We start from the raw sequence: 224,542 nt of genomic DNA, 5'->3' as shown, positions 1-224,542 counted from the left end.
GCTCATCAAGTCATGCGCGGTTCTCGACAAAACCCTGCCGACTTCCGTTAGGTTCCGTGTTTCACGTGAAACGACGTGTCTGCTTGATGCAATGCGGGAGCTGAGCCGAACGAGCGCCTAGTTGTCGTGTGCAGACGTGTTGCCGGTCGACCGAGGATGCAATCGGACAACCAGGTCAACACTGTCACGAATTTCCCCCGAGTGGCCCCAGCTTGGAGTTGGTACGCTGACTTCCCTCCACATTTCCGAGGTTTCGCCAGCAATACTCCGGTCTTCCCATCCGATCCGGGCAGCACGGGAGATCCGTGACCCACTGCCGTTCTGCAGCTTCCACAGTGGCAACACTAGTGTGGTGGAAAGGTTGAGGTCCCTATTCGCGCATTCGGAAGTTGGTTCGTCGTCTCGAAGCACAGCGAATAGGTGGAGTTCCATCGGCTTCGGGTAGATATACGGACACCGGGCCCCGTGCGAGTACCTTGTCAGGATAAACCGAACGACGTAGCTGAGACCAATCTTCGAAATTATAAGAATAGCGGTGTCCACAAGACGGCTAGTTTCACGTGAAACGTGCGGTCGGGTAGGCCCCCCAAGGTGTTTGGTCTGCTTCGGCGTGTTCCTTTTGCGGTTTCCCGGCTCATTCCGGGGAATTTGGTGTTTATCTGATCGTTTATGGCCGTGACATCGGGACCTATGGCAGTCAAGGACATAGTTGGGAGGTTTCTGAGTCGCCGTTCCAGAGACTAGGCAGGATACGGGCTATAACTGACGGCCTCGTTTCTATAGGGATTTGCACTGGTTCCCTTCCACAACAGAGGGACGGCTCAATGATGGATCCTCCTTCGCTGGATGTGATCTGAAGCTGTAAGCAGGGTGATATTTCGCGCGCAAGGATCAGCGAGGTTTGGGTCTGGAGTCCCCTCGCGAACCAGCGTTGGTATTGCGCTGAGGCGGGCGACTAGCATTCGAAGTGAGGGCGCACGCAGGGAATTGTTATGTTTCACGTGAAACGCAGCTATTAGACGGCAGGAGTGTGCGCCTCGACATGGGTAGCTTCGGTCATGCACGAGCGGCATATGCGTGCGTGGTCCTGCTACGGTCTTGGACGCGCCCGGCAGCGTGAATTCTCCTGATATCGGAACGCAAGGTGATTATTCTGCGACCGTTTCACGTGAAACAGTACTCTGTTACTCGACCCTTCTCCACATTGCTTCGGCTACAGATGAAAAACCAATGCGCACGTCGGGTGCGTTCTTGTAACAGCCTGGCGACGTAGCATTTGCCGCCTCGCCATTGCGAAGCCTGTGGGTGGCTTCTGCGCAGCGCGCCCAGAAAGTCTCCATTCGCTGACGTGCGATGCCTTGACAGGTACCCGGCCGTGGAGACGGCAACATTCGTGTTCACCTAGCCAGGGACAGGATGGCTGTTGCCTCGTGTCGAGTTCCTTGGAATGGGGGCTCCAAACGCGTCATATGCGTAGGACCCCGAACCGGTCCCATGTCGGCGCCCATCCATCGCCTTGGGCCTGCCCTTCTGATGGACCTTCGGTTCAATGCCCACATTCCCAAATGGGTGAGTTGTTCTGGGAAGAACGCCTTGCCGCCGGGCTTTCCAGCGTGCCGAGACGCTTAACGGCCGTACAGGCAGCCGAGAATCGTTCAGGAAGGGTTTGTGGGGGTTACATAGCCGAGAACGCTATTTCTCCCCCGGACCCCTTTCTCGGGCCCGTCCTCGGAGATGCAGTGGGACGCGCAGGTTGCCGAGGGCTGCCAGCGGAAGAGTAGTCTGCCAATGCTTCTCAGCAGCGGAAGAGTAGTCTGCCAATGCTTCTCAGCAGCGGAGAATCTACTTCCGCTGAGTAGTTTCCCTACACCTACCTAGGCCTTTTCCTTCATTGGAACGGGCTGTCCTCCCTCAGGCACTGATGCGCCCCAGCCGCCTTAGACAGCAGGGCCTCCGCCACCGGCTGCTCAAGGGTGTATTGGGGCTCCAACATGGCGGCTGGGCACGCCTGCGGGTGAAACGTGCTCTTCGGCGCGGATTCGTCTTCGGCGTGGATTGGTCTTCGAAGTTCCGTCAAAGAGGTGCAGGGCACTCCGGTGTCGGCGCGGATAGTGAGTCCCCAATCCAAGTCTGCCGAGATCCTGGGGAAATATGGCAAATAATATCTAACCGCTTCCCGAGGGCGGCGCGACTTAGCTGGGACTCGTGGTGGGTCAAGCAACGCTATGACACTAGGGATAGTCCCTTACAGCGTTCCCTGCACCCATTACAAAGGGCCGGGAGATGTTGAAGCAGTTGGATCTTTGCAGCGTATATAAGGACACTGCAGGTCACAGTGATGAAGCACACGATTGGTCTGATGTTGGAGAACTGACTTTATAGCCTGAGAGGCTCGATCACCACTATCCAAGTCCAGAGCCTCCGGCCGGAAGCAGAGCCTATTGTTAGAGCCTGACACACGGAGCCGGAAGCCCCCGCAACACACAGAGGTGTCGCTGTCTTGTTTCACGTGAAACGGCGCTGTATGGGTTCTGTTCGAGGCAGTGCGGGTGCCCTCGGAGGTCGGGAGACTAAGGTGGATAAGTCGGTGGATAACCATGTGGAAAACGTTGGGGATAACTCTGTGGATTCCCAATGGATTCGCATTGACCGCCTTGGTCCTCCTGCAGGTCCAGGGATCCAGCGGAGGGGCCTACTGATCGTGAGATGCTCAATATGTCGTGATCTGTGATCGGTCAGTGCAACTAGCGCGCCCGAGATTGTCCTGTGAGACCAATTTTCATTGATTTAGCGGGCTAAGACCTGAGTTGGGCGCTTCCGGATCGGCCGGCCCCAGTATCTGCTCTTCAGGTCACCACGGTCTTCACCTATTCCACGTATCTGCGACTGCGATATCCACTTGTAAGTCAAATGTGGGCAATGTCATGAGCGGTGGATAAGCCTGTGGATAACATTGTGCATAAGTCCGTGGATAATTACCGCTGTCGTCGCCTAACTCTTAAGCCTCCCCCTGGTTGGCTTTGGTGCAGGAGGCACTTGAGTGCACTGTACCTGCGTGGACCACGAGGGCTTATGACCTCCCTCTCTGCGGAAGGCGGGTTGAGTTACGATCGTCACTTGAATAGGACATGCTCACGCGGAGCTTCGTCTCCTGTGCCTGCGCCACACTCCATGACGTTCAATGGGAGAACAGCATTCGGCTCGGCATATTCATCCGATGTCTACGGCCCTATGCGCAGGGATGACTGAACTAAGTGGTCGATCGTATGCAAGCAGCAAGTTCAATCTCATGCGCCACGGTCTCCTAACAAGACGCAGTTGACCGCGCCCATTGTCTCCCCGGGCCCAAAGAATCAAGTAGCATCGACTCCTGTCTCGGTCAGGCTTTGGCAACCGGCGTCATTCATGTCAGTCATTATGAGACCTCCTGCTTTGCGACTTCCGCCTGCGTTCACGCACGACGACTTGAACCCCACACTGTTTCACGTGAAACGTTCCGCATTGCTCTTCGTTGTTTCACGTGAAACAGCCGAAGGTGACCCAAGGATTGCCAAGGCTTCCGATGGGGCATCTAGAGGTTCATGAGCCCTGAATAGCGCAGCACGGTGCCGCCGAGGCGATGTGGATGCGCCAGGCTCTAGCCGCTCAGCTTCGATGATGATGGGGGCTTGTGTGCCGCCAGGGTTTGCTGGCCGCAGTCGGCAATCGCCTTTCGCGTTCAGTGGAGTGGTTATGTACGTGTCATTCAATTCTGAGGCGCCCGAAGCAATCGTCGGTGTAGCGCCAACAATAGTCCTGCCTGCATTGGTGGGTGCGACACGATGCCTCGATGGATGTCTCCTTCTGCGTCGGGGCGAGCCACTCGGGTGCGGGTCGGAGATGAATTTGCACGGGCCCGCTCGTGGGTGGCCTGCGTGCCGGCTGCGAACTCGGAGCTCACCCATCGTGGATGAGGCCACTCCATCGCTGTGGCCTAGCGCAGCGAACTTATGGGCGGCTCATCTTCCTGGCCACTACGGAGCTGCAAGGGCCTGATCACCTTTGATCCTTGCGAGCCAATAGCTGGTGCATTATTGGGTGGTAGGGAAACGACGAATAGTGCGAAAAGCCCGACAAACCGTGCCCTGTTTCACGTGAAACACTGCTTGCTTGAGCCAAGGGGTGGTCGCTCGTCCGCACATGCCCGCGCTATGTGTTGGCAAGAATCATTACCGACCTGCTCAGACCACGAGGCAGGAATGAGAACTTCTTGTGTTCAGCTTCAATTGAGCCTTTGGCTGCCCCCTCCTGAGAGTGGCGGCACCCTGTCGGAACTAAGGACTCGGCAAGAGGATCTCCAATGAACTCCCAGCACACTAATCCGACGTGGCAGGGCGGAACGCCGGCGGAACGCGGTTCTAGTGAGATGTATGGTGCAGGCGGAGCTCCAGCTATGCTCCTCTAAACGCTAGGTGGAGTCGTGCGGCGTAGGGGCAGTGTTGCGCGTGGATGTAATCGGATGGGGTGCTGGAGTGTGGCCTGGTCTCGGCGTGACGCTTGGGAGCGTCGACCTGATTCGGCACTGCTTTTCTGCGCGCAAACCTGGGCTGGGTGGTGGTTGGGTAGCCAATTCGCGCCTAGCCGCACTCCTTCTTGATGAGATGTCGGCTGTCTGTAGGAGATTAGAGCAACTGGCAATGCCTGAAGTTGCCATGGAGGCCCAACCTACGGAGACCATGGGCGAAGATGCCCTGACCATTTTGTAGCTGTCTAGCGGCAGGAGCGGCATTCAGTGGGTCATCGTCGTGTAGCGGTGCCAAGATCCCCCCCGAAGGCACTCGCCGCCCAAAGAGCGCGTCTGGCGGCTATCAGGGTCCCCTAGGGGTGCCGTAGGAGGCGGTGCACCCACAGCGGAGCCTGCACAGCCCTGACTTGGCCGTTGAGTCTCTAGGGACGACGGATTCTTCGATTTCAAGGGATATGGATTGGGGTTGTATGACAACATAACCTTCCAAAGGTCGTTATCGCGGCATATGGAACTGCAACCGAACCAGACTTTGACTGTGACACCACTCAGCCCAGTCCGAAATTGTCCGAGTTGAGCTGATTTTCCGCGTAGTTCGTTCGATTCCCCGCCGTCCGGTCATGGCGCAGCCAAGGGACATCCCAGCCACGCGCACTGAAACTATCCGTGCCGATAGAAGCGCGCAACGGATTGCCTCCCAATTGTCGCTGTGGTGCACTTAATGGCTGTTCTGCTGATTTAGCCGCCCGCCCAGCCAACGGCGCAGTCGCAGCGATGCAACCGAGGACGTTTCACGTGAAACTGGCAATGACGTCCTAGGGTGACACAACGGGCAGACACCGTGAACGCGAACGCGCTGTTTCACGTGAAACAAGACTTCCCGTACGGACCAGCGTCTTTACCCCACGTCAGAGATCCCTCAGTTCGTCGATATTGGTGCTCTAGACGTGGGACGGACTCAGCACCACTAACGCTGCCGCGCACCCGAGTCACTACTAAACTCGTTCCCCGCCGACGGGCGGTACAGGCCAGGTTGTAACATTTCCTCAAGCAGCGCGAAGTTAAGCGGGACCCGATACCGCCCCACCAGCCCAGCTAGATCGCCGCCGTGACCCGAGACTAGGACTCGGAGGATCCGGAGTGGACGGGGGAGGTTCCGGGCGAGGACCCTCAGCGACGCGGCTCCTACTGGGAGAAGTCAATCCACTCGGCGGGCCGGGAATGAGAAACACGCGACCGGAAGATCTAAAGGGGTGTGTCGAGCTGACTTCTCCCTACCCCTGGTAGGGAGAAGTGAAGTGACCAATTCTGAGAAGGAGTGAGCCTGCCCAGAGCAAGAAGGTTGTTTAAGTGACCTATTCTGGTTTATGTCCTTCTGAGCAGCAAAAAGCCGGCGGTTTCCGCTCCCTCGGGAGCAGCAACCGCCGGCTTTCTACGAATTAGATCAGAAGAGAAGCCTAGGACAGGACGTCCGCAAATTCCTTTTCGAAGAACTGCTTCGGCTTGGCACCGATGACAGTGCTCTTCACTTCTCCCCCACTGAACAGGTAGACGGCCGGGATGGACGTGATGCCATATTCGGCGGCGATCGCGGGGTTGTCGTCGACGTTGAGCTTTACTACGTCAACCTTCTCGCTGTACTCAACGGAGATCTCGTCCAGGATGGGACCGAGCTTGCGGCAGGGGCCACACCACTCTGCCCAGAAGTCCACGATGACCGGCTTCTCGGAAGCCAAAACATCCGTGCTGAAGCTTGCGTCAGTTACGTCTTTTGCGTTGCTCATAACTTTTCCCTTCGTATGGTTGCTTGGATGCAGTCTAGGAGTGCAGGTCTGCGAGGTAGTGCTCTACGTCAAGGGCAGCCACACAACCGGAGCCCGAAGCCGTGATGGCCTGGCGGTACGTGGGGTCGATGACATCGCCCGCGGCGAAGACACCCTTGACGTTGGTTCGGGAGCTACGGCCTTCTACGGCGATGGTTCCCTCGGGGGTCAGATCAACCTTGCCCTTGATGAGATCCGTGCGGGGGTCGTTGCCGATGGCCACAAACACGCCGGTGACTGCGAGTTCGGACTCGGTGCCGTCCACCAGGTTCTTCAGCTTCAGGCCGGTGACCTTGTCTTCACCGAGAACATCTTCAACAGCGGTGTTCCAGACAAAGTTGATCTTCTCGTGAGCCTGGGCACGGTCACCCATGATCTTTGAAGCCTTGAGGGTATCGCGGCGGTGGACAACGGTAACGGACTTCGCGAACTTGGTGAGGAACAGTGCCTCCTCCATGGCGGAGTCGCCACCACCGATAACGGCGATGTCCTGATCCTTGAAGAAGAAACCGTCACAGGTTGCACACCAGCTAACTCCGTGGCCGGAAAGGCGCTTTTCGTTGGCCAGGCCGAGCTCGCGGTATGCCGAACCCGTGGACAGGATGATGGCCTTCGCCTGGAAGGTCTCCCCCGTTCCGATGGTCACAGTCTTGATGTCGCCGTCGAGGTCCAGCTCGGTGACATCCTCGAACTGGATCTCGGTGCCGAAACGAGCGGCCTGCTTTTCGAAGTTCTCCATCAGGTCCGGGCCCATGATGCCCTCCGGGAAACCCGGGTAGTTTTCCACGTCCGTGGTGTTCATCAGTTCGCCACCAGCTGTAACGGAACCGGCAATGAGCAGAGGCTTCATGTTGGCGCGGGCGGTGTAAACGGCGGCGGTGTAGCCGGCAGGGCCTGAACCTACGATGATGACGTCACGCACCTGCGATGCGCTGTTTTCTGCAATGCTCACGTGGCGTGAACCTCTTCCTTAGTCGATGCTGCGGCTTTCGGGGCAGCCACCTGACTCAACCCCTGTTGCTTTCCAAATATTCCGTTGGAGTTGGGGACCCTAAGAGCCACCATCATTCAGGGTACCGTCTGCAGGCATGCCGAATCTAAGCGGTGACGCCAATGTAGGTAGCAGTAGAGGCCGTTCCGACGAGTCAAAACGGCCTCTACTGCTACCTAGTTGGGTTTGGCTACTGGACCGTGACCTCGGCCAGGCGCAATCCGAATCCGAATCGCGTCTTCGGTGCAGCCAGCTTCGGGAGTGCGCTGATGACTACGATGACGTACTGGGTCTGCGCCGGTGCTGCGAGCGGCATGGTCAGTTCCGGGGACGTGAAGCTGTTGGTGCCCACGAGTTTTGCGCCGTCCATCGCAGGACGATCGTTGGTGTAGACGCTGATGCTACCGCCGGAGCCACCCAACTGGTTGAGCACTACCGACTTAACCTCGGTGGGTTCCTTGAGCTTAACCACAAGGGGCATGTCTTCGAAGAGCCCACCCCAGTTTGCAGAGGCGAATTCCATGTCCGACCAGTAGCTGGCAGCGTTACCGTCAAAGGCCCTGGCAAGGTCCTTGTCATAGGTGGCGGCGAAGGGGAAGTCGCCGAGGCGCGTGATGCCTTCAATTTCCGGTGGTGTGGCCGGGGCCGGAGCTTCTGTGGGCGCGGGTTCCTCGGTTTCCGCGGCGGAAGATTGAGGGGCAGGCGTGCTTTGCGTCGCGGCAGGTGCACCACTGGGCAGGAGGCTACCCAGATTGGTCACCGCCAGCACGAGTCCGACCACCAAGACAGCTGCGAGAAGGCCGCCTACCAGCCAGCGCAGGGAACGCGGTTCCTTCTCAGGAGCCTCGTCTTCGTAAACTTCCTCGTCCTCGTAATCGTCCGTAACAGCTGACGACGCCGGGAAGCTGCTTGGCGCGCGATCGTAGCCGGAGTCGGTCCCCCGGCTTGCTACACCGGAACCACCCGCAGCTGCAGCGGCGCCTGAGCCGCTAAAGCCGTAGTCCTCTTCGGACCACAGCGAAACCTTTGGCTCCGCAGCAGACTCGCGGCTGGCGGGCGGCGAGACGGGCGAAGTCGAAACGGGCTGCGATGAAACAGCCTGGGTGGGCGGCTGCGAGGCAACAGCAGGCGACGCTCCGCCCCTGGAACCAGGGCCGGCAGAGGCAGCGCCAGCGTCGGCAGAACCAGTAGCGGCAGCTCCGGCGTCGTTGTTCTTGGAACCCGCATGCTTCAGCGCTGCAGCGGCAGCAACACCCGCTGCTCCGGCACCGGCAGCGGCCGCTGCCAGCTTCCCCGCGATACCGCTCTTCGGTGAAGAGGGGCTGGACGAAGGCATAGGCGGTACGTGAGGCGCGGTGCGTGCTGGGGCAGCAGGCACCGAGTCAGGCTCATCGTTGGACTCGGACGGGATGGGGTAGCCGTTTTCGTCGTACTGGATGTACTCGGCGTCGTGCTCGTCATCCTCGTACAGGCCATCGTAAGTTTCAGGCTCATAGGTGCGCGGCTGGCCGAAGATCTCGCTTCCGAGCGTTTCGGTGAAGAAAGGCTCGATGTACGGCGGGTTGGTGGCGACCACAAGGTCCAACAGATCGGGGGCGGTGCTGTGGTTGGTGATCAGGTACGTGGTGTTTTCACTGATGCCCAAGTCCAGGATCTGAACGTGGCCCGGCCTCTCCCCAGTGGCTACTTCGCGGGCGCTCTGAGCAACCTGCTCGGCATTTCCGGGACCGGCAACAAGGATGCTCACGGGACGGTTGAGGACTTGGTCCACGCCGTCGAGCACCTGATCTTGGTCATGCGAGGTCAATACATTGGCCGTGACCTTGTAGCGGCCGCCAAGTACTGATCCGACGTCGATCGGGTGGGACACGTGTTCCTCCTAGGCTGTCCGGCAGCTGCGGTCCTGCACATGGCTCCCCCGGCGAGCCGGTTGAACCGCTTTTGCAACTACCTATATTCGTTTCTAGCCTAGCGGATTGACGCCCGCCGCCCACGTTGGCGCCACCGGCTTACTTCCTGTGGTTGCGCTTAGTGGGGAAGTACGGATTCTGTCCTGCGTCGCCTTGGTATGTCCGCCGACCCGGCAAGGGGACCTGCGGACGGAACCTGCCGCCGCGAGCCGTGCCGGGCGTGTCTTCCTCCGGCAGGTAGTTCTTGGGTGCGTCAGGTGAGTTTCCGGCGGCGGGTTCGGCAGCCCGCTGTGGAGCGAGCGCAGGCCCGGCCCTGAAGGAGGCAGCATCGAACTCGCCGGAGATGCGCGGAATCAGACCTGTATCGTCCGAGACCGTGGCGCGTGCCGGCGTCGTGGGTTCCGGTGCTGCACCGGTGACAGGTGCGGGTGCTCCCCGGCCCAGACGGCCCATGAGCGGACGTAGGAGGTCGCGCAGTTCGGTGACGTGGAAGACGCGCAGGAGGACCAGGTAGGCGAGCAGCATGACGGGCCCGACGACGACGACAGTCACCAAGGCGGCCGGCCGGCTGCTCCACGCGAAGCCGTCAGCGCGGTAGCTGCCCAAAAGCCACAAGGCCCCAGCGCCGGCTAGCGCAGATCCCAAGCCCGCGTAACCCATGCGAATGTACGAATTGGCAATGCGGGGACCGTCCAGGTGACCCAACAAGCGGCGAAGGAACACCACGCTGATCACCACAGAGAGGATGTTGCCCAGTGTGTAAAGGATGGCGATCGCGTAGATGATCTGGCCGACGGGGAGGAACTGGATGAAGAACGCTCCCACCACGTAGATCACGGCCAGCCACAACTGGACATACAGGGGCGTACGGGCATCCTCGTTGGCGTAGAACACACGGGACATCATGAAGTTCGCACTCAGGAACGGTGTGCTCAGGGCGAGGATGGTGAGCGTTTGGGCCAGCATGACGCCGTCCTGCGGTTCGCCGCCGGAGAAGAACATGCCCAGGGGGCCGGCCAGCGCGAACAGCGCCAGGGCACCGAAAACCGTAGCGACGGCCATGGTGCGGAGACCGTGGGACAGGGCGTCACGCAGTTCGGCTTTGTTGCCGTCCTGCGATGCGCGCGTCATGCGGTTGAAGAGGACGGTGGCCAAGGACAACGCGATGATCGAGTGCGGCAGCAGGTACAGCTGGCTGGCGACTTCCAGCACGGCGTTACCTGGGAGGACGGCCGCAGCGGCTCTGTCCCCGGCGTTGTCCAAACGGAGGCGCTCGGCACCGGGAATCGTGGCGATCCTCATGACGTAAAGGAACGCTAACTGCCCGACGGCGGCCGTCGCCAGCGTCCACACACTCAGCTTTGCTGCCTGGCCGAGTCCAACGCCGCGCCAGCCGAAACGAGGCCGGAGCCCAAGGCGCAAACGGAAGACAGGAATGAGCAGGATTGCCGTCTGGGCGACCACACCAAAAGTAGAGAAGCCAGCAATCAGGAGCGTCTGGGTGGGTCCCCAATTGTCCAAAGTGTGCGGGTTGTAGACGTTCTCGCCCAGAATCCAGATGAACATCCCCAGGCCGGCGATGGCCACGAGGTTGTTGAGGATGGGGGCCCACATGGCGGGCCCGAACGCTCCGTGGGCGTTCAGCACCTGCGTGAGGAGGGCGTAGAGCCCGTAGAAGAAGATCTGAGGCAGGCACCAGAAAGCGAAGGTGACTGCCAGCGCTTTCTGTTGCTCGGAATAGCCCTGGGTGGTGAGGTCGATTACCAGGGGCGCCGCAAGTGTTACTAGCGCCGTCAGCGCCAGCAGCACCAGGACTGCGAGTGTCAGCAGGCGGCTGATGTAGTCCGCGCCGCGGTCCGGGGCCTTGCTGGCCTTGATGATCTGAGGGACCAGGACGGCATTGAACACGCCGCCTGCTACCAACAGGAAGATCAGGTTCGGCAGGTTGTTCGCGTTAATGAACGTGTCATTGATCGTGGAGCCCAGGCCGAGGGCGGCACCGAGCATCCACGTTTTGGCGAAGCCAAGGAACCGGGAAACCAGCGTTCCTGCTGCCATGATGGCGCTGGAACGTGCTTCTCCGGATTGAACGGACTGGGTTGTTTTGGCTTCAGACATCGCCTTTATCGTCCCATGTACCCGGGTCAGAGGTGTTCGGGCAGCACTTCCCGTGCCAAATCGGCGATGCGGCGTTCATTCGGGAAGGACAATTTCCGGGCCAGTTCCTGGATGGGAACCCATGCGGCGTCAACGGCCTCCTGGTCCGGATCATTCTCGATGGTCAGCTCGCCGCCCGTGGCCCGGAGCAGAAAATGGTGCACGGTCTTGTGGACGCGGTGGCCGCTCACGGTGAACCAGTAGTCGATGCTGCCGAGGGGCGCCAGGATGCTGCCTTCGATGCCGGTTTCCTCGGCGATCTCACGTACGGCGGCTTCCTCGTTGTTCTCGCGACCTTCGGGATGACCCTTCGGGAGGCACCACTCAAGCCGGCCACCCCTATTAAGGCGGGCGATAATCGCAACCCGGAGTTCGCCGTCGGACGTGTCTACTACAACGCCACCGGCTGACACTTCCTCCACAGTGGGAAGCGAGGCCTGCACCGGATGCTGCTGGGCGGGCGCGACGTGCGCACCGATTGCCGACGGCAACGGTGCGTTTGTCCTCCTGCCAGGAGCGCTCGGGATCGGGTTGGCCATGAGGTCCACTCTAACGACTCTTGCCCTCGAGTGATGACCGGGACATGGCCACAAGATGGACTGCAGGAGATGCTCCGCGGACGCATGCCTGATTTCGCATGGAGCAGTGGCCCACTGCAGAGCAAAAATCTGCCAAGCTTAAGGAACTATGGCGCACGTATTGGACAGCTCTTCTGTTAACTTCACCATCGATCCGGTGGTGCTCGACCTCGGGCAGCGCTTTGTCGATGCCGGCTTCGAGTTGTCCCTGGTCGGTGGACCTGTGCGCGATCTCTTCCTGGGGAGGACATCCCCGGACCTCGACTTCACCACCGACGCCACGCCGGACCAGACCATCTCCGTCATCAAGAAGTGGGCGGACAACTTCTGGGAAATCGGCCGCGCCTTCGGCACCATCGGTATGAAGAAGAATGGCTTCCAGATCGAAGTCACCACGTATCGCGCGGAGGCTTACGACCCCGATTCGCGAAAGCCGGTGGTGGCGTTCGGCAACTCCCTGACCGACGACCTGCTGCGCCGCGACTTCACCATCAACGCCATGGCGCTGCGGCTGCCAAGCCTGGAACTCGTAGATCCGTTCGGCGGCGTCCGCGATCTCCACGCGTCCGAGCTCGCCACGCCAGGCGCCCCCGAGGCCTCGTTCTCCGACGATCCGCTGCGCATGATGCGCGCGGCCCGATTCGCCTCCCAGCTAGGCGTCTCGGTTCACGACGACGTCCGGCTCGCCATGTCTCAGATGGCCGACCGCATCAAGATCATCTCCGCCGAGCGCGTCCGGGAAGAGCTGGTCAAGCTCATCAACGGAGCGCACCCGCGGGTAGGCATAGACCTCCTGGTGGACACGGGGCTCGCTGAGTTCGTGCTCCCTGAGGTTTCCGCCCTGCGCCTCGAAGCCGATGAACACCACCGGCATAAAGACGTGTACCAGCACTCGCTGCAGGTCCTTGAGCAGGCTGCCGCATTGGAAACAGGACCTGACGGCCCCGTGCCCGGCCCTGATTTTGTGCTGCGGTTCGCAGCGTTGATGCACGACGTCGGCAAGCCGGCTACGCGCCGCTTTGAACCGGGCGGCGCGGTGAGCTTCCGCCACCATGACGTTGTTGGTTCCAAGCTGACAGCCAAACGGATGAAAGCGTTGCGTTTCGACAACGAGTCGATCAAAGCTGTGTCCCGCCTGGTCGAACTACACATGCGTTTCTACGGTTACGGCGATGCCGGCTGGAGCGATTCCGCTGTACGTCGCTACGTCACCGATGCAGGTCCCCTCCTGGAACGCCTGCACCGGCTTACCCGCTCCGACGTCACTACGCGTAACCAGCGCAAGGCCGACCGTCTGTCCTTCGCCTACGATGACCTTGAGCATCGCATTGCGGCGCTTCTGGAACAGGAATCGCTGGCGGCCGTCCGGCCTGACCTAGATGGGGCGCAGATCATGGCGCTCCTGGGACTCAAGCCCGGCCCGGTAGTGGGGCGGGCTTACAAGTTCCTTCTGGAAGAGCGGATGGAACACGGACCTCTATCCCCCGAGGAAGCCGAGCAGAAACTCTTGGCTTGGTGGGAAACGCAACCCGAGTCCGCCGTCGTCGAGCCTTTGACCGAAACTGAGGAGCCCTCATGAACGCAGCGACTTCCCCGCGTCCGCAACTCTGGATCCTTCGCCATGGTGAGACGGAATGGTCCAAGAGCGGGCAGTACACAGGTCTGACGGATCTTCCCCTCACTGTTGAGGGTGAACAGCAGGCTGTTGAAGCCCGCAAGGTCCTGGAAAGCATCGACTTCGACCTCGTCCTGACTTCACCGCTTCGCCGTGCACGCCGCACGGCAGAACTTGCAGGCTACCCGGAGGCTGTCCATGAGCCGCTGGCCGTCGAATGGAACTACGGCGACTATGAAGGCATCAGCTCGGACCTGATCCGCAAGGACAACCCCGACTACCTCATCTGGACCGATGGCGTGCCCAACGGGGAAACACTGGACGAAGTTGCTGCACGGGCCGACAAGATCATTGGACGCGTCCTGGAATCCGGAATGGACAACGTCCTGATAGTGGCCCACGGTCATTTCTCCAGGATCCTCACCGCCCGCTGGCTGGAAATGGACGCCCGCGAAGGCCGGCACTTCATCCTGGGAACGGCGAAAGTCTGCACCCTTGGTTGGGATAAGCGGACGCCCGCAATTGTGCGTTGGGGCCTCTAAAACAAGAATTTAGAAAAAGTTTTAGCGAATTAGCTAATTTCGCTGGTCAAACTCCTTCTTCATGAGGTAGCTTATATCTTGTTCCCAGAGCGACCCGCCGGGAACGAGGCGCGCATTCCCTGGTTCAGTCAGCCGGGACAATGCCACAGCAGGCTGCTTATCAGCCAGGCTGGTTATCAGCCAGAAAAGGAGGTTGGGAAAAATGATTACTTTGACTAGCGGACGGAAGTTGACCGTCACTGCTACCCCGGCCTCTGCTGATGACGCGCGCCATTTTTGCTCTCTGACCCACTCCTGAACCACCGGACCGGCTTGTTTGCCGGCGGTGTTCCTGACGGCCTCCTCTCTTTGGATGGCTGAGTAGTCAGTTGTAGGCGCGGACCCACGCAGCATGCCGCGGGTGCGCAGTTTCCCCATAGTTCGGAACCAGCTTCTTGTTGGGTCGACTGCTGGAAGCACGCGCTATTGCACGGCGATTTGGGCTTTCCCGATTCGGTCCGCAAATCCCCTTATTAGCCTCGGCTATTTATGCCCTTTTGGCCCTTGATTTCTTTTGAATTCATTTGGCCTTAATTGTCGCGCCTAAATGCCGGTATTTCTTTGACGAAAGGAGGTGAACCATGCGCAAACGCCCCGAAGACATGCGTTTCTACAAGAGCACCGATGCTCCCAAGGACCGCACTTTGTTCAACGGCCAGCTGCTCGACCAGCGCCGTGAAGACGTCTACGTTGTCCTGCACCAGATGGGACTCATCCGCTGATTCCCAACAGCTGCGCCAGAAGGAGTTCAGGTGCCACACATTCATGCTGAATCTCAAGGAGCCCACGCGGCTACGCGTGGGCTCCTCCCCTTTTAATCCCATGATGCTCTGACCCAGTGCACCTCGCAGGACTGTAAGCTCGATCGCATGCAGGAGACGAAGCCTCACCGGCTACAAAAACGTGCCCGCTTTGTGGTTCCCAGCCGCAGCGACGCCCTGCTCCGGAACTTCACGGAACTCGTGGGCGGACCCTTGGGCAAGCATTCGTCGCCAGAGAACATTTCACCCGGCCCGTTCACTGTGGAACGGGTCCTGATAATCCTCACCGTTGTGGCTGCACTGCTCGCCGTAATCGCAAAGGATTACTGCCGCGTCCGTGGCTGGGAGACTCCCGGCCAGTTCTACGCGACCTGCTATTCGGACTTCCCTGAGCTCTTCCGGAACCGCGGTCTCGGTGAGGGCATATTTCCCTTCTTCACCCAAGGCAGCCTGTTCGAGTATCCAGTGCTCATGGGCATCATCGCCGGCGTGACAGCTTTTCTGGTGCCCGGCCAAGGCATGGGGAACGAACGCATCCTGGGTTACTTCGATGTCAACGCAACACTGATCGTCGCGATTTGGATCGTTACCGTCCTCCTGACGGCCAGGATCAACAGGCGCCGCCCTTGGGACGCAGCCATGGTGGCCGTAGCACCCGGGATCATCCTGGCCGGGTTCATCAACTGGGACATGTGGGCTGTGGGGCTGCTGGCTTTGGGCATGTACCTGTTCTCCAGGGACAAGCTGATCCTGGCAGGAGTGGTCATCGGTCTGGGAGCTGCCACCAAGCTGTACCCGGCCCTCATACTCGGTGCCGTGTTGCTGTTGGCCCTCCGAACCGGGAAGTTGCGTGCCTTCTTCATCACAGCCGGTGCGGCCGCAGCATCCTGGCTGGCGGTGAACTTGCCCATCGCAGCGATGAACCCTTCGGGCTGGCAATACTTCTTTGAATTCAGCCAGGATCGCCCTGCCGGGTACAGCTCACCTTGGTTTGCCTACAACCTCGTGGCGGACAGGGTCCGTTGGGTGCAGATTGACGGCGCAGCCATCAATTCCATGGCACTGTTTCTGTTCGTCCTGGCGTGCGTACTTATCGGTGCTTTGGCCTTATGTGCTCCACGGCGACCCCGTCTGGCCCAACTGGTGTTCCTGATTGTTGCCGCATTCATCCTGACCAATAAGGTCTACTCGCCCCAGTTCGTCATCTGGCTCATACCGCTCCTCGCTCTGGCCCGCCCCCGCTGGCGCGACTTCCTCATCTGGCAAGCCGCAGAAGGGCTGCATTGGGCCGCCATCTGGATGTATCTGGGCCAAACGACCAGTGGCGGATCCGTCCAGCACAACATTGATATGTCCTACTACGTGCTGGCCGTGGGTGTACATATGGTTGCAACGGCATATCTCATGGTGCGGGTGGTCATCGATATTTGGGACCCTGCCCAGGATCCACTACGCGCGTATGGCGAGGACGATCCCCATGGTGGACCATTCGACGGCGCCCGGGACTGGCTGAGGCTCGACGCTTTCCGCCCCTCCCGGTCAGCGCTGCCGTGGCGTCCTCGGGCTACGGTGGAGACTACCGACCCCAAAGCACCCCAGCGTACGGAGGTAAACAGCGATGGTTGATGTCGCCGTCGTCGGCGCCGGTCCTAATGGCCTGGCCGCCGCAGTGGTTATGGCCCGTGCGGGCCTGAGTGTCCATCTCTACGAAGCAGCCGATGCGATCGGTGGTGGGTCCCGGACCAGTGAGTTGATTGAACCCGGCTACCTCTACGACGTGTGCTCCGCAGTGCATCCCATGGCTGTTGCGTCGCCCTTTTTCCGCGCTTTCGAGCTGTCGCAGCGCGTGGACCTGAGGGTGCCGGAGGTCCAGCACGGTACGCCGTTGGACATCGGAGGTGCGGCCTTGGCCTACCAATCCCTGGATCGGACGGTGCAGGAGCTGGGTGTCGATGGACCCGCTTACCGACGCCTGATGCAGCCGTTGCTGGAGCGGGTGGACGGGCTTGTGGAATTTACGTCCAACCAACTCCTGCGCATTCCAAAGGATCCTCTGGCGGCAGTCAGGTTTGGGCTGGCAACCCTGGATCAGGGGACCCCGATCTGGATGCGCCGATTCCGCGAAGAAGCCGCCCCTGCGCTGCTGACGGGTGTGATGTCACATGCCCTTGGATCGCAGCCGTCCCTTAGCTCAACGGGTGCCGGGCTGTTGCTCAGCACTCTGGCCCACTCGGGCGGTTGGGTGATACCCGTTGGCGGCTCCATGTCCATTGCCCGGGCCATGGCTGACGATCTTACTGCTCACGGCGGCACCATCCATGTGGGCGAACGCGTGGGTTCGCTGGATCAGGTCCGGCCCGCGAAGGCCATCTTGCTGGATGTTGCCCCGCCAACTCTGGCGCGCTTGGGCGGCTCGGAAGTTCCCGACCGTTACCGTCGCGCACTTGAAGCATTCCGCTTCGGGAATGCAGCGTGCAAGGTGGACTTCATCCTGTCCGGCCCTGTTCCGTGGCGTGATTCCGGATTGGCGAAGGCAGGGACTGTCCACGTTGGCGGTTCACGGCAGGCAATGGCAGAGTCCGAGAACCTGGTGGACATGGGCAAACATCCAACGGAACCCTATGTCCTGGTGTCCCAGCCATCCGTGGTGGATTCGACGCGGGCTCCGGAAGGTCGTCACGTTTTATGGTCTTATTGCCACGTCCCCGCTAACTCCAAGGTGGACATGGCCGAAGCTGTCACAGCGCGCATCGAGCGGTACGCACCAGGCTTCCGGGATGTTGTGGTGGCGTCAAAGACCACGACGGCGGCGGAACTGTCCGCGTACAACGAGAACTATGTTGGCGGTGACTTCAGTGCAGGACTGTTGGACCTGCGTGGTCTGGTGCAACGGCCGGTTATATCCAACGTGCCTTGGCGAACGCCAATGGAGGGCGTGTATCTGTGTTCCTCGTCAACGCCGCCTGGTCCGGGGGTTACGGGAATGCCCGGGTACCACGCGGCAAGGTATGCCCTGAAGGACATATTCAAGATGCGAGTACCCGGGCTGGGCGTCGGACTGTAGCGGCTCGTTAGTTGGCGGCGGTGAAGCGGCCGCGGCGGTGCGCCGGGCTCTCGATCTCGTCCAGCATGGCTACTGCGTAGTCCTGCGTGGAGATGCTGTTGCCGGCCGGTGAATCCTTGGCAACCGTGTATTCACCGGTGCGCTCACCCGGCTGGATGACGGGAGCGGGAGCCAAGACGGTCCAGTCGATGGTCTCCGGGGTCTGCTTCACGGCTTCGAAGGCCTTGGCTGCGGTGGTGGCCTCTGCCTTGTAGGCCTCGGGGAAGTCGGGGGAATCGAGCAGGCGCACGCCGTCGATCTCCAAGGTGCCGGCACCGCCGACAATCATGAGGCGGGTTCCCTCGGCATTGCTGTAGGCGGAAGCCATCGCGTCGAGCCACTCGCCGTGGTCGCCGCCGGTGCGGCTGGGGCCCGTAGCCAGCACAACGACGTCGTGATCCTTGGCGATGGAGCCGAAGGCCTGGGCGTCAGCCAGATCAGCTGCCTGGGCAGTGGCACCGGGAACCTCTGCGCCCTTGCGGGAGATGGCTGTGACCTCATGGCCGCGGGTGAGGGATTCGTTGACGATCTGGCTGCCGACCATACCGGTTGCACCGTAGACTGCGATTTTCATAGCTCTCCTTGAGGTTGGTATCCTTGCAATAACCCCAACGGTATCCAGCGGATACTGATAGCTTCAAAGGAACTGAGTTACCTTTTGGATACTAAAGACCTCCCCGCAAATATCCTCGACCCCAACTGTCCTTCGCGGGTGGTCTTCCAACGCATCGGCGATAAATGGGCTTCGTTGGTGATTCAAGTGCTCGGTGACGGGCCGGTCCGCTTTTCGGAACTGCGCAAAATGGTGAACGTAGTTACTCCCAAGGTCCTGACGCAAACCCTGCGCGCCCTGGAACGCGACGGCCTGATTACCCGTACCGTCTACGCTCAGGTACCGCCACGGGTGGAGTATGAGCTGACAGCTTTAGGCGAGTCCCTGCTGCAGCCGCTCACCATGTTGCGCCACTGGGCGGAGAGCCATGTGCCCAGCATTCTCGAAGCCCGTGACGCCTACGACGAAGCGCAGGACGAGGCCCTCCTCGGCTCCCCCAACTGAGTCGCAGCAGAGCGCGTTTTGAGCCGTCAAAACGCGCTCTGCTGCGACCTACTTGGGCTGCGCGGACGGGACCAGCGCACGGCTGATTCGTCCATCACGCATCGTGGTCACGGCGTCGGTGAGAGGCAGGAACTCTGTGTCGTGAGTGACCATGACGGTGGCTGTCTGGAATTCATCCGTGACCTGCCGGAGTAGCCGGACGATCGATTCGCTGCGTTCGTGGTCCAGCGCGGCCGTTGGTTCATCGACGAGAAGAACCGTTGGGCTTCCCATGAGGGCCCTCGCAATGTTCACCCTTTGACGTTGGCCCCCGGACAGCTGGTGTGGCCTCTTGTGTGCCACCCCGGACAGCCCGACGACGTTCAGTAGTTCCGCCGCCTTCTCGCGTTCGTCGCGTACGGGCTTTCCCCGCAGATGTTCGCGGATCAGCAACTGCTCGACGGCGGTCAGTGAGGGCAGCAAGTTGGCCTGCTGGAAGATGATGCCCACCTTGTCCCGGCGAAGGGCTGTGCGTTCGGCCTCCGAAAGGGCCGACACATCCTGTCCGTCGATGATGACCAGCCCGGCCGTAGGTTTGACGAGAGTCGCGGCGACGGCCAGCAAGGAGGATTTTCCGGATCCGGAAGGACCCACGAGGGAGAGGAATTCACCCCTGCGGACGCTGAGGTTGACGGCGTCCAACGCCTTGAGGGTGGAACTGCCGTCAGGGTATTCGAGGGAGACGTTGTTCAGGTTCAGTGCCCGAGTCATGATGCATGCCTTTCTGGGAATGTATTAGTTGCCGCCGAGGGCCAGCAGTGGATCGACCTTGGTGACGTTTCTGACGGCCATGACAGCCCCTGCCAAACCCAGGAGGACGATCCCTGCGATGGGAACCAGCGTGGTCATAGGCGTGATGAGGAAGGGTGCCGCTTGAACCGCGAAGAATCCGCCTGCCACGCCAATCAGTCCGCCCACGCCGGCGCCGATCAGCAGGACCAGGGCGGCTTGGGCAAGGGCATCCCGCAGCACGTAGCCGGATGAAGCTCCCATCGCTTTGAGTACGGCTATGTCTCGTGTGCGTTGCACGGTCCACACGGTCAGGAAGGCCACGATCACCAAGGCTGAGATCCCGTAGAGGAATGCCTGCATGAGCATTAGTGACCCGTTTTCACTCTTGTAGGAGGCCAAAGCTTGGAAGGAGCCCACGGGATCCGAGCTGACGGTGCCAGCCGCGGCGTTGGCGGCGTCGAGGTCCACGGAAGATCCGGCGTCGTAAGTTGCGGTGATAACAGTCGCTGTCCCGGGGGCCGCGTGGGCGATGGTCCGCCACGTGTCGAGCGTCGTCCAGACCACTCCGGTGTGGGAGTACCACTGGTCCTCCACAACCTCGGCCACGGTAAGGTCTGTCCCGCCCACCCGGAGCCGGCCGCCGGCCTCCAGCGAGAGCTCCTTTGCCAGTGTTTCGCCAATCACCACCGTCCCGTCCTCCACAGCTGCCGGAGCCCCTGCCCCACCGAAGACGGCGGTGTTCGCTGTACCGCTCGGTGCGCCACCGTCCCCTAGCGACAGCACACGGCTTTGGCTGATTCCGAGTGCCTGCGCCGAAGTAACGCCGGGCTGGTCCCTCCACGTTTCCAGCTGAGCGGAGGAAACTTCCGATTCTGTGAAGGACGCCTTTGGCTCCCCGCCGGTAGGTGCGCCGAAAACGATCTGCTGAACGGGCAGGGCCCCAATGGCCGACGTCGACTGGTTGCCCAAGCCCGCCGTAAGCCCGGAAAGCATGACGAGCAACAAGGTGATCAGGGCGACGACGCTGGCCATGAGCGCAAAACGGCCCTTGGCGAAACGAATGTCGCGGATTGCAAGAAACATCGGATTCCTTCGATTCATTGCGGGGTTGGTCCCGTCCATATCAACTCTTCCGGCGATGCGTGGAAGGGACATCGGGAGCCGGATGGATTGGCTGGCATCGTGGGGTTGAGCTGACGATCAACCGAATGGTTGATTCCGGCTTCAGGGGACGGAAACGCGGGTTCTCCGAGGAATGTCGGGGATACGCTGGGATGCATGCAGTCTCCCGCTGGCGCCGCCACAATACTCCGCGTGCTGCGTGTGAGCCTGCATGTCGGTTTCGCGGTTCTGTTACTTGTGGCCGTTGTCCGTTTGGTGACGGGAATGGGAACCAGCGGCGCACCGTCGGCTCTGGCTGTGGCCGCTGGACTGGGGCTTTCGGCCCTGCTGGCGCTGGTGTACCTCAGTGGCACGCTTCTGGAAAAGCGTCATGCAAGCGACGCGACGCGCTTCAAACCCACGCCTTACGCACGCTGGTGGCTGGGCGCGGTGATGCTTGTGTGGCTGCTGCTCCTCCTGGTCAGCAGCGACTTCGCATGGGTGGCCTTCCCTCTGTTCTTCCTGCAACTGCACCTGCTCCCCCGGCGTTTGGCACTCCCTGCGATTGGTCTGAGCACTGCCCTTCTGGTGGGCACGCTGTGGTTCCACAGCCGGGGAGCATCCGACGGCGGCCTGCAGCTTGCGATGATACTGGGACCGGTGTTCGGGGCCGTGTTCGCGGTGGTCACGGGGCTGGCGTACCGGGCCCTCTTTCTCGAAGCCGAAAACCAGCGCACTGTTGCTGACGAACTCCGCAGAACACGAGCGGAACTTGCCCGAACCCAGCACGACGCCGGAATGCTGGCTGAACGTGAAAGGCTCGCCCGGGAAATCCACGACACCCTGGCCCAGGGTTTCTCCAGCATCGTCTTAATGGGAAGATCCGCAGAGAGAGCCTTGGACGATGGCGACGCCACTGCTGCCAAGGAGCGGTTGCGGACGGTACAGGACACGGCGTCGGCCAATTTGGCTGAAGCGCGCAGCTTTGTTCGCGGCCTGCGTTCGCCGGACCTTGAGGAGTCCGGACTCGTCGACACCCTCCGCCGACTTTGTGGGAAAACGGAAACGGAGGCCGCTGCGCGGGGTTCCGCGCTGCGCTGCCGCTTCGAGCTGGTGGGTACGCCTGTGGAACTGCCGAACACGTACCAGACCACCCTGCTCCGGGCCGCCCAGGCTTCCCTCGCGAACGTATGGGCTCACGCCCGCGCGCGGGCCGCCGTCGTGACCCTATCCTTCCTTGGCGATGAGGTGACCTTGGACGTTTTCGACGACGGCGTTGGTTTCGAACCGTCGACGGCGGTGGGTCCAGCGCGTGGCGATGGGACCGGCGTCGGGCTTCAGAGTTTGCGGGAACGGCTGGCCGCGCTGGACGGCCGCTTGGAAATCGAGTCGGCACCCGGTGAAGGAACAGTGGTTGCGATTCGCGTGCCGCTGCCGGCGGATGAAGGTGCTGCGTGAGTGATATCCGTGTCTTGCTAGTGGATGACCACCCGGTGGTTCGGGCGGGGCTGCGGGCCATGCTCGCCGACTTTCCGGGTGTCACGGTGGTGGCCGAAGCGGCGGATGGTGAGGCCGCCCTGGTGGAACTAAGCAAGCTGCACACCCTTGGCGAGCCCGTAGACCTGGTGCTCATGGACCTGCAAATGGGCAGCGGCATGGACGGTGTGACAGCCACGGAAAAAATCAAGGCCGGCGAGGCTGGGACTCCCCCGCCGCCTGTGCTGATTCTGACGACTTACGACACCGACGCCGACATCCTCGCCGCGGTGGAGGCCGGTGCCAGCGGCTACATGTTGAAGGACGCCCCGCCGGATCAAATTAGACAAGCCGTTTTGTCCGCTGCTGCCGGGCAAACCGCGCTGGCACCCGAAGTTGCGGCGCGACTCATGGGCCGCATCCGGAATCCTTCGCCGGCCCTGAGTGCCCGGGAAGTCCAGCTGTTGGAGCTCTTGGCGACGGGCATGAGCAACCGTGCCATGGCCAAGCAGCTCTTCATTTCCGAGGCCACGGTGAAGACGCACTTGGTGCACATCTACTCGAAGCTTGGCGTCGACAACCGAACCGCGGCCATTGCCGTAGCGACGCAGCGCAGGGTCATCCGCGGGCGCTAACTCCCAACTAAGTAGCAGTTAATGCCGTTTTGAGCGCTCAAAACGGCATTAACTGCTACTTAGTTGGGGAAGGGGTGCCGGGTTTACGTGAGCTCCTTGGCCTGGGCTTCGTCCGTCTGCTGGCCGGGACAAGAAACTGTCAGGGGAACGGGGCATAATGTCGCAAATGGGGAAATTGAAAAAACACAGCCTTGTACTTGGTCTCGTATCGCTGGTCACGGCTGGTTCATTGACCGCCTGCGATGACGGCCGCGCCGGTGCGGAAGGAGCAGCCAAGCAGCTCGCGTCCTCGCTGGCAGCGCTCGACGTCGGCCAACTGGCCGTTGAGGGCAAGGATGCTGCCGCGGCCAACGATCAACTCAAAGCCGTGTTCGAGGGACTCGACGCCAAGCCGGCGGTCGCATCCGGCGACGTAAAACTCGACGGCGACACCGCAACTTTTCCCCTTAACTACACCTGGAACATCGGCTCGGCCAAGTGGGAGTACAGTTCCGAGGCCACGCTGAAGAAGTCCGGCGACAAGTGGGCTGTCCAATGGACCCCGGCACTTCTGGCTCCTGAACTCTCCGAGGGTGAAACCCTGTCGGTCAAAACAGTTCCCGCCCAACGTGGTCAGATCCTCGGCGCCGGGGATGCTGCGATCGTTGAGGACCGTCCGGTCTTCCGTGTGGGCATCGACAAAACCAGGGTTCCGGCAGAGCAGGCCGACGCTTCTGCCCGTGCCATGGCGACGCTGCTCGGACTCGATGCTGAAGAATACGCCAAGCAGGTTGCCGCCTCAGGTCCGCAGGCTTTCGTCGAGGGCATCGTGCTGCGTGCCTACACGGCGGAGATCACTGAGGCGAAAATCGAGGCCATTCCGGGCGGTTCGAGCATCCTGGACTCCATGGCTTTGGCTCCCACCCGGACCTTTGCCCGCGCCTTGTTGGGCAGCGTTGGCCAAGCCAGTGCCGAACAGATTGAAAACTCCAACGGTGCGCTGCGTGCCGGGGACACCACGGGCACCGGCGGCCTGCAGCAGAAGTACGACTCCTTACTGCGAGGTAAAGACGGCGTGGAAGTTCTCGCCACGCCCGAGGTGAAGTCAGAAGGCGAGACGCTCGGCACAAAGGTGTTCTTCTCGTCGCTCCCGTCCCCCGGCACTACGCTCAAAACCACCCTTGACCTGAAACTCCAGCAGTTGGCCGAAGAGACGTTGGCTGGTGTTGGACCAGCGTCGGCCATTGTTGCCCTCAAGCCGTCCACCGGAGCTGTCCTTGCTGCCGCGTCCGGACCCGGCAGCAACGGGTACAACACGGCTCTGCTTGGTCAGTATGCGCCCGGGTCCACGTTCAAGATCGTCGATTCACTGGCGATGTTCCGCAACGGCGCCACACCGGACTCGAAGGTTGAATGCCCCTCAACGCTGACTGTGGACGGCCGCACGTTCAAAAATGCCGAAGGCTACCCCGAAAGCTCCCTTGGCTCGGTGCCCCTGCGTGACGCGTTCGCACACTCCTGCAACACTGCCTTCATCAACGCCCGTGATGCTGTCAGCCAGGACCAGCTCGAATCCGCAGCCCAGGCCCTCGGCGTAGCGGTTGAAGCTCCCAAGCTTGGCGCTGACGCGTTCCTGGGTTCGGTTCCTGGCGCTGCCGAGGGTACCGAGCACGCCGCTTCCATGATTGGCCAGGGCAAGGTGCTCTTTTCTCCGCTCTCGGCCGCGGTCATGGCTGCTTCCGTCGCCAACGGCGCTCCCGTTTCTCCGCAACTCGTGTTGAACGCCGATGGCGCCCAGAACGCTGACGCTGCCCAGAACTCCAGCGCCGGTGCCGCGCCCACCGAAAGTGGCGGCGCGTCGCCGTCGTTCGCTTCAGCAAGCGCCGCTCCCGTGTCACCGGCGTCCACCAAACCGATCACCAAGGAAGAAGCCGCTGCGCTCTCAGACATGATGCGGGCGGTGGTGACCTCCGGGCACGCTGGATTCCTCGCGGAAGTCCCCGGGACGCCGGTAGGGGCAAAGACCGGTACCGCGGAATTCGGGAATGACAACCCGCCCAAGACGCATGCCTGGATCGTCGCAACGCACGGGGACCTGGCAGTTGCCGTGTTTGTGGAAGAAGGCGGCCTCGGTGCCACCACCAGCGGACCCCTGCTGAAGTCCTTCCTTACCGCGGCTGGCTGACACCGCTTGGGTGCGGAGCCAGCCGCACCTTCCAGAGCAAGAGAACTGTTCGCGGGATGGGCCAGAGAAGGGCCAAAGCCAGGACCGGCACCAGGAAAAGTCCGACGTCGGGAAACTGGCGGACGATGACGGTGAGGTTCGTGTCAAACCTGGCGGGTGCATAAACGAAGCACAACCATAGTGCGAACGCGTCCAAGACAAGCGCGCTGAAAACCAAGGTGAGTGGCTTCCACTTTGGGGGTGATGTGCGGCTCCTGAGCAGGATGGAAAGTGCCAGCCACAAACTGAGCAACTCTGCGAGCAGCAATGCCAGTGCGACGACCCAGCTGTAGCGCTGCAGCCAGTCCTCCTGCACAACTGTTGGTGCAGGGGGCTGACCGTGGAGGATCCGCAGGACATTGCTATCCACGGCCTTCAATTTTGAGGGTGCGGAGGTGTCATTGGCGTTGATAACCAACGCGACACCAATTCCGGAAGCGGGAATCATCGCCAGATACGTGTGCGAGTTGCCCCACTCGCCCTGATGTTCCAGCAGCAGCGGCAATTCTCCGTCAAGTGGTTGCCTGGAATCATCCGCGGACTCCACAAGTGGACGGGTGAACCACCCCATGCCGTACCCCTTGGAGCCGTCCACCTGTACGCGGGGCTCGAACATCGCGTTCACGCTGTGCGGCTGGAGGACGCGGGCTTCGCCGTACCGCCCCTGCCCCAGCAGTGCCGTTAACTCGTGACCCAAGTCCTCGGCGGAGGAATACATGGTGGTGGACGGCATGCCTGTGGCTGGCGCAGGTGCATCCGTCTGACCCCAGAACGAGCCAAACCATAACGAATACCCGGCAGCCACATTGTTAGCACGGGCAGCCGCCTGCGTCGGGTGGCTGTGGATCATGTCCAAGGGTTCGAAGACGTGCTGCCTCACGTAATCGCCGAAAGGCTGGCCTGAGACTGTTTGAACCAGGAGGCCCAGAATGTTGTAGTTTGCGTTGGCATACCCAAAGGCTTCGCCAGGTGACCTGGCCAGAGGGGCGCCTGACAGTGCACGGACACCTTCTTCCAGGGCTTCGGGACCTTGGGTGTCGCTGCCTTCAAACGCCGTACCTGCTGAAGCCATTCCGCTGGTTTGGTGCAGCAGATGGCTTACTGTGATCGCGGACGCGCGGCTATCCTTCAATGCAAACCACGGCAGGTACGTCTGGACAGGCTCATCCAACTCCAGCCTGCCCGCCTCAACCTGCTGCATCACGGCAATTGCTGTGAGTGACTTGGTGGTGGACGCCAGGAGCACCGGCGTCTGAGCGGTCATGGGCCTTCCCGAGTTGTCGGCGTGGCCAAACGCAACTGAATGCACCTGGACGCCGTGCTGGACAACCACGACGGCGGCACCGGGAACCCCGAGCGTCTTAAGCTGGTCCTGGAGGAAGGTGTCCAAGGCCTCGTAGGCCGATCCGGTGATCTCCGCATTCTCTGCCGGGATGGCGGCGTTACCGGCTGCCGGCGGGCCAAGGCCTCCCACCATAATGGCGGCCAGCAAACAAGCGAGAAGGCTTCGCGGTGACCGGGAACCAATTTGCATGCCATCACCTGCCTTGGGCTGACTGTCCCTTCACGGTTGCTCTTCACGGCAGAGGGGGACAGAAGGAAAACCATGCACCGCCAGCGGGGCGTTAGTCAGCCCGGGCACCCAAGCTGGCTGCCGCCGTCGAGCGCTATTACGCCGCCGTGGGAGGATTGAAACGTGGCCCATATTGACGTTTCCGGCATCGACTACTTCCTCTCCGACGGCACCCAGCTGCTCAACGGGGTGACTTTCAAGGTCCCCGATGGCACCAAGACGGCGCTCATCGGACCAAATGGAACGGGCAAGACCACCCTGTTCAAGATCATTTCCGGCGATCTCACCCCTGACGAAGGTGTGGTGGGCCGTTCTGGAAACATGGGCATCATGCGCCAGTTCGTTGGGCAGGTCCGTGATGAATCGACCGTCCGGGACCTCCTGGTTTCCACGGCACAGGCCGGCCTCGCCGCTGCTGCGAAGGCCGTGGAGGACGCCGAACTGGCCATGATGGAGCACGATGACGAGCCCACGCAGATGAAGTACGCGCAGGCGATCGTGGACTGGGGAGACGCCGGCGGGTACGACGTCGAGACCGTCTGGGACGAAGTGTGCATGGCAGCACTCGGAATTTCCTTCGATAAGGCGCAATTCCGCCGCGCCTCCACGTTGTCCGGTGGTGAGCAGAAGCGCTTGGTGCTCGAAGCCCTGTTTGCGGGTCCGGATGAGCTCCTGCTCCTGGACGAGCCGGACAACTACCTGGACGTCCCTGGCAAGCGTTGGCTGGAGGGGAAACTCAACGAGTCCAAGAAGACTGTGCTGTTCATCAGTCACGACCGTGAGCTGCTTAACAACGCCGCCGGCCGCATCGTCACGCTCGAACCCGGCATCAACGGTGCCGGGGCGTGGATTCATGGCGGTGGCTTCGGATCCTACGTTGAGGCACGCGCTGACCGTAACGCCCGGTTCGAGGAACTCCGCAAGCGCTGGGACGAGGAGCACATCAAGCTCAAGGAACTCGTCAATATGTACAAGAACAAGGCCGCGTTCCGCTCCGACATGGCTAACAGGTACCAGGCAGCGCAGACCCGCCTCGCCAAGTTCCTGGAAGCCGGCCCGCCCGAGGCATTGCCGATCGAGCAGAACGTCAAAATGCGCCTCAAAGGTGGTCGAACGGCCAAGCGAGCTGTGGTGGCCGAGAAGCTCGAACTGACCGGGCTCATGAAGCCGTTCTCCACCGAGATCTGGTTTGGCGATCGCGTTGGTGTGCTCGGTTCCAACGGTTCCGGCAAGAGCCATTTCCTGCGCCTCCTCGCCACCGGCGGCACAGACCCCGAGCGCGAGCACCTCCCGGTGTCCGACGTCGTGATCGCTGAAGTGCCCCACGAGGGCACTGTGAAGCTGGGAGCCCGCATCCGGCCCGGCTTCTTTGCCCAGACACACGTCCGCCCTGATCTGTTGGGCAGGACCTTGTTGGAGATCCTGCACCGTGGAGACGAACACCGCTCCGGCCTTCCCCGCGAGGCTGCGGCTGGCGCCCTGGATTCGTACGGCCTGGCCGGTCAGTCCGAGCAGAAGTACGAGTCCTTGTCCGGTGGCCAGCAAGCTCGTTTCCAAATCCTGCTCCTGCAACTCTCCGGCGCAACCCTGCTGCTGCTCGACGAGCCCACGGACAACCTGGACCTGCACTCGGGCGAGGCTCTGGAGCGGGCCATCGATGCTTTCGAAGGGACCGTCCTGGCAGTCACGCACGACCGCTGGTTCGCCAAGTCCTTCGACCGCTTCATGATCTTCGGCTCGGATGGCAAGGTCTACGAGTCCGAGGAACCTGTGTGGGACGAGAAGAGGGTGGAGCGCGCCCGCTAACCCTTCACGCTCTCTCACATTCCAGCGGTATTCCGCGAACGCTCTTGCACCTGCTGCGAGAGCGTTTCGCTTTAGGCCATGGGATGTGCGAGAGCGTCGGTGCGCAAATGATCACACCGGATGATTAATTGAGCAAACATTGCTACGGTTGAAGCATGGGAACCGCTGACCGCCACCGACTCATTGGCGAGTTGTTGCGCACCCGCGAAGAAGCCACGGTGGATGAACTCGTCCAAGCGACGGGAGCCTCCGGGGCCACCATCCGCCGCGACCTCGAGAGCCTCGCTGCCAACGGTGTGCTGAAGCGGGTCCACGGGGGCGCCCGCAGCCTGGTGGCCCGAGGCGACAACCCCGGCTACGGGCAACGCGAGTTGGAAGACCACGACGCCAAAATGCGGATCGCAGCAGCCGTGGACGCGCTCCTCAAAGACCGCGAACACGTGTGGCTGGACAGTGGATCCACTGCCACGGAGATCGCACGCAGGCTCAGCAGGCGCGAAGTCACCGTGATGCCCATGTCCTTGCACGGCGTGGAGGCACTGACGCGTACCAAGGATGGCCGCACACCCGAGCTCATCCTCCCAGGTGGCGGCCTCATCCCGGGTGAGCAATCCTTCCGGGGACCGATGACGCAAGCCAACATCCGCTCGCTAAGGTTCGACACCGCCGTCGTAACTCCCTGTGCCCTCAATCTGAAAGACGGCCTGCTGGCCCACGACCTCGAGGACGCGGCAGTCAAGCGCGCCGGTCTGGAATCGGCAAGCCGGGTGATAGTGGCGGCTTCAGGAAGCAAATGGAATGCCAACGCGCTAGCACTCGTTGCAGCCATGGACACCGTGGCCGTCATCGTGACAGATCAGGAACCACCCCCCGAAGATCTTGCCCGGCTCAACAAACTCTCCGTGGAAGTTGTGATTGCATGACCACCAACACCAGAAGCACCACCAACGTCAACGCCGCTGCGGTGGCGACGTTCCTGATCTTCGGCATGAACGGTTTGGTCTTCGCCAGCTGGGCTGCCCGCATCCCCGCCGTGACCGAGGCACTCAGCCTGACGTCCGGCCAGATGGGCACTCTGTTGCTCTGCACCGCCGTCGGGTCCTTGCTGGCGCTTCCATCAGCCGGATGGGTGGTGGGCAGGATCGGTACAGCCAATACGGTCCGGGTGGCCGGCATCGTGGCTGGGGCTGCCGGCGCGGCAATCGCCTTCTCACTGATGGCCGCGTCCGTTCCGGGCACAGCCGTTGCCCTGTTCTTCTTCGGCATCGGTATCGGCCTGTGGGACGTGGCGCAGAACATTGAAGGCGCCGACGTCGAGCACCGGCTCAAGCGCACCATCATGCCGCAGTTCCATGCTGCCTTCAGCGGTGGCGCGTTCCTGGGCGCACTGATCGGTGCCGGCCTCTCCCAACTGGGTGTCGGCTTGCCGGAGCACTTGTTGGTCATTGCGGCCATCGCCGTTGCCTTGGCGCTGACGGTCCCCAAATACTTCCTGCCGCACGCGGTTGAAGAAATTCACGACGGCGGCGTGGCCGCTGAGAAGGGCCCCACGGCTTGGCGGGACGGCAGGACGCTGCTCATCGGCGTCGTGGTCCTCGGCGCCACCCTCACCGAAGGGGCGGGCAACGACTGGATCGCGAAGGCTGCAGTGGACGGGCTTGGCGCCTCGGAATCCACAGGCGCATTGCTGTTCGCGCTCTTTGTTCTTGCCATGACCATCATGCGGTTCTTCGGCGGCAAGGCGATCGACAAGTTTGGAAGAGTGAACGTCCTCCGGGCCAGCATGGCCGCGGCCGCCGTTGGCCTTGCATTGTTCGTCTTCGCCGGCAATGTAATCCTGGCAGGCGTTGGTGCGGCCCTCTGGGGCATCGGCGCGGCGTTGGCTTTCCCTATGGGAATGTCGGCCGCAGCGGATGATCCGAAGCACGCAGCTGCACGCGTTTCAGTGGTTTCCACCATCGGCTACGTAGCGTTCCTGGCTGGCCCGCCACTGCTGGGCTACTTGGGCGACCACACTGGAATCCACTTGGCCTTGCTGGCCATCGGAGCGCCTATTTTGCTTGCCCTGCTGCTTGCCGGCGTTGCGAAGCCCTTGCCGCCCAAATAGTCTGTCCGTCCGCTTGGGCATTCTCCTTGATGCATATATCGCGGAAACGCCACCACATCAGCAGGACAATGCCGGCGGCGAGGCATGCACCACCCAGTACGTCGCTTAGCCAATGGGCCGAAAGGTAGGTGCGGCTGATCATCATGGCGATAACACCAATGACTGCCATCAGTGCCATCCACCAACGTCCCATCAGTATGGAAAGCACCAGCAGGAAGGCAGTTGTCGCAGAGACATGCCCCGAGGGGTATGAACCTGTATCAGATAAAACCCTGGCGCCCTCCGGCCTATCTCTACCCACCACGGCTTTGGCAAGCTGCGTCAGCGCCAGCACGACGATGCCGCTCAACGCGGCGAAGACCGCCGCCATGGGTCGCTGCCATATGACGAGCGACATCGCGAGCACCACATGGAAGACGAGCATCCCCGCGTAGCCGGCCCAGTTGAGGACGACGTTGACTCCATCCCAGAAGGGTGAGTGCAGGCTGAAGGCGTAGGCCTGCCAGATGGTGTCCACGCCGTTGAATGCCGGCTCCCCTTGCCCTGCCATAAGCAGCACCCCGGGAACTGCGAACGCACAGAGCAGGAGCACTCCGGGGGTGACCAACTGCCAGCTGGGAGGTTGACGCGGATGGAGTACACGAATCATCCATTCATCGTAGCGACGGCAGCTTGGCGACACCGGCAGGCGTTAGTGTGATGGGATGCGAGGCTTCTTGGGCAAAGGCCCCAAACGGGTTGCGAGATTCGATCATTTCCTGGTCCGGGCTGTGTCCCGGCAACCCCAGGGTGATCACGACGTGTTCTTTCGCGAACTCTCGGCCGCGGCCACCAAAGGCAAACTTTGGTTCGGTATTGCAGGGATCATGGCTACTTTCCCCGGTAAGCCCCGGAGGGCAGCCCTGCACGGCCTCCTTGCCTTGGGTGTTGCCTCCGGGGTTACGAATCTGGTCTTCAAAACGGCGCTGCCCCGGACCCGACCGCTGCCCGAGCATTTGCCCATCTTTCGTTTCGTGCACCCCCAGCCGATCAGTTCTTCCATGCCGTCCGGTCATTCCGCGTCGGCGGTTGCCTTTGCAGTAGGCGCCGGTATTGTTTCCCCGACGCTGGGCGCCTTGTTGGCTCCCATCGCTGCGGGCGTCGCCTACTCGCGCGTGCACACGGGTGCCCATTGGCCCTCCGATGTGGTGTTCGGTTCCGCCCTGGGGGCGGGAGCGGCCTTACTGACCCGCAAGTGGTGGCCAGCGCGACCGCCCGAACCGACTCCCCGGCGGACTCCTGCGGAGGCACCGGCAATTTCCGACGGCGAAGGGCTGAGTATCGCTGTCAACGTCCTAGGTGGTTCTTACTCCCCCGAGACTGCGGAATTGTTGAAAGTTATATTCCCTAAGGCTTATATACGGGAAATTGCTGAGGGTGAGGATGTCGCGGCCGAGATCGATGCGGCGGCAACCCGGTCAGGCACCGTTGCGCTCGGTGTCTGGGGCGGTGACGGAACGGTTGGCACTGCCGCGGCTGCCGCCGTCGAACATTCACTGCCCCTCCTGGTGCTTCCGGGCGGAACCCTCAACCACTTCGCCCGCGACCTCGGCACCAGCTCGATTGACGATGCGATCGATGCTGTGACTAAAGGACATGCAGCGTCCGTCGACCTGGGACACGTGGTGGTGCAGCGGGGCCTCCCCGAGACGCCGGAGACCACGAATCTTGCCATGCTGAACACTGCCAGCGTCGGCGTGTATCCCAACTTGGCGAGGCGGCGGGAGCGGCTCCAGCCGGCCATGGGCAAACCGCTGGCCGGCTTGGTGGCGTCACTGCGTACGTTCGGCGTGAACTCCCCCACCACCCTCCTGGTGGATGGGGTGAAACACAAGCTGTGGATCCTCTACATGGGCAGGGGCCGGTTCTATCCCAGCGATCACGCGCCCCTTCGCAGGCCGGTGTTGGACGACGGTGTTTTCGATCTGCGCATGATCACAGCCGATGAGCCGTTCGCCCGGGCGCGACTGCTGTGGGCGGTAGTGACCGGCACCGTTGCCGCCTCCAAAGTCACCCACTTGACCGAGGCCACCACCATCACGGTGGAGGCTATTGGGCAACCATTGGTCCTGGCGGTTGACGGGGAGCCGAAGCCGGGAGTCCGAAGTGCCACGTTCACTGTGAAACCGCGCGAGCTCACCGTGTACTCGCCGCTACCTGTGGACTGAGTTGGCCTCCCGGATTGACCGCACCGGGTCATCCGCGAGGACTACCCTGACTGAACCCTGAATCATCCCTGAGACAGGCGATTTACCGCCCCTCCGTGAGTAGCGTTGTAGGTACATTCAAAACTCACTTGCACACACATGTGCTCCGAGGAGGGAACGCTTCCATGATCGAAGCAAAAGGCCTGACCAAGGTCTACGGCGAGAAGACCGCCGTTGGCGGCGTCAATTTCACTGTCCAAGCCGGACGGGTGACGGGCTTCCTGGGCCCGAACGGTGCCGGCAAGTCAACCACAATGCGCATGATCATGGGACTGGACGCTCCTACGTCGGGTTCTGTAACCGTGAACGGTGAGCCCTTCGCCCAGCACAAGGCGCCGCTGCGCGAGATTGGTGCCCTTCTGGACGCCAAGGCTGTCCATACGAGCCGCACTGCCTACAACCACCTTCTTGCAATGGCGGCGACGCACAGCATCCCCAAGAGCCGGGTTCGTGAAGTCATCGAGATGACCGGCCTGGGTGACGTTGCCAAGAAGAAGGTCAAGGGATTCTCGCTCGGTATGGGTCAGCGCCTCGGCATAGCCGCCGCGCTGCTGGGCGATCCACAGACCATCATCCTGGACGAGCCGGTCAACGGCCTCGACCCTGAAGGCGTGGTTTGGGTTCGCAACCTCGTCAAGTACCTGGCCTCCGAAGGACGCACAGTTTTCCTGTCCAGCCACCTCATGAGTGAGATGGCGCTGACGGCAGACCACCTGATTGTGATCGGTCGAGGCAGGATCATTGCCGACGCACCCATCGCCGAAATCATCACCGGCAAGGGCCAGGCACGCACCCGGGTCCGCACTGATCAGCCGGAACGCCTCATGCAGCTCCTTGCCGGAACCGGTGTCTCCGTGGAGGTCCACGAACGCGAACTGCTGGAGGTTTCAGGGCTGGATCCCCGAGGCATCGCACGCACCGCCCTGGAGAACCAGGTCATGGTCTACGAGCTGACCCCGCTCCAGGCGAGCCTTGAAGAGGCTTACATGGAACTCACCAAGGACGAGGTCGAATACCACTCGCACATCACCACCGGGGCCTCGGTTCCCGCTCAGGTCGGAGGGAAATAAACATGAGCACCACTACCTTGGACCGCAAGTCCATCCGTAACTCCGTCGGTCCCGGACCGGCGTTCCACCGTGTACTCAACTCGGAATTCATCAAGTTCCGCACCTTGATGTCCACTCTGATCCTCCTGGCCTCCACGGCACTGGTCATGGTGGGCTTCGCAGCTCTCTCGGCCTGGGGAACAGGACAGTTTGCGGAGCAGGCCGCCGCCGATCCCGAAGTGGCAGCCGCCATGGCTGCCCAAGGCGGGGACCTGGCAGTCAGCATCCCCACGTCAGGTATTTCGTTCGCCCAGCTCATCCTCGGTTCCTTGGGCGTCCTGCTCATGAGCTCCGAGTTCACCACCGGCATGGCACGCTCAACGTTTGCCGCCGTTCCCAAGCGGCTCACGCCATTCCTGGCCAAGCTGATTGTGGTCATGGTCAGCGCCTTCCTGCTGACAGCGGTGTCCATTTACATCGCCGGCCTGGTGTCGCTACCAATCGTTGATACCTACGACCTCAAGCTGGATCTCGGCAGTTCGCAATCCATCAAGCTCCTCCTGGTCAACAGCCTCTACGTTGCAGCTGTGGCGGCCATTGGCATGGCCCTGGGAACAATCGTCCGTAACTCGGCCGGTGGCATCATGAGCCTGGTGGGACTCCTGTTCGTTGCACCCATAGCTTTCCAGCTCATCCCCGGCGACTTCTTCAAGGAAGCCAACAAGTACCTGCCCACCAGCACCATCACTCCGATGACCGCCGTCGAGCACGTCCCGGACACGCTGGAAGCGTGGCAGGCTGCGCTGGTTCTTGGTGCTTGGGTGGTTGTGCCGGTAGCACTGGCCATGGTTCTGCTCAAGAAGCGGGACGTCTAGGACGGGGTTGCCGTCTAGGCTCAATCCATGACTGAAGTTTCGCAGATGAAGGACGCGTCGGGCACCACGGCCGACGCGTCCTTCGCTGAAATTACCCAGCGCCGCAGGGGCAGGATCCGGCGCTACTTCTACAAGCGCCCACGGGCCATGGATGCCGTGGTGATCCTTTGCTACCTTCTGTTGGCGTTGCCCACCATCATTACCTCGATCATCGATGGCAAGTGGCTCGTGGTGGCAATCCTGCTGTTGATCGCCATCGCGTTGATTTTCAGGCGGCAATTCCCGCTTCAGGTGGTGCTCGCCGTCGCGCTTCTGGAAATCGCGGCCACCATCCTGAACCCGTGGGGCTCGAACGTTTCTGCGGGTCTTTGGTTTGCGCTCTATGCCGTGGCGTCCCTGAGGAAGCGTGCGCTGACGCTGGTGGTTTTCGCCGCCGCCAGCCTGCCCCTGAGTCTTCTCTACTTGTTCATGTGGACGAGCCCCAGCCAGATGGACAACTTGCAGGACGTCCCGGAGAACTTCCACCTCATCAACAACATCGCCACTGCGGCATCCATCATGCTGTCCAACCTCCTGGCTACTGGCATCGGCATCTCGGTACGGCAGCGCAGGGAGCATGAAGCGGAGATCGCGGCGTGGGCCGCGAGGACCACCCAGCTCGGCAAGGTCACCGAGCGCAACAGGATCGCCCGCGAAATGCACGACGTCGTGGCCCACTCGCTGACAGTCATGATCAGCCTCTCAGACGGGGCCGCCGTGGTGGTCAAGAAGGATCCGGATCGAGCCGGTGAGGTCCTCGGCGAACTGTCACGCACCGGAAGGGCCGCACTGGCCGATATGCGCAGGGTCCTCGGGGTTCTGCGGGATGACTCCGGGCGACCGGCACCGCTGACGCCCCTTGAATCCGGTCAGAACCTGGCGAAACTCCTGGACGGTTTCCGCACCGCCGGACTGCCGCTGCACTACGCCCATTCGGGGCCGGGCCTCCCGGCCGACCCCGCTTTTGAACTGACCGTCTACAGGATCGTGCAGGAGTCGCTGACCAACGTCCTGCGGTACGGTCGGTCGCTGAGCCGGGTTGACGTGCACGTGGCCCGCGACGGCGATTTGGTCACCATTGACGTGCTCGACGACGGCCGCGGAACCCGCGAGGGCAGCAGCGAATCCGTGGGCAGCCTTGGGACCGGACAAGGCATTGCGGGAATGAATGAACGTGCCGGAATCTATGCTGGAATCGTTACTGCCGGTCCGGGAAAAAGGGGAGGCTGGGCAGTCCATGCCGAGCTCCGCTGGAACGGCGAAAAGGGGGAATCATGACCGAAGACAACATCAAAGTGCTGCTGGTGGACGATCAGCCACTGCTGCGGATGGGCTTCCGACTCATTCTTGAAGGCCAAGAGGACTTCCACGTTGTGGGCGAGGCTTCCGATGGGATTGAGGCCGTGCGCCAGGTTGAGGCCCTGCAACCGGACGTAGTGCTGATGGACGTACGCATGCCCGGCATGGACGGCATTGAAGCCACGCGTAGGATCTCGGATTCAGGCTCCGATGCACGGGTCATCATCCTGACCACGTTCGACCTTGATGAGTACGCCTTCACCGGACTACAAGCCGGGGCCTCCGCATTCCTGCTCAAGGATGTTGCTCCCTCTGAGCTGGTCCACGCGGTGCGCCTGGTTGCCAGTGGCGATGCTGTGGTGGCGCCACGTGTTACGCAACGGCTGCTGGAAACTTACGTTCGCGGGGGCGTCGTGCCCGGTCACGCGCCGAGTCCGCATCGGGACCCGCTCCTGGATGAACTCACACCGCGGGAAACGGAAATCCTCACCACCATCGCGGAGGGCCTCTCCAACGCTGAGATCGCCCACAAGTTCTTCCTATCCGAGGCCACGGTGAAGACCCACGTCCGCCGAATCCTGAGCAAGCTGCAGCTCCGGGACCGGGTGCAGGTTGTGGTTTACGCCTACGAAACCGGACTCGTGGTGCCGAGCAACCCGGACTACTGACACTCAGTCTGCCCTCGAAATAGCTTGCTGCCACGTTTGCTGCGCGTCCGGAGATACATGAACCGCAAGCACCATACGAATCCGATGGGGAGGTTCACAGAGCCCTTTCCCTTCTTCGGCTGAAGGACAGGGAACTGGTCATGTTGATTGTCTGGGACGGATTCGGAGTCGCTGAGGCAGGGGCGATCCTGGGACTCTCTGCAACTGCGTCGAGGACCCGCTACTCGCGCGCGCGAAAGCAGTTGAAGGACACTCTGGAACGTAATCCTGAGGCAAAGGAGTAGCTACCCAGGCGGACATGACGTGCGTTATATACATTCATAAATGCATTTAACGCTCATTGAGGCTTGGTTCTGTGTTACCTTCGTCACTCAAGCGCCGCTTCGGCTCCCCACACCGAGAGTTCCCGGCGTGCCGTTCGCATCTGTCAGTTAACGGAGACAAGACATGGAATCTTCTACACCCCTGAAGCTGGACCATCCATCCGCCGCCCTTCCGGCCCCGGTGGAAACCGGCCTGCGCCGGTCAATGGGGCCGCGGCACTTGATCATGATCGCGATGGGAGGTGTCATCGGTTCAGGCCTGTTCCTGAGTTCCGGTTACACCATCTCCCAGGCAGGTCCCCTCGGTGCCGTCATTGCCTATCTGGTGGGAGCCTTCGTGGTCTACCTGGTGATGGCCTGCCTCGGAGAGTTGGCCATTGCTTACCCGGTCTCCGGCGCCTTTCACATCTACGCTTCCCGTTCCATCGGTCCGGCTACAGGCTTCGCCACCGCTTGGCTTTACTGGCTCTGCTGGGCCGTGGCAATCGGATCTGAGTTCACAGCCTCAGGATTGCTCATGCAGCGGTGGTTCCCGGATATTGAGGTCTGGGTGTGGTGCCTCGTCTTCGCCGCCATGCTGTTTGGGTTCAACGCCTTTTCCTCCAAGTTCTTTGGAGAATCCGAATTCTGGTTCTCAATCGTAAAGGTGGGGGCCATCATTGCCCTGATCGTCTTCGGCGGGGCTGCCCTGTTCGGCTTCCACCCACTGTCGGAGTCCAACAACCATCCGTTCCTCTTGGAGAACTTCAACACTTCGGGTGGTCTCTTCCCCAACGGCTTTACCGGCGTCCTGGTTACTGCGCTGGCTGTCTTCTATGCCTTTTCCGGCTCGGAGCTCATTGGCGTAGCGGCTGGGGAAACCAAGGATCCGGCCAAGAACATCCCCAAAGCCATGCGCAGCACAGTCATCCGCCTTCTGATCTTCTTTGTGGGTGCCATTGCAGTCATCGCGGCTACTGTGCCCTTCGACCAGGTGGGGCTGGACGAGAGCCCCTTCGTCACGGTCTTTTCCTCCGTAGGTATCCCCTTCGCGGCGGACATCATGAACTTCGTCATCATTACCGCGCTTTTGTCCGCCGGGAACAGCGGCCTGTTCTCCTGCGCACGCATGCTCTATTCGCTGGCAGATGAAGGGCATGCCCCCAGAGCGCTCAAGCGCCTGACCCGGCGTGGAATACCCCTTATTGCCCTTTCCGTCAGCATGGTGGGTGGGCTGGCATCGCTGGTCAGCAGTGTGGCTGCACCAGAGACCGTCTACCTTGCCCTTGTTTCCATCGCAGGCTTCGCCGTTGTGGGCGTATGGATGTCCATTACCGCATCCCATTTCTTCCACCGCAGGGCTTTCGTCCGCAATGGTGGGCGCGTGGCGGACCTGGCTTACAAGGCGCCTCTTTTTCCCTTGGTGCCTATCTTGGCCTTTGCGCTCTGCCTGGTGTCCCTGGTGGGTATAGCTTTTGACCCTTCCCAGATTGCCGCCCTGTACTTCGGTGTTCCCTTCGTGGCCGCCTGCTACCTGTTCTTCCACTTCCGGTATGGCCGGAAGTCCAGGGCAAAGCGTCCTGCTTGATCTGACCCTTGCACCAAGCTTCGCGGCCGGCCGAATTGTCGGTCGCGAAGCCTGTTTTGCCAGCAAGCCGCAATGACCGTGCGCTAACGCCCGCGTGTGAGAATTGCGTGAACGGCTTGATGGAAGGAGCAGTTTTCGTGGATGTGTCTCCAGAAGCGTCGTCATTGGCGCAGGGCCTTCGTCTTGTTCGCTTGGTAACGGACCGCGAGAAGCAGGGCCGCCAACTCCTGGGAGTGTCGCAGTTGGCGGCAGAGCTGGACATGGAGCAAAGCCGGGTGTCCCGGTTGGCTCAGGAGCTGTGTGACCTGGGTCTGCTCGAACGCGTTGACCGCGGTCCCTTTCGGACAGGACCGCGGTTCTTCAGTCTCGCTGCCGCCCTCAATGCCGGTTGGGTTCATCAGTCACGTGCTGAGCTGGAGGAGCTGGTGTCTGCTCTCGATTTGAGGTCCCGACTCTCGGTGCGCGACGGCGTCAGGGTTCTCTTGTTGCGTTCGTCCACTAATAACTCGGTGCTGGGTGGGTTCGCCAAGCCCGGCATGGTCACCCCGGTATGGTGCACGGGTTCGGGGCGGGCATTGCTGTGGGATCACTCAGTCACTGAGTTGGAGTCCCTGCTCGCCGAGGTCAATTTCATCGGCGTCGGCGGCCCGGCCGCAGCGCATTCTGCAGCGGAGGTCGCAGGACTCATGGAACGCGACCGGACCCAGGGTTTTGTGCTGGCCGCCGAAGAGTTTGAACACGGAGTATGGGAGTTGGCTGTCCCTGTCCGCGAAGGCGGAGGACGAATTGCGGCTGCCCTCAGCGTTCTGGGTAGCCGGTCAAGCCTTGAGGCGGCCGCCCCCGAGATTGCTGCGGTTCTTCAGTCCGCTTCAACGCGGCTGGGTGCCGGGGCGGAGCTCGCTGTCCAAGGTTGAATGAGGAACGACCTGCGTCCGCCCACCTGGACCTCAAGCCAATCACGCCATGAGCCGAGTGCTATGGCGAACGCCTCCCGCTGGGGTCCGATGCGTGACTTGGGCCCAACGACCTGCAGCGCCGCTGCGACTTCCCCCTTGAAGTCCCTGATCGGGGCGGCCAGTGAGTAGAGCCCGGGCTCGGCCTCCTCATCGACTATTGAGTAGCCACGGGTGCGCGCTTCGTTGAGCCGTTTCAGGAAGTCGTGGACGGACACCGGCGTATTGGGCCCGTGTTTGACGAACTCCACGCCATCAAAGATCTTCCGTATCTCATCTTCTTCGGCATCCCAAAGGAGTGCTTGGCCGGCGTCACTGCAGTAGGCGGGGTAGGGGCGGCCAAGCCACGAACCCACCAGATTGGCACTGTCCGGAACTTGCTCGCCGATGGTGACCGTACTGTTTCCGCTGAGCACGCCCAGAAAGCAGGCCTCGTTGGTTTCGGAAGCCAGGCCTTCCAAGGCAGTGAGGCCGTCAGTCTTCAGCCGCTGCTCAGTTACCAATTGGGCGTCTGTCAGGATGGACCAGTCCAAGCTGTATTCACGCTGCCCGGTACGCCTGAGGAAGCCTTCCTGCTGTGCACCTTTAAGGCTCCGCGACACTTGACTACGGTCCTTGTCCAGGCGGGCTGCGATGTCAGCCACCGTGCCGCCGTCGAATCCCTCGGCATGACGTGCCCCCACTGCAAGGAGGGCCATCATTCCACGGCCCATGCTGGAGGTCTTTGACATGGATCGATTCTAGCCACCCGGCTGGGGCACGCGTGTATGGGATGGAAGTTCTAGTGGATGGAGAAGACGCGAGCCGGGAAGCCACTTCCCTCGAGCGGCTTTGCCCACGTTGCGATCAGGGCGGCCCCCGCCTCAGGAACGTGATCCAGGTTGGCCATCAGTTCGATCTGCCATTTGTCCTGGGCGAGGACGTAGGTTTCCAAGCTGAAGTCCTTGCGGGAGGTAGCCATGCCAGGGTCGGTGTCAGTTTGTTCGTGGCCGACGGCGGTGACTTGGCACTTTTCGATCAGGTACTCCAGGACGTCCCGAGACCACCCGGGAGTATGGCTTATTCCGGCGTCGTCGACGTTCGCCATTGCTGCTGTGTCAGGCCAGCGGCGGCTCCATCCAGTGCGCAGGGCCACGAATGCACCTGCCGGGATTTTCCCGTGACGCGATTCCCATTGGAGGACATCGTCCACACTGGGCGTGGCATCCGGGTCGGCCAGGACCCGGTTGCTGATGTCCAGGACAACCAATGGCAACACCATTTCCTCGACGGGAAGCTGATCGAGCGTCCGCCCGCCACGGACAAAATGCGACGGCGGATCCACGTGGGTGCCCCACTGGCCCACTATTGAATACTTGTGGGCAGTGAAACCATCACCCTTCTCCAGATCGAAGAGGGTTTCCCTGGCCTCGTCCGGGAATGCCGGAAAGCGGGGCTGGCCCGGATGAAAGGCATGGGTCAGGTCGGTGAAAGTTCTGTTGAGGAGAAGTGGGGCCAAGTCCTGCCATAGGGGGGAGCTCATGATGCCAGCCTCGTTTCGACCTGAGCGGCGCTGCTGGAGACACTGAGTGGTCCCGAGACTTCGATAACGGGAACTTCCCACGGGTGGATGTCGACTATCCGTTGAACGAGTGCTTGGACAGCGGACTGATCCAGGGCGTCGTCAAAGTAGGTGGTGAACACGAACGTGGGTGAGATTGTTCGCTGGCCTATGGTGCCCAGCGTGGGGTTGGCGCCCTCGGCCACGGTGAAGCCTTCGAAGCCTGCGGAAGACTCGAAGACATGGTGATAGTTACCGAAGCCGCCGAGTTCCGGAGTGGCTTGCAGTTCCTCGAGCAGGGATGTGATGCCCGCATCCGCGTTCAATGCCTGGAGGTTGCCCCCCGCCAGTTGCGTCATTGTCTCCACGGGAATGGGCCAATGGATGCGAAGCTTGCGCACCGCTTTGAGTTCAATGTTCATGGGGGACCCTTCCGTCAGTATGTCTTCGAGATATCGTGCCACGACGTGACGAGCATTACAAGCATATGAAAATGTTTATACTGCACATCATGCCCCTATCTTCACAGCCGCGGCACAGTTTCCCCATGTACAACCCATAGGCGCGGCGCGTTTCATGGATGCATGACAACTCCTCACCCCGACCACGATCGTGGCCTTGAATTCGACCTCTCCACGCTCTTGAGCCGGCGTCGCAGCTTGGGGGTGCTCCTCGGTGCCGGAACGGCAGCAGCCCTGGCGGCCTGTACGCCGGGTACGGGAGGCGGCAGCGCATCGCCGTCGAGCGCTGCCACAGCTACCGCCACCGTTACTGAAGGCGCGACGGCGGCCGCGTCGCCAACCGCTACGAGCACCGTGACCCGTGCCTTCGCAGAATGCGGAGTGGAGATCCCGGAGGAGACTCTTGGGCCCTACCCGGGCGACGGTTCCAATGGCCCCAACGTGCTGGAGGCGTCCGGGGTGGTCCGTCGGGACATCAGGTCCAGCTTTGGAACTTCCAGCACAAAGGCCGAGGGCGTGCCGCTGACAGTGACCCTGACGCTCCTGGACAACGCGAACGGTTGCGCTCCTTTGGCCGGTGCCGCCGTGTACGCCTGGCACTGCGACAAAGACGGGAAGTACTCGCTTTACGATTCAGGCATTGAGAATGAGAACTACCTTCGCGGCGTCCAGGAAGCCGACGCCAACGGGCAACTCACCTTCAGTACTATTTACCCCGGTGCCTACAACGGCCGTTGGCCTCATATTCACTTCGAGGTATTTGAGTCCATGAGCAACACCTCGGCCGCCGGACAGGTGCTCGCCGTCTCGCAGATAGCGCTCACTGAGACTGCCTGTAAGGAGGTTTACGCAACTTCCGGTTATGAGTCCAGCGCCCGAAACTTCCCGAACACTACCCTGACCTCGGACAACGTCTTTGGTGACGATGGAGGCATATACCAGCTGGCGACTATGTCCGGTTCCGTGGCGGGTGGTTACACGGCCGCGCTGAACGTCACCGTTTAGGCCGTTCAGCTGCGAAAGCAGGGCTAGACTCGGGGGCATGCCTTCGAATGCCAGCGCAGCAGTTGACCACATCAAGGACCTGGGCGAGTACGTTTCGGCGTCTCCGTCGAGCTTCCACGCGGTGCATGAGGCTGCGCGGCGGCTGGACGCCGCAGGCTTCACCGCGTTGGATGAATTACAGCTCTGGGACGGCGGAGCAGGCAAGTTCTACATCATCCGTGACGGGGCGCTCATCGCTTGGGTGACCTCCGAAAGCGCCGGCCCCACTACTGGTTTCAACATCCTCGGTGCACACACAGATTCGCCTTCGTTCAAACTCAAGCCGAAGCCGACCACCGGAAAATTCGGCTGGCTGCAGGCCGGGGTGGAGGTCTATGGCGGGCCTTTGCTTAACTCCTGGCTGGACCGTGAATTGCAGCTGGCAGGCCGATTGGTGCTTCGTGACGGCACTCAGCACCTGACCGCGACGGGTCCACTCCTTCGCTTCCCGCAGCTTGCCATTCATTTGGACCGCGGCGTCAACGACAACGGGCTCCACCTGTCCAAGCAACAGCATATGAACCCTATCTTCGGCCAGGGCGACCCCGCCGGAGAGGACCTCTTGGGACTGCTCGCCTCACGTGTGGAAGGCATCACCGTTGATGCTGCGGACATCGGTGGTTACGACGTCGTAGTGGCGGACACGCAGGCGCCGGCAGTTTTCGGGGCCAAGGGTGAGTTCTTCGCTTCAGGCCGCTTGGACAACCTTTCATCCACGCACGCGGGCCTGGTGGCGCTGATAGCGCATGCGTCCTCTGTACCGACAACGGGTCCCATCGCGGTCCTGGCGGCGTTCGATCATGAGGAGATCGGCTCCAACTCGCGCTCCGGTGCCTGTGGACCCATCCTCGAGGACGTTTTGGTGCGCATCTCCGACGGCCTGGGTGCGTCGGTGAGTCAAAGGCGGCAGGCCATGGCGGCGTCGTTCTGTGTTTCTGCGGACGCCGGCCACGCCGTCCACCCGAACTATGTGGAGAAGCACGATCCCGCGAACAGGCCGGTGCTGAACGGGGGCCCGCTGCTCAAAATCAATGCCAACCAGCGTTACGCGACCGACGCTACGGGTGCGGCTTTGTGGGCCCGTCTCTGCGATGAGTCCGGCGTTCCGTATCAAGAGTACGTTTCCAACAACGATCTCCCGTGTGGTTCCACCATCGGGCCCCTGACTGCTACCCGCCTCGGCATCCGAACGGTGGACGTGGGTATCCCGCTGCTGTCCATGCACTCTGCGCGGGAGCTGTGCGGAGTGGAGGACGCGAAGAGTCTGGCGACTGTAGCTGAGCAGTTCTTCCGGGCAGCGGTATAGGCGCAAGCCTAAAGCAGTCATTTCAGGGGTATTACAAAAGTTTCTTATAGGAAACTTTGGATTCCTCCAGGTTTACATTTTGTGCGCCCATCTCTTTTCATCACACGCAATTTGTTCAGCTGCACAGGATGCGCGCCGGTGTAGGAGGTTAACGTGAATTAGTCATGTGGCCCGTGGCACACCACTGCGGCCAACCTCAAAAACCTCAAAGGACGGCGCCGATCCATGCACGCTGACCAACAGCTTTCAAAGTCCCTAAAACCCAGACACTTGTCCATGATCGCCATCGCCGGCGTCATCGGGGCAGGCCTGTTCGTTGGGTCCGGGGCCGCTATCCAGCAGGCGGGACCGGGCATCCTGGTGGCCTACCTTGCTGCCGGCCTCGTGGTCATCCTCGTCATGCGCATGCTTGGTGAAATGGCTGCAGCCAACCCTGAGACCGGTTCGTTCTCCACCTATGCCGACAAGGCGTTGGGCCGTTGGGCCGGATTCAGCATTGGCTGGCTCTACGCCTGGTTCTGGATCATCGTGCTCGGCATCGAAGCCACTGCCGGTGCGGCCATCATGCATCGCTGGGTGCCGGGCGTTGACCAATGGGTCTGGGCGCTCATTCTCATGGTGCTCCTCACGCTGACCAACCTCGGCTCGGTGAAGTCCTACGGCGAGTTCGAATTCTGGTTCGCGTCCATCAAGGTAGCGGCAATCGTCATCTTCCTGCTGGCCGGAATCGTCGCCATCCTCGGCTTCATGCCGGGCGTCTCAGCGCCGGGCGTAGCCAATCTGCTGGAGCAGGGCGGCTTCATGCCCAACGGTCCCGGCGCAGTCCTAGCGGGCATCCTCGTGGTGGTTTTCTCCTTCTTCGGCGCGGAGATCGCAACCATTGCTGCCGGCGAATCCGAGAACCCGGTGGACGCCGTCAAGAAGGCCGTGAAGTCCACTGTGTGGCGCATCCTAATCTTCTACATCGGCTCCATTGCCATCGTGGTGACCTTGCTGCCCTGGAATGACGCCTCCGTCGCCAAGAGCCCGTACGTTGCTGTCATCGAGCTCTACGGAATCCCGGGTGCCGGCACCATCATGGACATTGTTGTCCTCACGTCGGTGCTCTCCTGCCTGAACTCGGGCCTGTACACCGCCAGCCGCATGCTGTTCTCGCTCTCGCAGCGCGGCGACGCTCCCAAGTCCTGGATGAAGATCTCCAAGCGTGGCGTGCCTGCCGCGGCTGTGCTCGCTTCCACCGTGGTTGGATTCCTCACCGTCGGAGCGAACTACATTGCCCCGAACTCGGTGTTCCTGTTCCTCGTGAACACGTCAGGTGCCATCGCGTTGTTCGTCTGGCTGGTCATCGCGACCTCGCAGCTCATCCTGCGCAGGCGAATGGGCGCGGCAGCCAAGGATCTCGACCTCAAGATGTGGTTCTTCCCGTACCTCACGTGGATTGCGATTGGCGCCATCGTGGCACTCATCATCGGTATGGTCATCATCGAATCCACCCGTGAATCGCTGTTCCTATCGCTGGCCCTGGCTGCCGTTGTGGTGGGCATCGGCGTGCTTCGCTACCGCAATAAGGGCAACACGCCCGCCACTCCGGTGCTTGGCGGGGAAGCCGAGCGCGCCAAGATCGGTTCCTGACCGCCGTCGCCTTTTCTGCAACAGGACAGCCGCCGTCAATGCTCGACGGCGGCTGTCCCGTTTCGCTTTATTGTTCGGCTTGGTCGTTGCGTTTCTTGTCGGCCTGCAGAATGCCGTCACGGACGCCCGCACGGATCACAAAGTACAAGAAATAGAGGGCGATCGCGGAGAAGACAACCGTCAGGACCAGGGCGTTCAGGGGTGTGGCATCCATGGCCCCAACCCTAGTGGGACTCTATCCCGGCAACAGGAATCCACGGATTGCCGTTCTTCGTGTTAGTGTTTTTGACGCTGTCAAGGAGAATAACGAAACACGTTCTCCTGATCACCTTGCGCGGGTGGCGGAATGGCAGACGCGCTAGCTTGAGGTGCTAGTCCTCGAAAGGGGGTGGGGGTTCAAGTCCCCCTCCGCGCACACGAATAAACGGGAGAGCCGCCTGCGATGCAGGGGGCTCTCCCGTTTCACGAGGTGGACACTCCGCGCGGCGCGCCACCCGTAGGACATCCAGCTTCCCGGCGTGAGCGTCCTCCCGACTACAGGTTCACTGCCCGGGTGCCGGTGCCCAGGTGGCTGTAAACGCACCCCACATCAGCGGGGAATGCGCGTTGGACCCGGTAGCCGCCCAGCGCTCGGCCTGGTCGCGCTGCCACGCGGCCAACGCCAAGATAGGCTCCGGCTGCTCTTGAGCGTGATCAATCGCCGAGACGGTCGAAGCGAAGACCGGCTCGTCAATGCCCGCCACTGCGGAAAGGCCATCGTCTGTGGGCAGGGTCCAGCGGGTCGCCGTGACGTGCTCGGCACCGTGTCTGACCATGGCTGAAACAAGGCCCACCGGTTCGGCGAACCGCTGGTCGCCACCGGACTCGCATGCGATGAGCGCGACCCGCGCAGGCATCCGCCACGGCCCCTCGTCGTTGGACCCAAATGCCAGGTCGGAGGCGGCCAGCGGGCGATGCGCGCCGATGGGCTCGGCACGTCCCGGTATGTCAGCGCCGTCTGACAGGTGCAGCCGCACGTCGAGGCCGTGCCGGGCGCTCGACACGTGGCCGACGTACAACAGCCGATCCGCATCTTCCAGCAGACCCCGGAGGCGACCACGGCCGATCGACCCGCCTATGGCCGGGTCGGCGCCACGACGCCGCTCACCGAGCCGCCGAACCAACTCCGCCACCGGGGAGTCTGCCCCCTCGCGGAGGACCCGGCCGAGCATGCCCCCGGGTACCTTTGGGTCGAGTACAGCGACCACGACGCCAGCGGGGTCGTATGCCGAGACTTTCCGTCCGATTGCGTTGCGCACGCCCGCCGGCGGCAGCATCGACACGTCTGCTTCATGCACCATCCGGCGCCCCTCGTCCACGAGGAGCGCCTCCCACGGCACCCGGCCAAGCGACGGGGAGACCTGGACCCGAAGGTGGGGGCGGAGGCCGCGCTCGAGCAGGTGGTTGACCTCGGCGGCGAGTGCGAACGGGATCAGCGTCTGTGCCAGCTTGGAAGACAGTGCAGCTTCCCGCTCAGGATCGCCGAGCGGGCCGGCGAAGGCGCGCTGCAGGGCACTCCGTACATCCTCACCCCCTGCCGGCGATGGAACAGCGTCATCGAGCTCATCGAGCGCCGGCTGCACAAGCTCCCGTGGCATGGCGATAGCCCGTGGTTGGCTTGGGGCGTGCTCCCAGCGCCAGGTGAGGTAGAGGCTGCCGGCGTCGACGAACTTCAGCTGCACGCGCGGCTGCCCCTCAAAATCGGCACGCACCACGCTGAGGTCTGGCTGTGGTTCCCGGTTTCTTTCCATCGCACTCACCACGCGTCGATCACGTCGTCCGAACGGATCCGGAGCCGGTAACGCCTTTCGGCCTCCGCGATCCAGAGGTGGAACTCAGCACTCCCATCGGGTAGCCCACGCAGCCGCGGTGGGAGGCTGAGTTCGAGGTCAGCCGGCTCTGCGGGCGGTGTGGCGTTGAGAGCTGCTCCGGAGCCCGCAGCGAGTGCGAAGTCCGGGCCGAACGGTGACTGCGCCTGTGCGAGCAGAGGAAGGCTCTTCTGATCCGCCGTCGTGCCGCCGGCTTCAAGAGTCGACGATGACGCTGCGAACTCGATTAGTTCGATTGCGAGCCGGGTGTGCTGCATCGCTGTGATGATCTGCAACGCAATGGAGAGCGCAACCGACGCAACTTCCGTCACCCAGCGCTCCCGGACGGGACCTGGCGCGAATTTCGCGCGCATCGCGTCGGTTGCCAGAGCCGCCGGCAGGGCCAGATTCAGTGCGACGTCAAGACGGCGCTGCTTCTCGGATGCACGGATCGCAGCGGAGGCTGCCGCATAGGCGATTCCCGCCCGGCGCACATCGATGCGTGCGAGCTCATGCATTGACCCCTGTGCCTCACAAAGAGTGCGGGCCTGAAGGTAGGACTTGTCGCTGTCATAGAAGCGCATCCCTCCCGCGTGGATGTCGCCGAGCAGCAGATGAGTCTCGATCTGGGCCGCGATGGCGCCCTGCGCTATGAAATTGCTGAGTGCTTGCCGAGCGAGTCTACGTGCCGGGATGAGCTTCCCGTGGGCAAGAAGCACGGCGGCGCGTCCTACTAGGCATCCCGCGGCCCGCCGCGGGTCGCCTCCGCGCTGATACCCGTCTGCGGCAGCGGCAAAGTGCTCTTCGGCCGCAGCAATATCCCCTTGTTCGAGCAGCATCCTGGCGAGATTCTCGTCGGCCTGTGCTGCGGACGCCGGTTCCGTCGCTTGCAGTTCCCTCGCCAGCCGCATCTGATCGCGCGCCAGGGCTCGATCGCCTGTCCGGTGCGCGAGAGCGGCCAGCCCCGCGTACCCGAAAGACGCCACCCGGGGCTCGTGGGTGAGGGCTACCTCGATTGCGCGCCTAAACTCCGCATCAGCTTCCTGGAAGTGTTCCATGGACATCAGCGCGTTGGCGCGGGTGATGTGCAGCCCGAATCTCAGCAGCGCGGGGGTCTCTTCGTCGAAGGCCGACTCCGCTGCGGCGAGGTCTTCGCAGCCGCCGGCGTGGTCTCCGCGAAGTGCCTTGGTCTGGGCACGGTTGATCAGACAGCCGATCCGCACGTCCACCGCGCGGCGCTCGGAGCCCAGCTCGGCCTCGGCCCTTTTGCACAGTTCGATTGCCTCTGTCGCCAGTGCGATCGATTTCTCCAGATCCGCCTTCGCCTCGGAGACTGCGGCCAGATTGGAGAGTGCGCGGGCACGGATGTCCAAGCCGGCGGCGTCCACATCATCCATGAGGGTCGCTTCGAGGATCCGGTGCGCTGCCGGTTCAGATGCCGTGGCGCCCCCGGATGCGTATGCCGCGGTCATCTCGGCGAATATCGCGTCAAGATGCTGCCAGCGTTCGGAGCCGCCGCCCGGCCCGCGCAGTCCGAGTGGCTCGTAGACGCTCATGCGAGCACCGCAGCTTCGCGCTCGGCCACGGTGGTGACCGCGCTGCCCCCGCTACCTTCGCCGCCTTCGCCTGCCTCGGTGAGTGCCCGGGCCAGTGCCCTCCGTGCTGCGTCGATGAGCGCCGCTGAGTCAACCCTCCAGCCATCGCCGTAGCCCGGCGAGGCGATGGTGAGCTTGCGCTCCTCGGGGCGCGTAAGCAGGATGCCCGCCGGTACCATCGCCCGGCCGGAGAAGCTTGCCGCATTGGGCACGAGTTCGAGTGAGACACCGGCGAAATTGGCCGCGAGCGGTTGCGGCGCACTTTCCGATCCGCGTCCTGGAGCCCGCTCGACCGCCACTTCGAGAACGGTCGATCCCCCGATGAGGTGGATGCTCCAGCGTGCTTCCGCGGCCGCATCGGCCGTTCCTGGCGTCACGCGCGAGAGGTCCAGTGGAGCGGAGCCGGCCGCGATCGGCCGTGTCGAGTCCGTCCCGACGTCGGCGGCCTTCGTCGCACCCGCGGCGAGGGCGAATTCGCCCTGCGCGCCCTCGGATGCCTCAGCGCGAATCGGATCGAGGCTGATACCCCGGTCATCCGCACTCGATCGGATACGTTCGATGAGTCCCGGGACTACGCTTGGCAGCGATGGCGGCACCTCATTCTCGAGATACTCCGCGGCGCGCAAGCCCTTCCGCAGTTCGTCGTCAAGCCCGTCGGAGTCGTCCAGCAGATGTTCGAGCTCCACCACCTCGGCCGCCTCCTGCAGATGCAGCAGCCTTGTATCCAGAGCCGGTATGGCAGCACGGTGGGATGCCGGCCACCACGACCGCGCCCACCGACAGCGGGCCACCACTCTGGCCGACTCGAGCGCCGCACCCGGCACGGCCGCGAACGGACTCGAATCAGCTGCGAGCAGCGCCGTGGTTACCTCCACCCCGTAGATCTGCCACGCCCATTCCGCGGCGAGAACCGGATCCCACACGATCGCTGCAGGGAGCGCTTCGCCAGTGGCGACATCCCAGACGAGGACGGCGCCGGCTGCCTCCAGGATGGCGCTGAACTCCGGCCGCGTTGCCGGGGTGCCCAGCACGAGCCCATCGTCCGTTCTGGTCACGCGCACTGTCATGCGGTCGCCTCCAAAATATTGAGGGCGATAGCGGCTTTCACACGACTTCGGCGATCGAGGATCACCGAGCGCATGGCGCCGTCAATCAGCCGCCAAGCCTCGTCTCCGACCACTGGCTCGGCTCGCAGCTCACGTCCGTGCAGGCGTGCCCAAAGCCGTCGTATGACGGCCTCCCGGACGTGCGCGGTCTCAGTCGCGGGCTTAGCCAGTCTCAGCGCCCGATGCACGAATGGCTCGCGACGCCAGCGCGCGAGCAGACGCTCGCCCGCGTCCGTCCGTGCTTCCCACGCTGCTTCAGCGTCGTCCTCCGGTGCCAGAAGGCATGTGGCGAGGGAAGCTGCGAGGAGCAGCACCCGGCTCGACTCCTCGGCCAGCTGCCAGCCTCCGGCCGATCGTTGGATCTCCGCTGCCAGAAGATCCTTCACATCAGCGCCGCTGTACGCGATCGCGGCATACGAAGCGAACAGGCGCTCCAGAATGGATCGGTCGAAGGGCGGCGGCAGCGCGGACTTCGATGCCGAGACGCCTGGTTCCGGCGGCTCCGGGAGGTCCAGATCGGTCAGGCCGAGGCGGCGCGCCCTGCCTTCGTACATCAGTGGCACGGCACTCGCCGATCCGGCCTCGGAGTTCACGAGTGTCCGGAATTCGTCAGCGGCACCGTGCTGTTGTGCACAGACATCGAGGAAGCGGATCACCCGATCCCGAGGGACGGCAGGCACCGGGCACTTGGTCGCGTCCCAAGCCCGTTCGACCGCGCGGCGCACCTCGCGGGCGACGCGTGGATCGGAGAGATGGGCGCGCAGATCGGCGAACGCCAGCCGCGAGCCGTCGTGGATCCCGGCCAAGGTGTGTGCGGCAACGCCGTCGGCATCCACACCTGGTCTGCCGTGGAGGCGCGCGAGTTCGTACGCCCGCTGGAAATAGAGTTCTTGCGGGTTCCCCTCCGTGATACCCGCTCGACGCCGCTCTCTCTTCAACAGCAGGAACCATGACGCGGCTGCGGCCAGGTCCTGCCCGGCGGCACTGATAGCCGCCCGCAACCCTGCAGCGGCCTCATGGGAGAGCAGCGCAGGTGCCAGGTGCGGGTTCAGTGTTGGGCGTAGTACCAGTGGATCGATCACCAGCTTTACGGTGCGGGCCAGTGGTAACCCCGTGCGCCCGGTGAACGGTTCGACGCCCGCGAGCTCGGACCATGCGTCGGCGATAGCGAGGGTTCTCGGCACGCCGATTCCCGGGTGCCGGGAGGTTGACGCGACTATGCTCACGCTCACCACTGTATCGGCACACCGAAACCTGTGATCGGGAGGCAGAGGCGTCGCCCTATCGTCGCGTATGAAGGATGCAGGCCGGTCGATCGAGGAGGGCGCCATGCTCAGTACCATCAGCCAGGGTAGCGCCGCCGCCGCACCACGATCCCCGCGGCGTCGGCTCCTCCTCTTCGGCGGACCGCTCGCCTCACTGCTCCTCTTCTGCGGGCTGTTCTTCGGGCTCTCTTGGCTCGTGACGCCCGAACCCGAGGTCTCGGTGAGTGAGGCCGTCGCCGTGACCAAGCTGGAAGGCAGGGATGTGGTGGTCGCCGCATACTCCCGCAGTAGTTCGCGCGGCATGTTTCAGCTCATGTTCCAGCCCATGTTCCAGACGCGACTGGCAGCGGTAGACGCTGACACCGGTGAACACGTCTGGGACGTCCGGCTCGACGAGAGGGTCTCCAACGACGTACGCGTGCTCGCCGCAGGCAAGGGGCGGGTCTACGTCGCAGGCCGCGACGGGCTGCACATTCGCTCGCTCGCGGACGGATCTGCCGTTGCGCAGCCGGACGTCATCGAAGGCCTCGGTGACGAGTACGTCCCGGAGCTGGGCGCGTACGACGTAGACACCCAGCGCGGTCATGTGGTGACGATCGACCAGTCGGGCGAGCTGTGGCAGATTCCGATCGGAGAAGACGCGGCTGAGCCTGCGGATCAATCGACCACCAGCACCTGGGGCCCAGTGCTTGCTGATGATTTCAGGTTTGCCCTTGATCTTCCGGACTACGCAAATGCCGCCCGTGTCGATGCTGGCACCACCATCGCCAGCCAGCCCATCAGCACGGGCGCGCTCAAGGATCGGCTCGAGTTGAGCAACGACTCGGGAGTCCAAACCCTCGGCGACCTGGAGTTCTTCGAGGCTCGTTTCGTGCTCGACGGCGGGCGGAGTCAGGCCGCGGCCGAACGGGACCGCCCGGAGGACGGTATTACCGAGCTCGCCGCCGGCAGTGGTTCCGGTTACGTCATTGTGGTCTCCGCGACGAATGCTGCGGGCAGCGGCTACAGGGTGGACACCGTAGATCTCAGCATTGGTGCAGTGTTGGGCACGGCCGGACTCGAGGTGGGTTACACGGTGGGCGGCGGTTACTCCGGAGAGAACCTGGTGGCGTTCGCCGTCGCATCGGCCGACCGTTCGCATGGGAAAGGCATCATCATGGTGGTGCCACCGGACGGTAGCATTCGCGCGTTCCCCATCGGCGCGACAAACTTCTTTGGCTGGCCGCAATGAAAGGGGTTCCAGTATGAGCCTTGTTGATCCGGATGCCGCCAGGCGCGAGCGTGCCCGGCAGCTGCCTACGCTACGCGAACTTATTCCGTGGGCGATTGCCTCATCCGTGGGTCGCGCTCTTCTCGCCTTTGGACTCACGGGTATGTCCGGTGCCGGTGAACCGGACTTCACGGAATCGCCCATGACCCGGTTCGCTGTGATGATGCCGCTCCTGCCCGTCGGCGGGATTCTGGTAGTGCTGTCCTGGGTCGCGTGGGTGAGCCGGGTTGCCCGCAACCCAATGCTCCCGGGGTGGGCAATCCCTTCAGCGCTGAGTTTGCTGGGAGCAGCGATCGGGGCATCGGCCGCCCGCTCCAGGAGTGAGCTGATCGGCGAACCTCGCGCTACTCTCACGGTGATGCTGCTGCTGGCGGGAGCTGTGCTGCTTGGCAGTTTGGGCGTTGTTTCGTGGGTCCGGCGACGGGCCCGTCTCGAAAGTGCAGCTCAGATGATGCGCACTGGATCGCGGACCCTGGGGACCGTCACGAATCAGGGCTACACGCACTTTTCCGAGTCAAGCCGGATCCTGACGCAGGTGACGTACTCGTTCGTGGATGGCGCAGGGGACCAGCGGTACCTGAAACGCGCAGCGATCATCGAGGCGGGCGATCCGATCGTCAATGGTGAAATGGTGGACGTCTGGTACGACCCAGGCGCGCCGGGAGACGAGAGTCGCATCGTTGTGAAACGTCGATCCCAAGGCTGATAGCCGGCAGCGACCAACCCGGCAGACACTGTGGCTAGGCGCCCGGTCTCGGGGCAAACATGATCACGCCTACGCCCACTATGCAGATTGCGGCGCCGATAATGTCCCAGCGGTCCGGTCGGAAGCCGTCCATCAGCATTCCCCACGCCAGCGAACCCACAATGAACACGCCACCGTACGCGGCCAGAACGCGGCCAAAGTGGGCGTCGGGCTGGAAAGCGGCAAAGAAACCATAGATCCCCAAGGCCAGAACGCCCAGTCCTGCCCACCACCAGGCCTTGCCTTCACGCACGGCCTGCCAAATGAGCCAGGCTCCACCGATCTCCGCAACGGCGGCCAAGGCGAACAGGATGATGGACTTCAGGACGGTCATAGCGCTGCTTGTTCTCTCCCGAAGGGTTCGTAGCTCCGCGCGCCTTCGGTGATGTCCTTGTTGAGCTGGGTAAGGCGCTGGACGATTTCCCGAGGATCTTGGGCTACCGCCTTCGGCCAGCCGTAGCAGGCTGCAACTGCCTCGTCGAGCTGCTTGTGCAGCTTCTTGAGGTCTGCGTACGCGCCGTCGTCCACGAGGTTGTACAGCTTGGTCAGGCCGAACCCTTCTGCCGCGCAGATCTGCTGTCGGCGCTCGACGACGGCCCGGCTGAGTTCGGCGACAGCCTCGCGTTGCGTTGGGGAGACTGGGTCCGGCCACGGGAAGGTTTCGAAGACGGAGGTCGGCGTGTAGCGGAGTCGTGTTTCCAGAGTGGAAGACCGGTGCCAGGCCCAGGCATCGTGGGCCTTGGAGAGGAGGACACCCATGGAGTAGTCGTCATCGAAAGCGACGGCGTTGGTTAGGTTGCTGGCTAGTGTCCAGCTGTCCACCCATGCGACGGATAGTCGCTTTGCAGTAATGGCAATCGCAACATGGCGTGGCAGCCCCCTCAGAGCATCGCGCATGTCAACACGTGGGCGCCCAAACAGCCACCATCGTTCACGGGTGCTTCGGTCATTGGTCCTATCTCGTTCGGGCTTCACATCCCGCCTCACGATGTCGAGCGCAGCTTTGTATGGGAGGCATTTCTCAAGGGGCCGTAGACCGAAATCGATGGCCCAGCGTGAAGGAGATTGAGTGGGTGAATCCGTGATGTCACTGGCGGTGAGATAGGGGCGCACTACGTCGACGTTCGCTTCGTCTGCGGCCATGAGAATCCTCGCCGTGGACTCGTCAATAATGAGGCCCTTGGCCTTGGGGCTCGGCCCTTCAAAGCAGCGCGACTTGTTGGTTGCCAAGGGTTGGGGAGTCCAAGCCAAGGGGTCTTCGTCACGCAGCGAAGCGTTGATTGCTTTGGCAGGTGCACCATCAAGTACAAATTCAGACGGAGTCAGGTTGGGAGCTTTGACCCAATTAACGATGCTCACGTGAACCTTGGCCTCGCCCGGCCATTTCTGGCTTGAGATGGCGTCTGTAATGATGCCGCCATTGCCCATGACATATTCCAGGGAGGCGGAGCGTCCCAGGTTCTGCGAGATGGAGTTCGTGCCAACAAGCCCGGCGCGTTGTCCGGGTTTCAGCTGGTCCTGGGCTTTTCGGAACCAGTACACGCACAAGTCTTTGATGCCAACCCCAAAGCGTTTTCCAAGCCACTCCAGATAGTCGTCACCCAATGAGCGTCGTAGCAATGAAGCGCCCAGGAACGGCGGGTTGCCTACAATCGCGTCCACCTCTGGCCACTCGGCGGCCAGAGCGTCAGCGCGGCGGATGCTGGACATGTCCACCAAGGGCAGTGGATCTTCAGCGGCACCGTAGCGGTCGATCATCTGACGCTGCCCCATCCACAGTGTCAGGCGGGCTATGAGCACCGCGATGCCTTCGATGTCGATGCCGTGCAGGTTATTCAGCGGGTAGTAGGGCAGCGGTCCGGATGGAGCCGGCATGCCCGTGGTGGCCGCCGTCGTCGTGATCCTCTCCTTGAGTTCCTGCTCAAGTCCGCGCATTTCGCGGTAGGCGACGTAGAGGAAGTTGCCGCAGCCGCAGCTGGGGTCCAGGACTTTGAAATCGCAGAGTTCGTCCAGCAGGGACACGCCGCCAGCGACGGAAGTGACGGCGTCGATTCGCTCACGCCACGGCCGGATGATGGTGGGCGTGACGATCTTCATGATGTCGGCCTCGTGCGTGTAGTGCGCGCCGAGCTCGGCACGCCTTTCCTCGCCCAGGACGCCTTCCATGAGGGAACCGAAGATAGTGGGGTCCACTTGACGCCAGTCGAACTCCGCTGCCTGGGACAGCATCCGCAGTTCGTCGACGGTGAGGTCCACCTCGGCTGGCTCCAGGAACAGGGAGCCGTTCACATAGCGGGTTCCGTGCAGTTCGCCCTTCCTGTGCTGATCGCCCTTTTGATTGAGGACCCGGAAGAGGAAGCCGATTTCCTTCGCGGAGTTCGGATCTTGTTCGCTCAGCAACCGCTTCACGATGGTCTGCAGGGGATAGCCATCCAACATTCCGAGGTCCTCAGCGAAGAGGCACCAGACTGTCTGCAGGGTAAAGCGTTGAATTTCGTCAATGGGGGCCGCACTGCGATCCGCCAGGGAAAAGTAGAGGGAGGCGATGTGCTTGGCGGCGTCCTTGGACATGGCTCGGTGGTGCTCGGCAAACACGGGATCCAAGGTGGTGTCCGCGAGGAACAGCAGAGAATCGTACTTGTCCGGAAGGTCAGCCAGGGGGACGGTGAGCCTGGGTTTGGTAGGGAAGCGTCCCGGCTCCCAGATTTCGAACACCTGGAAATTGCAGATGACCACGAAGCGGGCCGCCTGAATGTCCGCCGTGTCATCCGAGGATTCCTGCCAGTACCGGTGAATCTGGTCCCGGGCCGACTCCACTTTGACGCCGGGCTTCTTCATCTCCACGATCAGGTTCCCTGGCCAGTGGAGGTCCATAAACCCTGCGCTCGACTTGAAGTCTTCAAAGACCGCACCTGCAGTCTGGCGATTGGACCCGTAGCACTCGAAGAGCTCGTTGAGGAACGTTTGGGCTTCGCCCTTCTCGCTCCCGGAGTAGCTCCGCCACTTGGCTGCAAACTTTATGAGTGCTGCTCGAATCTCCTCGCCGCTGCGCGCCAAGTATTCCCCCTGTTTTTGATGGTCAGGCCTATCAGGCCAGTTTTGAGGTGGTTGCGCCTAGAGAAGTCGAAGCGCTTCCTGGCGATAGTAGGCATCTCGCATCAGGCGCTTACGAGTCTTTTCGAGGGACTCGATCGCTTCATCGAGTGCGAGCTTGGAGTTGACCTCCACCTCGTGCTTAGCGGCTTGGGCGCGCACCTTCTTGGCACGTGCCAGTGTGTGCTCGATGTTCAGGAGCACGTCCGAGACGCCATTCATGACAACCTCGTGTGCTGCCTCTTCGTCGGAACGGTGGGCACTTGCTGAATTGCTTGCCATGATTCCTCCGGAGGTGCTGGATGGGAGTCCTCGGACCGCTGAACCGGCGAGGGTACTGGTTTTCAAGGGTACTAGAACCAGTTCATCTGTGGTCGGGTTTTCCACAGTTGCCGCTGGGTATGGGCTCTGAACGGGTGGCAAGCACTCGGGTCATTCCGGGTTTATCCACATACGTAACCTGACCGGTTCCGGCCGACTACCCCGCCGAATAGCTTTGAGTGCAGGAGATGCACTAAGATATTGAAGTCTGTGTTACGCCCTCTTGCCGTGTTTTGCGGCCGGGGAGCGCCAACGCAGCATCGCAAATGAACCTCCTGTTACGGAAATACCGTAACCGCTTAGCCCAAAGGAGGTGGGTTCACATATGCGTCCTTACGAATTGATGGTAATCATCGACCCCGAGGTCGAAGAGCGTACCGTAGAGTCGTCGCTTCAGAAGTTCCTCAATGTCATCACCACCGATGGTGGAACCATCGAAAAGGTAGACATCTGGGGCCGTCGCCGTCTGGCGTACGACATCAAGAAGAAGTCCGAAGGTATCTACGCCGTGGTGAACTTCACCGCAGCACCGGCTACCGCCAAGGAACTTGATCGCCAGCTGTCTCTCAACGAGACGATCATGCGCACCAAGATCATCCGCCCTGAAGACCAGAAGGTCGTTGCTGAGTAATCAGCCCCTTCCAGATCTTTACCCCGAAGGAACGAACAAGGAGGCAGTAGATGGCAGGCGAAACCACTATTACGGTCATCGGTAATCTCACCAATGACCCCGAGCTGCGGTTCACCCCGTCTGGCTCAGCAGTAGCGAACTTCACCATCGCTTCTACTCCCCGGACCTTTGACCGCCAGTCCAATGAGTGGAAGGACGGGGAAACCCTGTTCCTCCGCGCATCGGTATGGCGCGAAGCAGCCGAGAACGTGGCCGAGTCCCTCACCAAGGGTATGCGCGTCATCGTTTCAGGCCGTTTGAAGAGCCGTTCTTACGAAACTAAAGAAGGCGAGAAGCGCACCGTAATCGAGCTTGAGGTCGATGAAATCGGCCCGAGCCTGCGTTACGCAAACGCCAAGGTCAACCGTACCCAGCGCTCCGGCGGCGGGCAGGGTGGCTTCGGTGGCGGTAACGCCGGTAATTCCGGTGGCTTCGGAGGTGGCGCTCCTGGTGGAAACCAGGGCGGCGGCAACTCCGGTGGAACCTGGGGCGGCAACCAGCCCGCACAACAGCAGGATGACCCTTGGGCTACGCCCGGTGTCAGCAACGCTGGCGGCTGGGGCAACGGCCCGGATTCCGAACCTCCCTTCTAAACACCAAATAAACGTCCGACGCCGGACACTTGCCGGAAGTGCCGAAAGGCACCATGGCGACAACCGCCGTCGAACACCACCATCCCGTGGATCAATATCCACGGGCTCCATAGAATAGGAGCTCCACGATGGCTAAGGCTGAACTCCGTAAGCCCAAACCAAAGTCCAACCCCTTGAAGGCCGCTGACATCACTGTCATCGACTACAAGGACGTAGCATTGCTGCGCAAGTTCATCTCCGACCGCGGAAAGATCCGCGCTCGTCGCGTCACTGGCGTTACCGTTCAGGAACAGCGCAAGATCGCCCAGGCAATCAAGAACGCCCGCGAAGTTGCTCTGCTGCCTTACTCCGGCGCTGGCCGCGGCTAAGGGAAGGGATTAACTAACATGGCAAAGCTCATTCTGACCCACGAAGTAACCGGTCTCGGTGCTGCTGGCGATGTCGTCGAGGTGAAGGACGGTTACGCACGTAACTTCCTGCTGCCCCGCGGCTTCGCTCTGACCTGGAGCAAGGGTGGCGAGAAGCAGGTTGAGTCCATCAAGGCTGCTCGCGCCGCTCGTGCGCACGCTTCTGTTGAAGCTGCACAGGCACAGGCCCAGGCTCTGTCCTCCAAGAAGGTCAAGCTCGAGGTGAAGGCCGGCGAGTCCGGTCGTCTCTTCGGCACCGTCAAGCCTGCTGATGTCGCTGCTGCTGTTGAGGCCGCTGGCCTCGGCGCCATCGACAAGCGCAACGTTGAACTGCCGAACCACATCAAGTCTGTCGGTTCGTACACGGCTAACGTTCGCCTGCACGAGGATGTTTCTGCTGTCATCGACCTCGAGGTCGTAGCCAGCAAGTAGTCTCTGACTGCATCTGAAGGCCCCCGCTACCGGATTCCGGCGGCGGGGGTCTTTTTCTTTGCGCCGAGTTGGCACTTAACACCAATGTTGGCGCTCAACATGGGGGTTAAGTGCCATCTCGGCGCGAGATTATGGCGTGTGGAACTCCTCCATCACGTGCTTGTACCCGGAGCGGATCATCTCGGCCAGGGTGTCGCGGTCCACGTCGTCCAGCTTGTTCACATAAAGGCACGCGGCACTGGCCTTGTGCTTGCCAAGTTCCGGGAGCAGACGGTCTGCGTCGGGACCTTCGGTAAGGCCGTAGAGCACCAGGCTGGCCTTGCGCGGTGAAAATCCGACGGCGGCGGCGTCGCCTTCGCGGCCGCTGTCGTACTTGTAGTGATAGCTGCCGAAGCCGACGATCGACGGCCCCCACATGACGGCTTCCTTGCCGGTGATGTCGCGCATCATTTCCAGCAGTTCAAAGCCGTCCTCGCGCCGCTTCGGGTTCTCCACGGCGGCCAGGAATTCTTCCACGGAGACGTCCGTGGGCTGGGTCTTGTTCTCTGCCATAGGGGTAGTTTGGCAGACGCGGGACGGGTGCGTCAGCAGAAAAATCGGCCAGCATTCCGGGCGACGCCATGGTGGAGGACCCGGTGCCGGGCAGTTTCAATGCCGGTGCGGCTCAGTGGCTGATCGGCAGCGGCCGCAACGAGGCCCTCCGAGCAGCCGCTATTGCCAGTCAGATGCGTTTCGCTCGCGACAGGACCACCACCAGGAAGATGCCGGCGCTGAAGACCGCCTGAATAATGATGACGGACGTCGGCACGTAGCCGAGGTACAAGGCGAGCAGCACGGGGACCATGGCCAAGATGGTCACGTCCAGCCCGCGCATCAGTGAGCCCAGCTGAGCACGTGGAACCGGACCGAACGGCGTCTCAACCGGAGGTGCGGTCCAGTCCGGCGGGGTCCTGGTGGCTGCCCGGAGGGTCCCCGCACCCATGCCCACACCTGCGAGGGCGCCGAGGCCTATCAACCAGGGATTCGCCGTACCCAAGAGAACCAAAAGTCCGCTCAGCACGCCCATCCACACAGCCATTGCCAAGCACGGCATGAGCGCGCGACTGGCCCTCACCAGGGCGGGATGCAGCGGCAATAACGCGTCGAGCTCAGGAACCAGCGCCGTCCTGCGGGCCACACTCCCCATACCGGAAGCCGTTGCGCATCCGGAGATCACGATCACCGCCAACTGTGCGAACTCGGGCAGCCCGCCTTCCACGAGCAGTATCGCGGTACAGGCAACGAGCCACAGAATTGGCGGCACCAGTGGGGGATTGAGCCTCTGAAAAGCGACCACATCAGCGCGGATCAGCGCCCGAAGCGCGCCGCGCGAATGCCGGGCGTAGAACCTGGCTGCCCTACCGCCGTCGACCCTTTTACGGTTCCCACCAAGTGCTCGAAGCACCTCGTTGGGGTCCATCATGAACAAAGACGCACCCGCGTGGCCGGCGACGGCGCCGCCGCGAACCAGCTCGTCACCCCGCACCTGACCGGCGCGTGGCACCACCACGGCAAAGAGTCCGACGGCGGCGACTGACACCAGCGCTGTTGGCCACGGGGAGGAAGGCAACGCTGGAAGGACGGAGCACACAAGAAGTACAGTGGCCGCAATCGCCTTGCCAAGCCGGGGGTTCAGTAAAGCAAGCTGCTGCACGGCTGCCAGGAAAACCGCGATAGCGCCGGCCGCACCGAAGGTGAGGGAAGCAAGAACGTGTTCGAGGGGCCCGCGGTCATCGGCAGTCACCATGCTAAAGGGCAGGTAGATGGTGGCCGAGCCAGCTGCAGTTAGTGCGACTTTGCGGACGAATGGCGGCAGGACCATGGGGCGGCGGTCAACGGGAAGCGTCAGCCACCAGGTGCTCTCTGCGCCGTTGACGGTCATCGGTCCAAGCTTCCGTGCAAGGTTGCTGATGACGAGAAGGGCCGCGAAAGTGATGGATGTCCACAGCAGGGATTCCGGCAGGACGAGCCATGGTGCCCGGATGATGCTGTTGGCCGTTGACGCCCGGTCCGCGATTTCGTTGCGCAACGCAAGGACGAAAGAGGCGGCAATAGTCAATGCCACACCAATGCCGAGTCCCCAGCTGTAGGCATCGACGACGAGGTCTCCCCACGAGGTTCGGCTGCGTTTGTAGCGTCTGGCGGACCGGCGGGTGAATCGGACAATCTCAGAGGCCAGCTCCGATTCTGCGGGGAACGTTCGAGGGCGAGCATGTCAGGACCCTGCAATGATCGAGACCCCCTGCTCCGGATCGAACTCCCGGATTTCCTCGTCAATGACCAAACAGGTGGAAGCCGTGGCGAGCAGCAGTTGGGGATCATGGGTGACCAGCACTACCGCTCCGCCGTCCTTTGCATGGTCTGCGATCCTTTCGCCAATGGCTACGCGCATCCGGGGATCAAGCCGCTGTTCCGGCTCGTCCAGGATCAGCAGCGATGACGGCCGGATAAGTCCAGCGGCAAGCAGCAACCTGCGGCGTTGGCCGGAAGACAAGGCATCGGGGATGGCGTGGGCCCTGCCCTGGAGCCCGAAGAATTCCAATTCTTCCTCAACGCGCGCTTCGGGGTCATCCAGGGAGTGCCCGCGGGCGATGAGGAGCAAGTGCTCGCGGACGGTAAGGGACGGGAAGAAGAGGTCGTCGTCGAAAACGGCGGAGACTTGCCGGCGGAACGGCACGGCGTCCGGATCGATGAGGAGGCCGTGGACCTTCACATCGCCGGAAAGGGACGCCTGCCGCCCCGCGATGGTCCGGGCTACCGTGGACTTTCCTGCGCCGTTGACGCCGACGATTCCCAAGACTTCGCCCGCGTCCACCGATGCGGAAACTTCCCCGCAAACCGGAGCTCCGGCATAGCCGACCAACAGGCCTTCGGCCTCCAAAACTGTCCCCATGGTGCAACCCTACCCGCGGGATTGGCGCGACCCCGCTGCACCGTTTAGCGTGAGTCATATGTCAGCATCCGATGCTTCCGCGAGGGCCAACGGCAACCCTTTGCTTGTCCTGGGCAAAATCACGTCGATCCTGGATGCCTTTTCCTTGTCCAAGCCGGTGCTTCAGTTGGCTGACATCCGTGAGTTCACCGGCATGCCCACGTCCACGGTGCAGCGACTGGTCACGAATCTGACCTCCCAGGGCTTCCTTGACCGCGAGGGGGACGCCTACCGCATCGGAATGCGGATGGCGTACTGGGCCGCGCCCGCAACCCGGGGGATGGAGGTTGTGGACATCCTGAGTCCGCTGCTCAAGGCCCTGCGCGACACCACCGGCGAGACCGCATGCTTCTTCAAAGCCGAGCAGCACTACCGGGTTTGTGTCGCCATGGCCGATACCCATCACGCTCTGCGCCGCGAAATGCACTTGGGCAAGATTGTCCCGCTTCATGCAGGTTCTGCAGGCAGGGTTCTGCTCGCATGGTCTCCTGAACTGATGGAGGCTGTCCTGCGGGATCCCTTGGAGTCCATCACCGACTACACCATCACCAGCTCCGAGGAACTGGAAGCCGCGGTGAAGAAGACCCATGCGGACGGGTTCGCGATCACTGTGGGCGAGAGGGAAGACGGCGCGTCAGGCCTTTCTGCGCCTGTTTTCGATTCAGCCGCTGGCTTGGTGGGAGCCGTAACCATCAGCGGACCGACTCTTCGGATGCCGCTGGAGACGTGCGAGGCTTGGGTGGAACCCCTTCTCGCTACTGCCGAGCACATGACCAGGCTCATCGGTGGCCGGTTCCCCGGCGAGAGCTGAATCCTCAAACCCTAGGGAGAATGACGATGCCTGAGAAGTCCTCAACAGTGGACGCGTATATCTCCGTCCAGCCGGCGGCCACTCAGCAGGTCCTCCATGAAATCCGCCGAACCATCCACGCTGCCGTGCCGGACGCCGGGGAGATGATCAGTTACGGCATCCCCACCATCACCCTTGGCGGGCACTACGTGGTGTATTTCGCTGCTTGGGCGCACCACATCTCTGTCTATCCGGTCCCTCGTGGTGATGAAGGCCTAGCCACGGAACTGGCCCCGTACCTGTCAGGCAAGGGGACCTTGAAATTTCCGCTGGCCAAGGAAATTCCTTTGGATTTGATCGCTAAAGTTGCTGCCCAGCTCGCGGCAGAGAAAAAGATGGGGCACTGATGAGGGACTTCGAAACCCTGGTGAACGAGGCTGCCGAAGCGGATGTGACCGGGTGGGGGTTCCATTGGCTGGAGGGGAGGGCCACCGAAGAAAGGCCGCCTTGGGGGTTCGCAAAGATGCTTGCCGGGCGTCTTACCACCGTCCGGAGTGCACTGGATCTTGATACCGGTGGGGGAGAGGTGCTTTCCGAGGCAGGAAAGTTTCCCGAACGGATGGTGGCCACCGAGGGATGGCCGCCCAACGCCCGGCGGGCTGCTGAAAGGCTCGGTCCACGCGGCGTGGAAGTCGTGGAAGCAACCACCGATGCACCGTTGCCGTTCCCTGACCACTCCTTTGAATTGGTCACAGCCCGGCACCCTGTTCGGCCGGACTGGAATGAAATCCACCGCGTGTTGGCCCCCGGTGGCCACTATTTCGCCCAACATGTTGGCCCGGCGTCGGCGTTTGAACTCATTGAGCACTTCCTCGGTCCGCTGCCGGTACAGCGGAAGGGCCGCGACCCGCAGGCCGAGTCAACCGCTGCGGAAGCTGCCGGGCTGACCGTCACAGACCTCCGGACGGCCAGGTGCCGCATGGAGTTCTTCGACGTCGGGGCGGTGGTGTGGATCCTGCGTAAGTGCGTGTGGTGGGTCCCCGACTTCTCCGTTGGGGGCTATCGTGACAAACTCAAGGAGCTGGACGAACAAATGAGAGCTGGCCGCCCCTTCATCGCTCACTCCACCCGGCACCTGATTGACGCCCAGCGCATTGGGTAGAAGTTAAGCGGGCGCAACTAGGAGGAGCACGCATGGATTCTGCACGGACCTTTGAGTCGATTGTCATTATCTTCAATCCCAACAGCACTGGGGATGCGCCTGAGCTGGCGCAGCAACTGCACGACAGGCTGAAGGAGATGCTGACGTATCAGCCCGAAATCACCCTTCAGCCCACGGAGCACGCCGGGCATGCGGTGGACCTGGCACGCGAAGCGGCCTCAAAGGGCGGCGACGTCCTGGTGGTCTCGGTGAGCGGCGATGGCGGCTATAACGAGGTGGTCAACGGTGTGATGCAGGCGGGCAACCCGAGTGCCGTCTGCGCGGTCAGGGCCGCCGGCAATGCGAACGACCATAGCCGGATCATCGCGACTAAACCTTTGGAGGAGGCCATCGCGGAGGGCCGTGTCCACAACATTGACCTTCTCCGGATTCACACAGGCCAAAAAGAGAATGAGCCTCTTGAATACGCCCACTCTTATATCGGATTCGGCCTCACCCCGGTGGTTGCCACTGAACTCGAAAAGGGCAGCAAAGGTGCTCTCAAGGAAATGGTCACTGTTATTCAGACCTTCTCCAAGTTCGAGCCTTTTGGCATCCGCTTGGCTGACGGGAAGCGCCGAAAGTTCGACAGTCTTGTCTTCGCCAACATCAATGAAATGGCCAAGTATGCCACGTTGAGCGAAGCGGAGGACCACCCCTCTGATGGGAAATTCGAGGTGATCGTTTTCCCGCACATGCCTAAATGGCGCACTCTCCTGACTGCATTGAAAGCCACCACCCAAGGCCTGGGTGATCAGCCGAGTGTGAGCAGCTACGAATTCACCACGCTCAAACCGTTGCCGTACCAAATGGACGGCGAAGTGAAGTCCGTTGAAGCCAACGTCAAGGTCACAGTGGAGTGCGCTCCCCGTGCCTTGGCTACCCTCGGTTAGGCCCGTTGCTGGCGCAGGACGTGGTGACGAAATCGTAGATCCGGCCCCGCAGTTCGTCCGGTGCCGCGATCTTCAGCAGACCCTGCCGTTCTCCCACCTTGATTCTCAAAGGCAGGAGGGTCCCCACCTTGTCTTCTGCTACCGCGTGCGGATCACAACGGGCGGGCCGGATGGTCAGTGGCAGCTCTTGCTTGGCCGTGCCCAGGAGGACGTTCCCGGGCCAGGGGGCAGTGGGGGATTGGGCCAGTAACGTGGTTTCGTCGATCGCCTCAATAGTGAGGCTTTGCGCGTCAGTTCCCGGCGTGGCTGGCGTGATGATTAGGCGTACGACGGCGGTGCGACCGTCCGCAGCCACCTCAAGTCGCGGGTCCAAGACTATGGTTGCGACCGCGGCTGCTTCCGCTGCAATGCATAGCTCGCCGGCGTTCCTGGCCAGGACGCCGAAGGGATCTGAGACGCTGGTGTTCTCCTCCACAGGATCCTTGCCGGGCGCTGCGTAGCCGACCGTGGCCTCGAGTTCCAGTGACTCGCCCTCTGATCTTCCGCAGGAGGCCGGAGGCAAATCAGCAGGAAGGCTCTTGGGCTGACGGGGTGGTAACTCAAGGCTGCCCGCAGACGGCTGCCAGGATATGTCTCCTTCAAATAGGGGAGAGTGGAGCCGGGCGCTGGTCACTGTGAGGGGCGCGTCTGTGGTGTTGGTGAGCTGTATTTCGATGGCTTGCTTGCCGTATTGGTCCCTTGATTGGTTGACCTCCACGGTGATGGGCTGTGCAGTTGCGGTGGTGGGTTGCGTGCCGGCTTCGCCGGAGTCGCATGCGGCCACAAACGGCATGGCCATGGCGAGGGCAAAACCCGCCGCAAGCGAACGCCACGTCCGGCTCATCATGCCATCAGTGTAGGGGCGCTGTGAATCTGGACGGTACGTGGCGGGACGATGCAGGATAACGTGGGAATTGTTGGGTTTAGGGCCAGCCACTGAACTGGTCCGCGCTGTGATTCGTGGGTGGCGGGTTCTTATAGATCCGACCGCGCTGGGATTTTGCCACTCCCTGGTGCCGTGGCGGCCGCGTCCGCCGATGCCTGCGCTGCCAGATCATGTTCAAAATGAAAACGGTCACCATGACCAGGAGCAAACAGCCTAGGCACGCCAGCAATGCAATGCTCTGATCCATCGGTCATCCTTCTCTGTGACGCTGATGCCTTATTGGGTCCTACCTTAGCGAGCCGTGCATCAAAGCCCCCGGGCCGGAGGGTTGGTGCCAGTAAGATGTGGCTCACGCGTTTCTTCGAATTCCGCCAATGAAGTTAATAAGCGAAAGGCGACACTGATGTCATTCCAGGCTTACCTCGACGCTATTGAAGACAAAACCGGGCTCACACCGCGGCAACTGGTTGAAATTGCGGAAACCAAGGGATTCAACGACCCTTCGGTTAAAGCCGGGACCATCCTTGAATGGCTCAAGGCTGACTACGATCTTGGCCGTGGCCACGGCATGGCTTTGGTGCACGTCATCAAGAAGGGGCCAAAGATCGACAGCAAGAACGTGGGATCGGACGGAACCCACCGAGACGATTCGGACACGCTCTGGCTGTATGGCAAGGCCAGCAAACCAACTCCCTGAACGTGCTGGCGAGCCAACGCTAAGCATGCTTAGCTTAGTGTTAGCCATTTCATGATGTGCACGCAGAGAGGATCGCCATGTCTACCGTGACGCAGCTGTTCAAATCCCCTGCCGCTGACGTCTGGAAGGTCATCGAGGATGGTTGGCTCTATTCCGGCTGGGTTGTGGGTGCCTCAAGAATCCGCGCCGTGGATGAGCAGTGGCCGCAGGTTGGCGCAAAGTTGCACCATTCCGTGGGCTCTTGGCCTTTTCTCATAGATGACAGTACCCGGGTGACAAGCATGGAACCTGGCCAAAAGTTGGAGCTTCTCGCCAGGGGGTGGCCCTTGGGCGAGGCAAAGGTGCTGGTCACCCTCGAGGACCTCGGAGGCCATCAATGCCGCGTCTCCATCGCCGAGGATGCCGTGCGTGGGCCAGGAAAAGTGGTGCCCAAAGCCCTGCGGGATCCCATGATTTCCGTACGAAACCGTGAGACCCTCCGGCGCCTTGAACTCATGGCTGCGGGCGGGGCTGGCCGGAACAACTAAAGGCAGAAGCGAGAGCCCTGCCGACAGCCCACTGACCGGCGTCGGACAGTAGTTGCAGTCCAGGTTCCGGGATGGCCGTGGTGACCAGAAAATGGTGCCCAATGGTCAGTTGCCTTCAGCGGAGGCTGGCTGATTAACGGAAACTGGCATGACCCAGTCAAAGGCCTCAGCTTTGGAACGAGCTCCCTGGGCTGCCTTGGAGCGGTTCGGTTCGCCCAGTTCGGCCAGCAGCTTTTCCGAGAGCGCCACCAGCTTGCCGAAGACGTCCGGAGTGAGCCACCCGGGACGGGTTGCGAAGAGTATGTCTTCGGTGGACGTGTTGCCGCTGGCGCCGGGTGCGAACGGGCAGCCGCCCAGTCCACCGAGGGCTCCGTCCACCATTGCAGCGCCGGCCTGGATCGCGGCGAGCGTGTTTGCCACGCCCAGGCCCCAGGTGTCGTGTCCGTGGTAGACGATCCGACGGGAAGGGGACTCGTCCCGAACCCGGGTGATCAGCCGGGATACCTGCCCGGGTATTGCTTGGCCCAGGGTGTCGCAGATGACGATGTCCGTGGTGCCTTCGGCGCGGGGATCGTTGGCGATGGAGAGTACGCGTTCCTCCGGAACGTAACCCTCGAACGGGCAAGTGAAGGACGTGGCGATGCACAGTTGGATCTGGCCATCAACAGCTCGCGCGTACTCGACGGCCTCAGGCAAGGCAGCCAAGCTCTCGTCCGTAGTCCGCCCGATGTTCGCTCTATTGTGCGAATCCGAGGCAGACAAACAGTACTGGAAGTTCCGCGCTCCGGCGGCGGATGCCTTGGCAACGTGGCCCGGTGTCGCCACCCAAATCCAGCATTTTTCCAGTTCCTCAGGGGTGAGGGCTTGGACCACTTCCAGCGTGTTGGCCATGGTGGGGACCAGGTCTGCGCGGGCCATGGAACCCAGCTCGACCGCGGGCACTCCCAGTCTCAGCAGTTCCCGTACGGTCTCGATCTTCTGCTCCGCAGGTAGGAGCTTGCCGGTGAGCTGGAGTCCGTCGCGCAGGGTGACGTCCCGCAAGAGAACGTTGCCCAGCGTTGAGGCAAGGCGGCTTTCAAAGCGGTTCATGGTCGGAGGGCCTCCTCGCGGCCGGAAGCCGCCTCGATCTGTGCGGCATCCATGTTCAGGAGTCCGCCAAGGATTTCTTGGGTGTTTTCGCCCAGGTCCGGGCCCAGGTTCCGAATGGGCAGGGACTGGTCCCCGATCACCGGAACAATGCCCGGGAATCCGACGCCGGGGAGGACTTCCTCGCCTGTGGAAACGTCGAATTTCTGGATCATGTTGCGCGCGGCGTACTGGGTGTCTGTGCTGATATCGGCCGCGGTGTAAATGGGGCCGGCGGGGACACCGGCGGCTTCGAGGGCTGCCAGGGCTTCAGCTCCTGAAAGGGTCGCTGCCCACTCGCCGATTGCCTGATCCAGTTCTTCGCGTTTCGCCCAGCGCCCGGCATTCGTTTGCAGGGAAGGGTCCTCTGCGAGGTCCGGGCGGCCGATTGTCTGCATGTAGCGCTGGTAAATCGAGTCACCGTTGCCGGCAACCACGATGCTCGCACCGTCCTTGCACACGTACGCGTTGGAAGGTGCGATGCCTTCCATCCGGCCACCAACACGTTGCCGGTCCACGCCGTAGGCCTGATAGTCCGGGATCAGCGATTCCATCATGGAGAACATGGCCTCATTCAGCGCGACGTCGATGATGCGCTCGGTGAGCGGAACCGCGCCGGCCGAGTCCCGGCGTCGGGCTTCACGCTGGTACAGGCTCATCATGGAGCCGAAGGCGGCGTACAGGCCCGCGATCGAGTCCCCGATGGAGACGCCAACACGCACCGGTGCGCGGTCCGGGTCGCCCACCAGGTTGCGGAACCCGCCATATGCTTCGGCGACGGCGGCGAAACCTGGCCGCTCGGACAGTGGCCCGGTCTGCCCGAAGGCAGAAATGCGGGTGACGATCAGGTCCGGATTGGCTTTATTGAGGACCTCCGGGCCCAAGCCCCACTTTTCCAAGGTGCCGGGGCGGAAGTTCTCCAGCAGGATGTCGCACTTGGCCACCAGTTCCAGCACAGCCTGCTTGCCTGCCTCTGTGCGCAGATCCAGAACCACGGACTTTTTGTTGCGGTTCAGCGTGCGGTAGAGCATGGAGGTGTTGCCCTTGTGCAGGCGCCAGTTGCGCAGTTCGTCGCCGGTACCTGGCCGCTCCACTTTGATGACCTCAGCTCCGAAGTCGGCCAGCAGCCTCCCGGCCGTGGGCGCGGCGATGTAGTTACCGAGTTCCAGGACCCGGACGCCGTCCAGAGGGGCGATTGTTTGGTGTGTCATGGTCTTCTTTCGTGCGTGGTGGGTAGGCGGTAAGCGGGGCCGGTCAGAACAGCAGGCTCATGGGCAGGATCAGGAGGATCGCCACCACGGAGGCTACGGACACTCCCACCGTGACCGATTTGAGTGCACCCCTCACACTCTGGCCCAAAAGTGACTGCAGGAGCCAGAACGTGTTGCTGGTGACGTGAACCATGAAGAGCGATCCCGCACCTGCCGCCAGGGCCAGCAGTACAGGATCAAGACCAATGGCTGGAGCGATGGGCGCAAGCAGGCCGGCCGCCGTGATGGCAGACAAAGTAACGGACCCGACGGCGATGTGCAGCACTGCAGCGATTGCCCAGACCACCAGCAGCGGGGCCACCGTGCTCGCGGAGAAGAATCCACCCAGAATGTCACCCAGACCAGCAGCTGCGACCGTTGCGGCCAGCGATCCGCCCACACCGGTGAGGATCAGGATCTGACCGCTTTCCTTGAAACCGACCGCGATGGCCTCCTCAACTTTTTTCTGTCCTATAGCCGCGCGGGTCACCAAGCAGGTGCCGATAAGGCCGATCAGCAGGGCAATCACGGGCTCACCGAGGAGCTGCAGCCAAGGGAGCTGAATCTCGAAGATCTCCAGGATGGCCCCGGCACCAATGAGGAGCAGGGACGTCAGCAGCGGCGCGAACAGCAGGAGCAGCGGGGCTTCTTTGCGCTCGCGTTCGACGACGGCGACACTTGCGCCGGCAGGCTGGGCGCTTGATGCCGTGGTGCCACGTTCGTTGTTGGTGGTCGGCGCCGATGCCAGGCCATTGTCCGCGGGTTCCTCGCCTTCGCTGTCCTCCTCAGCCACGAACGTGTGGTCCTCGTCCTTGGCCTCATTCCAGAATCCGCGACGGAACAGGAACGTCATGATGGCAATCGAGATGATGATCGTGGGGATCACAAGGAGCAAGCCGAAGAGCAGCATCTTGCCGAGCGGCACATTCAGGAGACCGGCCAGCGCGAGAGAGGCGACGCCGGGAACGGTGAAAACGATTCCGCATTCCAGCGCAATAGCCATGGCCGTAGCCATTCGTGCCGTGCCGAGCTTGCCGATTTTCGGTGCCAACTTGCGGGCAAGCGGAGCCGAGATGACCAGCAACACGTCGAGGAAGATCGACTGCAGAACCGTTCCGATGGCCAGGCCCATGGTGTAGGGGAGGCGCTTGGGGCCGAACGTTTTGAGGAGGTGTTCCACGAGCCTGCGGATCGCGCCGCTCTGATTGAGGATGGAGCCCATCAGGACGCCGAAAGCGATGAGCAGGCCGACGTCCACCATAATTTCGCCGAAACCGCCGGTGATGGTTTTGACGGTTTCCTCAACGCTGAGGCCCACGGCCAGGCCAAGGTAAACGGACGCGAGGATCAGGGAAATCACCGGGTTGACCCGGAAGCGGACGATCAACAGGACAGCGGCCAGGACCGCCACAGCTGTGTTGATCAGAACAGCAATGTCTGACATGGGGAAATCCGATCGTTGGGCCTTCCACTTTGAAGGCTGAATCTGATGCGGGCATCGTGAGGCAGGCCACATCTCTAATCCCATATTATGAGTTTGAACTCATAATACAAGCCTTTTCAGAAAACTAGACTCAAGGACATGACCTTCGTGATGCGGCCCGCCCGCCCCGTAGACGCACCTGGCATCCTCGCTGCGGATCTGGATGCCGGGCGCACGGCACCCGCCGACGCCGCGCGATTCGCCGCGAGTATCAGTGCCGCGGTCGCGGACCCCACACGTCTCGTCGTCGTCGCCGAAGCGCAAGGTGACGCGAATGCGGGAGGAGGGGTCGGCGTCGTGGGTTGGGCCAAAACCCACCCGTTCGACGGCGGCGAAGGGGGCCTGCTGCAGGCGGCGCGGCCGCTGTCCTGACCCTCGGGGACGCCCTTCAGCCTTAGCATGGTCCTCAGATGCGCCGACCGGGGGAGTGTGTGATGGGGCCGTTGGAATCAATTCAAGCGAGCACGAGGCAGGGTGGGCCGGCCCGAAAGGGATTGCCCTCGAAGACCCACCGGAAGCGGTCTACGCGGCAACGCAAACTCGAGTTGGCGATTTTGCTGGTGCTGATCGTCGCCCTGGCGCTTTCGGCAACGCCATGGCCTTCGGCCATGCTGATCCGAAGTGTTTTTGAGCGCGGGGCGCAGGCAACCATCGACGAAATGACGCCGTACGTTCCGGATACACCACTCCAAACTCAGCCTGGCGTCGTGTACAAGCCCGGTTCCACCTTCGATGTCTTCAGTCCTGCGGGCACCACAGCCCCACTTCCAACTGTGGTGTGGATTCACGGAGGCGCCTGGATTTCCGGGGCCCAGCGCGACGTGAATCCCTATCTCCAGATCATTGCGGCCGAGGGCTACACCACCATTGGCATGAGTTATCCAATTGCCCCCGAGGCCACCTATCCCACGGCTGTGGGCGACATCAACGAAGCCCTTGCCTATATCAAGGCCCATGCCGCCGAACTGAACGTGGACACCAGCCGCATCGTCCTGGCTGGCGACTCTGCCGGTGCGCAGCTTGCCAGCCAGATGACCACGCTCACCGTTAATCCGGAGTACGCCAACCTGATGGGAATCCAACCTGCGCTACAGAAGTCGGAGCTGGCGGCCACCATCCTGCATTGTGGCGTCTATGATCTACGGGCTATGGCCGACCTCAGCGGACTCGTAGCCTGGGGTTTCAAGACGTCCTTGTGGGCATACACGGGCACGAAGGATTGGTCCGCCACCTACGCGGGCGCGACCATGTCCACCATCGACTTCGTAACCGACGACTTCCCGCCGACGTTCATCAGCGGCGGCAACGGCGACGGGCTCACCTGGCTTCAGTCTGTTCCCTACAGCAACCGGCTGAAGGACGCGGGAGTCCCGGTGACCGAGCTCTTCTGGCCGGCTACGCACGAGCCTGAACTGCCGCACGAGTACCAGTTCCACCTGAACTTCGACGAGGCGCGCGAGGCGCGAGACAAGACATTCGACTTCCTCTCCACGCACGCCCCGAGGCAGTAATTGCCGGGAGCAAGGCAAAGTACTGCAAAGTATCTCCATTATGGAACTATTATTGCTGTATGACTTCCTCCCCTGAGGCCCTTCCCGCCGCGCGCCAGTCCGTTCTCTTCTGGGCTTCGGCCCTATGCGCCGGGGTTTTGGTCCTTGTTCCGGCGTGGATGCTGATCGGCAATCCTGCGGTGCTGCGTGGTCATCCGCTCCTGCCTGCACTGTTGGTGACGGCCGCCGTCGTCGGAGCTCTTTGGGGTGTCCTGCTGTGGCGCCGCCGCCGCGACGCGCTCCGTAAGCGTTCGGTTGTGAGGGCGGTTGGAGCGTGGCTAGGCCGCGTCGGCGTTCTGGGCCTCGTGGCCATGCTGGTGTGGCTGAATCCCTTCGCATACCAAGCCGGCGTTGGGGCTGAAGCCGGATCGGCGAGCTCCATGACGGAGTCGCCGACGGCCATCACCATGACTCCGGATGGGGCGTCTGCCACCGAGGGGCTGATCTTCTATCCGGGTGCCCGTGTTGAAGCGCGCGCGTATGCGGACATCCTTAAGCCGGCAGTGGATGCCGGGGCCCTCGTGGTGATCCTCAAGACGCCTCTGAACCTTAGCCTGCTGGGCGGAAATCAGGCCCGCGGGGTCATGACTGACCACCCTGAAATCTCCTCGTGGGCTGTTGGGGGTCATTCGCTCGGCGGAGTCAGCGCGAGCACCTTCGCGTTGGGCAATCCGGACGTTGACGGTTTGATCCTCTACGCCTCCTACCCGTTGGACTCAATGCGCGACCGCGCGGGGCTGCAGGTCCTTTCCATCTCGGGGTCCGAAGACGGACTGAGTACGCCAGCTAAGATCGACGCTTCCCGCAACTTGCTGCCATTGAATGCCACGTTCGTCGAGATCCAAGGTGGCAATCATGCGTTTTTCGGGAACTATGGACCGCAGCCCGGCGACGGCGAACCCACTGTCGGCCGTGACGTGGCTCAAGGGCAGATCGCCGCAGCCACGGCGTCCTTCCTGGCTCGGGCCTAGGGGCGCCAGGGCCTTCCGGGAATACTTCGGAGCGCGGCCCTGTTCATTGATTTAGATGCAAACGCATGTAAGCTGGATGAACGAGCAACAGGAGAATGCCATGGAAACCCGCCGCATCACCGTACTTTCCGCCGGACTCGGCGTCCCGTCGTCGAGCCGCTTGCTGGCCGACCAGCTGGCCGCCTCCGCTGAGCGGCAACTGCGCGCGGCAGGGTACGACGCGAAGATTGACGTTGTTGAACTGCGCGATCTCGCGGTGGACATCGCCAACAACTTCGTCACCGGCTATGCCGCACCGCGCCTCGCGGACGTGATTGCCGGCGTCGAGGATTCCGACGCCATCATCGCGGTCAGCCCAGTATTCAGTGCGTCCTACAGCGGTCTGTTCAAGTCCTTCATCGATGTCCTGGACCCGAAGTCGTTGGAAGGCAAGGCTGTGGTGCTTGGCGCTACGGGCGGCACCGACCGCCACCAGATGGTCCTCGACTACGCAATGCGTCCCCTGTTCAGCTACTTGCGCACCAGGATCGCGGCTACCGGCGTCTTCGCAGGGCCCCAGGACTGGGGAAACACCGACGACGGCGCCTCGCCCCTCTCGGTGCGCGTAGACCGGGCCGCGGGTGAACTCGTGCAGCTGTTGAGCGGGCAGCAGCCGCGCCGCAAGAACGACTCGCTCGAGTCGCTGCCGTTCGAACAGCTGCTTGCCGGGATCTCAGCAGGCCGGTAGCCCTTACTTTGGGGGGGGTAGTGGAAATCTATCCGCTCTACCAAGCCTGGGTCGTTGATCGCACGCCTTTGATGCTGGGGGATGAACGGACCCGACAGCATACCGAAGAATAATGGGATCATGCACAATCGAGAGCTGCACGACCTGCACGACCTGGACGAGTTGCTGGCGGACGGCGAAACCCTGACCGTGGCGAGGATATCGACTTACCTCGCCGCCCGTCGCGTGGCGACCGCGAATTGGTTCGGTCCGACCGGCCGCGCAGAAAGGTCGACGTGGATCGATCGCGATGGCACGGGCTGGCGAGTGTGGGACACCGATGAGCGCGCTGGGATCATGGACTTCACCACCCTTCGCACCGAGTCGGAAACAGAGGCGCTGCGCAGCTTTCTCCTCCGGGCGCGGTATCACCTCAATCAAGAGAGGAATGCGGTCCGGGGCAACTTTTGATATGGGAACGGGGAGGGTGCACTCCTGCGCCAACCCGTTCATCAGCCGGGCCTTACTTGGCACGAACTATTTTGATCGTTCGATCGTTGGGGCAAACATGAAGTGTCCTGTGGATTCCATTGACCTGGTGATGAGCGAACGAAGCGGCGTGGAGATCGACTACTGCCCGCAGTGCAGGGGTGTGTGGCTGGATCGTGGGGAGCTGGACAAGATCATTGATCGCGTAGCGGCGGAAACCATCCCAGCTCCGGCCCGGCCCACCGCCGCGCCGTCCCAGCCTCCTATCGCGCCGCCACCCATCTACAATCCCTTTGAGTCGCGGCCTCAACAGCCGCGGTACGACGATAGGGACAGGCGCGACTACGACCGGAGGGACAACGATCGCCGCGACGGCTACGATCGCGACCAGTACGGCCGCAAGCGCAAGAAGAAGGAAGGCTTCCTGGGCGACCTGTTCGACTTCTAGTATTTAGTCGTCCAAGAGCTCGATGAACTCGCGGGCCTGCTTGATGTTGATGTCTGAGTGGCGCGTCAAAGCAAGAGCCGCGCCCTCAACGTCACCGCTTTTTGCCAGCGTCCGGATTCGTCCGTAGATCTCATCGTTGAGCATGTTGCTGCTCACTTCCCGGGTGACATCGCCTTTGCTGACGATCGCCCTGTACCTGTAGGGGAAGCGCTCGGGTTCGTCGTCGTCATCGGCAAGCAAGTCTTTGGGAGTGGCCTCTGGCGTGAACGGCTGGGGGTGCGCCGCGAGAGCGCCGACGGCGTTGCGCGAGGCCCGTAGGCCCTCTCCAGTCGCCTGGAGGTAAAGCTTGATCGCCGCCATGCCCTGTCCTTGGGCAATGAGCGAGTAAAGCTGTCGGTGCTGCTCCTGGTTGAGTTTGGCCGCGGACTCCTGTGCCAGCTCCAGTGGGTCCTTGGGTGCATTCGCCGCTGCGATGCTGGCCTTGCTTTCAGTCGAGCGCTTGGTGAAGGAGCGAATAAGCAGGAGCACGCCCGCAATGACCGCAATGAGGATCAGGAGCGGGATGAGGATGGAATCCATGGCGTTGTCAGAGCCGATCTACGTAGTTCTTGGCGGTAAGTAAATCTGAGTGCGTGGCTTGGCGCAGGACTTTGATGGCCTCGATCTTTTTCCCGCTCCGGACCAGGTTCTGTAGCTCGAAGGCGAGTTGCGGGTTCAGCTGACCATTGGGAAGCACGGCGGGCTGATGTCCCGTTTGGCCGCCTGGGCGCCCTGTCTGGGCTTGGATGGGGGTCCTGGCGTTCTCGGCCTGTTCCCTTTGGCTGGCCACGTTCTGGCTCGGCTTGGTAGTGGCTTCGATTCGAGCGCGGAGGGCCAGCGCTTCCTGCACTTGGGACGCTTGGTGCGCAGCGGAACGTGCCGCTAGTTCCCGCTGATACTTCTCGGCGTCCGAGAGGCCTGTGTCGCGTGGTTTGAAGGCCGCGGTGAGTGCCCACAGCAGGCCCACCAGGACAAGAAGCGGAAGGACAATCGTCAGTACGTCACCAATGTTCATCCCCATGCTTAGAGCTTATGCCAGAAGTTGGTTATCCACAGCACATTCCACTTCCGGCATAGGCTTCTGAGAGAGATGTGTCAAATTAAGGCCCCATCTGTAAGATGCATCACAATTTCGGCATGTTTAGCATGATTTTCCGCGTACGGATGACCCAGCGGGATGCGGCCTCTGTGGATTAGTTCCGCCCAAATCTTTCTTGGGTCCACAGCTTGTGAAGAGTGTTTCCGCAGGTCAGAGGCTATTTTCCCGTAAAAGAATTTCTCTATCCACAGGGTAACGCACAGTCTGTGCACAACGTGGAGCTTGTATTCCACAGGTTTTCCACAGGGGGTATCCGGCGCCTGCTGTAACGTGTCTGAAGTGTCCATTTTGGGCATGAATATCCCGCGCTGGGTTTCCCGGACTCCCATAAAGTCACTGCTTGTGACGGGTCCACGGAACCGACTGTGGATAACTTGTGGATATGGCTATTCTGTCGGACCTGCCTGACATCGTGGGATGCACCAGGCGGACCTTGTAGCCACACTGCGCTTTACGGGCCGCCAGGAAGTACACCCTGCAGCGGTACACAAATGGAGGACGGCTTTGTCAGTTACGCACTTGGACTCAATCGAGGGCTCACGCGCTTCGGACTCGAGCCGGAAACCTCCGCAGGACATCCCTGCTGAACAGTCGGTGCTCGGCGGCATGATGCTCTCCAAGGACGCCATCGCCGACGTAGTCGAAATCGTCCGTGGGCACGACTTCTACCGTCCAGCACACGAGACCATCTACGAGTCCATTATTGATCTCTACGGCCGTGGCGAACCTGCCGACGCCGTCACCGTCTCAGATGAACTGACCAAACGTGGTGAGATCAACCGGATCGGCGGTCCGGCCTACCTCCACGAGCTCATCCAGACTGTCCCCACCGCGGCCAACGCCGGCTATTATGCCGAGATCGTTGCGGAACGCGCAGTGCTGCGCCGCTTGGTCAACGCCGGCACCAAGATCGTCCAGATGGGCTACGGGCAGGACGGCGAAGTGGAAGACCTCGTCAACCAGGCCCAGGCCGAGGTGTACGCGGTAGCTGAGAAGCGGACTGCCGAGGACTACGTGGCGTTGAAGGACGTCATGGAGTCCACTGTGGATGAGATTGAAGCGTCTGGCCACCGCGGCGAAGGCATGACGGGCGTTCCTACCGGCTTCTACGAGCTGGACGAGCTGACGCACGGACTCCACCCCGGCCAGATGATTGTTATCGCGGCCCGTCCTGCGGTGGGTAAGTCCACGTTCGCGCTGGACTTTGCCCGATCTGCGGCCATCAAGAACAACCTGGCCACGGTTATGTTCTCCCTGGAAATGGGCCGGAACGAGATCGCCATGCGTCTTCTCTCCGCAGAAGCGACCATTGGCCTGCAGGATCTGCGCAAGGGCACCATCAAGGACGAGCAGTGGTCCAAAATCGCCACCACCATGGGCCGCATGAACGATGCTCCGCTGTTTATTGACGACAGCCCCAACATGTCCCTCATGGAAATCCGTGCCAAGTGCCGCCGCTTGAAGCAGCAGCACGACCTCAAACTCGTGATCCTCGACTACCTCCAGCTCATGAGCTCCGGTAAAAAAGTTGAATCCCGCCAGCAGGAAGTCTCCGAGTTCTCCCGCGCCCTCAAACTGCTTGCCAAGGAGCTGCAGGTTCCCGTCATCGCACTGTCACAGCTGAACCGTGGTTCCGAGCAGCGCCAGGACAAGCGCCCCATGGTGTCCGACCTCCGTGAATCCGGCTCCATCGAGCAGGACGCCGACATGGTCATCCTGCTGCACCGCGAAGATGTCTACGACAAGGAATCGCCCCGCGCCGGGGAGGCAGACATTCTCATCGCCAAGCACCGTAACGGTCCCACCAAGGACATAGTGGTTGCCTTCCAGGGCCACTACTCACGCTTTGCCAACATGGCTGGCGAAACAGGTGCCGGTGGTGGCGGCTTCTAGCCGACTGCGTGGCCTAGGGCTCAGGGCATGAATACCCTGATCCCGTTCGGCGCACACGTTTTCGTCGACGAGTCCAAGTCCAAGGCTTATTACGTGGCCGCCTCGGTCATAGCGCCGGCGGACCTGGCCGGCGTTCGGCGGTCGATCTTGGCCCTTCGCCGGCCAGGACAACGAAGAGTCCATTTCAAAAGCGAAAGCGATAGCTCCAGAAACTCATTTCTCAATGGCGGCTGCCCGGCTAGGCCTATCAACAAGGCTGTACATTGCTCGAAACATGCCGGACAAGGAAGCCAGGCCCTTGTGCCTGCAGCGCTTGCTGGATGACTTAGTGGCCGGCGGAGCGAGGAAGCTGGTCCTCGAGAGCGACGATTCGCTACAGCAGTCCCCGTTAGTCCAGGAGATCATTTTTTGCGAACGTTAAACAACGCAGGCCCGGCTCGTCATACCATCCGGAAGACTGCCAGGCCCACTTCTCAGGGCTAATGCCCTTTGCAACATTGAGCCTACCGCAAAGGGAAGGTTCAGACTACTGCTGTGAGGGACGTAGCGTACTAGTGCCGATCCCGATTGCACCGACGACTCAGCAGCCTTCGAATCCGCTGAGCACCTTCACCTTCGACGCTGATCCGGACGCGGGATCGAATGCGTAGCCGATCCACTCCCTGGCCAGGCGACGGGCCAACTCCACGCCCACAACGCGCTGTCCCATGGTGAAGACCTGCCTCCAGCGACGCCGCCGAAACCGGCGGACCGGCTGCTGCCGGTGCCCTCCTGGACCAGTCCGCCGCGCTTATCAAGTAGTTCCCCCAAAGGGCTCTGCCGGCACTGACTCATCCGCCGGTAGAGCCCTCTTTGGTGTCCCTATTGAGCGGTCAGGTCCAGGGCCTCCACCAGGCTCTCGTAGGTCTCCTCAATTTCACCTCTACGGCTGGTAATTGTGGTGGCAGTTGAACGGGCATTAAGGCCGATGGCGAGGTCCTCGTACATCGACTCCAAAAGCTGCGAACCTCCACCTTGTTCCACAATGGCGGTAACGCGGGCGTGCCAGGGATCCTGGCCGTCCTTGCGTGAGTAGAACCTCTCAACAGAGGCCTCGCGGCTGTCCATCAGGACGATTTCCCTAAACCGGGCGCCCGCCTCTTCCGCAACACTACGGAACAACAACACTTCATCTCCGGAGCCGAGATACTGCGGCATGATCACGGTGTGCCCAGCCGTCAGATGCGTAGTGGCCATGCTGAGGGCTATGGGACGCACCAGGTTCCCGGCAGCTTGGAAGTCCTCCTCCCAGCCTCCGATCATGCAGCGAACCTTATCGACGTCCAGGTTGAGGACACCGGGATGGCCATTCGCGTACATTCTGGCAAGGGTCGATTTTCCAATTCCGGGCGGGCCGTTGAGCAGGATCAGTTCAGCCATCGAGTGTCCGGTCGCTTGAAGCACGTGGTGGTAGACATGCCTGACACTCTAGACAACCCGAGGGCGAGGGCTGGGGTGTTCGGTTTCGACTGGCTGGTGCGGCTGGGCTGGCTCAGCCGAACAACAAGTAGAAAATCACGGCAAGGCCAGGGAAGAGAGCCTGCCCTATAGCGCTCAACAGCAGGCGCTTTTCCGTGACCCACAGCCAGAAACCCAGAAATACATGGCTCGCGCAGCAAAAAAGGACGATAGCTGCCCCGCCGGCCGGGTTGCCGAAATTCACCATCCACAAACCCACGGCCATGCCGACCCCGAAGGTTACGTTGTAGGCGCCAACGTTCATTGCCCACATGCGAACGGCACGAACATCCTGAGGTTCGATCAGAAAAATCCGGTGCAGACGCTGATCACCGTGCCGGAAGATCTCCATCAAGCCGACGCTGATCAGTGCCAGCGCAGTAGCGCCGGCCAGAACCTGACTCAGTAGATTCATGAGCGCATCCTCCAGACGGAAGCCAGGACACCCAATTGCCTGTTCGTGGAGAATACGCCGCCGACGCAACGCCCTTCAAGAGGTTCTCAGCAGCCCTCAAAGTCGCTGAGCACCTTCACCTTCGACGCTGATCCGGACGCGGGATCGAATGTGTAGCCGATCCACTCCCTGGCCAGGCGACGGGCCAACTCCACGCCCACAACGCGCTGTCCCATGGTGAGGACCTGGCAGTCGTTGGACAGGATTGAGCGTTCCACGGAGAACGAATCGTGTGCTGCTGTGGCCCTGATCCCGGGGACCTTGTTGGCCGCGATGGCCACGCCGATCCCTGTGCCGCAGAAAAGGATGGCACGCTCGGCTTTGCCCTCGCGGATCATTTCGCCTGCCGCGATGCCAACGTAGGGGTACGGCCTGGTGAAGTCTTCATCAGCACGGTTCACGCCGATATCTATGACCTCCGTGATGCGGGAGTCAGCCTCAAGGTCGGCCAGGATTCGGTTCTTGTAATCGACGCCGGCTTCATCGGCACCCACAATGATGCGCATGGAAATTCTCCTAATTGCTTGCTGCGGCGGGAACGGGAATTGCGGTGAAGTGAGGCCCGACGGCGGCAAACACCATGGCGAGCGACGTCGCGCCGGGATCCGGCGTGCCTATGCTCTTCTCGGCCAACGGCCTGGCGCGTCCCTTGAGGGGACGAAGCCCTGCGGTCGACGCAGCAGCCTCGGAAGCGTCCGATGCAGCGGCTGCCCACGCGTCCTCGGCAGCAGCGCCCGGCAGGACGCGGTCTTCAAATGAGGATGCAAAGGGCAGCAGCGCATCCATCATGGTTTTGTCGCCGATCTCGGCTTTTCCAAGGTTCGAGATCCGGTCCGCGAAGGCTCGAACAGACTGGGCGAGGACATCCGGCGTCGGGGTCTCTGCATCTCCCAACCGCTCGCCAAAGGCGCGCAGTCCCGCGCCCCACAGCACGCCGGACGTTCCGCCTGCCTTGTCTGCCCACGCGTCCCCGGCAGCTGCGAGTAGCGAGCCGGCACCCGCGCCGCGTTCGAACGCAACGGTAGCGGCGTCGAGGGCTGCCGCGGATCCACGAACCATGCCGCGTCCGTGGTCGCCGTCGCCGGCAATCGCATCCATGTCGCCCAGCCTTGCTTCGCAATCGCGAAGGAGCGCCGCCGTCGTGTCCAGGGCTTGAAGGCACTGTGAGGCATAAGCTCGGGACTCGTCTGTGGAGGAGTAGTTGGCAGCGGTAACGGCGTCCAACTCAGCTTCAGACGCGTGAGAAGCAGCGACGTCGAACCCGACAGCACCACGGCGGTAGGCCGGCGTCAGCGCCGGAGCGGTCCAGTACTGTTCCAACTCGTCATCCAACCACGTCAGCGTCAGCGATGCGCCGGCCATGTCCAGGCTGGTCACCAACTCACCCACCTCCGGCATCACCAAGGCATAGCCTGCTTCGCGGAGCAGCGGAGCCACGGTGCGCCAGAGGACGAACAGTTCTTCGTGCTTCGTGGAACCCAGACCGTTGAGGATCACGGCGATACGGGTGGAGGCGCCCACCGGCGTTTCTGCGAGCACGCGGCGCACCAGTTCCTGCCCAAGCTCGACGGCGGACGGCAGCTCGGTATCGAACAGTCCCGGTTCGCCGTGGATACCAAGGCCCAGGCCCATCTGTCCCTCGGGAAGGCGGAATAACGGCTGATCGGCACCGGGGAAGGTGCAGCCGCTGAAGGCTGTGCCAATGGTCCGCGTAAACTCATTCGCCTTGCGCCCCAAGCGAACCACGGAGTCCAGGTCCAGTCCGGCTTCGGCCGCTGCTCCCATGACCTTGAACACCACAAAGTCACCGGCAATGCCGCGGCGCTTCTCGATCTCATCGAGGGAGGCGCTGGCGATATCGTCCGTGACAAGCACGTTCTCCGTGGCGATTCCCTCGGCATTCAGTCGCTCACTGGCCATGCCGAAGTTCATGACGTCCCCGGCGTAGTTGCCGTAGGTGAACACAACGCCGGCTCCGGAATTGGCAGCCTTGGCCACGGAATAGGCCTGCTGCGAGGAAGGTGAGGTGAAGATATTGCCCACCACGGCACCGTCAGCGAAGCCCGGCCCGATGATGCCGGCGAAGGCCGGGTAGTGCCCGGAGCCGCCACCGGCGATGACGGCGACTTTCGGCGTTGCCGGGCGGCTGCGGCGGACAGCGCCACCTTCAACCTGGCGGACGAGGTACGAGTGGGCGTCACAGAAACCGGCTAGGGCTTCGTCCGCGAAGTCGGCGGGATCGTTGAAGATTCTTGTCAAGGTGGGTCCTGGTTCTGGATTTCGGACTGGGGGAGGGACTTAGTGGATGTGGCTGCCGCCATTGATGTCGATGGTGGTACCGGTGAGGTACGCGGAGTCCTCGGAGGAGAGGAACGTGATGACGGCGGCTACTTCCTCCGTGGTGGCGTTGCGGCCCAAGGGGATGCCGGCGTTGATGGCGGCTTCCTGCTCTTCAGTGCTGCCGACGCGGATGTTGGTGTCCACGGCGCCGGGCGTGATGGCGTTGACGGTTACGCCGGTTTCGCCGATTTCGCGGGCGAGTGCCTTGGTGAAGCCGAGGATGGCGGCCTTGGCTGCGGAGTAGGGAACCTTGCCGAATACGCCGCCGCCGCGTTGCGCGGAGACCGAGGACATGTTGACGATGCGGCCCCAGCCGTTGGCGATCATGTCAGGCAGGAACGCCTTGGTGACGAGATAGGTGCCAGTGGCGTTGACGTCCATGACCTTGTGCCACAGCTCAAGCGTGGTTTCCAGGAAAGGAACGGGGGAGGTGATGCCGGCGATGTTGGCCAGGGCGCCCACGGGCGGGAGGTTTCCGGCGGCAACTTCTGCGGCGACTGCGGCGTGGGCTGCGGTGACGGAGGCTTCGTTGGCGACGTCGATCTCATAGCCGAAGGCCGGAACGTTGAATTCGTTGGCGATCTCGGCGGCAACCTTGGCGGACTTCTCGCCGTCGAGGTCCAGGATGACGATGCCCCAGCCCTGGTTGGCGTAGCGGCGGGCGGTGGTCAGGCCGATGCCGCGATCTGAGGTAGCTCCGGTGAGGACGGCGGTGCGCTGGATGGTGGTCATGGTGCTCCTTGAATATGAGGTAACGAGGTTTAGATGAGGTCTGAGATATAGCTGGCCGCTTTGGCTGCGGCGGCGGGGCGTTCGTCGTGGGTAACGTCCCGGGTTTCCAGTTCCAGGGAGAAGTGGCCGGTGTAGCCAACGCTCCGAAGTGCTGCGAGTCCGGCGGCGAAGTCGGCCTCGCCGTTGCCGATGCTGAGGTTGATGTTCCCTGGCTCGTAGACGGTTGCCGCCACGGCGTCCCGCAGGTGGACGTGCTTGATCCGGCCGGCGAAACGGTCCACGAAGTCCACGGGGTCGCCACCGGAAGCGACGATGTGGCTGAAGTCCATGACGATTCCGACGTCGGAACCGGCAAGGCGGTCGGCGAGGAGCTGTGCACGCTCAGTGTTCCAGCACAGCCGGTAGTAGTGCAGGGATTCGGTCCACAGCTCCACGCCGAACTCCGCCGCGCGCCAATCGGCACTCATCAGTTGCGCGGCCACGAGGTCCAGGTCCTCATCCAGGCTCCGCAGCGGCTCGTGATCGATAGCCCCGCACGGCAGGACTAGCGCCCTCGCGCCGGTCTTGGCGGCCAGGGTGAGCAGCATCTCGAGGTGCCCTTCGCGCGCTTCCTGAGCGCCGGCGTCGAGCGTTGCGTTCAGGTCGCCGACGTCGCCGTTCACTGAGCGGACGCGCATTCCCGAGGTCTTTACGACGGCGGCAACCGCCTCCACAGCCTCGGCGTCCAGTACGTAGGGCACATGGTCGCAGACGCCGGGGAGCGCGCCGAGATCGATTTCCTCGAAACCGAGTCCACGCATGGTGTGCAGGGCAGTGGCCAGATCCTGGTGGCGGAAGCTGATGGACGAACAGCCCAGTCGTTGATGAAACATCGTCGTTGATCCTCAAATTGGGGCCCTCGCCAGAGAGGGACCTTAGTGATGGAGACCACGTTAGCTAGGTTGACTGTCAACAGTCAACCTCCGAGGTTGACTGTTGACATTGCTGGTGTCGTCGGTCACAGTTGACGTATTATGTTGACTGTCGACAGTGAGGTTGCCGAAGAAGCACCGCACTCTTGAAAGGGAAAGACACACATGAGCAATGAAGCTCTGACCATGCGTGGTCCGGTTCATGGAACCAAGGAAGCAAAGCGCGTCGCCGTCGGTTCCGGCGTTGGCGCAGTCATCGAAACCTACGACTTCATCGGTTTCGGCACCGCCGCAGCACTGTACTTCGGTACGGCGTTCTTCCCGGGTGCCGACCCGGTAACGGGCACCCTGGCCTCCTTCGCGACCCTCGGCGTCGGCTTCGCTGCCCGTCCGCTGGGTGGCATCATCGGTGGCCACCTCGGCGACAAGCTCGGCCGCAAGCCGGTCCTGGTTGCATCGCTCATTTTGATGGGCCTTGCTACCTTCGCCATCGGCCTGTTGCCCACCTACCAGCAAGTGGGCCTCCTGGCTCCCGCACTGCTGGTTCTCGTCCGCATCATTCAAGGCCTGGCGTTCGGTGCTGAATGGGGCGGTGCCATCCTGATGAGCTACGAGCACGCACCGTGGCGGAAAAAGGGCCAGTTCACGGGCATCGTGCAGGCCGGCTTCCCGGTGGGCCTACTGCTCGCCAACCTTGTCTTCCTCAGCAGCGTGGGCCTCGGCAGTGAGTGGGCCTGGCGAGTGCCGTTCCTCGCGAGCATTGTCCTTGTGGCTGTCGGCTTGATCATCCGCTCCAAGGTTCCCGAGTCCCCGGTATTCGAGGACGTGAAGGCCAAGGGCGACATCGTGAAGTCCCCCATCGTCGAGGTCATCAAGACCGACTGGCGCAACATCGTCCGCGGCATCGGCCTCCGCATCGCTGAAACTGCCGGCTACGCCGTGTCCGTGACGTACATGATCTCCTACCTGCACACCAACAACCTGGCCGACAAGACCGAAACCTTGGTGGCGCTCTGCATCGCGGCCGGCATCGGTATCTTCGCAACGTACTTCTGGGGCAAACTGACGGACCGCGTTGGTCGCCGTCCTGTTTACATCTGGTCCACAGCGTTCGCAGTTGTGTTCGGCATCCCGATGTTCATGCTGGTCAACACCGGCCTTTTCCTCCTGATCATCGCAACCATCGTCATCGCCTACGCTGTCTGCCAGAACTCCCTTGCCGGCGCCCAGGGTGCCTGGTTCCCGGAACTCTTCCAGGCCAAGACCCGCTCCTCCGGCGCCTCGCTGTCCTACCAGATCTCCGCCATGGTCTCCGGCTTCACCCCCTTCATCACCACCCTGCTGTTCGTCAGCATGGGATGGATCGGGCCGGCCCTGCTGTTCAGCATCTACGCAGCCATCGGCCTGTGGGCGGCACTGATTACCCGGGAAACCTGGGGAAAGCGCGAGCGTGCTCTCGCTGAAGAAGCCGCCAGCAAAACTCCCCAGACGGTAAACGCCTAAGCAGCCATCGACGTCGGGCGCGTTCTCCCCATCAGCACGCGCCCGACTCCGGAAGGAAACCAATGACTCTCTCTTCAGTCGAAGTGGCAGTGGCCACTCCTAGGCCCGAGCGTGTGGACCGCATCCGCGCCGCCGCCTACCGTATCCGTCATCACGCGCTGAATATGGGCGAAGTCCAAGGGCAGGGCTATGTCGGCCAGGCCCTCGGTGCGGCCGATATGTTCGCCGCCGTCTACGCCGATCAGCTGACGTACCGCGCCGAAGATCCGCACTGGGAAGGACGTGACCGCTTCCTTCTTTCCACCGGGCACTACGCCATTGGTCACTATGCAGCGCTGGCCGAAGCTGGAATCGTTCCGGTGGCCGAGCTCGAAACGTACGGCTCCGATGATTCCCGCCTGCCGATGTCGGGTATGTCCACTTACACCCCGGGCATGGAAATCTCAGGCGGTTCGCTGGGACACGGCCTGACGGTTGCCGTCGGAATGGCTTTGGGCCTGCGTCTTCAGAGCTCAACGTCAAGGGTGATCAACTTTCTGTCCGACGGTGAGTTGGACGAGGGTTCCACCTGGGAAGCCGCCATGGGTGCACACCACCACCAGCTCGGAAATCTGACCGCCATGGTAGACATCAACGCCCTCCAAGCAGACGGGGCCACGGAAACAGTGCTCCGCACCGAACCGGTCACCGAAAAGTGGGAATCGTTCGGCTGGTACACCCAGCGCGTGGACGGGAACGACGTGAGTGCGCTGCTGGGAGCGTTCGACAACATCGCTGCCCTGGCGGCGCCGATCGGGCGGCCCTCGGTCATCCTCTGTGACACCAAGGTAGGTCGCGGCGCGCCGCTCTTGGAGACCCGCGAGAAAGCGCACTTCATGCGCATCGAAGAAAACGAGTGGCAGATCTGCCGCGAACAGTTGACCGCAGGATACGAAGGGACGGCTTCAGCATGAGCACAATTACGACGGCGGCCGGTGCCGCTGCTTCATCGGTCGCCGCCTCGACGGCTAAACCGAAGCTGAAGACCTCGGCCATGATCGCATCCTTCGCCGATCCCGGCCAGAAGACCACTTCCGCCCCGTTCGGGCATGCGCTGGTCAAGGCGGCCGAAGCCGACTCCCGGATCGTGGGTCTGACCGCGGATCTTGGTAAGTACACGGACATGCACATCTTCGCCAAGGCGTTCCCGGAGCGGTTCTTCCAGATGGGCATGGCCGAGCAGCTCCTCTTCGGCGCCGCTGCAGGCATGGCAGAGACTGGCTTGATCCCGTTCGCTTCCACCTACTCGGTGTTCGCGGCACGGCGTGCGTATGACTTCCTGTGCCTGGACATCGCCGAGCCGAACCTCAACGTCAACATCATCGGGGGGCTCCCTGGCCTTACTACCGGGTACGGACCGAGCCACCAGGCCACCGAGGACATGGCGATCTTCCGCGGCATGCCCAACCTCACCATCGTGGATCCCTGCGACTCCGTCGACATCGAACAGGCCGTTCCGCAGCTTGCGGCCTCCGACGGACCAACATACCTGCGCTTGCTGCGCGGTAACGTGCCCACCGTCCTGGACGAGTACGACTATACGTTCGAGCTGGGCAAGGCCAAGGTCCTGCGCGGGGGCAAAGATGTTGTTTTCGTTTCCTCCGGCCTGATGACCATGCGTGCTTTGCAGGCGGCAGATGCCTTGGCGAAGCACAAAGTGGATGTCGCCGTGGTGCACACACCCACCATCAAGCCGTTCGACTCTGCCACTGTACTGGCAGAGCTGAACACCGACCGGCTGGCCGTCACTCTGGAAAACCACACGGTTGTTGGCGGCCTGTTCGAAACTGTTGCCTCCGCCGTCGTTACCGCCGGTCTCGGCAAGCGCGTGGTGCCCATCGCGCTTCCCGACCAGTTCCTCGACGCCGGTGCGTTGCCCACGCTGCACGAACGATACGGATTGTCCGTGGACCGAATCGTTGCGAAGGTGCTTGCGGAGCTTGGCTGAGCTTTCCTCGCGGGGCGGGACGGGCATGACTGCCCGTCCCGCCCCGCTGCCCGTAGTATCGACAGTTAACATCGGACTGTTAGCAGTCGCCCATTGAACCGAGGACACACCATGGCCGTCACCGCATCCCTGCTGGGACTTGAGAAGAAGAGCCTGCGCGAACAGGCACTCGCAGCACTGCGGACCGCGATCACCAGTGGCGAACTCGAGCCCGGGCGACACCTCGTGGAAACCGAGCTTTCCGAGATGCTCCAAATCAGCCGCGGCACCCTTCGGGAAGCCCTGCGCCAGCTGGAACAGGAAGGCCTGATCTCCGCCGGAGCACGCGGCCGCATGTCCGTGCGGCACCTGGACGTCAAGGAAATCCGGGATATCTTCGCTGTTCGCGGCGTTTTGGAATCGTTGGCCGCCCGGACCCTCAGTGACATGCCGGACAAGGAAGCCGCGCTCGCAGAACTGCGTGCCGCCGTCGACAATATGGACAAAGCCGCCAAGTCCTCACTGCAGGAGCGGATCGAATCCGACCTTGAGTTCCACCGCACGCTCTGCCGCCTGTCCGGAAACGAAACGTTGCTGCACTCCTGGGAATCCCTGGAGGGCTCCATCCGGATGTCCATCATGTTCGCCGGATTGGAACGCGCCACCCGGAATATGAGCGTGGGCCGGCATCACGACATTGTTGCTGCTATCGAGACTGGAAATGCGGCGAAAGCACGGGAAACGATCATCGCGCACATGGACAGTGCGGCGGAGAACCTGGTCGGCTAATTCCTCAATTGCGTTGGTTGGCCGCTTTCCCATTGTTGGGCAACGACGCTGCAGCGGGGTTGCTGGTTGAGGCAGGGGTATAGGGTAAGTCGTCATGGCGTTGAGACTTGTTCAGGTGAATTTCAAAGCACGGGATGACTCAGCTCTCGGGCAGTTTTGGGCGGAGGCCCTCGGGTGGGGTGTTTCCAGTGAGGGACCCGGTGTGACCAACGTTGAACCCCTGGGTTTCACTTGGCCGGACCCCTCAGCCGTTTGCGTTGACGTTGTGACAGTTCCGGATCCGGAGACGGTGAAATATCGCGCGCACCTCGATCTCGCTACCACTTCCGCAGCTCATCAAAAGGAGCTGGTGGCGCGGCTCAAAGAGCTCGGCGCTACACCGGCCGATGTAGGCCAGGGAGATGTGCCCTGGACGGTCTTGGCGGATCCCGAGGGGAACCTTTTCTGCGTTCTGGAACCCCGTCCGATCTACCAGGACACGGGACCCATCGCCACGGTGGTGGTCAACTGCACCGATCCGCGGGCCATGGCCGACTTCTGGAGTGAGGCGATGGATTGGACTCTGCACGAAGTGAACGATGACCATGCGAGGCTGCGTTCGTCCGAGGGGGTCGGGCCATATCTGGAGTTGCTGCGCACGCCAGACCCCGACACACTGCCGAACCGTATCCATCTCGACCTGATGCCGTATCCCGGTGATGATCAAGACGCTGAAGTGGTCCGGCTACATACACTGGGCGCGGCTAACATCGACATCGGCCAGGGCGATGTGCCGTGGCGTTGCCTCACAGACCCCGAAGGCAACGAGTTCTGCGTCCTGACACCGGGCTGACAACATGGCTCGTAACCACGTCCGCACCAAGCGGCTGTTAGCTGCCTGATGCCTTCAACAGGTGATCCGGGAGCCGGTTTCCCGGTGCCCGCCCACGGATTTCCAAGAGTTCACGGGCGTGGGCGTGCAGCTTCTTGTCCTCCTCGGATACTGGAACCCAGGAAGGAATCGGTACAGCAGTCCCTGTTTCGTCGCGCGCCACCATCACCGTGAGGCAGTACGTGGTCAGGTTCATTTCGCGGGTCTTGGGATCGCCGGAGCGTACGTGGACCGCGATGTGCATGCCCTTGGCGCCGGTGTAGACGAGCCGCGCCTCTACCTCGACGACGTGGCCAATCAGCAGGGGCCGGTAGAAACGGACGCCTCCGGAGAACACAGCCACGGTGTCCTTGCCGCAGTATCGGGAGGCGCAAACGTACGCTGCTTCGTCGATCCACTTCATCACGATGCCACCGTGGACCTTGCCGCCCCAGTTGACGTCAGTGGGGGACGCCATGAACCGCAGGACAACACGCTCGGCGGTTCCGGCGTCGGTGTAGTCCTGGGCGTTCATCGCGTTGACGATCTGCTCGCGGACCTCGATACGGGCCAAGGCGTGATCGCGCTGCTCGACCTCTTGGGGCGTGGACGGCTCAAACTGGGGGACAGGAATTGGCTTGCCGTCGGGTCCCACCGCTACGAAAATCACCATGCACTGGCTATGCATTGTCTCCGGCCCGCCCTTGGGATCGCGGGAGCTGACCACCGTGTGGATGTGCATCGAAGAGCGGCCGGTGTAGACGATGGTGGAGGTCACTTCCACCATGTCGCCACTGTTCACGGGATCCGTGAAGTGGATGTTGCCCACGTACGCCGTGACGCAGTACGACTTAGACCAGCCAACTGCTGCTGCGTACGCGGCCTTATCCACCCACTCAAGGACGGTGCCGGCGTCGACTGACCCGCTGTGGCCTACGTCCATGGGAGCCGCGAGGAAACGGAGGGTCACTGAATTGGCGGCGTCATCGCTCATGCTTGGAATCTTACTGTCGCCAGGTTTCTGTTACGTGACTAAGTCCGACTACCCGCGCTGGATGCCGAGGGTGGCAATCAGTTCCTCATGGAGTTCGAACCAAACCCGGTGGAAGGAATCCCGGTCGGTAGCTGTCAGCCAGGCTGTGTCCTGGACAGCGTGCTTGAGTGCTCCCAACAGGCGCCCGGAGTAGCCCTCGAACCGAGGCAGCAAAACGCTCAGCTGTGGTTCGAGTACACGCCAGGACGCCAAGGCGCCTATCAGGACGTCCACGGCGCCTTCATCCGCCGGAGATTGCAGCTGGATGGCACTGCAGGCACCCACGACGCCGGTGTTGACCTCGGCGAAATTGTCATGCACCGCAAACACCGCGTCTCGTGCACCGGCGTGGTCCAGTTCATCGGCCAGCAGCCGCTCGTTCTCAATTCTCCCGAGACTCGACAGCGACCAGCCGCTGGCCCCCGCGAAGGTACTGTGCGAAACAAAGCCGTTCACGCCGGCGTCGATGAGCTGCGACTCCACCAAACCGGGGTCTTGCGAGAATCGAGCCGCTACCGCTTGGGTCTCAGCAAAACCGAGGAGGCGGACCGCATGCAGGGTGAGGAGTGTCATTCGGCATCCATCAGGGTAATTGTTCCCCGGGACCCGTCAATGGTCAGGGGGCCGCCGTCGGCGAGAAGGTGCAGCGCATCCCGTACACCCAGTACGGCAGGGATCCCGAACTCCCGTGCAACGATCGCGGCGTGCGACAACATTCCACCGGTTTCAGTGACCACCGCCGATGCCATTCCGAAGAGAGGCGTCCACGCGGGGTCGGTGGTTCGGCAGACCAAAATATCCCCGGGCTGGAAGCGCGTGAACTCGTCGGGACCGTGAATAAGCCGGGCATTGCCGCGGGCTGTACCAGTGCTGGCGCCGACGCCGGTGAGGATGCTCATCATCAGGCTATTTCTACTACAGATAACGCTGCCCCGGCACCACTGACTGAAGCGGCAGCCGAGCTGGCTGAGGCGCCGCAGTCCTGCACGCTCTCTCACATCCCGGCCCTTAAAGACCGATTGCTCTCTCACTTTCTTGAAGGAAGTGAGAGAGCAATCGGCTGAAGGGCTTGATATCCGCGAGAGCGTCGGGGGGGGGTGGGGCGCTACGCGAGGACGCGGAGTTTCGATCCCGAACGGCCGAACAGTGCGGCGTCGGCAGAAAGCCTGCCCGCACCGGCCAGTGCCAGGGCCAGAGCTGCGCCTGCGAAGAGCAGTACAAGCTCGTATCCGCCGTTGCCGACGAAAACTCCGGCCGGCGCGTGCACCAGGAACAGCGCGCCGAGCATGTTGACGGCCAGCAAGGCTGCGAAGACGCGGGTCAGGAGGCCGATGATCAGGGCAATGCCACCCACGAGTTCGAGGGTTGCGACGATCGGTGCTACTGCCGATGCGGCCGGGACTCCCATCTGCGTGAAGGAGGCCTGGGTTCCGGCGATAGTGAATTCGTTGAACTTCTGCCAACCGTGCGCGGCGAAGAGAAATCCCGCGATTACGCGCAGGATGGTCAGGGCTGTGGTGGTCAAGCTGGACTTGTTCATACCTTCAACCATTCCCGAGGAAACTTGAAGTGTCAACCAAATATGGCTCTTTATGACCTAAATCCCAGCCGCCGGGCTTACGTCCGGCGTCTGCTGCGCGGCTTCGCCTGAAGCCAAGGCTGCAGCAGCCGGGTAGTGATCGGCAGGAAGATGTAGGTCATCAGCGGGGTCAGGATCACGATGTTCAGCAGCACCGCGAATACCAGCGGCCAGTCCTGAGTCAACGGGTGCAGCAGGAAGTTGGCCAACAGGCTGAGCGGGAAGAACGGCAGGAAGATGCTGATGGCCTGCTTCCAGCGGGGCGGCACAACTGTCTCGGGCACAACCACCGAAACGTCTCCGGGCCGGGAGAACCATCCTTCGATCCCCGTGTGGCGCTCCACCCGGGTGGTCTCCATCATGTCCCTGGCACTATCGATCCACCAGCGACGCTCCTCGGAGTCCTCCCACTCCTGCAGCGAATCGGCGTCTGCGAAGCGGTAAAGCATGTGCCATTCAGTGGAATCCACCCCATTGCGTACCCATCCGGATCCCAGATATCCAGGCCATTCGCGGGCGAGTTCCTGTCCGGCGTGGGCCCAGGCATTGGCCTGCCGGGTATAGCCGGGAAGGATAGTGCGGGCGACGGAAACGGTGACGGGATGCTCATGTGACACGGCCCAAATGTACCCGGCCCGCGGCGGACTAGGCTTGTTTAGTGCCCCAAACCACAACTGCCCCCGCCCGCTCCAACGCCCGCGAGATCCTGCGGCTGGCCGTCCCGGCTTTCGGTGCGCTCATCGCCGAGCCACTGTTCCTGCTGGCTGACTCGGCCATCGTGGGGCACCTGGGCGTCGACCAGCTTGCCGGTGTGGGACTCGCGTCCACCATCCTGCACACCGCCGTGGGGCTGATGGTCTTCCTGGCATATTCGACGACGCCGGCGGTCGCCAGAGCGATTGGCGACGGTAAGTTGGGGAAGGCTTTGGCAGCAGGGCGCGACGGCGTCTGGCTGGCTCTGCTGCTTGGGCTGGCGCTCGCTGTGGTTGGTTTTGTAGCGGCCGAACCGTTGGTTGGCTTCATGGGGGCTACCGGAGACGTCCAGCAATTCGCCGTCGATTATCTGCGATGGTCCATGCCTGGCTTGGCCGCGATGCTCCTCATCTTCGCCGGCACGGGTGTCCTTCGGGGGCTCCAGGACACCCGGACGCCGCTTGTCGTGGCAACCGCGGGCTTCGCCGTGAACATCGCCCTCAACCTGTTCTTCGTCTATGGGTTGAACATGTCCGTGGCGGGTTCCGCCATCGGCACAAGCATCGCGCAGTGGGCCATGGCTGCCGTGTACTTGGTAATGGTCAGCCGGAATGCGCGGCAACACGGGGTGTCCCTGAAGCCCGACTGGCACGGTATCCGGGCCATGACCAAGGTGGGTTCGTGGCTCATGCTGCGTACGCTGAGCCTCCGCCTCGCCATCCTTGCGACTGTTTTGGTGGTGACTGCGCAGGGTGCCGTAAATCTGGCCGCGCACCAGTTGGCCATGACCATCTTCTCTTTCCTTGCCTTTGCCCTGGATGCGCTGGCAATCGCGGCGCAAGCCCTGATCGGCAAGGAACTTGGCGCCCGGAACGCCCAACGCGCCCGTGAATTGACCCGCACTATGATTCGCTGGGGCCTCGGATTCGGCGTGATCACCGGCGTTCTCCTGGCGATCGTGGCCCCGTGGGCCGGCTACCTCTTCACGTCCGACTCCGGTGTCCGATCAGCCCTGACCATCGCGCTCTGGGTCCTCGCGGTGGGACAGCCACTCGCCGGTTATGTCTTCGTCCTGGACGGTGTCCTTATCGGTGCAGGCGACGCACGCTACCTGGCGATTGCCGGCGTCGTAAATTTGGTGATCTACTTGCCGTTGCTGGTGGCAATCCACCAGACAAGGCCCGACGGCGAGGCGGGGCTGCTGTGGTTGTGGGCCGCGTTTGCGCTGGGCTACATGCTGGCCCGAGGTGTGACTTTGGGGCTGCGCGCGCGGACCGATCGGTGGATGGTGCTGGGTTCGCACTAAACTGGACGGGTGACTCTCCCAGCGATTCCTGCCCAGACTCCTTCTGCTCCCGCGGACGTACTCTGGAAACCCGTGCTGATCCGTGCCACGGTTGCACTGCTGTTCGGCGCGGTCACCATCTTCTGGGCTTCGCCGTCCGTGCACGTCCTGGCGTGGGCTGTGGGGCTGTATTTGCTCGCGACGGCGGGGGCTGTGTGGATGTCCCGGGCTTTGCCTGTGGCGGTTCCGCTGGTTGTTGCGCTCGGAGGCGCCGGCGCGTTGGTCACGCAGTCTGACGAGGGTGTTGCCCTCTCGGCCATGTTTGCACTGCTGGTGCTGGGCCTCCTTGAGTTCGTCCACGGTCTCCGGAAGCGGGACGAGTTGGCGCGTGATTGGCTCATTTCGGGCGTTATTGCAGTGGGCACCGCTGTGATGCTGCCGTTCTTTACTTCGCTGGGCGCACATGCGCTGCTGGGCGTGGCCGGTGGTGGGGCCATCATTTCCGGCGTGCTGTGGATCCTCTCAGGGTTGACGCTGAGGCACGATGCCAAGACCGGGGCCAGCGGTCCTTCCCGAACCGCTGCGCCCGGCGCTTCGCCTGAGGCCGTAAACTAGTAGCTGGACGTTCTACTCTTTGTAGAACTTTTGCTGACCGGCGGACACGAACCGCCATCATTGGAGGAATGACCGTGGCAGACCAGACACCAGGAGAACCGCGCAAGATGCGGACCTCGGTCAAGGGACCCCTCATGTTCTCCGCGTTCTTCGCCGTACTGGCCTTCGTTGCCGTGCTCATTTTCGCCTCCGGCGGCAGCGCACGCGCGCCACGTTTCGACCTCGCCTTCACGGGAGCCGGCATCGCATTCATCGTGAGCCTCGTTGTGGCGGCCATGCTGTCCATGAGCCACAAGGAGAATGCCGACCACCTCGGCAAAGGCTCCGGCGTCAACCTCAGCTCCAAGCGGCCCGGCCACGGCGGCCCGGGTGCCCCGGATTCCGAGACTGAAACGCCCGACGCCGGCCACTGACCTCCAGGGTCCAACGCTCCACTTCCGTAGAGCTGGCTTTGAGCGGACGGATGGCGACTAGTTCCTGGTGTTGCGACGGTTCCGTACGAACAGGAGTCCTGCGCCTACGACCAGGAGTGTTCCGGCTGCGTAGAGCAGGCCGGTTCCGACGCCACCGGTGAGGGGCAGTTCGAAGCCGCCGTTGGACGGGATGTTCTTGACGCTCAGGTCAATGCCAACCGTGGTGGATGCTGAGTTGATCAGGAAGGAGATCGGCTCGGCGAGCAGTTCGTATCCGGCCGGGGCGGTGGTCTCCACCAGGTAGTAGGTGCGGTAGTCAGCCGAGCCCGGTGCAACAGCTGCGCCATCTGCCCAGTCCGAGTAACGCAGACCGGAGATGGTCAGGGTGCCATCGGCTGCGACGGCGAAGACGCTTTGACCGTTCAGGACGATCGGGTTGGTGCCGGCCAGGGCGTCAGCTTCGTTGGCGTAGACGGAGAAGGCAGCGCCGGCAAGGGCTGTGCCGTTCTCGTTGACCTTCTGCAGGGTCATTTCGCCCCACTTGGTCACGACCGGAGGCGTCACGATCGGTCCTCCGGGCTGGCCCGGGGTTACGTCGAAGCTGGGCAGGTTCGGGTAAACCAGGGCTTCGTTTTCGATTTCACCGATGGTGTTGACCGTGGTGTTCACCACGACCTGAACGCTGGTGTCCACGTGTGCGGCCAGTACTGCCAGGCCTGCGGGGGTGAAGACTATGGAGACCGTGTTGGTTGCGGCGTCGAAGACGACGTTGTAGTCGGTACCTTCGGTGATGACGGTGCCATCGACCAGGGTGGCGGTGGCGCCGACGTAGCTCAGCTTGGGATCGAGGACGTCCACGATCTTGTAACCATCGATGACGGCTTCGTTGGGGATGTCACCGGTGATGGTGAAGTCGATCTGGTCGCCCAGCTTCACGTCGGGGGCATCCGTGACGGTCTTTTCTGCACCGGCAATGGAGTTCTTCGGGTAGACGTGAACATCGTAGATCCAGTTGTCCTGGTTATCCGGGTCGGTCAAGGGAACCGATACCAGGAACGGAGCTGCAGGAGTCACACCGGCGGGGTAGTTGGTCTCGGTGACCAGGTACAGGCCGACAGGGAGGTTGGCGAACGCTGCGGTGCCGTCAGCAGCGGTGGTCTGGGCCTGCCCTGCACCCAAGGTGTATCCGGCGCCGGTGATGGAGCCTTCAGGATCGGCGGGGGCGAAGACGCTGCTCAGGTTATGGGCAGCGTCCCAACCGGCGTTGGTCGACAGGTCAATGGTATTGACCTGCTGAATGGTGAACTCGATGCCACCCAACGGCGTCAACCCGGAGGTGTCGGGTGCTGCCATGGCGACAGCGTCCCCGGCCCCAAAGTTGTTCCCGCCGCCATTGATCGGGGGTCGCGGTGGTTTTTCAAATTTGTGGATAGTAATGGAACCCGTCTGGCCCCCGTCAACCACGGGGGCGGCAGACGCCGGGGCAACGGAGAAAGACATTGCCAAGACCGCTCCGGCAATCGCTGTGGTGACGGTGCGTGTACGCTCGAACTTTTTCCGCATGGAATTCCTATCCCTGACGCGCTGGCGGGCCGTCCTCGTCGAGGGTTGCCCGAATGTCCTTGCTTAGGGATAGGTGACGTCAATACGGGATTCGTGATGCAAAACGAGGCGTGAATCTAGTCACACTGGGATTGAGCGTGCGACGTTGCCGCCAGAGTAAGCGGCGCGCCGGCCTTTATCACTCGCCCTCGGCGGCCTTCCGCGCGCGATACGCAGCAACGTGGGCGCGGTTAGCGCAGTTCCCTGTATCGCAGTAGAGCTTGGAGCGGTTGCGGCTGAGGTCCAGCACGACGGCGTCGCAGTCGTCCGCCGCGCACACGCGCATGCGGTCCATTTCCTTGCTGCGGATGACGTCGATGATGGCCATGGCAGCTTCGGTTCCCATTCGGACTGCCAGCGGTGCTTCCGGGGTGGTGGCGTGGAGGTGCCAGTCCCAGTGGTCATGTTTCACCAGTTGCGGGAGTGCCTTTGCGTCGGCAAGCAGTTTGTTGACGGACTTGGCTGCCGTGTCCTCGTCAGCGCTCCAAAGTGCCGCCAGTTCGCTGCGGAGGCGCTTGATGCTGCTCAGTTCCGCAGGAGTGTTCACCCGTGATCCGGTGAACTCTTCAGCTTCCAGGAAGGAATCGAGGTCTTCCATTGTGACCAGCGATTCCGCGCCGTTGGCGGCCGTATTGATCAGATTGACGACGCTACGAAGGGCTACCTCGGTGTCAGGCGCAAAAAGCACTTTGACTCCTTACATGTTTCGAGAGTACTGTCATGACCATAAGCCCACTTTACTCCTGACAGGAGGCTGCTGTGTCAGCTCCAACGACGAAGGCTGATGCAAAGAGTTTCCTGGCATCAGGACTCGGCATCGCACTCTTTTCTTCCGCCGTTTTCGGCACGTCCGGCTCGTTTGCCAAGTCGATGCTTGAAACCGGCTGGTCACCCGGCGCCGCTGTTGCCGTGCGCCTTACTGGTGCCGCACTGATATTGGTGATCCCCGCCGTCGTGGTTCTCCGCGGCCGGTGGCACCAACTCAAGGACAACTGGCTCACCATCCTGCTGTTCGGGCTCATCGGAGTTGCGGGGTGCCAGCTCTTTTACTTCAATGCCGTGGCCCGATTGTCCGTGGGCGTCGCGCTGCTGCTTGAGTATCTGGCTCCGGTGATGATTGTGCTGTGGCTCTGGATTGCCAGCCGACGGCGGCCCCGTGCGCTCACTGCTTCCGGTGCCCTGTTGTCCCTGGGCGGACTGGTCCTGGTGCTTGATCTGACGGGTGCCGTGAAGGTCGACTTTATTGGAGTCCTTTGGGGTATGGCCGCCGCAGTCTGCCTAGTGATCTACTTCTTCATCACTGCCAAGGAGAATGACAGCCTCCCTCCGCTGGTGCTCGCTTCCGGGGGCCTCTTGGTGGGCGCGCTGGTCATGTGGCTCGTCGGGCTGCTGGGGCTGCTGCCCATGACCTTCAGCACCGCAGACACTACGCTGGGGCCGTGGACCACTCCGTGGTGGGTCTCCGCAGTCGGACTCGTCATCCTGGCCACAGTGCTCGCGTACGTTTCCGGCATCATGGCTGCCCGCAGCCTGGGCTCGAAGGTAGCGTCCTTCGTGTCTCTCACTGAAGTGCTGTTCGCCGTGATCTGGGCATGGCTGCTCCTGGGGGAACTCCCCGGCCCCATTCAGCTGCTGGGCGGCCTCCTCATTGTGGGCGGCGTGGTCCTGGTCCGGGTCGATGAGCTGCGGGGAGATCGCAGGGCGGCCGTTACTGCCCAAGAAGCGGCCCGCGTTCTTGATCACCCGAACGACGTGGAACCCGTCCCCTCCGGACATGTCACCAAGGCGCCCCGCAGCTAAGCCACGGAACTCCCGGGTTCATTCGAAGTCCCTGCCATACAACGGCGGTACGGGCGAACAACACCGGGAGCCATGCCTTTAACAGCGAAAACCCCGGACGCTGATGCGTCCGGGGTTTTCCCAACTGTCTTAGTTGGAAGCCTGCTGCTGCTGCTCAGCGTTCTTCTGAGCGCGATCGCCGGCTTCACGAAGTGCGTCGGCAACCTTCTTCAGGTTGGAAGCGTGCTGGCTGTCCCACTCGCCGCGGAACTTGTCAGCGTCCGGGCCCTTCCAGTCGGTGCCGTCAAGTGCGCCCTTGAGCTGTGAACGCTGCTGCTCGATGTTCTCAGCACCGGCCTTCAGCTTGTTACCGAGCTGACGAAGCTGATCAACATCTGCACCCCAAATAGCCATGAGATTCTCCTTCATTTTTCGGACCCGAGCTCTTCGGCATCCCCAACGGCCTCCGGCTCATCCGGAAGATCCAATAACTAAAACCTATCCCGGGAATCCAAAAACCGTCGATGGGCACCCCTCCCCATGTAGCACTGCCCATAGTTAGCATGGGGTTATGTGCCGCAATATCAGGACCCTGCATAACTTCGAACCGCACGCTACGAGCGCCGAAGTGGAGGCCGCTGCCCTGCAATACGTGCGCAAAATCAGCGGATCCACCAAGCCCTCCAAAGCCAACGAGGAAGCCTTCGCGGAGGCTGTGCACGAGATCGCGCACATTACGCAGCATCTCTTGGACTCCTTGGTGAGCCACGGCCCGGCGAAGAACCGTGACGAGGAAGCCGCGAAAGCGAAGGCCCGGGCTGCGGTCCGGTTCGGAACCGCGTAGCCCAGGCCACAACTGCCAGTCAGTTAGGTCTACTTCCCGAACGAGCGCAGCCTCAGCGAGTTCGCAACTACCAGCACGGAGCTGGCTGCCATGGCTGCGCCGGCGATCATCGGGTTCAGGAATCCAAGTGCTGCCACTGGGATGCCGATCGCGTTGTAGAAGAACGCCCAGAACAGGTTGGTCTTGATGGTGGACAGTGTCTTGCGGGACAGCTCAATTGCCTGCACCAGCTGACCCAGATCACTGCCCATCACGGTCAGGTCAGAAGCTTCGATGGCAACGTCCGTTCCCGAACCCATCGCGATACCGAGGTCCGACTGTGCCAAAGCCGCGGCGTCGTTGACGCCATCACCTGCCATGGCCACCGTGGCACCGGACGCCTGGAGCTTCCTGACCGCCTCAACTTTCCCCTCCGGCAGTACGCCGGCGAACACGTCTTCCGGTGATATCCCGACGGCGGCAGCCACTTGGGCGGCTACTGCAGCGTTATCGCCGGTCAGGAGGATGGGGCGGATTCCCATGTCCTTCAACTTTTGTATCGCCGCTGCGGAACCGGGCTTGATGGTGTCCCTCAGGCTGACGATTCCTGCAGCCTGACCGTCCACTGCAACCCAGATAGCTGTAGCGCCGCCGTTTTCTTCTGACGCCAAGGCTTCCCGTTGGCTTGAATCGAGCGCGATGCCGTTCTCCTCGAGCCAGCCCGAGCGTCCGACAACCACAGTCCTTGAGACGCCGTCTACTGCAACGGTTCCCCTCACGCCGCCGCCGGGAGCGGAACTGAAACCGGCAACACCAGGCAGGGTGCCGGCGTCGGGCATGGCGTCCTTTGCCGCGGCAGCAATCGCGTGGGCGATCGGATGCTCAGAGGCCGATTCAACAGCTCCCGCCAGTGTTAGGACGGCGGCCGGGGCGTAGCCGTTGAGGCCCACAGTGTGGTCCACAGCGAGCTTGCCGCTGGTGACGGTGCCCGTCTTGTCCAGCAGGATGGTGTCCACATGGCGGGTGTCCTCAAGAACCTGGGGGCCTTTGATGAGGATGCCCAGTTGAGCTCCGCGGCCCGTCCCTGTCAGCAGCCCGACGGGAGTTGCCAGGCCCAAGGCGCAGGGGCAGGCGATCACCAGCACGGCAACGGCTGCCGTGAAGGCCGCGTTGAGGTCGCCCGAGATAAACAGCCAAAGGACGAACGTGAGCACGGCAATCACCAGCACGATCGGAACGAAGACGGAGCTGATCCTGTCCGCGAGCCGCGCAATGGGTGCCTTGCCCGTCTGTGCCTGGCTGACCAAGCGCCCCATCTGAGCGAGCGTCGTGTCGGAGCCCACGCGGGTGGCCCGGACCAGCAGGCGACCGGAGGTGTTGATCGTAGCGCCCGTCACCAGGCTGCCCGGTCCTACCTCCACCGGCACCGATTCGCCGGTGACCAGTGAGGCGTCGACGGCGGAAGCACCGTCCGTGACTACGCCGTCAGTGGCAATTTTCTCCCCCGGGCGGACAACAATGACGTCATCTACGAGGAGTTGATCGGCAGGAATCTTCTGCTCCACGCCCTCCACGAGGATCGTTGCATCCTTGGCACCCAGGTTGAGCAGCGCCTTGAGCGCGTTGCCGGCTTTGGCCTTCGCGTTCGCTTCAAGGTAGCGGCCCAGAAGCAGGAACGTTGTGACCACTGCAGCAACCTCGAAGTACAGGCCGCCCCCGGACATGTTTTCCATGCCGGGGTGTTCGGTCATGCGTGGATCCACAAAGAGTTGCCACGCCGAGTAGAGGTAAGCAGCGATGACGCCAATGGAAACGAGCGTGTCCATGGTGGAGGCGAAGTGCCGGGCATTGATTGCGGCTGCTCTGTGGAAGGGCCAGGCCGCCCAGCTCACCACGGGTAGGGCCATCGCGCCCACAACCCATCCCCAGTTGGCGAACTGCAGGGCCGGGATCATCGAGATCGCGAACACCGGAATGGTTAGCAGTGCTGCGACGATCAGGCGTGGGCGCAGGGTTGATGCAGCAGGGCCGTGGGACATGTGGTCTTTGTGTGTGGCGTGGTCAGTGTGGTTGGCTTCCGCGGCGCCACTGGCGCCTTCGGCGCCGTGCTCTGCATGCTCGGTCGTTCCTCCCTTAGACGCATGCTGCCGCACGCCGCCGAAGGCTTCACCTGGGACCCTTCCTGACCCGCCGACGTCGGCACGGTGTTCCTGGGTTTGTTTTGTAGGAGCGTGTCCGTGGGCCTCGTGGGCCTCGTGGGCCTGAAGGCCGATGGTGTGTTCGTGGTTGGTTTGGGGTTCGGGGGAGTGGGGCTTGCGGGTGTGCGGCGCGGGGGCTTGGCGGACGGTGGCTTTGTATCCCGTCGCGTTGACGGTGTCCACAATCTGCTGATCTGTCACGGTTGCCGGGGCGGTGACGTGGGCTGATTCGAGGGGCAGGTTGACGCTGGCCTCCACGCCCTCGAGCTTGCCCAGTTTTCGTTCCACTCGATTGACGCACGAGGCGCAGGTCATGCCCTCGATGTCCAGCTCGATGACCCGGTGTGCGGGTTGGTTGAAGGTCTCCTGGCTACTCAAGAGGACTCCTAAGCTTCGTTGGCTACCACCAGGTAGCCGGCTTCTGCCACGGCCTCGCCGATTTCAGACGGCGAGAGCTCCTTGGTTGATGTGATGGTCACAGTGGACAGGCCACCTGGGTTGAGGTCCACGGCCACGTTTTCGACGCCGCTGAGCGACTCAATTTCTTCGCTGACACTGGAGACGCAGTGGCCGCAGGTCATACCCGAAACGTTGACGTTGGTCTGGATGGTCTGGCTCATGGCGCTCTCCTTGGTGATGAGTTGAATGGTGTGGTGGTTGTTGGCGGAGTTACCGCAGCAGGCGCCCGATGGCATCGGTGGCCTCCTTTACTTTGGCGTCGATCTGTTCGGCGCGGGCTTCGGGGTTGGGCTCGGAGGCGGCACCCACGACGCAGTGGCCGATGTGCTCTTCTACGAGTCCCAAGCTGACTGCATGGAGGGCCTTGGTGGCAGCTGCTACCTGGGTGAGGATGTCGATGCAGTATTTGTCGTCCTCCACCATCCGCGCGATACCGCGGACTTGCCCTTCAATCCGTTTCAAGCGTTTGAGGTAGGCATCCTTGTTGCTGGTGTAGCCGTGGGGTGCGGCGTGCTCCAGATCCACCTCGATGATGGGTGCATCCGGATTGCTCATGCTCAGGTCTGGCGTGCTCATAACTCGAAGCTATACCCATAGGGGGTATCGCGTCAAGTACCCCCTGGGGGTATAAAAACAATCAGGAGTCCACGAGCCCTGGTAGTCATCACGCCAGTAAAGGACTAGACCAACCAAGGAGGTAGGTATAGACCAAAAGATCCAAAATCTGGATTCTTGTTTTGCAATGCAAACCTTTTGGTAAATGTGCTTCCGCCCACACCCGCACGTTCATAGTGTTTGGTCTCATAGCCGCGGAGGGGGAAATCCCGCGGAACCCAACTTTCTCCTTGGAGGACACTTGAAACTCGCACGCTCCGCAGCGGCCATAGCCATCGCAGCGCTCGCCTTGACCGCTTGCGCTCCGCCCATCTCAAACAACGCAGCCTCCAGCTCGGACGAGCAGACGGGCACCGTCCGCGTCTGGCTCTTCTCCGAGGTCAATCAGGATCCCAAGGCCGCAGTGGTCAAGGAAGCCATTGCTGAATTCGAAGCGGCACACAGCGGTGCCAAGATCGATGTCCAGTACATTCCCGTCGACAGCCGCGCCGAGCGATTCAAGGCGGCATTCAACGATCCTTCCAGCGCGCCGGACGTGGCTGAGTTCGGTAACACCGACCTCGCTAGTTACGTTGCATCCGGCGGACTGGCCGACGTCACCGAGGACATCAAGTCCTGGGATGAGGCCAAGGACCTGGACGAGAAAATCCTGGACACCACTGAGATCGACGGCAAGAACTACGGTGTTCCGTGGTTCGTTGGCGTTCGCGCCCTCTACTACCGCACGGACCTCCTGCAGCAGCTGGGCCTTGAGGTCCCCAAGACCTTGGATGAGGTAGAAACCGTTGCCCGTGCTGTCCGTGCAGCGAAACCGGACCTGCTGGGCATTTCCGTGGGTGGCGCCGCGCAGTTCTCGGCCATGCCGTATCTGTGGGCCAACGGCGGCGAGATAGCCACGAAGGAAGGCGACGCGTTCGTTTCCGGACTGGACTCCGCTGAGTCGCGGGAAGGCGTCGCCGCCTACACGCGACTCCTCAAGGACGATATCTGCCCGGCCCAAACCTGCGCCGAGTTCGGTGGAAACGCCAGTGTCCAGCAGTTCATTGCAGGTAAATCGGCCATGACCATCGGCGGCGACTTCAACTACAAGGCTGTCGCAGCCAGTGCCATCAAGGACAAGTTCGCCGTGGTTCCCGTTCCCGGCAAGACGGCCGGTTCCATCGCACCGGCCTTTGCTGGCGGTAACAACCTGGGTGTCTTCAACAGCAGCGAACGCCGCACCCTCGCAGCCGACTTCGTAAAGACGCTGGCCAGCAAGAAGTACCAGCAGAAGATGTTCGATTCCATGGGCAACCTCCCCACCTTCAGCGACGTGCAGAAGTCCGTAGCGGAGAACAACAAGCAGGTGGAACCGTTCATCAACACCCTCGGCGCCGGCACCAAGTTCGTCCCGGTCACTGAAAGCTGGTCAACCATCGACGCCCAGGGTGTGTTCACCGGCATGTACCAGAAGGTGGTCACAGGGAAGGCTGACGTCAATGCCGCAACCACCGAGGCTGCAACGGCCATGAACACGGCATTCGGCTCCAAGTGATGCGCTGCAGTACATCATTTAGGGACGCATCATGACAGCGCTCACCCCGGTTCTGCCGGATGTCCCGGAAAGTGGCAGGCCGGACAGTGGATCCACGACGGCGGCCCGCAAGTCCCGGCGTTTCTCCAACGGAAAGCGCCGGCTGGAGCCATGGCTCTACCTGGCCCCGGCGTTCATCGTCCTGATCGCGCTGCTTGGCTACCCGATCTTCCAGCTGATCAACGTCTCGCTGTACGACTACCGCCAGGCACAGGTCAGCGGCAAGGCGCCCCTGAACTTCGTGGGCCTCGAGAACTACCAGAAGCTTTTCGCTGACCCACAGTTCTGGACTGTCCTTGGCAATACGGTGGTGTTTGCCACCGCCTGCGTGGTCTTCACCTTGCTGGTGGGCAGCTCCCTCGCAGTGCTCGCAACCAGGCTGCGCCCGTGGGTCCGTTCGATGCTGTTCGTCGTCTCGCTCGGCGCGTGGGCTACCCCTGCGGTCACGGGCAGTGCCGTTTGGCTTTTCCTGTTCGAGCCAACCTTGGGCCTGGTCAACAAGACGCTGGTGGCCATCGGGCTGACCCAGTTTGAGGGCTACTCCTGGACCTACGACAAATGGTCGGCGTTTGGGCTCGTTGCCAGCGAAGTGGTGTGGTGCTCGTTCCCGTTCGTGCTGGTCACGGTCTACGCCGGCATCCAGGCGATCCCCACGGAGGTCATTGAAGCGGCCAGGATTGACGGTGCTTCCATGCCCAGGATTGCGCGCAGCATCATGCTCCCGATGCTCAGGCCAATCGTGATCGTGGTGACCATCCAATCCATCATTTGGAACTTCAAGATCTTCTCGCAGATCTACATCATGACCAACGGCGGTGGGATCGCGGGCCAGAACCTGGTGCTCAACGTGTACGGCTACCAGCAGGCATTCGCCGCCAGCCTCTATGGCCTCGGTTCTGCGCTCGGCGTCATCATGACGGCCCTCCTCATGGTCATCACCCTGGTCTACCTCCGGATACTCAAGAGAACAGGCGAAGCCCTATGACCGCCGTCGACGTTTCCTCAGTCCCTCGCAGAAAGACGCAAGCGGAGGCTCCGCAGAAGCTGCGCAAGCAAGGCAAGCGCCGCTTCGGAGCCGATGCCGCGGCGATTGTCATCGCCCTGATCGTTGCCTTCCCACTGTTTTGGATGGTGCTGTCCGCGCTGAAACCCAAAACTGCGCTCGACGCCGGTGATGCGGCACCGTACACGCTGGAACCGTCGCTGGACTCGTTCGGGCGCGTCCTGGGTGTGAACAATTTTGGCCAGTACTTCCTCAACAGCGTGATCGTGGCTCTGGTGGTGGTGGTGCTATCCACCGTCCTGGCGTTCCTCGCAGCCGTGGCCCTGACGCGCTACAACTTCAAGATGCGCACCAAACTGCTGATCATCATCCTGGTCTCGCAAATGGTGCCTGTTGAAGCACTGACCATTCCGCTGTTCTTCCTCCTGCGCAATGCCGGGGAGGCCGTCCCGTTGGTGGGGCTGAACCAATTGGGCTCTCTAGTTCTGGTCCACGTCGGATTCAGCATTCCGTTCGCTATTTGGATGCTGCGTGGTTTCGTGGCCGCTGTACCGCTGGAGGTTGAGGAAGCCGCCCGCTTGGACGGCGCCAGCAGCTTCCGGTTTGTCCGTTCCATCCTGTTCCCGCTGGTGGCACCCGGAGTGGTGGCATGTTCGGTGTTCTCCTTCATTTCCACTTGGAACGACTTCCTGTTTGCCAAAACATTCATCATCTCCGCCCAGGAGAACCAGACGCTGCCCATGGCACTGCTGACGTTCTTCAAGCCTGACCAAAACGATTGGGGAGCCATCATGGCCGGCTCGGTCATCATGACCATTCCTGTGCTGATCTTCTTCGTATCAGTTCAGCGCAAGCTCGTGTCCGGACTGGCTGGGGCGGTGAAGGGATGAGTGCGGCTCACCAGTTGGTCCCGGCGCCGTGGTCCTTCTCCGCGGGCTCGGGCGAGTTGGAGCTCGACGCCGGCACAACCTTGGGCGCCGATCCTGAACTGCGCGGGCCTCGCCGCTGGCTCGCCGGGGCTCTTGGTGCAGCGACGGGTTGGGACCTGGCACCCGTGCCGTCTGAGGAAGCGGACATTCGCCTCCGGCTGGAGCCCACGCTCGACGCCGAGGCCTACCGCCTGGAGGTGAGCGACGACGTCGTGATTTCTGCGGGTGGTGCTGCCGGTGCCTTCTACGGTGCGCAGACACTGTTGCAGCTGATGGGGCCAGCGGCCCTACGGCAAGCTCCCCTTGCTTCGATACGAACCTGGCCAGTACCGCGCGTTTCTGTGGAGGACAAGCCACGCTTTGGCTACCGCGGGACCATGCTGGATGTCGCGCGGCACTATATGCCCAAGGACAACGTGCTCCGGTTCATCGAGGTGATGGCCATGCACAAGCTCAACGTCCTGCACCTGCACCTCACGGATGATCAGGGGTGGCGAATCCAGATCAACCGGTATCCCAAGCTGACGGAGGTCGGGGCGTGGCGACGTGAATCATCGCTGGGTTCCTGGCGCGCAGGCGTCTTCGATGGCCGCCCGCATGGCGGCTTCTATACGCAGGACGACCTCCGGGAGATTGTGGCCTTCGCAGCTGACCGGCACATCACCGTCATCCCGGAGATCGACGTTCCCGGGCACAGCCAGGCTGCCATCGCTGCCTATCCGGAGCTGGGCGCACCCCCGGTCGGCGGTTCAACGCCTGTGGAGGTGTGGACGCGGTGGGGTATCAGTGAAACGGTCCTGGAAGTGTCCGATACCTCGCTCGAGTTCTACCGGAACGTGCTGGACGAAGTGGTGAAGATCTTCCCCTCCCCGTGGATAAGTCTCGGCGGCGACGAAGTGCCACTCACGCAATGGCAAGCCAGTGCGCAGGCGCAAGCGAAGGCCAATGAGCTGGGCTTGGACGATGTTTCCGGCTTGCACAGTTGGTTCGTGGGGCAGTTGGCGTTGCATCTGAAACGCCACGGCCGCGCCACATCCGTGTGGGATGAAATCGGCGACGGCGGCCTCCCGGACAGTGCCCTCGTGGCGTCTTGGCGCGGATACGAGGGCGGGATAGATGCCCTGAGGAACGGGTACGACGTTGTGATGTGCCCTGAGCACAAGCTGTACCTCGACCATCGCCAAGCCGACGGCGACGACGAGCCTGTGCCCGTGGGCTTCGTGACAACTCTGCGGGCGGTCTACGAGTTTGAGCCACTGCCAGGTGTAGACGGCACGGAAGTCCCCGGCCGTCTCCTGGGAGCGCAGGCCAACATCTGGAGCGAGCACTTGGATTCGCCCCGCCGCGTGCAGTTCGCAGCGTTCCCGCGCCTCAGCGCCATCTCTGAAGTGTTCTGGTCCAAGCCGGAGGGCCGGGACTACGATGAGTTCCTGACCCGACTTACAGGTGCACATCTGGCGCGCCTTGAGGCTATGGGCGTGGAGTACCGTCCCCTTGCAGGGCCTGCACCATGGCAGCAGCGGCCGGGTGTGGAGGGTTGGAAACGAGATTACGACGCCGAGCAGCTCGTGAGGAACTGAGTGACTACTGAAGGCAAGGATGTCCGTAATTCCTCGGCATCGCTTCGCAAGGCGCTGGCTTTGTTGACTGTGGTGGCCGAGGAGCCTGGTAATGGAGATGGGCTGGCGCTCGTGGAGCTTTCCCGGCTGTCCGGTTTGAACAAGAGCACGCTGTTGCGTTTAGCTGCACCTTTGCTGGAGGAAAATCTTCTGGAGCGCGACCACGAGACAGGCAAGTTCCGCCTGGGCCACGGCTGTTTGCGGCTGGGCCAGTCATACCTTGACCGGGTGGATCTGCGCAGTGTAGCCAACGGCGAGCTCCGGAGCCTCATGCGCGCCACGGAAAGCACCTGCCACCTGGTGGTGCTTTCCGGGCACGACGTCGTCTACCTGGACAAGGTGGAGGACGAGGCCACGGTGCGGATGGCTTCCCGCGTCGGCGCCACCATGCCGGCATACTGCACTGCCGTGGGCAAGGCCATGCTGGCGTTCAGTCCGGAGGAAGTGGTAGGACCGATCCTCGCGGCGGAGCTCCACCCGCTGACGGAGAAGACCATTACGGACCCTTCCCTGCTTCGCGCTGATTTTGAGGCCATCCGCCGGCGCGGCTATTCCATAGACGATCGTGAGAATGAACCGGAAGTACGCTGCGTGGCCGCTCCGATCTTCGGCCACGACGATCACGTGGTTGCCGCACTATCAGTATCGTCGTTGTCCTCCCGGATGACTGCTAAGCGTGTCCGGGAGGTTGGGCCCATGGCAGCTGAGACCAGCCTCCGGATCTCCGCCAAGCTGGGCTCGCGGCGGGCAAGCGCGAAACTGGCGAAGCTCGCATGAGTATCAGCGCAGCGGACTATTTTCGCGCCAAGCTGCAGTGCGAGATCGATGTCATGGAAGTGGCTGAGTCCCAACCCGGCTCATTGGTTGTGGTGGACACACGCCGGCAGTCCTCGTGGGATCACGGACATATTCCCGATGCCGTACATATTCCGACGGTGGATATTCCGGCCTTGGCACAAGAACTCATCCCAGTCGGTTCCCAAGTAGTGGTCTATTCCTGGGGCCCGGGGTGCAACGGAAGCACCTTCGCTGCGCTCGCCTTCGCTGAACTCGGCTACTCCGTGAGGGAAATGATCGGTGGCATTGAGTACTGGATCCGGAACGGGCTTCCCTTGGCAACAGCAACAGCCAAGGGGACCGTGCAAAGCAAGCCGGATTCGTTGGTGACAGCACACACGTCCTGAAGTGAAACGGGGAATGATGGCGGTTTTCGTACTGATTCACGGTGGTGGTTCCACCGCGTGGGACTGGCATTTGGTCAGCCCGCTGCTTGAAGCATCCGGGCATGGCGTCGTGGCAGTTGACCTGCCCATCGAAGACATCGACGCTGGACTTGAGGACTATACCCACGCGGTGACGGAAGCAGTTGGCGATGCTGAGCACACCATCGTGGTGGGCCACTCGCTGGGAGGCTTCACGGCACCGTTGGTGTGCGACGAACTCCACTCCGACGGTCTGGTGTATCTCTCGGCAATGATTCCCATGCCGGGTGAGACCTTCGGGGACTGGTGGGCCAACACCGGGCATGACCGGGAGACGATCCCCGATGACGCTTTCTTCAATCTTGTGCCTGATGAGTTGGCTCGCGAAGCCACTGAGAGGGAACGGGACCAGCAAGGCGCTTGGATGTCAGGGCCGTGGCCCGGCCGTCATCCCGAAGTTCCCACCTTGGCGATTTTGTGCCGGGATGACCAGTTCTTCCCAGCGCCCTTCATGAGGAGACAGGTACAACAGCGGCTTGGAATTGAACCGGTCGAGATCCCGGGGGGCCACTACGTTACCCTGAGCCATCCGGACGCTGTGGCGGCGGTACTCACCGATTTTGCTGAAAGGACCGCCAGGGAACGCTGAGGAACCGGTTAGGCAGGATCGATGTCGGTTCGCTTTGCCCGGACAACGTCCTTTGCGTCGGTGACATCCGACGGCTGGGGAGCAGGCACGAACAATGCAAGGGGCGGTGCGGCGGCACTGCAGTCCAGATCCGGAAGTGTAACGACGCTGCTGATCCGTTGTTGCCCTCCCTGGAGTTGTTCCATCCGGAACATCACGCCGGAGGCACTCAGTTCATCCGGCACGTCACCAGTTTCGGATGCCCAACGCACCAAGCAACCGTGCACCTCGGCGGTGCCGGGAACCGGGCCCGGCTGGACCTTCATAGGGAGGAAAGGATCAGGTCCCGGTCGGATGTCCGGGCGACGTTTCTGTGCGATGTCGTTCAACGGAGGCCTGGAAATGCGGACGCGGACTTCCAAGCCAGTGGTCTCCACCAGCTCGGGCAGGGTGAAGTCCGTAATATTCTGTGCCACAGCCTGCGCCTCGAGGGATTTGCGGGCCGCCGTGACCCACGGGTCAGCCTCTATGGGCCCGCTCGGCGCAGTTCCTTGCCATTCAACGGCCGGATAAGGAGGTGCGGGTCTCTTTTCCTCCCGGCATGCCGAGAGTCCGCCGGATACGGTCACCAGCAACAGCGATGCAGCAACAGCCTTGAAATACCGCGGCCGGGATGTCCTCGCGTCGCCCATGGTCAACCACCTTTGTTTGCGTTTTTTCGCCTGTCGAATCTATCACGGGCGCTTCAAGGCACAGGCAGTGGCCGCGGGTGCCAGCACGACGGCGGGTGGTTGGCTGACCTGTTCAGCCAGGGGGGGCGGTGGGTTGCCAGCCCGAACCGTAGTCGGTCCGGGCCGGCGGTCTGGTTTCAACGGCAGCCTGGTTCAGTGGGTCAGTGCTGGTCCGCCGGGGTGTGGACGACGCAGATGGTACCGGCGGGGACGTGCGCGGTTCCGCTGACCTTCTCACCGGAGAGCAGGTTGAGTCCGGTGGCGGGGTATTCGGCGTCGGCGTCCGTGTGGTTGATGAGGAAGGTGAACGTGCCTTCGTCGGAGCCGCGTGAAGCTACCTCCAGCCCGGCGACCGGTTGAACTCCAAGCTCAATTCCTGCAGCCCCCACTGCGTCCAGTACAACGTCGGCGAGGTGGCCGCCGTCGAGCTTTGTGGAAACGTACCAAGCGGTGCCGTTGCCGAACTCGTTCCGGGTGATGGCCGGGCCGGAGGCCGCGGGACCGGACGTGTAGCGGCTCAACACGCTGGCAGAGACGGGATGGATTTCCTCGGACCACACTGTGCCGGTGGCGCCGTTGCCCAGTGTGATGATCTCGTCCTCGCGCAAGGGCAGGAATTCGTGGATCTCCAAGCCGAGAACGTCGCGGAGGCCGCCCGGGGAGGCGCCTGCGGGAACGGTGTCGTTGACGTCCACGATCCCGGAGAAATAGGACACCATCAGATGCCCGCCGGCGTGGACATAGCGGCTGATGTTCGCCGCTGCGTTGTCGCCCACCAGATAGAGGGCCGGGGCGAGAACCAGGTCGTAACCGGAGAGGTCGGCCTCGGGGTGGGCGAAGTCCACGCTGATGCCGTGGTTCCACAGGACGGAGTAGAAGGACTCGATCCGTTCGCGATGGTCAAGGTCGCTGCTGGGCCGCCATTCCAGATCCTGCGCCCAGAACGACTCCACCTCCCAGAGGATGGCCACCCGCGACTGCACGGTTGAGCCCTTCACCGGGGCGAGCTTCCTGAGGTCGTCACCCAAGTCCAGGACCTCCCGCCAGATGCGCGTGCCGGTGCCGGCGTGGGGGAGCATTGCGGAGTGAAACTTTTCCGCGCCGTAGCGGGACGCCCGGAACTGGAAGAACATGATGGCATCGGCCCCGCGTGCCAGGTGTGACAGGCTGTTGCGGGCCAGCTCGCCGGGTCGCTTGGCGATGTTCCGGCCCTGCCAGTTCACGGCGCCCGTGGAGTGTTCCATCAGCATCCAAGGGCGGTTGCCTGCCAAGGACCGCGTGAGGTCGGCGTCCATGGAGAGCAGAACGTGGTTGTCGGTGCGCTGGGCAACCAGGTAGTGGTCGTTGGCCACGATGTCCACCTCCTTGGCCCATGCCCAGTAGTCAGCAGAAAGGCAGTTTGTGGCCATGAAATTAGTGGTCACGGGAAGGTGGGGCGTGTATTTCTTGATGACGTCGCGTTCGGCAATGAAACACTGCAGCATGGCGTCCGAGGTGAACCGCCGGAAGTCGAGCCGCTGGGCTTGGTTGCTGACGCTGGCCGAAAGCCTGGGTGCGTCGATCTCGTCCCATTCGCCGTACTTCTGGCCCCAGAAGAGGGTGCCCCAGGCCTGGTTAAGGGCGTCCAGGGTGCCATAGCGTGATCGAAGCCAGTCGCGGAACGCCACCACGGAATTCCGGTCGTAGGACTCACTGACCGGAGCGCCGTATTCATTGTGGACATGCCAAAGAACCAGCGCGGGGTGGGTGCCGTAGCGGCGTGCGAGCTGCTCCGTGATGTTGGTGGCGGCCCGTCGGTATTCCGGCGAGCTGGGGCTGACCATGCCACGCGATCCGTTGCCCAGAGTGACGCCCTCGCGGGTCACGGGACACGCTTGGGGGTACTTCTTCCAGAACCAGGCAGGTGGTGCCGCGGTAGGTGTTCCGAGGTCCACACTGATGCCGGCATCGGCGAGCAGGTCCATCAAGGCATCAAGCCATTCGAAGTCGTATTCACCTTCGCGCGGTTCGAGCAACACCCAGGAGAAGATGCCGATGCTGACCAGGTTGATCCCGGCCTCCTTCATCAGTGCGATGTCTTCCACCCAGACCTCACGGGGCCATTGCTCGGGGTTGTAGTCCCCGCCATAGCAAAGGCCGGCCGGTCGCTGTACCCAAGGCGCGGGTGCGCGTTGGGTGGCGGGGGCCTGCAGGACGTCTGTCATCGAATGATCTCCTTAGAACTGTGTGCGCTCCCAGTATTATCACAGCAATAGTTGCGCTGCCTAGATCAAATTGAGTGTTGACATGGATCACGTGGCTGTGACTAACTGGAACCGCTCACAGTCATACCGACTTCCGCTCGGATGAGCGATGAATCCCAGACAGCACCATTCAGCTTTTCGACAAGGAGGACGAAATGCGAAAGTCATTTCGTGCAGGCGCCGTAGCCATGCTCGCCGCGGCCACAATGCTCGCCGCAGGTTGTTCAGGAGGATCCACGGCAGGCAGCCAAAGCGCGGCCACCAGTGATCCCAACCAAAAAGTGGAACTGACCTACTGGGCTTGGGCCCCCAACCTGGAGAAGGTGGTGGAACTCTGGAACGAGAAAAATCCCACCATCCACGTCACCGTCAACAAGCAGGACGGTGGAGACCCGGCCGTGACAAAGCTGCTCACCGCAGTCAAAGCCGGCAGCGGCGCCCCGGACCTGATCCAAGCCGAGTACCAGAAGATCCCAACACTCGTTGCAGCCGATGCGCTCGCCGACCTCTCCGGCACCGTGGCCAACGAAACCAAGAGCCACTTTCCCGATGGCGTCTGGAACGATGTGACGCTGGGCGGCGACGCACTGTACTCCGTTCCCCAGGACACCGGCCCCATGGTCTTCTACTACCGTGCCGACATCTTCGAGAAACTGGGCATCGCTGTTCCGAAAACCTGGGAAGAGTATGCGGCCGCAGCAAAGACTGTTCACGCAGCAGACCCCGAGGCCTACCTCGGAACGTTCTCCTCCAACGATGCCGGATGGTTTACAGGCATGGCCCAGCAGGCCGGAGCTTCCTGGTGGGGCGTTGATGGCGACGCCTGGAATGTGAAGATCGCAGAAGAGCCAACGGAAAAGGTGGCTGGATTCTGGGGCGGCCTCGTAGAAGAGGGCGTCATCGACAACAAGCCCATGTACACCCCGGAGTGGAACACTGCACTGAACACCGGTAAGCAGGTTGGCTGGCTCAGCGCAGCTTGGGGCCCGGGCGTTTTCGAGGGTAACGCCGGAGCCACAGCCGGCATGTGGAAAGTGGCACCCATGCCGCAGTGGGATGCTTCCAAGCCCTCCACCGGCAACTGGGGCGGATCTTCCACTGCCGTGACGTCTCAGTCCAAGAACCTCGACGCCGCAGCCAAGTTCGCCACGTGGCTGAACACCGACCCTGAAGCAGTCAAGGCCCTGGTCAAGGAAGCAGGCATCTACCCCGCAGACACCGCAGGTGCGGAATCGTCCCTGACTGAGGCTCCTGCCTTCTTCTCAAACCAGCCCGATTTCTACAAGGTTGTTGGTGAGGCTGCGCAGAACGTGGGCTCCTTCACCTACGGCCCCAACGTCAACGTGGCTTACAACGCCTACAACGATCAGTTCGCGAAGGCCGCGCAGTCCAAGCAGAAGAGTGCCTTCCTGGACGCAGTCAGCAACATGCAGCAGGTCACCGTAGATGACCTGAAGAAGACCGGTTTCACGGTCAAGTAGCCGATCCAACTAAGTGCTTCAGCTGCGGGAGGCTGGTACCCCATCCTCCCGCAGCGTTTCCCACCCAGAGTCTTACCTTCGACCCACCACAAGGAAGTGCACCCCGTGGCAATGACCGTAACCAGGCCCGGTCCGGCGGCCGGAAGAACAGCCGATGCCCCGAGGCGGGCCAAGAACTTCAAATCCCGGGTGCTCATTCCCTATGTGATGCTTGCGCCCGGCATCATCCTTTTCCTCGTCTTCATGGCAGCGCCCATCATCTACACGTTGGTGCTCAGCTTCCAGAAGAAGAAGGTCAGCGGACTGGGCCTCGGCAAAGGCTCACAGAGCACTGCGTTCGCCGGTTTGGATAACTACGTCAGCGCGCTGACGGACCCGGAATTCCTGGGTAGCGTCCTGCGTGTCCTGACCTACGGACTCATTCTCATTCCGCTGATGCTCGGCTTCGCCCTGTTGTTTGCACTCCTGCTGGATTCCCGGCGTACCCGGGCCGGTACTTTCTCCCGCACTGCCATCTTCCTGCCGTACGCGGTGCCGGCAGTGATCAGCTCGCTCCTGTGGGGTTTCCTGTACCTTCCCGGCGTTAGCCCGTTCCACTTCCTGGCCCGGCAGTTCGGCATGGAACTGCCGTCGCTCCTGGATCCCAACCTGGTGACGTTCGCCATCTGCAACATCGCGCTGTGGGGTGGGGTGGGCTTCAACATGATCGTCATGTACACCTCGCTGAAAGCCGTTCCCAGTGAAATCTACGAGGCCGCCAAGCTGGATGGCTGCTCCGAGATTCAAACAGCCATCAGGATCAAGATCCCCATCATCGCTCCGTCGCTGGTGATGACCGCCCTCTTCTCGATGATCGCCACTTTGCAGGTCTTCGCCGAACCCACCACCCTGCGCCCCTTGGCCAACAGCCTTTCCACCAGCTGGTCCCCGCTCATGCTGGTGTACCGCGACGCTTTCACACGCAATGACGTCTACTCTGCGGCCGCCACAAGCATCGTGATTGCCCTGGCAACCTTCATCATTTCGTTCCTGTTCCTGCGCATCGTGCAGAAGCGGGCCTTCGGACAGGAGAACTGACCGTGACTGCCCTCGCCACGCCCCCGAAAAACCGCCCTGAAAACCCCAAGGCAACCAAGACCGGCCGGGCAAGCAAAGCCGAGTACGTCAAGGAGAAGCCCAGCTACCTCTCCACCGGAATCCTGATCCTCGGTGCGCTCTATTGCCTCTTCCCAGTGATCTGGGTTGTGGCTGCCGCGAGCAAGGACGGCACTGAGCTGTTTTCCACCTTTACCTTGGCTCCCAGCACGCATCTCTGGGACAACATCGTGGAGCTCACGGAATATCGCGATGGCCTGTTCTGGCGTTGGATGCTTAACACTGCCCTGTACGCGGGGGTCGGAGCCATTGTGTCCACCTGGGTATCCGCCCTCTCCGGCTATGTTCTGGCGAAGTTTGATTTTCCGGGCAAGTCCGGTGTCTTCAAGGTCCTGCTGATGGGCGTCCTGGTTCCCGGCGTTATTCTCGCCATCCCGCAGTACTTGATGCTCGCCCAGGCTGGCCTCACCAACACCTACTGGTCAGTCCTGTTGCCCCAGATCATCAGCCCCTATGGCATTTACCTGGCCCGCATTTACGCTGCTGCGTCCGTTCCTGGCGACGTTATTGAGGCTGCCCGCACCGAGGGCGCCAAGGAGATGTACATTTTCAACCGCATCGCCGCTCCCATGATGCTGCCGGGCCTGGTGACCATCTTCCTCTTCCAGTTCGTGGCCATCTGGAATAACTTCATGCTCCCGTACATCATGCTCGGCGACGACCAGCTGTTCCCCATTACCGTGGGCCTCAACGGTCTGCTCAACCAGGGTGCCTCAGCACCGGCCCTCTACACATTGGTCCTCGCGGGCGCGCTGCTCTCCATCGTTCCGTTGGTCATCATGTTCCTCCTGCTGCAGCGCTATTGGCGGGTCGATCTGGCTGCCGGCGCCGTGAAGGCATAGTCCTAGGTAGGCTTTGGTCATGACTCAACCCACCCCCCGGCCAAGGCCCAAAATCGACGATGTTGCCGCGGAAGCCGGCGTATCGCGAGGTACGGTCTCGCGGGTTCTCAATGGGGGCCACTGGGTTAGCCCGTCCGCGCTGGCCGCTGTTAACGCGGCCATCAAGAAGACCGGCTATCGCGTCAACCCGCACGCAAGGAACCTGGCCACCAACCGGGCCAACTCTGTGGCGTTCCTGCTCACGGAGACGCAGGAAAGGTTGTTCGAGGACCCCAACTTTGCTGTCCTCATGCGCGGGGCAGCGGATGCCCTGGCCGTGCACGACATCCCATTGGTCTTGATCATGGCCGGGACCGATGATGAACAACGGCGTGCCACGGACTTCCTCACTGCGGGCCATGTTGACGGTGTCCTTCTTATCTCCTCCCATGGGAGTCGGAAGGGCATCATCGCGGACATCATTGCTGCGGGCGTCCCTGCCATTGCGTGTGGTGTCCCCCTGGGTTTCGAAAAGAAGATGGGCTACGTTGCGGCGGACGACTACGAGGGTGCGCGTGACGTTCTGCGGTACATGCGCGACGGCGGACGGCAGCGGATTGCCCACATCGCCGGCCCTGCGGACACCTCGGGCGGTACGCGCCGACTCGAAGCGTACCGGGACGATCAGGGCGCGGACATCGATGAGGAACTCATTGCCCACGGCGATTACAGCCGCGACAGCGGGGCCAAAGCAATGCGCGAACTCCTCAACCGAAGCAGGAACATCGACGCCGTTTTCGCCGCGAACGACCTCATGGCGCTCGGTGCCATGGACGTGTTGCGGGAGGCAGGCCTGACAACGCCAGGTGACGTCGCCGTCGTCGGCTTCGACGACATCAAGGTCTCCCAGGAGGCGACGCCGCCGCTCACCACGGTCCGGCAGCCGTTCGATCGAATCAGCGAGGAGATGGTACGCCTGCTTTTGGACGTCATCAGCGGCAAGCGCCCGGCGGCCGTCACTATCCCCACCGAGTTGGTCATCCGCGAATCGGCCTGACCGGCGCAGCGCGAGGGCACCAGCCCCAGCGCATAGGCTTGGATCATGCTGAACCTGGTCCTTGGACTTCTCTTTGCGGGGCTCTTCCTGGCCTCGTTCCAGTCCGACCGGCGTCGGCTCCGAAACGGTGTGTTCCTGCTGGTGGCGGCATGGTTCCTCCTGCAGGCCCTTCTGGAGTTCCTGGTAGACCTGAACCCGTGGTTCGAATGGTTGAACCTGGTGGTCTTGGTAGTCCCGGTAGTGAGCATTTTCGTGTTCGCCGGCTTCCTGATAGCCAACGGCATCACGATGGTCCGCAGGGAAGGCCCCGGCATCACCAGCTTCCTGCCGATCGTGGTGGGACTCGCAGTGTTCCTCGCCCCGGTAGTCGCCTTCCTTTTTGTGCTGAGCGGGCAGCCGGTGTTGGCCGGAATTGCTGCTCTGGCCTTCTTCCTCTGCTCGTACCTCGGCTGCGCCTTCGTGGTGTTCCTGGGATACGCGGTGGTGTATTCGCGGATGCGTTTCAGCCCGAACCCGGCGGCCGTCATCGTCCTCGGCTCCGGCCTGATCAACGGCAAGGTCCCGCCGTTGCTCGCCGCCCGCTTGAACAAGGCCCTGGAAATTTACGACGGCGACACCCCGGCCAAGCCTGTCCTGGTACCTTCCGGGGGCCAGGGCCCGGATGAACCCCGGCCGGAGTCCACAGCGATGAAGGAGTACCTGGTGGCCAAAGGCGCGACTGCCACGGACGTGTTGGAGGAGAACCAGGCCACCACCACCCGCGAGAACCTTGTGTACTCGGTTGCCCTGTTGGCAGATAGGGGCATTCATGGGCCCTTGCTTGTGTGCACCAACAACTACCACGTACTGCGTGCAGCGCTCCTTTCCCGGCGCCAGAGGATCAACGCCGAGGTTGTGGGTGCTCCCACGGCCAGATACTTCGTGCCCAGTGCCTTCCTCCGGGAGTTCGTGGCCGTGATGAGGGACAACCGCCTAACCAACATCATCCTTTGCCTGCCGATGTTCGGGATTGCCCTGCTCATCACGGTCGCACTGATGAACTCTCCGGTGGTGTGACTCTTCCTAGGACTTGGGTAGCCCGGTGGTGAACGCGTGGCTCCACTCGGTGACGGAGCCAGCGGTGAAGACGTATCCCGGCTTGGGTTCCGCGGTGACGGTCACCGTGCCGGCAGGTTTCCTGTAGCTCCCGGCCGCGACTACCTTCCCGTCAACCAGGTACGACACACCCGCGACGGAGGGGATGGTGTAGTCATCCTGCCCATGGCCGGGTCGGTCGGTAAAGGTGACGGCCACCGGCGTCGCCGTTTCGTAGCTCAGGCCGAAGCCCAGCGGCAACAGGACGCCGTCGCCGTCGGCTTCGGGAATGTTGACCGGCAGCTTGCCGCTCGGGTTGATGGCGCCCGAAATGGCGCGGACGGCGCCGTGGAAGTTAACCTCCTTGACCCCATAACTGTTGAGCACGGCGTCGGCACCGGGGAAGACACTGATGTCGTAGGGATTTCGCGTGGCCACAACGATGACCGGCGTCCCCGTGGCTGCGAGATCCGCTACCATCTGTTGCTGCGCGGCGTTGCTGGTCGCGTTGTAAGAAGCGAAGACGACGGCGTCGACGTTGCCGGCGGCGGCTACGGCACGCGCGCGGTAGGCCGCGGACGGTGAGGCCCCATCCTCGTAGTCTTCCCTCACCGCAAATCCCTGGTCCTTAAGCATTGGACCGACGAGCTCCGGCCATGCTGAACCGGCTCCCACCATGAGGACCGAGCTGCCCGAAGCGAGTGGCAAAACCTGGCCTTCGTTGCGGAGCAGCGTGACGGCACGCTCGGAGATCAGCTTGGCCGTGGCCAGGTTCTCTGCGCTGCCCACGAGGGTGTCCACAGCGGCGGGATCGGCCAAGGGTTGCTCGAAGACCCCGCGCTTGACCTTCCATTCGAGGATCCTTCGGACTGACTCGTCCAGGCGGGCCTCGGTGATCTCGCCGGATCCGACGGCGGCGCGAACCCCAGCGAACGACGCATCCACATCCGGGGAGTTGAGGAGGATGTCGGAGCCGGCCTGGATCGCCTTCACTGCGATCTCTTCCTGAGGCCATTCGGCAGCCATTGCCGCCATATCCAGGGCATCGGTTGTCACCAAACCCTTGAAGCCCATTTCATCCCGAAGCAAGCCCGTGAGTACCTTGTGGGACAGGGTGCCGGGCATCTCCGGGTCAATTGCCTCCACAATGATGTGTGCCGTCATGACCATGTCCACGCCGCCATCGATTGCGGCTTTGAATGGCTTCAGATGCTGGTTGAGGGTCTCGCGATCGTAGGTAACGGTGGGCAGGCCGTAGTGGGAATCCACTGAGGTGTCGCCGTGGCCGGGGAAGTGCTTGGCGGCCGCACCTACGTTGTGCGCCTGAATGCCCGCTATCTGGGCGACCCCGAGTGCACTGACCAGCGCAGGGTCCTCACCCATGGAACGGATGCCAATGACGGGGTTGTCCGGGTTGGAGTTGAGATCCAGGACCGGTGCGAAGTCTACGTTGATACCCATGGCACGCATTTCGGAGCCCAGGATTTCACCTTGCGCCTTGGCAAGATTCGCGTCAGCGGTGGCGCCGAGGGCCATATTGCCCGGGAGAACCGTGGCGGGTGGCCCGATGCGGGCAACCAAACCACCTTCCTGGTCGATGGTGACCGCCAGTGGGATGCCGTTTCCGTCCTCCCGCATTGCCGTTTGCTGCAGGCCGTTGGAGAGGCCGGCAACCTGCTGGGGGTTGGCGGTGTTTCCGGACCATGCGAAGTAGAGGACGCCTCCGAGGTTGTACTTTTCCACCACCTCCGCGGGTGTGTTGACGCCGTACCGCTCTTGATTTTTTGCTGCCATGGAGGTGTCGTCCGCTGATGATCCGTAGACGTGCGTCCAGGTCATCTGGCCGATCTTTTCGTCAAGCGTCATGCCGGCGATCATCGCCTCGATGTCAGGCGAGGCGGAGACTGTCGTCGTGTTTTCTGTGGTGGGTACCGCCGCAAGTGCAGTGCCCGTGCCAGCCAACACCCCTGCGCCCGTCATTAACAGCGCGGTGGCCGCCGCCGTCATGAGTGAAGTTCGTTGTCTTTGCATGTGAATCCCAATCCCATCGTCCTTGTTGCGGTTGAGGTTTGTGTGTCTGTAGGACTAGCGCTTGCCGTTGTAGAGGAGGTACTCGCGGGTGTCGCGCACGAATTGGTCCAGTTCGGACCGCCAGCTGTCCATGATCGTCTTGGCACCAGCACCGGCGTCGAGCTGTTCAGCAAAGCGGGCCGAGCCGCTGAGCAGGCCCATCCACCGTCCGCCGTCGCCACGCCAACCGAAACCGGGATACAGGCGCTTGGCTTCGACCAGCATGTGGGTGCCCACTTCCAGGGCTTCAACGCGGGTGGCGTCGGTGATGTGAACTTGGACGCCGCCACAAATGAGGCCCTGGTTCTTGGAAAGTGTCGGCTGGAAGTACGCCTCGCGGAAGGTGACACCCGCAAGGCCCTTGCTGTTCAGGGCCTCCGCCCAGCGATAGTCCACGTAGGGTGCGCCGATGAGTTCGAACGGCCGGGTGGTTCCGCGACCTTCTGACATGTTGGTGGCCTCGAACAAGGCCGTGCCGGGGTACAGGGTGGCGGTTTCGGGTGTTGGCATGTTGGGGCTCGGCAGGATCCACGCCGCCCGGTTGTCCGGTCCCGTCATGTCGCGGCGCCATCCCTGGACCTCCACCACCTGAAGGTCCTGGATGGACTTGAGGCCGGCGGCCGGAAGGTGAATTGCGTTGAAGTATTTGGCGAGCTCGCCCACCGTCATCCCATGTTGGAGCGCAATGCCCAGTTGGCCGACGCCGGATTCGAACCCCTTCTGCAGGACCGGTCCGCGTGCCTGGCCGCCGATGGGGTTCGGGCGATCCAGGACAACAAACGTGGCACCGGTCCTGGATGCCGCCTGCATGGCTCCCCACATGGTCCAGATGTAGGTGTAGAAGCGTGCGCCGACATCCTGAATGTCGAAGCAGATGGTGTCCACCCCGGAGGCTTCGAAGAAGCCCACATAGTCGGCAACGGTGGCCCCGTAGGAGTCGTAGACCGTGATGCCGGTCCGAGGGTCCACGGATGTTCCTTCGCTGGCGCCATCCTGAGCGGTCCCCCTGAAGCCGTGCTCGGGTCCAAAGACCGCTCCGACCGCGACACCTTTGGCTGCCATGTCATCCACAATTGAGCGGAAGTTCGCCAGGACCCCGGTGGGGTTGGTAATAACTCCCACTTTGCGGCCGGCGAAGATGCTCCAGCCGTTGGCGGCGGCTACATCGGCGCCGCTGACTGGAGATGCCGGCTTCCCCGGCCGGGTCTGGTTCGTGCTGGCGGTTGCGCTGGGGGCAAAGGGCGCGACGACGACGGCAGCGGCCGCCAGCCCCGAAGCATGGAGCAGTTTTCTACGGTCGAGAGCCATGAAGAAGCCTTTCGAAGGAGAGCGAGGAGCATGACAAGTTTTGTGACTTTCCTTACGCCGACCGTATTCGCTTGCCGGTAGCGCGTCAATGACTTACCTTCGCGTCCATGCTTGTGTAACTTAATGACAAGACTCGGGTGGAACCCTGGATCCGGTTTGACCCTTCGGAAGGAAACCATGCTGGAAGCGTCGGTAAGCGCACAGTTGTCCCGCACTGTTTTGGTGCGGATTCGCTCTGTCCTGCCAGCGTTACGCCCATCGGAGCGTGCCGTGGCTGAGTTGGTCCTGTCGGACCCATCGCGGGCTGCCACCATGTCCATCGGCGATTTGGCTGAGGAGTGCGGAACGTCCACCACCTCGGTGGTCCGGTTCTACAAAAAGGTGGGCTACGGCGGCTACTCGGATCTCCGCCTGGATCTTGCGCGTGAAACTGCCCGTGAGAGTGTGGCCCATGGCGTTCCGGCCGAGGTCTACGAGGACATCAACACTGCCGACTCGCTGCAAGACATCGTCTCTAAAATCGCATTCAACGAAACCATGTCCATCGCCGATACTGCCCAGGTGCTGGATGTCGAACAGCTGGCTCGAGCCATTGATGTAGTGGCCAGCTCCCGGAAGATCGACATCTTCGGCGTGGGAGCGGGAGGTTTGGTGGGGCAGGACCTGCAGCAAAAGCTGCATAGGATTGGCCTGGTCTCCTTCGTCTGGCCAGAAGTGCATGCCGCCCTCACCTCAGCGGTACTGCTCGACGCCGAATGTGTCGCCGTTGCCATCTCGCACTCAGGCGCGACCGACGACACTGTCGATTACCTGAAGGCGGGCAAAGCGGCCGGAGCCGTTACCATCGCCATCACCAACCATGCAGACTCACCCCTGGGGCTGGCAGCTGACATTGTGTTGACCACGGCAGCACGCGAGAGCCCATTTCGCCCTGGGGCCATGGGTAGCCGGATAGCGCAGATGATGCTTGTTGACTGCCTCTTCGTGGGCGTCGCCCAGCAGTCATATGAGGCTTCCATTGATGCGCTGCGCAAAACGCATGCAGTTGTCCAAAGCCGGAAGTTGCGCCGGGGCAACTGACAAGCGCAGCTGCCTGTCCGGGGCAGCGTGGAATTACTGGACAGGTTCCGCCTGCTTGACCTCTCCTTTCACTTCACTTGGCTTCAGCATGGAGTCTGAGTTGATCGCGAGCACCCCCGAAAGCAGGGCTGCCAGGAGGATGGAGCCAAAGGCCATGAATGACGAGACGCCCATAAGAAACGTGGCAACTGCAAGGCTGAGGGGGCTGGAAACAGTTTCAAGAAACTGGACTGCCGTCATGGTCTTGCCCAGGTCAGACGAGGGAATCTGCTGATGGATGAGGGATGTGCGTCCCACCGTCCATGCAATGCCGCCCGTACAGACGATGAAAAGGGCACTAGCCACGGCAATCCACGACGGGATGAAGAAGAGCAAGGCTCCTGCTGCCATAAGCCATGAGGAGCGTTGCATCAGTACGTTTGGGCGCCAATCGGAGAACAATCCTGACAGAATCGAACCGCAGAAGAGGCCCGCAGCGGCCGCTGCGCCCACGATTCCTACTTCCGTGGTGGAACCCTTGAGGCCAACGGAGGTCTGGAAGATCGCCAGAGTTGACAGTGGGGCTGACAGGAAGCCGACGAGGACAACTGTCCCGGCAAAACGCCACCAACCATGGATTTGGGTAAGTCTCCGGTACCCGGCAGACAGTTCCTTGTAGAAACCTGGCCGGTCCGGCAGGCTGCTGGGGCGCTCCGGCCACGGCAGGAAATTCATGATCAAGGCAATAACCGTAAACGACACTGCGTCAACGGCCAGCAACCACCACGGACCCCAGACGGCGCTCAAGGCTCCACCAATTGCCGGCCCCACGATGGAAGCTGAGGTCCACGCGGTGGAAACTGCTGCGTTGAATTTCGCAGTGCCGTCACCGTACATCTTCGGGATGGCCACGAAGGTGGCTGTCCGGGCGAACATGTCGAGGCTGCCGCGTAGGAAGGCGCCTAGTACGAGGACCCAAAAGGGAGTGTGCCAAGGGCCTATTAGCAGCGCCATTGCAGCAACAACCAGTGCTTGACCCCAATAGCCGATGTGGGTCATGGCGCGGGGGGACATCCGATCTGCGAGTCCTCCGATGAGCACTCCGGGGAAAGCCTTCGGAAGTTGTGATGCCACGGCAACAATGGACATCTGGGCAAGGCTGCCGCTTGTCTGCAGAACTATGAGCGGCAGGGCGATGTTGTAGGCACCGCCACCCAACGAATTCACCCACATTCCCGTGAGGTGCAAACGTCGCTGCCATGGCTTTGCTAATGACACGTCATTTACCTCGGGATGATTGGAGAATGGTGACAAGGTCGGGCTGCTTTTCCACTGAAGTGAGAAGCCATTGCATTACGGGAGCCTGCCAAAAGCTGATATTCCACGTGCGGGCAATGACCATGTGAAAGATGGTGGTGCAGCAGGGCACTACAATCCGCCACTTGCCGGGAAGAATGAGCGCAAGGGGGAGGGCGACTAATTCAAGAAAGGGAATTGTGCGGGTCAGGGCACGAACCGGCACTCTGTATCGCTCTTGGGCAAACGGGTGAGTATCCGAGGCCAACAGGTGCGAGTGATAAATATGGTTGGCATCGCCGCGCCTGACCCAAGCGTCATAGCCGTGGAGGAGTTTGGACAAACCGGCCTGCGTGTAGGGCAGGTATAGCGCAACCCGTGAGACCGAAAGCGGCAGGTTCGGGGACTGGCCACTGCCCGGCTTGGACATCTGACTGATGACGAGTACCGCTTCAATGAATGTGTCATACGGCCAGCGGCCCGGTAGGGAGCGGGCATCCAAAGCCCGTGTTCCCAAAAACAATCCCAGCGCGGCCCGCCGAATCCAAGAAGAGGGCTTTGCCCCGGCGTCTCCACAAACCTCGCTGGCCGCCGCGGCGGCCATCAGCAGTCCGGCTGCCGTGCGTCGGCTCTTCCAGGCGATCCCGTCATCAGGCCTGCGATCGGCCGCTGACTCCTGTGCAGAAACTGCAGCTCGATAGTCCCGGGCTGTAGCCGGGCCGGGGCGGAGCGTCAGCGCCAGGGCGGCAACAGCCCACACTGCCGCATTGCGTACCCGACGGGGTTGGACTGGTTTACTGCGAAGTTGTCGGAACATAGCTGTACACAATTTCCTTTTCCTCAGGCATTCCCCGAACAGTAGTTGCCACCAGGATGTCCATCATCAAGGGAGGGTCGGGCAGGTGAGCGGGGGCGCGAACCTCGTCAAACGGTCGCCACGCGTTGCTGCGAAGCCTCCGGACGATTCTCTGGCAGAGGACGTTCTTCGGTTGCTCATCCTCACCCATGAAGATGCTGGCGAACACTGCTCCGGCCCGGAAGAACTGAGTTGGAAGGCAGTTCGCCGGGCCGCAGGCAACCGTTGTTCCATCAGGCATGTGGAATTCAACTGCGAATCTTGAGACGCGGTCCCTGAACTTGGCATTGAACATATTGTTTGACGCGATGGGCCAGAAATTTCTGTTGGCCACCGTTGCGGCCATCGAGGCGACTACGTAGGCTCCCGTCAAAACAACTAGCACCGTGCCCTTGTTGCAGTCAGGCGCACGCAGCACAGTGGCCATTCCTGGCGAAATCCTCGAACTCCGACGCCAACTCCAGGGAGTCAAACACCAATCGCCTGCCGTCAAGGTTGGTGGATCCGGTCAGCAGGTAGCGGAACACTTCCATGGCTGCAATGGATGCCACGATGGAGTTGAGGGGTCCAAAGCTTGGAGCCTGGTACGAGCTATTGAGGTTTGTGGTGGAGAGCGATGCCTTTGAGCTGGTCCTGCCGTCGTTATCTGTTGCTGCACATTGCAGGCAAGGGGTGAAGCCTGGCCGTACTACCGGGCCTACCACTCCACGCGTGTCTTGATACCCGGCGCAAGTGAAAGGCGTGCCGGTGGCGATGGACGCCTGGTTAGACCACTCGAGCACTTCCTGGGGCGTGTCGGCGGAGACCACAACGAAGTCTGAGTCCTGAAAAACAGGCAGGAGATCTTCCACTCCGGAGATCATGGAGGCGACTTCCACCGTGTTGATGTCGGGGGCCCTGAGGTGAAGGTTCCGTGCAGCGGCTTGGATTTTGGGGGTACCAATATCTTGCGCCGTGAAGAGGTACTGCCGGGTCAGGTTGCTTTCTTCTACAGTGTCCCCGTCGACCAGGACAATGGAACCCACGCCGGCTGTTGCGAGCTGCATGGCTACGTTCGTCCCGATCCCGCCCACACCGATCAGCGTGACCTTTCGGCTGCGCAGCAGATCGCTGGCTCCGGGCCCGGTGCTGTGCGCAAGTTCAAAGTACAGGTCATGACGGCTGTACCGGCCGGAGAGGTCGAACCTGTACGGCACCAGAATCTCGGCGTCGATAAGTTCCTCGACGATCTCTCCGGAGCCTTCACCCAGCAGGAGTTCGGCCTTGCCTCCCAGATCGTCGAGTGTCCGTGGCTGTGAAGCGAAGCTGAGTAGTTCAGCCAGCCCGTCTGGAGCGTCCTCGATTTCGATTGCGTTGGGCGGTGCCAATCCGATCTGCACGGCCGTTTCCGTGGTGATGACCGGTAGCGACTGCTTGAGGGAGTAGGTTACGGCTGCCAATTCTTGCCTCCAATGATGAGTGGGGACCACGCGATGCGTGGCCCCCACTATTTATTCTTGGGTTAGTTGAACACGAAGTTCAGCTTGGAACGGCGCTTGGCCAGTCGCTTGAGCTTAAGCACTTGAATCACTCCTTTGTGTTTATAAACTTGTTGGACGGAATGAATCTACGACACATGTCATGGATATGACAAGTTTGTCGATAACTTTTCTGCGTGTCGCTTTGTCGGGTCCACGTCAAGGCGTGTGCGGTATAGAGTCGAGGGCATGTTTGAACTCGTACCGCCGAACGCCGCCTTCCACAGGTCCTTCCTCGAGTCCCACCGTGAGTGGGCCGGCGTCCATCAGGATGGCGCCGCCGTCTTCATGGCGGAAGACGTCACCAGCCCCGAGGGCTTCGCTGATTGGGTTGGCAAGTTGCTGGACGCTGAAAGCGCGACGGAGAAGGACGGCATTGTTCCGTGCACCTACCTCTGGATCACGGAAGGTCCACGCTACGTGGGGGCGATTGCGTTCCGGCACCATTTGACCCAGGCTCTCCTGAACTCGGGCGGGCACATTGGCTACGGGATTCGACCCTCGGATCGCAGGAGGGGGGCGGCAACCTGGGCGCTGAGGGAACTGCTGGCCCGTTTGGCTGCGCAGGAGTTGGGTGGGGTTCTGCCCGATCGCGTTCTGCTGACCTGTGATGACGACAATTCGGCGTCAATCAGCACTATCGAACGTTGCGATGGGCGGCTCGAAGATGTGCGCACGGGTGAAGACGGGCGGCTTTTCCGCCGGTACTGGATTGACTTGGGAAAACCTGCCGCAGATTAGATTTGTCACCCGGGGGTTGACGCCGCAGCCATAGACGGCGCACGATGGACGACATGAGCAGTCAACCCCGGGGTGACATTCCCGCGTCCAGCCCCTCGGATTCACGGTGGCAGCAGGTCCTTACCCACCGTCCCGTGGACGACGGAACCAGGGAAACCGCAGCCGCAAGGTTCGCTGAACGCGGCATCACCCCGGAACAGCTCAAGGCTGTCCTCGCCGATGGTGGGGATGCCCTTTATGCGGCTGCCGCCGGGGGCCAGCCAGGCTGGGCAGATCCATTCGGCGGCCCCCTCGCCGTTGCACTCCTCTCAGCCGAGGTGAGCATCTTTGCTGCGCATTTGAACTCGAGGGCGTCCGGAGTCAGGTCGGCAGCTGTTGCCGAACTGCTGGACGAATACAGCGCGGTAACCGTAGCTGCTGAGCTCGGTGTGGCGCGCCAGAAGGTATACGAAATCGCCAGAGCGGGCCTGCGCCCGCCCTACATCGAGCAGGTCCCTTGGAGGACGTCATGAATCCCATCGAAGAAAAGGTCCAACTACCGGACCCGGAAACCCAGTTCCTGGTCCATCCTGTTGACCTCCCCGGAGCCCGCAAGGAATTCCTGACGGGCTGGTGGTTGGGAATCATTGCCACCCCTCAGGTTTATACGGCACTTTTGGCTTTCTTTTGGGCCGTCAGCAACAACTACGTGACGCCCGTGCTGGTCCCGCTGGCCCTGGTGCTTGTTGCCGGATGGATCAGCTCCAAGCTCACCCGAGGCGCATGGGACTACATTCCACGGAAGCGCCACGACAAGGAGCGGAGAATTCCGGTCTTGCTCATTGGTGGGGCGCTCATCAAGTCCTCGGCGCTCTTGGTGGGCTTGATTGTCTTCATGGTGTGGAGCACCAGCCAGGACTTCGTCCCCGGCTTCAGCGCCTACCCGCTGGGAATGGGAGCAGCCATCGTGGTGATCATGCTTGGGGAGTTGGTGGCTAAGCTGCTCCGACGCAGGACTTTGGACCTGGTTCCAGAGGCACTGAGCATCGTTGTGGTGGTCGCGGCTGTGTGGATGGGCTTTGCGCTTCTCCCCGCAGGACGCGAACTTGCTCCCGTTGACCTGCTTCCTGGTGTTGCGATCCTTGTGGGTGTCTGGTTGACCTGGCTGCTTTTCACGCAGATAGAGGCCCGCCGCAACCACGGCTGACCGCTGAATTGCCCGTTCACGTTCCCGTCACCAAGCACTGCTAGGCTGCCGCGCACTACCCGGCAGACCAGGAGGACCGTATGACGGAGGCAACTCCACCCACCGCGCAAGCCACATCTTTGGACGATTGGTGGGTCAGGGACAACCTGCGTGAAACCATCGACCACCTGGTGGAGCTCGGCTACACCATCAGCGGAGGGCAGGGCGAAGACCCGGACCTCATCGATCCCGGTGGATCAGCGGTGGAAACGTGGAACGAGGATTATCCGTACGAACAGCGGATGACCCGCGACGAGTACGAGATCGAGAAGTACCGCCTGCAAATCGAGCTGTTGAAGTTCCAGTACTGGGGGCAGGACCTCGGACTGAAGCACGTCATTGTCTTCGAGGGACGCGACGCCGCCGGCAAGGGTGGCACCATCAAACGTTTTACCGAGCATCTGGATCCCCGCTCTGCCCGGACGGTAGCGCTCGCCAAGCCCTCTGACCGTGAGCAAGGCCAGTGGTATTTCCAGCGCTACATTCAGCACCTTCCCACTGCGGGTGAAATCGTCATGTTCGACCGCTCCTGGTACAACCGCGCCAATGTGGAACGCGTCATGGGGTTCTGCACGGACGACGAATACGACACCTTCATGGGCCAGGCGCCCGTTTTCGAGAAGATGCTGGTTGACGCCGGCATCCACGTCACCAAGTTCTGGTTCTCCGTGACCCGGCAGGAGCAGCGCACCCGCTTCGCCATCCGCCAGATCGACCCCGTCCGCCGTTGGAAGCTCTCGCCCATGGACCTGGCGTCGCTGGATCGCTGGGACGAATACACGGACGCGAAAGAACGAACGTTCCTGCATACGGACTCCGACCACGCACCGTGGATCACCATCAAGTCCAACGACAAGAAGCGCGCCCGGATCAACGCCATGCGCTACTTCCTCAACCAGTTCGACTATGAGGACAAGGACACCTCAGTGGTTTACGACGCCGATCCGCTCATCCTCCGCCGCGGCCGCGACGCCGTCGGCGATTAACCCTCCGCGAGTTGGCACTTAGTGCCGATGTTTCCCAAAAACATCGGCACTAAGTGCCAACTCGCGGGAATGTTAGGGGTTATGGGGGTGCGGACGGAACAGGAGCCTCGACGTCGGCACCCACCGTAAGTGCCGACGTCGAACTCTCTATTCGGTAACGTCGTCCTCGATGACCGGGTCCTTCAGCAGAAGCGCCGTGCCTTGGAAGGCAGGGAGTTCGAGGAAGAAGCTGTGGAGGTCGTCTACCTGGCCGACGTCTTCGCCCGAGAACAAATCATGGACGGTGGAGCCCGGAACAAGGTGAGAGGACTGGATACTGCCGGCGATGTCCTGGTCCGAGAAGTTCAGGACCGTAACCTGCAGTGCTTCGTCTGCGAGCTGGTTGACCAGCACCAGCAGCCCTCGGTGGGAAACGTCGGGCACGTCCAGCAGCGTGCTGGTGGCGATCCCCGACTCCTCCCGCACAGTAAGGATCTGCTGCAGCCGCCGGGCGTAAGAGTTCGGATCATTCAGCTGATCGGGCAGTGGACCGTAGAGGCTCCGGGCGCGGGGCATTCCGGCAAGGGAGGTTTTCGCGTCCGGGCTGGTGCCCATGAGATCGTGTGCGCCACGGTTGATCCAGCGGGTGTCACCCTGTGAGGTGAGCTCGTGGACCGTCTCGCGGTCAAGCGCTGTGATGCCCGTGAGGTCCCAACCGGAAAGCGCGAAAACCCCAGGCTGCAAAGCGTTGTACATGGAAAGCAGCACGTGGGCGTCCAGGACCTGCGCTTCCTGCTCCTCGGTGATGGCGTCCTGATCCTTGATGCCAAGGGCCGCCATGATGAAGCTGACCGTGGTGCAGGCAATGCCGTTGGTGGTGAACACCGCGTTGTACGGTCCGTTCTCCCCCGTGAGCCGTTCCCGCATGGTGTTCTGGACTTTCTCCGCCACCTCCGCGCCGGTGAGCTCCTCACCGGCAAGTTCGAAGACGTCCTCCCTATGCCCCGCGGCGAAGTGGAGCAGCTCGTAGGTCAGTTCATCGTGGTTTTGGAGGGCATGAACCAGCGAGGCCTGGTCCACGCCGATTTCCATGGAAAGCCGTAGGGTCAGGCGCAGGAATTCTGTATCTCCGATGACCAAGGCGTAGTGATAGGCGGGCCTGGTGATGAAGTCGTAGGAGAGATCCGGCCCGGACTCGGACTGGGTCTTGATGTCATCGATGGTGAGGTTGAGCTCCTGGAAGGAGAACCCGCCCACCTTGCGGATCATGGAACCAATCAGCTGGTTGGCAGCCTCGGACAGTGGGTGGCCCTCCGACCAGCCCGGTTCTTCTTCAGCACTCTTCTCGACGCCCAGGAATCCGTTGGCATCCAGCCGGAGGGCGCCGGTTCCGAGGTCAAGCAAAGAGTGCAAGGCATCGCCAACCACAAGGCGCATGCCGGCAAACGTTGGATCCAGCCAGTTGATGGATGGCTGGCCGGACTTGAAGTAGTGGAGGTAGACCCAACGGCGGGTTTTGCCCGTGGTGTCGATGATGGGCTTGGTGGCGCTCCAGTTCGTCTCCTTGACCCCGGGCTCAAAGAAGATCACCCGCTGGAGCCGCCCAATAATGTAGCCGGCCTGTTGCAGGGCTTCCTCCGCCGCGGGGCTGATGTTCACGGAGTCCTCGCCCTCGGGAACATCGGGCAGCAGGTGCCAGTCCTCTTCGGGGATGTCCACCATGTGATAGATGCCGGGGTAGTCCCGGAAGTTCATTTCGGCGAGTCGGAAGTCCGCTCCCTTGCCTGTGTGCCCGGGAACGATGTCGTCAATGACGGTGCCGCCATGGTCATTGGCCACCTCGCACATTTGGCGGAACTCTTCTTCGGTGCCGAATGCGGGGTCGATAGCCATGCTGATCCGGTCAAAGTGGCCGTCTACGCTGGGTGTCTGGGACCACCCGCGGATGCCGCCGGCCAGCTTGACCGGCCCGGTGTGCAACCCGCGGATGCCAATCTTGCTGAACGCGTCCCACAGCTCCGGATCGCCCAGCGCCGAAAGGAAAGATTGGCCGTCCTTGGTGATGAAGGACAACGGGTAGGCCGTGAACCAGACAGGCGCGCGTTCCACAGCCGCCCGCGGGTTGGGCCTTGCGTAAGAGTTTTGCCACATGCTCGCCTGACCCGAGAGTTGGCGCGCCATGGTGTTGGCGTCGCCCAGCATGGACTGGTTCCGAAGCCAATCCACGTAGGTCTTGTTAAGGCCGTCGAATTCCAACGATGGGCGGGCGGCGAAGAACTGCCGCCTCCGGGCGATCGGCCGCAGCGCCTTGGGCCGAGCTGGATAAAACTGTTCGTCAAAGGTGATTTCCGCCGGTTCGCTTGCGGTTTCATCGGGCGTTTCCTGTGGCGTCTCCTCCGGATTTTCTTCCGAAGTTTCGCTGATTTCTGACACGCTCTCGTTGACTGCAGGCTCCCGCACAGTTTTCTCCTTTACGTGGTCGCCGCGTCAACGCCGACCGTCCGAGGGGGTCGTTCAAGAGGTCACGTACCCGGGCTTGCCCGGACTATTCATGCTAGTCGGGGGAGCCTGCCGTTTGTCTAACCCGGGAACAAGTAAGTCTCGTTATTATGTGCTGGGTTGACGTTGGCGGCACTGCGGTGGACACGATAAAGCCCGACGTCGTCACTCAGGTGGGTGCCGACGTCGGGCTTGGAATTGTGCGGGCTGGGTGTGGGGCTGTCAGTACCGCCAAACCACCGTGTAGGCGTAGCCGTTGCCGTTCCGGACACACCCTTCGACCAGGCGCACGTAGGAACCGAATCCGGGCCTGGCGGCATCCAGGTTCGACTCACAAGTCGCCTTCGTGTGAAACCAATAAACGTAGGTGCTGGCCGCCTCGGCCGGGGCAGCCAAAGCAATTCCACCGCCAGCCAGGATAGAGGTTGCCGCGAATATGGACGCAATCTTCTTCTTTACGTTAGTCATTTCGATAGAGTAAGCATCTGGCCGAAGACAGTCAACGGTCCGCGAAAGCCCTATCCGGCCCTACGGGTGGGCCCCGAACAGTCATTACCGTGACTGGTGAAGATCGGAGGACACATGAAAATTGTTGTTATCGGCGGAAGCGGCCATATTGGCTCATTCCTCATCCCCAGGCTCGTCCGGGGCGGACACGACGTCATCAATATCAGCCGCGGGGCCAGCAAGGCATACGTTGATGCGCCCGAGTGGCAGCAGGTCCGGCAGGTTACCGCGGACCGCCACCTCGAAGATCGGGAGGGCACCTTCGGTGACCGGGTCGCCGGACTGGGAGCCGACGTCGTAGTTGACCTGGTGTGCTTCACGCTCGACTCCGCCACGGCGCTGGTGAACCGGCTGCGCGGCGAGACGGGGCATCTGCTGCATTGCGGGTCGATCTGGCGTTATGGTGCCAGTCGGAAGTTGCCCATCTCAGAGGGGTCGGACTCCACCGCGGAGCCGCTGGATGAATACGGCATCCAGAAGCGCGATATAGCCGGGATGCTGAAGGATGAGACGGCCTCCGGAGGGCTCATCACTACGTCACTGCACCCCGGACACATTGTCGGTCCCGGATGGCATCCCGTGGGTCCGCTCGGAAATTTCGATCCCTCCGTGTGGCAAAAGATCGCAGCCGGACAGCCACTTCAGATTCCGGGAAGTGGCACCGAACTGATGCACCACGTCCACGCGGACGACCTCGCGCAGGCCTTCGAGAAAGCAACGCAGAGCCGGGAATCGGCCGCCGGCGAGGACTTCAACATTGTTGCTCCGTCCGCCCTGACAGTTCGTGGCTACCTGGAGATCGCGGCATCGTGGTTCGGGCTGGAGCCACACTCGGAGATGGTCAGCTGGGAGGACTTTCGCGAAACCACCACGCCCGAACACGCTGACACGAGCTGGGCCCACCTCTCCCGCAACCACTGCCTCACCATCGAAAAAGCCAGGTCCCTCCTGGGCTACGCCCCCCGCTACGAGCCGGAACAGGCCGTTCGTGAGGCGCTGCAGTGGCTTATCGGTAACAACAAGCTTCAGGTTCAGATCACTTGATACCACGGCCAAACGCTCGACGCCGGGACTCGCCTCAGTGCTGAAAGACACTGAACCTTGGCCTTCAGTGCCTCCATGCGTTCGGTGACGAAGCCGCTTGGGTTCCGGCGCTGTATGTATTGGTGTCTGTACAACAGCCGCCCCAACGCCGAAGCTTAAGGAGCGGAGGGGGAGCATCCATGTTCAAAGCGGCCAACAAAGGAGTGACAGACACCCGGCTTGACCACGGCTTCTTCGTCCTGGGCGGAGTCGCCGCAGTATGGCTTGCCTTCTTGTTGGTGGGCGAGAGCTTCCAGCTGGGGTGGGGGCAGGTGTGGTTCTACGTGGTGTTCTGGGCGTTCCTTGCCTATTTGCTGCTCCCGCGGCTCCACCGGATCCTGACCACCATCTATGTGCCGGGCTATTTCATTGGCCGGGCAAGGACCAGCGACGGGCTCTTGGGTGACCCGGTCAACGTTGCGTTGCTGGGCGCCGAGCCCCAGATCCACGCCATCATGGAATCTGCTGGATGGACCAAGGCCGACGACGTCACTTTCGACAGCAGCCGGCGCATCATCAGCTCAACTCTTTTCCGGCGTAGCTACTCCGAGGCGCCCGTCAGTCCGTTGTATCTCTTTGATCGACAGCAAGACTTCGCGTACCAGCAGGAAGTGGACAACAGCCCGGGCAAACGCCACCACGTCCGCTTCTGGCGTTGCCCCGAAGGCTGGCTCCTACCGGGTGGACACAAAGTGGATTGGCTTGCCGCCGGAACCTACGACCGCAGCGTTGGCTTCTCCCTGTTCACCCTGCAGATCACGCACAAGATTGAGCAGAACACGGATGTGGAGCGGGACCACATCGTTTCAACCGTTTCGGCTGCGGAACCAGCTGTCTCAGTCCAAGTCATCAAGGACTTCTCCACCGGGTACCACTCACGCAACGGCGGCGGGGATTCAATCTCTACTGACGGCGACTTGCCGATCGTCGACGCTCGCGGCGTCCTGGTGCCCGCGGATCAGCCGCCCAGCCGCACCGATAGCAGGGACAGGCGGCCCGCCCCCATCTTGATGGGGGCTGCTTTGGTGGTGGCCAGGGCGGTGGCGGCTTTGGTTCTGGCGATCACGTTGTTCACCTCCGGCGGTGAAATTTCCGGGCTCACCTTCGACGACGACTCGTCAGACCCGCAAAGCACGACGGCGGCAATCGCCTTGATAGCAGCAGTGGTCCTGGTGTTCGGGCTGGGTGAAGTTTTCCTGGCCTGGCGCATCTTCCTTGGCAGCAATGGCGCCCGCGTGATTGCCATGGGCTTGAGCTCCATCTCGATCCTGGTCCAGGCAATCGACTACTTCACGGGCAGCGCAAACATCACCCTCGAAGCTGGCCTCTCCGGTTTGGCCACTGACATTCTGGTGCTCCTGGCCCTGTCCAGCCAACGTGCCCGTGTGTACGCAAAGCGGCAGCGCGTTCCGGCGGTTCCGGCGTCGGTAGTTGGCCGGGGCGGGGTCAGCTCATAACGGATTCTCGCGGTACGGCCGTCAAATATGCCACCCAAATTCGGGGGAGACGCAGCAACGGGCTGGCGACACCCGAATATGGGTGTCGCCAGCCCGTTGGAGTGGCGCTAACGCATCTGTGTGGCGGGGAGTTACGCAGTAACCGCCAGGGCATCGATCTCCACAAGCATGACCTCGTGCGGCAGATCAACGAACACGGTGGTGCGGCTCGGCAGCAAACCGCTGGGAACGTTCTCCCGGATGAACTCGCCGTAGACCTCATTCATGGCGGCGAAGTCGTCGCGGGTGGTGAGGTAGACGCGGAACATGAGGACGTCTTCAACGGAAGATCCGCCGGCTTCGAGGATGGCCTTGACGTTCTCCAGGGTGCGACGGGTCTGGACGCGGACGTCGCCCTCGCCGATGTACTGGTTGGTGGCGGGGTCCATCGGGCCTTGGCCGGAGACCTGGAACATGCCGCCCTTCTTGATGCCCTGCGAGAATACGTGCGCCGGGGCGGGGGCGTTTTCGGTCAGTACTACGGTTTTTTCACTCATGCTGAGTTCCTTTCGTGGCTGATCCAGCCGAGGTCGTTGGAGATGGCCTCGGTGCTGGCTTTGAGGTCGGGCAGCAGCTCAAGCAATCCTTCATAGCTGAGCATCACTACCGGTACCGAACAAGAGGCTGCGGCAACAACGGCGCCGCTGGCGTCGCGGATGGGGGCCGCGATGCAGTGCACGAACGCTTCGTGCTCAGCGTTGTCGTGGGCCCAGCCCTGTTCCTTGACCTGCTCGAGTTCGGCCAGCAAGGCCTCCGGCGAGGTCAGGGTGTTCTCGGTAACTTTCACGTAGTCCAACCCCGCGGCGATTTTTTCCTGCCGACTGCGCGGCATATCGGAGAGGAGGACTTTGGACACAGCGGCCGAGTGCAGCGATGCAGTCAGGCCGATGCGCGAGTACATGCGGACGGGATGGTGCGACTCGAACTTGTCGATGTACACCACCTCATTTCCTTCAAATGCGGCGAGGTGCACAGTGTGCCCGGTTCGGCCGTTGAGTTCGGCCAGGTGCGGATGCGCCACTTTGCGGATGTCTCGCTGTTCCAAAGCCAGCGATGACAGTTCAAAGAGCTTGGAGCCGAGCATGAACCGCTGGTCTTCGTCCCGCACCACGAAGCGCTTTTCTTCCATGGCGTGCAGGAGCCGCATCACGGTGGTCTTGTGCACGGCGGCCTTGGACGCGAGCTCGTCCAGGGTTGCTGGCTTTGCGGCGAGTTCGCCGAGCAGGTCGATGGCTCGCATGAGGCTCTGGCTCACGATGTCACGCTCCGGTTCTGGTGTTGAATTGTCCCTCTTCAACATGGATAGCAGCCCACGCGTCATCCGAAGAATCGAGAATGGCTGCGAGCTCGGCGGCATTGGGCAGCGGACCGCGATCACCGTGGACAGTCAGGGTGCACGCTGCGGCTACATGTCCGCGCCGGAGGCTTTCCTTTTGGCCCAGACCGAACAGCATGCCACTGAGGTAGCCGGCGGCGAACGAGTCGCCGGCGCCAACAGGTTCGACGACGGCGACGGACAGTGCGGGCACCTCTTCCCGGGTGCCGGTCCGGTCCAAGGAGATGGCGCTGATCGCCTCGTTCTTGATGACCAGCACCTTCGGATCCGGCATCATGCGGCGAAGTTCTGCTTCATCGGTGGTACCGAAGGCGTGTTCGGCTTCGTCTTTCCCAACGAGCACGACGTCGGCCAGGTTCGCCAGCCGCTGCAGGACGGAGCGGTCCTGGCCTGCCCAGAGGGCTCCGCGCCAGTTGACGTCGAAGCTGATGATCCGGCCATTGCGAGGTGTGGTGAGGATTGCTTCCAACAGGGAAAGGCACTCGGGGGAGAGGGCTGCGGTGATTCCACTCAGGTGGATGAGTGCAGCGTTCTCAAGCAACGAGGAAACGGCGGGATTGGAAAGTGTGTCCCGTCCCATGGCCGACGCCGCGGATCCTTGCCGGTAGTACAAAACCGAACTGCCGCCGTCGGGGTCCGTATCCTGCGCCGGGACCTTGACGTAAAGGCCCGTGGGCAAGGACTCGTCCACTTCCACGCCGGAGATTCCCACGCCGTGATCCTGGAGCTCGTGCAGGATTCGGGTGCCGAAGCCATCGTGGCCCACCCGACTGACCCAGTGCGCGTCCAGGCCCATGGCTGCCAAACCCATAGCGACGTTGGATTCCGCGCCGCCGATGCCGAAGTGGAGCTCCGTTGCCAGGTGCAGGGGGACGGCGTGGGCAGGGGTAAGCATGGCCATGGTTTCGCCCACGCATACAGCTGAAAGCATCGTTCTCCCACTAGTTCGTGCGCTTCTCAGCGGCCTTGACTCTCGATCCGCCACCATGTTAGACATATCACCAGCAGGTTTGCAACCAGCGTTGCAAAATACGCAACGCATCAAAATTGCCCAACGACCCCACAACGCAGCTTCAAGAACGCAGCATCGCGAAGGGAATGAAACGCGTGAACACCTCCGAAGCCATCTCGGCATCTGCCGTGTCAGGCCTGGCTAAGCGCCGTCTCGACTGGCGCCACAAAGCTGTGCCCGCATCCGCGAACGGCACCACCCACGCGGGCTTCCTCGCCGCCAAGCACACGCTCGCTGACCTCCAGACGCCGCTGCTCACCCTCGACGCCGGAGCGCTCCGCGCCAACGCCGACCGGCTGGCCGACTGGTGCAGAGACCACGGCGTCCTGCTCGCCCCGCACGGGAAGACCACCATGTCTCCCCAACTCTGGACCGAGCAGCTCAGCCGGGGTGCCTGGGGCATTACGCTGGCGAACTTCGCACAGCTCCGCGTGGCCCGCGAGTTCGGCGTGAGGAACCTGCAGCTCGCCAACAGCCTCACGGATCCGCACGCCATTCAGTGGGTTGCCCGCGTTGCCACGCCGGACGCGCCCATCCTTTCCTGGATCGACTCCCTGGGGACCGTGGAAGTCATCAATCGAACGCTCGCCGGCAGTGATGCTGTGCTGGACGTACTGGTGGAGCTGGGCGCGCATGGTGGCCGGACCGGCGCCCGCTCTGTGGAGGCTGCCATGGAGATTGCCCGCGCTATCTCCGAGTCACCCAACCTGCGCCTGGTGGGCGTCAGCGGCTATGAAGGCTCACTCGCGCACACAGCGGACGACGCCGGATTGGCTGCCGTTCGCGGCTATCTCGCCAAGATGCGGCTGCTTCACGAGGAACTGCTCGCCGCAGGGCTGTATGGGGCCAGCAAAGTGATCATCACTGCCGGGGGCAGCGCCTACTTCGACGACGTCGTCACGGTCCTCGCACCCACCATCAGCACCGGCGCCGAACTTGGCAGACCTGCCGTGGACCTCATGATCCGCAGCGGTGCATACATCATCCACGACGACGGTTTCTACCGCGCAATTTCGCCGTTTTCCCGCGAGGGCGACCAACCCTTCAAAGCCGGGATGTACGGCTGGGCACGGGTTGTGTCGCAGACTGAACCCGGCCTCGCCATCCTCGACGCCGGGAAACGCGACCTCCCGTTCGACGAAGGCCTGCCCGAACCGCAGTTCATTGGACCTGTCCTGGGCGGGGCAATGGAGCCGCTACTTGGCGCCCGGATCACCTCGGTCAACGATCAACACAGCTTCATGACCTATGACGCCAACTCCACCACGGTCCGTCCCGGCGACGTCGTCCGGCTGGGCCTCTCCCACCCGTGCACCGCGTTCGACAAGTGGACCGTCATCCCGGTGCTCGCGGACAGCGGGTCCGTCGAAGGTCCAGGTAACCAGACCGTCGTCGACCTCATCCATACCTTCTTCTAGGACCATGCCATGAAGACCCTCATCAGTAATGCCACCTTGGTGGATGGAACGGGAACAGACCGGCGCCGTGCGCACGTCCTGCTGGACGGCGCGGTGATTGCCGCCGTCGTCGACGCCGGAACGCTCGACGCCGATTCCCTCAGCGAAACCGGCGCGGACCGCGTCATCGATGCCACCGGTCTGGTCCTGAGTCCAGGCTTCATCGACATGCACGCACACTCGGACCTGCAGCTCCTGGTGAACAGGGACCACTACGCCAAGCTCAGCCAAGGTGTCACCACCGAACTGCTGGGCCAGGATGGCTTGTCCTACGCGCCCGTGGATGATGCCACCCTCGCAGGTGTCCGCGAGAAGATCGCCGGCTGGAACGACAATCCGGCCGACTTTGACTGGAATTGGCGGACCGTACGGGAGTACCTCGACCGGCTCGACGCGGAAGAAAACGGTGGCCGCATCGCCACCAACGCCGCATACCTCGTTCCCCAAGGAACCGTCCGGGCCATGGTGATGGGCTTCGCCGAAGGTGACCCCACGCCGGAGCAGCAGCGGCAGATGCAGCACATCATCCGCGCGGCGATGGAGGAAGGTGCGGTGGGAATGTCCTCGGGGCTGACCTACACGCCGGGCATGTATGCGCAGACCGAGGAACTGGCTGGACTCTGCCGGACCGTGGGCGAGCTCGGCGGTTTCTACGCGCCGCACCATCGCTCCTACGGCAAAGGCGCACTGGGTGCCTACGCCGAGATGATCGGGCTGAGCCGCGACACGGGCTGCGCACTCCACCTCTCCCACGCCACCATGAACTTCGCGGAAAACAAGGGCCGTGCCGGGGAACTGCTGGACTTGATCGACGAAGCCCTGGACCACGGCGTGGACATCACCCTGGACACCTACCCGTATCTCCCAGGTGCCACCACGTTGAGCGCGATCCTGCCGAGCTGGGCGTCATCGGGCGGGACAGAAGCAACGTTGGCCCGGCTTGCCGACCCGACCACCCGGGCCCGCATCCGGGAAGCCGTGGAGATCTACGGCTCCGACGGCTGCCACGGCGTGGTGGCCGAGTGGGACACCTTGGAAATCAGCGGCGTGCAGAACCCGGCGCTCGCGGGTTACGTCGGCAGAACCATCAGGGACATCGCCTCAGGGAGCGGCCAGGAGCCGTTCGACGTGTTCGCGCAGATCCTCACAGAAGACCGTCTCGGCACAGGCATCCTCCAGCACGTGGGCCACGAGGAAAACGTCCAGGCCATCATGAAGCACCGAACCCACACCGGCGGCAGCGACGGACTCCTGGTCGGGGCCAAGCCACACCCGCGAGCCTGGGGCACGTTCCCGCGCTACCTTGGCCACTACTCACGGGACCTCGGACTCTTGAGCCTCGAGGAAATGGTCCATCACCTCACGGGCCGGCCCGCCGCACGACTCAAGCTCCACAACAGGGGACTCATCCGGGAAGGCTATGCGGCCGACGTCGTGCTTTTCGATCCGGAAACCGTCCGCGATGAAGCCACTTTTGAGAATCCACGCCAAGCCGCCAGCGGCATCCAATACGTCTTCGTCAACGGCACGGCAGCGATCGACGGCGGCAAAGCCACCGGTGCCCGCGCCGGCCGGGCCCTCCGTCGCAGCAGCGACGGCCTCACCAGAGAAGGACAGCATGACTCCTGAACAATTCCTCCAGCAGCTCGAAGCCGGCCGAACCCTGGCCGTGGTCCGCGCCCCGTCCATCACGGACGCCGCCGATCTTTGCCGTGCACTGTCCGACGGCGGCATCCGCAGCGTCGAACTCACGTACACCACCCCGGATGTGCTCAAGCACGTCCAGCGTGCGGCGGAGACGGCGGCGGAGCATGGTGCCGCCGTCGGAATCGGCACGGTGATGACCGCAGACCAAGCCCGTGCAGCCATCGACGCCGGTGCGCAGTTCCTGGTGACGCCCGGCCTTCGCCCCGAGGTCGCCGCCGTCGCAGTCGCCGCCGGGATCCCGTTCAGCCTCGGCGCCATGACCCCCACGGAGGTGGCGCAGGCCCTGGACCTGGGCTCGGCCGCCGTCAAAATTTTCCCCGCCCGCCAGCTCGGCCCGGCGTACTTGAAGGATCTGCAAGGCCCGTACCCGGGCATCCGCTTGCTGCCTTCGGGGGGCATCGACGCCTCCAACGCCAAGAGCTACCTCGACGCCGGTGCTGCCGCAGTCTGCTGCGGCACCAGCGTAGTCCCGCCCGCAGCCGTTGCTGCAGGTGACTGGGCAGACATCGCGGCACGTGCCGCAGCCTTCACCGGCACCCTCAAGTAGGACTTACCCAGAAAGACTCGTCATGACTGAATTCCTTGAATGGCTGCGGCACGACACCGCCGGCCTGCTCCTCCTGGCAGGTGCCGGCATCGCCCTGCTGCTGTTCCTGATCATCAAGGTCAAGCTCGAACCGTTCATCGCCTTGGTGGGAACCGGTGTGATCGTGGCTCTGGTGGGCGGGATTTCCGTGGAGGCCCTCGTCGGTTCGGCCACCAAAAGCAGCGACGCCCTGATTGAAAAGGGTTTTGCCGGCATCCTTGGCCACATCACGGTAATCATCGGCCTCGGCACCGTCCTCGGTGCCATTCTTGAGCGGTCCGGCGGTGCTGAGGTGCTGCTCGGAAGGCTGGTGAAGATCTTCGGCGAAAAGGGCACTCCGTTGGCCATGGGTATCACCGGCTTCGTGCTGGGTATCCCCGTGTTCTTCGACATCGGCATCTTTGTCCTTGCTCCGCTTGTTTACGTCGCCGCAATCCGTGGCGGCAAATCGCTGGCCCTTTACGCACTGCCGTTGCTCGCAGGACTCTCCGTGACGCACGCCTTCCTTCCTCCGCACCCCGGCCCCGTTGCTGCAGCCGGACTGTTCGGCGTGGACCTCGGCTGGATCATCCTCATGGGCCTCATCTGCGGTATTCCTGCATGGTTCGCTTCGGGCATCCTGTGGGGTACCTGGATCGGCAAGCGCGTCATGGTTTCGGTCCCGGAGGATCGGATCGTCCCCGAGTCCGACGCCGCCAAGGGTCACGAACCGTCCATCGGGCTGGTCCTGCTGGCCATCGGCTTGCCCATGATCCTCATTCTCGGCGGTACGTTCGGCAACATCTTCGCTCCCGCGGGCACATTCCGCGACATCCTCCAGTTCTTCGGCAACCCGGCCATTGCGTTGACCGTCGCTGTGCTCCTGGCAATGTGGCTCCTGGGAATCCGCCGCGGCATGACCTCCGCCGAACTCAGCGAAATCACGGGTTCCTCGTTGCGTCCCGTGGGCATGATCCTGCTGGTTGTTGGCGCGGGTGCCTTCTTCGGTGCCGTCCTCTCCGCCACTGGTGTTGGCAAGGCTGTGGCGGATACGTTGTCCCAGGCCGGGCTTCCCATCATCCTGTCCGCGTTCGTGATCAGCGCCGGCATGCGCATCGCCCAGGGCTCGGCCACTGTTGCAATCGTGACCACCGGCGGCATCCTGGCTCCAAGCCTCGCTTCGGGGTACTCGCAGCCGCAGCTCGCGTTGATCGTGGTGGCCATCTCGTCGGGCTCCATCATCGCCAGCCACGTGAATGACGGCGGATTCTGGATCATCTCCAAGTACTTCAACATGTCAGTCAAGGACACCCTGAAGACGTGGACCGTGCTCGAAACGGTGCTCTCCATAGTGGGGTTCGGTATGGCGGCGCTGCTGTACACGTTCGTCAGGTGAGCTGGCGGCAGCCGGACTTCCGTCAGGTGAGCTGGCGGCACCCAAGCCAAGTGGCGGCGTCGTGCGCTTATCCCCGCGAGCTGAACCGTCACCACCCACTTTGAAATGAGAACGGCCTCGACGCGCCTACAAAAGGGTGTGTCGGGGCCGTTTTTGCGTGAAAGAAGGTGGTGGCCGCACGCGGGGTAAACCGTCGCTTAAACAAAGAGCTCCGGAGTGCGTTATTGGGGGATACGCACTCCGGAGCGGTCTTTGAGCAGGGGCTCTCGCCGTCCTGCAGTAATTACTCTACGTGCCGTGCGACGCCTTCGCCACCACCTCGAATAAGTACTTTCGCTTTAGTTTTTATGGGCAGCTTCATGCCTCTTCTTTTGCGGCACAATCAGCACCGGCCGCCGTTGGTGATGACTCAGCCAGGCTGCCACCGAGCCGTTCAGGGCTTCGGAAATCCGGTGCCCCAATCCAGGTTCAGGGGTCCCTACGATGATCATCGACGCATCAATATCCGAGGCCAAGCGGCCCAGGGCACGGGCAGGATCCCCGGCGAGCAAGCGCAAAGTCCAATCCGCCGTGCCGCCGTCCATGGCCTCCGCGATGGCCTTTCCCAGAACACCACGGACGGCCGCGACGTCCTCGTCATCCTTTTCGGGATGCAGCGACATCCGGTGTGTCTCGCGCGAGGGGTCCCACTCCACCAGATAGCTGGCCTCATCCACATAGGCGCAAACCAGCGGCACCCCCATTTGCTCGGCGAGGGTCCTGGCAGTTTGGAGGACCTCCACATGCTGATCCGGCAGCACTCCGACCACCAAGGGGATCCGTCCGTTGAAACCTTCCGCAGCCATACCCTTATTGTTGCGCTGCGGCGCGTGCTTGAACAGCTACTTGGGCTCACACGCACCCTTGTAGACGTTCCTGACGGGGCCTACGGTTAATTCGGGTCCACGGCTCATCCGAAGGAAGGCGGTCCGCGATGGAAATCTACATGTGGTGGCTCGATCTGCACTTGGACAGCAAGGAATGGCTGCGCGAAAACCTGCGCGCCGAAGAACTGCCGCTGCAGGTGCTGCAGCACATTGCCGAGGCCGGCGGGCCTCATCCGGACAAGGTCAGTGGTGTGTTGACCGTTGCGGATTGGGACTTCATCGAGACCCAGTCGGAATTCGTGGACTGACGGAGTTCGTGGAGTTACGGGGCCTGTCCCCAGCGGGGCGGCAGTTCCCTGCGAACCCGCTAGGCGCAGCTGGCGGCTGGCCGAGCGGCCGTGACGATGACCTGGGCGGCAGTGTCCGGACCAAGCGAGGGGCTCTCTTGAGCTTGGGCCGCAGCCCGCGCAGGCCGCTCCTTGGCCCTCATGCGGAGAAGTGCCACCGCCGAAATCAAGAACCAAGCCACGTTGGTTACCACGGAGGGCCAGGCTCCGTGGAGCGTGCCATTGACGATAAAGGCGCACGAACCGAAAAGATTTACGGTCTGGAAGGTGCTGCCCGCCTGCAACCAGCCCATGGACACCGCCATGTAGCCGCCGAGCATCGCCACTGCGCCGGCCCAACCGGCAATTTCGAACAGCAGTTCCATGAGAGTCCTTTCAGGATTTGGGCATCCGAATGAAGCCGACGGGCGGCGTTCGATCCGGGATGGGGGCTTGATTCGGTAGTCGGTGTTGGGCGACTGAATCGTGCTTTTGAGTCAATATTGAGTGAGGAAGCCATTTAGTTCAATTGCAATATTCTGAAGCCGGTGTTTAGGAGTACTTAACATGGAGATGGATCCGCGCCGGTTGCTCGTGCTTCTTGCGGTCGCGCGCACTGGAGGCGTCCTTGCGGCAGCTGATGAATTGCGGATTACGGCGTCCGCAGTGTCGCAGCAGCTGAGCAAACTCGAGAACGAGGCTGGGCAGGCGCTACTCCTCCGCACCCCCAAAGGTTCAGTGCTTACACCTGCAGGTTTGGCCATGGCCGAGGCAGGGGAAGAGATAGAACGGGCACTCAACGTGGCCCGGGCCCGGATGCAAAGCGAAGTCAATATTGCGGGGGTGGTGCGGGTTGGCGGATTCACCAGCTTCATGCGCACCGTGGTGATCCCGCGACTTCCCGAATGGCGCAGCCAATACCCCCAGTTGCAGATTCAGATCGTTGAGGACGGCTTTCCGGCTCTGATGCGGCTGCTCCGGCAGCGACAGCTCGATGCTGTGGTGATCGAACAGGATTCGACGGCGGCAGAGCAGCGTCCGATGGCGGCCGGAATGGTCCAGGAACCCCTGCTTGACGAGCCGTGGAAGCTCGTGGTGCCCGCAGGAACCTTGCTGGGAACGGACAACATTGACCTGAGCCGGTTGCACTTGCCGTGGCTGGGAGTCGAGCCATCAGCGGCCAACACTGCAGTTCTTGGGCGCCTCCGTCACTCGACAGGTGCCCGGATTGAGACTGTTCATCAGTATCACGACACACTTACCGCGCTGGCACTCGTCGCTGCTGGTGAGGGGGTTGCGATTGTGCCCACCCTGGCGCTGACGGGAGTTGTCCATGACCAAGTGGACATCCTGGATGTTCCCGGCCTGGGGACCCGGCACATCGCCTTGCGGAGGTTCGACCGGAGAAAGGCCGCCAGCCTGCCCTTGGACACGGTGGCCCGCCTGCTTCGGGAATCGGCGGCCGCGTTCGACACCCGTTCAGGGTCCTGACCTGTCCCGCCACGAAAGGCGGGACAGGCAGGCGTCAGTTAGTTCAGCGCAGGCGTGTCAGTAGGGACCACGCCCGAACCATAGAGGTCCGTGGCCAGGTCCCGAAGTGCCCGCAGAGCCACCCGCTGGGTAAAGGGCCCATAGGAAACACGGGCCACACCAAGTTTCTGAAGCTCTGCTGCCGGGAGGGCGCCGGGTGCGCCAATCACGGAGAGCTTCCCGTGTCCGAGGCCTTCAACCAGAGGCTCGATGACCTCGCGGGTCATGGCGCCGGGCACGAAGACCAGCGAAGCGCCGGCGTCGAGGAAGGCGCGGCCCCTGGCAATGGCGTCCTCGATGCTGTCGTTGATAGGACGATCCCCACCCCGGGCGATAGCGTCAGTGCGTGCGTTCAGCTGGAAGGCGACGCCTTCGTCCGCGGCGGCCGAAATGATGGCCTGCACACGGGCAACGGCTTCGTCGAAGGGCCGCAAGCGGTCCTCAACATTCGCCCCAACGACGCCGATCCCAATCGCCCGGCGGATGGTCTCGGCAGGGTTCTCGTACCCGTCGTCCAAGTCGGCAGTGACCGGGAGGTCCACGGCGTCGACAATTCGCTTGACCCCATCCAGCGCGACGTCCAACGGCATGGTTCCGTCGGCATAGCCGAAGGCTGCAGCAATGGAATGCCCTGCAGTGGCGATGGCCTTGGTTTCAGGGAGTTCTGCAACAGTGCGGGCACTGACGGCGTCCCACACATTAACCACGCTCAGGATTTCCGGTGCCTCGTGCAGGGCTTTCAGCTGTTGTGCACGTGCGTTGGTGTTTGCTTCAGTCATCGTTGATCTCCATCATCGTTGTTTTCAGTCATCCACGGGTGGGAACTCTCACTTGCCACCCACAGCCTAGGCATAACGTCACACAACGCGATACCAAGCGCTTGCACTACGGCCCTTGGTGAAACTCGGGCAGTGAAATTTCCGCGGGGTCTGCGCCCACGACTCTGTTACGTCCCTGGGCCTTGGCGCTATATAGCGCGGCGTCTGCCACCTTGATCATGAAATCCAGGTCGGGAGCCTCAGTACCAGTGGACGTGACGCCATAGCTGACTGTGGGAAACGGCAAACCATCCGGATCTTCCATTGCGGATAGGCGATGGCTGATCTCTGAGGCGATGGCTTCGGCCCGCTGTTGCGTCGCTCCCGGCAGGAACAGGATGAATTCTTCTCCGCCATACCGTCCAACAAGGTCGGTTGACCGAACCGAAGCGGTGCAGGCCTCGGCGAAGGCACACAAGGCTGCGTCCCCGGCCGCATGTCCGTGTTCATCGTTGACGGCTTTAAAGTAGTCGAGGTCCGCCAGGATCAAGGCCCCTCCTCGTTGGCCGGCCAGCTCATTGGCAGCCAGGCCAAGGAAGGCGCCCCTGTTCAGCAGGCCGGTGAGATGGTCCCGTTCGGCGCGTTCCCTGAGTTTTCTGATCAGGTGGTTATTGCTGAGCGCGTTCATGGTGAAGGACAGCGACACCAGGAAAATTAGGTGTACCAGGGCCGCCGGCGCATAGCCGAAGACGGTTTGGAACAAGTTCCCATCATGCCCTTCCAGCACAAACGTGATTGCCCGGCCCAGGTAGTACAGGGAGGTAAGTGCGGCGGTGAGGGCCAGGAACTTGGTCGCCCGGGAATGGGTTGATTTCGCGAACCACATTTCTGCCGCGGACATACCAAGGCCTGCCGCTGTCAGGCCCAGATAGACCAAACCACCGGACCAGAGACTGGATTCCGCTGTGTCCAGCACCGACGCAACGTAGGTGATCAGGGGTGCCGGTGCCAGCTGCCAAGCGCTGATTTTACGGTCCCGAAGTTTTCGTGCTCCTGCCCAGACGCTGTATGCTCCGGCGACCACTAGCGCTTTGCCGGGCGGATTGGCCCACGCCAGTAAGGAAGTCCCGTTGAGCAGGAAGGCGCAATTTCCGGCAAAGAAAAGGCACAGGGACGCCCGCCACCAATCGGTGAACGGTGACCGGAGGCGCCGGGAGGAGACACAGGAGAGAACTATCAGGGTTAGGATGACGGCCGCGAGGACCATTCTTACGGAGAACGGGTCCAGGACTATCGTTCCCTCTTGCATGGAGGCTGCAATCATGGCGTGGTCCTGCTACCGGCCGACCACCGCGGAATTCCCTTTTGTTGGTCTCATGGCTCTTTGACCTCGCAAAACATGTATTCCCCCAGTAAGTTGCTGCGGCCTTTTGACCGCGAACCACAGTCAAGCACGTTTCTTCCAATCAGTGGACAACGGCCGCCACATCACGGGAAAAAGTTTTTCTCGATTTTCGCGTCACGATTCTGAGGTTGGCCACACTGTAACCGTAAGGAGGGTTTTGCCCGGAAATCGGACTATCCACATAAGAGCAAAAAACCGTTGCCACCCATACGCCCTGATGGTTCGATGGGGATCATGGCTACTGCAGAGAGTTACGTCATCGCGATCGGGACCAAGAAAGGCCTGTGGCTGGCAACCAGCCCGGACCGCAAAGAATGGTCCCTCTCCGGCCCGCACTTCCTGATGAGTGAGATACCCAGCATCGGGATAGACACGCGGAACGGCACTACACGAATTATGGTTGGCGTACGATCCGAGCACTGGGGTCCCACAGTGGCCCACTCCGACGACCTTGGCGCCACCTGGACCGAGCCCGAGCAGGGCGCCATTAGATTTCCGGACGGCACAGACGCCGCGCTGGAACGCATCTGGCAGATATACCCCGACGCCAACTCCCGACCAGGCGTGGTCTGGGCCGGTTGTGAGCCCATATCGGTGTGGAAATCAACCGACGGCGGCGAACACTTTGAGCTGAACCGCGGACTCTGGGACCACCCCCACCGCAGCGAGTGGGGCGCCGGTTACGGAGGAGCGGCCGCGCACTCCATTGTGGTTGATCCGTCAGGCGAGAAGGTCCACATCGCCATGAGCACGGGCGGCGTTTACAGATCGCTCGACGGCGGTGCCTCCTGGGAGCCCCGCAACAAGGGAATTTCGGCCTACTTCATGCCTGATCCCAACCCCGAGTTCGGCCAGTGCGTTCACAAGATCGCGGCGGATGCCGCCGTCGAGAATCGTTTGTACGCGCAGAACCACCACGGGGTGTACCGCACGGACGACGGCGGCGAGAACTGGGACTCAATCGCGGACGGGCTGCCGGCAGATTTTGGGTTCGTCATGCTGACCCATCCGCGCCGCGAGGGCACGGCGTGGGTGATCCCCTTGAACGCGGACGGCGAACGCATCCCGCCGGACAGTAAGCTCAGCGTCCACCGCACAGACGATGCCGGCGGAACGTGGAAAGAACTGCACACAGGCCTCCCGGACCACGAATACAACGCCGTGCTCAGGGACGCCGCTTTCGTGGACACCGCTGAACCTACCGGCGTGTACTTTGGAACCCGCGGGGGCGCTGTGTATGCCAGTGCTGACGAAGGCGAAACATTTACTGAAGTGGCGTCGCACTTGCCGGACGTGCTCTGCGTGCGTGCCGCCGTCGTAGTGGGCGCATCTGCCGAACCCGAAACAAAAGCCAACGCATCGGTGTCTGGGTAGGCCGGTCGTGGCTGACTTTACGGTCCTGCTGCCTGGCGTCCTGCAGCCCCTCGTAGGCGGACAGTCCTATCTGACTGCGTCCGCCGACGGGGCTGTGACCGTTGGACAGTTGCTGGACTCGGTAACCGGAGATTATCCAGTACTGGCCAGGCGTTTGCGTGATGAAACCGGGGCGCTGCGCCGCTACGTGAATATTTACGTGAACGGTGATGAGATCCGGCGTGTGAAAGGTCTTGATACGGAGGTTGCGGCCGGCCAGGAGGTTTTGATCATCCAATCCGTGGCCGGCGGCTGAGAGGGGTTTGGGGTCAAGCCGGATCAGGCGACGCGCCAAACGCTGCATTCGTCAGTATTGATGGCTTTCCGCATCCCGGAGGCGTGGTCCATGATCCACACAACGCCGATTCCCGGCGCCGTTTCCTGGACGCGTCCGCGGCGGATCACTACGTCGTCGTAAGCGGGCCCTACGGACAGGCGGGCTTCGATCTCGTCTCCGCGGTGGAGCTGGCTGATAGCACGTATGCGTGTTGTGTGAGTGGTGGCTTCCTTCAGCATGGTTTCCTCCTGGCTGGAGCTGGTGCCTGCACTTGCCGGCTATTCCAGTGTGGCGCGGCTATGTTGCCACGGTATTTCGGCCTGGTTAGGGTCCCGTTAGCATTCCGGGATGGTTGGGTTTCCACGTGGCCAGCCCCGCCTGCCGGGATCGCCGCCTACCCGGTTGTAGCCTGATCTCGGTTGTTGAGTCTCACAGCAACCACTGGCTCCGTCCCCGGGGAGATCGAATGGGTGCGCTACGGCGAACAATCGCGTTGTCTACAGGCTTGGTGGTGTTTGCTACCGGCCTGTTTTTTGTACAAACCCCCGCGACTGCGGTGCCGTTGCCCGGACCTGACAACCCAAATGTCCAGTTCGTGGAGGGAACTCCGCACTCGGAGCATACGTTCGAGGTTCCCCCCGAGCTCGCCACGCCGTTCAACACGTCGCCCGACGCTGGTCCGGCAGCGGTGGGACCCAGCGGCGACATCCGGGTTCGGCTGGTCACGGCCAAGCTGGCAGACAACACCAATGCGGTGTCCATGACGGGCGCTGAACAGGCTGTTGCGGCGTCCAGCAACTACTGGAAAGCGATGACAGCCAACAAGCTGTCCATGACGGTGAACACCAAGGTTGCCGGCCACCAATCCAAGGCGAAGTCCACGGATAGCTACAGCACCATCATTTCCATCATCACCAGCGAACTGAATTGGTCGGCCAGTCCGTATACGGCGCTGGTAATTTTCATTCCTACCTCCACTCTGTCCGGAAACGCCCTCGGAGCCGGATACAGCAGCGGAAGCTACAGTGGCCGCGTCCTCCTGCCGCAGATCAGCGGGTTCACGAACAACGTGATGAGCCACGAGTTCGGGCACGTCATCGGCCTCATGCATGCGGACGCGTTGCAGTGCGGCAGTGGCGCGTCCGACGTCGGAGTTGACGGTAGCGGACGGTTCACGGATCCTTCCTGCTACATCCGGGAGTACGGCGACACCACGGACATCATGGGCGCAGCCCAATTTGAATCACCCGTGGTCAGCAGCTCGCTGTGGGACTACGCAGGATTTGGCCGTGGTGATGAAATCCGTGATGTTGGCGTGGCAACGGGAGCCAAGACCTACACGCTCAAACCGTGGGGCGGGACCGAAGCACAGCGTGCCATCAAGTTCACCGATCCCATCAGCAAAGAGGTCTATTACCTGGAGTTGCGGCAGGCCGCAGGCTATGACAGTTACCTTGACGACTCGGGAAGGCCGGCCGGAAACAGGGGTGTTAAGATCGTCCAGCGCGGCGGAGCCACCATCGCTTCGTCCCTGATCCTCATGCCGTCCACCAAGCCGTTCCCGGAAGCCTGGTACGCCAGCAACCACGCATGGCAGGCGGGCAGCACTTTCACCACCTATACCGGCACTCAGGTGACCATCAATTCGGTGTCCACCACGTCGGCGTCGGTCACTATCTTTGCCGATCCAAAGCTCACGGCGAAGATCCGCTTCTCGGCGGGAGACTTCGACGGCGACAGGCTCGCCGATGTCCTCTCCCGCGAGGCTGACGGCTCCCTGATGCTCTACGCCGGCCTGCCCGGCAACAGGCTTGATAATCCCCGAAAGATCGGCTCGGGGTGGAACATCTTCGACGCCATCACCGGCATCGCGGACTTCAACGGCGATCGTCGGGGCGACATCCTGGCGCGCACCAGCGACGGAGTCCTCTGGCTGTATCCAGGTGACGGAAATGGCGGTTTCCTGGCGAAACGGCAGGTCGGATCCGGTTGGCAGGGCTTCTCGAACCTCATTGGTATGGGGGATTTCGACGGCGACGCCCGGCCCGATGTCATGGCGACCAAGCCGGACGGCACGCTCTGGCTCTACCCAAGCGACGGTCAGGGGGGTTTCCATGCATGGTCGCAGGTCGGCTCGGGCTGGAACGGCTTCACCAGCATCACTTCCGACGGTTCCTTCGGCGGTGCCGGAGCGGGACTGCTCGCACGGGCCAGCGACGGCACTCTCTACCTGTACCCCGGCAATGGTTGGGGTGGTTTCGTGCCGCGCATCGCCGTCGGAAGTGGCTGGAATGCCGTGGGCGACATCGTGGGCGGGCAAGACTTCACGGGTGACACGCGCTCCGACGTCCTGACGGTGACATCGGCGGGAACCATGCGCCTCTACCCGGGTAGCGGCTCAGGTTTTGCCGAACGCCTGGCCATTGGGGCCGGATGGAACCAGTTCAGCCAGGTGTGGGAGGCGGGAGACTTCGACGGCGATGCTGTCGCCGACATTCTGGCGCGCGGCACCGATGGCATCCTGTGGCTTTACCCCGGGAATGGTTCGGGCGCTTTCCTGCCGCGAGTCCAAATTGGTTCGGGCTGGGGTGCGTTCAATTCGGTCCTCACTGCAGGCGATTTCGATGGCGATGGCCACCCGGACGTTGTGGCGCGCACGTCCGACGGGGTGTTGTGGCTGTACCCGACGGATGGTCGCGGGCAGTTCCTGGCCCGAAAGCAGATCGGCACAGGGTGGCAGGGGTTTACAGAGATGCTCGCACCGGGCGATTTCTCCGGTGACGGCAAATCGGACCTTGTGGCGCGGGCTGCCGATGGGAGCTTGTGGCTCTACCCAGGTAATGGCGTTGGAGGTTTCCAGCCGTGGCGGCAGATCGGCACCGGCTGGAACATCTTCAATTCCGTGATGCAGGGCGGCGACTTCAACGGTGACGGCTGGGAAGACATCATGGCCCGTGGAACCGATGGCTCGCTCTGGCTCTACCCGGGCAACGGCAACGGAGGCTTCCTGGCCCGGGTGGCCATGGGGGCTGGATGGAACATGTTTAGTTCCTTCGCAGCCTTGGGTAATGCCTTTACCGGGACGGGCAATCCTTCCGTGGTTGGCGTGGCCGGCAACGGCGCACTATTCCTCTACACAGGCACCGGCCGGGGGGCGTTCCAAACGGTGGTGCTGGACCCGCGATAGTTCCTGATTTCCGTTGTCCACGCAGCAAAGAGCCTAGGGACAACGAAATGCCCGGCATGTCAGGATGACGTGCCGGGCATTTCCACGCTCCAGGACAGGTAACCCGGAAGGAGCGCTGGGCTTGTTTAGTGCTGGGCTTGCTTGTGCAGGCCGAGTTCCGTGGTGGGAGTTTTGGCTGATTCACGGGCTGTCATGGCCGAGACAGCTGCGATCACACAGATCACCGCGGTGAAGATGGAGATCTGGACCCATCCTCCGGGCTCGGTGCCACCCAAAGCCGTGACGATGGCCGGTGCGAAGCCTGCCATGAGGAATCCGAGCTGGGTGCCAATAGCCAAGCCGGAGAAACGGACCTTGGTGCTGAACATTTCGCCGTAGAAGGACGGCCATACGGCGTTGGCGGCGGCGTATCCGAAGGAGAAGAACACCACGGAGACCAGGAACATCAGCGGCACGTTGCCGCCTTCGAGGGTCAGCAGGAACACCGGCGTCATGATCGCGCTGGAAAGGGCTCCGTAGATAAACACGGGCTTGCGGCCGATCTTGTCCGAGAGCATGCCGAACAGCGGCTGCGTTCCCAAAGCAACAACGTTGGCCGCAACCACCAGCCAGAGCGTGATGGTGCTGTTGACGCCTGCAACATCCTGGGCGTATTTGATGGCCAGTGTTCCAAAGACCGTACTCACTGCGGCGATGAAGGCGCAGCAGACAACGCGGAGAACGTCGCGCCAGTGCAGCCTCAGGAGATCGGCAACGGGGAGTTTGGAGATCTCATTGTTCTTCTTGGCTTCCGCGAAGGCCGGCGGCTCGTGGAGAGTGCGGCGGATAAAGAAGGCCACCAGAACAACCACGGCGCTCAGCCAGAACGGAATGCGCCAACCGATGCCGTATTTGATGTCGTCGGGCAGTGCCACCACCGGGATGAAGACCAGCGCAGCGAGGATCTGGCCGCCCTGGGTGCCGGTGAGGGTCCAAGAGGTGAAGAAGGAGCGGCGGTTGTCCGGGGCGTGCTCCAAAGTCATGGAGGAAGCACCGGCCTGCTCACCAGCGGCAGAAAGTCCCTGGCATAGGCGGGCAACTACCAGCAGGATGGGAGCCCACCAGCCAATGGTCTTGAAGTCCGGGAGGCAACCAATCACGAAAGTGGCGGCACCCATGAGGACCAGCGTGAACATGAGGACCTTTTGCCGGCCAATCCGATCACCGAAGTGACCCAGGATCACGGCACCCACGGGACGGGCGATGTAGGCGAAACCGAAGGTCGCGAAGGACATGATGGCCGCGTTGGCATCGGCGGAGGGGAAGAAGACGTGGGGGAAGATCAGCGCCGCGGCAGAGCCGAAGATGAAGAAGTCGTAGTACTCGACGGCGCTGCCCAGGAAGCTGGCAAGCGCAGCTTTCTTTGGCGTTCCGGCGGTGGTTTCAGTGCCTGGCGTCGCTGACGGCATTGTTTGGCTCATGGGTGTTCCTTCTGTGACGACGATGTCGCGGATCTGGCTTCTTTGGGGAGACCCAAGCGAGGTGCGGCCGGTCGATCCCTGCACGAGTAACCGCATGGTGAGAGCTACTTGTGCAATACAGCAATACTGACTGTGAGTGGGGTCACTTGTCAAGAGAAGTAGCCACCATCTAGAAATAGCTCTCACTATATGAGAGCATCGAGCTATGAGTGTGAAAGAGGACACAAAGACCGACATGGTCGGTAAGGCCTTGAGCCTGTTGGTTTTACTGGGCAATGAACCCCGTGGGGCGAGTGCGGCGGATCTGGCGAGGAGTGCGAACCTCCCCTTCAGCACCACCTACAGGCTTTTGGGCTCGCTGACGCGCGATGGGTTCGTGGACTACGAGCCGGATGGCCGTCGCTACCACCTGGGGCTGCGCGTCTTCCAGCTGGGTCAGCGCGTCTCGAATCATCATGGCTTTGCTGCCACCGCGCTACCGGTCCTCCAGCGAGTCACCGAGAGTACGCATGAGGCCACGATCCTGTCCGTTCGTGATGGCAATCATCACCTCACCGTGAACAAGGTGGATGGCCCCAAGACCTTTCGCGTCACCAGTGACCCCGGCCACCTGGGGGCGCTTCACACCACCTCCGTAGGCAAGGCGATCGTCGCGTTCGAGGACGAGATTGAGCGGAAGCGGCTCCTTGAGGAGCTGCCCCTGGATCCATTGACCGAGCGCTCGATCACCGACAGGGACAAGTTTCGGGAGGAAATCGAGCAGGTTCGCCGCCAGGGGTACGCAGTAATGGACGAGGAAAACGAGATCGGCATGCGCGCAGTTGCGGTGCCGGTCCTCAATTCCCAGGGGCACGCATTCGCATCACTGGCCACCGCCGTGCCGGTGTTCCGCATGTCCATGGAAGAACTTATAGCGCACGTACCCACCCTCCAGGAGGCCGCGGCTGAACTCGCGGCCCGCCTACCCCAGCGATGACCCACTCGTTGCGAGGCCCGCTCTGCGCGCCAAATGGGCGACGAAGGGTGTAAAGCAGGCCTCGCAACGCACCGCCTGGCATGAATGTTCGCGATAAGAACAAGCGTGCGGATTATGAACACATGTAGTAATCTAAAAAACACCCGGTCAGGCAGCGCCCTCAGAAAGCGCTTAAAGTCCGAGGTGCTGAAGTCAAAGGAGCTTTAGGATGAGCAACCGAGCCGAGTCCGTTCTGGTGGGCCTCATAGGCGAAGGCGTCATGCCCTCGCTCACGCCGCCCATGCACGAACGCGAAGCCGATGTGCAGGGCCTTCGCTTGCTGTACCGCCCCATCGACCTGCTGGAACTCGCGTTGCCGGCTACCGCCGTCGGGGACCTCCTCACCGCAGCCCAGCGGATGGGCTTCAACGGACTGAACATCACGCACCCGTGCAAGCAGCTGGTGCTTGAGCACCTGGATGAAATTTCCGACGACGCCCGTCGCCTGGGTGCCGTGAATACGGTCCTCATTCAGGACGGCCGGTTCATCGGCCACAACACAGACTTCTCCGGCTTCGGCGCGGCACTCACCTCTGGGCTGCCGAGCGCAAAGCTCGACCGCGTGGTCCAGCTTGGTGCCGGCGGTGCCGGTTCGGCCGTCGCGTATGCGCTCCTCAAAGCAGGGGTCGTCACGCTGGACCTCGTTGACATGGACCCATCCCGCGCCGCGGAACGCGCCGCGGAACTCGGCGGACTCTTCCCGGCGGCCACAGTCACGCCGCGCACTACCGCAGAGCTAAGCGGGATCATGCCCCTCGCCGACGGCCTGGTGCACTGCACACCGATCGGCATGGCCGAGCACCCGGGCCTGCCCCTCGACATCGATCTCCTGGAACCCCGGCACTGGGTCGCGGACATCGTGTACCGCCCGATCGAAACGCAACTGGTCCGCGAGGCACGTGGCAAGGGCTGCGATGTCCTCGACGGAGGCCGGATGGCAGTCGGCCAGGCGGCCGACGCCTTCCAACTCATCACCGGACGCGAAGCTGATCGTGAACGGATGCGGGCGCACTTCCTGGAGCTGATCGCAGTGGAAGACGCTGCGGCTGCCCTGACCCCCGAGCTGACGAAGGCGGGCAACTGATGCGCACCGGAATCGCCACGGTTTGCCTGTCCGGCACGTTGAAGGAGAAGATGCAGGCCTGCGCCATTGCGGGCTTTGACGGCATCGAGATCTTCGAGCAGGACCTCGTCACGTCCCCGCACAGCCCCGAAGACGTCCGGAAAATGGCCGCGGACCTCGGCCTGGGATTGGACCTCTACCAACCGTTCCGGGATTTCGACGGCGTCACTCCGGACCTGCTCAAAGCCAACCTTCGCCGGGCCGAGGCTAAGTTCAAGCTCATGTCCCGCTTGGGAATGGACACCATCCTGGTCTGCTCCAACGTGGCCACGGCCACTATTGATGACGACGAACTCCGCGCCGCGCAGCTGACCGAGCTTGCAGAATTGGCCGGGGACCACGGTGTCAAGGTTGCCTACGAGGCCCTCGCCTGGGGTAAGTACGTCAACGACTATGAGCACGCGCACCGTCTGATTGAAATGGTTGACCACCCCAACCTCGGCACCTGCCTGGACTCGTTCCACATCCTTTCCCGCGACTGGGACACCGCGCCGATCGAGAACATCAACGCGGACAAGATCTTCTTCGTCCAAGTTGCCGACGCCCCTAAACTGTCCATGGACGTGCTCTCCTGGAGCCGCCACTACCGTGTTTTCCCGGGTGAGGGCCAGTTTGAGCTCGCCAAGTTCATGGGCCATGTAGTCCGCGCAGGATACACAGGTCCGGTCTCCCTCGAAGTCTTCAACGACGTCTTCCGTCAGTCGGACACCGAGCGCACGGCCGTCGACGCCATGCGCTCCTTGATCTGGCTCGAGGAGCAGAGCGCCAAGTGGCTCGCGAGTAGCCCCACGGAAACTGAAACCGCGGCCGGCAACGGCAGTGCGTCCCGCCGTCGTTATCCCATGGAACTTGCCACGCTGCCCAAAGTGAACGAGCCCTCCGGCTTCAACTTCGCCGAGGTCAAGGCCGACGACACCGTGCAGCTCGAGAAGCTCCTGGGCCAGCTCGGCTTCGGATTCGAGGGCCGGCACCGCACCAAGGACGTCCAGCTCTGGACCATGGGCCAAGCCCGCGTGATCATCAACGAGCAAGCAGCCTCGCACTCGGAACCGGCTATCGCAGCATTGGGGTTCGACGTCGACTCTCCGGTGATTGCCTCCGCTCGCGCCCAGCAACTCAAGGCGCCGGTAGTGGCTCGCAAGGTCCAAGCCGACGAGGAAGTCTTCCAAGGCATCTCAGCTCCGGACTCCACCGAGATTTTCCTGTGCCAGGGCAGCCCCGATGGCACCGCTGCATGGACGCATGAATTCGGCGAAGGGCTGGATCACTCCGCAGCGCAGCAGAATGCCGTCATTGACCACGTGAACCTCGCCCAGCCCTGGCAGCACTTTGACGAAGCTGTCCTCTTCTACACCAGCGCCCTTGCCCTTGAACCGCAGCCTTTCGCCGAGGTCCCCAGCCCCAGTGGGCTGGTTCGCTCGCAGGTCATGGAGACCAGCAACGGAGCGGTCAGGTTGGTCTTGAATCTGGCACCCGCGCAGCAGGCACAGGCAGCCCGCAAAACGTACCAGGAACACATCGCCTTCGCTGTGGACGACCTCGTGGCGACTGCCCGGTCTGCGCGCGATCGTGGCCTCGAGTTCCTGCAGATTCCGGCCAACTACTACGAGGACCTGGACGCCCGGTTCGATCTCGAATCCGGATTCCTTGCAACCCTCAAGGAGCTCAACCTCCTGTATGACCGGGACGCCAACGGCGAATTCCTCCACTTCTACACCGCCACCGTGGGCAGTGTGTTCTTCGAAATGGTGGAACGCCGGGGCAACTACGACGGCTACGGGGCGCCCAATGCTCCCGTACGCCACGCCGTCCAATACGACTCGCTCCACCGGGTTTAGGCCCGCCGCCGCCCAGCAAACCAAGAGAACCCATAAACCGAAAGGAGCCGGCCGTGCCGCAAGAACAGACCGCACAAGTCACTACCGCAAAAGCGCTCGAATCCGAGGAACTCGTACCACCCGCAGAGGCGCACGCCGCGCACGTTTCCCCCAAGAAGGTGGAAACCCAAGCGGACCTCAGTGCTGAGATGAAGGGCATTAGCGACCGCTACGCGGAGGCCCTGAAGAACGGCCGGGGGCCGGAGACCATGCCGCGTCTGGACTACGCGCCGTACCGCAGCAGCATCCTGCGCCACCCCACCAAGAGCCTGCACCACGCGGACCCGGAGACGATCGAACTTTACTCGCCCGCTTTCGGCCACCAGGACGTGCACGCGCTGGAATCCGACCTGACCATCCAGCACAACGGCGAGCCGCAGGGTGAGCGCATCATCGTTGCAGGCCGTGTACTTGATGGCGACGGTCGCCCTGTTGCCGGCCAACTCGTGGAGATCTGGCAGGCCAACGCCGCCGGACGTTACATCCACAAGCGCGATCAGCACCCCGCCCCGCTGGACCCGAACTTCACCGGCGTCGGCCGTTGCATCACCGGTGACGACGGTTCCTACAGCTTCACCACCATCAAACCCGGCGCGTACCCGTGGAAGAACCACCTGAATGCCTGGCGTCCGGCGCACATCCACTTCTCCATGTTCGGTTCGGAGTTCACGCAGCGCATCGTCACCCAGATGTACTTCCCGGGTGACCAACTGTTCCCGCTGGACCCCATTTACCAGTCGATCGTGGACCAGGACGCCCGCGACCGCCTAGTGGCAGAGTACGACCATGAGCTCACCAGCCCTGAATGGGCGCTCGGCTACAAGTGGGACATTATCCTTACCGGTTCCAAGCGCACCTGGACGGAAAACGAAGCATACGGCGACGCCGGGGACGAGGAGTAAGCACATGGGCAAGCTGACACCCACACCGGGCCAGACCGTAGGCCCCTTCTATGGCTACGCACTTCCCTTCAACAAGGACAACGAACTGCTGGCACCAGGCAGCCCCGGCAGCATCCGCCTGCAAGGCACGGTATACGACGGCTCGGGCAGCACCATCCCGGACGCCATCCTGGAGATCTGGCAGCCGGATTCCGACGGCAACATCGTCCAGCGCACCGGTTCCCTGGTCCGCGACGGCTACACGTTCACCGGCTGGGGCCGCGGCTCTGTTGGCAACTCCGGTGTGTACACGTTCACCACGGTCAACCCCGGCCCCACGGCACCCGGTGCGGCCGCCTTCATCTCCGTGGCCGTCTTCGCCCGCGGCCTCATGAACCGCCTGTTCACCCGCGTGTACCTGCCGGAAAACGAGGAAGCACTGGCCAACGATCCGCTGCTGCGCTCCTTGGAACCCGAACGCCGTAAGACGCTCATCGCCCGCCGCGACCCCGACGGAGGCCTCACTTGGGACATCCGCCTGCAGGGCGGCGATGAGACCGTCTTCCTGGACTTCCAACAGGACGGCTCGCTGGAAACCAGCGTCAACGCCGATCATTCTGCAAGGGAAAACAAGGCATGACCCACGGCGACTTCGGCCTCCTCAGCCCCGTCTCGGCGTCGTCCGCTGTGGCGGCACTGACGGGCGACCATGCCGTCATTGCGGCAATCCTCGACGTCGAAGCCTCCTGGGCCGGTGTCCTCGAGGAAGCGGGGCTGGTCCCTGCCGGCTCCGCCGCTGTGGTGGCCGAAGCCGCCGACGCCGGCTCATATGACGCAGCCGAAATCGCTGAACGCGCCCAAGGTGGCGGCAACCCGGTGATTCCGCTGCTCGGCGACCTGCGCGCCCGGGTCAAGTCCTTGGACACCTCCGGCATCGGCGCGGCCAAAGCTGTCCACACCTCGCTGACCAGCCAGGACGTCCTCGACTCCGCCCTGATGCTGCTCGCCAGCCGCACCGTTTCTGCTTTGCAGGTTGACGTAAGGAGCACGACGACGGCGCTCGCCACCTTGGTAGGGGAACATGCGGAAACGCTGTGCGTGGGCAGGAGCCTCACGCAGCATGCGCTGCCGTACACGTTCGGGCTCAAGGCTGCCCAGTGGTTCCAGGGTGTCGCGGCTGCGGCTGCCCGGCTGGAGTCTCTTCAGTTGCCGGTTCAGTTTGGCGGGGCCGGTGGAACGCTGGCTTCGGGGACCAGGTTGACTGCGGGATCAGCTTCCACGCCGTTCGATTTGGCCGATTCCTTGGCGTCCCGGCTTGGCCTCGCACCAGCTCCTGCTCCCTGGCACACCAACCGCCTCGCTGTCACGGCGCTGGGGGATGGCCTCGCTGCCCTCCTCGATTCCTTCGGGAAGATCGCCGCGGACTTGCTGTTCCTCAGCCGTCCTGAAGTGGGCGAGCTCGGCGAACCGTTGGCCGCCGGACGCGGGGTATCCTCGGCCATGCCGCAGAAGCAGAACCCGGTGCTGTCGGTGCTAATTCGCAGCGCGGCGTTGCAGGCTCCGGGGCTGGCATCACAGTTGCACCTGAGTGCTGCGACCTTCAACGACGAGCGAGCAGACGGCGCCTGGCACAGCGAATGGCCGGCCCTGCGGCAGTTGCTCGCATTGGCCTTGGGCGCAGCCGAGCACCTTCGCGAACTCACAAAGGGCCTCCGTGTCTTTCCCGATGCGATGCGCCGGAACCTGGAACTCTCGGGACCGCTGCTGCTCAGCGAAGGTGTGGCGGCCGCCGTCGCCCCGCTCCTGGGTGAGGACGGAAAGCAGAAGCTGCAGGCCGTCGTCGACGAAACCCTCAAGGCACCTACCGCAGAGCAGGGCCGGATTTACAGCAAACTCCTGCGCGAAACCGTCCCCGCGGACAAGCTTTCTGACGCCGAACTCGATGCGCTGCTTGACCCCGCGAGCTACCTGGGGGAAGCCCAGCAGATCGGCCGACGGATCCTTGCTTCTTACCCGCAATTCACTGGAACCTCTTCGAAGGGAACCGCCCGTGGCTAAGCCAACTGTGAAGGGCGTGCTGCTCTCCCCGCAGCGCGAACTGGGAACCAATCCGCTCGTGGTGGTGGGCCCGTCTCTGGGTACGTCCACTGTTCTCTGGACCGAAACCGCCGCACTCCTGGGCGCCGACTTTGACGTCATCGGCTGGGACCTCCCCGGCCACGGCATCTCGCCGACCGTCACCGAAGGTTTCGATGTGGCGGAACTGGCTGACGCCGTCGTCGACCTTGTCGATTCGGTGAGCCCGGGCGCAAGGTTCCACTACGCGGGCGTCTCGCTGGGCGGGGCCACCGGCCTGCAGCTCGGCATCAAGCACGGCGACCGACTGCTCAGCCTGTCCGTCCAGTGCAGTGGCGCCAAGCTCGGCACGCCGGAAGGCTGGCTGGAGCGCGCCGAAACCGTTCGCAAACTCGGCACCCCTGTCGTGATCCAAGGCTCCGCCGAGCGCTGGTTCGGTCCCGGTTTCATGGACCGCCAGCCGGACATCAGCAGCCGCCTCCTGCACGCCCTACGCGACGCCGACCGCTTCGGCTACGCGTTCTGCTGCGACGCCCTCGCCGTGTTCGATGTCCGCGAGCAGCTCGGCAGCATCACTGTCCCCACACAGGTGATTGCCGGCGTCGAGGATTCAGTAGCGCCGCCGTCGGTCGCTGAAGAGACGGCCGCAGGCATTCGGGCGGGCGGTGGATTCGCCGCGGTGGAAACGCTCGACGGCGTAGGTCACCTCGCCCCCGCAGAGGCACCGACCGCTGTGGCAGGGCTGATGCGCACTTTCATGAAGGAGAACGGACGATGAGCACTGCTTCCGAAGACAACGGCACAGTACGGAATGGTGCCGTGCAGGCGGATGCCACCGCCCAGGACATTTACGACGCCGGCATGGTGGTCCGCCGCGAAGTGCTCGGCGACGCGCACGTGGATCGGGCCAACGCCGCCAAGGATTCCTTTACCGAGGACTACCAGGACATGATCACCAGGATTGCCTGGGGTGGCATCTGGACGCGGCCCGGCCTGAGCCGGCAGATGCGCTCCGCCGTCACCCTCACGGCACTGGTGGCGCACGGTCATTGGGAGGAGCTCGCCATGCACGTCCGGGCGGCCCTCAACAACGGCCTGAGCAGGGATGAAATCAAGGAAATCCTGCTGCAGACCGCCATCTATTGCAGTGTTCCGTCGGCCAACTCGGCCTTCAAGACGGCCCAAAAAGTATTCGCCGACATCGACGCGGCTTCCCCCTCCAACGAACCCAACTGAGTCGCAGTTAAGCGCGTTTAGACCCCCCAAAACGCGCACTATTGCGACTTAGTTGGGCAGATAGAAAGAGAAACCCATGAACCAGGCTTTCGTGTACGACGCCGTGCGCACGCCCTTTGGCAAGTTCGGCTCCGGTCTTGCTGCTGTCCGTCCTGATGACCTTGCTGCCCATGTGGTCCGCGAGTCCGTCAAGCGTGCTCCCGGCCTGGATGTTGAGCGGATCGACGAGGTGGTGTTCGGCAACGCAAACGGCGCCGGCGAGGAAAACCGCAATGTCGCCCGCATGGCTACCCTGCTGGCCGGCCTTCCGGTCTCGATTCCGGGCACCTCGGTGAACCGGCTGTGCGGTTCGTCGTTGGATGCGGCGATCATTGCCTCCCGCCAGATCAACGCCGGCGACGCCGACCTCATGCTGGTGGGCGGCGCTGAGTCAATGTCCCGTGCTCCGTGGGTGTTGCCGAAGACGTCCAAGCCGTACCCGGCCGGTGACATGACCTTGGCGTCCACCACGTTGGGTTGGCGTTTGGTGAACCCGGCCATGAACAAGGACTGGACCATCTCCCTGGGTGAAGCCACCGAACGCCTCCGCGAGAAGTACGGCATCACCCGGGAACGGCAGGATGCTTTTGCGGCTGATTCGCACAATCTGGCCGACGCTGCGTGGAACGAAGGCTTCTACGATTCGTTGGTCTCGCAGGTTCCCGGCACTGACCTGGTCCGTGATGAGGGCATCCGTGCCGGATCATCGGCGGAGAAGCTGGCTGGGCTGAAGACCGTTTTCCGGCCTGAGTCTGACGGGCTCGACGGCGGTACGGTCACCGCCGGGAATGCCTCACCTCTGTCTGACGGTGCTTCGGCCGCATGGATCGGTTCCGAGGCCGCTGCCGGGATTCTTGGCATGGAGCCCCTCGCCCGCATCGCCGGCCGCGGTGCGCATGGCAACGATCCCCAGTTCTTCGGCTTCGCCCCGGTGGAGGCCGCGAACAAGGCCCTCGCGAAGGCGGGCATCGGCTGGGACCAGGTGGGCGCCGTCGAACTTAACGAAGCGTTCGCCGCGCAATCGCTGGCGTGCGTTGACGCGTGGGGGATCGACCCCGCAATCGTGAACCGTCACGGCGGCGCGATCGCGATGGGTCACCCGCTCGGTGCCTCCGGTACCCGCATCCTGGGCACGCTGGCCCGTTCCTTGCAGGCTTCCGGCCAGCGCTGGGGTGTCGCGGCGATCTGCATCGGCGTGGGCCAGGGCCTGGCCGTGGTGCTCGAAAACGTTACTGCCGGCGCATCGGCATAGGAGGGGTAAGGATCATGCTGAATTTCATTGACACGGTTGGCGAGGCTGTCGCCGGCATCAAGGACGGTTCCACGGTAATGATCGGCGGTTTCGGCAACGCCGGGCAACCGTTCGAACTGATCGACGCGCTGATGGATTGCGGCGCGAAAGACCTGACCGTGGTCAACAACAACGCCGGCCAGGGCGATCACGGCCTGGCGTTGCTGATCAAGGAAGGCCGGGTCCGAAAGATGATCTGCTCCTTCCCGCGGCAGTCCGATTCCTGGCACTTCGATGCCAAGTTCCACGCCGGCGAGATCGAACTGGAGCTTGTCCCGCAAGGCAACCTTGCCGAGCGTATCCGTGCTGCCGGCGCGGGTATTGGTGGATTCTTTACTCCGACCGGATACGGCACCACGTTGGCTGAAGGCAAGGAAACCCGCATTATCGATGGACGGGGCCAGGTGTTCGAGACGCCGATCCACGCCGACGTCGCCCTGATCAAGGCACTCAAAGCCGACGGCAAGGGCAACCTCGTCTACCGCAAGACCGCCCGGAACTTCGGACCCATCATGGCGGCCGCTGCCAAGCACACCATCGTGCAGGTTTCGGAAATCGTGCCCACCGGTTCCCTGGACCCGGAGAACGTGGTGACACCCGGTATTTACGTCAACAGCGTGGTCCGCGTCGATTCAGCCGGAACAAAAGAGAAGGTGGCCTGATCATGAGCACCCAAACCAGCATCCAGACGTCGGAAAAGCCGCTGGGCCGCGACGAACTTGCCCAGTTGGTGGCCCGCGACATCGTCCCCGGCTCGTTCGTGAACCTGGGCATCGGCCAGCCGACACTCGTGTCTAACTACCTCACCGAGGAACAGAACATCACGCTCCACACGGAGAACGGGATGCTCGGCATGGGCCCGGCAGCCCTTGGGGATGACGTCGATGGCGACTTGATCAATGCCGGCAAGATCCCCGTCACCGAACTGCCCGGAGCCTCGTACTTCCACCATGCCGACTCGTTCGCGATCATGCGCGGCGGGCACCTGGACATCTGCGTGCTCGGCGCGTTCCAGGTTTCCGCCACAGGTGACCTCGCCAACTGGCACACCGGCGCCCCGGACGCCATCCCCGCCGTCGGTGGGGCCATGGACCTGGCCACCGGCGCCAAGGACGTCTTCGTGATGATGACGCTGCTGACCCGGGAAGGCGTGTCCAAGCTCGTGGAACAGTGCACCTACCCGCTCACCGGCGTCGGCTGCGTCACCCGCGTGTACACGGACAAAGCAGTGTTCCTCACAGGTCCCGACGGCGTCACCGTTCGCGAGACCTTCGGCTGCACCTTCGAAGAAATCCAGGAGCTCGTTCCGCTACCCCTGAAAAAGGCAGAGTAGGCCCCGCAAGTTACGCGCTCCCCGTTGTGAGGCCCGCTCTGCGGGGTATTTCGGGAACTTAGCCTGCAGAGTAGGCCCCGCAACGCACCCTAGGATTGGTAACCATGACCGATTCCCCAGTAACCCCGCAGGCCAGCGACCAGTATGTTCAGTCGTTGGCACGGGGTCTGGCCGTGATCCGGGCGTTCGACGCGAATAACCCGGTGATGACCCTCAGCGAAGTCGCAGCCCGCACGGACCTGACGCGCGCCACCGCCCGGAGGTTCCTGCATACCCTGGTTGAGCTCGGCTACGTCCGCACCGACGGCAAGACCTTCGCGCTCACGGCCAAAGTGCTGCAGCTTGGTTACTCGTACTTGTCGGCGTTGTCCCTGCCGCAGTTAGCCCAGCCGCACTTGGAACAGTTGAGCCTGAAGCTGGGGGAGTCGACGTCCGCCGCGGTCCTGGACGGTCCGGACATCTTCTACGTGGCCCGCGTCGCCACGCGCCGGATCATGAATGTGGGGATTACCGTGGGCACCCGCTTCCCGGCTTATGCCACATCCATGGGTCGCGTCCTGCTGGCCGGTTTGCCGCAGGCCAAGTTCGAGGCCTACCTCTCGACGGCGGAACTTACGCCGATCACGCCGCGAACCGTCGCCAGCGTTCCCGACTTGAGGGCCGCCGTCGAGCATGTCCGTTCGCAAGGGTGGTGCCTTTTGGACCAGGAGCTGGAGATCGGGCTGATGTCCATTGCAGCGCCGGTGTGGAACCACAACAATGGCGACAACGTGGCCGCGATCAACGTGTCCCTGCAAGCTCAGGCAGTCGCGTCCCAGCCGAACCCGGTGAAGTACCTCGACGCCGTGCGCCAGGAAGTGGTCGCGACGGCCAACGCCATCTCGCAGGATGTTTCCGCCAAGCACTAACCCACCCCAGTAGGTCGCAGATCATGCCGTTATGAGGGCTCAAAACGGCCTGAACTGCGACTCAGTTGGGTCCGGACGGGGCTACTTCCGGATCGCTGCCAACCGCGTCTCCAGGATCCGCCGCACCATGGAGTCCGGCACGGGATTATCCGCAGAAAACCGCAGCGTTCCCGGCGACCACGAATAACCCCCAAGCTCCTCCGACATCTCCGGGAGGATCTGCCCGCTGAACGGGTAGAGGGCCAGGTGCTTTGTGGTTTCCTGCACGCTCAGGAAGCCCTTGCCATCAACCAGCAGCGCGGGCATTCCGTAGCTGATGCCTTCTTCGGCGTCGGGGGCCAACTCGCGGGCGATCCCCACAATGCGCGCCAGAATCGAGCGGTTGGCCTCGCTGACGCCCTCAAGATATTCGGTGACGGTTCCCATAGGGACATGCTTCACCACGGGCACCGCAAGGGCCAGAGGTTTAGCGTTCCGGAATCACCGCGATGCCCTGGATTTCGATGAGGGCCTCTTTCTGCCAGAGGCGCGTGACGCCGATGCCGGCCATTGCGGGGTACTGCGAGCCCGCCATTTCCCGCCAGATTCGTCCGATTTCGCGGCCGTTCGCCATGTAGTCGTCCACGTCGGTGAGGTAGATGGTCACGTTGACCAGGTCTTCGGGCTCTCCGCCGGCCTCCCGCAGGGTGGTGATCACGTTGGAGAACGCCTGCGTGAACTGCTCCACGATCCCGCCGGGAACGATGTTCATGTTCTTGTCCAGGGCAGTCTGCCCGCCCAGGAAGACAGTGTTTCCGGCAAGGATGCCGTGCGCGAAGCCCGATGGCTTGGGCAGCGATTCCGGGTTGATGGTCTGGTGGCTCATGCTGTTCCTCCTCGTTGTGGCAGCTGCAAAAACTTTTGGAAAGCCTCTGTGCAGATCATTTCCGCCGTGCTACGTTGAGCATATGTGACGATCGTAAAAAAGTCGACACATCACAAAATCTCGAAGGGAACCCGCAATGAAACTAGCCACCTTGCGCACGGCCGGCGGAAGTACGACGGCGGCACTCGCCACGGGTGCCGGCTCTTACCTCGCGTTGCCCGCCACTGACGTCGGGGCCCTCCTGGCGCAGCCGGAGTGGCGGTTGGTCGTCGAGAAGGCAGCAGGGGCGGCCGCGTCCAAGGAGCAGAAAGTCATCGCGGCAGGCGAAGCCGAACTCGCACCGCTCCTTCCCCGCGCCGGCAAAGTCATCTGCTGCGGTCTGAACTACGGTGACCACATCCAGGAAATGGGACGCGAGCTTCCCGAGTACCCCACCCTCTTTGCCAAGTACGCGGACACCCTGGTCGGAGCAAACGACGCCGTGGAAGTCCACGGCAGCGGCCGCGTCGACTGGGAAGCCGAGCTCGCCGTCGTCGTGGGTTCTGAACTGTTCCGCGCGGACGAAGACCAAGCCCGCGAAGCAATCGCCGGTTACACGGTGGCCAACGACGTTTCCATGCGCGACTGGCAAAACCGGACCCTGCAATGGTTCCAAGGCAAAGCCTGGGACGGCACAACCCCTGTAGGCCCGGTCATGGTCACGGCAGATGAAGCCGGCGAACATTTCGACGTCCGCGGTTACGTCAACGGCGAGCTTGTGCAGCAGGGGAACACCAGCACATTGGTGTTCGGCCCGGCACAGCTCCTGTCCTACATTTCGCAATTCACCACCCTGCGCCCGGGCGACCTCGTCCTCACCGGAACGCCCGGGGGAGTGGGGATGGGAATGACCCCGCCGCGCTTCCTCAAGGACGGCGACATCCTCACCACCGAAATCGATGGGATCGGCCGGCTGGAAAACCAGTTCCGGATCAACGCAGCAGTCCCGGCAAACGCCTGAAAGCCTCACACCTCAATAAAAGGAGAGACCCAATGAGCCAGACCACCACCGAATACCGCCTCGAAGGCGACAACTCCATCTACGCTCAGGCAGACGGCAAGGTTGTCCCCGTCGTCACCCGCGCCGGTGCCGAAGACACCAACACGGCGCAGTCCGGCGATTGCATCCGCGTCTCCGGCGTGAGTATCCAGCACACCCCGGCAACCAAAATCTGGTTCGGCCAGGTGTCCAACACTCCGGGCTACCGCTCACTTCCGCACCACCACGGCGAGGCAGAGACCGGTGGCTACGTGCTCCGCGGCCACGGCCGGATCTACTTCGGCGAGAACTACTCAGAGTTCATCGACATGAAGGCCGGCGACTGGGTATTCGTTCCGCCGTTCATGCCCCACGTAGAAGCCAACATGTCCATCACGGAGGAGCTCGTCTGGCTCACCGCGCGCACGCCGGAGAACCTCGTGGTCAACCTCGAAGACGTCGCCGACGAAACTCTCGCCGACTACCGCCGGGCCTAAGCCATGATCACTGGAACCCTGACGTCCGAGACCTTCCTCAAGGCCGTTGAACTCACGCCCGCAACGGCCGAGGTTTTCGACGAAGCCTATGAAGCAACCACCCAGTACGTGCCGTGGCCAAAAGCCTATGGTGGAGACATGGTGGCACAGGCTGCGGCCGCAATGATGCGGTGCGTTGATGCTGACAGGACTTTGCACTCGATGCACAGCTACTTCATGCGTCCCGTGGATATCGGTTCCAGTGTCCGCTACGAAGTGGAGCGTCTCCGGGACGGCCGCGGGTACTCCACCCGCACCGTCAGGGGCTTCCAGAACGGCAAGCCCGTCTATGCGGCCATGGGCTCGTTCCAGGTTCCCGAGAACGGGCCGGACTTCCAGCCCGAGGCTCCTGCCGCCGTCGAGCCTGAATCGCTGCGGACCGCTGCCGAAGCGTTGGACGGAACGGATGGTCCGGCCGCGGACTACTGGTCCACGGGCCGCAGCTTCGATATGCGTCATATTCCAGGACCGGTATATATAGAACTGGAAGGCGGCTCAGTGCCGCAGCAGGCGATATGGGTCAAGGCCTTTGATGCCCTGCCTGACGACGCCGACCTGCACCGCACAGCGTTGGCTTACGTCTGCGATTACACAATTTTGGAGCCGCTGCTCCGGGTGAACGGACTCAATTGGTCCAGCCCGGGACTCGCCACCGCCAGCTTGGACCACTCGATGTGGTTCCACCGCGACGGTCGCGCTGACGACTGGGTGCTCTACGCCCAGGAGGCTATCTCCGGTCAAAGCAACAGGGGCCTCGCCATGGGCCGCTTCTTTGATCGGCAAGGAAGACTGCTGGCCACGGTCGCCCAAGAGGGCATGATCCGGGCCGGCTCCTAAACAGTTTGCCCCCAACCCCACTCCGCTTCAACGACGCACCACTGAAAGGAACGGCCATGAGCATGATGCCATCGGCCCACGTGGACACGTTCACCCGCGACCACCTGCCGCCCGCCGATACCTGGCCTGCGCTTGAATTCACCCTTCCCGCACTCCACTACCCGGAACGGCTCAATGCTGCTGCGGTACTGATCGACGACGGCGTCGAACAGTACGGCGCGGACAGCCCGGCCCTGCGGACCCCGGACGGCGTTGTCTGGACCTACGGCCAGCTTCAGCAGCGTTCCAACCAGGTGGCCCAGGTCCTCACTGAAGACCTCGGTGTTGTGCCGGGCAACCGCGTGTTGCTGCGCGGGCCCAACAACCCCTGGATCGTCGCTGCCTGGCTCGGCGTGCTGAAGGCCGGCGCCGTGGTTGTCACCACCATGCCCATGCTGCGCTCCAACGAAGTCTCCACCCTCATCGGCCTCACCAAGCCGGTGGTGGCCATCTCTGATCACCGCTTCGTGGACGAGCTCAGGGTCGCGGCGGGGGACCAGGTTAAGGTCCTGACGTACGGGTCCGGTAACGGGTCCGACGACGACGACCTCACCTCCCGCTGTGGGCAAAAGAGCGGCGTGTTCACGGCTGTGGACACTTCAGCGGACGACGTTGCGCTGCTGGGTCCGACGTCGGGCACCACCGGTGTGCCGAAGGTGACCATGCACTTCCACCGGGACATCCTGGCCAACGCGGACACCTTCGCCCGCTTCATCCTTGAGCCAACCGCCGATGACGTCTTCGCCGGTTCCCCGCCTCTGGCTTTCACCTTCGGGCTGGGCGGCCTGGTGGTCTTCCCGCTCCGTTTCGGCGCATCTTCGCTCTTGACTGAAAAGGCCGGGCCCGTGGAACTGGCAGAGCACGCCGCCGCGGCTGGTGCCACGATCCTCTTCACTGCACCCACTGCCTACCGCGCCATCCTGAAGGAGAAGCGGGGGGACCTCCTCCGCAGCCTCCGCGTTGCCGTCTCTGCCGGAGAGCACTTGTCCAAGGAGACCTGGGAAGCTGTCCGCGAGGCTACCGGCCTGCGCCTGGTCAACGGAATCGGCGCTACTGAGCTGCTGCACGTCTTCATCTCCGCTGCCGGCGATGACATCCGCCCAGGAACCACCGGCCGCGCTGTTCCAGGGTTCCGGGCCACCATCCTGGACGACGACGGCAACGAACTCGGCCCGGGCAGCATCGGTCGCCTGGCCGTGATCGGCCCTACCGGGTGCCGCTACCTCGACGATGCCAGGCAGGCAAACTACGTGGTCCGGGGTTGGAACGTCACCGGCGACACATTCGCCATGGACGCCGACGGGTACTTCACGTACCAGGCGCGCTCGGACAACATGATCGTCTCCTCCGGTTACAACATCGGCGCACCCGAGGTTGAAACGGCCATCGACCAGCACCCCGATGTGGTGGAAAACGCCGTCATCGGAGTTCCGGACGAAGAGCGAGGCAGCATAGTCTGCGCTTTCATCGTGCTGCGCGAAGGTGTCACCGGCGACGCCGCAAAGCGCAAGGAAATCCAGGACTTCGTGAAGCAGGCCATCGCCCCGTACAAGTACCCCCGGGACGTCCGCTTCGTCAACGAACTGCCACGCAATCCCAGCGGCAAACTCCAGCACTTCAAGCTCCGCGACAGCCTTCTCGCCGAGGGCGTTAAAGCGAACGCGAACCAGACCGAACAACTTACCCCCGCCGGCCAGAGCCAGGCCTGAGAAGGAGCAACACCCATGAAAATCGCAATTGTTGGAGGCGGCCCCGGTGGCCTGTACTTCGCAGCACTGATGAAGCAGCTGGACCCGTCGCACGACATCACTCTCTGGGAACGCAACGCTGCCAGCGACACCTTTGGCTTCGGCGTCGTATTTTCCGATGAGACGCTCGGTGGCATCGGCAACGCCGATCCCGTGGTGGCTGAATACATGAGCCGCCGCTTCGCCCGCTGGTCCGACATCGACATCCATTTCCGCGGCGAGATGATGACAGTCGGCGGCCAGGGCTTCGCTGCCATGAGCCGCAAGGAATTGCTGGAGCTGCTGCAACGTCGCTGCATCGAACTGAACGTTGACGTGCGGTTCAGCACCTTGGCCCCCGCCGTAGAGGAACTTGAAGCCAACTACGATCTGGTTCTTGCCGCGGACGGCATCAATTCGCAGATCCGTGCCAAGTACGCTGACTCGTTCAAGCCGAACCTGGACCCGCGGACCAACAAGTTCATGTGGCTGGGTACGGATCAGGTGTTCGAGGCCTTCAAATTCTTCGTGAAGGAAACCGAGTGGGGTGTCATGCAAATCCACGGGTACCCCTACTCGGATGAGGGTTCCACGTTCATCGTGGAAATGCACCAGGACGTGTGGCACGCGGCAGGTTTCGATGAGACGGCCAACGAGGTCTTCCCTCCCGGCATCTCGGATGAGAAGGCCATCGCCAAGATCCGCGAGATCTTCGCCGAGGAACTCAACGGCTACGAGGTCCTCACCAACAACTCCAAGTGGATCAACTTCACCACCGTCCGCAACGAAAACTGGCGCCACAACAACGTGGTGCTGTTGGGCGACGCCGCCCACACGGCCCACTTCTCCATCGGTTCCGGCACCAAGCTGGCCATGGAGGACTCGTTGGCACTGGCCGCTTGCCTGCACGAACACGCGGATGTGGAGTCCGCGCTCGCGGCGTATGAGGCTGAGCGCCGGCCCGTGGTCGCTTCCACCCAGCGCGCAGCCCAGGCTTCCCTTGAGTGGTTTGAGCGCATCGGCCAGTACAAGGACCAAGACCCCACGCAGTTCGCGTTCAACCTGTTGACCCGCAGCCGCCGCATCACACAGGAAAACCTGCGCCTCCGCGATCCTGAATTCGCAGACGCCGTGGACCGCGGCTTTGCTTCGTCGCAGGGATTGACAGAGGTCGCTCCGGCCATGTTTCAGCCGTTCCGCATCGGCGAGCTGGAGCTGAAGAACCGCATTGTGGTCTCGCCGATGGACATGTACTCAGCTACGGACGGCGTTCCGGGCGACTTCCATAAGGTTCACCTCGGCTCCAAAGCACTCGGTGGCGCCGGTTTGGTCATGACCGAAATGGTCTGTGTTTCCGAAGCAGGCCGCATCACCCCCGGTTGCAGCGGCCTGTACACGGACGATCAGCGTGACAGCTGGAAGGAAATCGTGGACTTCGTGCACAGCCGTTCCACCGCCAGGATCGGCGCGCAGCTGGGCCACTCGGGTCGCAAGGGCTCTACCAAGCTCATGTGGGAAGGCATCGATCAGCCGCTCGAGTCAGGCAACTGGACCGCCGTCGGCCCTTCTGCCCTTCCCTACGGCCCGGAGAACCAGACCCCCGTGGAGTTGGATCGGGCCGGCATGGATGCCATCAAGGCGGAGTTCGTCGCTTCCACGGTCCGTGCCGATGAGGCCGGTTTCGACCTCCTGGAAATCCACGCCGCCCACGGCTACCTGCTGTCGTCCTTCCTTTCGCCGGTATCCAACAAGCGGACCGACGAATACGGCGGCAGCCTGGAGAACCGGTTGCGGTTCCCGCTGGAAGTGTTCGACGCCGTTCGCGCGGCATGGCCCGCCCACAAGCCGGTGACGGTGCGCATCTCCGCAACGGACTGGATCGAGGGTGGCAACACCTCCGACGATTCGGTGTCCATCGCCAAGGCGTTCGTCGAGCACGGCGCTGCAGGCTTGGACGTTTCCACCGGCCAGGTGGCCAAGGAAGAGAAGCCCGCCTTCGGCCGCAGCTACCAGACCCCGTTCGCCGACCGCATCCGCCAGGAAGTTGCCGCACCGGCAGGCGTGGCGGTGATCGCCGTCGGTGCCATCTCCACTTACGACGACGTGAACTCCATCCTCCTCGCAGGCCGCGCGGACCTGATCGCCCTGGGCCGCACGCACCTTTACGACCCCCAGTGGACGCTGCACGCTGCAGCTGAACAGGAATACCAGGGCCCCGGCGCCCAGTGGATCCCGCAGTTCCGTGCCGGCCGCCGCAAGCCGCCGAGCTCGCGCACTGACGCCGTTCGCCCGCGCCTTTCCTTGCTAAAGGAAGCCGATATCCAAGAGTCCAACCCCCACCTGCGCTGGACTCCTGAGTCCGCCGCCGCATCGGTTCTGGTGAAGTAGCCATGGCGACCGCACCCCTCAACACATGGAATGTGCCCAAGAAGACCACCGGACTGGTGTTGTTCTGCTGCTGGCTCGCGATCCTCGCCGAAGGCTATGACGTGGGCGTCCTCGGGGCCATCCTTCCTGCCCTTGCTGAGTACAAGGAATGGAACCTTAGCCCGTTGGCGCTCGGTGGACTCGGCTCATATGCCTTGATCGGCATGCTTATCGGCGCCCTGTTCATCGGCACCCTCAGCGACCTCGTGGGACGCAAGAAGATGCTCCTGGCTTCCATGGCGATCTTCACGCTCACCCAGGCGGGCGCCGCGTGGGCACCGACGCCGGAGCTCTTCGGCCTGTTCAGGCTAATCGGTGGCCTGGGAATGGGCGGTGTCATCCCGGTGGCGGCGGCCCTGACCATTGAATACTCGGCACCGAACAAGCGTTCCTACAACTACGGCCTCATGTACTCCGGCTACTCGTTGGGCATTGTCGCCGCCGCTCTTGCCGCCCTGTTCGTCCTGCCCATGGGCGGTTGGCGTGCGGTTATCGCTATTGGTGCTGCGCCGGTAGTGCTGATTCCGATCATCTGGAAGTTCCTCCCGGAGTCCTTGGAATTCCTGGAATCAAAGGGCCGGAAGACCGAAGCCAAGGCATTGGCCACCAAGCTGAACATCTCCAACTACACGCCGGTTTTTGCCGTGGCTCCCAAAGCAGGTGTGCAGGCTGATCCTTGGTGGAAGACCATCACCACCATGTTCTCGCGGAAGTACCTGCGCTCCACGGTGTTCTTCTGGATCTCGCTCTTCTGCGGCCTGGTCCTCGTCTATGGGCTGAACACGTGGCTGCCGAGCATCATGAAGAAGGCCGGCTACGACCTCGGCTCATCCTTGACCTTCCTCCTGGTCTTCAGCCTTGCGTCCGCGATCGGCGGCCTGCTCCTGGGCCGCGCCGCAGACAAGTACGGGAAGAAGCTCATCCTGGTGGTGTTCTACATCCTGGGCGGGCTGGGCATCATGCTGCTCGTCTTCCCCAACACCATGGTGGTCAACCTGCTGTTCGTGGCCTTCGCGGGTGTCGGATCCATCTCTACGTCCCTGGTCCTGACCGGCTACATCGCCGACTACTATCCGGCAAAGGTTCGTGGCACGGCAACGGGCTGGGCTCTGAGCTTCGCCCGCCTTGGTGCCATCTCGGGGCCGTTGATTGGTGGCTGGATCGCAGGCTCGAAGCTTCCCTTCGAGGCAAACTTTGCGATCTTCGCCGGCATCGCAGTATTGGCAGCCGGTGCTGTGGCAATGATTCCCAAGCCACAACCTGAGGTGCCGGTTGCCGCCGTCGACGTTGATCCTGATGATGTCGCTGTCAGCGCCCGCTAGGAGCAATCATGGACAGGTTTCCGGAGGCGTGCGTTGAGCGAACGGTGGAGTGGGTAGACACCGATGCCTCCGGACACCAGCACAACTCGGCGATCCTGCGCTGGGTTGAGGCTGCGGAAGCTGAGCTTTTCCGCTCGCTGGAGTTGCCGGATTACTTCCCCAGCGCTCCGCGGGTACAGCAAGTTATCAATTACAAGGCGAAGCTGTGGTTCGGCCAGCGCATCACCGCCACGGTGAGGATTCATGCGCTCGGCCGGACCTCGCTGACCATGGCTTTCGATGTAACGTCCGACGCCGGTGAGGTCGCCGCGTACGGGACGGTCACCACGGTGCACGTCCCTAACGGCAGCACCGCTGCACAGCCTTGGCCGGAACATCTGGTCCGCGCCGTAAAGGGTGTGCCGGCAGCCGAATAGCTCCGCCGAGATGGCAGCTGACACCAATGTTGAAGCCTGGGATTGGTGTCTACTGCCATCTCGGCGAGGGGTTTGTCTAGCGCAGGCCCTTAAGGATGTTCTTGGGTCGCTGCATCTCACCGTGCTTGGCACCCAGGATGATCACCCAGGCAGCGAACGCAGGAATGGCCCACTGGAGTGCTTTCAGCTGGGTTTGGGCGGCCTTCAACTCGTGCGATGCGCCGGCCTTCGGTTCCGTGGCGCCCACGGCGCCTTCGTCGGAGAGCTCATCCACCTTCTTGCCCACTACACCTGCATACAGGGTGACGGCTGCACCGGCCAAAGTCACCACTGTTTTGTAAATGGTGTTGGCGGCGACGCTGTCCTGCTTGGCGATCCGGCCTTTGTTTTCCCAAGCGATGGCCAGATCGGCGGCAAGGTGTCCGGCGAAAGCTGCCGTCTGGACCGGGGCCCACTTACCCCAGCCTTTGCTTGAGAGGCGGGTTCGCTCGGTGGGGTCTTTGGCTTCCGCTGCGGCGCCGTTGAGTCCGATGGCCCCCATCAGCGAGCCGCCGAACCATGCTGCGGCGGTGAGGTCGTGAATGGACCGGGCTACGAGATTTCCTGCCATGATGTGGTTCCTATCGTTGATACGGAAAGGACTTTCTGAGGCCGTGTTAGCCTCGAAACAGCATGGTCCTATACTAAGCATGCTTACTAAGGTGCGGCCAGTCGGTGGAGCGATGCCTTGCGTTTACGCTTAGACCGTGGAGCAGCTCTGGGCGATTCTCGCGTGCATAATTCTTGGTTGTTTGGCCGTTTTCCAGGTTGCGTTGGCGGCTGGCGCGCCCCTAGGACGGTTCGCTTGGGGTGGGCAGCATGACGTCCTGCCGCCGAAGTTGCGGGTGGGCAGCGTGGTCTCCATAGTGCTGTACGCCTTGTTCGGCTACACGGCGTTGGCAAAAGCGGGTTTGGCGCCGGTACTGGTCAGTGAAATCTTCACCGACATTTTCATGTGGGTACTTACCGCCTACTTCATTTTGGGCGTTGCCATGAATGCGATCTCCCGCAGTAAGCCCGAGCGGTTCGTGATGACGCCGGTGGCGCTGGTTCTTGCAGTCCTCTTCTTGCTTCTTTCGCTTGGTTGATCCCGGACCCGGGAGCACGCGGCCCGCGACACTGCAGTTAACCCCGATGTTGCGCCCGAGCATGGGGGTTACCTGCCAACTCGGCGGGGACCAACACCGCACCTATGATGAACTGGACTGGCGCCGGACTGCGGCGCGGAAATGAGGGCCTTTAGATGTTCGCCGTCCCGGCACCTCCGGTGCGCCACCAGCAACTGCTCGTCACGATTTTCGGTCTTTACGGCCGCAACGCGGGCGATGCGTTGCCGGTCTCTGCGCTGATTTCCATGCTGGGCTCGCTCGGTTACGACGCTCCGGGTGTGAGGTCGTCCGTCTCCAGGCTTAAGGCCAAGGGCGTACTGAAGAGTGTCCGCGAGGGCGGAATCGCCAAGTACAAGATCTCCGAGTCCGTCAGCGACGTGTTCCGTGAAGGTGACCGGCGGATCTTCGCACCGGAGCAGCCTGCGCCGGTGGATACCTGGGTGCTGGCCGTCTTCTCAGTGCCCGAATCCATGCGCAACCGCAGGCACCAGCTGCGGTCCGCGCTGCTGGGACTTGGTTTTGGTTCCGTGGCCAACGGTGTGTGGATTGCCCCCGCACACAAGCTGGAGCAAGCCCGGGAACGCCTTACCGCGAGCGGGTTGATCGAGTTCGTTGACCTTTTCCGGAGCGACTACGTGTTCGACGGGCCCATGCGGCCCAAAATATCTGAGTGGTGGGACCTCAAGGAACTCGATCAGCAGTTCACCGAGTTCCTCGAGGTATACAAGGGTGCTGAGCAGCAATGGACCGAGCAGGTGGGCGATGATCCGGAAGCTGCCCTGGCTGCGTCCACCGAAGAGCTGCGGCGCGACGCATTCCGCTTTTACATTCCCATGCTCACCATGTGGCGTAAGTTCCCGTACCGGGACCCTAACCTCCCCACCGACTACCTTCCGCCCGAATGGCACGGACCAGCGGTGCGCAAGACCTTCCTGGCCGTACACCGCTTGGCGGCACCCCTTGCAGCAGCCCACGCACATGAGGTCATTGCTGAGGCCTTGAACCCGGCCGCCGCCTGAAATCCTGAGGTCTTGCACGCGGCGGGCTGGGCCTTGGGCGCTTCTCTTACTCGTTGATGCGGGGGGCGTCGATGATGCCGAACACTTCACCCTGTGGCGCTTGAATAATGGCCATACGCCCCAGGGGACTCTCCGTTACGGGCATCAGAAGGGTGGAGCCGAGCTCCACTGCCCGTTCCGCAGTGCCTTGGACGTAGTCGCTGGCAAACCAGGTCAACCAATAGTTGGGGGAGGCATCGGGGATGTCGTCGTCATGCTGGATTCCTCCCACTTCCCGGCCGTCCAGCGGCCTGCGCAGCGTGGAGTAGACAAAGCCGTCCTCGCTGGCGTCCTGGTAGCTGACGTCGAAGACCTCAGAGTAGAAGGACCTGGCAGCGGTGAAGTCGCGGGTGTGGAGCTCGTTCCAGCACAAGGAGCCGTGTTCATTGACGCGTTCCGCCCCGATATGGGTGCCGGCCTGCCAGATACCGAAGGCCGCGCCCGCGGTGTCGACGGCCAAGGCCATGCGGCCGGATTCCATGACATCGAACGGAGGTGCGATCATTTCTCCGCCGGCCGCGCTGATTTTCCTGGCAGTAAGGTCGACATTGTCTGACGCCAGGAACGTGGTCCACACGGTGGGCATGCCCGGTGCCTGCTTCGGCCCCACACCAGCGACGGCGCGCCCGCCAAGGTGTGCCAGCAGGTACTCCCCGGCTTCCTGGCCGCCGGCTACGAATTCCCAGCCGAAGAGATCCGCGTAAAAGCTTTTCGCGGCTGCGAGGTTGTCCACGCCCAAGTCCACCCACATGGGCGTCGCTGCCGGCCAGCTCGAGATTTTGGTGGACATGGGACTCCTCGGGGTAGGGCTCTTAGGGGGTGGCTGACTCCCCGAATGCCCGATGCGCCAGGCGTCCGGAGAGACAGCCACTATAAAGTGCGCCGACGTCCCGATTCGTGACACGATTTCGACCCCGGAATTTGAGCCAGCCCTAAACCGCGGACCCCAAAGACCGCCGACCCCAAAACCGGCAGCCCCGCATAGGCGGCGGGAAGGCGGAAGCCGCCCTCCCGCCGTCGTGCGTTTCCCGTTAGACCGTGCGCGTTGCCTTCGCGAGGTTCTCGCGGAGTTCGTCCGCGTTCTGCCGGATGACGTAGGCCGGGCGGTCGCGCTCAACGCGCCAGCTGTCCTCCAGCGGGCCGATGTTGACGGTGTCGAAGCCGAACTCGTCGTAGAGCTTGGTGACAAGCCCGGCTGCTTCCGGGAAATCACTCGAGGTAGCCAGGGCACGACGGTTGGCGCTGCCTGCGGGGGCGCCGTCCGTGGTGATGTCCTTGGCGAAGATGTGATTGAAACCCTTGGCCACCTTGGAGGTTGGGAGGTGCTTCTGGAGCAAGCCGGAGGTGGTGGCTTCTCCGTTATCCAGCTCGGGAATGCGGCCGTCGCGCTCCCAGTAGTAGTTGTTGGTGTCGATGACGATCTTGCCCTCGAGCGGCTCCGTCGGGATGTCCCTGTAGTTCTTGAGGGGAACGGTCACGACGGCGAAATCACCCGCCGTTGCTGCTTCGGCTGCCGTCGCAGCCCGGGCGCGCGGCCCCAGCTCCGCCACCAGCTCGCTCAGGGTCTCGGGGCCCCGTGAGTTGCTGATGACGACGTCATAGCCAAGTTCCACTGCTTTACGGGCGACTTGGCTGCCAATGTGTCCTGCACCGATGATTCCGATTGTTGTCATGACCTTGCAAACAACAAGTTGCAGACGCCTCATTCCCGCGTTACGCAATGTTTCTGAGAGGCTTATACTAAGTAGTCTTACTATGCTGGTTGGCATCGAAGACGAGGAGGTAGGGATGGCCGGGCATTTGGAACTGGTTGAAACTCCTGACGGGGAATTTCGGATTTTGATGGTGGACGGCGACGACGTGTTGATGGGTCTCTCCAAGCGGTTTGCCTCAGTGGATGAGGCCGTTGAGGGAGTTGCTGCCATCAGGGAGGTGGCGGGGACGGGACTCCTTCGCACCTCGACGGCGGAGCGATATGCCGTGCTGATGTTGGAGGAGCCGGTGATTGATTCTGCGCTGGCATCGCAGGGTGTGCATGGTGCACAAGCCCGGACGAAGGTGGTTAACTGTGGCAGCTGATGCGACGACTCAGAAGAAGCGCGGTGTTCTTTTCGATGTTGATGGAACGCTGATTGATTCGAGCTACTTCCATGCCATGGCTTGGTGGCAGGCTTTCCGGCGCGAAGGGTTGGACATCGAAATGTCCGCCATTCATCGTCGGGTGGGCATGGGTGGCGACCGGCTCGTCCAGAGCCTGGTCCCGGACTGCCCCGAGGATATGCAGGAAGAACTGAAGTCCGCGCACGGTGCGGTCTTCTCCACGTTTTGGCCGACTCTGCGTACCTTCGATTCGGTACGGGACCTTTTGGCTGCGTGCTCCGACGCCGGATTGGCGGTGGGCTTGGCATCCTCGGCGCAAGAGCGCGACCTGGAAGTGAGCAGGCACCTCCTGGACGCCGCGTCTTCCATTGATGCGTGGACCAGTTCCAATGACGCCAAGGAGAGCAAGCCCGCTCCGGACATCCTTGAGGCGTGCTTGGAGAAGCTTGGGCTACGCCCGGAGGACGTGGTGTTTGTTGGCGACGCGGTATGGGATGTGAAGGCAGGCGGTGCGATCGGCATTCCTGTCATCGCCCTGACCTGCGGTGGAATCAGTGAAGCCGAGCTGCGGGCCGCCGGTGCCGCGGAAGTCTATGACAATCCGCGGCACCTGCTGGAGAACCTGGAGACCAGCATGATCGGCAAGTTGATGGCTGGTTCCCGGGACGCCTAATAGGAGTCGCCGGTGCGTCTAGCGCGGTTCGTCGCTGATTCCTTTGTCCCGCCCGCGCCGGTTCCGCAGGGTCCAAATGATCAACGCGATGATGATGACTGCGGCAACGCCCGCCAGGATCCATGGAACGACGTCGGTGCGGGTCTGCTCCTGCTGTTCGGTCTCGCTGGTGCCTGGGTTGGCGGGGCCGGTGCCGGCGGGATTCGAGACGTCCGTGGTCGGCTCCGCGGTGGGCGTGGCCGTGGATGGCCCGGAGGGGTTGCTGGGTTCGGGTGAGGGGGTGGTGGTGGCGGCAACGCTGCCCTGCGCGCCGACTGCTGCGTTGGCTGCAACGGCAGTGGAAAGCATGGACCCGGCGAAGAGGGTCAAGGCAAGGGTGGTCATGGCTAATCTGCGAAGCATCGTTCCTCCTGGGTTACTAGCATGATTCCTCATATAGTAAGCATACTGACTAAGCCCTGGTTGTGGATGCTTTTAGCGGGCGCCTCCGGCAGTAGATCCGGAGGCAACCAGCGAACACTAGCGCGTGAGTTTGGCGGAATCCGGCTCCTGGTCGCCAATGTGGCCCGGAGCGTTGGCAGCGAGGACGCGCTGGACGAACGCACTGTACTCCTCCATGTAGTGCCGCAACAGCCCGGCGGTTCCTTCGTCCTTAACTGAACCATCGTCGTCGTACGCGTCTGCAACGAAGCGGATATAGGCCTCAGGTGCGTTCAGCTGCGGCGCGTCCAGGAAGCTCAAAACGCTGCGCATGGACGACTGCATCACCGCGGTCCCGATGCCGCCCGGTGATGCGCCGATGATTCCGGTGGGTTTGCGCGCGAACGAGTTGCTGCCCCAAGGGCGCGAACCCCAGTCGATGGCGTTCTTCAACGCGCCCGGAATGGAGCGGTTGTACTCGGGGGAGACGAAAAGGATGCCGTCCGATGCGGCGATCGCATCCTTCAATTCCCGGCCTGCCGGCGGAAAGTCCGCGTCGTAGTCCGAGCTGTACAGAGGGAGGTCCTTGATGGCAATTTCATGGAACTCGAGTTCCGGCGGCGCCACGCTGATGAGGGCCTTGGAGAGGACCCGATTGATGGAATTGCTCGCCAGGCTTCCGACGAAATAACCGATTTTGAAAGTGTCCATAGTGGCTTTCCTTTCCGACGGCACGGCCGGAACCGGCTCGTCGACGGTGTGGTGGCTGGTTGCCCCCAGCTTCCACCGACCCTAGTTGACTTATGCACATAGCGCAGCCCCTACTCCCGCCGGGACCTCTGCGGTCATAGACTCATGCCAACTGAGTTCTGGACAGTTCCGGAAGAGGGGTGGCGGGTGAAAGCAGGCATAGCGCGAGAGACACTCGACGGCGAGCGACGTGTTGCCGCAACGCCGGAAACGGTGAAGCAACTGGTGGCTTTGGGCCTTGAGGTCGAGATCGAGTCCGGTGCCGGACTGGCGTCCGGACACAGCGACGACGACTACCGGGCGGCTGGCGCCGCTGTGGTGCAGTCGTTGGTTCTCGGATCGCTGGATGTTTACTGCCACGTGCGTCCCATGGAACCGTCGACGGCGGGGGCTCTCCGCCGCGGTTCGGTCACCGTCGGCTTAGGGTCGCCGTCCTCGGAGTTGCCCACAGTGCGGGCGCTCGCCGCTGGAGGAATCACCTCCTTTGCACTTGAACTGGTTCCGCGTATATCGCGTGCCCAGTCCATGGATGCACTCACTTCCCAAGCCCTGGTGGCTGGCTATCGATGTGTCCTTGAGGCGGCCATGCGGCTCCCACGGTTCTTCCCGCTTTATATGACGGCAGCAGGGACCATTCCGCCCGCGCGGGTCCTGGTCCTCGGTGCTGGAGTGGCTGGATTGCAGGCTATCGGAACCGCCAAAAGGCTTGGTGCACGCGTTTCCGCCAACGATATCCGCCCGGCCTCGGCTGACGAGGTGGCATCCATGGGAGGCACATTCATCAAGCTGGACCTGGAAACCGCCGAGGCATCCGGCGGTTACGCGCGGGAACTCAGCGCGGACCGAGGTGCCCTGCAGCGTGCCCTTTTGACGCCACACGTGGCCCAATCCGATGTCCTGATCACCACCGCCGCTGTCCCTGGAAGACGTGCGCCGCTTTTGGTAACCCGCGAGATGGTCCAAGGCATGCGCCCGGGATCCGTGGTGGTGGACCTGGCAGCGGAATCCGGCGGGAACGTGGAGGGCAGCATCCCCGGCCAGGATATTCCCGTCCCTACCGGCGACGGCCAGGGTGTGGTGACACTCGTGGGAATCAAGGACCCTGCCTCCGCGATGCCCGCGGATGCCTCCCGCTTGTACGCCAAGAATGTGTCCAACCTTTTGGCCCTGATGACGCAGGACGGCGTAGTCGCTCCGGACTTTGAGGATGAGGTTGTTGCCGGCACGTGCCTCACGCACGACGGCGAGGTCCTGCACCCACCAACTGCGGAAGCGCTCGCAGGGGAGACCGCCCCCTTTGGTAGCGGGCCTGCCGGTAGTTCCCACACGGGTAGTTCCCACGAGGGTAGTTCGCACACGGGCAGGGAAGGAGTGCGCTGATGGATGGCATGAGCCTGCTTACGATCACGGTCCTGGCCGTATTCGTGGGCTTTGAAGTGGTTTCCAAGGTCTCCAGCACCCTGCACACGCCGCTCATGTCAGGGGCCAACGCCATCCACGGCATCATCCTGGTGGGCGCCATCATCGTGGCCGGGCAGGCTGCTGACCCGTGGGTGTTGGCGGTTGCCCTGCTTGCTGTAGTTCTTGCCACGGCCAACCTCGTGGGCGGGTTCGTGGTGACCGACCGCATGCTGGAGATGTTCCGCGGAAGGCAACGGCCGCCGTCGGATGCTCGTCCAGGACGTTCCGTTGCTCCCGGTGGTCCTGAAGGTTCCGGCGCCGTGGAGCCGGTTCGAGGGGAGCGCAGGCAATGACGCTTCTCAATCCCACTTGGACGGCACTCCTGTACCTGGCCGCCGCGGCCTGTTTCATCCTCGCCCTGAAGGGATTGAATTCGCCAAAGACTGCACGGCGCGGCAACCTGATCGGAGCATTAGGCGCCCTGCTGGCTGTGGTGACGGTGTTCGTATCGGTGAAGCTGGACAACATTCCCTGGATTCTTGGAGCCATAGCTGTGGGCTCGGGTGTTGCTGCGCCTGTGGCCCGTCGCGTGCAAATGACTCAGATGCCGCAGCTCGTCGCACTCTTCAACGGTGTGGGTGGTGGCGCTGCGGCGCTGGTCGCTCTGCTGGAACTCTCCCACGCGGACGATCCGTGGGTTCGGTTGGCAATTGTCTTTACGTTGCTGGTGGGTGCGGTGTCCTTCGCCGGCTCCGGTGTCACCTTCGCCAAACTTCAGGGGCTCATGACCACCCGGCCCGTGACCTTCCCTGGCTTGCCCGCCCTGATGGCCGTGGTGCTGCTGGCCGCCGTGGGAGCCGGCGTCGTAGTGATCCTGAATGGCTCGTTGGTGTTGGCGCTGGTGCTGCTGCTGTTGGGATTGGTTGCCGGAGTCCTGTTGGTTCTCCCGGTGGGTGGCGCCGATGTGCCGATTGTCATTTCGCTCCTGAACGCTTTCACAGGGCTGGCCGTCGCGGCATCTGGATTGGTACTGGGCAATGTCCTCCTTGTTGTCGCCGGCACGTTGGTGGGAGCGTCCGGCACTATCCTCACCCGTGCCATGGCTGCCGCGATGGGACGCAGCGTTGCTGGCATCATGTTCGGGGCCTTCAAGGGTGGCTCCACGGCCGGATCCACTGCCGTCAGTGAGCGGCCGGTGCGTTCCTCCAGTGCGGAGGACGTGGCAGTACTTCTTGGCTACGCGCAGCGGGTGATCATCGTTCCGGGATATGGCCTTGCAGTCGCCCAGGGCCAGCACACCGCCGCAGAGCTTGCCCTTGCCTTGGAAGCCCGCGGTATTGAAGTGGACTTCGCCATCCATCCTGTGGCTGGGCGCATGCCTGGCCATATGAACGTATTGCTCGCAGAGGCCAACGTCCCGTACGAGTCGCTGAAGGAAATGAGTGAGATCAACTCCGAGTTCAAGACCACCGATGTGGCCTTGGTGGTGGGCGCCAACGATGTTGTGAATCCCGCAGCAAAGACCACCTCGGGATCGCCCATCTACGGAATGCCTATCTTGGAGGTCGCCGACGCCCGGCAAGTGGTGTTCCTCAAGCGCTCCATGCGTCCCGGGTTCGCCGGGATTGAGAATGAACTGTTGTACGAACCGCAGACCACCCTGTTGTTCGGCGATGCGAAGGACTCGCTGACCAAGGTTCTGGGGGCCGTCAAAGCGCTCTAAGACCGACGACTCGGACGGATACTTGCTGGCTTCAAAGACCTTTCGGACAATCAGGTGGGGTCCTATGCTGAACCGTACGAGCTGCCCTGCCCATGCCGAACCGCCACATTCAACGAGGTTGCGCCATGACCGTGAAACTCAACAAGAAGGCTTTTGACCACGCGAAGCATCTGATCCGCGACGGCAAGGTGGTCAAGGACACCCGCGATGACTGGAGCGAGCACGCCCCCAGCGCCAAGGATGAGAGTGCATTTTTGGACAAACATGGGCACTCGGAGTACTCCAAGTGGTTCCTCGGAGTGGACGACGATCACCCGGACGACCAAAAGGGCCACTACAAATTCCCCATCGGTGACTTCAAGAAGATCCACCGCTGCGGTGTGATCTCCGCCGAGAGCAGGGCCGGACAGTACGACTACGACGACATTCGTGATGCTTTAGGGAATCTGCTTGAAAAGATCGACGAGGACTGAAACCCCCTGGCCAAGCTCAACAATTCGGCCGTCATGTCTTGGATGGCTACATCGCGGACCCCGAGGGCACGTTCGGCAATGACGCCATCTTCTTGAGGCACCGCGTGCTGAACTGACGTTGCTGGCCGCCCTCAGTTCGTGGATGGCTCGTATGCGGGACTGTGCGCCAGGATTTCCGCGAGCTCGGCCAACCTATGCGCGCGCGCCGATTCTGCGGGCGAAAATGGCTCGCCGGGTCGGGAAAAGACCAGCGGCCCGTGCCACGCCGTCGGGATTTTGAGGATGTCAGGTGAAGGCCCGACGACGGCGGTCGCCTCGGGGTCATGGCGTCCAGAAGTCATCGGAACTACTTTTGCGGACAGGAGTTCGGCTACCGCATGCGGAAGTTCCTTGGGGTTCCCGGCGATGCGGGTGGCGAGGCTCAGGGCCTTGGTTTGGCCGTCGGCCATGGCCAAAGCCGTGGTGGGCCAAACGTGGGACTCGTGCCCGCCGCCGTCGTGCAGTGCTTTCAGCACAGTTCCGGCTCGGTGACATCGCCGGGCGTGGAGAGAACGAACTCATCCATCACGCGCTCACTGTGGCCTGTGGCGGCGGAACTGGTTACGGTCATCGGGTGTACGTGGAGGCTAAGGATGTTGGCGTCCAACTTAGCGAGGGACTGGGTCAGCTTCTGCAAGGACCCTGATTGGTCAAGCAGCACTGTTCGCGCACGCCAGAGGGCAGGAGCGAGGTGCAGTTTGTGCCGCTGGCGGAGAGCCGGAGCATGCAACCAGCGTCGCAGAACCTTGGCGGCTGACGGTTCGGCCACCCAAATGACCAGCACCGTGGCGGTGACGGCCAGCAGCAGGACCTTGGCCACGTACGGCAGATGGGTTCCGACCACTGCTGCATGAACCAGCAATTCAATGGGAAGCATGACCGCGATGTTCGCGAGTGTAAGCCGGGCTTTGGGGGCTTCGGGCAACTGGCCGCAGACATCACAGAGTAGATCCGCGGTGACGGGAGTGCTCGGATTGGGCTTCATGGTTTCATGCTGCCCTGCCACTGTTTCGGGCCCGTTGCCGTCGCGTCACGTTCCGTGGACGTGCCGGTGAACGTGAATGAACCCGGCGTTCCCGCGGAGAGAACGCCGGGCTCAGGCCAAGCAACTGGGACGCAGCGCTCGCGACGAGCGGTCGGTCCTAACGGGTGCGGTCGGCCCTAGCGCGTGCGGTCAGAATCGAAGTCCGCGTCCCGCTCGGAAGTGTTGCCGGCGTTGCGGGCGGCGGCCGCGTCCTTGAGGAGATCGCGGATTTCGGCCAGCAGGGCGGTATCGGCCGGGAGTGGCTCTTCCTCGGGTTCCTCTGTGGAAAGGCGGTTCTTAACCAGGGAATTGATCTTGTTCATGGGCGCTACGAAAATGAAATAGACCACGGCGGCGGTGATCACGAAGGTCACGAGCGCGGTCAGTACAGCGCCGATGTTGATGAACGTGGCGGGGTTGTTTTCCCAGATCTTGAAGCCGAGTCCGTCAGCGTTCATGCCACCGGCGGCGGCGATCACGGGGTTGATGATGTTGGTGGTGAAGGCAGCAACGAGGGCGGTGAACGCACTGCCAATGACGACGGCAATGGCCAACTCGATCACGTTGCCGCGAAGTATGAAGTCCTTGAAACCCTTGAGCATGGATGGTCCTCCGATTGGGTGCGGGTGTCTGGCTCAGCAGAGATCAAACTACCACTCCGAGGTTTCAGGGGGTTGTCACAGGGATGTGAGCGAGCGATGGGGGGAAGGGCTCGGGATGTGAGAGACGGTTGGGGGGGAGGGCTCGGGATGTGAGAGACGGTTGGGGGAAGGCTTGGGATGTGAGAGACGGTTGGAGGGGGAAGGGGCCGGGATGTGAGAGAGGATCCGGCCCCGTTAGGCGAGCAGGGACCTTGTGTGGTCGTTGAGGAACATCCCGCGGGGATCAAACTCGCGGCGGACCTGGATGAACGTGTCCAGCTCCGGGTAGAGGCGTTCCAGCCGGCTCCGGGTCATGAAGTGGATCTTCCCCCAATGCGCTCGTGGCTCGAATTCCTGGAGCACGGCATCGGCGTCGCGGAAGAACTGCCAGTAGTCGGTCCCGGGCTCGGTGGTCAGGGTGATGACAGTGCTGTCGCGGCCTTGGAACTGGGACATGTACGCGTCATCGGACTTTACCCAGCGGACCTCCACGGGGTACTTCTGCTCGGGATACTTGCTGCGGATCAGGTCCTGGATGGCTTCGACGGCCACCAAACCGTCCTCGCTGCGGACAAAGTACTCGAGTTCATGGAACTGAGTGGTGAAGCCGCCGGGGTAGATCCGGTAGGAACGGTCCAGCCGGGCACCTTCGACGGCGGAGAGCTGGCTTTCGTCCTGGACGGAAGCTACGTTGTACCGCTTGGTGTAGCTGCGGCCACCCATGCTGTGATCCGGTGAACCGGGGAGGTCCAACAGTTCACAAGAGTCGTCCTCCGGGCACCACAGGAAAGAATAGTGCCGGTTGTCATCGATGTCGGCCTGCCATGTGGACGTGGTCTCCGCCCACGTGGGATAGGTGATCTGCTCCTGCAGGTAATAGCTGTCCTCTACGTCCAGCTCCACTTCCAGGAAGATCCCCAGCGTACCCAAGGCCGTCTGTGCGGCGCGAAGTTCGCGCAGTTGGCCCTCACCGATCTCCACGATTTCGCCGTAGCCGTTGATCAGCTTCACCCAGCGCAACTTCGAGGAGAAGCTGCCCAGGTCCTTCCCGGATCCATGGGTGCTGGTGGCCAGTGCGCCCGCGATCTGCTGCTTGTCGATGTCGCCCTGATTGCTGAGCGCCAGTCCTTTCTCCCACAAGGCATCCCCGAAAGCGTTGATGGTTGTGCCGGCCAAGGCCCGGGCACGGCGCCCCAACTGGTCAGTTCCGGTGATGGCAGAAAGGCCAGCCATGTCCATCAGCACGCCGCCGGTCTGAACCAAGGGCGACGACGAGTGTCCTGAACCGACCGCCCGCACAGGCAGGCCTTCGCGAATGGCGAAACGGACGGCGTCGAGCGCTTCTTGTTCATTCCTGGGCCGAACGGTAAAGGCGGGCGTCGCGCTTTGGTTACCACCCCAGTTGGTCCAGGTGGCGTCCGTGGCAAAAGGGGCCGACGGGGTAGCGGCATCTGGCAAGGAAGCCGGTCGGGAAACATTAGTGGTCATGGTGAAAGCTCCGTTGCTTGTCTGAACGCTCACGCGCCGTGGTTGATCATGACGTGCTTGGTGCGCGAGTAATCATCCAGGGCATAGAGCGAGAGGTCGCGGCCGTAACCGGAACCTTTGAATCCGCCCCACGGTACCTCGCACGCCAGGACCAGGTGGGCATTGACCCACACGGTGCCGAAATCCAGCTGCTTGGGAATGCGGAGGGAGAGGCTGGAATCGCGCGTCCACACTGAAGCTGACAAACCATAGGGGCTCTCGTTCGCGCGGGTCACAGCTTCCTCAGTGGTGCCGAAAGTTTCCACTGTGACCACTGGGCCGAAGATCTCGTGCGTGGCGATGTGTGCGCCCGCGGGAACGTTGCTGATGACCGTGGGCTCGATGAAGTAGCCTGGACCTTCCATGGCGGATCCTCCAACAGCCACGGTGAGGCCTGCCTCTCGGGCTTCGGCCAGCGATTCCTTGACCCGCTCGAAGTGCGGGAGGGAGATCATGGGGCCGATTTCGACGTCGTCGCCGGCCTCGGGTGCGCCGACCACCAGGGTGCTGACCTCGCGTACCAAGTGTTCGGTGAACTCTTCGGCCACGGACTCGTGCACCAGCACGCGGCAGGCGGCGCCGCAGTCCTGGCCGGCATTCCAGAAGCCGGCGTTGCGTACGCCGGCAGCGGCGGCGCGGAGGTCGGCGTCGGGGAAGACAACGACGGGTGCCTTGCCGCCGAGTTCCAAGTGGACGCGCTTGACGGACTTCGCGGCGGTTTCGGCCACCGCCTGGCCACTGACGACGCTGCCGGTGAGGGCGACCAAGGCAATGTCAGGGTGTTCGGACAGCCGCTGCCCCACGGTCCGGCCACGGCCGGTGACAACGTTGAGGATTCCATCCGGAATACGGCCGGCCAGCACTTCCACCAGCTTGAGGGTGGACAACGGCGTCTGCTCGGACGGCTTGATGACAATGCTGTTGCCGGCAGCGAGGATGGGCGCGATCTTCCAGGCAGCCATCAGCAGCGGGTAGTTCCACGGGGTGATGACGCCCACCACGCCCACGGGTTCGCGGAGGATCACGGAGGTGTGGTCCGTGGCGTAGTCGCCTCCCGCCATGGAAGTGAGGGTGCGCGAGGCGCCGGCCATGAACCGGAAGGTATCGATGGTGCTGGAGACATCGTCGTCGGACACTGCCTGCGGCTTGCCGGTGTTGGCAGACTCGATTGCCTGGAACGATTGCCGGTTCTCCTCGATGATGTTCGCAATGAGGTTCAGGACATCCGCGCGTTCCTTCGGAGTGGTGGCACCCCAGGTCTTTTGGGCCACGACGGCGGCGGCAACAGCGACGTCGACATCATCGGCCGTGCCGGCCTGCACCGAGGCGATGACCGCCTCCGTGGTGGGATCCACGACGTCGATGGTCTGGCCTGAGGAGCCGGGGACGAAGGAGCCGTTGATGAAGTGTCCTGCGGGTGGCAGAGGCAGGTTGTCGGAGTGGTCGGCGGAGGAGCGTCGGACAGTGAACTGTTCGGTCTGGGTGGTAGTCATGATGATTCTCTTTCAGATGAGGGCAGGTCAGATGAGGTCTGGGGTGAGTGCAGTTGCGGGAAAGGGGGCGGCTTCCGTCTTTTTGTCGAACAACCGGGCCGCGAAGTAATACAGGGGAGCGACGACGACCAGGCCGACGATCCAGGAAATGTCCACGCCACCCATCGCCGCAGCCAGTGGGCCCGTGTAGATGGCGGTTGCCGAGAAGGGAACCTGGATCAGGGCACCTGCCAGGTAGGAGCCGATGGCGACCCAATTGAACCGCCCGTACACGCCGCCGTCGCGCTTGAAGAAGTCTTCAACCCGGTACTCGCCGTGCCGCAGGAGGTAGTAGTCCACCAGGTTGATGGCCGTCCACGGAACCAGGACGTACATCAGGAAAGACAGGAAGTTGGTGTAGAAGAGGATGAAGTTGTCACGGGCAAACAGGGCGATGGAGACGGCGACGACGAAGAGGATGATTGCCGCGATGCTGCGGGTCTTGGCGCGCGGCAACCAGCTTGGCTTGAACGTTTGCCCGATAGTGAGGGTGCACAGGACGCCGCAGTACAGGTTCATGGCGTTCGACGCCGCGACGCCCAGGCAGAAGATGCCCACGATGATCAGGGTCCAGGGCTGAAGCAATGCGCCAAGGCTGCCCACGATTTCGACGTCCCCGGTGCTCATGGAGACGGCCAGCGTACCCACCAAAGCGCCCAGGATCATGGGGAAGAGCGTTCCCAAGACACAGCCCGCATAGGATGCCCAGAATGCCGGAGCGGATCCTGTTCCTTGCGGCATGTAGCGTGAATAGTCGGAGACGTACGGTGCGTAGGCCAGCTGCCACAATGCGGAGACGGAGATGGTGCCCATGAAGCCCACCCAGTTGAAGTTACCCGTCTCGAGGAAGCTGGCCGGCAGTCCGTGGACCATCAAAATCCACCCGAAAGCCAGCAGCAGTGCCAGCCCGGCGGCGACGCTGAGGACGCGTGCATAGGCGTGGATGAGCCGGTAGCCGAAGATCGTGGCGATAACGCTGACCACGCCGATGATAATAATGCCGGCGTCAACGCTGATGCCCGGACTCACCGCTGCCATTGCCTCGCCGCCGAACACCAGGTTGGCCGCGAAGAACCCCACGTACATGACCACCACGATGACCACGATCAACAAAGCCCCGAAAGAACCGAACTGGCCGCGGGTCTGGATCATCTGGGCCACACCCAATTGCGGGCCCTGCGCGGAGTGCAGCGCCATGAAGATGCCACCCACCACGTTGCCGATGATGATGCCCACGATCGCCGGCACGAAGCCCAGGCCGAACACTGTGGTGGCGAGCCCGCCGGTCACGATGGTCATGATCATGATGTTGGAGCCGAACCAGATGGTGAAGAGGTCCCGGGCCTTGCCGTGGCGCTCATCGGCGGGGATCGGCTGGATGGTCTTGTCCTCGAGCCGGGGTACCTCAGTTGCTGGCGCACTCATGACGTAGCCCGGGATGCCGAAGCCAGTTCACGGCCAACTGTGCTGTTTGCTTTGCTGCGGTTCACCATCAGCCCGAGAAGGTCGAAGACCAGCGTGGCGGCGGCGACGGTGGTGATGTCCGCGTGGTCATACGCCGGGGCGACTTCCACGACGTCGGCGCCCACGATGTTGATGCCGTTCAGCCCGCGGAGAAGGGCCAGGAGCTCGCGGGAGTGGAGCCCGCCCATCTCAGGGGTGCCGGTGCCGGGTGCGAAGGCCGGGTCAAGGACATCGATGTCGATGGAGACATAGACCGGGGTATCGCCGAGCCTGTCCTTGACGCGCTGGATAGCTGCGGGAACGCCGATGACGTCCAGGTCCGAGCACCGGATGATCTGGAACCCGAATTCGTGGTCGCGGAGGAAGTCGTTGCGGTCGTAGACCGGCCCGCGGATACCCACGTGCATCGACTTGTCCTCCACAAGAAGGCCTTCTTCGAACGCCCGCCGGAAGATGGTGCCGTGCGTGATCGGCTGGTCGAAATAGGTGTCCCAAGTATCCAAGTGGGCGTCGAAATGCAGCAGGGCTACCGGACCATGGACCTTGTTCAGGGCCCGCAGCATGGGCAGGGCGATGGTGTGGTCGCCGCCGATGGAGATGAGCCGCTTGTCCTCGCTGATCAGGGGCAAGGCCTGCTCCTCGATTTCACGGACGGCCCGGGTGATGTCGTAGGGGGTGCAGGCGATGTCGCCGGCGTCCACTACCTGGGCTTCGTACACCGGTTCAACGTCGAGCTCCGGGTGGTACCCCGGGCGGAGGAGGCGGGAGGCTTCGCGGACTGCGGCGGGGCCGAAGCGGGCGCCGGGCCGGAAGGAGGTTCCGCCGTCGAACGGGACGCCGACGATCGCAATGTCGTAGTCCGGGACGCGGTCGATTTGGGGGAGACGGGCGAAAGTACCGAGGCCTGCATACCGGGGGACTTTGGTGGCGTCGACAGGGCCGATGGGCTTGTGCGTTGTCATTGACGGATCCTTGGGTTGAGGGGTGCTCGCCGTTGAGCGGGAAGTAAGTAATTCCATTCTTGGTGACGCGGATCACTCCGGATAGCGCTACATTGACTACAAATAGTTGAGGCGTTTAGACGAATGTCTAAGTGCCCCGGAACATGGCGGCAAGACCGCCGGAAACGCAAGGGAACCGGAGCGCACAATGGCAATCACCGTGGGCGAACTCGTGGCTGAACCGCAGCTGGGACTCACCCTCCTGGCAGGAGCGGCAGGCCTCGAAAACCGCATCACCTGGGCTCACACCTCGGACCTTCCCAGACTGTGGGAGTGGGTCACGGGCGGCGAACTCATGATGACCAACGGCCTGTCGATTCCCGCCGACGCCGAGGGCCAAGTGGCGCTCGCAAAGGCCTTGATGGACAGCGGCGCCAGCGCCTTGGCGATCGGCGAGAAAATGCATGCACCGCCGCTCACCGCGGAATTCATGGAAGCGTGCGAGCAACTCCCGTTGCCCCTGATCAACATCCCGTACCCGCTGCCGTTCATCGCGATCGCCCGGTCGGTGGCCGAGTCCTCCTTGCTCGAAGAATCCCGTCGGCTGCGGCAGACTGCCCGCGTCTACGATCTGCTCCGCACCGCCGGAGCCTCCGAAGACCACTGGCAGAGCCTGGTCCAGCGGCTGGCGACCGAGCTCGACGCAGACCTGTTCGTGGTGGACCGCCGCTGCCTCCATCCCTGGCACCCGGACGGTCAGGCGCTCCCGGTGTTCCTCTCCGAGGAGTGGGCTCCGCTGTCGGGGCAAGTGTCCCTCGCGGGAAAGAACTTCCAGTGGCATCGCATCCGCGGCAGGCACGTCCTCACCATGGACATTCCCACCCATGCCAACGCGCTCCTGGTGGTGCTGCCCAACAGCGAACCGCACCCGGACGCCGTCGTGCTTCTCCACGCCGCAACCGTGCTGGGACTGCAGCTTTCGCGCATCGTTTTGTCGCTGGAAGGCCGCCACCGGCTGGCCGGAGAGTTCCTCCTGCAGGCAATGGACGGACGCTTGGGCGCGGCCGAAATGGAGAGCCGGCTGGCAGCTTTCGAGGTTTCGCCCCAGGATTTCCTGCTCGCCTCACTGACGGCGGACGCCGCGGATAAAGCGGCGGACGACGGCGGCAGGCTGGCGAACGTGCACATCGAACTGTGGCGGCACGGGGTTGCGTCCGCGTCCTTGAAGCGGAACAACAGGCTCCATGTGGTGGTCCCGGCAGGCGTGCCTGACGATGTCCTGATGCACTGTGCCGGCATGGAAACCACGATCGGGATCAGCGCGCCGGCGGCCGTTGCGAACATCCAACGGGCGCTGCAGGAGTCCCTCTGGGCGCTCGGTTCCGCCCGCGCCAACAACCAAGGGCTGGCCCGCTATGCGGAGGGACCCTCATGGCTGGGACTCACCGGTTTTGAGGAAGGAACCGCCCTGGTCCGGCGTCTTTTGGGTCCGATTTTCGACTACGAGCAGAGCCAGGAAGGTGATCTCATTGTCACCTTGAGGACGTATTTGGACTCACAGCGGTCGTGGCAGAAGACTGCTTCAGCATTGTTCGCGCACCGACAAACCATCATCTACCGGATGCGGAAAATCGGCGAACTGACGGGGCTGGACATGGGTGAAACGTCCACCGTCGCCCAACTGTGGTTCGCTCTGCAGATCCATGAAGCGATGCATCAGTAGCCACACCTTGCTTGCGCTTCTTCAAAACAACCAGCTATGGTGTGAAGCGTGTCACTCACGTGATGCAACGCTTTTGATCTGCGGCGGGAGAGTCCTGCCGGTACATCCAGTCAGGCGCCGTAGGAGCAAATCCTCCCCAGGAATCTCTCAGGCCCATGTACCGCCGCGGTTAGGCAACTCTGGAAAGCAGTCCGGGTAACCGGGCTCACCGACGGTGCAAGCAGGCAACCATTCCTGCGGAATCTCTCAGGTCCAATACAGAGCGGGGAGGAACCCCACATCATCGTGGCGCTCACTGGGCGCCTGAATCATGGAGTTCCTCTTGACTGTTCAATCAACCCCCACCGCCTTCGCGGACCGGCACATCGGCGCCCGCCGCCAAGCCGACGTTGACACCATGCTCAAGGCCATCGGCTACGACTCTGTCGACGGCTTGGTAGACGTCGCCGTTCCCGATTCCATTCGCCAGGACACTGCCCTGAAGCTGCAGGACGCCCTCACTGAGGTGCAGGTCCTCGCCGAGCTCCGCAAGCTCGCCTCCAAGAACAAGACCGCTGTGCAGATGATCGGCCAGGGCTACTACGACACCGTCACGCCCCCGGTGATCCGCCGGAACATCCTGGAAGCTCCGGCATGGTACACGGCCTACACGCCGTACCAGCCCGAGATTTCCCAAGGCCGGCTTGAGGCACTGCTCAACTTCCAGACCATGGTGCAGGACCTCACGGGACTTCCCGTAGCCAATGCCTCGTTGCTGGACGAAGCAACTGCCGTGGCTGAGGCCGTGCTGCTGATGCGCCGCGCCAACAAGTCCAAGACCGCCAAGGACGGCAAGACCGTTCTGGACGCTGACCTCCTCCCGCAGACCATTGCCATTGTGAAGGGACGCGCCGAGGCGTTGGGCTTCGAGGTTGAGATCGCTGATCTTTCGGCTGGACTTCCCGACGGCGATATCAACGGCATCGTCCTGCAGCAACCCGGCGTTTCCGGGCGCGTGTTCGATCACTCCGGCGTCGTCGCGGCGGCCAAAGAACGCGGCGCGCTGGTCACGGTGGCCGCGGATTTGCTGGCGCTCACCCTCATCACGCCCCCGGGCGAGCAAGGTGCGGACATCGCCGTCGGAACTGCGCAGCGCTTCGGCGTTCCACTGTTCTTCGGCGGCCCGCACGCTGCCTACATGGCCGTCCGCGAAGGCATGGAGCGCACGCTGCCGGGCCGCATCGTTGGTGTTTCCAAGGACAACGCCGGCGTCCCTGCTTACCGCCTGGCCCTCCAGACCCGCGAGCAGCACATCCGTCGCGAGAAGGCGACGTCCAACATCTGCACCGCGCAGGCACTGCTCGCGATCGTAGCCTCGATGTACGCCGTCTACCACGGCCCGGAAGGCCTGAAAGCAATCGCCGAAACCGTCCACGGCCACGCCCGCGTTTTGGCTGCGACCCTGCAGAAGGCCGGCCGCGAACTCGTCTCCGAGGCCTTCTTCGACACCCTCACTGTCCGTGTCCCAGGCAAGGCAGACAAGGTCATCGCCGCCGCCGAAGCCCGCGGCATCAACCTGCGCCTCATCGATGCGGACACCGTGGGCGTCTCCATTGATGAAACCACGACGCCGGAGATCCTCTCCGCGGTAGCCGTCGCCTTCGGTGCCGGTCCGGTAGGGGACGTTACCGGATTCGAATTGCCCGCTGACGTAGTCCGGACATCCGATTTCCTGCAGCACCCGGTGTTCAACACGCACCGTTCCGAGACGCAGCTGTTGCGCTATATCCGCAAGCTGTCGGACCGGGACCTCGCACTGGACCGCACCATGATCCCGCTGGGTTCGTGCACCATGAAGCTGAACGCCACCGCTGAAATGGAGGCGATTTCCTGGCCGGAGTTCGCCTCCATCCACCCGTTCGCTCCGGACCACCAGACCGCGGGTTGGCGCGAGCTGATCGAGGACCTGGAAGCGGACCTCACCGAGATCACCGGCTACGACCAAGTCTCTATCCAGCCGAATGCCGGTTCCCAGGGCGAGCTCGCAGGCTTGCTCGCGATCCGCGGTTACCACCTGTCCCGCGGCGATGAGCAGCGCACTGTTTGCTTGATCCCGGCATCAGCCCACGGCACCAACGCGGCCTCGGCTGTGCTGGCGGGCATGAAGGTGGTTGTGGTGGCGACGGCTGCCGACGGCACGATCGATCACGCGGATCTCGCTGCGAAAATCGAGGCCCACCGCGAGGTTTTGTCGGCCATCATGATCACCTACCCGTCCACGCACGGTGTGTACGACGCCGACGTCCGCGAGGTCTGCGACGCGATCCACGCAGCCGGCGGCCAGGTGTACGTTGACGGTGCCAACTTGAATGCGCTGGTTGGTTTGGCCCAGCCGGGCAAGTTCGGCGGCGACGTGTCCCACCTGAACCTGCACAAAACCTTCTGCATCCCTCACGGCGGCGGTGGACCGGGTGTTGGCCCGGTTGCTGCGAAAGCCCACTTGGCTCCGTTCATGCCTGGCGACGCGAACAAAGCGGCGCATGAGGAGGGGCGCGGCGTTGCGATCTCGGCTTCGCGTTATGGCTCGGCTGGTGTGCTGCCGATTTCGTGGGCATATGTGAAGCTCATGGGCGGCCAAGGACTGACGGAAGCCACCAAATCGGCTTTGTTGGCAGCCAATTACGTTGCTTCCCGCCTGGATGAGCACTTCCCGGTTTTGTACACGGGCGAGGGCGGACTCGTGGCCCACGAGTGCATCCTGGACCTACGTGAGCTGACCGCCCGCACGGGCGTCACGGCTGAGGACGTAGCCAAGCGCCTGATCGACTTCGGCTTCCACGCCCCCACGTTGGCGTTCCCGGTCGCCGGCACCTTGATGGTGGAACCCACCGAGTCCGAGGACCTGGCCGAGATCGACCGTTTCATCGAAGCCATGATCACCATCCGTGCGGAGATCGAGCAGGTGGCCAGCGGTGATTTCACTGTTGAGAAGTCGCCGCTGCGCAACGCACCGCACACGGCTGCCGCCGTCGTAAGTTCCGGCTGGGACCGCGACTACCCGCGGGAGCAGGCAGCGTTCCCCGTCCACCACCTGAAGCAGGACAAGTACTTCCCGCCGGTCGGCCGAATCGACGGCGCCGCAGGCGACCGCAACCTGGTGTGCTCCTGCCCTCCGCTTGAAGACTTCGAAAACTAAGGACTCCCGTCATGTCTGAGAATTACACAGCTCTTTACGAGCAGCACAAAAAGGCCGGTGCATCGTTCACCGACTTCGGCGGCTGGCAGATGCCCCTGAAGTACGAGTCCGAGCTCGCCGAACACCACGCTGTCCGCAAGTCTGCGGGCCTGTTCGACCTCTCCCACATGGGCGAAGTTTGGGTCAGCGGCCCGGATGCTGCTGCTTTCCTGGATTACGCACTCGTGGGCAAGCTGTCCGCTGTCGCCGTGGGCAAAGCGAAGTACTCGCTCATCTGCAACACCGACGGCGGCATCATCGACGACCTCATTTCTTACCGTCGGCCCGCTCCCGAAGAAGGCATCGACAAGTATCTGGTGGTCCCCAACGCGGGCAACGCGAAGGCGGTTGCTGCGGCACTGCTGGAGCGGGCGGCCGGCTTCGACGTCGTGGTGGAGGACGCTTCCGCTGAGACTTCACTCATCGCCGTGCAGGGCCCGAACGCCGAAGCCATCCTTCTGAAGCTGGTCCCCGCGGAGCAGCACGCGCTGGTCACGGAGCTGAAGTACTACGCGGCGGTTGAGGTCTCCATCAACGGACAGGACCTGCTGCTGGCCCGCACCGGATACACCGGCGAGGACGGCTTCGAGATCTACGTCCCGAACGTCGACGCCGCCGGTCTCTGGGAAGCACTGCTCGAAGCAGGCGAAGACCACGGGCTCATCCCCGCCGGCCTCGCTGCGCGCGACTCCCTGCGCTTGGAAGCCGGAATGCCCCTGTACGGCAACGAGCTCTCCCGCCACGTCAACGCCTACGCGGCGGGACTGGGCCCAGTAGTTTCCCTGGCCAAGGAAAGCGACTTCATCGGCCGCGATGCGCTCACCGCCATCAAGGCCGCCGGCGTCGGCTCGGCTCTTGGACAGAAGCTCGTGGGCCTCAAAGGCACCGGACGCCGCGCCGCCCGCGCCCACTACTCGGTGCTGAAAGACGGTTCGCTCATCGGCGAAGTCACGTCCGGCCAGCCCAGCCCGACGCTCGGCTACCCAATTGCCTTGGCGTACGTCGACGTCGAGCATTCCGAGCCGGGCACCATCGTGGACGTCGACCTCCGCGGCAAAGCCGAACCCTTCGAAGTGGTAGGCCTGCCGTTCTACAAGCGCCAAAAGTAGGTCCCGGTGAGAGTGACATCCTCCGCGGGCTCGGTCGCAGAAGCGCCCGCTGAGCGGCGGGTTAAGTAGGTCCCGTCGGCTTTGACCTCCTCTGCATGCTCGGTCGCGAAAGCGCCCGCTGAGCGGACGCGACGCTCCCTTAGACGCATGCTGCCGGAGGCCAAACCCGAAAGGGACCGGCGGCTCGCCTTGCGCACGGAACCAGGAGACCGAGGCAACCTGCTGAAAGGCGGGTTCCAAGCCTCGGTTCGCTGCTCCTCAAAAGGCGAGCGGCACAACGGTGACGGCCGGCAGGCGGACAGCGGATTCCGGAAGCGTGCGTCAAAGCGACGAAGGAGCAGCACGCGGAGGAATTCGGTGTCCGGCACCCAACCCAAGTGTCACCGTGACCACGAACATTTTTAGACACACGAGAAGTGAGGAATTGGAATGAGCAAAGTAGTTGCCGAGCTGAAGTACTCGGCTGAGCACGAGTGGGTTGCCGTTGATGGGGACGGGGCCGTAGGTATTGGGATTTCCGCCGTCGCCGCTGACGCCCTGGGTGACATTGTGTACGTGGACCTCCCTGAGGTTGGTTCCACTGTGACCGCTGGCGAGACGTGTGGCGAGGTGGAATCGACCAAGTCGGTCTCGGACCTGTACTCGCCTGTTACCGGTGAGGTCACCGAGATCAACGACGCCGTTGTCAGCGATCCGGCACTCATCAACAACGATCCCTACGGCGCAGGCTGGCTGTTCAAGGTGGCCGCCACCGAAGAAGGACCGCTCATGTCGGCCGAAGAATACGCTGCAACAAACGGAGGAGAACTGTGAACCCGGTATCTGTAACTGACTTTCAGCAGGTCGTGTCGGCTTCGTTGGACGCGCAGCTGTCCGAGCTGGATCCAGAGACCGCTGCAAAGATCGACGACGAACTGGGTCGCCAGCGCGACGGCCTGGAAATGATCGCCTCGGAGAACCACACGGCCGTTGCAGTCATGCAGGCTCAGGGATCGGTGCTGACCAACAAGTACGCCGAGGGTTACCCGGGCAAGCGTTACTACGGCGGCTGCGAGCACGTTGATGTGATCGAGCAGCTCGCGATTGATCGCATCAAGGCCCTGTTCGGTGCCGAGTTCGCCAACGTCCAGCCGCACTCCGGCGCACAGGCCAACGCCTCCGTGATGCACGCCCTCATCAAGCCGGGCGACACCATCATGGGCCTCAACCTGGCCCACGGCGGCCACTTGACCCACGGCATGCGGATCAACTTCTCGGGCAAGCTCTACAACGTGGTTCCCTACGGCGTCCGCGAGGACACGCACACCGTGGACATGGCCGAGGTTGAGCGCCTGGCGCAGGAGCACAAACCGGCACTGATCGTCGCAGGCTGGTCCGCTTACGCGCGGCAGCTGGACTTCGCCGAGTTCCGCCGGATCGCCGACTCCGTGGGTGCCTACCTCATGGTGGACATGGCCCACTTCGCCGGTCTGGTTGCTGCAGGCCTTCACCCGTCACCGGTCCCGCACGCCCACGTCACCACGTCCACCACGCACAAAACCCTCGCCGGTCCGCGAGGCGGCATCATCCTCTCCAACGACGCCGACATCGCCAAGAAGATCAACTCGGCCGTGTTCCCCGGCCAGCAAGGCGGCCCGCTGGAGCACGTCATCGCCGGGAAGGCCGTCGCGTTCAAAATCGCCGGTTCCGAAGAGTTCCGCGAGCGTCAGGAGCGTGTCCTTGCCGGTGCGCGGATCCTCGCCGAGCGACTGATCCAGCCCGACGTTGCAGCCAAGGGCATCAGTGTGGTCTCCGGCGGCACGGATGTACACCTGGTCCTCGTAGACCTCCGCAACTGCGAACTCGACGGCCAGCAAGCCGAAGACCGCCTCGCCGAGATCGACATCACCGTCAACCGCAACGCCGTCCCCTTCGACCCCCGCCCGCCCATGGTCACCTCCGGCCTGCGCATCGGCACCCCGGCCCTGGCTACCCGCGGGTTCGGCGAAGAAGCGTTCCGCGAAGTTGCCGACATCATCGCCGAAGTACTGGTTGCCGACGCCGATGCGGACCTTTCCGGGCTGCGGCACCGTGTTGATGTGCTTGCGAAGGCGCATCCGCTGTACCCGGGTGTCTCGAACCTCGGCTGATCGGTGTCTTCTGGCTCGTCGACCGGGACATCCTCTGCATGCTCGGTTCGCCCGTCGAGTCCGGCCTCCTCTGCATGCTCGGTCGCGTAGACGCCCGCTGGGCGGACGTGACGCTCCCTTAGACGCATGCTGCCGGAGCCCGGACTCGACGGGGCAGCTCTTGGGTTGGCAGCCCTGGATGCCGACCCCAAGGGGGCAGCTCTCGGGTTGCCGTTAGCGACAGGACCGCCGGGTTCGCTTGTTGTGACTAGGTCTGGCTGCCGGGGGTGTTCCGTAGGCGCCGGGTTGGTTTGGGAGCGTGGGGGTGTTCCGTAGGCGCCGGGTTGGTTTGGGAGCGTGGGGGTGTTCCGTAGGCGACGGGTTGGTTTGGGAGCGTGGGGGTGTTCCGTAGGCGACGGGTTGGTTTGGGAGCGTGGGGTGTCCTGGTCCGATTCGGGGGTTGGCAGCGGAACGTGCCGTGCGCACGGCATGTTTCGCTGGGAACCCACGAAACGGCGGAGGGGGACCACTGCCAACCCAGCCCACTCATCCCGACCACACACATTTAGTTAGGAAAAACCATGGCCGTTGGGGTCTTTGATCTGTTCTCTGTGGGTATTGGCCCGTCGAGCTCTCACACTGTTGGGCCGATGCGCGCCGGGGCTGTGTTTGCCCGGGAGTTGCGTGAGTCCGGAGTGCTCGAATCCGTTGCCGGGTTGCGGGTTGACCTGTACGGTTCCCTGGCTGCCACGGGCAGGGGACACGGAACTTTCACGGCCGTCTTGCTTGGACTTGAGGGGTTCGACCCTGAGGAGATCCTTCCTGACGAGGTGGAGGAGCGGCTGGCTTCCATTGCTGAGACGGGAAAGCTCAACCTTTCCGGCGATACGCTCCTCGACTACGCGGTTGAGGACATGATCTTGCATCCGTTGACGGTGTTGCCGCGGCATACGAATGGGATGAAGTTTGCTGTCTCTGATGCTGGTGGGAATGTGCTGCGGGAGGCGACGTTCTTTTCGGTCGGTGGTGGGTTCATTGTCCGGGAGGGTGAGGAAGATGCGGCCCGGGAGGAACTCGAGGAGTCGAAGAAGGAGTTGCCGTTGCCGTTCAGGACGGCGGCGGAGTTGCTGGGTCGGTGCTCCTCGAAGGGGTTGGGGATCAGCGACATTATGTTCATTAATGAGCGTGCGTCCCGGTCCGAGGAGGAGATCCGGGAGGGTTTGCTGCATATTTGGTCCGTGATGGAGGCCTGTGTTGAAACGAGTTTGAAGCGTGAGGGTGTGTTGCCCGGTGGTTTGAAGGTTCGTCGTCGTTCTCCTGATTGGTTGGAGCGGTTGCTGAAGGAGGACAAGGACCGGAACGATCCGAAGTATTGGCAGGAGTGGGTGAACCTGATCGCGTTGGCGGTCAATGAGGAGAACGCTTCTGGTGGTCGGGTGGTGACGGCGCCGACCAATGGTGCTGCGGGGATCATTCCGGCGGTGCTGTATTACGCGTTGAATTATGCGCCGGGGATGGACAAGGCTACGCAGGCCGATAAGGACGATGTGGTGGTGAAGTTCCTGCTCACTGCGGGTGCGGTGGGTGTGTTGTATAAGGAGCAGGCGTCCATTTCGGGGGCTGAGGTTGGTTGTCAGGGTGAGGTGGGTTCGGCGTCGTCGATGGCTGCTGCTGGGTTGGCTGAGGTGATGGGTGGTACGCCGGGTCAGGTGGAGAACGCTGCGGAGATCGCGATGGAGCACAATCTGGGGTTGACGTGTGATCCGATCGGGGGGTTGGTGCAGATTCCGTGTATTGAGCGGAACGCGATTGCGGCGGCGAAGGCGATCAACGCGGCGAAGATGGCGTTGTGGGGTGATGGGACGCACCGGGTGTCGTTGGATGAGGTGATCGTGACCATGCGTGAGACGGGCAAGGACATGTCCTCCAAGTACAAGGAAACCGCGATGGGCGGCCTCGCCGTCAACGTCGTCGAATGCTGACACTTACCTTCGTTGCGGGGCCTGCTTAGCGCGATTGAACGCCCTTGAAGGGCGCATAGCGGGCCTGGCAACGGACAAAATGAAACAACCAACAAGGAAGAAACTCATGACACTCGCACCTGAAGGCCGTAAGTTGCTGCGCGTTGAGCAGCGTAACTCGGCGGTCCCGGTTGAACGTAAGCCTGAGTGGATCAAGGCCAAGGTCCAGATGGGGCCGGAGTTCGTCCAGCTCAAGAACCTGGTGAAGAAGGAAGGCCTGCACACGGTGTGTGAAGAGGCCGGCTGCCCGAACATTTTTGAGTGCTGGGAAGACAAGGAAGCGACGTTCCTGATCGGCGGGTCCGAGTGCACCCGGCGCTGTGATTTCTGCCAGATCGACACCGGCAAACCCTCCCCGGTGGACATGTTCGAACCCACCAAGGTGGCCCGGAGCGTGCAGGCGATGCAGCTGCGCTACGCGACCGTGACCGGGGTGGCCCGTGATGACCTGGCCGATGAGGGTGTGTGGTTGTACGCCGAAACGGTCCGCAAGATCCATGAACTGAACCCGGGCACCGGGGTGGAGTTGCTGATCCCTGATTTCTCCGGCAAGCCCGAGCACATCGCGGCGATCTGTGATTCAAAGCCCGAGGTATTCGCGCACAACGTCGAGACCGTGCCGAGGATTTTCAAGCGGATCCGTCCGGCGTTCCGGTACGAGCGGTCCCTCGATGTCATCACCCAAGGCCGGGATTTGGGCATGGTGACCAAGTCCAACCTGATCCTGGGCATGGGCGAGACCCGCGAGGAAATCTCCGAAGCGCTGCGGGATCTGCACGCTGCCGGGTGCGACCTGATCACGATCACCCAGTACCTGCGCCCGTCCGAGCGGCACTTGCCGGTGGACCGGTGGGTCAAGCCGCAGGAGTTCGTGGACCTCCAGCACGAGGCCGAAGAGATCGGGTTCCTCGGCGTCATGTCCGGCCCGTTGGTGCGCTCCTCCTACCGGGCAGGGCGTTTGTGGGCCACCGCGATGCGGAAGAAGGGCTGGGAAATCCCGGCCGCCCTGGCCCACATCGAGTCCTCCGGCACCACCCGCCAGGAAGCCTCCACCATCCTCGCCGCCCACGGCTAAGCACCACGCACAGCAGTATAAGGACTCCTCATGCTCCCCACTCGTGGTGAAATCGTCCCTACCGGCGGCATTGGGGCAGTAGTACGACGGCGGTTGGTTGCCTCTCTGAGGTGACTGGCCGGCGTCGGGGGTTAAGTGCCGCAGCGTTAGGTAATGAAACCGAAGCAATCGAACGCAAGCGCAGTTTTTGCTCAAGACAGGCACAATGTTCGCGCAGTGCACCAGGAGAGCCGGTCATGTCCGGCTCTTTTGGCTCCGCAAGCGCCCTGAAGCCGCCTCTCCGAAACTGAGTACACACGGCCTGTCCTGACTGCGGAAACTGGTCGGCACCCAAGTAGACCCCTGCCGAAAACTGAGTACTCGCCTGTGGGATGAGCGTATTCCCGACCCCTCGGTCGGGCGGAAAAGTGGGGTACATCCAAGAGTAGCCACGGCTCCGCGCTTGGTTGAACTATTGGGGCATCGCTTCATCCGACAACACCGATCGGATGCTGGGGGTTGCGATGCGGCTCCCCGGGACGTAGATCAACCAAGGAGTCTTATCATGCGCAAGCTTTCCAAGAAGAGTCGGATCACAGCAGCAGTCGCCGGCGTGGCACTGGTGGCAGTTGGCGGCGGAGCTGCCTACGCCTACTGGACCACCACGGGTTCGGGCAGCGGCGAGGCCACCAATGCGGCTGGCGGCGGAACCGTCACCCTCCACGCTGCGTTTGACGGCGGGCTCGCTCCGGGCAATCAGGTGAATGTGGCCTACTCGGCAGACAACGCGACAACCTCCAGCACCGTGGTGGGGGCCCTCAGCGCCAACGTCACCACCAATGTGGAGGCCTGTCTTCCGGCCTGGTTCGAGGTCACTGCTGTCACCACCAACACCCCCGTGGCAGCAAATTCCACCGGGACCTCCGTGGGCAGCGGCATCCTGAAGTTCAACGACAGCACAACGGTCAACCAGGACGCCTGCAAGGGCGCAGTGGTGACGGTCAACGTCACCAGCCTGTAGCACCTGCCGCGCCGGGGACCACCTTGCGAGTGGAGGTCCCCGGCCCGGCCGTCCCCGTTGCCTGCACGTCATCGCCTGAAAAGAGCCTCCATGGACCCCCGACCAAAGCGCGCCGCGTCACCGCACCTGACCGGCCCGTTGCACAGCGCCGGCCTTCCACTACGGGCGTTGTTCCTGGTGCTGGCGGTGGCGCTCATGCCCATGGTGACGCTGGCAGCCAGCGGTGGGCAGGACAACGCCGTGGCGAATGCGGCCAATGTACCCAAAGGGATCACGGTGACGCTGTCTCCCTCCAGCCGCACCGTGGACCAGGGGCAATCTGCCAGCTACACGGTGGCTGCCTCATCGGTCGGAGGCTTCACCGGTCAGGTGACTTTCTCCGTCGTCGGCCTTCCAACAGGAACGGCGGCCGCGTGGCAACCGTCGTCGGTGGTCCTCTCCTCCGGCAGCACAGCCCAGGCGACCCTGACCGTGACCACGGCCCCTAACACCCCTGCAGGAAAGACTGGCTTCACGCTGAAGGCAACAAGCGGAACAACCCAGGCGTCATCGCAGGCGCAACTGCACGTGCTGGAAGCCAAACGGACTTTCGATGTTTCCGGCTCGGTTGACGGCATGCTGGCTCCCGGAGTCTCCAGGCCTCTGGACCTGCAGATTTCCAACCGGAGCAACAAAAGCATCGCGGTAACCAACCTGACCGTGGCTATCAGCCAAGTGGTCAGAACCCCCACCGCAGTCGCTGCCAACCTGCCCTGCAGCACTGCCGACTACAAACTCGGCCAATACTCCGGCCAGTATCCGTTGACCGTGGTGCCGGGCACCCGCTCATTGTCGGCCCTGGGTGTTTCCCAATCGGCGTGGCCCCGGATCCAGATGCTCGACACCGCCCAGCTCCAAGACGGTTGCAAAGGCGCGACCCTCAAGCTCACGTACTCAGGCACGGGACAGGCGAACTGACATGACTGCGACAGTCCAAACTCCCCGCATTCCCGGCAATGGACGGCTGGCCCGTACAGCCGCTGCCACCGTTGCCCTCTGCATCCTGGGCGGCGCAGGGACCGCTTACGCTTACTGGGCTTCGACGGGCACCGGAAGCGGATCAGCAACGAATGGCACCATGCAGGCAGTCACGGTGGACGCCCTGGTCCCGGGCGATACCCTGCAAACCAGCTTGGTCCCCGGCGGAACTGCCGATGTCATTCTCCGTGCCACCAATCTCAACGCCCACGCCGTCACCATCTACGGCATTGCGGCGAATGGTCCCGTGACTGCCGATGCCGCACACCCCGGGTGCACCACCACCGGGGTGACGTTTACGCCCCCGCCAACACCGTTGACGCCACCGGTAACCATCCAGGCGAATACCTCCATCCTTTTGACGCTCCAAGGGACGGCCAGTATGAGCGTGGGTTCGCTATCTGCCTGCCAGGGCGCCCAGTTCAACGTTCCCGTGACGCTGGAGGTTCGGAAGTGAGCAAGCATCGCCGGTCAACGGGCCCAGGGGCCACTTTTGGCCTCTGGAACAGAATTGCCGTGATCGTGGCAGGTATTCTCCTCGTCTCATGGGGAGGGCCGGCCGCCACCGCCTTCTGGGGCTCGATCAGCGGGGGCCCCGGAGCCGCCAAGGCGGACACCGTAGCCCAAGGATCCAAACCCGTCACCGCTGTTTCCGGGGGCAACGTGACGGTCACCTGGGCAGCCAGTACGACGGCGGCAGGACGGTCCGTGACCGGCTACAGCATCGCCCGCTACGCCACGGCGACGGCGGGTACCAGGATCGCTGCGGCAGGCACGTGTACTGGAACAGTCGCCGCTCTTATTTGCGCGGACAGCAATGTTCCTACCGGCACCTGGTACTACACGGTCACGCCGTTGCTATCGGCATGGCAAGGCGCGGAAAGCACGCGGAGCGCCGCGACGGCCGTGGATGCCACTGCGCCTGGAGCTCCTGTTATCACTGCTCCTGTGTACGTGTATTCCAGCAATGTGGACAACGTTCCCGTCAGCGGCACCGCCGAACCCGGTTCAACCGTGGTGCTCACGGTCACTGGTGCCGGGGCCCAGCCTTTGACGGCAACCATGACGGCTAATGGGTCCGGAAACTGGACGGCACCACTCCTGAACATGAGCGCCTTCAACGAAGGAAATATCAATTACTCAGCCCGTGCAACGGATGCAGCCGGCAACACCAGCCCTGCAGGTACGGCAGATTCCACGAAGGACGTGACTGCACCGACGGTGACCGGGGTTCGGTTGAACAACGGCGGAGCCACGGCCGGCAAGGTTGAGGCAGGCGATTACGTAACGCTGACATTCTCCGAGCCGCTCAAGGCCAGCACCATCTGCAGTACCTGGACCAGCCCCGCCAGCACCCAAACTGTGAGCGGCAACGGGAACAACCGGGTTGTGGTGAATGTCAGTGCCAACGACGCTCTCACCGTGACCACCAATAGTTGCCCGGTGCTCAGAGTAGGCTCGGTTGCTCTAGGAGGAGACTACACATCGAGCAATTTGAGCTTCAATACAGCTAACAGCGGCGGCATTTTGCACTGGAGCTCGACATCCCAAACACTCACCGTCACTTTGGGTGGAGGGAGCGCTGGAGGGGCGACCCTTACTTCGACCACTATCTTCCCGACTTACACCCCCGCCTCGGGCCTGACTGACGTCGCCGGCAACGCGCTTGGCACCTCGTCGGTACCAGGAGTCCCGTCCGGCTTCTGATCTCAGGAATTTGTCCGCAGGCAGTGCCCCTCGCATAAGTGATGAGGGGCACTATCTGTACCTAATACCGGGGAAGCCCTAAAACCCGGGCGTAACCTTGAAGCGGACGCCAGCGCCGCCGTCGTACGTTTGATCCTGCGACGAAAGGCGAGCTGCCACTTGAAGGCTGTAGCGGAAATGTTCACGATGGGTCCTGGGAACAAGGACCACCATCCCGCACTCCGCTGCGCAGTAGGTGTGTTTGTTCCGCTGATTACCTTGACCCTGCTGGGTCGACTGGACCTGGCAGTGTTCGCCTCCTTCGGTGCGTTCACGGGGATTTATGGCCGGAACGAACCCCACAGCGTGCGTTTCCGGAGCCAGTTGCGCGCCGGCGGTTTCATGCTTTTGATCGTTCTTCTGGCCACACTCATGGCCCGTTTTGCGCAGGCCGCGGGCATGGAAGGTGCAGCTTATTCCTGGCTCCTGACGGCTGCCACCACTGTGGTGGCCGGTGTCTGCTCCGTGGTGGTGGCCGCTTGGCGGCTCCGGCCCGGCGGCTCGCTCTTTCACATTTTTGCCTTCGCTGCCATTGCCTCCATCGCCGCGCAACCTCCCCTCTGGGAAGCAATGCTGGTGGCGGTGGGGACCACAGTCTTTTGCTTGCTCATCGGCATGTCTTCGCGCGTGCTCAGAAGCCACCGGACACCGTGGAAACGGCCTCCGCGCATCCGTCACACCGCAGCTGAGCGCCGGGCGATCTGGCTTGAGGGCGGTGGTTATCTCGTTGCAGCAGGCCTGGCGGGGACCATCGCAACGTTGGTTGGGGAGCGACTCGGGTTCGGGCACACCTACTGGGCCATGGTGGCGGCCGTGGTTCCGTTGGTGGGCCACTCGACGCGTCACAGGGTCAGTCGTGGCATCCAAAGGATCGCGGGAACCGTGATCGGACTGGCGCTGCTGGCCGGCATTCTCTGGCTCAACCCTGCACCGTGGGCCATGGTCTTGGTCATTGCTGCGTGCCAGTTCGGGGCGGAGATGTTCATCGCGCGCCAGTATCTGGTGGCGCAGGTTTTCGTGACGCCGCTGGCCTTGATTGCCACGCTGTTGGCCGCGCCGGTTGATCCGGCTTTGCTGCTCCGTGACCGCATCATCGAAACCGTCATTGGTGCCGCCGTCGGAGTGGCGGTCGTAGTGGCTCCTGCTGTTTGGGGGCGTCTGCGGGCGAGTGGCCCGGGTGCATAAGCTCTGATGCCCAGAGGTTCGGTCCGCATCGCCTCGTCATATCACCTAGGATCAACTGGTTAGACAATCGAGATACATGTCTACCAGAGGATTGTTGATGAGCGATAAAAGTGAACGACAGGGCTATTGGTACGGCTTGGAGAGCCGCAAGCAGATGGGTGCCGTGGACGTCCTGAATGCACTCAGGGACTACCGATCGGCCGAAGCCGACATGCGGCGCCGAACCCAGGCTTCCATGGGGATGGGCGAAACGGACCTCATGGCGCTCCGCTATTTGCTGGAGGCCGAGCGCGCAGGCCGGGATGTGGGGCCCAAGGAATTGACTGTCCGCTTGGGGATTACTTCCGCTTCCATGACCTCGCTGGTGGACCGGTTGGTCAGGTCGGGCTATGTCACCCGGGAGCCAAATCCTGCCGATCGACGAGCGCTCATTCTCCGACCAACTCCAGGATCGGACCAGGAGGTCCGCAGCACTTTGGGCGATATGCATGCCCGAATGATGGAGGTGGCGGACACCCTTAGTGCTCAGGAGTCTGCGGTGGTGGTGGACTTTCTTAGGCGTATGAGAGAAGCGATTGACGCCGTTGCCATCTAGTCCCGGCTGGACTTAAGTAGTAAGTACACATATAACTAGATAGCCAAGCTACTTACTAGGGAATGTGTGGGAGAGAACGATGACAGTCGCGCTGCGTGAACCAAGCTCCACACCAGTGGCTGAAAATACCGTGGACATTGTCACGGAACAGGCTATCCCCCAGGGACCCGTGCACTGCGGTTCCCATATGGCTATCTCCGCCGGACCATCCTACGACTCCATGCAGTGGGTTTCTGTAGAGCCGATCTGGCCGGAGTGGGCCTGCGGTTGCGGCTTTCGCATGGATATTGACGCACTGGACCCCGTCAGCGGTGTCTGGATCGCGGCTCTCCGCCGGCAGAGCCTGCAGCATGAGCTCGCCGTGGCCCAGAACACCCTCGAGCTGGCGTTCAAAAAGGCGGTCGACGGCGGTGTCGATCCTCGCGCTCTGGCCGACCTGACCGGAGTGCCTGCCACCGAAGTCGAATCCCTCCTTCAGTGACGCTCCTTGAACGGGCGGCTGTCCGCGCTGATCGCGGGGCCGCTGGAATTGATCGGCACGGCGCCGGAGCTGATCGTGGGACAGTAGCTGACCACCACGCAGTAGCTGCCAACGAGGTGCACCCCGAGGTGGTGCTTGGAGGACGCTACCGACTCGGCGCCCAGCTGGGTGGAGGTTCGGAAGCGTATGTCAACGAGGCCCGGGACCTGCTCTCAGGCAAATCGGTAGCGGTGAAAATTTTCAGGTCAACGGACTCCATGGACAACGCCCCCTTTCGGCGGGAGCTGGAAATCCATGGACGGTTGCGGCACAGGAATATCGTCAGGGTCCTCGACTCGGGGGACACGCCAAGCGCCGGCGACACGCCAAGCGCCGGCGACACGCCAAGGGCCGGCCACACGCCAGGTGCCGGGGGCGTCGGCAGCCAGAAAAGCCGCAGCTTCGTCGTGATGGAGCTGGTAGGCGGCAAGGACCTGCGTGGGTTCCTGCAGGATAATCCCGCCTCCCCGGAGCAAACGGCGGCCTGGATGACCGATATTGCCCGCGCCCTGGCCCATGTCCATCGCAGGGGAATCGTCCACAACGACATCAAGCCCGGCAACATCCTGGTGGACTTCGCGTCCGACCCGCGCGCTCTTGGAATCGCGAAACTGGCGGACTTCGGAATTGCCCTCAACGGACGCCACGCGGCGCCCAACTCTTCCTCGGGCACACCGCATTACCTCAGCCCCGAAGAGGTATGCGGCGGAACGTCCACAACCGCCAGCGACATCTACTCGCTGGGCCTGGTTGCACTCGAATGCCTGACCGGAACCAAAGCGTTCCCAGGCCCTCCCCTCGAGTCCATGGTGGCAAGGACTCTGGGGGAACCCCGAATTCCCGGCACGGTGCGGCGGCGCTGGTCCATGGTGCTTCATGCCATGACAGACCCCGACCCTGCCGGCAGGCCGTCTGCCAGCCAAGCTGTCGGCATGCTCCGACGGCTCAGCTGGTAGCCAACAATCAGGCAGATAGCGGCATGCGTCCTTATGCCGAACTGGGGCCTCCTTATGAAAGAGAGAATGAAAAATGGGAATCATCGGTTGGATTATTTTGGGTTTGATTGCCGGCGCCATTGCAAAGGCCATCATGCCCGGTAAGCAGGGTGGCGGCTGGATCACCACGATCCTCCTCGGCGTCGTGGGCGCCGTTCTGGGTGGTTGGATCGGCAGCGCGCTCTTCAAGGTGGGCATCAACGAGTTCTGGTCGCTGTCCACCTGGCTGCTCGCGATCGGCGGCGCACTGCTGGTCCTCATTATCTGGGGACTGGTCACGCGCAAGAGGGCATAACTGCCTGAACACCAAGAGGCCCCGACGCTGCTGCAGTTTCTGCAGGGTCGGGGCCTTTTCGCTGCGTTTTAGAGGGCTATCCGGCCGAGTAGCCGAGTGCTTGGTCGATGAACAGGCGGGCCCCCAATCCCGTGGCACCCTTGGGGTGCTCCCCTTAGAGTGAGTGATGGGCGGGGCCTCACGTTCTCTGGGAGCAGCCGGGGGACCGCGGTACGGGTGAGTGCGTGCTTTTAGGACTCGACGACGGGTGGCCCGCAATGCGGTCACTGGTCAGAACCCGGCGTGCACCAGCCCGTCGGTCACAATTCTCCCGTAGCTGGACGACTGCTGATGACATCCAGGGGTCGGTTACGCTGCTCAAAGCCACGCCACTCCGCACGCATAGGGCCACCAATGACGCACTCTTTTGCAGCTGACCACGCCATCCCGCAGACGGGAAGTTCGCCCAAACCTTCGCCCGAACCCAGCGTCGAACCCAGCGTCGAACACAGCGCCGCCGGCACCGCCTTGGGAGCCTTCGGAATGGTGGCCGTCGTCGGTGTATTCGCGCTTCTCCTTCACACGCTGGCTCAGCATTCGCCGCGGAGTGGTCCCGGCTACGCGGGATGGTCGCAAGACGCCGTTGACACCCCGTTGGGCGCCGTGCGCTGGTTCCTGGGCGACATGACAGAGCCACTGTTCTACAAGTCCGATCTCGCAGCGCTCGGACTACTCGGGGGCGCCGCGGTCGCGTGGTGGGTTGGCCGACGAGGTGCGAAATGGGCGGGCTCGCTTGGCTATGGGACGGGCCTTTGGCCTTGGGTCCTGGTATCCGCGTCCATGAGTTTGATTCTGTCCAACCTGGTGTTCGGCTGGATGCTCGACGACGGATGGCAGCCAACGTTTGTGCCTTTCGTTTGCGTCGCGCCCGCCCTGGTCCTGATGTACGGAGCGGGTTGGCGGACCTGCATCACCGGCGCGGTCCTGGGGGCGGCCACCACCACACCCTTGGCGTTGTTGTTCATAGTTACCGTCTCAGAACCGCTCGGCCTGCCACCCGTGGTTGGGGGTGTCCTCGCAATGTCGGTGGGTTCGGTCATCTCGTTCCTGGCCGCCCGGCGGATGCCGTGGCTTGTCCTGCGGGAGCCGCGACCGGCTACGCAACCAGAGTTGCCGCCGTCGAGCTTCAACCGAAACTTGGCTGGCGACGCCGCCTGGGCTGCGCGCAGGGTGCTCAAGGACTTCACTGAAACGCATTTTTTCGCCAACGAGCTCGCCGCCGCCTGTTTGATCCTGGCTGTGGCGGCGGCATTTGTCCTGAACCCGGCGCTGCCGTCGTACGGGACGGGCCTGCTCCCTCACATACTGTTTGCCCAAGCGTTGACCTCGGCCATCGGCGTCACGCTGTGGCGGGGCTGGTACCGCGACGGCGGGTGGGCGGCCACCTACGCGTCCGTGGTGTCAGTGGCTCCTGCGGCAGTCCTCGCGTATGGCGGCTCCTGGACGGGAATGGTGGGCGGCGCCGTGGTGGGTGCGGTCCTCGCACCGCCTCTGGCCAGGGCAATTTCCGCGCGGTTGCCGGCCGGCTTCCATCCGGTCATCGGCAATACAGCGGCCATGGCCGTCTCGACGGCGATTGCCTTACCCGTGATTGGGCTGCTGCCCTAGTTTGCCCGCGACAGTTCGCTCGTCCGGCTGCCTCTTTCGGACAGCTCAGCCGCCGACGTGGTGAATTGTAAAGGCGCTCAGGAATCCGACGGCGGCCGTCAGTCCCGTCAGGTTGTGGTGCTCCTCAAAGGCCTCGGGAATCATGGTGTCGGCAAGCATGGCCAGGATTCCGCCTGCAGCGATGGCGGTGATGAACGCGATGACGGTCTCCGGAGCGTTTTCCAGAGCGGTGTACCCCAGGAGCGCGGCAAGCCCGCTGAACACCGCGATGCCGGCCCACGTGCCAAAGACGTATGCGGGGCTGCGTCCGGCCTTCTTCATTCCTGCTGTGCTGGACAGGCCCTCCGGAACATTCGAAATGAAGACTGCGGCGAGCATGGCCGGACTAACTGCCCCTCCGGCGAGGAGGCCGACCCCCAGAACCACCGATTCCGGAATGCCGTCAATGAGTGCACCTACTGCGATGGCAGTGCCGCTTCCAGGGGAGTCTTTTTCTGAGGGCTGAGCTCCGCCGGAGCGCTTGCGATGTTTGGCTCCCGCGCGGGCAAGCAGGGCATTGGAGCCCACAAAGATCAGTGCGCCCAGGAGGAAGCCCAGGACCGTGGGGAGCAGCCCGCCGCCTTCCACGGCTTCGTCCACCAGTTCGAAAGCCAAGGCAGAGATCAACACCCCGGCGCCGAAGGCCATCACTGTGGACACGATTTTGGGCGGCACTTTCCATACCCATGCGATACCCGCCCCGAGGACCAGCGCACCGCCGGCCAGAGTTCCCCACATCAAGGCCTGCAACCACATTGGCATTCGTCGTGCCCTCCCATCAGCCGTTCGCGTGCATCAAGAAGTGTTGCACATGAGGTCTGTGTGGCTGCTGAAAGTCTTGATGATTTCCTGAGGAAGAGCAGGATTTGTTCTTGATCCGGGCCCTGCACAGTAGTTCTTGTCAGCCAGAGAGGCTGGAAAACGAAACGGCCGGCCGGACTACGGTGGCCTCCCGAAAGGACCATACTCAGATGGCCATCAGCCTCAAGACCACCTCCGGCAAGATCCTCGCGTCCGTCGCACTGGTCGGCACCGCAGCCGCAGTGGCAGGCATGGGCACCTACGGCGCCTTCACCTCCTCCACCTCCGCCTCCCAGGCAGTCGCCGCCGGAACGGTGACCATCGCCCTCGGAACACCCGGCCCGGCCAACACCCTCAACGTCCCCGTCGCAGGCCTGCTGCCCGGCGACAAGGTCGAAAAGCTCGTCACCCTGGCCAACACCGGCAACTCGGACCTGAACAACGTCACCCTCACCACCTCCGCCGGGACCACCGCGTCCCTGCTCACCACCGATGTCACCAACGGCCTGCAGCTCACCATCGAAAACTGCTCCGTAGCCTGGACCGGCGCCGCAGCCCCCTACAACTGCACCGGCACCAAAACCACCGTGGTGGCCCCTTCACCGGTGATAGCAGCGAACAAGGTCCTGAACAACCTCACCTCCCTGACCTCGGCCAAAACCGACAACCTCAAAGTCACCACCGCGTTCCCCACCACCGCGAACAACGACTTCCAAGGCGCCACCTCCACCATCGCCTTCGCCTTCACCGGCACCCAACGCACCGAAACCACCAAATAGACACAGCAACACAACAGCCCCGCCGGGCCTGGTCGGGCGCCCCCCTGCCCGATCAGGTCCGCCGGTAAAGCCCTACCCAACAACGAAAGGAACGCCAGGCAATGAGCACCATCACCAGCATCAACGAACCCGCAGTCCAGGGCCGGCGTTCCGCCGCGCAGGCCATTGAAACCGCAGCACCAGTTTCTGAGGCGGATACCGCGGTGACGTCCGCATCCGCGACCCGGCCCAACGCCGTCGGGATTCCTCCGGAACCTGCCGCCGCAACTACGGCCAGCGGCAAGCCGAGTGCTCTTCGACGGGTTGCCGGCAAGGTGGTTAAGGGAATCGGTGTGGGCATGCTGGTCCTTGCTGCCGTGGTGTTCCTCTTCCTGGCCATCGGGCCGCGGGTCTTCGGGTACCAGACCTCAACCATGCTGACCGGGTCCATGGCCCCGCTTATCAAGCCGGGAGACGTCGTCGTGACCGTCCCCACGCCCGTCGCGGACATCAAAGTAGGCGACGTCATCACCTACCACATCCCCGTCGAAGACCAGCGTGTGGAAACTCACCGCATTACAGAGATCACCACCACCGCAGACGGCGGCTTCGCGGTGCAAACCAAGGGCGACGCCAATAACGGCATCGACCCCTGGATCGCCACCCTCCAAGGCAAAACCGTGGACAAGCAGATCGCCACGATCCCGCACGTCGGCAACGCCATCCGCGCCCTCCGCGAGCCGATCGTCATGAACACCCTCATGTACGGCGCACCCGCCATCCTGGTCATCGGAATGCTCGGCTCCATCTGGACTAAAGAGCCCACCAAGTCATCGCCGGAAGACGCCGCAGCACCTCAGGCAGCAAGCGGTGAGTGAGGACCCGGTCCCCACGCCGGCGCCGATGACACTGGAACCGTGCAGGCTGCAGGCGCTGGCTGACGAGTTGGGAGATTCCACGCCAGTGCTCCGCTTTCTCTCTACGTACCTGTCCATGCTGCCTGACCGGATTCGCAGTATCTCCAGCGGCCTGTCCACGCACGACGTCAACGCGAGCATGGACGCCATCCTGAGCCTCAAGATCGCCTCGGGCATGGTTGGCGCCCTGGAAACAGAGGGCCAGTGCCGAGCCATGGAAATGATGATCCGCGAAGACCACTTTGATTCCGCCGTTCAGGCGTTCACGGCGCTTCAAAACTCGACGGACCGCTGTTTTGCTGCAGGACCGCAGTTGCTGGGGAAGGCGCGGGAGTCGCTCTGCTCCACGCCCCGGACTAGCTTTTAGCGCTCAAGGTGCCGTTCAGCGCTCAGCCAGGACGCCGGTGTCGGCGGTCCGGACCTCATGCGGCACGAGGAACAGCGCGGCCACGGCCAACACACCGGCGGCAGCGAACACGTAGAAACCGGCAGGGTAGGCAATGTTCGCAGCGACCAGGGTTCCCGTAACTGCAGGTCCAACGATCGCGCCGAGCCGGCCCACTCCTGCGGCGAATCCCAGCGCGGTTCCGCGGAGCCGGGGTGGGAACAGCTGGCTGACCCAGGCGTAGACCAGCACCTGCGAGCTGAAGACAAAAACGCCGGTGACAAACACGGCAGCGTTGAGGAGGAACTCATTCGGGATCTTGACGCTCAAAATTGCCAGGAACACCGCGGACAACCCGAACCACATCAGCACGATCTTCTTTGTCCCGTGTTTGTCGGCCAGGATTCCGGCAACGAACAGGCCCGCGACGGCACCGAGGTTCAGGACAAGCAGCAGCGTCAGGCCAGTGCTCACGGGGTATCCGGCGGCCGCCATCAGCTGCGGCAGCCACGTGTTCAGGCCGTAAACCAGCAGCAGCCCCATGAACGATGCGATGCCAATGCCCACGGCAACCATGGGATAGGGCTTCTGCAGGAGGTCGCGGAAGCCGGTCTTTGGTTTTGTGCCCGTTGAATGCTCGACGGCGGTTGTTGTGTTGGCGGGGTCACTCGCCTGCAGTTCGCTGGACTTGGCGGGGCCGGTCTTGGCGGAGGCTGCTTCGGGGAGCGATTCCGGCAGCTTGACCCACAGGAAGGGCAGGAGCAGCAGCCCGGCTACACCGCCGATGATAAACATGAGTCGCCAGTTCGGAACGATGAAAATGGCCAGGAGTGCCGTCGCTACAGCGCCAACGTGGTACCCGGTCATCGTCCGGGTGGTGGACTTGCCGGCGGACCCGGCTGGAGCGTAGTCGTTGATGTATGCCAGGGCCGCGGGGAGGCAGGCGCCCAAGCCCAGCCCGGCCAGCATACGAAGCAGCGAGAAGACGGCGACGTTCGGGGCGAAGGCAACTCCGATGGTGAACAGCGAGAAGCTTGCGACGCAGGCGATCAGCAGTTTACGGCGTCCGAATTTGTCTGAGAGCGGCGCGATGAACAGAGCGCCAAGGCCCACGCCCACCAAGGAGATGGTGGCGGCGAAAGTGGCTCCGACTGCGTCGAAGCCCAGCTCGCCGGTCTTGATGAGTGTCGGGATGACGGTGCCCAGGACCACCAGGTCGAAGCCGTCCAGCACCATGGCCAGCCAACAGAGCCAGACAGGCCATTGGGAGCGGCGGGCAGATGACATCGTTGGCATAGCGTCCTCGGTACTTCTTGGTGGTTGGTGCCGACCACAGAACGTTCGGTCAGTCATGAGAGTTGTATCACCGCATCATGTTGCCTGGCACACGTTCTACCATTGAATGGAAACTCACCGATAAACCAGGAGTCCATGTGGCCAACTCAGCATCCGGCGATTCCGTGGTGGACCGTGTTGTGCGGGTCATGGAAGCTTTCCCGGAAGGGGCGACCTCCCTTCAATTGAGCGAACTGGCCGACCGCGCCGGACTCCCGCTGTCGTCAGCTCACCGGCTGGTCCGGCAACTTTCCGAGCATGGACTGCTGGAGCTTGGTGCCGGCGGGACTGTTCGCCTGGGACTGCGTCTGTGGGAGCTCGTCAACCGGAATTCGCCCACGCTGGCTCTGCGACAGGCAGCCATGCCCTTCATGGAAGACATTCAGCAAGTCCTCAACCAGAACGTGAATCTGGCTGTGCTTGACGGATGGGAAGCCCTTTTTGTGGAGCGGCTTTCCCGGCGGGGGTCGGTAGCCAACCGGGCGCGTATCGCCGGACGGATGCCGGTCCACATTTCCTCTGCGGGTCTTGCCCTGATGTCCCACCAGTCGCGTGAACTGCAGGCGGAGTACCTCAAGCAGTTCGCAGATCCGGCTGGAAAGGTGAGCGCCGACGTCGTGCGTCATTTCCTGGCCGAAGCAGCCCAACAGGGGTACGCGCAACTGGCTGGCGTGGTGGACCCGGACACGTGGGGCATTGCCGTGCCGGTGATCAATGCCAAGCGTCGAACCGTGGCGGCGCTCGGAGTAGTGGTGCCCCTTGCGGAGATGCGGCTGCAGGCCCTGGTGCCCGCTCTCCAAACAGCGGCCCGGGGGATCGGCCGCCAATTGGCGGACTAGCTCGTCCTTCCGTTCAACGGAATTGTTGTAACGCCAATCACGCCATGCGGGCCACACTGATTCCAGATTCATCCCGCTTCCGAGTAAGCCGGGATCCGCAACGAAGCGAGGAAAACCATGGCACGTACACCAATCACCACCCAAGTCGCCATCATGGGCGCAGGTCCCGCGGGCCTCATGCTCTCGCACTTGCTGGCCAAGCAGGGCATCGAATCCGTGGTGGTGGAGATCCGCAGCCGTAAGGAAATTCAGGAGACTGTCCGCGCTGGAATTCTCGAGCACGGCACCGTTAACCTGCTGGTCGATTCCGGCGTTTCGGACCGCGTGTTGCTCGAAGGTGACCGGCACGACGGCATTGAACTGCGCTTCAACGGTGAGAGCCATCGCATCAATTTCAAGGAACTCGTGGGTGAGTCCGTGTGGTTGTACCCGCAGACGGACGTGTTCATGGACCTCGCCGCGAAGCGCGAGGCCGACGGCGGCGACGTCCGATACAGCGTCACCGACACCACTGTGCACAACCTCGAAGGCAAGCCGAAAGTCTGGTTCACCGACGCCGACGGTCAGGATTTCGAAATCCAGGCCGACTTCCTGGTAGGTGCCGATGGGTCGCGCAGCCACTGCCGCTTCCAGATCCCCGAAGCAAACCGAAAGTGGTACTTCCACGAGTATCCGTTCGCATGGTTCGGAATCCTCGCGGAGGCCCCCCGCAGCGCCGACGAGCTCATCTATGCCAACTCTGCGAACGGCTTCGCCTTGATCAGCCAGCGCACCGAAACTGTTCAGCGCATGTACTTCCAGTGCGACCCTAAGGAAAACGTTGCCGACTGGGACGACGAACGCATCTGGTCCGAGTTCCGCAAGCGCGTCAACGGCAACGGCTTTGAGCTCAAGGAAGGACCCGTCCTGGAAAAGATGGTCCTGCCTTTCCGCAGCTTCGTGCACACCCCCATGCGTCACGGCAACCTTTTCCTCGCGGGCGACGCTGCGCACACCGTCCCACCCACCGGCGCCAAGGGCCTCAACCTGGCCATCCACGACGTCAAGGTGCTCTTCGAAGGCCTCGATTCGTTCTACTCGAACGGGTCGACTGCGCTGCTCGATTCCTACAGCGAGCAGGCCCTGGACCGTGTGTGGAAGGCCCAGCACTTCTCTTACTGGATGACGTCCATGCTGCACACCGTTCCCGGAGCCGACGACTTCGATCGCGCCCGACAGCTTGGCGAGCTTCACTCCGTTGTCACATCTGAGCACGCCAAGGCGTATCTGGCTGAGTCGTACACAGGCTGGCCGACTTCGCGGTAGGTCTGGTTGCAGGTCTGGTCGCTGGTCGCAAGTAGGCGGCACCGGCGCACCCGGGTGAAGCGGGTGGCAGGCAGCACCCGGGTGAGCAGGCAACAGGCAGCATCCGCGCGCACCCCGACTCACGTCAGCCGGGCTACACCACCTTTATGTTCTCTGGGGTGTGTGGTGGTGGTTACGTCGTGGTGTTTGTTGGGGGTCGAGGTGGGGTGGGGGGATGAACCAGGGGACCCCGGTGGTGATGTCGATGCGCCATTGTTCCTTGTGGATGAGGTGGTGGTGGTGGCTGCAGAGCAGGGTGCCGTTGTTGGTTGATGTGGTGCCGCCGTTTGACCAGTAGGTGGTGTGGTGGGCTTCGCACCAGGGTGCGGGGATGGTGCAGTCGGGGAAGGCGCAGCCGCCGTCGCGGGCGGTGATGGCTTTGCGGATGTGGGGTGGGAAGATCCGGGTGGTGCGGCCGATGTCCAGGACGCGGGAGTCGGTTCCGAGGAGGACGGGGATGATGTCGGCGTCGCAGGCGATTTTGCGGATGGTGTTCGGGTGGATCGGGCCGGTGAAGGTTGCTGTGCCGGTGCTGAGTCGTTGGTGGTCGTTGACTTGTTCGAAGAGGTCGCGTTCGTCGATGGTGACGGTGAGTTGGGGTCGGAGTCCGCCGTTGGAGGGCAGTTTCCCGGTGGTCATCGCCAGGGCGCAGGCACCGACGAGGCCGTCGAGGAGTTTCCGGGCCCGGCTGCGGCGGTCCAGGTCCGGGCCGCTGGGCTTGCTGCCGATGGGATTGGTGCCGGTGGGATGGTTGCCGGTGGGATGGTTGCCGGTGGTGAGTCGTGGGTTGGTGGCGGTGTTCATGGCGGTGGTGAGGGTTTCGTATTGTTCGGCGGTGGCGAAGATTTCGAGGTGGTGGAGTCCGTGGCGGCGTCGGCGGCGGAGGAACGCGCCTTGGAGTTGGCGGAGGACTTCTTCGGATGGTTCGGTACCGTCCTGGTCGATCCTGTCGGTCCAGCGTTTGGTCATTTTGGTGACGAAGTCCGGGTCGGATTCCATCGCGGTGGTGGTGAGGGCGTGTTCCATCCGGGTGATGGTGTCCTCATCGGTGAGTTGCCGGACTGTGTCCAGGGCGGTGCTGATGATCGTCGCGGACCGGGACGGTACCAGGGCTGAGGAGAGGGCGTCGGCCAGGACTTCGCGTCGGGCCGGGATCTGTTGCCCGGCGATTCCCGCCTGGGGCAGGACGTCGGGGGCGAGGGCGAGCCTGCGGCGGGCTTCCCCGATGCTGATCCGCAACCGGGCCCGAAGGAACTCAGCGGCATTCCGGTACCCGTCATCCAAAGGGCTCACTGAATCGGCGGCCGCTGTAGCCGCATCTGGGGTACTGCGAACTTCCGAGGACATCGCCGCGTTCACAGAACTTGCCGGGGTTTCGGATGCTGGCTCTGGTTCAGTCCACCCCGTCCGCCACCCCGGCCCGGCCCCGAACGCGGACAGCCCCGGCGACGCTTGCTGTCCTTCCTTCCGGGTCCGTTCCACCGCCTGCGCCGCGACGACCTGCAAGTACTCCAACGACCGGGAGATCTCCTCGACCCTGCCCGCGAAATCGGCAGCCTCAACAAAACCAAACAACCGCGCTTCATCGGCCGCCATTGATCGCAACGCATCCGCTGCGGCAGCACACTCGTGGAGCGCCGCTTCCACTACTGGCAAACCCGGCGCCGAGGATTTCGGCCGCAGCAACTCCGGCCATAGCGGCTCCGGCGCCTGCTCGGGGGCGGAGGCCTTGGGCGAGGGCAACTGCTGGGGCGCCTCCTCCTCGCGCGCCGCATTTTCGGGCGTGGAACATTCGCGGGACCCTGGAGGCGCAGATTCCCGGGCAACGGGCGCCGACGCGAGTCGAAGAAGTAGCTCAGGAACCAGTGAGGTTTCCGCGTCGGCGCCTGCCGTCGTCGGGCGCTCACGCGTTGGAAGCGGGGAAAACGTGTCGAGCGGGGAGGGCGAGACGCGCGTGGGCATCTCACTGGCGTCGGACGAACCCGTCCGCCGCGCCAAAATCTGCCCTATGCCTTCCATAACTCAACTCTGTCAGGATGGCGCCACATCTATCAGCCCTCATTGACGCTATGTGGAAAAAGTCAGTCCACGGCTCAGGTTGTCGAAAGATCGGGGCTCCAGGACCTACCGTACAAACATGACTATTGATCCAAGTCCAAAATCACCGGTCCGGCAGTTGCGCCTCGTCGTGGAGGCTGAGGACTACGAAGCTGCGGTGGCATTTTTCCGCGATGCCCTGGGCCTCACCGAGCAGGCTGCTTTCGAAGGAGAGGGGGATGCGCGCGTCACTATCCTCGAAGCCGGCCGGGCTACCCTGGAGATTTCCAACCCCGCCCAAGTGCGGCTGATCGACCAGGTAGAGGCCGATGGCCAGCCCAGTGCCAAGATTCGCCTAGCCTTCGAAGTGGATGATTCCGCAGCAACCACTAGAGACTTGGTCGAAGCAGGGGGCACCTTGATTGCTGAACCCAGGGAAACCCCGTGGAAGTCATTGAATTCGCGACTCGAAGCACCCGCAGGTCTCCAGATCACGCTGTTCCAAGAGCTTGAAGCCATCGAAGAACGAAGCTCGAAAGCGGGTTTCAAACGACCTTGAGCCAGTGTCGCGTGTGCCGGCCCCAACTTTGGGCGGCGCCTATCAGACGACTCCGTCTTGGTGATCGATGCCCGCTTGATCGACCTTTCGGTGGAAGCGCATGCCGGCCTTGCCGCCGACGATGGCGCCGAGTAGGGGGATGATCAGGGCGATGACGAGACCGATGATCCCGCTGGTGGTCATCAGGCTTCCGTCGACGGGAATCTGCGGTGCGCCGTTGAGATTGTCGAGAATGTTGAACTGGCTCCCGGCCACCGCCGCGAGGACTGCCACGATAATGGCGATGATGATGCCCCACAGCCACACGGCGAGCCCCTGTTTAGCTCCGTCGAAACGGGCCATGCGGCCAGCGACGTATCCGCCGCAGTAGTAAGCCAGGAACAAGACCACTGCGAGGACGATTCCGCTGACGATGCCCAAGGTTTCCGCATTCTGCTGGGCCTGGTCTGCCGCCTGTTCGGCGCCGGACGGATTCGCTGCTCCTACCCCCACGCCAATGGCCGTGGCTAAGGCGCTGAGCAGGACCGTCATCCCGATGGCCGTCAGCCAGCCAAAGAAAGCCGAGCCCCATTTGATGCCGCCGAAGCGTTCCTTTTCCGCTCGGACGACGTCGTCCCTACGGGCTTCGGGAGTGCTTGAGCCCGCACCATTTTCGTAGACCATGTCAGCTCCTAATCCGGGTGCCTTTGGTTAATCAAGCAAAACACCACCCCCGACAAGAAAGCAAGCATACTTACTAAAGTGCCGCATGCCTTATGAGTCGATTTCCGCCAAACCGCGCGGGACTTTCCGGGTGTCACCTGAAACCTGAAGCAACTGCAGGGCTCCCGCAGCCGCTGATCCCGGGTCTGCGGCGTACAGGAGCACCCGATGCCCCGATTCGTCCGGCGGCGTGAGTACCTCGAAGTTCAGCTCCAGATATCCCACTTCAGGATGGTGCAGGTATTTCACACCGGACATGCAGTTCTCCACCGGGTGCCGGGCCCAGAGCTTCGCAAAATCAGGGCTTTTCAAGGTCAGCTCACCAACCAGGGACGCCAGTTCCTGGTCATCGGCAGATTTTCCCGCCACGAGGCGCAATGACGCGACCGCCCTTCTCGCCTCTTCCGGCCAACGCGTGTACAGCTCCCGTGTGTGATCGTCGAGGAATAACAGTCGGGTCATGTTGGGACGAGTAGAGGGGGCCTCGGGCGCTGCGAAGTCCAGGTGGCCGGCAACGAGCCGGTGTCCCAAGGAGTTCCACGCCAACACTTCACTTCGACGCCCCAGCACCACCGCCGGAGTGCCGGGCATGGACTGGATCAACCGCAGTGTCCCCGGCCGCACTTTGTCCGGCTTTGCCGGCGTGCGGCGTTTCGTCTTTCCCGGACGAGCCAGGTTGAAGAGATGCACGCGTTCGTCTTTGCTGAGGTTCAGGGCACGAGCGATTGCATCGATGACAGCTTCTGAGGCGTTTGTACTCAGGCCCTGCTCCAGCCGTGTGTAATACGTAGTGCTGACTCCGGCCAGCATGGCCAGTTCCTCCCGTCGCAGGCCAGGGACGCGCCGGATGCCGTAATTTAGAACGCCCACGTCCTCGGGCTGCAAGGATGCCCGACGGATGCGAAGGAACTCCCCAAGTTCGCTATGTGTACCCATGCCCCCATTGTTCAGCTAATTGCCGGGGTTGTCCTGTCACTGCCAGTGGTACCCACAGCGGGGTGTGGTTACCGCACACGAAGACGGCCACGCTGAACGCATGCCAACAACCAAACGCATGCCAACAACCACTAGAGCCAGCCATCCCCACATCGAGCCAGCACAAAGCAGGGCCCCACAAAACAAGGCCCCACAAAGCATGACCACCAAACAACGGCTGGCGCTCATCGTCCTCCTGGCAGCGAGTTTCACGCTGGCCGTCGATTTCTCGATCCTCAACGTCGCACTGCCCGCAATCGGCTCCGACGTCGGTTTCTCGCTGGAAAACCTCCAATGGGTCGCAACGGCTTTTGCACTGTGCGCCGCTGGCTTCACGTTGCTGTTCGGCCGAGTGGCGGACTTGGCGGGTCGGCGGAGGATGTTCCTGATCGGTATGGCGCTGCTCGGGGCAGCATCACTGGCTGGTGGCCTGGCCACTGAACCGGCGGTGCTGCTGCTGGCAAGGGTGGGCCAAGGCATCGCAACGGCGATGGTGGTACCGGCGGCCCTGTCACTGCTTCTGGTTTCGTTCCCGGAAGGCCCTCTTCGGGACAAAGCACTGGGGCTCAATGGGTCCCTGATGGCCGCCGGATTCACCACTGGGGCGATCCTGGGTGGGCTGCTGACCGACCTCCTCAGCTGGCGGTGGGCGTTCTTCATCAATGTGCCCGTTGCGGCAGCCGTTCTCCTCATTGCACCCGTTGTACTCGCCGAAAGCCGGGCAACGTCCAAGCTACGGCTCGACGTTCCCGGCGCCGTTACGGTCACCCTTGGCCTGCTCGCACTCGTCTTTGGCCTCACGCATGCCGCCGAACACACCTGGACCCACCCTCTGACGCTCGGTGCGCTTGCGGCCGCCGTCGTCCTCTTTGCGGTGTTTGCCATGGTTGAAAGCCGGGCGCCGCATCCGCTGGTGCCTCTTGCCATCCTCAAGCGTTCGAGCGTGGCGTGGGGCAACGTCGCCGGAGTCATGGCCTTCGTTACCGAGACATCGCTGGTGTTCCTGCTAACCCTGTACCTGCAGCAGGTCCTCGGCTATACGCCGCTCGGAGCGGGTCTTTCCTTCGCCGTCCTGGGCTTGGGCATAGTGCTCGGCGGCATGCTCGGACCCAAAGTAATTGCGAGGGTCGGCAGCAAAAGGGCAATCGTGTACGGGTTCGTGGTTCAGGCAGCGGCCACCGGAGCGCTGGTGTTGCTCAGCTCGGATCCGGGTTCCATCGGGCTCCTCCTGGTGGCGACATTCGTTGGGGGCGTCGCCAACCTGGTGGTCATCGTGGGCTTCATGGTGACCGCCACTTCAGGGCTGCCCGACGCAGATCAAGGCATGGCAACCGGGCTGGCAACCATGAGCCAGCAGATCGGCATCACCATGGGGATCCCGGTGATGAGCGCGGTATTCACCGCTCAGCTGCTTGCCCTCGGCGCGAGCGACGCGCCCGCGGTGCTGAACGGCGTCACGGTAGCCATCGCCGTGAATGCGGCCCTTTGCCTCGCGGCTGCCGCGGCCGTGGCGGTGTTCCTCAAGAAGGAAGCGGCACCAGTCGCTGGCTGACATACCTGACGAGGCGCATTGGCGGGGAAACGCACGACGGCGGCAGGTCGCCGTCGTGCGTTTCCCGCGTTTGGTTCGGACCGCCGAAGCGGCGATCAAGGCTGCTGCGACGCCGCCGCGGTCGGTTCGAGATCGGCGAGGGTGAGCCGATGCGAAGGAGCTTTCGGCAACGGAACAGTGGAAGTTACGGAGAGATCCGGACCGACATGAACCAGCTCGCCGGACTCCATGGGCCGCCAGCCAGGATTGGAATCCATGGGTTCGGTGGCGAAGAGGACAAGCGGGGAACGGGAAAGCTCGGTACTCTTCGAACGGATCCGATGACTTCGGGCGTCGAGCGGGGCAGATGCAGAGGCCTGCCGTTCAAGCACGTACAACTCGTGGGTGGCCGGGTATCTCAGCGCCCACATGTCCGTTGCGGTGGTCAGGATGAAGTTGAGGCTGAAAACGGGGAGCTCCCGAGCGACCCAGTTGATGGCCTTCACTATGCCGGTCCCTACGTCCCCTCCGGCGAGGCGCGTTTCCGCCGTGATGAGTGCGAAAAGGCGCTCGCTGTCCGACTGTCCCAGCACCAGGTCCATCACGCCGAGCTCATTGAGGCGCTGATCAAGTTGCTCCAAACCGTGGAGAACACCGTTGTGCGCGAAAAGCCGCCCGTCCTGCTCGAACGGGTGCGTATTGGCCATGGTGAGCGCGCCGGTGCTGGCGTACCGCACATGGGCCAGGAACGTGGTGCTCTTCAGGTCCCTCGCTTCGCGGGCGAAAGCGTGATCCTCCCACGCCGCCAAAGGCTGTTTGGCTACGTGCGCCCTGCCTGCCGTATCAAACGTACCTATGCCGGCGCCGTCGGGCTCGCGTCGGCTTTGCACGGAGAGGCTGTCCGGCGCATCCAACAACCAGAAGGTGGCACGCACCGGCCGTGGACCGGCGTGGAGCCCGAAGAGCCGACACATATGGAACTTCCCTTCCCGGAGTTAGTGGTGAAAGCCTTCTGACTGCTTGTCCGTGGGCATCGGCGCCGTGAGGCTATCGAGGTAGTCGACTT

217 protein-coding genes, 1 tRNA gene, 3 pseudogenes and 1 riboswitch (1 of these 222 running past the window's edge) are annotated in these 224,542 nt (G+C 62.5%); of the genes and pseudogenes, 133 read left to right on the top strand and 88 right to left on the bottom strand.

The annotated features are described in order from the left end of the window. Positions 1-5,961 precede the first annotated feature (5,961 nt). The 5 genes from trxA to ACNAOT_RS22870 form a co-directional block, all read right to left on the bottom strand. Positions 5,962-6,288: a thioredoxin gene (trxA, locus tag ACNAOT_RS22890; protein WP_014923339.1), complete on the bottom strand. Its 327-nt coding sequence runs from the start codon at positions 6,286-6,288 to the stop codon at positions 5,962-5,964. Positions 6,289-6,322: 34 nt separating this feature from the next. Beyond that, positions 6,323-7,279, bottom strand: a complete 957-nt coding sequence (gene trxB / locus ACNAOT_RS22885; RefSeq protein ID WP_420179532.1) for a thioredoxin-disulfide reductase — start codon at positions 7,277-7,279, stop codon at positions 6,323-6,325. Between the two features lie 229 nt (positions 7,280-7,508). Then, positions 7,509-9,188: an ABC transporter substrate-binding protein gene (locus ACNAOT_RS22880; protein ID WP_420179531.1), complete on the bottom strand. Its 1,680-nt coding sequence runs from the start codon at positions 9,186-9,188 to the stop codon at positions 7,509-7,511. A 139-nt stretch (positions 9,189-9,327) separates the two neighbouring features. Beyond that, complete coding sequence (gene murJ, locus ACNAOT_RS22875) at positions 9,328-11,346, bottom strand: murein biosynthesis integral membrane protein MurJ (RefSeq protein ID WP_420179530.1); 2,019 nt, start codon at positions 11,344-11,346, stop codon at positions 9,328-9,330. Positions 11,347-11,372: 26 nt separating this feature from the next. Continuing rightward, positions 11,373-11,876 carry an NUDIX hydrolase gene (locus ACNAOT_RS22870; protein WP_026005276.1) on the bottom strand — a complete coding sequence of 168 codons (504 nt, stop codon included), beginning with the start codon at positions 11,874-11,876 and terminating at the stop codon, positions 11,373-11,375. A gap of 196 nt (positions 11,877-12,072) precedes the next feature. Between ACNAOT_RS22870 and ACNAOT_RS22865 the strand changes: the two genes are divergently transcribed. Further along, the gene (locus tag ACNAOT_RS22865) at positions 12,073-13,542 is read left to right on the top strand and encodes a CCA tRNA nucleotidyltransferase (protein WP_091464245.1); all 1,470 of its coding nucleotides are present in this window, start codon (positions 12,073-12,075) and stop codon (positions 13,540-13,542) included. Further along, positions 13,539-14,120, top strand: coding sequence for a histidine phosphatase family protein (locus ACNAOT_RS22860; RefSeq protein WP_091464242.1), 582 nt, complete (start codon positions 13,539-13,541; stop codon positions 14,118-14,120). Before ACNAOT_RS22865 ends, ACNAOT_RS22860 begins: the two co-directional genes overlap by 4 nt. 33 nt (positions 14,121-14,153) lie before the next feature. On the opposite strand, the gene ACNAOT_RS22855 is transcribed toward ACNAOT_RS22860, so the two are convergent. Beyond that, positions 14,154-14,537: a hypothetical protein gene (locus ACNAOT_RS22855; protein ID WP_420179529.1), complete on the bottom strand. Its 384-nt coding sequence runs from the start codon at positions 14,535-14,537 to the stop codon at positions 14,154-14,156. 203 nt (positions 14,538-14,740) lie between these two features. On the opposite strand from ACNAOT_RS22855, the gene ACNAOT_RS22850 reads away from it, so the two are divergent. The 3 genes from ACNAOT_RS22850 (at position 14,741) to ACNAOT_RS22840 (ending at position 17,984) form a co-directional block, all read left to right on the top strand. Continuing rightward, complete coding sequence (locus tag ACNAOT_RS22850; RefSeq protein ID WP_017197242.1) at positions 14,741-14,881, top strand: hypothetical protein; 141 nt, start codon at positions 14,741-14,743, stop codon at positions 14,879-14,881. Between the two features lie 147 nt (positions 14,882-15,028). After that, entirely contained in the window at positions 15,029-16,546 is a 1,518-nt protein-coding gene (locus ACNAOT_RS22845) for a glycosyltransferase family 87 protein (RefSeq protein WP_420179528.1), read from the top strand. Then, the gene (locus ACNAOT_RS22840; protein ID WP_420179527.1) at positions 16,539-17,984 is read left to right on the top strand and encodes a phytoene desaturase family protein; all 1,446 of its coding nucleotides are present in this window, start codon (positions 16,539-16,541) and stop codon (positions 17,982-17,984) included. Before ACNAOT_RS22845 ends, ACNAOT_RS22840 begins: the two co-directional genes overlap by 8 nt. 7 nt (positions 17,985-17,991) lie before the next feature. Here the strand turns inward: ACNAOT_RS22840 and ACNAOT_RS22835 are convergent, their stop codons facing one another. After that, positions 17,992-18,597, bottom strand: a complete 606-nt coding sequence (locus ACNAOT_RS22835) for an NAD(P)-dependent oxidoreductase (protein ID WP_420179526.1) — start codon at positions 18,595-18,597, stop codon at positions 17,992-17,994. 84 nt (positions 18,598-18,681) lie between these two features. Between ACNAOT_RS22835 and ACNAOT_RS22830 the strand changes: the two genes are divergently transcribed. Then, positions 18,682-19,080: a winged helix-turn-helix transcriptional regulator gene (locus ACNAOT_RS22830; RefSeq protein WP_420179525.1), complete on the top strand. Its 399-nt coding sequence runs from the start codon at positions 18,682-18,684 to the stop codon at positions 19,078-19,080. 48 nt (positions 19,081-19,128) lie between these two features. Here ACNAOT_RS22830 and ACNAOT_RS22825 read toward each other — a convergent pair whose 3' ends face one another. Together ACNAOT_RS22825 and ACNAOT_RS22820 are read right to left on the bottom strand one after the other, a co-directional pair. Continuing rightward, positions 19,129-19,830 (bottom strand): ABC transporter ATP-binding protein, encoded by a 702-nt coding sequence (locus ACNAOT_RS22825; RefSeq protein ID WP_420179524.1) that lies wholly within the window; start codon positions 19,828-19,830, stop codon positions 19,129-19,131. Positions 19,831-19,854: 24 nt separating this feature from the next. Continuing rightward, positions 19,855-20,934 (bottom strand): ABC transporter permease, encoded by a 1,080-nt coding sequence (locus tag ACNAOT_RS22820; RefSeq protein WP_420179523.1) that lies wholly within the window; start codon positions 20,932-20,934, stop codon positions 19,855-19,857. A 195-nt stretch (positions 20,935-21,129) separates the two neighbouring features. Here ACNAOT_RS22820 and ACNAOT_RS22815 point away from each other — a divergent pair, with 195 nt between their 5' ends. From ACNAOT_RS22815 to ACNAOT_RS22805, 3 genes are all read left to right on the top strand, one after another. After that, positions 21,130-22,410, top strand: coding sequence for a sensor histidine kinase (locus ACNAOT_RS22815; protein WP_420179522.1), 1,281 nt, complete (start codon positions 21,130-21,132; stop codon positions 22,408-22,410). Next, positions 22,407-23,063: a response regulator gene (locus tag ACNAOT_RS22810; RefSeq protein ID WP_420179521.1), complete on the top strand. Its 657-nt coding sequence runs from the start codon at positions 22,407-22,409 to the stop codon at positions 23,061-23,063. The genes ACNAOT_RS22815 and ACNAOT_RS22810 overlap by 4 nt, the downstream gene beginning before the upstream one ends. A gap of 166 nt (positions 23,064-23,229) precedes the next feature. Beyond that, a complete protein-coding gene (locus ACNAOT_RS22805; RefSeq protein ID WP_420179520.1) occupies positions 23,230-25,227 on the top strand; it encodes a penicillin-binding transpeptidase domain-containing protein in 1,998 nt (665 codons plus the stop codon). Here the strand turns inward: ACNAOT_RS22805 and ACNAOT_RS22800 are convergent. Continuing rightward, positions 25,211-26,800: a serine hydrolase domain-containing protein gene (locus ACNAOT_RS22800; RefSeq protein ID WP_420179519.1), complete on the bottom strand. Its 1,590-nt coding sequence runs from the start codon at positions 26,798-26,800 to the stop codon at positions 25,211-25,213. The two genes, ACNAOT_RS22805 and ACNAOT_RS22800, sit on opposite strands and share 17 nt — an antisense overlap. Before the next feature lie 162 nt (positions 26,801-26,962). Between ACNAOT_RS22800 and ACNAOT_RS22795 the strand changes: the two genes are divergently transcribed. From ACNAOT_RS22795 to ACNAOT_RS22785, 3 genes are all read left to right on the top strand, one after another. Next, positions 26,963-28,645 carry an ABC-F family ATP-binding cassette domain-containing protein gene (locus tag ACNAOT_RS22795; protein ID WP_091464216.1) on the top strand — a complete coding sequence of 561 codons (1,683 nt, stop codon included), beginning with the start codon at positions 26,963-26,965 and terminating at the stop codon, positions 28,643-28,645. A gap of 155 nt (positions 28,646-28,800) precedes the next feature. After that, positions 28,801-29,568, top strand: a complete 768-nt coding sequence (locus ACNAOT_RS22790) for a DeoR/GlpR family DNA-binding transcription regulator (RefSeq protein WP_420179518.1) — start codon at positions 28,801-28,803, stop codon at positions 29,566-29,568. Then, positions 29,565-30,752, top strand: a complete 1,188-nt coding sequence (locus ACNAOT_RS22785) for an MFS transporter (RefSeq protein WP_091464212.1) — start codon at positions 29,565-29,567, stop codon at positions 30,750-30,752. Before ACNAOT_RS22790 ends, ACNAOT_RS22785 begins: the two co-directional genes overlap by 4 nt. Here the strand turns inward: ACNAOT_RS22785 and ACNAOT_RS22780 are convergent. After that, on the bottom strand, positions 30,697-31,401 hold the full coding sequence (locus tag ACNAOT_RS22780) for a phosphatase PAP2 family protein (protein ID WP_420179517.1): 705 nt from the start codon (positions 31,399-31,401) through the stop codon (positions 30,697-30,699). The two genes, ACNAOT_RS22785 and ACNAOT_RS22780, sit on opposite strands and share 56 nt — an antisense overlap. A gap of 55 nt (positions 31,402-31,456) precedes the next feature. On the opposite strand from ACNAOT_RS22780, the gene ACNAOT_RS22775 reads away from it, so the two are divergent. From ACNAOT_RS22775 to ACNAOT_RS22740, 8 genes are all read left to right on the top strand, one after another. Then, positions 31,457-32,959 (top strand): bifunctional phosphatase PAP2/diacylglycerol kinase family protein, encoded by a 1,503-nt coding sequence (locus ACNAOT_RS22775; protein WP_420179516.1) that lies wholly within the window; start codon positions 31,457-31,459, stop codon positions 32,957-32,959. Between the two features lie 164 nt (positions 32,960-33,123). Beyond that, positions 33,124-34,068: an ABC transporter ATP-binding protein gene (locus ACNAOT_RS22770; RefSeq protein ID WP_091464204.1), complete on the top strand. Its 945-nt coding sequence runs from the start codon at positions 33,124-33,126 to the stop codon at positions 34,066-34,068. A 2-nt stretch (positions 34,069-34,070) separates the two neighbouring features. Continuing rightward, entirely contained in the window at positions 34,071-34,922 is an 852-nt protein-coding gene (locus ACNAOT_RS22765; RefSeq protein WP_091464201.1) for an ABC transporter permease subunit, read from the top strand. A 27-nt stretch (positions 34,923-34,949) separates the two neighbouring features. Next, entirely contained in the window at positions 34,950-36,239 is a 1,290-nt protein-coding gene (locus ACNAOT_RS22760) for a sensor histidine kinase (protein WP_420179515.1), read from the top strand. Beyond that, complete coding sequence (locus ACNAOT_RS22755) at positions 36,236-36,928, top strand: response regulator (RefSeq protein WP_091464196.1); 693 nt, start codon at positions 36,236-36,238, stop codon at positions 36,926-36,928. The genes ACNAOT_RS22760 and ACNAOT_RS22755 overlap by 4 nt, the downstream gene beginning before the upstream one ends. Positions 36,929-37,068: 140 nt before the next feature. After that, positions 37,069-37,212: a sigma factor-like helix-turn-helix DNA-binding protein gene (locus ACNAOT_RS22750; RefSeq protein WP_420179514.1), complete on the top strand. Its 144-nt coding sequence runs from the start codon at positions 37,069-37,071 to the stop codon at positions 37,210-37,212. A gap of 163 nt (positions 37,213-37,375) precedes the next feature. Next, on the top strand, positions 37,376-38,818 hold the full coding sequence (locus tag ACNAOT_RS22745; RefSeq protein WP_420179513.1) for an amino acid permease: 1,443 nt from the start codon (positions 37,376-37,378) through the stop codon (positions 38,816-38,818). A gap of 137 nt (positions 38,819-38,955) precedes the next feature. After that, the gene (locus ACNAOT_RS22740) at positions 38,956-39,732 is read left to right on the top strand and encodes an IclR family transcriptional regulator (RefSeq protein WP_420179512.1); all 777 of its coding nucleotides are present in this window, start codon (positions 38,956-38,958) and stop codon (positions 39,730-39,732) included. On the opposite strand, the gene ACNAOT_RS22735 is transcribed toward ACNAOT_RS22740, so the two are convergent. The 3 genes from ACNAOT_RS22735 to ACNAOT_RS22725 are packed head-to-tail and all read right to left on the bottom strand — an operon-like array spanning position 39,678 to position 41,733. Next, positions 39,678-40,502: an IclR family transcriptional regulator gene (locus tag ACNAOT_RS22735; RefSeq protein WP_420179511.1), complete on the bottom strand. Its 825-nt coding sequence runs from the start codon at positions 40,500-40,502 to the stop codon at positions 39,678-39,680. The two genes, ACNAOT_RS22740 and ACNAOT_RS22735, sit on opposite strands and share 55 nt — an antisense overlap. 50 nt (positions 40,503-40,552) lie before the next feature. Further along, positions 40,553-41,293, bottom strand: a complete 741-nt coding sequence (locus tag ACNAOT_RS22730) for a cyclase family protein (protein ID WP_420179510.1) — start codon at positions 41,291-41,293, stop codon at positions 40,553-40,555. Then, positions 41,290-41,733, bottom strand: coding sequence for a hypothetical protein (locus tag ACNAOT_RS22725; RefSeq protein ID WP_420179509.1), 444 nt, complete (start codon positions 41,731-41,733; stop codon positions 41,290-41,292). Before ACNAOT_RS22725 ends, ACNAOT_RS22730 begins: the two co-directional genes overlap by 4 nt. A gap of 162 nt (positions 41,734-41,895) precedes the next feature. Between ACNAOT_RS22725 and ACNAOT_RS22720 the strand changes: the two genes are divergently transcribed. The 3 genes from ACNAOT_RS22720 (at position 41,896) to ACNAOT_RS22710 (ending at position 45,754) form a co-directional block, all read left to right on the top strand. Beyond that, the gene (locus ACNAOT_RS22720; protein ID WP_420179508.1) at positions 41,896-42,777 is read left to right on the top strand and encodes an intradiol ring-cleavage dioxygenase; all 882 of its coding nucleotides are present in this window, start codon (positions 41,896-41,898) and stop codon (positions 42,775-42,777) included. A gap of 37 nt (positions 42,778-42,814) precedes the next feature. After that, positions 42,815-44,122 carry a M18 family aminopeptidase gene (locus ACNAOT_RS22715; RefSeq protein WP_420179507.1) on the top strand — a complete coding sequence of 436 codons (1,308 nt, stop codon included), beginning with the start codon at positions 42,815-42,817 and terminating at the stop codon, positions 44,120-44,122. A gap of 225 nt (positions 44,123-44,347) precedes the next feature. After that, entirely contained in the window at positions 44,348-45,754 is a 1,407-nt protein-coding gene (locus tag ACNAOT_RS22710; protein ID WP_017197270.1) for an amino acid permease, read from the top strand. A 67-nt stretch (positions 45,755-45,821) separates the two neighbouring features. Here the strand turns inward: ACNAOT_RS22710 and ACNAOT_RS22705 are convergent, their stop codons facing one another. Further along, positions 45,822-45,968 carry a hypothetical protein gene (locus ACNAOT_RS22705; RefSeq protein ID WP_179017997.1) on the bottom strand — a complete coding sequence of 49 codons (147 nt, stop codon included), beginning with the start codon at positions 45,966-45,968 and terminating at the stop codon, positions 45,822-45,824. A 118-nt stretch (positions 45,969-46,086) separates the two neighbouring features. Between ACNAOT_RS22705 and ACNAOT_RS22700 the strand changes: the two genes are divergently transcribed. Continuing rightward, positions 46,087-46,169: transfer RNA gene (locus tag ACNAOT_RS22700), tRNA-Leu, on the top strand. A 127-nt stretch (positions 46,170-46,296) separates the two neighbouring features. Here ACNAOT_RS22700 and ACNAOT_RS22695 read toward each other — a convergent pair. From ACNAOT_RS22695 to ACNAOT_RS22680, 4 genes are read right to left on the bottom strand one after another with little or no spacing between them, the layout of a single operon-like run. Beyond that, positions 46,297-47,544: a CHAT domain-containing protein gene (locus tag ACNAOT_RS22695; protein ID WP_420179506.1), complete on the bottom strand. Its 1,248-nt coding sequence runs from the start codon at positions 47,542-47,544 to the stop codon at positions 46,297-46,299. A gap of 5 nt (positions 47,545-47,549) precedes the next feature. Then, a complete protein-coding gene (locus tag ACNAOT_RS22690; protein ID WP_420179505.1) occupies positions 47,550-49,157 on the bottom strand; it encodes a hypothetical protein in 1,608 nt (535 codons plus the stop codon). After that, complete coding sequence (locus ACNAOT_RS22685; RefSeq protein ID WP_420179504.1) at positions 49,154-50,263, bottom strand: hypothetical protein; 1,110 nt, start codon at positions 50,261-50,263, stop codon at positions 49,154-49,156. Before ACNAOT_RS22685 ends, ACNAOT_RS22690 begins: the two co-directional genes overlap by 4 nt. Next, the gene (locus ACNAOT_RS22680; protein ID WP_420179503.1) at positions 50,260-51,528 is read right to left on the bottom strand and encodes a hypothetical protein; all 1,269 of its coding nucleotides are present in this window, start codon (positions 51,526-51,528) and stop codon (positions 50,260-50,262) included. Before ACNAOT_RS22680 ends, ACNAOT_RS22685 begins: the two co-directional genes overlap by 4 nt. 103 nt (positions 51,529-51,631) lie before the next feature. Between ACNAOT_RS22680 and ACNAOT_RS22675 the strand changes: the two genes are divergently transcribed. Both ACNAOT_RS22675 and ACNAOT_RS22670 read left to right on the top strand, forming a co-directional pair. Next, positions 51,632-52,798 carry a PA2928 family protein gene (locus tag ACNAOT_RS22675; RefSeq protein WP_420179502.1) on the top strand — a complete coding sequence of 389 codons (1,167 nt, stop codon included), beginning with the start codon at positions 51,632-51,634 and terminating at the stop codon, positions 52,796-52,798. Between the two features lie 13 nt (positions 52,799-52,811). Further along, positions 52,812-53,543 (top strand): hypothetical protein, encoded by a 732-nt coding sequence (locus ACNAOT_RS22670; RefSeq protein WP_420179501.1) that lies wholly within the window; start codon positions 52,812-52,814, stop codon positions 53,541-53,543. A 34-nt stretch (positions 53,544-53,577) separates the two neighbouring features. Here the strand turns inward: ACNAOT_RS22670 and ACNAOT_RS22665 are convergent, their stop codons facing one another. The 3 genes from ACNAOT_RS22665 to ACNAOT_RS22655 are packed head-to-tail and all read right to left on the bottom strand — an operon-like array spanning position 53,578 to position 56,957. Beyond that, positions 53,578-53,916: a YnfA family protein gene (locus tag ACNAOT_RS22665; protein WP_420179500.1), complete on the bottom strand. Its 339-nt coding sequence runs from the start codon at positions 53,914-53,916 to the stop codon at positions 53,578-53,580. Next, complete coding sequence (locus tag ACNAOT_RS22660) at positions 53,913-56,639, bottom strand: DNA methyltransferase (protein ID WP_420179499.1); 2,727 nt, start codon at positions 56,637-56,639, stop codon at positions 53,913-53,915. Before ACNAOT_RS22660 ends, ACNAOT_RS22665 begins: the two co-directional genes overlap by 4 nt. A gap of 57 nt (positions 56,640-56,696) precedes the next feature. Next, positions 56,697-56,957, bottom strand: coding sequence for a hypothetical protein (locus tag ACNAOT_RS22655; protein ID WP_420179498.1), 261 nt, complete (start codon positions 56,955-56,957; stop codon positions 56,697-56,699). A gap of 364 nt (positions 56,958-57,321) precedes the next feature. On the opposite strand from ACNAOT_RS22655, the gene rpsF reads away from it, so the two are divergent. From rpsF to rplI, 4 genes are all read left to right on the top strand, one after another. After that, positions 57,322-57,627, top strand: coding sequence for a 30S ribosomal protein S6 (rpsF, locus tag ACNAOT_RS22650; protein WP_011776755.1), 306 nt, complete (start codon positions 57,322-57,324; stop codon positions 57,625-57,627). A gap of 50 nt (positions 57,628-57,677) precedes the next feature. Further along, positions 57,678-58,259 carry a single-stranded DNA-binding protein gene (locus ACNAOT_RS22645; protein WP_011776754.1) on the top strand — a complete coding sequence of 194 codons (582 nt, stop codon included), beginning with the start codon at positions 57,678-57,680 and terminating at the stop codon, positions 58,257-58,259. A gap of 128 nt (positions 58,260-58,387) precedes the next feature. Beyond that, entirely contained in the window at positions 58,388-58,627 is a 240-nt protein-coding gene (gene rpsR, locus ACNAOT_RS22640; RefSeq protein WP_003800144.1) for a 30S ribosomal protein S18, read from the top strand. Between the two features lie 18 nt (positions 58,628-58,645). Further along, entirely contained in the window at positions 58,646-59,098 is a 453-nt protein-coding gene (rplI, locus tag ACNAOT_RS22635; protein WP_024818808.1) for a 50S ribosomal protein L9, read from the top strand. A gap of 129 nt (positions 59,099-59,227) precedes the next feature. Here rplI and ACNAOT_RS22630 read toward each other — a convergent pair whose 3' ends face one another. Continuing rightward, complete coding sequence (locus ACNAOT_RS22630; protein ID WP_420179497.1) at positions 59,228-59,650, bottom strand: DUF1801 domain-containing protein; 423 nt, start codon at positions 59,648-59,650, stop codon at positions 59,228-59,230. A gap of 47 nt (positions 59,651-59,697) precedes the next feature. Between ACNAOT_RS22630 and ACNAOT_RS22625 the strand changes: the two are divergent. Beyond that, positions 59,698-59,787, top strand: a pseudogene (locus ACNAOT_RS22625) (phenazine biosynthesis protein PhzF); the annotation flags it as partial. Between the two features lie 32 nt (positions 59,788-59,819). On the opposite strand, the gene ACNAOT_RS22620 reads toward ACNAOT_RS22625, so the two are convergent. Beyond that, on the bottom strand, positions 59,820-61,196 hold the full coding sequence (locus tag ACNAOT_RS22620) for a DUF6297 family protein (RefSeq protein ID WP_420179496.1): 1,377 nt from the start codon (positions 61,194-61,196) through the stop codon (positions 59,820-59,822). A gap of 156 nt (positions 61,197-61,352) precedes the next feature. Beyond that, the gene (locus tag ACNAOT_RS22615) at positions 61,353-62,030 is read right to left on the bottom strand and encodes an ABC transporter ATP-binding protein (protein WP_420179495.1); all 678 of its coding nucleotides are present in this window, start codon (positions 62,028-62,030) and stop codon (positions 61,353-61,355) included. A 58-nt stretch (positions 62,031-62,088) separates the two neighbouring features. On the opposite strand from ACNAOT_RS22615, the gene ACNAOT_RS22610 reads away from it, so the two are divergent. From ACNAOT_RS22610 to ACNAOT_RS22595, 4 genes are read left to right on the top strand one after another with little or no spacing between them, the layout of a single operon-like run. Beyond that, positions 62,089-62,880 (top strand): IclR family transcriptional regulator, encoded by a 792-nt coding sequence (locus tag ACNAOT_RS22610; protein ID WP_420179494.1) that lies wholly within the window; start codon positions 62,089-62,091, stop codon positions 62,878-62,880. A 26-nt stretch (positions 62,881-62,906) separates the two neighbouring features. After that, positions 62,907-63,266 (top strand): iron chaperone, encoded by a 360-nt coding sequence (locus ACNAOT_RS22605; protein WP_420179493.1) that lies wholly within the window; start codon positions 62,907-62,909, stop codon positions 63,264-63,266. Further along, the gene (locus tag ACNAOT_RS22600; RefSeq protein ID WP_420179492.1) at positions 63,266-64,021 is read left to right on the top strand and encodes a class I SAM-dependent methyltransferase; all 756 of its coding nucleotides are present in this window, start codon (positions 63,266-63,268) and stop codon (positions 64,019-64,021) included. The genes ACNAOT_RS22605 and ACNAOT_RS22600 overlap by 1 nt, the downstream gene beginning before the upstream one ends. Before the next feature lie 32 nt (positions 64,022-64,053). Continuing rightward, on the top strand, positions 64,054-64,953 hold the full coding sequence (locus tag ACNAOT_RS22595; protein WP_420179491.1) for a diacylglycerol/lipid kinase family protein: 900 nt from the start codon (positions 64,054-64,056) through the stop codon (positions 64,951-64,953). Here the strand turns inward: ACNAOT_RS22595 and ACNAOT_RS22590 are convergent. Then, positions 64,940-65,839: a hypothetical protein gene (locus tag ACNAOT_RS22590; protein ID WP_420179490.1), complete on the bottom strand. Its 900-nt coding sequence runs from the start codon at positions 65,837-65,839 to the stop codon at positions 64,940-64,942. The two genes, ACNAOT_RS22595 and ACNAOT_RS22590, sit on opposite strands and share 14 nt — an antisense overlap. 442 nt (positions 65,840-66,281) lie before the next feature. On the opposite strand from ACNAOT_RS22590, the gene ACNAOT_RS22585 reads away from it, so the two are divergent. Together ACNAOT_RS22585 and ACNAOT_RS22580 are read left to right on the top strand one after the other, a co-directional pair. Further along, positions 66,282-66,575 (top strand): DUF4287 domain-containing protein, encoded by a 294-nt coding sequence (locus ACNAOT_RS22585; RefSeq protein ID WP_420179489.1) that lies wholly within the window; start codon positions 66,282-66,284, stop codon positions 66,573-66,575. Between the two features lie 77 nt (positions 66,576-66,652). Beyond that, positions 66,653-67,102 (top strand): SRPBCC family protein, encoded by a 450-nt coding sequence (locus tag ACNAOT_RS22580; RefSeq protein ID WP_091464161.1) that lies wholly within the window; start codon positions 66,653-66,655, stop codon positions 67,100-67,102. A 105-nt stretch (positions 67,103-67,207) separates the two neighbouring features. On the opposite strand, the gene ACNAOT_RS22575 is transcribed toward ACNAOT_RS22580, so the two are convergent. Genes ACNAOT_RS22575 through ACNAOT_RS22565 form a run of 3 tightly spaced genes read right to left on the bottom strand, consistent with a single transcriptional unit; the run spans position 67,208 to position 70,921 of the window. Next, a complete protein-coding gene (locus ACNAOT_RS22575; RefSeq protein WP_420179488.1) occupies positions 67,208-68,191 on the bottom strand; it encodes a hydroxymethylglutaryl-CoA lyase in 984 nt (327 codons plus the stop codon). Then, entirely contained in the window at positions 68,188-69,438 is a 1,251-nt protein-coding gene (locus ACNAOT_RS22570) for a CaiB/BaiF CoA transferase family protein (protein ID WP_420179487.1), read from the bottom strand. Before ACNAOT_RS22570 ends, ACNAOT_RS22575 begins: the two co-directional genes overlap by 4 nt. 43 nt (positions 69,439-69,481) lie before the next feature. After that, on the bottom strand, positions 69,482-70,921 hold the full coding sequence (locus ACNAOT_RS22565; protein ID WP_420179486.1) for a GntP family permease: 1,440 nt from the start codon (positions 70,919-70,921) through the stop codon (positions 69,482-69,484). A 138-nt stretch (positions 70,922-71,059) separates the two neighbouring features. Between ACNAOT_RS22565 and ACNAOT_RS22560 the strand changes: the two genes are divergently transcribed. The 6 genes from ACNAOT_RS22560 (at position 71,060) to ACNAOT_RS22535 (ending at position 75,124) form a co-directional block, all read left to right on the top strand. Beyond that, positions 71,060-71,332 carry a hypothetical protein gene (locus ACNAOT_RS22560; protein ID WP_420179485.1) on the top strand — a complete coding sequence of 91 codons (273 nt, stop codon included), beginning with the start codon at positions 71,060-71,062 and terminating at the stop codon, positions 71,330-71,332. Between the two features lie 188 nt (positions 71,333-71,520). Continuing rightward, positions 71,521-72,471, top strand: a complete 951-nt coding sequence (locus tag ACNAOT_RS22555; RefSeq protein WP_420179484.1) for an alpha/beta hydrolase — start codon at positions 71,521-71,523, stop codon at positions 72,469-72,471. Positions 72,472-72,530: 59 nt separating this feature from the next. Next, positions 72,531-73,481 carry an alpha/beta hydrolase gene (locus ACNAOT_RS22550; protein WP_420179483.1) on the top strand — a complete coding sequence of 317 codons (951 nt, stop codon included), beginning with the start codon at positions 72,531-72,533 and terminating at the stop codon, positions 73,479-73,481. 100 nt (positions 73,482-73,581) lie between these two features. Then, positions 73,582-74,208, top strand: coding sequence for an FMN reductase (locus ACNAOT_RS22545; RefSeq protein ID WP_420181213.1), 627 nt, complete (start codon positions 73,582-73,584; stop codon positions 74,206-74,208). Between the two features lie 120 nt (positions 74,209-74,328). Next, complete coding sequence (locus tag ACNAOT_RS22540) at positions 74,329-74,658, top strand: hypothetical protein (protein ID WP_420179482.1); 330 nt, start codon at positions 74,329-74,331, stop codon at positions 74,656-74,658. Positions 74,659-74,767: 109 nt separating this feature from the next. After that, on the top strand, positions 74,768-75,124 hold the full coding sequence (locus ACNAOT_RS22535; protein WP_420179481.1) for a zf-TFIIB domain-containing protein: 357 nt from the start codon (positions 74,768-74,770) through the stop codon (positions 75,122-75,124). 3 nt (positions 75,125-75,127) lie between these two features. On the opposite strand, the gene ACNAOT_RS22530 is transcribed toward ACNAOT_RS22535, so the two are convergent. Continuing rightward, the gene (locus ACNAOT_RS22530) at positions 75,128-75,703 is read right to left on the bottom strand and encodes a hypothetical protein (protein WP_091464140.1); all 576 of its coding nucleotides are present in this window, start codon (positions 75,701-75,703) and stop codon (positions 75,128-75,130) included. Positions 75,704-75,710: 7 nt separating this feature from the next. Beyond that, positions 75,711-76,178: a hypothetical protein gene (locus tag ACNAOT_RS22525; RefSeq protein WP_091464138.1), complete on the bottom strand. Its 468-nt coding sequence runs from the start codon at positions 76,176-76,178 to the stop codon at positions 75,711-75,713. 588 nt (positions 76,179-76,766) lie between these two features. Between ACNAOT_RS22525 and dnaB the strand changes: the two genes are divergently transcribed. Beyond that, positions 76,767-78,155 (top strand): replicative DNA helicase, encoded by a 1,389-nt coding sequence (dnaB, locus tag ACNAOT_RS22520; protein WP_017197290.1) that lies wholly within the window; start codon positions 76,767-76,769, stop codon positions 78,153-78,155. A gap of 580 nt (positions 78,156-78,735) precedes the next feature. Here the strand turns inward: dnaB and ACNAOT_RS22515 are convergent. From ACNAOT_RS22515 to ACNAOT_RS22485, 7 genes and pseudogenes are all read right to left on the bottom strand, one after another. Continuing rightward, positions 78,736-78,876: pseudogene (locus tag ACNAOT_RS22515) on the bottom strand (D-erythrulose-4-phosphate isomerase 1); the annotation flags it as partial. Between the two features lie 140 nt (positions 78,877-79,016). Continuing rightward, entirely contained in the window at positions 79,017-79,574 is a 558-nt protein-coding gene (locus ACNAOT_RS22510; protein ID WP_420179480.1) for an AAA family ATPase, read from the bottom strand. Positions 79,575-79,686: 112 nt separating this feature from the next. Beyond that, complete coding sequence (locus ACNAOT_RS22505) at positions 79,687-80,067, bottom strand: DUF1304 family protein (protein ID WP_364308548.1); 381 nt, start codon at positions 80,065-80,067, stop codon at positions 79,687-79,689. Between the two features lie 86 nt (positions 80,068-80,153). Beyond that, positions 80,154-80,612: a ribose-5-phosphate isomerase gene (locus ACNAOT_RS22500; protein ID WP_420179478.1), complete on the bottom strand. Its 459-nt coding sequence runs from the start codon at positions 80,610-80,612 to the stop codon at positions 80,154-80,156. 10 nt (positions 80,613-80,622) lie between these two features. Further along, positions 80,623-82,365: a dihydroxyacetone kinase family protein gene (locus ACNAOT_RS22495; RefSeq protein ID WP_420179477.1), complete on the bottom strand. Its 1,743-nt coding sequence runs from the start codon at positions 82,363-82,365 to the stop codon at positions 80,623-80,625. 39 nt (positions 82,366-82,404) lie between these two features. Beyond that, a complete protein-coding gene (locus ACNAOT_RS22490) occupies positions 82,405-83,178 on the bottom strand; it encodes an SDR family NAD(P)-dependent oxidoreductase (protein ID WP_420179476.1) in 774 nt (257 codons plus the stop codon). 29 nt (positions 83,179-83,207) lie between these two features. Then, positions 83,208-84,050: a sugar phosphate isomerase/epimerase family protein gene (locus ACNAOT_RS22485; protein ID WP_420179475.1), complete on the bottom strand. Its 843-nt coding sequence runs from the start codon at positions 84,048-84,050 to the stop codon at positions 83,208-83,210. 204 nt (positions 84,051-84,254) lie between these two features. Between ACNAOT_RS22485 and ACNAOT_RS22480 the strand changes: the two genes are divergently transcribed. The 5 genes from ACNAOT_RS22480 to ACNAOT_RS22460 all read left to right on the top strand — a co-directional run bounded on the left by ACNAOT_RS22480 (position 84,255) and on the right by ACNAOT_RS22460 (position 89,179). Further along, positions 84,255-85,592, top strand: a complete 1,338-nt coding sequence (locus ACNAOT_RS22480; protein WP_091464125.1) for an MFS transporter — start codon at positions 84,255-84,257, stop codon at positions 85,590-85,592. A gap of 62 nt (positions 85,593-85,654) precedes the next feature. Further along, positions 85,655-86,545, top strand: coding sequence for a transketolase (locus ACNAOT_RS22475; protein WP_420179474.1), 891 nt, complete (start codon positions 85,655-85,657; stop codon positions 86,543-86,545). Then, the gene (locus ACNAOT_RS22470; RefSeq protein WP_420179473.1) at positions 86,542-87,579 is read left to right on the top strand and encodes a transketolase family protein; all 1,038 of its coding nucleotides are present in this window, start codon (positions 86,542-86,544) and stop codon (positions 87,577-87,579) included. The genes ACNAOT_RS22475 and ACNAOT_RS22470 overlap by 4 nt, the downstream gene beginning before the upstream one ends. A gap of 111 nt (positions 87,580-87,690) precedes the next feature. Continuing rightward, positions 87,691-88,347, top strand: a complete 657-nt coding sequence (locus ACNAOT_RS22465) for a GntR family transcriptional regulator (protein WP_091464115.1) — start codon at positions 87,691-87,693, stop codon at positions 88,345-88,347. 94 nt (positions 88,348-88,441) lie between these two features. Continuing rightward, complete coding sequence (locus ACNAOT_RS22460; protein WP_420179471.1) at positions 88,442-89,179, top strand: VOC family protein; 738 nt, start codon at positions 88,442-88,444, stop codon at positions 89,177-89,179. Between the two features lie 37 nt (positions 89,180-89,216). Here ACNAOT_RS22460 and ACNAOT_RS22455 read toward each other — a convergent pair whose 3' ends face one another. The 5 genes from ACNAOT_RS22455 to ACNAOT_RS22435 all read right to left on the bottom strand — a co-directional run bounded on the left by ACNAOT_RS22455 (position 89,217) and on the right by ACNAOT_RS22435 (position 92,426). Further along, a complete protein-coding gene (locus tag ACNAOT_RS22455; RefSeq protein WP_091464110.1) occupies positions 89,217-90,191 on the bottom strand; it encodes an acyl-CoA thioesterase in 975 nt (324 codons plus the stop codon). 48 nt (positions 90,192-90,239) lie between these two features. Further along, the gene (locus tag ACNAOT_RS22450) at positions 90,240-90,803 is read right to left on the bottom strand and encodes a hypothetical protein (protein ID WP_420179470.1); all 564 of its coding nucleotides are present in this window, start codon (positions 90,801-90,803) and stop codon (positions 90,240-90,242) included. Next, complete coding sequence (locus tag ACNAOT_RS22445; RefSeq protein WP_420179469.1) at positions 90,800-91,132, bottom strand: PEP-utilizing enzyme; 333 nt, start codon at positions 91,130-91,132, stop codon at positions 90,800-90,802. Before ACNAOT_RS22445 ends, ACNAOT_RS22450 begins: the two co-directional genes overlap by 4 nt. A gap of 203 nt (positions 91,133-91,335) precedes the next feature. After that, a complete protein-coding gene (locus tag ACNAOT_RS22440) occupies positions 91,336-91,770 on the bottom strand; it encodes a DoxX family protein (protein WP_178994563.1) in 435 nt (144 codons plus the stop codon). A gap of 77 nt (positions 91,771-91,847) precedes the next feature. Next, the gene (locus tag ACNAOT_RS22435; protein ID WP_091464102.1) at positions 91,848-92,426 is read right to left on the bottom strand and encodes an antibiotic biosynthesis monooxygenase; all 579 of its coding nucleotides are present in this window, start codon (positions 92,424-92,426) and stop codon (positions 91,848-91,850) included. Positions 92,427-92,467: 41 nt separating this feature from the next. On the opposite strand from ACNAOT_RS22435, the gene ACNAOT_RS22430 reads away from it, so the two are divergent. From ACNAOT_RS22430 to ACNAOT_RS22420, 3 genes are all read left to right on the top strand, one after another. Next, positions 92,468-93,808, top strand: a complete 1,341-nt coding sequence (locus tag ACNAOT_RS22430) for an MATE family efflux transporter (protein ID WP_420179468.1) — start codon at positions 92,468-92,470, stop codon at positions 93,806-93,808. A 9-nt stretch (positions 93,809-93,817) separates the two neighbouring features. Next, positions 93,818-94,402, top strand: coding sequence for a DUF308 domain-containing protein (locus ACNAOT_RS22425; RefSeq protein WP_420179467.1), 585 nt, complete (start codon positions 93,818-93,820; stop codon positions 94,400-94,402). A gap of 68 nt (positions 94,403-94,470) precedes the next feature. After that, positions 94,471-94,815: a hypothetical protein gene (locus ACNAOT_RS22420; protein WP_091464094.1), complete on the top strand. Its 345-nt coding sequence runs from the start codon at positions 94,471-94,473 to the stop codon at positions 94,813-94,815. A 57-nt stretch (positions 94,816-94,872) separates the two neighbouring features. Here the strand turns inward: ACNAOT_RS22420 and ACNAOT_RS22415 are convergent, their stop codons facing one another. Both ACNAOT_RS22415 and ACNAOT_RS22410 read right to left on the bottom strand, forming a co-directional pair. Further along, positions 94,873-96,378 (bottom strand): SpaH/EbpB family LPXTG-anchored major pilin, encoded by a 1,506-nt coding sequence (locus ACNAOT_RS22415; RefSeq protein ID WP_420179466.1) that lies wholly within the window; start codon positions 96,376-96,378, stop codon positions 94,873-94,875. A gap of 178 nt (positions 96,379-96,556) precedes the next feature. After that, positions 96,557-97,105, bottom strand: coding sequence for a CGNR zinc finger domain-containing protein (locus ACNAOT_RS22410; RefSeq protein WP_091464089.1), 549 nt, complete (start codon positions 97,103-97,105; stop codon positions 96,557-96,559). 71 nt (positions 97,106-97,176) lie between these two features. Between ACNAOT_RS22410 and ACNAOT_RS22405 the strand changes: the two genes are divergently transcribed. Then, complete coding sequence (locus ACNAOT_RS22405; protein WP_420179465.1) at positions 97,177-98,217, top strand: EamA family transporter; 1,041 nt, start codon at positions 97,177-97,179, stop codon at positions 98,215-98,217. Between the two features lie 129 nt (positions 98,218-98,346). Here the strand turns inward: ACNAOT_RS22405 and ACNAOT_RS22400 are convergent, their stop codons facing one another. After that, the gene (locus tag ACNAOT_RS22400; RefSeq protein ID WP_011776688.1) at positions 98,347-98,610 is read right to left on the bottom strand and encodes a WXG100 family type VII secretion target; all 264 of its coding nucleotides are present in this window, start codon (positions 98,608-98,610) and stop codon (positions 98,347-98,349) included. Positions 98,611-98,767: 157 nt separating this feature from the next. On the opposite strand from ACNAOT_RS22400, the gene ACNAOT_RS22395 reads away from it, so the two are divergent. After that, complete coding sequence (locus tag ACNAOT_RS22395; protein WP_011776687.1) at positions 98,768-99,040, top strand: DUF2277 domain-containing protein; 273 nt, start codon at positions 98,768-98,770, stop codon at positions 99,038-99,040. Positions 99,041-99,069: 29 nt separating this feature from the next. Here the strand turns inward: ACNAOT_RS22395 and ACNAOT_RS22390 are convergent, their stop codons facing one another. Genes ACNAOT_RS22390 through ACNAOT_RS22380 form a run of 3 tightly spaced genes read right to left on the bottom strand, consistent with a single transcriptional unit; the run spans position 99,070 to position 102,252 of the window. Beyond that, positions 99,070-101,595 carry a heavy metal translocating P-type ATPase gene (locus ACNAOT_RS22390; RefSeq protein WP_420179464.1) on the bottom strand — a complete coding sequence of 842 codons (2,526 nt, stop codon included), beginning with the start codon at positions 101,593-101,595 and terminating at the stop codon, positions 99,070-99,072. A gap of 8 nt (positions 101,596-101,603) precedes the next feature. Further along, a complete protein-coding gene (locus ACNAOT_RS22385; RefSeq protein ID WP_043471595.1) occupies positions 101,604-101,837 on the bottom strand; it encodes a heavy-metal-associated domain-containing protein in 234 nt (77 codons plus the stop codon). Positions 101,838-101,886: 49 nt separating this feature from the next. After that, positions 101,887-102,252, bottom strand: coding sequence for a metal-sensitive transcriptional regulator (locus ACNAOT_RS22380; RefSeq protein WP_420179463.1), 366 nt, complete (start codon positions 102,250-102,252; stop codon positions 101,887-101,889). 280 nt (positions 102,253-102,532) lie between these two features. Here ACNAOT_RS22380 and ACNAOT_RS22375 point away from each other — a divergent pair, with 280 nt between their 5' ends. From ACNAOT_RS22375 to ACNAOT_RS22345, 7 genes are read left to right on the top strand one after another with little or no spacing between them, the layout of a single operon-like run. Next, positions 102,533-103,825 (top strand): extracellular solute-binding protein, encoded by a 1,293-nt coding sequence (locus ACNAOT_RS22375; RefSeq protein WP_420179462.1) that lies wholly within the window; start codon positions 102,533-102,535, stop codon positions 103,823-103,825. 31 nt (positions 103,826-103,856) lie between these two features. Continuing rightward, entirely contained in the window at positions 103,857-104,849 is a 993-nt protein-coding gene (locus tag ACNAOT_RS22370; protein WP_420179461.1) for a carbohydrate ABC transporter permease, read from the top strand. Further along, positions 104,846-105,757, top strand: coding sequence for a carbohydrate ABC transporter permease (locus ACNAOT_RS22365; RefSeq protein ID WP_420179460.1), 912 nt, complete (start codon positions 104,846-104,848; stop codon positions 105,755-105,757). The genes ACNAOT_RS22370 and ACNAOT_RS22365 overlap by 4 nt, the downstream gene beginning before the upstream one ends. Continuing rightward, the gene (locus ACNAOT_RS22360) at positions 105,754-107,376 is read left to right on the top strand and encodes a beta-N-acetylhexosaminidase (protein WP_420179459.1); all 1,623 of its coding nucleotides are present in this window, start codon (positions 105,754-105,756) and stop codon (positions 107,374-107,376) included. The genes ACNAOT_RS22365 and ACNAOT_RS22360 overlap by 4 nt, the downstream gene beginning before the upstream one ends. Beyond that, positions 107,377-108,192, top strand: a complete 816-nt coding sequence (locus ACNAOT_RS22355) for an IclR family transcriptional regulator (RefSeq protein WP_420179458.1) — start codon at positions 107,377-107,379, stop codon at positions 108,190-108,192. It begins immediately after the preceding gene. Next, complete coding sequence (locus tag ACNAOT_RS22350; RefSeq protein ID WP_420179457.1) at positions 108,189-108,599, top strand: rhodanese-like domain-containing protein; 411 nt, start codon at positions 108,189-108,191, stop codon at positions 108,597-108,599. Before ACNAOT_RS22355 ends, ACNAOT_RS22350 begins: the two co-directional genes overlap by 4 nt. 13 nt (positions 108,600-108,612) lie before the next feature. Continuing rightward, positions 108,613-109,266, top strand: a complete 654-nt coding sequence (locus tag ACNAOT_RS22345) for an alpha/beta fold hydrolase (protein ID WP_420179456.1) — start codon at positions 108,613-108,615, stop codon at positions 109,264-109,266. Between the two features lie 8 nt (positions 109,267-109,274). Here ACNAOT_RS22345 and ACNAOT_RS22340 read toward each other — a convergent pair whose 3' ends face one another. Then, positions 109,275-109,937, bottom strand: a complete 663-nt coding sequence (locus ACNAOT_RS22340; protein WP_420179455.1) for a hypothetical protein — start codon at positions 109,935-109,937, stop codon at positions 109,275-109,277. Positions 109,938-110,137: 200 nt separating this feature from the next. Beyond that, the gene (locus ACNAOT_RS22335) at positions 110,138-112,180 is read right to left on the bottom strand and encodes a beta-galactosidase (protein ID WP_420179454.1); all 2,043 of its coding nucleotides are present in this window, start codon (positions 112,178-112,180) and stop codon (positions 110,138-110,140) included. Positions 112,181-112,374: 194 nt separating this feature from the next. On the opposite strand from ACNAOT_RS22335, the gene ACNAOT_RS22330 reads away from it, so the two are divergent. The 5 genes from ACNAOT_RS22330 (at position 112,375) to ACNAOT_RS22310 (ending at position 117,789) form a co-directional block, all read left to right on the top strand. Further along, positions 112,375-113,700, top strand: coding sequence for an ABC transporter substrate-binding protein (locus ACNAOT_RS22330; RefSeq protein ID WP_420179453.1), 1,326 nt, complete (start codon positions 112,375-112,377; stop codon positions 113,698-113,700). A 111-nt stretch (positions 113,701-113,811) separates the two neighbouring features. Further along, on the top strand, positions 113,812-114,777 hold the full coding sequence (locus ACNAOT_RS22325) for a carbohydrate ABC transporter permease (RefSeq protein ID WP_420181212.1): 966 nt from the start codon (positions 113,812-113,814) through the stop codon (positions 114,775-114,777). Between the two features lie 2 nt (positions 114,778-114,779). Further along, positions 114,780-115,697 (top strand): carbohydrate ABC transporter permease, encoded by a 918-nt coding sequence (locus tag ACNAOT_RS22320; protein ID WP_420179452.1) that lies wholly within the window; start codon positions 114,780-114,782, stop codon positions 115,695-115,697. A gap of 19 nt (positions 115,698-115,716) precedes the next feature. After that, positions 115,717-116,733 (top strand): LacI family DNA-binding transcriptional regulator, encoded by a 1,017-nt coding sequence (locus ACNAOT_RS22315; RefSeq protein WP_091464067.1) that lies wholly within the window; start codon positions 115,717-115,719, stop codon positions 116,731-116,733. Between the two features lie 45 nt (positions 116,734-116,778). Further along, positions 116,779-117,789 (top strand): YdcF family protein, encoded by a 1,011-nt coding sequence (locus tag ACNAOT_RS22310; RefSeq protein WP_420179451.1) that lies wholly within the window; start codon positions 116,779-116,781, stop codon positions 117,787-117,789. 6 nt (positions 117,790-117,795) lie between these two features. Here the strand turns inward: ACNAOT_RS22310 and ACNAOT_RS22305 are convergent, their stop codons facing one another. Together ACNAOT_RS22305 and ACNAOT_RS22300 are read right to left on the bottom strand one after the other, a co-directional pair. Continuing rightward, positions 117,796-119,838, bottom strand: a complete 2,043-nt coding sequence (locus ACNAOT_RS22305; RefSeq protein ID WP_420179450.1) for a glycoside hydrolase family 3 protein — start codon at positions 119,836-119,838, stop codon at positions 117,796-117,798. Positions 119,839-119,892: 54 nt separating this feature from the next. Further along, positions 119,893-121,185 carry an exo-beta-N-acetylmuramidase NamZ domain-containing protein gene (locus tag ACNAOT_RS22300; RefSeq protein WP_420179449.1) on the bottom strand — a complete coding sequence of 431 codons (1,293 nt, stop codon included), beginning with the start codon at positions 121,183-121,185 and terminating at the stop codon, positions 119,893-119,895. 177 nt (positions 121,186-121,362) lie between these two features. Between ACNAOT_RS22300 and ACNAOT_RS22295 the strand changes: the two genes are divergently transcribed. Next, on the top strand, positions 121,363-122,265 hold the full coding sequence (locus ACNAOT_RS22295; RefSeq protein WP_420181211.1) for a MurR/RpiR family transcriptional regulator: 903 nt from the start codon (positions 121,363-121,365) through the stop codon (positions 122,263-122,265). Between the two features lie 33 nt (positions 122,266-122,298). On the opposite strand, the gene ACNAOT_RS22290 is transcribed toward ACNAOT_RS22295, so the two are convergent. From ACNAOT_RS22290 to ACNAOT_RS22275, 4 genes are all read right to left on the bottom strand, one after another. Then, entirely contained in the window at positions 122,299-123,522 is a 1,224-nt protein-coding gene (locus tag ACNAOT_RS22290) for an MFS transporter (protein WP_420179448.1), read from the bottom strand. 1 nt (position 123,523) lies between these two features. After that, complete coding sequence (locus ACNAOT_RS22285; protein WP_420179447.1) at positions 123,524-124,357, bottom strand: hypothetical protein; 834 nt, start codon at positions 124,355-124,357, stop codon at positions 123,524-123,526. After that, entirely contained in the window at positions 124,335-124,637 is a 303-nt protein-coding gene (locus tag ACNAOT_RS22280) for a hypothetical protein (protein ID WP_420179446.1), read from the bottom strand. Before ACNAOT_RS22280 ends, ACNAOT_RS22285 begins: the two co-directional genes overlap by 23 nt. Positions 124,638-124,797: 160 nt before the next feature. Then, on the bottom strand, positions 124,798-125,835 hold the full coding sequence (locus ACNAOT_RS22275; protein ID WP_420179445.1) for a TOMM precursor leader peptide-binding protein: 1,038 nt from the start codon (positions 125,833-125,835) through the stop codon (positions 124,798-124,800). A gap of 267 nt (positions 125,836-126,102) precedes the next feature. Here ACNAOT_RS22275 and ACNAOT_RS22270 point away from each other — a divergent pair, with 267 nt between their 5' ends. From ACNAOT_RS22270 to ppk2, 4 genes are all read left to right on the top strand, one after another. After that, positions 126,103-126,654 carry a GNAT family N-acetyltransferase gene (locus tag ACNAOT_RS22270; protein WP_420179444.1) on the top strand — a complete coding sequence of 184 codons (552 nt, stop codon included), beginning with the start codon at positions 126,103-126,105 and terminating at the stop codon, positions 126,652-126,654. A 53-nt stretch (positions 126,655-126,707) separates the two neighbouring features. Continuing rightward, positions 126,708-127,166 (top strand): hypothetical protein, encoded by a 459-nt coding sequence (locus ACNAOT_RS22265; protein WP_139025116.1) that lies wholly within the window; start codon positions 126,708-126,710, stop codon positions 127,164-127,166. Continuing rightward, positions 127,163-127,840, top strand: a complete 678-nt coding sequence (locus ACNAOT_RS22260) for a hypothetical protein (protein WP_091464040.1) — start codon at positions 127,163-127,165, stop codon at positions 127,838-127,840. The genes ACNAOT_RS22265 and ACNAOT_RS22260 overlap by 4 nt, the downstream gene beginning before the upstream one ends. 80 nt (positions 127,841-127,920) lie before the next feature. After that, on the top strand, positions 127,921-128,865 hold the full coding sequence (ppk2, locus tag ACNAOT_RS22255) for a polyphosphate kinase 2 (protein WP_091464038.1): 945 nt from the start codon (positions 127,921-127,923) through the stop codon (positions 128,863-128,865). 147 nt (positions 128,866-129,012) lie between these two features. Here the strand turns inward: ppk2 and treS are convergent, their stop codons facing one another. After that, the gene (gene treS, locus ACNAOT_RS22250) at positions 129,013-131,304 is read right to left on the bottom strand and encodes a maltose alpha-D-glucosyltransferase (protein WP_420179443.1); all 2,292 of its coding nucleotides are present in this window, start codon (positions 131,302-131,304) and stop codon (positions 129,013-129,015) included. 261 nt (positions 131,305-131,565) lie between these two features. After that, positions 131,566-131,811 (bottom strand): hypothetical protein, encoded by a 246-nt coding sequence (locus ACNAOT_RS22245; RefSeq protein ID WP_309074195.1) that lies wholly within the window; start codon positions 131,809-131,811, stop codon positions 131,566-131,568. Positions 131,812-131,925: 114 nt separating this feature from the next. Here ACNAOT_RS22245 and ACNAOT_RS22240 point away from each other — a divergent pair, with 114 nt between their 5' ends. Together ACNAOT_RS22240 and ACNAOT_RS22235 are read left to right on the top strand one after the other, a co-directional pair. Further along, positions 131,926-132,894, top strand: a complete 969-nt coding sequence (locus ACNAOT_RS22240; RefSeq protein ID WP_420179442.1) for an NAD-dependent epimerase/dehydratase family protein — start codon at positions 131,926-131,928, stop codon at positions 132,892-132,894. Positions 132,895-133,073: 179 nt separating this feature from the next. After that, a complete protein-coding gene (locus tag ACNAOT_RS22235; protein ID WP_420179441.1) occupies positions 133,074-134,390 on the top strand; it encodes an LssY C-terminal domain-containing protein in 1,317 nt (438 codons plus the stop codon). Positions 134,391-134,521: 131 nt separating this feature from the next. On the opposite strand, the gene ACNAOT_RS22230 is transcribed toward ACNAOT_RS22235, so the two are convergent. Genes ACNAOT_RS22230 through ACNAOT_RS22220 form a run of 3 tightly spaced genes read right to left on the bottom strand, consistent with a single transcriptional unit; the run spans position 134,522 to position 136,696 of the window. Next, the gene (locus ACNAOT_RS22230; RefSeq protein WP_024818727.1) at positions 134,522-134,926 is read right to left on the bottom strand and encodes a RidA family protein; all 405 of its coding nucleotides are present in this window, start codon (positions 134,924-134,926) and stop codon (positions 134,522-134,524) included. Then, the gene (locus ACNAOT_RS22225) at positions 134,923-135,729 is read right to left on the bottom strand and encodes an IclR family transcriptional regulator (RefSeq protein ID WP_420179440.1); all 807 of its coding nucleotides are present in this window, start codon (positions 135,727-135,729) and stop codon (positions 134,923-134,925) included. The genes ACNAOT_RS22230 and ACNAOT_RS22225 overlap by 4 nt, the downstream gene beginning before the upstream one ends. Further along, a complete protein-coding gene (locus tag ACNAOT_RS22220; protein WP_420179439.1) occupies positions 135,689-136,696 on the bottom strand; it encodes a sugar kinase in 1,008 nt (335 codons plus the stop codon). The genes ACNAOT_RS22225 and ACNAOT_RS22220 overlap by 41 nt, the downstream gene beginning before the upstream one ends. Before the next feature lie 176 nt (positions 136,697-136,872). Here ACNAOT_RS22220 and ACNAOT_RS22215 point away from each other — a divergent pair, with 176 nt between their 5' ends. Genes ACNAOT_RS22215 through ACNAOT_RS22200 form a run of 4 tightly spaced genes read left to right on the top strand, consistent with a single transcriptional unit; the run spans position 136,873 to position 141,902 of the window. After that, complete coding sequence (locus tag ACNAOT_RS22215; protein ID WP_420179438.1) at positions 136,873-138,195, top strand: alanine racemase; 1,323 nt, start codon at positions 136,873-136,875, stop codon at positions 138,193-138,195. Between the two features lie 9 nt (positions 138,196-138,204). Beyond that, a complete protein-coding gene (locus ACNAOT_RS22210) occupies positions 138,205-139,863 on the top strand; it encodes an N-acyl-D-amino-acid deacylase family protein (RefSeq protein ID WP_420179437.1) in 1,659 nt (552 codons plus the stop codon). Continuing rightward, positions 139,853-140,488, top strand: coding sequence for a bifunctional 4-hydroxy-2-oxoglutarate aldolase/2-dehydro-3-deoxy-phosphogluconate aldolase (locus ACNAOT_RS22205; RefSeq protein ID WP_420179436.1), 636 nt, complete (start codon positions 139,853-139,855; stop codon positions 140,486-140,488). Before ACNAOT_RS22210 ends, ACNAOT_RS22205 begins: the two co-directional genes overlap by 11 nt. A 22-nt stretch (positions 140,489-140,510) precedes the next feature. Next, positions 140,511-141,902 carry a GntP family permease gene (locus ACNAOT_RS22200; protein WP_420179435.1) on the top strand — a complete coding sequence of 464 codons (1,392 nt, stop codon included), beginning with the start codon at positions 140,511-140,513 and terminating at the stop codon, positions 141,900-141,902. A gap of 338 nt (positions 141,903-142,240) precedes the next feature. Here ACNAOT_RS22200 and ACNAOT_RS22195 read toward each other — a convergent pair whose 3' ends face one another. Beyond that, positions 142,241-142,747, bottom strand: coding sequence for a universal stress protein (locus ACNAOT_RS22195; protein ID WP_420179434.1), 507 nt, complete (start codon positions 142,745-142,747; stop codon positions 142,241-142,243). A gap of 128 nt (positions 142,748-142,875) precedes the next feature. Here ACNAOT_RS22195 and ACNAOT_RS22190 point away from each other — a divergent pair, with 128 nt between their 5' ends. Further along, on the top strand, positions 142,876-143,076 hold the full coding sequence (locus ACNAOT_RS22190) for a hypothetical protein (RefSeq protein ID WP_011776649.1): 201 nt from the start codon (positions 142,876-142,878) through the stop codon (positions 143,074-143,076). Positions 143,077-143,135: 59 nt separating this feature from the next. Here ACNAOT_RS22190 and ACNAOT_RS22185 read toward each other — a convergent pair whose 3' ends face one another. Next, on the bottom strand, positions 143,136-143,480 hold the full coding sequence (locus ACNAOT_RS22185; RefSeq protein ID WP_420179433.1) for a CBU_0592 family membrane protein: 345 nt from the start codon (positions 143,478-143,480) through the stop codon (positions 143,136-143,138). Between the two features lie 181 nt (positions 143,481-143,661). On the opposite strand from ACNAOT_RS22185, the gene ACNAOT_RS22180 reads away from it, so the two are divergent. Further along, positions 143,662-144,585, top strand: coding sequence for a LysR family transcriptional regulator (locus tag ACNAOT_RS22180; protein WP_091464020.1), 924 nt, complete (start codon positions 143,662-143,664; stop codon positions 144,583-144,585). Positions 144,586-144,623: 38 nt separating this feature from the next. Here the strand turns inward: ACNAOT_RS22180 and ACNAOT_RS22175 are convergent, their stop codons facing one another. Then, the gene (locus ACNAOT_RS22175) at positions 144,624-145,403 is read right to left on the bottom strand and encodes an isocitrate lyase/PEP mutase family protein (RefSeq protein ID WP_420179432.1); all 780 of its coding nucleotides are present in this window, start codon (positions 145,401-145,403) and stop codon (positions 144,624-144,626) included. 106 nt (positions 145,404-145,509) lie between these two features. Then, entirely contained in the window at positions 145,510-146,706 is a 1,197-nt protein-coding gene (locus tag ACNAOT_RS22170; RefSeq protein ID WP_420179431.1) for a GGDEF domain-containing protein, read from the bottom strand. Positions 146,707-147,012: 306 nt separating this feature from the next. Here ACNAOT_RS22170 and ACNAOT_RS22165 point away from each other — a divergent pair, with 306 nt between their 5' ends. Together ACNAOT_RS22165 and ACNAOT_RS22160 are read left to right on the top strand one after the other, a co-directional pair. Continuing rightward, the gene (locus ACNAOT_RS22165; protein ID WP_420179430.1) at positions 147,013-148,161 is read left to right on the top strand and encodes a WD40/YVTN/BNR-like repeat-containing protein; all 1,149 of its coding nucleotides are present in this window, start codon (positions 147,013-147,015) and stop codon (positions 148,159-148,161) included. A gap of 7 nt (positions 148,162-148,168) precedes the next feature. Beyond that, a complete protein-coding gene (locus ACNAOT_RS22160) occupies positions 148,169-148,456 on the top strand; it encodes a MoaD/ThiS family protein (protein WP_017197341.1) in 288 nt (95 codons plus the stop codon). A gap of 23 nt (positions 148,457-148,479) precedes the next feature. Here ACNAOT_RS22160 and ACNAOT_RS22155 read toward each other — a convergent pair whose 3' ends face one another. Continuing rightward, positions 148,480-148,716: a hypothetical protein gene (locus ACNAOT_RS22155; RefSeq protein ID WP_017197342.1), complete on the bottom strand. Its 237-nt coding sequence runs from the start codon at positions 148,714-148,716 to the stop codon at positions 148,480-148,482. Between the two features lie 227 nt (positions 148,717-148,943). Between ACNAOT_RS22155 and ACNAOT_RS22150 the strand changes: the two genes are divergently transcribed. Further along, positions 148,944-151,664 (top strand): FG-GAP repeat domain-containing protein, encoded by a 2,721-nt coding sequence (locus ACNAOT_RS22150; protein ID WP_420179429.1) that lies wholly within the window; start codon positions 148,944-148,946, stop codon positions 151,662-151,664. Positions 151,665-151,789: 125 nt separating this feature from the next. Here the strand turns inward: ACNAOT_RS22150 and ACNAOT_RS22145 are convergent, their stop codons facing one another. After that, complete coding sequence (locus ACNAOT_RS22145) at positions 151,790-153,124, bottom strand: MFS transporter (protein WP_420179428.1); 1,335 nt, start codon at positions 153,122-153,124, stop codon at positions 151,790-151,792. A gap of 205 nt (positions 153,125-153,329) precedes the next feature. Between ACNAOT_RS22145 and ACNAOT_RS22140 the strand changes: the two genes are divergently transcribed. From ACNAOT_RS22140 to ACNAOT_RS22085, 12 genes are all read left to right on the top strand, one after another. After that, entirely contained in the window at positions 153,330-154,100 is a 771-nt protein-coding gene (locus ACNAOT_RS22140) for an IclR family transcriptional regulator (protein ID WP_364308512.1), read from the top strand. Between the two features lie 208 nt (positions 154,101-154,308). Then, entirely contained in the window at positions 154,309-155,223 is a 915-nt protein-coding gene (locus tag ACNAOT_RS22135; protein WP_420179427.1) for a shikimate dehydrogenase, read from the top strand. Beyond that, complete coding sequence (locus ACNAOT_RS22130) at positions 155,223-157,100, top strand: bifunctional sugar phosphate isomerase/epimerase/4-hydroxyphenylpyruvate dioxygenase family protein (protein ID WP_420179426.1); 1,878 nt, start codon at positions 155,223-155,225, stop codon at positions 157,098-157,100. Before ACNAOT_RS22135 ends, ACNAOT_RS22130 begins: the two co-directional genes overlap by 1 nt. Positions 157,101-157,153: 53 nt before the next feature. Then, the gene (gene pcaH / locus ACNAOT_RS22125) at positions 157,154-158,041 is read left to right on the top strand and encodes a protocatechuate 3,4-dioxygenase subunit beta (RefSeq protein ID WP_091463993.1); all 888 of its coding nucleotides are present in this window, start codon (positions 157,154-157,156) and stop codon (positions 158,039-158,041) included. A 4-nt stretch (positions 158,042-158,045) separates the two neighbouring features. Then, positions 158,046-158,660: a protocatechuate 3,4-dioxygenase subunit alpha gene (pcaG, locus tag ACNAOT_RS22120; RefSeq protein WP_178994502.1), complete on the top strand. Its 615-nt coding sequence runs from the start codon at positions 158,046-158,048 to the stop codon at positions 158,658-158,660. After that, positions 158,657-160,078, top strand: a complete 1,422-nt coding sequence (locus ACNAOT_RS22115; RefSeq protein WP_420179425.1) for a lyase family protein — start codon at positions 158,657-158,659, stop codon at positions 160,076-160,078. The genes pcaG and ACNAOT_RS22115 overlap by 4 nt, the downstream gene beginning before the upstream one ends. Then, complete coding sequence (locus ACNAOT_RS22110; protein WP_420179424.1) at positions 160,071-160,874, top strand: alpha/beta fold hydrolase; 804 nt, start codon at positions 160,071-160,073, stop codon at positions 160,872-160,874. Before ACNAOT_RS22115 ends, ACNAOT_RS22110 begins: the two co-directional genes overlap by 8 nt. Beyond that, on the top strand, positions 160,871-161,332 hold the full coding sequence (gene pcaC, locus ACNAOT_RS22105) for a 4-carboxymuconolactone decarboxylase (protein WP_420179423.1): 462 nt from the start codon (positions 160,871-160,873) through the stop codon (positions 161,330-161,332). Before ACNAOT_RS22110 ends, pcaC begins: the two co-directional genes overlap by 4 nt. A gap of 76 nt (positions 161,333-161,408) precedes the next feature. Further along, positions 161,409-162,623 (top strand): thiolase family protein, encoded by a 1,215-nt coding sequence (locus tag ACNAOT_RS22100; RefSeq protein ID WP_420179422.1) that lies wholly within the window; start codon positions 161,409-161,411, stop codon positions 162,621-162,623. A gap of 14 nt (positions 162,624-162,637) precedes the next feature. After that, complete coding sequence (locus tag ACNAOT_RS22095) at positions 162,638-163,324, top strand: 3-oxoacid CoA-transferase subunit A (RefSeq protein ID WP_420179421.1); 687 nt, start codon at positions 162,638-162,640, stop codon at positions 163,322-163,324. A 2-nt stretch (positions 163,325-163,326) separates the two neighbouring features. Beyond that, on the top strand, positions 163,327-163,995 hold the full coding sequence (locus tag ACNAOT_RS22090) for a 3-oxoacid CoA-transferase subunit B (RefSeq protein ID WP_091463978.1): 669 nt from the start codon (positions 163,327-163,329) through the stop codon (positions 163,993-163,995). A gap of 104 nt (positions 163,996-164,099) precedes the next feature. Beyond that, on the top strand, positions 164,100-164,903 hold the full coding sequence (locus ACNAOT_RS22085) for an IclR family transcriptional regulator domain-containing protein (protein WP_091463976.1): 804 nt from the start codon (positions 164,100-164,102) through the stop codon (positions 164,901-164,903). 81 nt (positions 164,904-164,984) lie between these two features. On the opposite strand, the gene ACNAOT_RS22080 is transcribed toward ACNAOT_RS22085, so the two are convergent. Together ACNAOT_RS22080 and ACNAOT_RS22075 are read right to left on the bottom strand one after the other, a co-directional pair. Further along, positions 164,985-165,329 carry an iron chaperone gene (locus ACNAOT_RS22080; RefSeq protein WP_091463973.1) on the bottom strand — a complete coding sequence of 115 codons (345 nt, stop codon included), beginning with the start codon at positions 165,327-165,329 and terminating at the stop codon, positions 164,985-164,987. A 40-nt stretch (positions 165,330-165,369) separates the two neighbouring features. Then, a complete protein-coding gene (locus ACNAOT_RS22075) occupies positions 165,370-165,768 on the bottom strand; it encodes a RidA family protein (RefSeq protein ID WP_091463971.1) in 399 nt (132 codons plus the stop codon). Positions 165,769-165,904: 136 nt separating this feature from the next. Between ACNAOT_RS22075 and ACNAOT_RS22070 the strand changes: the two genes are divergently transcribed. The 7 genes from ACNAOT_RS22070 to ACNAOT_RS22040 are packed head-to-tail and all read left to right on the top strand — an operon-like array spanning position 165,905 to position 174,090. After that, complete coding sequence (locus tag ACNAOT_RS22070) at positions 165,905-166,768, top strand: fumarylacetoacetate hydrolase family protein (RefSeq protein WP_420179420.1); 864 nt, start codon at positions 165,905-165,907, stop codon at positions 166,766-166,768. Positions 166,769-166,800: 32 nt separating this feature from the next. Then, entirely contained in the window at positions 166,801-167,283 is a 483-nt protein-coding gene (locus ACNAOT_RS22065) for a cupin domain-containing protein (RefSeq protein ID WP_179017946.1), read from the top strand. A 3-nt stretch (positions 167,284-167,286) separates the two neighbouring features. Then, a complete protein-coding gene (locus tag ACNAOT_RS22060; protein ID WP_420179419.1) occupies positions 167,287-168,159 on the top strand; it encodes an acyl-CoA thioesterase in 873 nt (290 codons plus the stop codon). A 56-nt stretch (positions 168,160-168,215) separates the two neighbouring features. Then, positions 168,216-169,907 carry an AMP-binding protein gene (locus tag ACNAOT_RS22055; protein ID WP_420179418.1) on the top strand — a complete coding sequence of 564 codons (1,692 nt, stop codon included), beginning with the start codon at positions 168,216-168,218 and terminating at the stop codon, positions 169,905-169,907. 15 nt (positions 169,908-169,922) lie between these two features. Continuing rightward, positions 169,923-172,313 (top strand): bifunctional salicylyl-CoA 5-hydroxylase/oxidoreductase, encoded by a 2,391-nt coding sequence (locus tag ACNAOT_RS22050; RefSeq protein WP_420179417.1) that lies wholly within the window; start codon positions 169,923-169,925, stop codon positions 172,311-172,313. A gap of 2 nt (positions 172,314-172,315) precedes the next feature. Further along, positions 172,316-173,674: an MFS transporter gene (locus ACNAOT_RS22045; protein WP_420179416.1), complete on the top strand. Its 1,359-nt coding sequence runs from the start codon at positions 172,316-172,318 to the stop codon at positions 173,672-173,674. A gap of 8 nt (positions 173,675-173,682) precedes the next feature. Then, positions 173,683-174,090, top strand: a complete 408-nt coding sequence (locus ACNAOT_RS22040) for an acyl-CoA thioesterase (protein WP_054808492.1) — start codon at positions 173,683-173,685, stop codon at positions 174,088-174,090. 76 nt (positions 174,091-174,166) lie between these two features. On the opposite strand, the gene ACNAOT_RS22035 is transcribed toward ACNAOT_RS22040, so the two are convergent. Then, a complete protein-coding gene (locus tag ACNAOT_RS22035) occupies positions 174,167-174,700 on the bottom strand; it encodes a hypothetical protein (RefSeq protein ID WP_420179415.1) in 534 nt (177 codons plus the stop codon). A 136-nt stretch (positions 174,701-174,836) separates the two neighbouring features. On the opposite strand from ACNAOT_RS22035, the gene ACNAOT_RS22030 reads away from it, so the two are divergent. Both ACNAOT_RS22030 and ACNAOT_RS22025 read left to right on the top strand, forming a co-directional pair. After that, complete coding sequence (locus ACNAOT_RS22030) at positions 174,837-175,217, top strand: hypothetical protein (protein ID WP_420179414.1); 381 nt, start codon at positions 174,837-174,839, stop codon at positions 175,215-175,217. Between the two features lie 155 nt (positions 175,218-175,372). After that, the gene (locus ACNAOT_RS22025) at positions 175,373-176,257 is read left to right on the top strand and encodes a PaaX family transcriptional regulator C-terminal domain-containing protein (RefSeq protein ID WP_091463948.1); all 885 of its coding nucleotides are present in this window, start codon (positions 175,373-175,375) and stop codon (positions 176,255-176,257) included. 46 nt (positions 176,258-176,303) lie between these two features. On the opposite strand, the gene ACNAOT_RS22020 is transcribed toward ACNAOT_RS22025, so the two are convergent. Both ACNAOT_RS22020 and ACNAOT_RS22015 read right to left on the bottom strand, forming a co-directional pair. Beyond that, on the bottom strand, positions 176,304-177,086 hold the full coding sequence (locus ACNAOT_RS22020) for a VOC family protein (protein ID WP_420179413.1): 783 nt from the start codon (positions 177,084-177,086) through the stop codon (positions 176,304-176,306). Between the two features lie 241 nt (positions 177,087-177,327). Further along, positions 177,328-177,969, bottom strand: coding sequence for an NADPH-dependent F420 reductase (locus ACNAOT_RS22015; protein ID WP_091467393.1), 642 nt, complete (start codon positions 177,967-177,969; stop codon positions 177,328-177,330). Positions 177,970-178,051: 82 nt separating this feature from the next. Between ACNAOT_RS22015 and ACNAOT_RS22010 the strand changes: the two genes are divergently transcribed. Both ACNAOT_RS22010 and ACNAOT_RS22005 read left to right on the top strand, forming a co-directional pair. Next, positions 178,052-178,375: a hypothetical protein gene (locus ACNAOT_RS22010; RefSeq protein WP_402939211.1), complete on the top strand. Its 324-nt coding sequence runs from the start codon at positions 178,052-178,054 to the stop codon at positions 178,373-178,375. Next, positions 178,365-179,069 carry an HAD family hydrolase gene (locus tag ACNAOT_RS22005; protein WP_420179412.1) on the top strand — a complete coding sequence of 235 codons (705 nt, stop codon included), beginning with the start codon at positions 178,365-178,367 and terminating at the stop codon, positions 179,067-179,069. The genes ACNAOT_RS22010 and ACNAOT_RS22005 overlap by 11 nt, the downstream gene beginning before the upstream one ends. An 18-nt stretch (positions 179,070-179,087) precedes the next feature. Here ACNAOT_RS22005 and ACNAOT_RS22000 read toward each other — a convergent pair whose 3' ends face one another. Both ACNAOT_RS22000 and ACNAOT_RS21995 read right to left on the bottom strand, forming a co-directional pair. Continuing rightward, entirely contained in the window at positions 179,088-179,471 is a 384-nt protein-coding gene (locus ACNAOT_RS22000) for a hypothetical protein (RefSeq protein WP_402939216.1), read from the bottom strand. 117 nt (positions 179,472-179,588) lie between these two features. Further along, complete coding sequence (locus ACNAOT_RS21995) at positions 179,589-180,200, bottom strand: NADPH-dependent FMN reductase (RefSeq protein WP_309074245.1); 612 nt, start codon at positions 180,198-180,200, stop codon at positions 179,589-179,591. A gap of 186 nt (positions 180,201-180,386) precedes the next feature. On the opposite strand from ACNAOT_RS21995, the gene ACNAOT_RS21990 reads away from it, so the two are divergent. From ACNAOT_RS21990 to ACNAOT_RS21975, 4 genes are all read left to right on the top strand, one after another. Further along, positions 180,387-181,619, top strand: coding sequence for a Re/Si-specific NAD(P)(+) transhydrogenase subunit alpha (locus ACNAOT_RS21990; RefSeq protein WP_420179411.1), 1,233 nt, complete (start codon positions 180,387-180,389; stop codon positions 181,617-181,619). Beyond that, a complete protein-coding gene (locus ACNAOT_RS21985; protein WP_420179410.1) occupies positions 181,619-181,993 on the top strand; it encodes an NAD(P) transhydrogenase subunit alpha in 375 nt (124 codons plus the stop codon). Before ACNAOT_RS21990 ends, ACNAOT_RS21985 begins: the two co-directional genes overlap by 1 nt. Continuing rightward, the gene (locus ACNAOT_RS21980; protein ID WP_178994458.1) at positions 181,990-183,363 is read left to right on the top strand and encodes an NAD(P)(+) transhydrogenase (Re/Si-specific) subunit beta; all 1,374 of its coding nucleotides are present in this window, start codon (positions 181,990-181,992) and stop codon (positions 183,361-183,363) included. Before ACNAOT_RS21985 ends, ACNAOT_RS21980 begins: the two co-directional genes overlap by 4 nt. A gap of 125 nt (positions 183,364-183,488) precedes the next feature. Then, on the top strand, positions 183,489-183,836 hold the full coding sequence (locus ACNAOT_RS21975) for a hypothetical protein (RefSeq protein ID WP_420179409.1): 348 nt from the start codon (positions 183,489-183,491) through the stop codon (positions 183,834-183,836). 131 nt (positions 183,837-183,967) lie between these two features. Here ACNAOT_RS21975 and ACNAOT_RS21970 read toward each other — a convergent pair. The 6 genes and pseudogenes from ACNAOT_RS21970 to speB all read right to left on the bottom strand — a co-directional run bounded on the left by ACNAOT_RS21970 (position 183,968) and on the right by speB (position 191,025). Then, positions 183,968-184,860 (bottom strand): annotated as a pseudogene (locus ACNAOT_RS21970) (amino acid-binding protein). Between the two features lie 176 nt (positions 184,861-185,036). After that, positions 185,037-185,501, bottom strand: coding sequence for a large conductance mechanosensitive channel protein MscL (gene mscL, locus ACNAOT_RS21965; RefSeq protein WP_420179408.1), 465 nt, complete (start codon positions 185,499-185,501; stop codon positions 185,037-185,039). A gap of 234 nt (positions 185,502-185,735) precedes the next feature. After that, the gene (locus tag ACNAOT_RS21960) at positions 185,736-187,028 is read right to left on the bottom strand and encodes a D-arabinono-1,4-lactone oxidase (protein WP_420179407.1); all 1,293 of its coding nucleotides are present in this window, start codon (positions 187,026-187,028) and stop codon (positions 185,736-185,738) included. A 29-nt stretch (positions 187,029-187,057) separates the two neighbouring features. Further along, a complete protein-coding gene (locus ACNAOT_RS21955; protein ID WP_243836624.1) occupies positions 187,058-188,560 on the bottom strand; it encodes an aminobutyraldehyde dehydrogenase in 1,503 nt (500 codons plus the stop codon). 27 nt (positions 188,561-188,587) lie between these two features. Then, positions 188,588-190,024 (bottom strand): purine-cytosine permease family protein, encoded by a 1,437-nt coding sequence (locus tag ACNAOT_RS21950; RefSeq protein WP_420179406.1) that lies wholly within the window; start codon positions 190,022-190,024, stop codon positions 188,588-188,590. After that, the gene (gene speB / locus ACNAOT_RS21945) at positions 190,021-191,025 is read right to left on the bottom strand and encodes an agmatinase (protein ID WP_178994445.1); all 1,005 of its coding nucleotides are present in this window, start codon (positions 191,023-191,025) and stop codon (positions 190,021-190,023) included. The genes ACNAOT_RS21950 and speB overlap by 4 nt, the downstream gene beginning before the upstream one ends. 187 nt (positions 191,026-191,212) lie before the next feature. Here speB and ACNAOT_RS21940 point away from each other — a divergent pair, with 187 nt between their 5' ends. From ACNAOT_RS21940 to ACNAOT_RS21860, 17 genes are all read left to right on the top strand, one after another. After that, the gene (locus ACNAOT_RS21940; RefSeq protein WP_420179405.1) at positions 191,213-192,727 is read left to right on the top strand and encodes a PucR family transcriptional regulator; all 1,515 of its coding nucleotides are present in this window, start codon (positions 191,213-191,215) and stop codon (positions 192,725-192,727) included. Between the two features lie 74 nt (positions 192,728-192,801). Next, a riboswitch (glycine riboswitch) is annotated at positions 192,802-192,900 on the top strand. 137 nt (positions 192,901-193,037) lie between these two features. Then, entirely contained in the window at positions 193,038-195,902 is a 2,865-nt protein-coding gene (gene gcvP / locus ACNAOT_RS21935; protein ID WP_420179404.1) for an aminomethyl-transferring glycine dehydrogenase, read from the top strand. A gap of 11 nt (positions 195,903-195,913) precedes the next feature. Next, positions 195,914-197,050, top strand: coding sequence for a glycine cleavage system aminomethyltransferase GcvT (gene gcvT, locus ACNAOT_RS21930; RefSeq protein WP_420179403.1), 1,137 nt, complete (start codon positions 195,914-195,916; stop codon positions 197,048-197,050). 429 nt (positions 197,051-197,479) lie between these two features. Then, a complete protein-coding gene (gene gcvH, locus ACNAOT_RS21925) occupies positions 197,480-197,863 on the top strand; it encodes a glycine cleavage system protein GcvH (RefSeq protein WP_420179402.1) in 384 nt (127 codons plus the stop codon). Continuing rightward, complete coding sequence (gene glyA / locus ACNAOT_RS21920; protein ID WP_420179401.1) at positions 197,860-199,179, top strand: serine hydroxymethyltransferase; 1,320 nt, start codon at positions 197,860-197,862, stop codon at positions 199,177-199,179. Before gcvH ends, glyA begins: the two co-directional genes overlap by 4 nt. Before the next feature lie 560 nt (positions 199,180-199,739). Next, complete coding sequence (locus ACNAOT_RS21915) at positions 199,740-201,140, top strand: L-serine ammonia-lyase (RefSeq protein WP_420179400.1); 1,401 nt, start codon at positions 199,740-199,742, stop codon at positions 201,138-201,140. A gap of 106 nt (positions 201,141-201,246) precedes the next feature. After that, entirely contained in the window at positions 201,247-202,254 is a 1,008-nt protein-coding gene (gene lipA, locus ACNAOT_RS21910; protein WP_011774451.1) for a lipoyl synthase, read from the top strand. A 544-nt stretch (positions 202,255-202,798) separates the two neighbouring features. Further along, entirely contained in the window at positions 202,799-203,254 is a 456-nt protein-coding gene (locus ACNAOT_RS21905; protein WP_420179399.1) for a hypothetical protein, read from the top strand. Between the two features lie 90 nt (positions 203,255-203,344). Then, entirely contained in the window at positions 203,345-204,211 is an 867-nt protein-coding gene (locus ACNAOT_RS21900; RefSeq protein ID WP_420179397.1) for a hypothetical protein, read from the top strand. A gap of 1 nt (position 204,212) precedes the next feature. Next, positions 204,213-204,728, top strand: coding sequence for a hypothetical protein (locus ACNAOT_RS21895; RefSeq protein ID WP_420179396.1), 516 nt, complete (start codon positions 204,213-204,215; stop codon positions 204,726-204,728). Next, positions 204,725-205,978, top strand: a complete 1,254-nt coding sequence (locus ACNAOT_RS21890) for a hypothetical protein (protein ID WP_420179395.1) — start codon at positions 204,725-204,727, stop codon at positions 205,976-205,978. The genes ACNAOT_RS21895 and ACNAOT_RS21890 overlap by 4 nt, the downstream gene beginning before the upstream one ends. A gap of 159 nt (positions 205,979-206,137) precedes the next feature. After that, entirely contained in the window at positions 206,138-207,202 is a 1,065-nt protein-coding gene (locus tag ACNAOT_RS21885) for an FUSC family protein (protein ID WP_420179394.1), read from the top strand. Positions 207,203-207,299: 97 nt separating this feature from the next. After that, the gene (locus ACNAOT_RS21880) at positions 207,300-207,797 is read left to right on the top strand and encodes a MarR family winged helix-turn-helix transcriptional regulator (RefSeq protein ID WP_420179393.1); all 498 of its coding nucleotides are present in this window, start codon (positions 207,300-207,302) and stop codon (positions 207,795-207,797) included. A 79-nt stretch (positions 207,798-207,876) separates the two neighbouring features. Further along, positions 207,877-208,278: a hypothetical protein gene (locus tag ACNAOT_RS21875; RefSeq protein ID WP_420179392.1), complete on the top strand. Its 402-nt coding sequence runs from the start codon at positions 207,877-207,879 to the stop codon at positions 208,276-208,278. Next, the gene (locus ACNAOT_RS21870; RefSeq protein WP_420179391.1) at positions 208,275-209,273 is read left to right on the top strand and encodes a serine/threonine-protein kinase; all 999 of its coding nucleotides are present in this window, start codon (positions 208,275-208,277) and stop codon (positions 209,271-209,273) included. Before ACNAOT_RS21875 ends, ACNAOT_RS21870 begins: the two co-directional genes overlap by 4 nt. A 73-nt stretch (positions 209,274-209,346) precedes the next feature. After that, positions 209,347-209,607, top strand: a complete 261-nt coding sequence (locus ACNAOT_RS21865; RefSeq protein ID WP_420179390.1) for a GlsB/YeaQ/YmgE family stress response membrane protein — start codon at positions 209,347-209,349, stop codon at positions 209,605-209,607. A gap of 393 nt (positions 209,608-210,000) precedes the next feature. Beyond that, positions 210,001-211,254, top strand: coding sequence for a hypothetical protein (locus ACNAOT_RS21860; protein ID WP_420179389.1), 1,254 nt, complete (start codon positions 210,001-210,003; stop codon positions 211,252-211,254). A gap of 45 nt (positions 211,255-211,299) precedes the next feature. On the opposite strand, the gene ACNAOT_RS21855 is transcribed toward ACNAOT_RS21860, so the two are convergent. After that, complete coding sequence (locus ACNAOT_RS21855; RefSeq protein WP_178993995.1) at positions 211,300-212,055, bottom strand: ZIP family metal transporter; 756 nt, start codon at positions 212,053-212,055, stop codon at positions 211,300-211,302. A gap of 209 nt (positions 212,056-212,264) precedes the next feature. Between ACNAOT_RS21855 and ACNAOT_RS21850 the strand changes: the two genes are divergently transcribed. The 3 genes from ACNAOT_RS21850 (at position 212,265) to ACNAOT_RS21840 (ending at position 214,136) form a co-directional block, all read left to right on the top strand. Beyond that, positions 212,265-212,873: a TasA family protein gene (locus ACNAOT_RS21850; protein WP_420179388.1), complete on the top strand. Its 609-nt coding sequence runs from the start codon at positions 212,265-212,267 to the stop codon at positions 212,871-212,873. Between the two features lie 101 nt (positions 212,874-212,974). Further along, the gene (locus ACNAOT_RS21845) at positions 212,975-213,730 is read left to right on the top strand and encodes a signal peptidase I (protein ID WP_420179387.1); all 756 of its coding nucleotides are present in this window, start codon (positions 212,975-212,977) and stop codon (positions 213,728-213,730) included. Further along, a complete protein-coding gene (locus tag ACNAOT_RS21840) occupies positions 213,723-214,136 on the top strand; it encodes an Hpt domain-containing protein (RefSeq protein WP_420179386.1) in 414 nt (137 codons plus the stop codon). The genes ACNAOT_RS21845 and ACNAOT_RS21840 overlap by 8 nt, the downstream gene beginning before the upstream one ends. A gap of 15 nt (positions 214,137-214,151) precedes the next feature. Here the strand turns inward: ACNAOT_RS21840 and ACNAOT_RS21835 are convergent, their stop codons facing one another. Further along, on the bottom strand, positions 214,152-215,450 hold the full coding sequence (locus ACNAOT_RS21835; RefSeq protein WP_420179385.1) for an MFS transporter: 1,299 nt from the start codon (positions 215,448-215,450) through the stop codon (positions 214,152-214,154). Positions 215,451-215,587: 137 nt separating this feature from the next. Here ACNAOT_RS21835 and ACNAOT_RS21830 point away from each other — a divergent pair, with 137 nt between their 5' ends. Together ACNAOT_RS21830 and ACNAOT_RS21825 are read left to right on the top strand one after the other, a co-directional pair. Next, a complete protein-coding gene (locus ACNAOT_RS21830) occupies positions 215,588-216,328 on the top strand; it encodes an IclR family transcriptional regulator (protein WP_420179384.1) in 741 nt (246 codons plus the stop codon). A gap of 117 nt (positions 216,329-216,445) precedes the next feature. Then, a complete protein-coding gene (locus ACNAOT_RS21825) occupies positions 216,446-217,633 on the top strand; it encodes a 4-hydroxybenzoate 3-monooxygenase (protein WP_420179383.1) in 1,188 nt (395 codons plus the stop codon). 144 nt (positions 217,634-217,777) lie between these two features. Here ACNAOT_RS21825 and ACNAOT_RS21820 read toward each other — a convergent pair whose 3' ends face one another. After that, a complete protein-coding gene (locus ACNAOT_RS21820) occupies positions 217,778-219,691 on the bottom strand; it encodes a DUF222 domain-containing protein (RefSeq protein ID WP_420179382.1) in 1,914 nt (637 codons plus the stop codon). A 118-nt stretch (positions 219,692-219,809) separates the two neighbouring features. On the opposite strand from ACNAOT_RS21820, the gene ACNAOT_RS21815 reads away from it, so the two are divergent. Beyond that, positions 219,810-220,268 (top strand): VOC family protein, encoded by a 459-nt coding sequence (locus ACNAOT_RS21815; protein WP_420179381.1) that lies wholly within the window; start codon positions 219,810-219,812, stop codon positions 220,266-220,268. 42 nt (positions 220,269-220,310) lie between these two features. Here the strand turns inward: ACNAOT_RS21815 and ACNAOT_RS21810 are convergent, their stop codons facing one another. Both ACNAOT_RS21810 and ACNAOT_RS21805 read right to left on the bottom strand, forming a co-directional pair. After that, the gene (locus ACNAOT_RS21810) at positions 220,311-220,931 is read right to left on the bottom strand and encodes a hypothetical protein (protein ID WP_091463864.1); all 621 of its coding nucleotides are present in this window, start codon (positions 220,929-220,931) and stop codon (positions 220,311-220,313) included. Between the two features lie 90 nt (positions 220,932-221,021). After that, positions 221,022-221,906: a helix-turn-helix domain-containing protein gene (locus ACNAOT_RS21805; RefSeq protein WP_420179379.1), complete on the bottom strand. Its 885-nt coding sequence runs from the start codon at positions 221,904-221,906 to the stop codon at positions 221,022-221,024. 199 nt (positions 221,907-222,105) lie between these two features. On the opposite strand from ACNAOT_RS21805, the gene ACNAOT_RS21800 reads away from it, so the two are divergent. After that, positions 222,106-223,497: an MFS transporter gene (locus ACNAOT_RS21800; protein WP_420179378.1), complete on the top strand. Its 1,392-nt coding sequence runs from the start codon at positions 222,106-222,108 to the stop codon at positions 223,495-223,497. Positions 223,498-223,592: 95 nt separating this feature from the next. Here ACNAOT_RS21800 and ACNAOT_RS21795 read toward each other — a convergent pair whose 3' ends face one another. Both ACNAOT_RS21795 and ACNAOT_RS21790 read right to left on the bottom strand, forming a co-directional pair. Then, positions 223,593-224,450, bottom strand: coding sequence for a class II glutamine amidotransferase (locus tag ACNAOT_RS21795; protein ID WP_420179377.1), 858 nt, complete (start codon positions 224,448-224,450; stop codon positions 223,593-223,595). 21 nt (positions 224,451-224,471) lie between these two features. Then, positions 224,472-224,542, bottom strand: the 3' end of a protein-coding gene (locus tag ACNAOT_RS21790) for a glutamate decarboxylase (RefSeq protein WP_420179376.1). The gene runs 1,330 nt beyond the window's last position; the window shows 71 of its 1,401 coding nt (coding positions 1,331-1,401); its start codon lies off the right edge, out of view — the gene reads right to left on this strand; it ends in the stop codon at positions 224,472-224,474.

This window comes from Paenarthrobacter sp. TA1.8, assembly GCF_048595705.1.
Classification (GTDB): Bacteria; Actinomycetota; Actinomycetes; order Actinomycetales; family Micrococcaceae; genus Arthrobacter; species Arthrobacter nitroguajacolicus.
The sequence above is the reverse complement of the archived record's forward strand: the minus strand, read 5'-3'. Positions and strand labels throughout refer to the sequence as shown.

Bases quoted from the DNA above. Each gene is read 5' to 3' on its own strand.
- trxA (WP_014923339.1), bottom strand. From the start codon at position 6,288: ATGAGCAACGCAAAAGACGTAACTGACGCAAGCTTCAGCACGGATGTT.
- murJ (WP_420179530.1), bottom strand. From the start codon at position 11,346: ATGTCTGAAGCCAAAACAACCCAGTCCGTTCAATCCGGAGAAGCACGT.
- ACNAOT_RS22865 (WP_091464245.1), top strand. From the start codon at position 12,073: ATGGCGCACGTATTGGACAGCTCTTCTGTTAACTTCACCATCGATCCG.
- ACNAOT_RS22860 (WP_091464242.1), top strand. From the start codon at position 13,539: ATGAACGCAGCGACTTCCCCGCGTCCGCAACTCTGGATCCTTCGCCAT.
- ACNAOT_RS22855 (WP_420179529.1), bottom strand. From the start codon at position 14,537: ATGGGGAAACTGCGCACCCGCGGCATGCTGCGTGGGTCCGCGCCTACA.
- ACNAOT_RS22850 (WP_017197242.1), top strand. From the start codon at position 14,741: ATGCGCAAACGCCCCGAAGACATGCGTTTCTACAAGAGCACCGATGCT.
- ACNAOT_RS22845 (WP_420179528.1), top strand. From the start codon at position 15,029: ATGCAGGAGACGAAGCCTCACCGGCTACAAAAACGTGCCCGCTTTGTG.
- ACNAOT_RS22840 (WP_420179527.1), top strand. From the start codon at position 16,539: ATGGTTGATGTCGCCGTCGTCGGCGCCGGTCCTAATGGCCTGGCCGCC.
- ACNAOT_RS22835 (WP_420179526.1), bottom strand. From the start codon at position 18,597: ATGAAAATCGCAGTCTACGGTGCAACCGGTATGGTCGGCAGCCAGATC.
- ACNAOT_RS22825 (WP_420179524.1), bottom strand. From the start codon at position 19,830: ATGACTCGGGCACTGAACCTGAACAACGTCTCCCTCGAATACCCTGAC.
- ACNAOT_RS22820 (WP_420179523.1), bottom strand. From the start codon at position 20,934: ATGTTTCTTGCAATCCGCGACATTCGTTTCGCCAAGGGCCGTTTTGCG.
- ACNAOT_RS22815 (WP_420179522.1), top strand. From the start codon at position 21,130: ATGCAGTCTCCCGCTGGCGCCGCCACAATACTCCGCGTGCTGCGTGTG.
- ACNAOT_RS22805 (WP_420179520.1), top strand. From the start codon at position 23,230: ATGGGGAAATTGAAAAAACACAGCCTTGTACTTGGTCTCGTATCGCTG.
- ACNAOT_RS22800 (WP_420179519.1), bottom strand. From the start codon at position 26,800: ATGCAAATTGGTTCCCGGTCACCGCGAAGCCTTCTCGCTTGTTTGCTG.
- ACNAOT_RS22790 (WP_420179518.1), top strand. From the start codon at position 28,801: ATGGGAACCGCTGACCGCCACCGACTCATTGGCGAGTTGTTGCGCACC.
- ACNAOT_RS22785 (WP_091464212.1), top strand. From the start codon at position 29,565: ATGACCACCAACACCAGAAGCACCACCAACGTCAACGCCGCTGCGGTG.
- ACNAOT_RS22780 (WP_420179517.1), bottom strand. From the start codon at position 31,401: ATGATTCGTGTACTCCATCCGCGTCAACCTCCCAGCTGGCAGTTGGTC.
- ACNAOT_RS22775 (WP_420179516.1), top strand. From the start codon at position 31,457: ATGCGAGGCTTCTTGGGCAAAGGCCCCAAACGGGTTGCGAGATTCGAT.
- ACNAOT_RS22770 (WP_091464204.1), top strand. From the start codon at position 33,124: ATGATCGAAGCAAAAGGCCTGACCAAGGTCTACGGCGAGAAGACCGCC.
- ACNAOT_RS22765 (WP_091464201.1), top strand. From the start codon at position 34,071: ATGAGCACCACTACCTTGGACCGCAAGTCCATCCGTAACTCCGTCGGT.
- ACNAOT_RS22760 (WP_420179515.1), top strand. From the start codon at position 34,950: ATGACTGAAGTTTCGCAGATGAAGGACGCGTCGGGCACCACGGCCGAC.
- ACNAOT_RS22755 (WP_091464196.1), top strand. From the start codon at position 36,236: ATGACCGAAGACAACATCAAAGTGCTGCTGGTGGACGATCAGCCACTG.
- ACNAOT_RS22750 (WP_420179514.1), top strand. From the start codon at position 37,069: ATGTTGATTGTCTGGGACGGATTCGGAGTCGCTGAGGCAGGGGCGATC.
- ACNAOT_RS22745 (WP_420179513.1), top strand. From the start codon at position 37,376: ATGGAATCTTCTACACCCCTGAAGCTGGACCATCCATCCGCCGCCCTT.
- ACNAOT_RS22735 (WP_420179511.1), bottom strand. From the start codon at position 40,502: ATGTCAAAGACCTCCAGCATGGGCCGTGGAATGATGGCCCTCCTTGCA.
- ACNAOT_RS22730 (WP_420179510.1), bottom strand. From the start codon at position 41,293: ATGAGCTCCCCCCTATGGCAGGACTTGGCCCCACTTCTCCTCAACAGA.
- ACNAOT_RS22725 (WP_420179509.1), bottom strand. From the start codon at position 41,733: ATGAACATTGAACTCAAAGCGGTGCGCAAGCTTCGCATCCATTGGCCC.
- ACNAOT_RS22720 (WP_420179508.1), top strand. From the start codon at position 41,896: ATGACAACTCCTCACCCCGACCACGATCGTGGCCTTGAATTCGACCTC.
- ACNAOT_RS22715 (WP_420179507.1), top strand. From the start codon at position 42,815: ATGCCTTCGAATGCCAGCGCAGCAGTTGACCACATCAAGGACCTGGGC.
- ACNAOT_RS22710 (WP_017197270.1), top strand. From the start codon at position 44,348: ATGCACGCTGACCAACAGCTTTCAAAGTCCCTAAAACCCAGACACTTG.
- ACNAOT_RS22705 (WP_179017997.1), bottom strand. From the start codon at position 45,968: ATGGATGCCACACCCCTGAACGCCCTGGTCCTGACGGTTGTCTTCTCC.
- ACNAOT_RS22695 (WP_420179506.1), bottom strand. From the start codon at position 47,544: ATGGAAAGAAACCGGGAACCACAGCCAGACCTCAGCGTGGTGCGTGCC.
- ACNAOT_RS22690 (WP_420179505.1), bottom strand. From the start codon at position 49,157: ATGAGCGTCTACGAGCCACTCGGACTGCGCGGGCCGGGCGGCGGCTCC.
- ACNAOT_RS22685 (WP_420179504.1), bottom strand. From the start codon at position 50,263: ATGACAGTGCGCGTGACCAGAACGGACGATGGGCTCGTGCTGGGCACC.
- ACNAOT_RS22675 (WP_420179502.1), top strand. From the start codon at position 51,632: ATGCTCAGTACCATCAGCCAGGGTAGCGCCGCCGCCGCACCACGATCC.
- ACNAOT_RS22670 (WP_420179501.1), top strand. From the start codon at position 52,812: ATGAGCCTTGTTGATCCGGATGCCGCCAGGCGCGAGCGTGCCCGGCAG.
- ACNAOT_RS22665 (WP_420179500.1), bottom strand. From the start codon at position 53,916: ATGACCGTCCTGAAGTCCATCATCCTGTTCGCCTTGGCCGCCGTTGCG.
- ACNAOT_RS22655 (WP_420179498.1), bottom strand. From the start codon at position 56,957: ATGGCAAGCAATTCAGCAAGTGCCCACCGTTCCGACGAAGAGGCAGCA.
- rpsF (WP_011776755.1), top strand. From the start codon at position 57,322: ATGCGTCCTTACGAATTGATGGTAATCATCGACCCCGAGGTCGAAGAG.
- ACNAOT_RS22645 (WP_011776754.1), top strand. From the start codon at position 57,678: ATGGCAGGCGAAACCACTATTACGGTCATCGGTAATCTCACCAATGAC.
- rpsR (WP_003800144.1), top strand. From the start codon at position 58,388: ATGGCTAAGGCTGAACTCCGTAAGCCCAAACCAAAGTCCAACCCCTTG.
- rplI (WP_024818808.1), top strand. From the start codon at position 58,646: ATGGCAAAGCTCATTCTGACCCACGAAGTAACCGGTCTCGGTGCTGCT.
- ACNAOT_RS22630 (WP_420179497.1), bottom strand. From the start codon at position 59,650: ATGGCAGAGAACAAGACCCAGCCCACGGACGTCTCCGTGGAAGAATTC.
- ACNAOT_RS22615 (WP_420179495.1), bottom strand. From the start codon at position 62,030: ATGGGGACAGTTTTGGAGGCCGAAGGCCTGTTGGTCGGCTATGCCGGA.
- ACNAOT_RS22610 (WP_420179494.1), top strand. From the start codon at position 62,089: ATGTCAGCATCCGATGCTTCCGCGAGGGCCAACGGCAACCCTTTGCTT.
- ACNAOT_RS22605 (WP_420179493.1), top strand. From the start codon at position 62,907: ATGCCTGAGAAGTCCTCAACAGTGGACGCGTATATCTCCGTCCAGCCG.
- ACNAOT_RS22600 (WP_420179492.1), top strand. From the start codon at position 63,266: ATGAGGGACTTCGAAACCCTGGTGAACGAGGCTGCCGAAGCGGATGTG.
- ACNAOT_RS22595 (WP_420179491.1), top strand. From the start codon at position 64,054: ATGGATTCTGCACGGACCTTTGAGTCGATTGTCATTATCTTCAATCCC.
- ACNAOT_RS22590 (WP_420179490.1), bottom strand. From the start codon at position 65,839: ATGATGAGCCGGACGTGGCGTTCGCTTGCGGCGGGTTTTGCCCTCGCC.
- ACNAOT_RS22585 (WP_420179489.1), top strand. From the start codon at position 66,282: ATGTCATTCCAGGCTTACCTCGACGCTATTGAAGACAAAACCGGGCTC.
- ACNAOT_RS22580 (WP_091464161.1), top strand. From the start codon at position 66,653: ATGTCTACCGTGACGCAGCTGTTCAAATCCCCTGCCGCTGACGTCTGG.
- ACNAOT_RS22575 (WP_420179488.1), bottom strand. From the start codon at position 68,191: ATGAACCGCTTTGAAAGCCGCCTTGCCTCAACGCTGGGCAACGTTCTC.
- ACNAOT_RS22570 (WP_420179487.1), bottom strand. From the start codon at position 69,438: ATGACACACCAAACAATCGCCCCTCTGGACGGCGTCCGGGTCCTGGAA.
- ACNAOT_RS22565 (WP_420179486.1), bottom strand. From the start codon at position 70,921: ATGTCAGACATTGCTGTTCTGATCAACACAGCTGTGGCGGTCCTGGCC.
- ACNAOT_RS22560 (WP_420179485.1), top strand. From the start codon at position 71,060: ATGACCTTCGTGATGCGGCCCGCCCGCCCCGTAGACGCACCTGGCATC.
- ACNAOT_RS22550 (WP_420179483.1), top strand. From the start codon at position 72,531: ATGACTTCCTCCCCTGAGGCCCTTCCCGCCGCGCGCCAGTCCGTTCTC.
- ACNAOT_RS22545 (WP_420181213.1), top strand. From the start codon at position 73,582: ATGGAAACCCGCCGCATCACCGTACTTTCCGCCGGACTCGGCGTCCCG.
- ACNAOT_RS22540 (WP_420179482.1), top strand. From the start codon at position 74,329: ATGCACAATCGAGAGCTGCACGACCTGCACGACCTGGACGAGTTGCTG.
- ACNAOT_RS22530 (WP_091464140.1), bottom strand. From the start codon at position 75,703: ATGGATTCCATCCTCATCCCGCTCCTGATCCTCATTGCGGTCATTGCG.
- ACNAOT_RS22525 (WP_091464138.1), bottom strand. From the start codon at position 76,178: ATGAACATTGGTGACGTACTGACGATTGTCCTTCCGCTTCTTGTCCTG.
- ACNAOT_RS22510 (WP_420179480.1), bottom strand. From the start codon at position 79,574: ATGGCTGAACTGATCCTGCTCAACGGCCCGCCCGGAATTGGAAAATCG.
- ACNAOT_RS22505 (WP_364308548.1), bottom strand. From the start codon at position 80,067: ATGAATCTACTGAGTCAGGTTCTGGCCGGCGCTACTGCGCTGGCACTG.
- ACNAOT_RS22500 (WP_420179478.1), bottom strand. From the start codon at position 80,612: ATGCGCATCATTGTGGGTGCCGATGAAGCCGGCGTCGATTACAAGAAC.
- ACNAOT_RS22490 (WP_420179476.1), bottom strand. From the start codon at position 83,178: ATGACCACCATCCAGCGCACCGCCGTCCTCACCGGAGCTACCTCAGAT.
- ACNAOT_RS22485 (WP_420179475.1), bottom strand. From the start codon at position 84,050: ATGTTTCATCAACGACTGGGCTGTTCGTCCATCAGCTTCCGCCACCAG.
- ACNAOT_RS22480 (WP_091464125.1), top strand. From the start codon at position 84,255: ATGAGCAATGAAGCTCTGACCATGCGTGGTCCGGTTCATGGAACCAAG.
- ACNAOT_RS22475 (WP_420179474.1), top strand. From the start codon at position 85,655: ATGACTCTCTCTTCAGTCGAAGTGGCAGTGGCCACTCCTAGGCCCGAG.
- ACNAOT_RS22470 (WP_420179473.1), top strand. From the start codon at position 86,542: ATGAGCACAATTACGACGGCGGCCGGTGCCGCTGCTTCATCGGTCGCC.
- ACNAOT_RS22465 (WP_091464115.1), top strand. From the start codon at position 87,691: ATGGCCGTCACCGCATCCCTGCTGGGACTTGAGAAGAAGAGCCTGCGC.
- ACNAOT_RS22460 (WP_420179471.1), top strand. From the start codon at position 88,442: ATGGCGTTGAGACTTGTTCAGGTGAATTTCAAAGCACGGGATGACTCA.
- ACNAOT_RS22455 (WP_091464110.1), bottom strand. From the start codon at position 90,191: ATGAGCGATGACGCCGCCAATTCAGTGACCCTCCGTTTCCTCGCGGCT.
- ACNAOT_RS22450 (WP_420179470.1), bottom strand. From the start codon at position 90,803: ATGACACTCCTCACCCTGCATGCGGTCCGCCTCCTCGGTTTTGCTGAG.
- ACNAOT_RS22445 (WP_420179469.1), bottom strand. From the start codon at position 91,132: ATGATGAGCATCCTCACCGGCGTCGGCGCCAGCACTGGTACAGCCCGC.
- ACNAOT_RS22440 (WP_178994563.1), bottom strand. From the start codon at position 91,770: ATGAACAAGTCCAGCTTGACCACCACAGCCCTGACCATCCTGCGCGTA.
- ACNAOT_RS22420 (WP_091464094.1), top strand. From the start codon at position 94,471: ATGACCGTGGCAGACCAGACACCAGGAGAACCGCGCAAGATGCGGACC.
- ACNAOT_RS22415 (WP_420179466.1), bottom strand. From the start codon at position 96,378: ATGCGGAAAAAGTTCGAGCGTACACGCACCGTCACCACAGCGATTGCC.
- ACNAOT_RS22400 (WP_011776688.1), bottom strand. From the start codon at position 98,610: ATGGCTATTTGGGGTGCAGATGTTGATCAGCTTCGTCAGCTCGGTAAC.
- ACNAOT_RS22395 (WP_011776687.1), top strand. From the start codon at position 98,768: ATGTGCCGCAATATCAGGACCCTGCATAACTTCGAACCGCACGCTACG.
- ACNAOT_RS22385 (WP_043471595.1), bottom strand. From the start codon at position 101,837: ATGAGCCAGACCATCCAGACCAACGTCAACGTTTCGGGTATGACCTGC.
- ACNAOT_RS22380 (WP_420179463.1), bottom strand. From the start codon at position 102,252: ATGAGCACGCCAGACCTGAGCATGAGCAATCCGGATGCACCCATCATC.
- ACNAOT_RS22370 (WP_420179461.1), top strand. From the start codon at position 103,857: ATGACAGCGCTCACCCCGGTTCTGCCGGATGTCCCGGAAAGTGGCAGG.
- ACNAOT_RS22365 (WP_420179460.1), top strand. From the start codon at position 104,846: ATGACCGCCGTCGACGTTTCCTCAGTCCCTCGCAGAAAGACGCAAGCG.
- ACNAOT_RS22360 (WP_420179459.1), top strand. From the start codon at position 105,754: ATGAGTGCGGCTCACCAGTTGGTCCCGGCGCCGTGGTCCTTCTCCGCG.
- ACNAOT_RS22350 (WP_420179457.1), top strand. From the start codon at position 108,189: ATGAGTATCAGCGCAGCGGACTATTTTCGCGCCAAGCTGCAGTGCGAG.
- ACNAOT_RS22345 (WP_420179456.1), top strand. From the start codon at position 108,613: ATGATGGCGGTTTTCGTACTGATTCACGGTGGTGGTTCCACCGCGTGG.
- ACNAOT_RS22340 (WP_420179455.1), bottom strand. From the start codon at position 109,937: ATGGGCGACGCGAGGACATCCCGGCCGCGGTATTTCAAGGCTGTTGCT.
- ACNAOT_RS22335 (WP_420179454.1), bottom strand. From the start codon at position 112,180: ATGACAGACGTCCTGCAGGCCCCCGCCACCCAACGCGCACCCGCGCCT.
- ACNAOT_RS22330 (WP_420179453.1), top strand. From the start codon at position 112,375: ATGCGAAAGTCATTTCGTGCAGGCGCCGTAGCCATGCTCGCCGCGGCC.
- ACNAOT_RS22325 (WP_420181212.1), top strand. From the start codon at position 113,812: ATGACCGTAACCAGGCCCGGTCCGGCGGCCGGAAGAACAGCCGATGCC.
- ACNAOT_RS22315 (WP_091464067.1), top strand. From the start codon at position 115,717: ATGACTCAACCCACCCCCCGGCCAAGGCCCAAAATCGACGATGTTGCC.
- ACNAOT_RS22310 (WP_420179451.1), top strand. From the start codon at position 116,779: ATGCTGAACCTGGTCCTTGGACTTCTCTTTGCGGGGCTCTTCCTGGCC.
- ACNAOT_RS22305 (WP_420179450.1), bottom strand. From the start codon at position 119,838: ATGCAAAGACAACGAACTTCACTCATGACGGCGGCGGCCACCGCGCTG.
- ACNAOT_RS22300 (WP_420179449.1), bottom strand. From the start codon at position 121,185: ATGGCTCTCGACCGTAGAAAACTGCTCCATGCTTCGGGGCTGGCGGCC.
- ACNAOT_RS22295 (WP_420181211.1), top strand. From the start codon at position 121,363: ATGCTGGAAGCGTCGGTAAGCGCACAGTTGTCCCGCACTGTTTTGGTG.
- ACNAOT_RS22285 (WP_420179447.1), bottom strand. From the start codon at position 124,357: ATGTTCCGACAACTTCGCAGTAAACCAGTCCAACCCCGTCGGGTACGC.
- ACNAOT_RS22280 (WP_420179446.1), bottom strand. From the start codon at position 124,637: ATGCCTGATGGAACAACGGTTGCCTGCGGCCCGGCGAACTGCCTTCCA.
- ACNAOT_RS22270 (WP_420179444.1), top strand. From the start codon at position 126,103: ATGTTTGAACTCGTACCGCCGAACGCCGCCTTCCACAGGTCCTTCCTC.
- ACNAOT_RS22265 (WP_139025116.1), top strand. From the start codon at position 126,708: ATGAGCAGTCAACCCCGGGGTGACATTCCCGCGTCCAGCCCCTCGGAT.
- ACNAOT_RS22260 (WP_091464040.1), top strand. From the start codon at position 127,163: ATGAATCCCATCGAAGAAAAGGTCCAACTACCGGACCCGGAAACCCAG.
- ppk2 (WP_091464038.1), top strand. From the start codon at position 127,921: ATGACGGAGGCAACTCCACCCACCGCGCAAGCCACATCTTTGGACGAT.
- ACNAOT_RS22245 (WP_309074195.1), bottom strand. From the start codon at position 131,811: ATGACTAACGTAAAGAAGAAGATTGCGTCCATATTCGCGGCAACCTCT.
- ACNAOT_RS22240 (WP_420179442.1), top strand. From the start codon at position 131,926: ATGAAAATTGTTGTTATCGGCGGAAGCGGCCATATTGGCTCATTCCTC.
- ACNAOT_RS22235 (WP_420179441.1), top strand. From the start codon at position 133,074: ATGTTCAAAGCGGCCAACAAAGGAGTGACAGACACCCGGCTTGACCAC.
- ACNAOT_RS22230 (WP_024818727.1), bottom strand. From the start codon at position 134,926: ATGAGTGAAAAAACCGTAGTACTGACCGAAAACGCCCCCGCCCCGGCG.
- ACNAOT_RS22225 (WP_420179440.1), bottom strand. From the start codon at position 135,729: ATGTTGAAGAGGGACAATTCAACACCAGAACCGGAGCGTGACATCGTG.
- ACNAOT_RS22220 (WP_420179439.1), bottom strand. From the start codon at position 136,696: ATGCTTTCAGCTGTATGCGTGGGCGAAACCATGGCCATGCTTACCCCT.
- ACNAOT_RS22210 (WP_420179437.1), top strand. From the start codon at position 138,205: ATGAAGACCCTCATCAGTAATGCCACCTTGGTGGATGGAACGGGAACA.
- ACNAOT_RS22205 (WP_420179436.1), top strand. From the start codon at position 139,853: ATGACTCCTGAACAATTCCTCCAGCAGCTCGAAGCCGGCCGAACCCTG.
- ACNAOT_RS22200 (WP_420179435.1), top strand. From the start codon at position 140,511: ATGACTGAATTCCTTGAATGGCTGCGGCACGACACCGCCGGCCTGCTC.
- ACNAOT_RS22195 (WP_420179434.1), bottom strand. From the start codon at position 142,747: ATGGCTGCGGAAGGTTTCAACGGACGGATCCCCTTGGTGGTCGGAGTG.
- ACNAOT_RS22190 (WP_011776649.1), top strand. From the start codon at position 142,876: ATGGAAATCTACATGTGGTGGCTCGATCTGCACTTGGACAGCAAGGAA.
- ACNAOT_RS22185 (WP_420179433.1), bottom strand. From the start codon at position 143,480: ATGGAACTGCTGTTCGAAATTGCCGGTTGGGCCGGCGCAGTGGCGATG.
- ACNAOT_RS22180 (WP_091464020.1), top strand. From the start codon at position 143,662: ATGGAGATGGATCCGCGCCGGTTGCTCGTGCTTCTTGCGGTCGCGCGC.
- ACNAOT_RS22175 (WP_420179432.1), bottom strand. From the start codon at position 145,403: ATGACTGAAGCAAACACCAACGCACGTGCACAACAGCTGAAAGCCCTG.
- ACNAOT_RS22170 (WP_420179431.1), bottom strand. From the start codon at position 146,706: ATGATTGCAGCCTCCATGCAAGAGGGAACGATAGTCCTGGACCCGTTC.
- ACNAOT_RS22165 (WP_420179430.1), top strand. From the start codon at position 147,013: ATGGGGATCATGGCTACTGCAGAGAGTTACGTCATCGCGATCGGGACC.
- ACNAOT_RS22155 (WP_017197342.1), bottom strand. From the start codon at position 148,716: ATGCTGAAGGAAGCCACCACTCACACAACACGCATACGTGCTATCAGC.
- ACNAOT_RS22150 (WP_420179429.1), top strand. From the start codon at position 148,944: ATGGGTGCGCTACGGCGAACAATCGCGTTGTCTACAGGCTTGGTGGTG.
- ACNAOT_RS22145 (WP_420179428.1), bottom strand. From the start codon at position 153,124: ATGAGCCAAACAATGCCGTCAGCGACGCCAGGCACTGAAACCACCGCC.
- ACNAOT_RS22140 (WP_364308512.1), top strand. From the start codon at position 153,330: ATGAGTGTGAAAGAGGACACAAAGACCGACATGGTCGGTAAGGCCTTG.
- ACNAOT_RS22135 (WP_420179427.1), top strand. From the start codon at position 154,309: ATGAGCAACCGAGCCGAGTCCGTTCTGGTGGGCCTCATAGGCGAAGGC.
- ACNAOT_RS22130 (WP_420179426.1), top strand. From the start codon at position 155,223: ATGCGCACCGGAATCGCCACGGTTTGCCTGTCCGGCACGTTGAAGGAG.
- pcaG (WP_178994502.1), top strand. From the start codon at position 158,046: ATGGGCAAGCTGACACCCACACCGGGCCAGACCGTAGGCCCCTTCTAT.
- ACNAOT_RS22115 (WP_420179425.1), top strand. From the start codon at position 158,657: ATGACCCACGGCGACTTCGGCCTCCTCAGCCCCGTCTCGGCGTCGTCC.
- pcaC (WP_420179423.1), top strand. From the start codon at position 160,871: ATGAGCACTGCTTCCGAAGACAACGGCACAGTACGGAATGGTGCCGTG.
- ACNAOT_RS22100 (WP_420179422.1), top strand. From the start codon at position 161,409: ATGAACCAGGCTTTCGTGTACGACGCCGTGCGCACGCCCTTTGGCAAG.
- ACNAOT_RS22095 (WP_420179421.1), top strand. From the start codon at position 162,638: ATGCTGAATTTCATTGACACGGTTGGCGAGGCTGTCGCCGGCATCAAG.
- ACNAOT_RS22090 (WP_091463978.1), top strand. From the start codon at position 163,327: ATGAGCACCCAAACCAGCATCCAGACGTCGGAAAAGCCGCTGGGCCGC.
- ACNAOT_RS22085 (WP_091463976.1), top strand. From the start codon at position 164,100: ATGACCGATTCCCCAGTAACCCCGCAGGCCAGCGACCAGTATGTTCAG.
- ACNAOT_RS22080 (WP_091463973.1), bottom strand. From the start codon at position 165,329: ATGGGAACCGTCACCGAATATCTTGAGGGCGTCAGCGAGGCCAACCGC.
- ACNAOT_RS22075 (WP_091463971.1), bottom strand. From the start codon at position 165,768: ATGAGCCACCAGACCATCAACCCGGAATCGCTGCCCAAGCCATCGGGC.
- ACNAOT_RS22070 (WP_420179420.1), top strand. From the start codon at position 165,905: ATGAAACTAGCCACCTTGCGCACGGCCGGCGGAAGTACGACGGCGGCA.
- ACNAOT_RS22065 (WP_179017946.1), top strand. From the start codon at position 166,801: ATGAGCCAGACCACCACCGAATACCGCCTCGAAGGCGACAACTCCATC.
- ACNAOT_RS22060 (WP_420179419.1), top strand. From the start codon at position 167,287: ATGATCACTGGAACCCTGACGTCCGAGACCTTCCTCAAGGCCGTTGAA.
- ACNAOT_RS22055 (WP_420179418.1), top strand. From the start codon at position 168,216: ATGAGCATGATGCCATCGGCCCACGTGGACACGTTCACCCGCGACCAC.
- ACNAOT_RS22050 (WP_420179417.1), top strand. From the start codon at position 169,923: ATGAAAATCGCAATTGTTGGAGGCGGCCCCGGTGGCCTGTACTTCGCA.
- ACNAOT_RS22045 (WP_420179416.1), top strand. From the start codon at position 172,316: ATGGCGACCGCACCCCTCAACACATGGAATGTGCCCAAGAAGACCACC.
- ACNAOT_RS22040 (WP_054808492.1), top strand. From the start codon at position 173,683: ATGGACAGGTTTCCGGAGGCGTGCGTTGAGCGAACGGTGGAGTGGGTA.
- ACNAOT_RS22035 (WP_420179415.1), bottom strand. From the start codon at position 174,700: ATGGCAGGAAATCTCGTAGCCCGGTCCATTCACGACCTCACCGCCGCA.
- ACNAOT_RS22025 (WP_091463948.1), top strand. From the start codon at position 175,373: ATGTTCGCCGTCCCGGCACCTCCGGTGCGCCACCAGCAACTGCTCGTC.
- ACNAOT_RS22020 (WP_420179413.1), bottom strand. From the start codon at position 177,086: ATGTCCACCAAAATCTCGAGCTGGCCGGCAGCGACGCCCATGTGGGTG.
- ACNAOT_RS22015 (WP_091467393.1), bottom strand. From the start codon at position 177,969: ATGACAACAATCGGAATCATCGGTGCAGGACACATTGGCAGCCAAGTC.
- ACNAOT_RS22010 (WP_402939211.1), top strand. From the start codon at position 178,052: ATGCTGGTTGGCATCGAAGACGAGGAGGTAGGGATGGCCGGGCATTTG.
- ACNAOT_RS22000 (WP_402939216.1), bottom strand. From the start codon at position 179,471: ATGCTTCGCAGATTAGCCATGACCACCCTTGCCTTGACCCTCTTCGCC.
- ACNAOT_RS21995 (WP_309074245.1), bottom strand. From the start codon at position 180,200: ATGGACACTTTCAAAATCGGTTATTTCGTCGGAAGCCTGGCGAGCAAT.
- ACNAOT_RS21985 (WP_420179410.1), top strand. From the start codon at position 181,619: ATGGATGGCATGAGCCTGCTTACGATCACGGTCCTGGCCGTATTCGTG.
- ACNAOT_RS21980 (WP_178994458.1), top strand. From the start codon at position 181,990: ATGACGCTTCTCAATCCCACTTGGACGGCACTCCTGTACCTGGCCGCC.
- ACNAOT_RS21975 (WP_420179409.1), top strand. From the start codon at position 183,489: ATGACCGTGAAACTCAACAAGAAGGCTTTTGACCACGCGAAGCATCTG.
- mscL (WP_420179408.1), bottom strand. From the start codon at position 185,501: ATGCTCAAGGGTTTCAAGGACTTCATACTTCGCGGCAACGTGATCGAG.
- ACNAOT_RS21960 (WP_420179407.1), bottom strand. From the start codon at position 187,028: ATGACCACTAATGTTTCCCGACCGGCTTCCTTGCCAGATGCCGCTACC.
- ACNAOT_RS21955 (WP_243836624.1), bottom strand. From the start codon at position 188,560: ATGACTACCACCCAGACCGAACAGTTCACTGTCCGACGCTCCTCCGCC.
- ACNAOT_RS21950 (WP_420179406.1), bottom strand. From the start codon at position 190,024: ATGAGTGCGCCAGCAACTGAGGTACCCCGGCTCGAGGACAAGACCATC.
- speB (WP_178994445.1), bottom strand. From the start codon at position 191,025: ATGACAACGCACAAGCCCATCGGCCCTGTCGACGCCACCAAAGTCCCC.
- ACNAOT_RS21940 (WP_420179405.1), top strand. From the start codon at position 191,213: ATGGCAATCACCGTGGGCGAACTCGTGGCTGAACCGCAGCTGGGACTC.
- gcvP (WP_420179404.1), top strand. From the start codon at position 193,038: ATGGAGTTCCTCTTGACTGTTCAATCAACCCCCACCGCCTTCGCGGAC.
- gcvT (WP_420179403.1), top strand. From the start codon at position 195,914: ATGTCTGAGAATTACACAGCTCTTTACGAGCAGCACAAAAAGGCCGGT.
- gcvH (WP_420179402.1), top strand. From the start codon at position 197,480: ATGAGCAAAGTAGTTGCCGAGCTGAAGTACTCGGCTGAGCACGAGTGG.
- ACNAOT_RS21915 (WP_420179400.1), top strand. From the start codon at position 199,740: ATGGCCGTTGGGGTCTTTGATCTGTTCTCTGTGGGTATTGGCCCGTCG.
- lipA (WP_011774451.1), top strand. From the start codon at position 201,247: ATGACACTCGCACCTGAAGGCCGTAAGTTGCTGCGCGTTGAGCAGCGT.
- ACNAOT_RS21905 (WP_420179399.1), top strand. From the start codon at position 202,799: ATGCGCAAGCTTTCCAAGAAGAGTCGGATCACAGCAGCAGTCGCCGGC.
- ACNAOT_RS21900 (WP_420179397.1), top strand. From the start codon at position 203,345: ATGGACCCCCGACCAAAGCGCGCCGCGTCACCGCACCTGACCGGCCCG.
- ACNAOT_RS21895 (WP_420179396.1), top strand. From the start codon at position 204,213: ATGACTGCGACAGTCCAAACTCCCCGCATTCCCGGCAATGGACGGCTG.
- ACNAOT_RS21880 (WP_420179393.1), top strand. From the start codon at position 207,300: ATGAGCGATAAAAGTGAACGACAGGGCTATTGGTACGGCTTGGAGAGC.
- ACNAOT_RS21875 (WP_420179392.1), top strand. From the start codon at position 207,877: ATGACAGTCGCGCTGCGTGAACCAAGCTCCACACCAGTGGCTGAAAAT.
- ACNAOT_RS21865 (WP_420179390.1), top strand. From the start codon at position 209,347: ATGGGAATCATCGGTTGGATTATTTTGGGTTTGATTGCCGGCGCCATT.
- ACNAOT_RS21860 (WP_420179389.1), top strand. From the start codon at position 210,001: ATGACGCACTCTTTTGCAGCTGACCACGCCATCCCGCAGACGGGAAGT.
- ACNAOT_RS21855 (WP_178993995.1), bottom strand. From the start codon at position 212,055: ATGCCAATGTGGTTGCAGGCCTTGATGTGGGGAACTCTGGCCGGCGGT.
- ACNAOT_RS21850 (WP_420179388.1), top strand. From the start codon at position 212,265: ATGGCCATCAGCCTCAAGACCACCTCCGGCAAGATCCTCGCGTCCGTC.
- ACNAOT_RS21845 (WP_420179387.1), top strand. From the start codon at position 212,975: ATGAGCACCATCACCAGCATCAACGAACCCGCAGTCCAGGGCCGGCGT.
- ACNAOT_RS21835 (WP_420179385.1), bottom strand. From the start codon at position 215,450: ATGCCAACGATGTCATCTGCCCGCCGCTCCCAATGGCCTGTCTGGCTC.
- ACNAOT_RS21825 (WP_420179383.1), top strand. From the start codon at position 216,446: ATGGCACGTACACCAATCACCACCCAAGTCGCCATCATGGGCGCAGGT.
- ACNAOT_RS21820 (WP_420179382.1), bottom strand. From the start codon at position 219,691: ATGGAAGGCATAGGGCAGATTTTGGCGCGGCGGACGGGTTCGTCCGAC.
- ACNAOT_RS21815 (WP_420179381.1), top strand. From the start codon at position 219,810: ATGACTATTGATCCAAGTCCAAAATCACCGGTCCGGCAGTTGCGCCTC.
- ACNAOT_RS21810 (WP_091463864.1), bottom strand. From the start codon at position 220,931: ATGGTCTACGAAAATGGTGCGGGCTCAAGCACTCCCGAAGCCCGTAGG.
- ACNAOT_RS21805 (WP_420179379.1), bottom strand. From the start codon at position 221,906: ATGGGTACACATAGCGAACTTGGGGAGTTCCTTCGCATCCGTCGGGCA.
- ACNAOT_RS21800 (WP_420179378.1), top strand. From the start codon at position 222,106: ATGACCACCAAACAACGGCTGGCGCTCATCGTCCTCCTGGCAGCGAGT.
- ACNAOT_RS21795 (WP_420179377.1), bottom strand. From the start codon at position 224,450: ATGTGTCGGCTCTTCGGGCTCCACGCCGGTCCACGGCCGGTGCGTGCC.